At 71.0% G+C, this 225,501-nt stretch carries 213 protein-coding genes, 4 tRNA genes and 1 pseudogene (2 of these 218 only partly in view); 110 read left to right on the top strand and 108 right to left on the bottom strand.

All coding sequences use genetic code 11. The features are described 5' to 3' along the window. The 3 genes from R9X44_RS19655 to R9X44_RS19645 all read right to left on the bottom strand — a co-directional run. Positions 1 to 2,942, bottom strand: the 5' portion of a protein-coding gene (locus R9X44_RS19655) for a BTAD domain-containing putative transcriptional regulator (protein WP_319815660.1). The gene continues 307 nt to the left of window position 1, outside the view; the window shows 2,942 of its 3,249 coding nt (coding positions 1-2,942); it begins with the start codon at positions 2,940 to 2,942; its stop codon lies off the left edge, out of view. Positions 2,943 to 3,062: 120 nt separating this feature from the next. Beyond that, positions 3,063 to 3,389, bottom strand: coding sequence for a hypothetical protein (locus R9X44_RS19650; RefSeq protein WP_319815659.1), 327 nt, complete (start codon positions 3,387 to 3,389; stop codon positions 3,063 to 3,065). Between the two features lie 34 nt (positions 3,390 to 3,423). Next, positions 3,424 to 4,239, bottom strand: a complete 816-nt coding sequence (locus tag R9X44_RS19645) for a class I SAM-dependent methyltransferase (protein WP_319815658.1) — start codon at positions 4,237 to 4,239, stop codon at positions 3,424 to 3,426. 265 nt (positions 4,240 to 4,504) lie between these two features. Between R9X44_RS19645 and R9X44_RS19640 the strand changes: the two genes are divergently transcribed. Then, on the top strand, positions 4,505 to 7,531 hold the full coding sequence (locus tag R9X44_RS19640; RefSeq protein WP_319815657.1) for a BTAD domain-containing putative transcriptional regulator: 3,027 nt from the start codon (positions 4,505 to 4,507) through the stop codon (positions 7,529 to 7,531). Here the strand turns inward: R9X44_RS19640 and R9X44_RS19635 are convergent. Together R9X44_RS19635 and R9X44_RS19630 are read right to left on the bottom strand one after the other, a co-directional pair. Next, positions 7,491 to 8,684, bottom strand: coding sequence for an LLM class flavin-dependent oxidoreductase (locus R9X44_RS19635; RefSeq protein WP_319815656.1), 1,194 nt, complete (start codon positions 8,682 to 8,684; stop codon positions 7,491 to 7,493). The two genes, R9X44_RS19640 and R9X44_RS19635, sit on opposite strands and share 41 nt — an antisense overlap. Before the next feature lie 292 nt (positions 8,685 to 8,976). Continuing rightward, positions 8,977 to 9,387, bottom strand: coding sequence for a hypothetical protein (locus tag R9X44_RS19630; protein ID WP_319815655.1), 411 nt, complete (start codon positions 9,385 to 9,387; stop codon positions 8,977 to 8,979). Positions 9,388 to 9,532: 145 nt separating this feature from the next. Here R9X44_RS19630 and R9X44_RS19625 point away from each other — a divergent pair, with 145 nt between their 5' ends. The 3 genes from R9X44_RS19625 to R9X44_RS19615 all read left to right on the top strand — a co-directional run bounded on the left by R9X44_RS19625 (position 9,533) and on the right by R9X44_RS19615 (position 14,818). Then, positions 9,533 to 10,885, top strand: coding sequence for an MFS transporter (locus R9X44_RS19625; RefSeq protein WP_319815654.1), 1,353 nt, complete (start codon positions 9,533 to 9,535; stop codon positions 10,883 to 10,885). A gap of 36 nt (positions 10,886 to 10,921) precedes the next feature. Beyond that, positions 10,922 to 11,884, top strand: a complete 963-nt coding sequence (locus tag R9X44_RS19620) for a zinc-binding dehydrogenase (RefSeq protein ID WP_319815653.1) — start codon at positions 10,922 to 10,924, stop codon at positions 11,882 to 11,884. 81 nt (positions 11,885 to 11,965) lie between these two features. After that, positions 11,966 to 14,818: a helix-turn-helix transcriptional regulator gene (locus R9X44_RS19615; RefSeq protein WP_319815652.1), complete on the top strand. Its 2,853-nt coding sequence runs from the start codon at positions 11,966 to 11,968 to the stop codon at positions 14,816 to 14,818. Between the two features lie 18 nt (positions 14,819 to 14,836). Here the strand turns inward: R9X44_RS19615 and R9X44_RS19610 are convergent, their stop codons facing one another. Together R9X44_RS19610 and R9X44_RS19605 are read right to left on the bottom strand one after the other, a co-directional pair. Then, complete coding sequence (locus R9X44_RS19610) at positions 14,837 to 15,772, bottom strand: hypothetical protein (protein WP_319815651.1); 936 nt, start codon at positions 15,770 to 15,772, stop codon at positions 14,837 to 14,839. A gap of 105 nt (positions 15,773 to 15,877) precedes the next feature. Further along, entirely contained in the window at positions 15,878 to 16,447 is a 570-nt protein-coding gene (locus tag R9X44_RS19605; RefSeq protein ID WP_319815650.1) for an SRPBCC domain-containing protein, read from the bottom strand. Between the two features lie 312 nt (positions 16,448 to 16,759). Here R9X44_RS19605 and R9X44_RS19600 point away from each other — a divergent pair, with 312 nt between their 5' ends. Genes R9X44_RS19600 through R9X44_RS19590 form a run of 3 tightly spaced genes read left to right on the top strand, consistent with a single transcriptional unit; the run spans position 16,760 to position 19,515 of the window. Further along, positions 16,760 to 17,596, top strand: a complete 837-nt coding sequence (locus R9X44_RS19600; RefSeq protein WP_319815649.1) for a peptidoglycan-binding domain-containing protein — start codon at positions 16,760 to 16,762, stop codon at positions 17,594 to 17,596. Between the two features lie 43 nt (positions 17,597 to 17,639). Further along, the gene (locus R9X44_RS19595) at positions 17,640 to 18,542 is read left to right on the top strand and encodes a peptidase inhibitor family I36 protein (protein ID WP_319815648.1); all 903 of its coding nucleotides are present in this window, start codon (positions 17,640 to 17,642) and stop codon (positions 18,540 to 18,542) included. Between the two features lie 19 nt (positions 18,543 to 18,561). Then, complete coding sequence (locus R9X44_RS19590; RefSeq protein WP_319815647.1) at positions 18,562 to 19,515, top strand: SpoIID/LytB domain-containing protein; 954 nt, start codon at positions 18,562 to 18,564, stop codon at positions 19,513 to 19,515. A 45-nt stretch (positions 19,516 to 19,560) separates the two neighbouring features. Here R9X44_RS19590 and R9X44_RS19585 read toward each other — a convergent pair whose 3' ends face one another. After that, on the bottom strand, positions 19,561 to 20,478 hold the full coding sequence (locus R9X44_RS19585) for an NBR1-Ig-like domain-containing protein (RefSeq protein ID WP_319815646.1): 918 nt from the start codon (positions 20,476 to 20,478) through the stop codon (positions 19,561 to 19,563). A 64-nt stretch (positions 20,479 to 20,542) separates the two neighbouring features. Beyond that, positions 20,543 to 21,433 (bottom strand): alpha/beta hydrolase, encoded by an 891-nt coding sequence (locus R9X44_RS19580; protein WP_319815645.1) that lies wholly within the window; start codon positions 21,431 to 21,433, stop codon positions 20,543 to 20,545. Positions 21,434 to 21,508: 75 nt separating this feature from the next. On the opposite strand from R9X44_RS19580, the gene R9X44_RS19575 reads away from it, so the two are divergent. From R9X44_RS19575 to zwf, 3 genes are all read left to right on the top strand, one after another. Beyond that, positions 21,509 to 21,844: a helix-turn-helix domain-containing protein gene (locus R9X44_RS19575; RefSeq protein WP_319815644.1), complete on the top strand. Its 336-nt coding sequence runs from the start codon at positions 21,509 to 21,511 to the stop codon at positions 21,842 to 21,844. Between the two features lie 87 nt (positions 21,845 to 21,931). Continuing rightward, the gene (gene pgi / locus R9X44_RS19570) at positions 21,932 to 23,563 is read left to right on the top strand and encodes a glucose-6-phosphate isomerase (protein WP_319815643.1); all 1,632 of its coding nucleotides are present in this window, start codon (positions 21,932 to 21,934) and stop codon (positions 23,561 to 23,563) included. Continuing rightward, the gene (gene zwf / locus R9X44_RS19565) at positions 23,560 to 24,927 is read left to right on the top strand and encodes a glucose-6-phosphate dehydrogenase (protein WP_319815642.1); all 1,368 of its coding nucleotides are present in this window, start codon (positions 23,560 to 23,562) and stop codon (positions 24,925 to 24,927) included. The genes pgi and zwf overlap by 4 nt, the downstream gene beginning before the upstream one ends. Before the next feature lie 663 nt (positions 24,928 to 25,590). On the opposite strand, the gene R9X44_RS19560 is transcribed toward zwf, so the two are convergent. Together R9X44_RS19560 and R9X44_RS19555 are read right to left on the bottom strand one after the other, a co-directional pair. Next, positions 25,591 to 26,607 carry a lytic polysaccharide monooxygenase gene (locus tag R9X44_RS19560; protein ID WP_319815641.1) on the bottom strand — a complete coding sequence of 339 codons (1,017 nt, stop codon included), beginning with the start codon at positions 26,605 to 26,607 and terminating at the stop codon, positions 25,591 to 25,593. A 1,228-nt stretch (positions 26,608 to 27,835) separates the two neighbouring features. Next, positions 27,836 to 29,230 carry a HAMP domain-containing sensor histidine kinase gene (locus tag R9X44_RS19555; RefSeq protein ID WP_319815640.1) on the bottom strand — a complete coding sequence of 465 codons (1,395 nt, stop codon included), beginning with the start codon at positions 29,228 to 29,230 and terminating at the stop codon, positions 27,836 to 27,838. Positions 29,231 to 29,397: 167 nt separating this feature from the next. On the opposite strand from R9X44_RS19555, the gene R9X44_RS19550 reads away from it, so the two are divergent. Further along, positions 29,398 to 29,940: a hypothetical protein gene (locus tag R9X44_RS19550; protein WP_319815639.1), complete on the top strand. Its 543-nt coding sequence runs from the start codon at positions 29,398 to 29,400 to the stop codon at positions 29,938 to 29,940. Positions 29,941 to 29,947: 7 nt separating this feature from the next. On the opposite strand, the gene R9X44_RS19545 is transcribed toward R9X44_RS19550, so the two are convergent. Then, on the bottom strand, positions 29,948 to 30,625 hold the full coding sequence (locus R9X44_RS19545; RefSeq protein ID WP_319815638.1) for a response regulator transcription factor: 678 nt from the start codon (positions 30,623 to 30,625) through the stop codon (positions 29,948 to 29,950). Positions 30,626 to 30,715: 90 nt separating this feature from the next. Beyond that, positions 30,716 to 32,524, bottom strand: a complete 1,809-nt coding sequence (ggt, locus tag R9X44_RS19540; RefSeq protein ID WP_319815637.1) for a gamma-glutamyltransferase — start codon at positions 32,522 to 32,524, stop codon at positions 30,716 to 30,718. 111 nt (positions 32,525 to 32,635) lie between these two features. Between ggt and R9X44_RS19535 the strand changes: the two genes are divergently transcribed. After that, complete coding sequence (locus R9X44_RS19535; protein ID WP_319815636.1) at positions 32,636 to 33,328, top strand: histidine phosphatase family protein; 693 nt, start codon at positions 32,636 to 32,638, stop codon at positions 33,326 to 33,328. A 4-nt stretch (positions 33,329 to 33,332) separates the two neighbouring features. Here the strand turns inward: R9X44_RS19535 and R9X44_RS19530 are convergent, their stop codons facing one another. Further along, positions 33,333 to 34,292, bottom strand: a complete 960-nt coding sequence (locus R9X44_RS19530; RefSeq protein ID WP_319815635.1) for a glycoside hydrolase family 64 protein — start codon at positions 34,290 to 34,292, stop codon at positions 33,333 to 33,335. Positions 34,293 to 34,542: 250 nt separating this feature from the next. Here R9X44_RS19530 and R9X44_RS19525 point away from each other — a divergent pair, with 250 nt between their 5' ends. The 3 genes from R9X44_RS19525 to R9X44_RS19515 are packed head-to-tail and all read left to right on the top strand — an operon-like array spanning position 34,543 to position 37,102. Further along, positions 34,543 to 35,799: a cytochrome P450 gene (locus tag R9X44_RS19525; protein WP_319815634.1), complete on the top strand. Its 1,257-nt coding sequence runs from the start codon at positions 34,543 to 34,545 to the stop codon at positions 35,797 to 35,799. A gap of 38 nt (positions 35,800 to 35,837) precedes the next feature. Further along, complete coding sequence (locus tag R9X44_RS19520) at positions 35,838 to 36,689, top strand: NAD(P)-dependent oxidoreductase (RefSeq protein WP_319815633.1); 852 nt, start codon at positions 35,838 to 35,840, stop codon at positions 36,687 to 36,689. After that, entirely contained in the window at positions 36,686 to 37,102 is a 417-nt protein-coding gene (locus R9X44_RS19515; RefSeq protein ID WP_319815632.1) for a carboxymuconolactone decarboxylase family protein, read from the top strand. Before R9X44_RS19520 ends, R9X44_RS19515 begins: the two co-directional genes overlap by 4 nt. A gap of 4 nt (positions 37,103 to 37,106) precedes the next feature. On the opposite strand, the gene R9X44_RS19510 is transcribed toward R9X44_RS19515, so the two are convergent. From R9X44_RS19510 to R9X44_RS19500, 3 genes are all read right to left on the bottom strand, one after another. Beyond that, positions 37,107 to 38,117: an alpha/beta hydrolase-fold protein gene (locus R9X44_RS19510; RefSeq protein WP_319815631.1), complete on the bottom strand. Its 1,011-nt coding sequence runs from the start codon at positions 38,115 to 38,117 to the stop codon at positions 37,107 to 37,109. Between the two features lie 160 nt (positions 38,118 to 38,277). Beyond that, entirely contained in the window at positions 38,278 to 39,096 is an 819-nt protein-coding gene (locus R9X44_RS19505) for an SAM-dependent methyltransferase (RefSeq protein WP_319815630.1), read from the bottom strand. A gap of 190 nt (positions 39,097 to 39,286) precedes the next feature. Then, complete coding sequence (locus R9X44_RS19500) at positions 39,287 to 40,213, bottom strand: Dyp-type peroxidase (RefSeq protein ID WP_319815629.1); 927 nt, start codon at positions 40,211 to 40,213, stop codon at positions 39,287 to 39,289. A gap of 196 nt (positions 40,214 to 40,409) precedes the next feature. On the opposite strand from R9X44_RS19500, the gene R9X44_RS19495 reads away from it, so the two are divergent. The 3 genes from R9X44_RS19495 (at position 40,410) to R9X44_RS19485 (ending at position 42,478) form a co-directional block, all read left to right on the top strand. Beyond that, a complete protein-coding gene (locus R9X44_RS19495) occupies positions 40,410 to 40,916 on the top strand; it encodes a mycothiol transferase (protein ID WP_319815628.1) in 507 nt (168 codons plus the stop codon). Between the two features lie 112 nt (positions 40,917 to 41,028). Continuing rightward, positions 41,029 to 41,820, top strand: a complete 792-nt coding sequence (locus R9X44_RS19490; RefSeq protein WP_319815627.1) for a VOC family protein — start codon at positions 41,029 to 41,031, stop codon at positions 41,818 to 41,820. A gap of 49 nt (positions 41,821 to 41,869) precedes the next feature. After that, positions 41,870 to 42,478 carry a TetR/AcrR family transcriptional regulator gene (locus R9X44_RS19485; protein WP_319815626.1) on the top strand — a complete coding sequence of 203 codons (609 nt, stop codon included), beginning with the start codon at positions 41,870 to 41,872 and terminating at the stop codon, positions 42,476 to 42,478. Here R9X44_RS19485 and R9X44_RS19480 read toward each other — a convergent pair. The 15 genes from R9X44_RS19480 to fbaA all read right to left on the bottom strand — a co-directional run bounded on the left by R9X44_RS19480 (position 42,475) and on the right by fbaA (position 60,195). After that, positions 42,475 to 43,149, bottom strand: coding sequence for a TetR/AcrR family transcriptional regulator (locus tag R9X44_RS19480; protein ID WP_319815625.1), 675 nt, complete (start codon positions 43,147 to 43,149; stop codon positions 42,475 to 42,477). The two genes, R9X44_RS19485 and R9X44_RS19480, sit on opposite strands and share 4 nt — an antisense overlap. Positions 43,150 to 43,190: 41 nt before the next feature. Further along, the gene (locus tag R9X44_RS19475; protein ID WP_319815624.1) at positions 43,191 to 44,738 is read right to left on the bottom strand and encodes a DHA2 family efflux MFS transporter permease subunit; all 1,548 of its coding nucleotides are present in this window, start codon (positions 44,736 to 44,738) and stop codon (positions 43,191 to 43,193) included. Between the two features lie 70 nt (positions 44,739 to 44,808). Then, positions 44,809 to 45,117: a hypothetical protein gene (locus tag R9X44_RS19470; protein ID WP_319815623.1), complete on the bottom strand. Its 309-nt coding sequence runs from the start codon at positions 45,115 to 45,117 to the stop codon at positions 44,809 to 44,811. A 109-nt stretch (positions 45,118 to 45,226) separates the two neighbouring features. Beyond that, positions 45,227 to 46,537: a hemolysin family protein gene (locus R9X44_RS19465; RefSeq protein ID WP_319815622.1), complete on the bottom strand. Its 1,311-nt coding sequence runs from the start codon at positions 46,535 to 46,537 to the stop codon at positions 45,227 to 45,229. 120 nt (positions 46,538 to 46,657) lie between these two features. Further along, positions 46,658 to 49,069, bottom strand: a complete 2,412-nt coding sequence (locus R9X44_RS19460; RefSeq protein WP_319815621.1) for an excinuclease ABC subunit UvrA — start codon at positions 49,067 to 49,069, stop codon at positions 46,658 to 46,660. A 134-nt stretch (positions 49,070 to 49,203) separates the two neighbouring features. Next, on the bottom strand, positions 49,204 to 50,055 hold the full coding sequence (locus R9X44_RS19455; protein ID WP_319815620.1) for a hypothetical protein: 852 nt from the start codon (positions 50,053 to 50,055) through the stop codon (positions 49,204 to 49,206). Next, entirely contained in the window at positions 50,052 to 50,933 is an 882-nt protein-coding gene (locus R9X44_RS19450; protein WP_319815619.1) for a hypothetical protein, read from the bottom strand. Before R9X44_RS19450 ends, R9X44_RS19455 begins: the two co-directional genes overlap by 4 nt. Positions 50,934 to 50,946: 13 nt before the next feature. Beyond that, positions 50,947 to 53,070, bottom strand: a complete 2,124-nt coding sequence (locus R9X44_RS19445; RefSeq protein WP_319815618.1) for a tetratricopeptide repeat protein — start codon at positions 53,068 to 53,070, stop codon at positions 50,947 to 50,949. A 3-nt stretch (positions 53,071 to 53,073) separates the two neighbouring features. Next, on the bottom strand, positions 53,074 to 53,880 hold the full coding sequence (locus R9X44_RS19440; RefSeq protein WP_319815617.1) for a carbohydrate ABC transporter permease: 807 nt from the start codon (positions 53,878 to 53,880) through the stop codon (positions 53,074 to 53,076). After that, entirely contained in the window at positions 53,877 to 54,767 is an 891-nt protein-coding gene (locus tag R9X44_RS19435; RefSeq protein WP_319815616.1) for a sugar ABC transporter permease, read from the bottom strand. Before R9X44_RS19435 ends, R9X44_RS19440 begins: the two co-directional genes overlap by 4 nt. Before the next feature lie 35 nt (positions 54,768 to 54,802). Beyond that, entirely contained in the window at positions 54,803 to 56,140 is a 1,338-nt protein-coding gene (locus R9X44_RS19430) for an extracellular solute-binding protein (RefSeq protein ID WP_319815615.1), read from the bottom strand. 115 nt (positions 56,141 to 56,255) lie between these two features. Next, the gene (locus R9X44_RS19425) at positions 56,256 to 57,164 is read right to left on the bottom strand and encodes a glycerophosphodiester phosphodiesterase family protein (RefSeq protein WP_319815614.1); all 909 of its coding nucleotides are present in this window, start codon (positions 57,162 to 57,164) and stop codon (positions 56,256 to 56,258) included. 166 nt (positions 57,165 to 57,330) lie between these two features. Next, positions 57,331 to 58,614: an adenylosuccinate synthase gene (locus R9X44_RS19420; RefSeq protein ID WP_319815613.1), complete on the bottom strand. Its 1,284-nt coding sequence runs from the start codon at positions 58,612 to 58,614 to the stop codon at positions 57,331 to 57,333. Between the two features lie 108 nt (positions 58,615 to 58,722). Next, positions 58,723 to 59,130: a DUF3151 domain-containing protein gene (locus R9X44_RS19415; protein ID WP_319815612.1), complete on the bottom strand. Its 408-nt coding sequence runs from the start codon at positions 59,128 to 59,130 to the stop codon at positions 58,723 to 58,725. A 45-nt stretch (positions 59,131 to 59,175) separates the two neighbouring features. Further along, complete coding sequence (gene fbaA / locus R9X44_RS19410) at positions 59,176 to 60,195, bottom strand: class II fructose-bisphosphate aldolase (protein WP_319815611.1); 1,020 nt, start codon at positions 60,193 to 60,195, stop codon at positions 59,176 to 59,178. 270 nt (positions 60,196 to 60,465) lie between these two features. On the opposite strand from fbaA, the gene R9X44_RS19405 reads away from it, so the two are divergent. Then, the gene (locus R9X44_RS19405) at positions 60,466 to 60,918 is read left to right on the top strand and encodes a hypothetical protein (RefSeq protein WP_319815610.1); all 453 of its coding nucleotides are present in this window, start codon (positions 60,466 to 60,468) and stop codon (positions 60,916 to 60,918) included. A 38-nt stretch (positions 60,919 to 60,956) separates the two neighbouring features. On the opposite strand, the gene pyrE is transcribed toward R9X44_RS19405, so the two are convergent. Continuing rightward, positions 60,957 to 61,490: an orotate phosphoribosyltransferase gene (pyrE, locus tag R9X44_RS19400; protein WP_319815609.1), complete on the bottom strand. Its 534-nt coding sequence runs from the start codon at positions 61,488 to 61,490 to the stop codon at positions 60,957 to 60,959. A gap of 109 nt (positions 61,491 to 61,599) precedes the next feature. Between pyrE and R9X44_RS19395 the strand changes: the two genes are divergently transcribed. From R9X44_RS19395 to R9X44_RS19380, 4 genes are all read left to right on the top strand, one after another. Continuing rightward, complete coding sequence (locus tag R9X44_RS19395; protein ID WP_319815608.1) at positions 61,600 to 62,025, top strand: hypothetical protein; 426 nt, start codon at positions 61,600 to 61,602, stop codon at positions 62,023 to 62,025. Between the two features lie 125 nt (positions 62,026 to 62,150). Next, positions 62,151 to 64,580, top strand: a complete 2,430-nt coding sequence (locus tag R9X44_RS19390) for a sigma-70 family RNA polymerase sigma factor (protein WP_319815607.1) — start codon at positions 62,151 to 62,153, stop codon at positions 64,578 to 64,580. Positions 64,581 to 64,845: 265 nt separating this feature from the next. Continuing rightward, positions 64,846 to 66,243: an NYN domain-containing protein gene (locus R9X44_RS19385; RefSeq protein WP_319815606.1), complete on the top strand. Its 1,398-nt coding sequence runs from the start codon at positions 64,846 to 64,848 to the stop codon at positions 66,241 to 66,243. Between the two features lie 73 nt (positions 66,244 to 66,316). Then, positions 66,317 to 66,877, top strand: a complete 561-nt coding sequence (locus tag R9X44_RS19380; protein ID WP_319815605.1) for a tetratricopeptide repeat protein — start codon at positions 66,317 to 66,319, stop codon at positions 66,875 to 66,877. Between the two features lie 861 nt (positions 66,878 to 67,738). Here the strand turns inward: R9X44_RS19380 and R9X44_RS19375 are convergent. The 10 genes from R9X44_RS19375 to R9X44_RS19330 form a co-directional block, all read right to left on the bottom strand. Then, positions 67,739 to 69,298, bottom strand: a complete 1,560-nt coding sequence (locus tag R9X44_RS19375) for an alkaline phosphatase D family protein (RefSeq protein ID WP_319815604.1) — start codon at positions 69,296 to 69,298, stop codon at positions 67,739 to 67,741. Between the two features lie 116 nt (positions 69,299 to 69,414). Next, positions 69,415 to 69,807, bottom strand: coding sequence for a hypothetical protein (locus R9X44_RS19370; protein ID WP_319815603.1), 393 nt, complete (start codon positions 69,805 to 69,807; stop codon positions 69,415 to 69,417). A 549-nt stretch (positions 69,808 to 70,356) separates the two neighbouring features. Then, entirely contained in the window at positions 70,357 to 72,951 is a 2,595-nt protein-coding gene (gene clpB / locus R9X44_RS19365; RefSeq protein ID WP_319815602.1) for an ATP-dependent chaperone ClpB, read from the bottom strand. A gap of 28 nt (positions 72,952 to 72,979) precedes the next feature. Further along, entirely contained in the window at positions 72,980 to 73,405 is a 426-nt protein-coding gene (locus R9X44_RS19360; protein WP_319815601.1) for a heat shock protein transcriptional repressor HspR, read from the bottom strand. Beyond that, a complete protein-coding gene (gene dnaJ / locus R9X44_RS19355) occupies positions 73,406 to 74,572 on the bottom strand; it encodes a molecular chaperone DnaJ (protein ID WP_319815600.1) in 1,167 nt (388 codons plus the stop codon). Positions 74,573 to 74,643: 71 nt separating this feature from the next. Next, complete coding sequence (gene grpE / locus R9X44_RS19350) at positions 74,644 to 75,201, bottom strand: nucleotide exchange factor GrpE (protein WP_319815599.1); 558 nt, start codon at positions 75,199 to 75,201, stop codon at positions 74,644 to 74,646. After that, positions 75,198 to 77,039 (bottom strand): molecular chaperone DnaK, encoded by a 1,842-nt coding sequence (dnaK, locus tag R9X44_RS19345; protein ID WP_319815598.1) that lies wholly within the window; start codon positions 77,037 to 77,039, stop codon positions 75,198 to 75,200. The genes grpE and dnaK overlap by 4 nt, the downstream gene beginning before the upstream one ends. A 267-nt stretch (positions 77,040 to 77,306) precedes the next feature. Then, entirely contained in the window at positions 77,307 to 78,035 is a 729-nt protein-coding gene (locus R9X44_RS19340) for a hypothetical protein (RefSeq protein WP_319815597.1), read from the bottom strand. Positions 78,036 to 78,077: 42 nt separating this feature from the next. Next, entirely contained in the window at positions 78,078 to 78,800 is a 723-nt protein-coding gene (locus tag R9X44_RS19335; protein ID WP_319815596.1) for a hypothetical protein, read from the bottom strand. Between the two features lie 10 nt (positions 78,801 to 78,810). After that, positions 78,811 to 79,500 carry a hypothetical protein gene (locus R9X44_RS19330; protein ID WP_319815595.1) on the bottom strand — a complete coding sequence of 230 codons (690 nt, stop codon included), beginning with the start codon at positions 79,498 to 79,500 and terminating at the stop codon, positions 78,811 to 78,813. 292 nt (positions 79,501 to 79,792) lie between these two features. On the opposite strand from R9X44_RS19330, the gene R9X44_RS19325 reads away from it, so the two are divergent. Further along, positions 79,793 to 81,949 carry a 4Fe-4S dicluster domain-containing protein gene (locus tag R9X44_RS19325; RefSeq protein WP_319815594.1) on the top strand — a complete coding sequence of 719 codons (2,157 nt, stop codon included), beginning with the start codon at positions 79,793 to 79,795 and terminating at the stop codon, positions 81,947 to 81,949. A gap of 208 nt (positions 81,950 to 82,157) precedes the next feature. Here the strand turns inward: R9X44_RS19325 and dcd are convergent, their stop codons facing one another. Further along, on the bottom strand, positions 82,158 to 82,739 hold the full coding sequence (dcd, locus tag R9X44_RS19320; protein ID WP_319815593.1) for a dCTP deaminase: 582 nt from the start codon (positions 82,737 to 82,739) through the stop codon (positions 82,158 to 82,160). Positions 82,740 to 82,825: 86 nt separating this feature from the next. Here dcd and R9X44_RS19315 point away from each other — a divergent pair. Then, positions 82,826 to 82,899, top strand: a tRNA-Gly gene (locus tag R9X44_RS19315). A gap of 141 nt (positions 82,900 to 83,040) precedes the next feature. On the opposite strand, the gene R9X44_RS19310 is transcribed toward R9X44_RS19315, so the two are convergent. Beyond that, complete coding sequence (locus R9X44_RS19310) at positions 83,041 to 83,523, bottom strand: S1 RNA-binding domain-containing protein (protein ID WP_319815592.1); 483 nt, start codon at positions 83,521 to 83,523, stop codon at positions 83,041 to 83,043. Positions 83,524 to 83,867: 344 nt separating this feature from the next. On the opposite strand from R9X44_RS19310, the gene R9X44_RS19305 reads away from it, so the two are divergent. Next, on the top strand, positions 83,868 to 84,239 hold the full coding sequence (locus tag R9X44_RS19305) for a hypothetical protein (RefSeq protein WP_319815591.1): 372 nt from the start codon (positions 83,868 to 83,870) through the stop codon (positions 84,237 to 84,239). Between the two features lie 96 nt (positions 84,240 to 84,335). On the opposite strand, the gene R9X44_RS19300 is transcribed toward R9X44_RS19305, so the two are convergent. Next, the gene (locus tag R9X44_RS19300; RefSeq protein WP_319815590.1) at positions 84,336 to 84,728 is read right to left on the bottom strand and encodes a hypothetical protein; all 393 of its coding nucleotides are present in this window, start codon (positions 84,726 to 84,728) and stop codon (positions 84,336 to 84,338) included. Positions 84,729 to 85,117: 389 nt separating this feature from the next. Here R9X44_RS19300 and R9X44_RS19295 point away from each other — a divergent pair, with 389 nt between their 5' ends. Both R9X44_RS19295 and R9X44_RS19290 read left to right on the top strand, forming a co-directional pair. Continuing rightward, positions 85,118 to 85,720: a hypothetical protein gene (locus tag R9X44_RS19295; protein WP_319815589.1), complete on the top strand. Its 603-nt coding sequence runs from the start codon at positions 85,118 to 85,120 to the stop codon at positions 85,718 to 85,720. A gap of 59 nt (positions 85,721 to 85,779) precedes the next feature. Next, on the top strand, positions 85,780 to 86,319 hold the full coding sequence (locus tag R9X44_RS19290) for a hypothetical protein (RefSeq protein WP_319815588.1): 540 nt from the start codon (positions 85,780 to 85,782) through the stop codon (positions 86,317 to 86,319). A gap of 203 nt (positions 86,320 to 86,522) precedes the next feature. Here R9X44_RS19290 and R9X44_RS35780 read toward each other — a convergent pair whose 3' ends face one another. From R9X44_RS35780 to R9X44_RS19275, 4 genes are all read right to left on the bottom strand, one after another. Further along, complete coding sequence (locus tag R9X44_RS35780; RefSeq protein ID WP_413774964.1) at positions 86,523 to 86,888, bottom strand: tyrosine-type recombinase/integrase; 366 nt, start codon at positions 86,886 to 86,888, stop codon at positions 86,523 to 86,525. A gap of 756 nt (positions 86,889 to 87,644) precedes the next feature. After that, the gene (locus R9X44_RS19285) at positions 87,645 to 88,019 is read right to left on the bottom strand and encodes a hypothetical protein (RefSeq protein WP_319815587.1); all 375 of its coding nucleotides are present in this window, start codon (positions 88,017 to 88,019) and stop codon (positions 87,645 to 87,647) included. A 354-nt stretch (positions 88,020 to 88,373) separates the two neighbouring features. After that, on the bottom strand, positions 88,374 to 88,811 hold the full coding sequence (locus tag R9X44_RS19280) for a VOC family protein (RefSeq protein WP_319815586.1): 438 nt from the start codon (positions 88,809 to 88,811) through the stop codon (positions 88,374 to 88,376). 73 nt (positions 88,812 to 88,884) lie between these two features. Next, on the bottom strand, positions 88,885 to 89,712 hold the full coding sequence (locus tag R9X44_RS19275; RefSeq protein ID WP_319815585.1) for a CPBP family intramembrane glutamic endopeptidase: 828 nt from the start codon (positions 89,710 to 89,712) through the stop codon (positions 88,885 to 88,887). Positions 89,713 to 89,909: 197 nt separating this feature from the next. Between R9X44_RS19275 and R9X44_RS19270 the strand changes: the two genes are divergently transcribed. The 5 genes from R9X44_RS19270 to R9X44_RS19250 all read left to right on the top strand — a co-directional run bounded on the left by R9X44_RS19270 (position 89,910) and on the right by R9X44_RS19250 (position 94,103). After that, positions 89,910 to 91,127, top strand: a complete 1,218-nt coding sequence (locus R9X44_RS19270; RefSeq protein ID WP_319815783.1) for a sensor histidine kinase — start codon at positions 89,910 to 89,912, stop codon at positions 91,125 to 91,127. Further along, a complete protein-coding gene (locus tag R9X44_RS19265) occupies positions 91,124 to 91,804 on the top strand; it encodes a response regulator transcription factor (RefSeq protein WP_319815584.1) in 681 nt (226 codons plus the stop codon). The genes R9X44_RS19270 and R9X44_RS19265 overlap by 4 nt, the downstream gene beginning before the upstream one ends. A 1-nt stretch (position 91,805) precedes the next feature. Then, entirely contained in the window at positions 91,806 to 92,426 is a 621-nt protein-coding gene (locus R9X44_RS19260; protein ID WP_319815583.1) for a lysoplasmalogenase, read from the top strand. A 94-nt stretch (positions 92,427 to 92,520) separates the two neighbouring features. Beyond that, the gene (locus R9X44_RS19255; RefSeq protein ID WP_319815582.1) at positions 92,521 to 92,955 is read left to right on the top strand and encodes a 2,4'-dihydroxyacetophenone dioxygenase family protein; all 435 of its coding nucleotides are present in this window, start codon (positions 92,521 to 92,523) and stop codon (positions 92,953 to 92,955) included. Beyond that, entirely contained in the window at positions 92,952 to 94,103 is a 1,152-nt protein-coding gene (locus R9X44_RS19250) for a cytochrome P450 (RefSeq protein WP_319815581.1), read from the top strand. Before R9X44_RS19255 ends, R9X44_RS19250 begins: the two co-directional genes overlap by 4 nt. Here R9X44_RS19250 and R9X44_RS19245 read toward each other — a convergent pair. Further along, entirely contained in the window at positions 94,043 to 94,723 is a 681-nt protein-coding gene (locus R9X44_RS19245; RefSeq protein WP_319815580.1) for a TetR/AcrR family transcriptional regulator, read from the bottom strand. The two genes, R9X44_RS19250 and R9X44_RS19245, sit on opposite strands and share 61 nt — an antisense overlap. A 76-nt stretch (positions 94,724 to 94,799) precedes the next feature. On the opposite strand from R9X44_RS19245, the gene R9X44_RS19240 reads away from it, so the two are divergent. From R9X44_RS19240 to R9X44_RS19210, 7 genes are all read left to right on the top strand, one after another. Continuing rightward, entirely contained in the window at positions 94,800 to 96,245 is a 1,446-nt protein-coding gene (locus R9X44_RS19240; protein ID WP_319815579.1) for a carotenoid oxygenase family protein, read from the top strand. Between the two features lie 111 nt (positions 96,246 to 96,356). Beyond that, entirely contained in the window at positions 96,357 to 96,896 is a 540-nt protein-coding gene (locus R9X44_RS19235; RefSeq protein ID WP_319815578.1) for a glutathione peroxidase, read from the top strand. A gap of 397 nt (positions 96,897 to 97,293) precedes the next feature. Next, positions 97,294 to 98,568 carry a Na+/H+ antiporter NhaA gene (gene nhaA, locus R9X44_RS19230; RefSeq protein WP_319815577.1) on the top strand — a complete coding sequence of 425 codons (1,275 nt, stop codon included), beginning with the start codon at positions 97,294 to 97,296 and terminating at the stop codon, positions 98,566 to 98,568. An 89-nt stretch (positions 98,569 to 98,657) separates the two neighbouring features. After that, positions 98,658 to 99,116: a metalloregulator ArsR/SmtB family transcription factor gene (locus R9X44_RS19225; RefSeq protein ID WP_319815576.1), complete on the top strand. Its 459-nt coding sequence runs from the start codon at positions 98,658 to 98,660 to the stop codon at positions 99,114 to 99,116. Beyond that, positions 99,113 to 100,390 (top strand): cation diffusion facilitator family transporter, encoded by a 1,278-nt coding sequence (locus R9X44_RS19220; protein ID WP_319815575.1) that lies wholly within the window; start codon positions 99,113 to 99,115, stop codon positions 100,388 to 100,390. The genes R9X44_RS19225 and R9X44_RS19220 overlap by 4 nt, the downstream gene beginning before the upstream one ends. A gap of 239 nt (positions 100,391 to 100,629) precedes the next feature. Beyond that, positions 100,630 to 101,517: an EamA family transporter gene (locus tag R9X44_RS19215; RefSeq protein ID WP_319815574.1), complete on the top strand. Its 888-nt coding sequence runs from the start codon at positions 100,630 to 100,632 to the stop codon at positions 101,515 to 101,517. Between the two features lie 115 nt (positions 101,518 to 101,632). Then, positions 101,633 to 103,156 (top strand): SDR family oxidoreductase, encoded by a 1,524-nt coding sequence (locus R9X44_RS19210; RefSeq protein ID WP_319815573.1) that lies wholly within the window; start codon positions 101,633 to 101,635, stop codon positions 103,154 to 103,156. Here R9X44_RS19210 and R9X44_RS19205 read toward each other — a convergent pair. The 7 genes from R9X44_RS19205 to R9X44_RS19175 form a co-directional block, all read right to left on the bottom strand. Beyond that, positions 103,078 to 103,698, bottom strand: coding sequence for a TMEM175 family protein (locus R9X44_RS19205; RefSeq protein ID WP_319815572.1), 621 nt, complete (start codon positions 103,696 to 103,698; stop codon positions 103,078 to 103,080). The genes R9X44_RS19210 and R9X44_RS19205 overlap by 79 nt on opposite strands. A 764-nt stretch (positions 103,699 to 104,462) precedes the next feature. Next, positions 104,463 to 104,882 (bottom strand): protein phosphatase, encoded by a 420-nt coding sequence (locus tag R9X44_RS19200; protein WP_319815782.1) that lies wholly within the window; start codon positions 104,880 to 104,882, stop codon positions 104,463 to 104,465. Between the two features lie 205 nt (positions 104,883 to 105,087). Continuing rightward, on the bottom strand, positions 105,088 to 106,800 hold the full coding sequence (locus R9X44_RS19195) for a cation acetate symporter (RefSeq protein WP_319815571.1): 1,713 nt from the start codon (positions 106,798 to 106,800) through the stop codon (positions 105,088 to 105,090). Next, positions 106,797 to 107,234, bottom strand: a complete 438-nt coding sequence (locus tag R9X44_RS19190) for a DUF485 domain-containing protein (RefSeq protein ID WP_319815570.1) — start codon at positions 107,232 to 107,234, stop codon at positions 106,797 to 106,799. Before R9X44_RS19190 ends, R9X44_RS19195 begins: the two co-directional genes overlap by 4 nt. A gap of 805 nt (positions 107,235 to 108,039) precedes the next feature. Continuing rightward, entirely contained in the window at positions 108,040 to 108,660 is a 621-nt protein-coding gene (locus R9X44_RS19185; protein WP_319815569.1) for a hypothetical protein, read from the bottom strand. 834 nt (positions 108,661 to 109,494) lie between these two features. Continuing rightward, positions 109,495 to 110,268, bottom strand: a complete 774-nt coding sequence (locus R9X44_RS19180) for an HAD-IIA family hydrolase (protein WP_319815568.1) — start codon at positions 110,266 to 110,268, stop codon at positions 109,495 to 109,497. Between the two features lie 47 nt (positions 110,269 to 110,315). Continuing rightward, positions 110,316 to 110,891 (bottom strand): GNAT family N-acetyltransferase, encoded by a 576-nt coding sequence (locus R9X44_RS19175; protein WP_319815567.1) that lies wholly within the window; start codon positions 110,889 to 110,891, stop codon positions 110,316 to 110,318. A gap of 33 nt (positions 110,892 to 110,924) precedes the next feature. On the opposite strand from R9X44_RS19175, the gene R9X44_RS19170 reads away from it, so the two are divergent. Beyond that, the gene (locus R9X44_RS19170) at positions 110,925 to 111,326 is read left to right on the top strand and encodes a gamma-glutamylcyclotransferase family protein (RefSeq protein ID WP_319815566.1); all 402 of its coding nucleotides are present in this window, start codon (positions 110,925 to 110,927) and stop codon (positions 111,324 to 111,326) included. Here the strand turns inward: R9X44_RS19170 and R9X44_RS19165 are convergent. After that, complete coding sequence (locus R9X44_RS19165; RefSeq protein WP_319815565.1) at positions 111,323 to 112,285, bottom strand: NADPH:quinone oxidoreductase family protein; 963 nt, start codon at positions 112,283 to 112,285, stop codon at positions 111,323 to 111,325. The two genes, R9X44_RS19170 and R9X44_RS19165, sit on opposite strands and share 4 nt — an antisense overlap. A gap of 40 nt (positions 112,286 to 112,325) precedes the next feature. Continuing rightward, on the bottom strand, positions 112,326 to 112,799 hold the full coding sequence (locus R9X44_RS19160; RefSeq protein WP_319815564.1) for a GNAT family N-acetyltransferase: 474 nt from the start codon (positions 112,797 to 112,799) through the stop codon (positions 112,326 to 112,328). A 143-nt stretch (positions 112,800 to 112,942) separates the two neighbouring features. On the opposite strand from R9X44_RS19160, the gene R9X44_RS19155 reads away from it, so the two are divergent. Then, positions 112,943 to 113,212, top strand: a complete 270-nt coding sequence (locus R9X44_RS19155; protein WP_413774963.1) for a WhiB family transcriptional regulator — start codon at positions 112,943 to 112,945, stop codon at positions 113,210 to 113,212. Positions 113,213 to 113,279: 67 nt separating this feature from the next. After that, positions 113,280 to 113,903: a rhomboid family intramembrane serine protease gene (locus R9X44_RS19150; protein WP_319815562.1), complete on the top strand. Its 624-nt coding sequence runs from the start codon at positions 113,280 to 113,282 to the stop codon at positions 113,901 to 113,903. On the opposite strand, the gene R9X44_RS19145 is transcribed toward R9X44_RS19150, so the two are convergent. From R9X44_RS19145 to R9X44_RS19135, 3 genes are read right to left on the bottom strand one after another with little or no spacing between them, the layout of a single operon-like run. Continuing rightward, complete coding sequence (locus R9X44_RS19145; protein ID WP_319815561.1) at positions 113,893 to 114,639, bottom strand: SDR family oxidoreductase; 747 nt, start codon at positions 114,637 to 114,639, stop codon at positions 113,893 to 113,895. The two genes, R9X44_RS19150 and R9X44_RS19145, sit on opposite strands and share 11 nt — an antisense overlap. A gap of 10 nt (positions 114,640 to 114,649) precedes the next feature. After that, positions 114,650 to 116,083, bottom strand: a complete 1,434-nt coding sequence (locus R9X44_RS19140; RefSeq protein WP_319815560.1) for a hypothetical protein — start codon at positions 116,081 to 116,083, stop codon at positions 114,650 to 114,652. Between the two features lie 4 nt (positions 116,084 to 116,087). Next, complete coding sequence (locus R9X44_RS19135; RefSeq protein WP_319815559.1) at positions 116,088 to 116,870, bottom strand: sporulation protein; 783 nt, start codon at positions 116,868 to 116,870, stop codon at positions 116,088 to 116,090. Positions 116,871 to 117,109: 239 nt separating this feature from the next. On the opposite strand from R9X44_RS19135, the gene R9X44_RS19130 reads away from it, so the two are divergent. Then, positions 117,110 to 118,942 carry an acyl-CoA dehydrogenase gene (locus tag R9X44_RS19130; RefSeq protein WP_319815558.1) on the top strand — a complete coding sequence of 611 codons (1,833 nt, stop codon included), beginning with the start codon at positions 117,110 to 117,112 and terminating at the stop codon, positions 118,940 to 118,942. Between the two features lie 95 nt (positions 118,943 to 119,037). Here the strand turns inward: R9X44_RS19130 and R9X44_RS19125 are convergent, their stop codons facing one another. Further along, complete coding sequence (locus tag R9X44_RS19125; RefSeq protein WP_319815557.1) at positions 119,038 to 119,610, bottom strand: helix-turn-helix domain-containing protein; 573 nt, start codon at positions 119,608 to 119,610, stop codon at positions 119,038 to 119,040. 144 nt (positions 119,611 to 119,754) lie between these two features. Between R9X44_RS19125 and R9X44_RS19120 the strand changes: the two genes are divergently transcribed. Genes R9X44_RS19120 through R9X44_RS19100 form a run of 5 tightly spaced genes read left to right on the top strand, consistent with a single transcriptional unit; the run spans position 119,755 to position 124,353 of the window. Continuing rightward, a complete protein-coding gene (locus R9X44_RS19120; protein WP_319815556.1) occupies positions 119,755 to 120,390 on the top strand; it encodes an NAD(P)-dependent oxidoreductase in 636 nt (211 codons plus the stop codon). 35 nt (positions 120,391 to 120,425) lie between these two features. Next, complete coding sequence (locus R9X44_RS19115) at positions 120,426 to 120,755, top strand: DUF6458 family protein (protein WP_319815555.1); 330 nt, start codon at positions 120,426 to 120,428, stop codon at positions 120,753 to 120,755. A 34-nt stretch (positions 120,756 to 120,789) separates the two neighbouring features. Continuing rightward, the gene (pdhA, locus tag R9X44_RS19110) at positions 120,790 to 121,953 is read left to right on the top strand and encodes a pyruvate dehydrogenase (acetyl-transferring) E1 component subunit alpha (protein ID WP_413774958.1); all 1,164 of its coding nucleotides are present in this window, start codon (positions 120,790 to 120,792) and stop codon (positions 121,951 to 121,953) included. Then, positions 121,946 to 122,956: an alpha-ketoacid dehydrogenase subunit beta gene (locus tag R9X44_RS19105; protein WP_319815553.1), complete on the top strand. Its 1,011-nt coding sequence runs from the start codon at positions 121,946 to 121,948 to the stop codon at positions 122,954 to 122,956. Before pdhA ends, R9X44_RS19105 begins: the two co-directional genes overlap by 8 nt. Next, positions 122,950 to 124,353 (top strand): dihydrolipoamide acetyltransferase family protein, encoded by a 1,404-nt coding sequence (locus R9X44_RS19100; RefSeq protein ID WP_319815781.1) that lies wholly within the window; start codon positions 122,950 to 122,952, stop codon positions 124,351 to 124,353. Before R9X44_RS19105 ends, R9X44_RS19100 begins: the two co-directional genes overlap by 7 nt. 25 nt (positions 124,354 to 124,378) lie before the next feature. On the opposite strand, the gene R9X44_RS19095 is transcribed toward R9X44_RS19100, so the two are convergent. Further along, positions 124,379 to 125,992, bottom strand: a complete 1,614-nt coding sequence (locus R9X44_RS19095) for a hypothetical protein (protein ID WP_319815552.1) — start codon at positions 125,990 to 125,992, stop codon at positions 124,379 to 124,381. Positions 125,993 to 126,113: 121 nt separating this feature from the next. Here R9X44_RS19095 and purS point away from each other — a divergent pair, with 121 nt between their 5' ends. From purS to R9X44_RS19070, 5 genes are all read left to right on the top strand, one after another. Continuing rightward, a complete protein-coding gene (gene purS, locus R9X44_RS19090; protein WP_319815551.1) occupies positions 126,114 to 126,356 on the top strand; it encodes a phosphoribosylformylglycinamidine synthase subunit PurS in 243 nt (80 codons plus the stop codon). Positions 126,357 to 126,534: 178 nt separating this feature from the next. After that, complete coding sequence (locus R9X44_RS19085; protein WP_319815550.1) at positions 126,535 to 126,933, top strand: ATP-binding protein; 399 nt, start codon at positions 126,535 to 126,537, stop codon at positions 126,931 to 126,933. Positions 126,934 to 126,992: 59 nt separating this feature from the next. After that, a complete protein-coding gene (gene purQ / locus R9X44_RS19080) occupies positions 126,993 to 127,667 on the top strand; it encodes a phosphoribosylformylglycinamidine synthase subunit PurQ (protein WP_319815549.1) in 675 nt (224 codons plus the stop codon). Further along, a complete protein-coding gene (purL, locus tag R9X44_RS19075) occupies positions 127,664 to 129,973 on the top strand; it encodes a phosphoribosylformylglycinamidine synthase subunit PurL (RefSeq protein ID WP_319815548.1) in 2,310 nt (769 codons plus the stop codon). The genes purQ and purL overlap by 4 nt, the downstream gene beginning before the upstream one ends. Before the next feature lie 166 nt (positions 129,974 to 130,139). Further along, positions 130,140 to 130,679 carry an NAD(P)H-dependent oxidoreductase gene (locus R9X44_RS19070; RefSeq protein WP_319815547.1) on the top strand — a complete coding sequence of 180 codons (540 nt, stop codon included), beginning with the start codon at positions 130,140 to 130,142 and terminating at the stop codon, positions 130,677 to 130,679. A gap of 96 nt (positions 130,680 to 130,775) precedes the next feature. Here R9X44_RS19070 and R9X44_RS19065 read toward each other — a convergent pair whose 3' ends face one another. Both R9X44_RS19065 and R9X44_RS19060 read right to left on the bottom strand, forming a co-directional pair. Then, positions 130,776 to 131,684, bottom strand: coding sequence for a hypothetical protein (locus R9X44_RS19065; protein WP_319815546.1), 909 nt, complete (start codon positions 131,682 to 131,684; stop codon positions 130,776 to 130,778). An 87-nt stretch (positions 131,685 to 131,771) separates the two neighbouring features. Further along, entirely contained in the window at positions 131,772 to 133,424 is a 1,653-nt protein-coding gene (locus tag R9X44_RS19060; RefSeq protein WP_319815545.1) for a serine/threonine protein kinase, read from the bottom strand. A 75-nt stretch (positions 133,425 to 133,499) separates the two neighbouring features. Between R9X44_RS19060 and R9X44_RS19055 the strand changes: the two genes are divergently transcribed. Next, positions 133,500 to 133,889: a sterol carrier family protein gene (locus tag R9X44_RS19055; RefSeq protein WP_319815544.1), complete on the top strand. Its 390-nt coding sequence runs from the start codon at positions 133,500 to 133,502 to the stop codon at positions 133,887 to 133,889. Here R9X44_RS19055 and R9X44_RS19050 read toward each other — a convergent pair. Further along, complete coding sequence (locus R9X44_RS19050; RefSeq protein ID WP_319815543.1) at positions 133,870 to 134,220, bottom strand: hypothetical protein; 351 nt, start codon at positions 134,218 to 134,220, stop codon at positions 133,870 to 133,872. The genes R9X44_RS19055 and R9X44_RS19050 overlap by 20 nt on opposite strands. Before the next feature lie 93 nt (positions 134,221 to 134,313). On the opposite strand from R9X44_RS19050, the gene purF reads away from it, so the two are divergent. Together purF and purM are read left to right on the top strand one after the other, a co-directional pair. Further along, the gene (gene purF / locus R9X44_RS19045; RefSeq protein WP_319815542.1) at positions 134,314 to 135,768 is read left to right on the top strand and encodes an amidophosphoribosyltransferase; all 1,455 of its coding nucleotides are present in this window, start codon (positions 134,314 to 134,316) and stop codon (positions 135,766 to 135,768) included. A gap of 113 nt (positions 135,769 to 135,881) precedes the next feature. Continuing rightward, the gene (purM, locus tag R9X44_RS19040) at positions 135,882 to 136,907 is read left to right on the top strand and encodes a phosphoribosylformylglycinamidine cyclo-ligase (protein ID WP_319815541.1); all 1,026 of its coding nucleotides are present in this window, start codon (positions 135,882 to 135,884) and stop codon (positions 136,905 to 136,907) included. Between the two features lie 13 nt (positions 136,908 to 136,920). Here the strand turns inward: purM and R9X44_RS19035 are convergent, their stop codons facing one another. The 3 genes from R9X44_RS19035 to R9X44_RS19025 all read right to left on the bottom strand — a co-directional run bounded on the left by R9X44_RS19035 (position 136,921) and on the right by R9X44_RS19025 (position 139,276). Beyond that, positions 136,921 to 137,730, bottom strand: coding sequence for an N-acetylmuramoyl-L-alanine amidase (locus R9X44_RS19035; RefSeq protein ID WP_319815540.1), 810 nt, complete (start codon positions 137,728 to 137,730; stop codon positions 136,921 to 136,923). Between the two features lie 99 nt (positions 137,731 to 137,829). Further along, positions 137,830 to 138,069 carry a hypothetical protein gene (locus R9X44_RS19030; protein ID WP_319815539.1) on the bottom strand — a complete coding sequence of 80 codons (240 nt, stop codon included), beginning with the start codon at positions 138,067 to 138,069 and terminating at the stop codon, positions 137,830 to 137,832. A gap of 160 nt (positions 138,070 to 138,229) precedes the next feature. Then, complete coding sequence (locus R9X44_RS19025) at positions 138,230 to 139,276, bottom strand: LacI family DNA-binding transcriptional regulator (RefSeq protein WP_319815538.1); 1,047 nt, start codon at positions 139,274 to 139,276, stop codon at positions 138,230 to 138,232. Between the two features lie 215 nt (positions 139,277 to 139,491). On the opposite strand from R9X44_RS19025, the gene R9X44_RS19020 reads away from it, so the two are divergent. Beyond that, entirely contained in the window at positions 139,492 to 140,175 is a 684-nt protein-coding gene (locus tag R9X44_RS19020; RefSeq protein WP_319815537.1) for a TetR/AcrR family transcriptional regulator, read from the top strand. 96 nt (positions 140,176 to 140,271) lie between these two features. Here R9X44_RS19020 and bldC read toward each other — a convergent pair whose 3' ends face one another. Further along, on the bottom strand, positions 140,272 to 140,475 hold the full coding sequence (bldC, locus tag R9X44_RS19015; protein WP_012850682.1) for a developmental transcriptional regulator BldC: 204 nt from the start codon (positions 140,473 to 140,475) through the stop codon (positions 140,272 to 140,274). Between the two features lie 618 nt (positions 140,476 to 141,093). On the opposite strand from bldC, the gene R9X44_RS19010 reads away from it, so the two are divergent. Then, positions 141,094 to 142,152 (top strand): Glu/Leu/Phe/Val dehydrogenase, encoded by a 1,059-nt coding sequence (locus R9X44_RS19010; protein WP_319815536.1) that lies wholly within the window; start codon positions 141,094 to 141,096, stop codon positions 142,150 to 142,152. A 242-nt stretch (positions 142,153 to 142,394) separates the two neighbouring features. Beyond that, positions 142,395 to 142,604 carry a DUF3073 domain-containing protein gene (locus tag R9X44_RS19005; protein WP_319815535.1) on the top strand — a complete coding sequence of 70 codons (210 nt, stop codon included), beginning with the start codon at positions 142,395 to 142,397 and terminating at the stop codon, positions 142,602 to 142,604. Positions 142,605 to 142,675: 71 nt separating this feature from the next. Here R9X44_RS19005 and R9X44_RS19000 read toward each other — a convergent pair whose 3' ends face one another. Beyond that, on the bottom strand, positions 142,676 to 143,338 hold the full coding sequence (locus R9X44_RS19000) for a vancomycin high temperature exclusion protein (RefSeq protein ID WP_319815534.1): 663 nt from the start codon (positions 143,336 to 143,338) through the stop codon (positions 142,676 to 142,678). A 50-nt stretch (positions 143,339 to 143,388) separates the two neighbouring features. Between R9X44_RS19000 and R9X44_RS18995 the strand changes: the two genes are divergently transcribed. After that, positions 143,389 to 144,798, top strand: a complete 1,410-nt coding sequence (locus R9X44_RS18995; protein ID WP_319815533.1) for a class I SAM-dependent methyltransferase — start codon at positions 143,389 to 143,391, stop codon at positions 144,796 to 144,798. Positions 144,799 to 144,802: 4 nt separating this feature from the next. Here the strand turns inward: R9X44_RS18995 and R9X44_RS18990 are convergent, their stop codons facing one another. Continuing rightward, positions 144,803 to 145,810, bottom strand: coding sequence for a quinone-dependent dihydroorotate dehydrogenase (locus R9X44_RS18990; protein ID WP_319815780.1), 1,008 nt, complete (start codon positions 145,808 to 145,810; stop codon positions 144,803 to 144,805). Between the two features lie 361 nt (positions 145,811 to 146,171). On the opposite strand from R9X44_RS18990, the gene R9X44_RS18985 reads away from it, so the two are divergent. Further along, positions 146,172 to 146,303 (top strand): hypothetical protein, encoded by a 132-nt coding sequence (locus tag R9X44_RS18985; protein ID WP_319815532.1) that lies wholly within the window; start codon positions 146,172 to 146,174, stop codon positions 146,301 to 146,303. 2 nt (positions 146,304 to 146,305) lie between these two features. Here the strand turns inward: R9X44_RS18985 and R9X44_RS18980 are convergent, their stop codons facing one another. Then, the gene (locus R9X44_RS18980) at positions 146,306 to 148,402 is read right to left on the bottom strand and encodes an SCO7613 C-terminal domain-containing membrane protein (RefSeq protein WP_319815531.1); all 2,097 of its coding nucleotides are present in this window, start codon (positions 148,400 to 148,402) and stop codon (positions 146,306 to 146,308) included. Between the two features lie 137 nt (positions 148,403 to 148,539). On the opposite strand from R9X44_RS18980, the gene R9X44_RS18975 reads away from it, so the two are divergent. Then, complete coding sequence (locus R9X44_RS18975) at positions 148,540 to 149,160, top strand: MBL fold metallo-hydrolase (RefSeq protein WP_319815530.1); 621 nt, start codon at positions 148,540 to 148,542, stop codon at positions 149,158 to 149,160. 311 nt (positions 149,161 to 149,471) lie between these two features. On the opposite strand, the gene R9X44_RS18970 is transcribed toward R9X44_RS18975, so the two are convergent. The 3 genes from R9X44_RS18970 to R9X44_RS18960 all read right to left on the bottom strand — a co-directional run bounded on the left by R9X44_RS18970 (position 149,472) and on the right by R9X44_RS18960 (position 150,297). Next, the gene (locus R9X44_RS18970) at positions 149,472 to 149,957 is read right to left on the bottom strand and encodes a hypothetical protein (RefSeq protein ID WP_319815529.1); all 486 of its coding nucleotides are present in this window, start codon (positions 149,955 to 149,957) and stop codon (positions 149,472 to 149,474) included. Positions 149,958 to 150,132: 175 nt separating this feature from the next. Continuing rightward, positions 150,133 to 150,209, bottom strand: a tRNA-Phe gene (locus tag R9X44_RS18965). A gap of 14 nt (positions 150,210 to 150,223) precedes the next feature. Continuing rightward, positions 150,224 to 150,297 (bottom strand) — tRNA-Asp (locus R9X44_RS18960). A gap of 272 nt (positions 150,298 to 150,569) precedes the next feature. On the opposite strand from R9X44_RS18960, the gene R9X44_RS18955 reads away from it, so the two are divergent. The 5 genes from R9X44_RS18955 (at position 150,570) to R9X44_RS18935 (ending at position 154,737) form a co-directional block, all read left to right on the top strand. Continuing rightward, on the top strand, positions 150,570 to 151,565 hold the full coding sequence (locus R9X44_RS18955; RefSeq protein ID WP_319815528.1) for a hypothetical protein: 996 nt from the start codon (positions 150,570 to 150,572) through the stop codon (positions 151,563 to 151,565). A gap of 78 nt (positions 151,566 to 151,643) precedes the next feature. Further along, positions 151,644 to 152,285: a hypothetical protein gene (locus R9X44_RS18950; protein ID WP_319815527.1), complete on the top strand. Its 642-nt coding sequence runs from the start codon at positions 151,644 to 151,646 to the stop codon at positions 152,283 to 152,285. A gap of 69 nt (positions 152,286 to 152,354) precedes the next feature. Further along, positions 152,355 to 153,299: an aliphatic sulfonate ABC transporter substrate-binding protein gene (locus R9X44_RS18945; protein ID WP_319815526.1), complete on the top strand. Its 945-nt coding sequence runs from the start codon at positions 152,355 to 152,357 to the stop codon at positions 153,297 to 153,299. After that, positions 153,299 to 154,051 carry an ABC transporter permease gene (locus R9X44_RS18940; RefSeq protein WP_319815525.1) on the top strand — a complete coding sequence of 251 codons (753 nt, stop codon included), beginning with the start codon at positions 153,299 to 153,301 and terminating at the stop codon, positions 154,049 to 154,051. The genes R9X44_RS18945 and R9X44_RS18940 overlap by 1 nt, the downstream gene beginning before the upstream one ends. After that, complete coding sequence (locus R9X44_RS18935; protein ID WP_319815524.1) at positions 154,024 to 154,737, top strand: ABC transporter ATP-binding protein; 714 nt, start codon at positions 154,024 to 154,026, stop codon at positions 154,735 to 154,737. The genes R9X44_RS18940 and R9X44_RS18935 overlap by 28 nt, the downstream gene beginning before the upstream one ends. A 2-nt stretch (positions 154,738 to 154,739) precedes the next feature. Here R9X44_RS18935 and R9X44_RS18930 read toward each other — a convergent pair whose 3' ends face one another. Continuing rightward, the gene (locus R9X44_RS18930) at positions 154,740 to 155,579 is read right to left on the bottom strand and encodes a ribonuclease HI (RefSeq protein ID WP_319815523.1); all 840 of its coding nucleotides are present in this window, start codon (positions 155,577 to 155,579) and stop codon (positions 154,740 to 154,742) included. Positions 155,580 to 155,817: 238 nt separating this feature from the next. Between R9X44_RS18930 and R9X44_RS18925 the strand changes: the two genes are divergently transcribed. Next, entirely contained in the window at positions 155,818 to 156,780 is a 963-nt protein-coding gene (locus R9X44_RS18925; RefSeq protein ID WP_319815522.1) for a hypothetical protein, read from the top strand. A 41-nt stretch (positions 156,781 to 156,821) separates the two neighbouring features. Here R9X44_RS18925 and lepB read toward each other — a convergent pair whose 3' ends face one another. After that, complete coding sequence (gene lepB / locus R9X44_RS18920) at positions 156,822 to 157,364, bottom strand: signal peptidase I (protein ID WP_319815521.1); 543 nt, start codon at positions 157,362 to 157,364, stop codon at positions 156,822 to 156,824. A gap of 45 nt (positions 157,365 to 157,409) precedes the next feature. Continuing rightward, complete coding sequence (locus tag R9X44_RS18915; RefSeq protein ID WP_319815520.1) at positions 157,410 to 158,378, bottom strand: DUF2786 domain-containing protein; 969 nt, start codon at positions 158,376 to 158,378, stop codon at positions 157,410 to 157,412. An 85-nt stretch (positions 158,379 to 158,463) separates the two neighbouring features. On the opposite strand from R9X44_RS18915, the gene R9X44_RS18910 reads away from it, so the two are divergent. After that, a complete protein-coding gene (locus tag R9X44_RS18910; RefSeq protein ID WP_319815519.1) occupies positions 158,464 to 159,030 on the top strand; it encodes a hypothetical protein in 567 nt (188 codons plus the stop codon). A gap of 8 nt (positions 159,031 to 159,038) precedes the next feature. Here the strand turns inward: R9X44_RS18910 and R9X44_RS18905 are convergent, their stop codons facing one another. Genes R9X44_RS18905 through R9X44_RS18895 form a run of 3 tightly spaced genes read right to left on the bottom strand, consistent with a single transcriptional unit; the run spans position 159,039 to position 160,444 of the window. Next, positions 159,039 to 159,347: a hypothetical protein gene (locus tag R9X44_RS18905; RefSeq protein WP_319815518.1), complete on the bottom strand. Its 309-nt coding sequence runs from the start codon at positions 159,345 to 159,347 to the stop codon at positions 159,039 to 159,041. Continuing rightward, positions 159,340 to 160,035: a DUF2786 domain-containing protein gene (locus R9X44_RS18900; RefSeq protein WP_319815517.1), complete on the bottom strand. Its 696-nt coding sequence runs from the start codon at positions 160,033 to 160,035 to the stop codon at positions 159,340 to 159,342. The genes R9X44_RS18905 and R9X44_RS18900 overlap by 8 nt, the downstream gene beginning before the upstream one ends. A 40-nt stretch (positions 160,036 to 160,075) precedes the next feature. Further along, entirely contained in the window at positions 160,076 to 160,444 is a 369-nt protein-coding gene (locus tag R9X44_RS18895; protein ID WP_319815516.1) for a hypothetical protein, read from the bottom strand. Between the two features lie 335 nt (positions 160,445 to 160,779). Here R9X44_RS18895 and rho point away from each other — a divergent pair, with 335 nt between their 5' ends. Next, a complete protein-coding gene (gene rho, locus R9X44_RS18890) occupies positions 160,780 to 161,877 on the top strand; it encodes a transcription termination factor Rho (RefSeq protein WP_319815515.1) in 1,098 nt (365 codons plus the stop codon). Between the two features lie 8 nt (positions 161,878 to 161,885). On the opposite strand, the gene recQ is transcribed toward rho, so the two are convergent. Both recQ and R9X44_RS18880 read right to left on the bottom strand, forming a co-directional pair. Beyond that, on the bottom strand, positions 161,886 to 163,727 hold the full coding sequence (gene recQ / locus R9X44_RS18885; RefSeq protein ID WP_319815514.1) for a DNA helicase RecQ: 1,842 nt from the start codon (positions 163,725 to 163,727) through the stop codon (positions 161,886 to 161,888). 56 nt (positions 163,728 to 163,783) lie between these two features. After that, on the bottom strand, positions 163,784 to 163,993 hold the full coding sequence (locus tag R9X44_RS18880; protein ID WP_319815513.1) for an EF-hand domain-containing protein: 210 nt from the start codon (positions 163,991 to 163,993) through the stop codon (positions 163,784 to 163,786). Positions 163,994 to 164,090: 97 nt separating this feature from the next. Between R9X44_RS18880 and R9X44_RS18875 the strand changes: the two genes are divergently transcribed. Beyond that, positions 164,091 to 165,491 (top strand): bifunctional phosphatase PAP2/diacylglycerol kinase family protein, encoded by a 1,401-nt coding sequence (locus R9X44_RS18875; RefSeq protein WP_319815512.1) that lies wholly within the window; start codon positions 164,091 to 164,093, stop codon positions 165,489 to 165,491. 25 nt (positions 165,492 to 165,516) lie between these two features. On the opposite strand, the gene R9X44_RS18870 is transcribed toward R9X44_RS18875, so the two are convergent. From R9X44_RS18870 to R9X44_RS18855, 4 genes are read right to left on the bottom strand one after another with little or no spacing between them, the layout of a single operon-like run. Beyond that, positions 165,517 to 166,023 carry a copper resistance protein CopC gene (locus R9X44_RS18870; protein ID WP_319815511.1) on the bottom strand — a complete coding sequence of 169 codons (507 nt, stop codon included), beginning with the start codon at positions 166,021 to 166,023 and terminating at the stop codon, positions 165,517 to 165,519. Then, positions 166,020 to 166,721 (bottom strand): YcnI family protein, encoded by a 702-nt coding sequence (locus tag R9X44_RS18865; RefSeq protein ID WP_319815510.1) that lies wholly within the window; start codon positions 166,719 to 166,721, stop codon positions 166,020 to 166,022. The genes R9X44_RS18870 and R9X44_RS18865 overlap by 4 nt, the downstream gene beginning before the upstream one ends. Positions 166,722 to 166,760: 39 nt before the next feature. Further along, the gene (locus R9X44_RS18860; protein ID WP_319815509.1) at positions 166,761 to 167,291 is read right to left on the bottom strand and encodes an MFS transporter; all 531 of its coding nucleotides are present in this window, start codon (positions 167,289 to 167,291) and stop codon (positions 166,761 to 166,763) included. A gap of 42 nt (positions 167,292 to 167,333) precedes the next feature. After that, entirely contained in the window at positions 167,334 to 167,972 is a 639-nt protein-coding gene (locus R9X44_RS18855; RefSeq protein WP_319815508.1) for a TetR/AcrR family transcriptional regulator, read from the bottom strand. Between the two features lie 197 nt (positions 167,973 to 168,169). Here R9X44_RS18855 and R9X44_RS18850 point away from each other — a divergent pair, with 197 nt between their 5' ends. Continuing rightward, on the top strand, positions 168,170 to 169,129 hold the full coding sequence (locus R9X44_RS18850) for a pirin family protein (protein WP_319815507.1): 960 nt from the start codon (positions 168,170 to 168,172) through the stop codon (positions 169,127 to 169,129). Between the two features lie 73 nt (positions 169,130 to 169,202). Here R9X44_RS18850 and R9X44_RS18845 read toward each other — a convergent pair whose 3' ends face one another. Beyond that, on the bottom strand, positions 169,203 to 169,769 hold the full coding sequence (locus R9X44_RS18845) for a nucleosidase (protein ID WP_319815506.1): 567 nt from the start codon (positions 169,767 to 169,769) through the stop codon (positions 169,203 to 169,205). 123 nt (positions 169,770 to 169,892) lie between these two features. Between R9X44_RS18845 and R9X44_RS18840 the strand changes: the two genes are divergently transcribed. Further along, complete coding sequence (locus R9X44_RS18840; protein WP_319815505.1) at positions 169,893 to 170,708, top strand: thioesterase family protein; 816 nt, start codon at positions 169,893 to 169,895, stop codon at positions 170,706 to 170,708. Positions 170,709 to 170,786: 78 nt separating this feature from the next. On the opposite strand, the gene R9X44_RS18835 is transcribed toward R9X44_RS18840, so the two are convergent. After that, positions 170,787 to 171,296 (bottom strand): PaaI family thioesterase, encoded by a 510-nt coding sequence (locus tag R9X44_RS18835; protein WP_319815504.1) that lies wholly within the window; start codon positions 171,294 to 171,296, stop codon positions 170,787 to 170,789. Positions 171,297 to 171,472: 176 nt separating this feature from the next. Here R9X44_RS18835 and R9X44_RS18830 point away from each other — a divergent pair, with 176 nt between their 5' ends. Then, positions 171,473 to 173,149 carry an adenylate/guanylate cyclase domain-containing protein gene (locus R9X44_RS18830; RefSeq protein WP_319815503.1) on the top strand — a complete coding sequence of 559 codons (1,677 nt, stop codon included), beginning with the start codon at positions 171,473 to 171,475 and terminating at the stop codon, positions 173,147 to 173,149. A 190-nt stretch (positions 173,150 to 173,339) separates the two neighbouring features. Here the strand turns inward: R9X44_RS18830 and R9X44_RS18825 are convergent, their stop codons facing one another. Then, entirely contained in the window at positions 173,340 to 174,563 is a 1,224-nt protein-coding gene (locus tag R9X44_RS18825) for a PucR family transcriptional regulator (RefSeq protein WP_319815502.1), read from the bottom strand. 262 nt (positions 174,564 to 174,825) lie between these two features. Between R9X44_RS18825 and R9X44_RS18820 the strand changes: the two genes are divergently transcribed. From R9X44_RS18820 to R9X44_RS18800, 5 genes are all read left to right on the top strand, one after another. After that, positions 174,826 to 175,647: an ABC transporter ATP-binding protein gene (locus R9X44_RS18820; RefSeq protein WP_319815501.1), complete on the top strand. Its 822-nt coding sequence runs from the start codon at positions 174,826 to 174,828 to the stop codon at positions 175,645 to 175,647. A 141-nt stretch (positions 175,648 to 175,788) separates the two neighbouring features. Then, the gene (locus R9X44_RS18815; protein ID WP_413774957.1) at positions 175,789 to 176,565 is read left to right on the top strand and encodes an ABC transporter ATP-binding protein; all 777 of its coding nucleotides are present in this window, start codon (positions 175,789 to 175,791) and stop codon (positions 176,563 to 176,565) included. 55 nt (positions 176,566 to 176,620) lie between these two features. Further along, complete coding sequence (locus R9X44_RS18810; RefSeq protein WP_319815500.1) at positions 176,621 to 177,508, top strand: branched-chain amino acid ABC transporter permease; 888 nt, start codon at positions 176,621 to 176,623, stop codon at positions 177,506 to 177,508. After that, positions 177,501 to 178,541 carry a branched-chain amino acid ABC transporter permease gene (locus R9X44_RS18805; protein ID WP_319815499.1) on the top strand — a complete coding sequence of 347 codons (1,041 nt, stop codon included), beginning with the start codon at positions 177,501 to 177,503 and terminating at the stop codon, positions 178,539 to 178,541. The genes R9X44_RS18810 and R9X44_RS18805 overlap by 8 nt, the downstream gene beginning before the upstream one ends. Continuing rightward, positions 178,538 to 179,785 carry an ABC transporter substrate-binding protein gene (locus tag R9X44_RS18800; RefSeq protein ID WP_319815498.1) on the top strand — a complete coding sequence of 416 codons (1,248 nt, stop codon included), beginning with the start codon at positions 178,538 to 178,540 and terminating at the stop codon, positions 179,783 to 179,785. Before R9X44_RS18805 ends, R9X44_RS18800 begins: the two co-directional genes overlap by 4 nt. A gap of 132 nt (positions 179,786 to 179,917) precedes the next feature. Here R9X44_RS18800 and R9X44_RS18795 read toward each other — a convergent pair whose 3' ends face one another. Further along, positions 179,918 to 180,745 carry an aldo/keto reductase gene (locus tag R9X44_RS18795; protein WP_319815497.1) on the bottom strand — a complete coding sequence of 276 codons (828 nt, stop codon included), beginning with the start codon at positions 180,743 to 180,745 and terminating at the stop codon, positions 179,918 to 179,920. Positions 180,746 to 180,813: 68 nt separating this feature from the next. On the opposite strand from R9X44_RS18795, the gene R9X44_RS18790 reads away from it, so the two are divergent. Then, the gene (locus R9X44_RS18790; RefSeq protein ID WP_319815496.1) at positions 180,814 to 181,545 is read left to right on the top strand and encodes a DNA-binding response regulator; all 732 of its coding nucleotides are present in this window, start codon (positions 180,814 to 180,816) and stop codon (positions 181,543 to 181,545) included. 575 nt (positions 181,546 to 182,120) lie between these two features. On the opposite strand, the gene R9X44_RS18785 is transcribed toward R9X44_RS18790, so the two are convergent. From R9X44_RS18785 to R9X44_RS18770, 4 genes are all read right to left on the bottom strand, one after another. Beyond that, positions 182,121 to 182,197, bottom strand: a tRNA-Thr gene (locus tag R9X44_RS18785). 68 nt (positions 182,198 to 182,265) lie between these two features. Continuing rightward, a complete protein-coding gene (locus tag R9X44_RS18780) occupies positions 182,266 to 183,783 on the bottom strand; it encodes an alpha/beta hydrolase (protein WP_319815495.1) in 1,518 nt (505 codons plus the stop codon). 111 nt (positions 183,784 to 183,894) lie between these two features. After that, a complete protein-coding gene (locus R9X44_RS18775; protein ID WP_319815494.1) occupies positions 183,895 to 184,674 on the bottom strand; it encodes a fructosamine kinase family protein in 780 nt (259 codons plus the stop codon). A 2-nt stretch (positions 184,675 to 184,676) separates the two neighbouring features. Then, on the bottom strand, positions 184,677 to 185,141 hold the full coding sequence (locus tag R9X44_RS18770; RefSeq protein WP_319815493.1) for a low molecular weight protein-tyrosine-phosphatase: 465 nt from the start codon (positions 185,139 to 185,141) through the stop codon (positions 184,677 to 184,679). Positions 185,142 to 185,237: 96 nt separating this feature from the next. On the opposite strand from R9X44_RS18770, the gene R9X44_RS18765 reads away from it, so the two are divergent. Together R9X44_RS18765 and galE are read left to right on the top strand one after the other, a co-directional pair. Continuing rightward, complete coding sequence (locus tag R9X44_RS18765; protein WP_319815492.1) at positions 185,238 to 186,491, top strand: aminotransferase class I/II-fold pyridoxal phosphate-dependent enzyme; 1,254 nt, start codon at positions 185,238 to 185,240, stop codon at positions 186,489 to 186,491. A 288-nt stretch (positions 186,492 to 186,779) separates the two neighbouring features. Beyond that, a complete protein-coding gene (gene galE / locus R9X44_RS18760) occupies positions 186,780 to 187,733 on the top strand; it encodes a UDP-glucose 4-epimerase GalE (RefSeq protein ID WP_319815491.1) in 954 nt (317 codons plus the stop codon). A gap of 345 nt (positions 187,734 to 188,078) precedes the next feature. Here galE and R9X44_RS18755 read toward each other — a convergent pair whose 3' ends face one another. From R9X44_RS18755 to R9X44_RS18745, 3 genes are all read right to left on the bottom strand, one after another. Continuing rightward, a complete protein-coding gene (locus tag R9X44_RS18755; RefSeq protein ID WP_319815490.1) occupies positions 188,079 to 188,444 on the bottom strand; it encodes a hypothetical protein in 366 nt (121 codons plus the stop codon). A gap of 383 nt (positions 188,445 to 188,827) precedes the next feature. Continuing rightward, on the bottom strand, positions 188,828 to 191,182 hold the full coding sequence (locus R9X44_RS18750) for a VIT domain-containing protein (protein WP_319815489.1): 2,355 nt from the start codon (positions 191,180 to 191,182) through the stop codon (positions 188,828 to 188,830). Between the two features lie 55 nt (positions 191,183 to 191,237). Next, the gene (locus R9X44_RS18745; RefSeq protein ID WP_319815488.1) at positions 191,238 to 191,843 is read right to left on the bottom strand and encodes a MerR family transcriptional regulator; all 606 of its coding nucleotides are present in this window, start codon (positions 191,841 to 191,843) and stop codon (positions 191,238 to 191,240) included. A gap of 258 nt (positions 191,844 to 192,101) precedes the next feature. On the opposite strand from R9X44_RS18745, the gene R9X44_RS18740 reads away from it, so the two are divergent. From R9X44_RS18740 to R9X44_RS18730, 3 genes are all read left to right on the top strand, one after another. Beyond that, positions 192,102 to 192,710, top strand: coding sequence for an NERD domain-containing protein (locus R9X44_RS18740; protein WP_319815487.1), 609 nt, complete (start codon positions 192,102 to 192,104; stop codon positions 192,708 to 192,710). Between the two features lie 157 nt (positions 192,711 to 192,867). Beyond that, a complete protein-coding gene (locus R9X44_RS18735; RefSeq protein ID WP_319815486.1) occupies positions 192,868 to 194,571 on the top strand; it encodes a hypothetical protein in 1,704 nt (567 codons plus the stop codon). A gap of 260 nt (positions 194,572 to 194,831) precedes the next feature. Next, a complete protein-coding gene (locus tag R9X44_RS18730; protein ID WP_319815485.1) occupies positions 194,832 to 196,010 on the top strand; it encodes an NlpC/P60 family protein in 1,179 nt (392 codons plus the stop codon). A 33-nt stretch (positions 196,011 to 196,043) separates the two neighbouring features. Here R9X44_RS18730 and R9X44_RS18725 read toward each other — a convergent pair whose 3' ends face one another. Next, positions 196,044 to 196,532: an inorganic diphosphatase gene (locus R9X44_RS18725; protein WP_319815484.1), complete on the bottom strand. Its 489-nt coding sequence runs from the start codon at positions 196,530 to 196,532 to the stop codon at positions 196,044 to 196,046. 118 nt (positions 196,533 to 196,650) lie between these two features. On the opposite strand from R9X44_RS18725, the gene dacB reads away from it, so the two are divergent. From dacB to folE, 6 genes and pseudogenes are all read left to right on the top strand, one after another. Next, positions 196,651 to 198,006: a D-alanyl-D-alanine carboxypeptidase/D-alanyl-D-alanine-endopeptidase gene (gene dacB / locus R9X44_RS18720; protein ID WP_319815483.1), complete on the top strand. Its 1,356-nt coding sequence runs from the start codon at positions 196,651 to 196,653 to the stop codon at positions 198,004 to 198,006. A 171-nt stretch (positions 198,007 to 198,177) separates the two neighbouring features. Next, positions 198,178 to 199,293, top strand: coding sequence for a zinc-dependent metalloprotease (locus tag R9X44_RS18715; protein ID WP_319815778.1), 1,116 nt, complete (start codon positions 198,178 to 198,180; stop codon positions 199,291 to 199,293). Positions 199,294 to 199,396: 103 nt separating this feature from the next. Continuing rightward, positions 199,397 to 200,350, top strand: a pseudogene (gene tilS / locus R9X44_RS18710) (tRNA lysidine(34) synthetase TilS); the annotation flags it as partial. A 52-nt stretch (positions 200,351 to 200,402) separates the two neighbouring features. Further along, the gene (hpt, locus tag R9X44_RS18705) at positions 200,403 to 200,957 is read left to right on the top strand and encodes a hypoxanthine phosphoribosyltransferase (RefSeq protein WP_319815482.1); all 555 of its coding nucleotides are present in this window, start codon (positions 200,403 to 200,405) and stop codon (positions 200,955 to 200,957) included. 151 nt (positions 200,958 to 201,108) lie between these two features. After that, positions 201,109 to 203,073 carry an ATP-dependent zinc metalloprotease FtsH gene (ftsH, locus tag R9X44_RS18700; protein ID WP_319815481.1) on the top strand — a complete coding sequence of 655 codons (1,965 nt, stop codon included), beginning with the start codon at positions 201,109 to 201,111 and terminating at the stop codon, positions 203,071 to 203,073. Positions 203,074 to 203,096: 23 nt separating this feature from the next. Further along, the gene (folE, locus tag R9X44_RS18695; protein WP_319815480.1) at positions 203,097 to 203,684 is read left to right on the top strand and encodes a GTP cyclohydrolase I FolE; all 588 of its coding nucleotides are present in this window, start codon (positions 203,097 to 203,099) and stop codon (positions 203,682 to 203,684) included. A 60-nt stretch (positions 203,685 to 203,744) separates the two neighbouring features. Here folE and R9X44_RS18690 read toward each other — a convergent pair whose 3' ends face one another. Then, a complete protein-coding gene (locus R9X44_RS18690) occupies positions 203,745 to 203,981 on the bottom strand; it encodes a WXG100 family type VII secretion target (protein WP_319815479.1) in 237 nt (78 codons plus the stop codon). Between the two features lie 1,529 nt (positions 203,982 to 205,510). Between R9X44_RS18690 and R9X44_RS18685 the strand changes: the two genes are divergently transcribed. From R9X44_RS18685 to R9X44_RS18660, 6 genes are all read left to right on the top strand, one after another. Beyond that, positions 205,511 to 206,218: an alpha/beta hydrolase gene (locus R9X44_RS18685; RefSeq protein ID WP_319815478.1), complete on the top strand. Its 708-nt coding sequence runs from the start codon at positions 205,511 to 205,513 to the stop codon at positions 206,216 to 206,218. Between the two features lie 633 nt (positions 206,219 to 206,851). Further along, positions 206,852 to 207,649 carry a dihydropteroate synthase gene (gene folP / locus R9X44_RS18680; RefSeq protein WP_319815477.1) on the top strand — a complete coding sequence of 266 codons (798 nt, stop codon included), beginning with the start codon at positions 206,852 to 206,854 and terminating at the stop codon, positions 207,647 to 207,649. After that, a complete protein-coding gene (locus tag R9X44_RS18675; protein ID WP_319815476.1) occupies positions 207,642 to 208,070 on the top strand; it encodes a nuclear transport factor 2 family protein in 429 nt (142 codons plus the stop codon). Before folP ends, R9X44_RS18675 begins: the two co-directional genes overlap by 8 nt. Continuing rightward, a complete protein-coding gene (folB, locus tag R9X44_RS18670) occupies positions 208,057 to 208,416 on the top strand; it encodes a dihydroneopterin aldolase (RefSeq protein WP_319815475.1) in 360 nt (119 codons plus the stop codon). The genes R9X44_RS18675 and folB overlap by 14 nt, the downstream gene beginning before the upstream one ends. Further along, positions 208,413 to 208,964: a 2-amino-4-hydroxy-6-hydroxymethyldihydropteridine diphosphokinase gene (gene folK, locus R9X44_RS18665; protein ID WP_319815474.1), complete on the top strand. Its 552-nt coding sequence runs from the start codon at positions 208,413 to 208,415 to the stop codon at positions 208,962 to 208,964. The genes folB and folK overlap by 4 nt, the downstream gene beginning before the upstream one ends. Continuing rightward, positions 208,961 to 209,422, top strand: coding sequence for a DUF3180 domain-containing protein (locus R9X44_RS18660; protein WP_319815473.1), 462 nt, complete (start codon positions 208,961 to 208,963; stop codon positions 209,420 to 209,422). Before folK ends, R9X44_RS18660 begins: the two co-directional genes overlap by 4 nt. Here R9X44_RS18660 and R9X44_RS18655 read toward each other — a convergent pair. Next, positions 209,419 to 209,790, bottom strand: coding sequence for a MerR family transcriptional regulator (locus R9X44_RS18655; protein WP_319815472.1), 372 nt, complete (start codon positions 209,788 to 209,790; stop codon positions 209,419 to 209,421). The two genes, R9X44_RS18660 and R9X44_RS18655, sit on opposite strands and share 4 nt — an antisense overlap. Before the next feature lie 104 nt (positions 209,791 to 209,894). Between R9X44_RS18655 and R9X44_RS18650 the strand changes: the two genes are divergently transcribed. After that, a complete protein-coding gene (locus tag R9X44_RS18650; RefSeq protein ID WP_319815471.1) occupies positions 209,895 to 210,608 on the top strand; it encodes an SDR family oxidoreductase in 714 nt (237 codons plus the stop codon). 59 nt (positions 210,609 to 210,667) lie between these two features. On the opposite strand, the gene R9X44_RS18645 is transcribed toward R9X44_RS18650, so the two are convergent. Beyond that, entirely contained in the window at positions 210,668 to 211,813 is a 1,146-nt protein-coding gene (locus R9X44_RS18645) for an NADH-quinone oxidoreductase subunit D (protein WP_319815470.1), read from the bottom strand. Positions 211,814 to 211,897: 84 nt separating this feature from the next. On the opposite strand from R9X44_RS18645, the gene R9X44_RS18640 reads away from it, so the two are divergent. Both R9X44_RS18640 and R9X44_RS18635 read left to right on the top strand, forming a co-directional pair. After that, on the top strand, positions 211,898 to 212,437 hold the full coding sequence (locus R9X44_RS18640) for a PH domain-containing protein (RefSeq protein WP_319815469.1): 540 nt from the start codon (positions 211,898 to 211,900) through the stop codon (positions 212,435 to 212,437). Continuing rightward, the gene (locus tag R9X44_RS18635; RefSeq protein ID WP_319815468.1) at positions 212,434 to 213,759 is read left to right on the top strand and encodes a PH domain-containing protein; all 1,326 of its coding nucleotides are present in this window, start codon (positions 212,434 to 212,436) and stop codon (positions 213,757 to 213,759) included. Before R9X44_RS18640 ends, R9X44_RS18635 begins: the two co-directional genes overlap by 4 nt. A 59-nt stretch (positions 213,760 to 213,818) precedes the next feature. On the opposite strand, the gene R9X44_RS18630 is transcribed toward R9X44_RS18635, so the two are convergent. After that, entirely contained in the window at positions 213,819 to 214,079 is a 261-nt protein-coding gene (locus R9X44_RS18630) for a chaplin family protein (protein ID WP_319815467.1), read from the bottom strand. Positions 214,080 to 214,297: 218 nt separating this feature from the next. Between R9X44_RS18630 and R9X44_RS18625 the strand changes: the two genes are divergently transcribed. The 8 genes from R9X44_RS18625 to lysX all read left to right on the top strand — a co-directional run bounded on the left by R9X44_RS18625 (position 214,298) and on the right by lysX (position 223,409). Further along, the gene (locus R9X44_RS18625) at positions 214,298 to 215,542 is read left to right on the top strand and encodes an SAM-dependent methyltransferase (RefSeq protein ID WP_319815466.1); all 1,245 of its coding nucleotides are present in this window, start codon (positions 214,298 to 214,300) and stop codon (positions 215,540 to 215,542) included. A 260-nt stretch (positions 215,543 to 215,802) separates the two neighbouring features. Beyond that, on the top strand, positions 215,803 to 216,687 hold the full coding sequence (locus R9X44_RS18620; RefSeq protein ID WP_319815465.1) for a Rossmann-like and DUF2520 domain-containing protein: 885 nt from the start codon (positions 215,803 to 215,805) through the stop codon (positions 216,685 to 216,687). A 14-nt stretch (positions 216,688 to 216,701) separates the two neighbouring features. Next, positions 216,702 to 217,541 (top strand): pantoate--beta-alanine ligase, encoded by an 840-nt coding sequence (gene panC / locus R9X44_RS18615; protein WP_319815464.1) that lies wholly within the window; start codon positions 216,702 to 216,704, stop codon positions 217,539 to 217,541. Further along, positions 217,541 to 217,954 (top strand): aspartate 1-decarboxylase, encoded by a 414-nt coding sequence (gene panD / locus R9X44_RS18610; protein ID WP_319815463.1) that lies wholly within the window; start codon positions 217,541 to 217,543, stop codon positions 217,952 to 217,954. The genes panC and panD overlap by 1 nt, the downstream gene beginning before the upstream one ends. A gap of 106 nt (positions 217,955 to 218,060) precedes the next feature. After that, entirely contained in the window at positions 218,061 to 219,692 is a 1,632-nt protein-coding gene (locus tag R9X44_RS18605; RefSeq protein WP_319815462.1) for an L-aspartate oxidase, read from the top strand. Beyond that, entirely contained in the window at positions 219,692 to 220,573 is an 882-nt protein-coding gene (nadC, locus tag R9X44_RS18600; RefSeq protein WP_319815461.1) for a carboxylating nicotinate-nucleotide diphosphorylase, read from the top strand. The genes R9X44_RS18605 and nadC overlap by 1 nt, the downstream gene beginning before the upstream one ends. Then, positions 220,573 to 221,361 carry a type III pantothenate kinase gene (locus R9X44_RS18595; RefSeq protein ID WP_319815460.1) on the top strand — a complete coding sequence of 263 codons (789 nt, stop codon included), beginning with the start codon at positions 220,573 to 220,575 and terminating at the stop codon, positions 221,359 to 221,361. The genes nadC and R9X44_RS18595 overlap by 1 nt, the downstream gene beginning before the upstream one ends. Positions 221,362 to 221,891: 530 nt before the next feature. Next, the gene (lysX, locus tag R9X44_RS18590; protein ID WP_319815459.1) at positions 221,892 to 223,409 is read left to right on the top strand and encodes a bifunctional lysylphosphatidylglycerol synthetase/lysine--tRNA ligase LysX; all 1,518 of its coding nucleotides are present in this window, start codon (positions 221,892 to 221,894) and stop codon (positions 223,407 to 223,409) included. Between the two features lies 1 nt (position 223,410). Here lysX and R9X44_RS18585 read toward each other — a convergent pair whose 3' ends face one another. Next, positions 223,411 to 224,388 (bottom strand): LacI family DNA-binding transcriptional regulator, encoded by a 978-nt coding sequence (locus R9X44_RS18585; protein WP_319815458.1) that lies wholly within the window; start codon positions 224,386 to 224,388, stop codon positions 223,411 to 223,413. A 384-nt stretch (positions 224,389 to 224,772) separates the two neighbouring features. Here R9X44_RS18585 and R9X44_RS18580 point away from each other — a divergent pair, with 384 nt between their 5' ends. Beyond that, complete coding sequence (locus R9X44_RS18580) at positions 224,773 to 224,991, top strand: LuxR C-terminal-related transcriptional regulator (protein WP_123670976.1); 219 nt, start codon at positions 224,773 to 224,775, stop codon at positions 224,989 to 224,991. 79 nt (positions 224,992 to 225,070) lie between these two features. Here the strand turns inward: R9X44_RS18580 and R9X44_RS18575 are convergent, their stop codons facing one another. Continuing rightward, positions 225,071 to 225,501 carry the end of an NlpC/P60 family protein gene (locus R9X44_RS18575; RefSeq protein ID WP_319815457.1) on the bottom strand. Its footprint extends 529 nt past the window's final position, so 431 of the gene's 960 nt are visible here — the last part of the coding sequence; its start codon lies beyond the right edge, outside the window; the stop codon is at positions 225,071 to 225,073.

Here is a 225,501-nt window from a genome sequence, read left to right as displayed (position 1 = left end):
TCGTGGCGGCCAAGGCGGACCAGGCATTGGATGAGGGGGGCGCGCCAGTCGGAGGTGAGGGGGTTGGTTATGGGGGTGGCTTCGCATTCGTCGCGGAAGGCGAGCGTGCGTTGGAGGGCTGCGGTCGTGTCGCCCAGGGCCAGGAGCAGGGCGATCTCGCCGGGGGCGTAGATGACGCCGGAGACGCCGGGGGTCGGGGAGGACTTGATGCGGTGGAGGACGGCTGAGGCTTCCTTGAGGTCGCCGCGGTCTACCAGGGCGTTGAGGAGGACGTTGGCGAGGAATGTCGCGGAAAGTCCGGTGGTGCCGTACTGGCCGACCTCCCATGCCTGACGCGCGTCGGCGATGGCCTCGTCGAGGTTGCCGCGGACGTACATGTGCTCGGCCCGGTAGAGGAGGGCGGGGGCCATGCCGCGGAAGGAGCCCGTGCGGCGGCTGTGGTCGAGCATCGCCTCCACCGAGGGCAGCAGTGCCGGGGAGTCGCAGGGCAGCAGCGCGTACCAGGCGCACGTCATCAGCGGCTCGGCCATGGGGTGCCCGATCAGGCGGTCGCCGGTGATGGCACGGAGCGCGCGTCGTTCGGCGGACTCCCTGCGGTTCTGGAACATGTCGTGCAGGGCGAGTCCGGCCTCGAGCGCGATGCCGCCGAGGGAGTCGCCGATGTCGTCCCGCCGGTAGGCGTCGGCCGCCGCGACGAGGTCGGACCCGTGCCGCGTCCCGTAGGCGACCATGACGGCGCAGGACTGAAGGAAATAGCGGCTTTCGTCCGACATCCCGGTGTCGCGCTCCAGCGACGTCTGGCAGACGCGGGCCGCCTCGCGTGGACGGCTGGCGAGCCACAGGGTGCTGGCGAGCCCGTAGGAGATCCGCGCGCGGGCGTCGGGGTCGGGCTCGACGGCCAGGACGGCCGACAGCGTCTCCACCGCCTGCCCGGTGTCCACCAGCGCCTCGGCGGTGCCGAGCCTGGCGAGCGTCGCGACGCGTCGGTCTCCGAGGTCCTCCTCGAGCATCCGGCGCAGGAACGTGACGGTGCTGGCCACCGCGCCGCGCGCGAGGCTGAGCTCGGCGGCCTGGTCGAGCACGGGGACCGGGTCGCGTTCGTCAAGCCCGGGCGGCACCCGCGACAGGTGGGTCGCGGCGCGCAGCGGGTCGTGCGCGTCGGTCGCGGTGTGGGCGGCGCGCAGGTGGAGTTCGGTGCGCAGCGCGGCGGGGGTCGCGTCGTAGACGGCGGCGCGCAGCATGGGGTGGGCGAAGGAGAAGCGCAGCGGGACGCCCTCGCACTCGACGAGCTGGTCCGACACGAGCGGGGTGAGCGCGTCGAGCGCCTCGCGCGGCGTGACAAGCGCGACGCGGGCGAGCCAGTCGGTGCCGGTCCCGTCGCCGAGGACGGCGAGCACGCGGGCGGCGTCGAGGCAGGCGGGCGGCAGATGGCGCAGCTGCCGGTCCACGAACCTGTGCAGGCTCGGCGAGCCCTCCAGCAGCGTCCGCTCGACGTCGTCGGCCTCGGCGAGCTGGAGCGCGAGTTCACGCAGCAGGAACGGGTTGCCGCGGGTCAGCGCGCGGCACCGGTCGACCAGTGACGGCGGCGCGTCGATGACCCCGGACAGCAGCGCCGCGCACCCGTCGGACGTCAGCGGCCGCAGCACCCGTGTGACGGCGTGGGGCAGCCCGCCGATCGCCGCGGTGAACCGCTGCAGCCGCTCATGGCCGGGCCTGAGCCCGATGACGAGCACGGCCCGCATCGTGTCGAGCCGGGCGGCGAGGAACGCGAGGAACTGGGCGGACAGGGTGTCGGCCCAGTGCAGGTCGTCGAGGACGATGAGCAGCGGGTCGCGCGCGGCGAGGTCGCCGGCCAGCCGGTACAGGGACAGGATGGTCCGGTATTCGCCGCCCTGTCCGGGGGACAGCAGCGCGTCGGCCTCGGCGTGCCGGTGGAAGAGCTGTGCCGCGCAGCCCCAGGCGTAGTCGGTCTCCAGGTCGCTGCCGCGCGCGCGGACCACGGTGAACCCGAGCGCGGACGCCCGGTTCCGCGCGTGTTCGAGCAGGCTCGTCTTGCCCATTCCCGCGGGGCCTTCGAAGACGATGACGCGTCCGGTGCCGCCGCTCACCGTCTCGGCGAGGGCGCGGTCGATCAGCCCGGTCTCCTCGGCCCGCTCGACAAGCGCGGTTCCGGCGGACTGCCTTCCGGGACGCGCGGCGGGCACGGGCGCGAGGTCGAGTCCGGGGTCCTGGCGCAGGATCGCCGCCTCGAGGTCGCGCAGTGGGCCGCCGGGGTCGATGCCGAGTTCGTCGCGCAGCCGGGCGCGCAGCCCGTGCAGGACGGTCAGGGCGTCGGCCTGCCTTCCGCCGCGGTACAGGGCGACCATGAGCTGGCCGTGCAGGTCCTCGTCAAAGGGGTGCCGGGCGGTCAGTTCCGTCAGCTCGGGGATGAGCGCGGTGTGCCCGCCGAGCGCGAGCCGGCATTCGATCGCGGCCTGCTCGGCGGCGCGCCGGGTGCGTTCCAGCCGTTCGGCCTCGCCCGCGAACCAGGACAGTTCCCGCACGTCGGCCAGCGGCTGCCCGCGCCACAGGGCGAGGGCGCGTTCCAGCGCGGCGAGCCGCTCCGACGGGCCGGGCGCGCCGCGGCCCTCGCCGATCAGCCGCTCGGCCTCGCGCAGGTCGGTGCCGGGGACGGCGAGGACGTAGCCGGGGGCCTTGGCGCGGATGGCGTCCGGACCGAGCAGCCGCCGCAGGTAGGAGACATGGCTCTGGAGCGCGTTCACCGCGGTGGCGGGCGGGTCGCCGTCCCACACCGCGTCGATGAGCCCGTCGACGCCGACGACCTCACCGGGCCGCAGCGCGAGCCGGGCGAGGACGGCCTTGCGGCGCAGCCCGGGCAGCGGCAGTTCCACCCCGTCGACGACGACGTCCACGGGGCCGAGCAGCCGCACCTGGACTGGCACTGGATTCCTCAACAGCAGTCGGGCAAAGACCGCTGTCAGTGTACGTCGGCACTCGAATCCACGCCCGGGGGCGGGCAAAGGGCGGGAAGCGACGTGGCCTCCCGCCCTTTCGGCGTCCCGCTAACGGACGGGGGCCAGGCACAGCACATATCCCGGCTTGCCCACCTCCCCCCGCCAGAAGAAGGTCTCGGCGTCGGTGAAGGACGCGCAGATCGAGGCGGCGTCCGTCTGCGCCTGGGTCTGTGTCTTGTTCGGCACCCGGCCGACGATCCGGTGGTCGGCTGACGGGTCGGCGCAGTCCACGAGCTCGACGTTCTGGCCCCCGGCGTTCCGGACGCAGTCGCCCGACTTCGCCCGGTCCGGACTCATCAGGGCGGCGTTGACCGCGAAGTAGGAGCACCCGCCCATCGTGAGCAAGGCGAGTACGGAAAGGATCTTCTTCAGCATCGCAAGGTCTTCTCATTCATCGAGGCGTGCCTTTTCAGTGCAGGCGGACGCCGACGGCTTCGAGGTATTCCGCGGGGGCGGCGAGGGTTTCGCCGGCCGCCTTGTCGTAACGGCGGGCGACGTCGGCGAGCGCGGTGGAGAAACGCGCGAGGTCTTCCTCGGAGAGCGAGCCGGAAAGGCGCGTGATCGGTCCGTAGTAGCGGCGGAACCATTCCGAGAAGTGCTCGGGCGAACGGTAGCGGAACACGTAGTGCCGCTTGGTGAACGTCCACGCGACGCGCTCGCCGAAGAGGGTGTTCAGGTGCTCCTCGGTGCCCCACAGGGTGGCCGGGCGGACGCCGGGGGGCGGCGGCGCGAACGCGCCGACCGTGCGGAACATCGCGCCGACCATGCCCTCGGGCGTCCATGACGCGAGCGCGATCCGCCCGCCGACCTCGGTCACCCTGACGAGCTCGTCGGCGGCCCGCTGGTGGTCGGGCGCGAACATGACGCCGACCGTGCTGAGCACCGCGTCGAAGGACTCGGCGGGGAAGGGCAGCTCCTCGGCGTCGCCCTCCACGAAGGTGACCGGCGCGTTCGACGCGGTGGCCTTGACGCGGCCCCGCGCGAGCAGGGGCGCGGCGTAGTCGAGGCCGGTCGCGTCGGCGAACCTGAGCGCGGCCGCGATGGCGGCGTTGCCCTGCCCGCAGGCGACGTCGAGGACGCGCTCGCCCGCTTGGACGTCGGCGGCCTCGACCAGCAGTTCGGCGATGATCTGGAGGGTGTTGCCGACCCGGGTGTAGTCGCCGGTCTCCCATCCGGTCCGCTGGGCGGCCTTGATCGACGCGAAGTGGGTCGCCGTGTTCGTCATGGTGTCTCCTTTTCTGGCCGGCGACCGGTCGGCCGCCATGCCGCAGATGTTCACCGGGCCCGGTTGTCGGCGGGTTGCCGCGCGACGACAGGGGGAAATTCAAGAAGGGCCCAGAATTGAGTCTGCGGCATTCCCCTGACGTGTCACTGACGCGGCACTGAAATCCGCTGACGTGCCCCGCGAGAATCGAAATAACGACTGGACACCGGTCTTTTCCCGCCCGCATAGTGCACTCATACGCATGACGGCCAGGGGGTGGAGGGGAATGAACGGACCGCTGACGGCCGAGCGTGAACGCGCCGTCGGAAAGGACCGGGCGTCCGCCGCCCTGTGGGCCGTCGATCTGCTCGGCCCCCTCGAGGCGCGCCGGGCGGGCCTGCCCGTCGAGCTGCCGCCGCGCCGGCGCAGCGTGCTCGCCCTGCTCGCGCTCAGGGCGGGCACCCTGGTCACCGACGACGGCCTCGTCGACGCCCTGTGGGGCCGCGACGCCCCGCAGACCGCGGTGCGCACCCTGCACAGCCACATCGCCAAGCTCGGCGCGGCGCTGTCGACCGACGGCGCGCGGCTGATCCGGCGGCGCGGCCCCGGGTACCTCCTCGAGGCCGACACCGTGCGCGTCGACCGCGTCGGCTTCGAGTCGCTGACCTCCGACGGCCTGCGCTACCTCGCCCAAGGACGCTGCGCCGAGGCGGCGCGGGCGCTCACCGGCGCGCTCGCGCTGTGGCGCGGCGACCCGCTGTCGGACGCCCCGGTCCACGAGTGGGCGCTGACCGAGGTCGACTACCTGCGCGGCCTCCGGCTCCAGGCGGGCGAGGGCCTGTTCGCGGCCCGGCTCGTCGCGGGGCCGCATGCCGCGGCGGCCGTCGCGGAGATCGAGCGGCTCGTCGCCGAGGAGCCGTTGCGCGAGCGGCTGTGGGAGCTGCTGATCGTCGCGCTGCACCTCGGCGGACGCACCGGCGACGCCCTCGACGCCTACCAGCGGGCCCGCCGCAGGCTCGTTGACGAGCTCGGCATCGACCCCGGCGAGGGGCTGCGCCATGTGGAGGAGGGCGTCCTGCGCGGTTCGGCCGACGCCCGCGCGCTGCTGCGGCTCGCGCCCGAGGCGGCGCGGGTGCGTGGCCAGGGCCCGACCGGGCCGCTGAGCCTTCCGCAGCAGGTCAGCGCGCTCGTCGGCAGGGAAGCCGACCTCGCCGAGACCGCCGGGCTGCTGCGCGCCGCCCGGCTCGTGACGCTCACCGGCTTCGGCGGGACGGGCAAGTCACGGCTCGCCGTCGCCGCCGCCCGCGAGGCTGCCCCCGAGTTCAGCGAGGTCGTCTTCCTCGACGTGGCGGGCCTCGCCGACGAGAGCGTCCTCGACGCGGTCGCCGCCGCGCTCGGCGTCCCCGCGCACGGCCCGGACCCCGTGCTTGACCGGATCGCCCGGCGCGTCGCCTATGACCATGTCCTCCTCGTCCTCGATGACTGCGAGCGCCTGGCGGGGGCCTGCGCGCTCGCCGTCCGGGAACTGCTCGGCCGCTGCCCGCACCTGCGCGTGCTCGCCACGAGCCAGGAGGCGCTGCGCGTACCGGGCGAGGCGCTGAAGCCGGTCGCGCCGCTGCGCTTCCCCAACCCCGCGCTGGTCCGCACGGGAGCCGACCTCGCGGGGTACGCGGCGGCCGACCTCTTCGCCGAACGGGCGCGGCTCGGCTGCCTCGAGGCGCTCGCCGCGCCGGACGCCCGGGCCGTCGCGGAGATCTGCGCCCGCTGCCACGGCCTGCCGCTCGCCCTCGAGCTCGCCGCCGCGCGGCCCCTCGGCCTGACCGAACTCGCCGACCTGCTGCGCGATCCGTTCGCGGTGCTTGACGGCGGCAGGTTCGGCGCGCGTCCGCACCACCGGGCGCTGCGCGAGACCGCCGAGTGGAGCTACCTGCTGCTCAGCCCGCGCGAGCGCAGGGCACTGCGCGCGCTCAGCGTGTTCGGCGGCGCGTTCACCCTTGACGACGTCGCGGCCGTGCACGTCGAGACGCCCGCCCTCGAGCTGGTGACGCGGCTCGCCGACCGGTCCCTGTTGACGTCGGCGCGGACGGAGGGCGGCACCCGTTACGAGCTGGTCGACGCCGTCCGCAGGTATGCGGCCGAACGGCTCGCGGCGCGTCCCGACGAGCGGCGGCAGGCCCGTCGCGACCACGCCTCCCGGTACCGGAGCCGCGCCGAGGAGATCGAACGGCACCTGCGGGGGCCGCGCCTCGGGGCGCTGATGACGGAGATCGCCGCGCGGCACGACGATGTACGGGCCGCGCTCGACTGGCTGACCCGCGACGACCCGGAGGGCGCGTTGCGGCTCGCGGCGTCCCTGTGGCGTTACCACGAGATGCGCGGCGGGGCCGTCGAGGGCGTCCGGTGGCTTGACGGGGTGCTGGCGGCGAGTCCGCGTGACGTCGCGGCGACCGCGCGGGCGAAGGCGCTGTGGGCGTCGGCGAAGCTCACGGCCCTGGGCGGCGGCTACGGCGACGCCGTCGGCAAGGCGGAACAGGCGCTCGACCTGTTCCGCCGCGAGCACGACGACGCGGGGACGGCCCGCGCGCTCGCCCTGCTCGGGAAGATCGCCGCCGAGCGCGGCGACTACGAGCGCGCGCTGGAGTTCGGTCGCGGGTCACGGGACACGGCCGTGCGCTGCGGCGACGGCAGGGCGGTCGGGCACGCGCTGCGGCTGCTCGGCTCGGCGTCGTGGCTGGCGGGCGACCCGGCCTCCGCGCTGCGGCACTCGGCCGAGGCCGCGCACCACTTCCGGCTGGCGGGCGACCGGGAACGGCTGTCCCGGTGCCGGCTCGACCTCGGCGCCGCCGCCCTGTACTCCGACGACCCGGAGACCGCCTCCGGACGGCTCCAGGAAGCCCTTCTCCTCGCCTTCGAACTCCGCTCAAGGGAGGGCGTGGCCTGGGCCGAACACCTCCGCGCGCTGGTCGACCTGCGCCGAGGCGACCACGACCGCGCATTGCGCCGACTGACGACCGCCCTCGGCCTCTTCCACGAGCTCGGCGTCCGGTGGCGTCAGGCGAGCGTCCTCGACGCGCTCGCCGCGGCCCTCACCGGACGCGCGCCGATCCTCGCCGCCGAACTCCTGGGCACCGCCGAACAGATCCGCGCCGACCTGGCGATCCCCGTCCCGGCGTGTGAACGGCCCGCGCTGGCCGGGACCACCGCGGCCCTCCAGACCCACCTCGACGCCGCCACCCTCAAGGCCGCGCGAACGCTGGGCCGCTGGCACCAGATCACTCACCTGCGCCGGCATCTGTCCGACCTTCTCGGGTGATCAGGCGGGGGATCACCCGAGTGCCGAACTGGGTGATCGTCTGGAGGACGCCGTCCTGGTCGGCGGCGTCCGCGCACACGACGAGCACGAGGTGGCCGACGCCGTACGCCTCGGTCAGCGCCGCGACCTGCTCGCCCACGCCGTCGGGGGTGCCGAGGAGCAGCACGCCTGAGGCGATGAGCTGGTGCAGGTTGTACGACGCGGCGTCCTGCGGGCTCAGGGGCTCGAAGAGGCCGAGCGCGCCGAGCCTGTCGCGCACGAACGGCATGGCACGCTCGGCCGTGCGCAACGCCTGCTCGTACGTCGGCGCGACGGAGAGCAGACGGCACAGCGCGACGCCGTGGGCGTCGGCGCCGAAAGCGCTCGCGGCGCGCGTGTAGGTCTCGGTCACCTCGCGGACGCGGTGCGGCTGCGTCGCGGTGGTGATCAGCGCGCTGCCGACGCGGGCCGCCCAGGTGACGGTTTCCGGATCATCCAGGACCGTGGTGTAAAGCGGCGGATGCGGGGTCTGGAGGGGCTTGGGGGCGATGCCGACCGCCGACATGACGCCGTCGCGCACCCCGGCGCGCAGCAGCCCGGACGTCGGAGGGGTCCAGGCGGTCTCGGGCGGCGGGAACTTGAGGAAGTTCCCGTCGTAGGCGAACAGGTTCTCGGTCCACGCCAGGAGCATGATCTCGAACCACTCCTCGAACACGTCGCGGTTGCGGCGGTCGGCGGCCGCGTCGTCGGTGCCGGCCGCGCCGACCCCGTACGGGCGGCCCAGGACGTCGGTGGAGCGTGTGCGGTAGCCGCGGGTGAGGCCGACGTCGAGGCGTCCGCCGGTGAGGTGGTCGGCGACCGCGATGTCCTCGGCGAGCCGCAGCGGGTTCCAGGCGGGCAGGACAAGGCCCATCTGCCCGTGCCGCAACCGCCGCGTGTACTGCGCGAGGTGGACGTTCAGCAGCAGCGGGTTCGGCGTCACCTGGAAGCCCTCGACCTCGAAGTGCTGCTCGGCGAGCATCAGCGACGTCCAGCCGCTCTCGTCGGCGGCGACGGCCTGCTCGCGCAAACGCGCCACGGCAGCCCCGTACAGCTGCGGCTCGAGGCCGAGCAACCCGGTGCCGAGCCGGTCGGCCGGGCCGACGGTCACGGGGGAGAAGAGGGAGAACTTCACGACATGTCCTTCCGGCGAGGCTCGTCAGCCCATCCTCCGCAGGGCGGCTGACGACCCGCTGACCCGGCGCTGACGCCGTCGCCACGCCCGGCGGCAACCGGACGGCAACCGCGGTCGCGCATCGTTCTTCCCAGCGCGCGCCGCCCCGGGGAGTGGGTATCTGCCCGGGTGTCCCATCCGGTCCTGAACCGGGGCGGCCCGCGTGCGGGGCGGGGATCCAGATGGGAGGATCCCCGCTTCCGTGCGTCGAGGACGCCCCCGCGCGCGGGGACGTCCTCGATGGGGTGGGTTGTCAGAAGACCGGTAGGAACTGGCGCTTCACCACGTTCGACTTGATCGTGTAGTAGGTGTTGTTCGGCCGTTGGAACCGGGTCTCGGTGTAGACCTCGTCGCGGCTCGCGCCGTCCTCGTTGAGCACCACCGCGCTGACGACGAAGCTGGTGGCCGCTCCGACCGTCGTGGTGTTGGTGAGGTAGTCGTCGAGGTCGGGCCAGTCCTCACCCCACACGATGATCTGGGTCGCCTTGTCCGCCGGCTTGTCCGGGGTGCACCGGTTGTTGATGGTGTAGGTGGACTTGTTCACCTGCTTGATCGACAGCCCGCACCACCCCGTCCCCTGCGCCTCCACCGGCGTCGCCACGAGCCCCGCCGCCACCGCGACCGCCGCCAGCCCGACGCCCTTCTTCTTGCCGCTCCCGAACATGATCTCTCCCTCTCCGGAACGCGCGTCCCCCGCACATTCCTCGTGAAAGATGTGTAAGTCACCGCAGTTGCCACCCGGTTGCCAGTCGGGGGGCCGGTCAGGTGACTGGGGTGGGGCGGTGGGGGGCCGCTTAGCGTGCGGCGGCATGACCACTGATGTCGGCGAACTGCCGAAGACCAATTGGGGCGCGGTGCTCGTGCTCGCGCTCGCGACGTTGGCGGCGGCGAGCGAGGTCTCGTTGTCGTCGTTCACGCTGCCGCTGATCGCCGCGGAGTTCGGGGTCGCGCCGGGGGCGACGGCCTGGGTGCTGCTGGCGTACACCTTGCCTTCGGCGGCGTTGGCGCTGCCCGCGGGCAGATGGGTGGACGGGGCGGATCTGCGGCGGGTCTACCTTCTGGGGCTCGCCGGGATCGGGGGGCTCAGCGTGCTCGGGGTGCTCGCGCCGAATCTGCCGTCGCTGCTCGCCGCGCGGGTGCTGCTCGGGCTGGTGAGCGTCGTGTTCATGGCGTGCACGACGCCCGCGCTCGTGCGCGCGGTGCGGCCGGAGGAGCGCGGGCGGGCGATGGGCTGGCTGATGGCCGTCATGACGCTCGGGGCCACCGGGGCCGCGCCGCTGGGCGGCTGGGTCGCCGCCGAGTTCGGGTGGCGCGCGGTGTTCCTGATCAAGATGCCGCTGCTGGTCGTCGTGATGGCGGCGGGCGCGCGGCTGCTGCGGCGCGGGGACGGGCGGCTTCCCCTGCCGGGGCGCGGGCTGCTGGTGGAAGGCGTGGTGCTCGGCGGCGCGATGACGGCGCTCGTCCTGTCGGTCGAGCTGCTCGACACCGGGCTCGTCGCGGCGACGGTCGTCCTCGCGGCGGCCGTGGCGCTCGGCGTGGTCTGGGCACGGTTGCGGGCGTCGCGGCCGGTCGTGGCGGTGCTGCGGTCGGCGGCGGCCGGGCTGCCCGCGCTGGTGCTCGCGCTGTTCGCCGTCTCGACCGGCCTGACGTCGTTCGTCCTCCCGTACTTCGTCGCCGACGTCATGGGCGCCGACCCCGGCCTGCTCGGTACCGCGGTGCTGTGCTGGGTCGGGGTGATGTCCCTTGTCACGCCCGTCGCGGGCGGGCTGGTCGACCGAGTCGGGGCGCTGCCCGTCGCCGTCGTGGGGTCCGCGCTGGTGGGCGCGGGGATTCTGCTGCACCTGCCCCTGGACGCCGACGCCGGGCTCGCCGACCTCGCCTGGCGGCTCGCGCTGCTCGGCCTCGGCGCTGGGCTGCTGAACCCGGCGGTGACCACGGCGGTGCTGCGGTCCGTGCCGGACGAGCAGGCCGGGGTCGCGGGCGGCCTGACCACCACGGCACGGACCGTCGGGCTCGTGCTGGCCCCAGCGGTGTCGGCGGCGGCCTGGAGCGCCGTGGGGTTCCACGGCGCGGTCGGGCTGCTGGCGGGGATCGCGGGCGCGGCGTTCGCGGTGGCCGTCGCGGCCGCCGTCACAGGTCGCCGGACCCGGTCATCCGACTGAGGCGCGGCCACACCCCGGCTCCCTAGCGTCAGCGGCATGAAAGCGATCCGCATCCACGCGTTCGGTCCGGAAGAGCGACTCCACCTAGACGACGTCCCCATGCCCGAGCCAGGTCCCGGTCAGGTCCGCATCGCGGTCCGGGCGGCCGGCGTGCACGTGCTCGACGCGTTCCTGCACGAGGGCGACCCGGCGAAGATCCCCTTCCCGGTGCCCGACCTGCCCGTCACCCCCGGACGTGAGGTCGCGGGCGTGGTCGACGCGCTCGGCGACGGCGTCGCCGCGGCGTGGCTGGGCCGGAGGGTCGTCACGCACCTCGGCCTCGTCAACGCGGGGTACGCGGAGTTCGCCGTCCGGGAGGTGGACGCGCTCTTCCCCGTCCCGGACGTTCTGGACTTTCCCGCCGCGATCACCATGGTCGGCACAGGCCGTGCCGCGCTGGGCATCTGGCGGTCGACGGAGGTCGGGGCGGGTGACACCGTCCTGATCACCTCGGCCGCCGGGGGCGTCGGCACGCTGCTCGTGCAGCTCGCCAAAGCCGCGGGCGCGACGGTGGTCGGCGCGGCGGGGGGACCGGCGAAGACCGCGCGCGTCCGCGCGGCGGGGGCCGACCGGGCCGTCGACTACCTGCTGCCCGGCTGGGCCAAGGAGGCGGGCGAGGTGAGCGTCGTCTTCGACGGGGTCGGCGGCGAGGTCGGCCGTACCGCGTTCGAACTGCTCGGACCGGGCGGCATCCACGTGCTGCACGGGTGGGCGGAGGAGATCACGGCGTTCACGTCGGCCGAGCTGCGCGACCGTGCCGTCAGCGCGGTGTACGCGCTCGGGCCGAGGATGGCGCGCAGGCCGGGCGGGATGCGCGCCCTCCAGGAGGAGGCGCTCGCCGAGGCGGTGGCCGGACGGCTCGTGCCCGCCGTCACCACGTTCCCGCTCGCCGACGCCGCCGCCGCGCACGCGGCGCTGCGCGGTCGGAAGACCGTCGGGAAAGTGGTACTTCTGCCGTGATTGCCCTGTGCGGTCGGCTTTGGCGGGATTTTTCGGACGCCGGGGCGGAGGATCGCCGTTCCGTCCGCCTAGGCTGACCGCATGATCTACGGCCGCGAGCGGGAGGCCAGGGTCCTCGCCGGCTCGCTTGACGCAGCACGTTCCGGACACGGCACGGCGCTCGTGCTGCGCGGTGAGGCGGGGATCGGGAAGTCGGCGCTCCTGTGCGACGTCTCCGAGCGTGCGGGGGCGGAGGGCGACATGCTCGTCCTGACGGCCATCGGCGTCGAGACCGAGCAGGACCTTCCCTTCGCGGGGCTGCACATGCTGCTCGCGCCCGTCGCCGACCGGATCGACGCGCTGCCGGAACGGCAGGCCGCGGTCCTGCACACCGCGCTCGGCACCGCCGACGGGCCCGTCGGCGACAGGTTCCAGACCGCCATCGCGCTGCACGCCCTGCTGAACCTGCTCGCCGCCGAACAACCGGTGCTCTGCGTCATTGACGACGCGCACTGGATCGACGCGTCGTCCGCCGACGCGCTGCTCTTCACGGCACGCAGGCTGCGTGACGAAGGGGCCGTCATGCTGTTCGCGGCGCGCGACGGGCACGCGCCCGCGTTCCCCGCCCCGGGGATTCCCGAACTGATCCTGCCCCGGCTCGACCGGGAGTCTTCGGCGGCGCTCCTCGCCGACCACGCGCCCGGTCTGTCGCGTCAGGTGAGCGAGCTCGTGTTGCGGGAGGCCGCGGGAAATCCGCTGGCGTTGAAGGAACTTCCCACCGCGCACCGCGAAGGCGCGCTGGAACCGTTCGGGTCGGTGATCGGCGCCGACCGGGTCAGGCACGGGTTCACCGAGCGCGTCGCGAATCTGCCGTCGAAGTCGCGTGCGTTGATCCTGCTCGCGGCGCTCGACGGGAGCGGCGACCTGCACACGCTCGTCCGGGCGGCCGCGCATCTCGACGCGGGCCTGGCCGATCTGGAACCCGCCGAGCGCAAGGGGCTGCTTGTCGCCGCCGACGACCGCGTCTCCTTCCCGCACCCGCTCATCCGGTCGGCGGCCGTGCAGTCTGCGTCGCTCGCCGAGCGGCTTGCCGCCCACGCGGCGCTCGCCGAAGCCCTGGTCGGGGACAGCCCGGACTGCTTCGTTCGGCGGACGCTGCACCTTGCCGCCGCGACGACCGGGCCCGACGAATCCGTCGCCCAGGAGGTCGAGGAGAGCGCGAGCTGTGGCCGAGGCCAGGCCGCCTACGGCACCGCGGCCGCGACCTATGAGCGCGCCGCCCGGCTCAGCCCCGCCCCCGCCGACCGCGGCCGCAGGCTCGCCTTGGCCGCCCGCGCCGCCGCCGACGCGGGCGACGCGCCGCGCGCCGCCGCACTCGCCGAGCAGGCGACGCCGCTCGTGGCCGACCCGGCCGTGCGCGCGGGGCTCGCCCAGATCAGCGCGCTCGACCCGTACTTCCGCGGCAACCCCGGCACCGCGGCCCGCCTCCTGATCGACGGAGCCGGGCAGGCCGCCGCGCACGAACCCGTCAAAGCGGCGTTCATGCTGCTGGACGGCACCGGCACCGCGTGGGTCAGCGGACAGCACTCGACGGTCCGGGCCGCGCTCGCCACGACGGAAGCGCTGCGGCTGCCCGACGACGCCGTCGACGCCCACACGCTGCGCGACGCCGCGGCCGGGCTCGCCCGCGTCGCCCTGGGGGAGCCCGGCATCCCCGCGCTGCACGCCCTCTACACCGGCGACGTGCTCCGCCAGCTCGCCCCACTGGAACGCGCCTGCGCGCTGGAGTGGGTCATCGCGACCGGCGACCTCCCCCTCGCCGAGCACCTGCTGTCCGAGCTCGCCGACGAGTACCGCGCGACCGCGACCGGCGCGCTGCCCGAGGTCCTGCGCGACCTCACCCGCGTCCGCCTGCTCCGCGGCCACCTGCACGACGCGGACGCCACAGCGCGCGCCGCCGAACGCATCGCCGAGGAGACCGACCAGCCCTTCTTCGCCGCCGAGGCCCGCGACCTCCGCGCCACCATCGCCGCCTGGCAAGGCACCCCCACCCCCTGGCAGGGCACCCCCACCACGCCGCCGCCCGAGCTCGCGCTCGCGCTCGCGCTCGCCGACGGCACGCCGTCCTACGGCACGCCTTCCGCCGGAACGCCGCTCTACGGCACGCTGTCCGCCGACGGCATGCCCTCCGACGGCACGCTGTCCGCCCACGGCACGCCGTCCGCAGCTGCGCGCGCCGCCGCGCCCCCCGCCGCGCCCCCCGCCGCGCGCGCCGTCCTCGCGCTGTCCCGCGGCGACCTCGACGACGCGCTCGCGCTCCTCGACGTGGTCACCCAGACCGAACTGCCGAACGTCATGACCCGCTACCTCGCCCTCGACCGAGTCGAGGTCCTCGCCAGGCTGGGCCGCCCGGACGACGCCCGCGCCGCCCTCGACGCCGTCACCCCGTGGGCCGCGGAAACCGGCCAGGACTGGGCCCGCGGCCTCCTCGCCCGCGCCGAAGCCCACCTCTCCCCCGACCCGTCCCCCCTCTGGGCCGAAGCCCTCACCCACCTCGCCTCCTCACCCCGCCCCCTGGAGCACGCCCGCACCCTCCTCGGCCACGGTTCCTGGCTCCGCCGCACCGGCCACCCCAGCGCCGCCCGCCCCTCCCTGCGCACCGCCGCCGAGACCTTCACCTCCCTGGGCGCGACCCTCTGGGCCGACCGAGCCCGCGCCGAACTCCGCGCCGCCGGCGACAGCGGCCCCCTCCCCTCCACCCCACCCACCGCCGCCCTCTCCCCCCAAGAACGCCGCGTGGTCCGCCTTGCCGCCGCCGGCCTCACCAACCGCCAAATCGGCGAACGCCTCTTCCTCAGCCCCCGAACCGTCGGCTACCACCTCTACAACGCCTACCCCAAACTAGGCATAAGCTCCCGAATCGAACTCCCCCACCTAACCCTCCCCAACCCCTAGCCGCCCGTCGGCGATGCCTCATGCTCCCGCGCCGGAAAGCACGTGCTTTGCTTTGAGGAGGGCGTGTTTGTTGGTGGTGAGGAGTTCGGTGATCGGGCCTTCGTACATGTGGAGTGCGGTGGTGTAGTAGCGGTCTTCGAGGGTGCGTCGTTGGGGGGCGTAGTCTGTTTCGGTCTCGCATTCTGCGTCGGCGACGGCCAGGGCGATCTCTTTTTTGTGGGCGTCGGCTGGTGTGGTCTGGGTTGTGAACTCGGTTGCCTTGGTGCGGGCGGTTTCGGGGTCGGGGAAATCGCCGAGGCCCTTGGCCTTCACGCATGCCGCCCAGGTCGCGTTGAGGGTCTTCAGGGTTGGGTCTGCTCGGATTTGGCGTTGGGCTTCGAGGGGGAGGGTGCCGGCGAAGTTGACGACTCTGATCTCGAGTTCGACGGAGCCGTAGAGCGTTGCCTTGGCTTCGGCGAGGCAGCCGTTGCCGTTGACGCCGATGCTTTCGCCGTTGGGCAGGTCGACCTGTACTGCGGCGGAGTCGTCGCCGAAGTAGGCGGCCTGCCATTTGGCCTGGTCGGAGGCTGAGAGGCCGCCGTTGCCAGGGTCGGTTTCCGTGGCGATCTTGTCGTTGGCCGGGTCCTTTGGATATCCGTGGCGCTTGGCTTCGGCGACGGGCTGGCCGTAGGGCTCGACGGTCATCGTCGGGGCGACGTCGCTCGTCGGGGAAGGGCTCTTGATGTAGGTGAACCCGGCCTTCGTCATGCACCGGCGGACGAGTTCCTCCTGGGCCGCGTGCCTGAGGGCCATGCCGTCCCAAAGGCCGCGTATCGCGTCGCGCGCGCCGGGGTCGGGTTCGGCGGGCAGCGTCCACCCGGGGGAGGTCCGCGGCGGGGGCTCATCGCCCGGCGAGCATGCCGCGCAGGCGATGAGCATGCCGCTGACGAGGGGGACGACGACCAGACGACGCATACTGACCTCTTTCCGCTGCCGTGGGGGGTTCGGCCGGGTATCAGAGTGTCCGACACCGCAGGGGAAAGATCGCAGTTTGAGATTTTCGGCGACGTGAGACGCGGACTACCTGAAGGACGGGGCCAGGTGGGGGTGCTTCGCGGCGTAGGCGGCGGTGGTGGGCCGCATCAGGCCGGAGCGGGTGACGACGCTGGGGCCGGCGTAAGGCGGGGAGGGCAGTGACGCGTCCGGGGTGGTGATCGCGACGGCTAGGTGGTCAAGGTGGATGTGGAGGGAGGCGGTCATCGGGAGGACCGCGTCCTGCGGCGCGAAGGGCCCGTAGCTGACGTGGAGGGCGTCCTCCTCGAGCGTGTAGGAGAGGGTGAGGTCGGGCGAGAGCTTCGGGTGGGTCGTGGTCCAGCGGAAGACGAGCGTGTGCGGCGGTTCGCAGCGGACGACCTTGCCGAGGGCGAACGCGTTCGCCCCGGGGTTGAGGTGCGCGTAGACGGTCGCGCCTTCGCGCAGCTCGGGGAAGAACTCGACGGGGTGCTGCCACAGGACGAGGCGGCGCGGGTCGGTCAGCGCGGCCCAGACGGCGTCGGCGGGATGGGCCACGGGACGGGAGAACTCGATCCAGCGGCCGTCGGCGTCGTCGCGGATGACGCCGTCCGGGAGGGACTCTTCGGACGCGGACATGGGCGGCTCCTCGGGCGTTTCGGGGCGGGCACACGTAATCATCATGATGATTTACGTGTCTCACTTTACAGGACACATGTCCTGAATCAAGGGGTTCCCTCGCACGTCACCCGAAGGGCCGAGCCGCCGAAGCCGTCCGTCCAAGGCCGGAAAGCGCCGTGTAAGCGCAGGTCAACGACGTCGCCCTGTCAGGAACAGCCCGTCGGACAGCCTGACAACACGATCTTGTTGCGGACGCGCGAACGGGGGCGGGAGGGTTGGGGGCGTTGGCCGGGAAGCGTGGGGAGAGCGATGAATGTGAGATCTTGGCGCGTGGGCGTCGGTGCTGCCGGGGTCTGTCTGATCGCCTCGCTGGTCGGCGGAGCCGGGAGCTCGGCGGTGCAGGCCGCCGACGGAGACGGCCGCGCGCTGCCGACGGTCGACATGGAGGCCGTCGTCAAGGCGGCGCAGATCGATCCGCGGCGCGCGGACAGCAAACTGACCCCGGGAGCCAAGGCGAGCGTGCTGCTTGTGGAGAGGGCGTTGCGGGATCGGAAGCTGCTCGCGGCCAAGTGGGTCGACGGATACTTCGGGACGACGACCGTCGCGGCCTACGCGAAGTTCCAGAAGTCGCTCGGCTACAAGGGTCTCGCCGCCAACGGGCTGCCGGGGAAGTCCTCGCTCGCCAAGCTCGGGGCCGGCAGGTTCAAGGTGAAGCGGGCGATCGGGCCCGGCGGCAAGGTGAAGAGCGGCGGCGTCGTCCTCAACGCGCGGACGCGCGACATGCTCGCCGCCGCCAAGAAGCTGCACGGGCGCAAGCTCGTGCTCGACCAGGGCTCCTACAACCCCGGCGGCGACCCGACGTCGGCCGGGACGCATGACGGCGGCGGCGTCGTCGACATCTCGGTGAAGGGGATGAACGCCGCGACGCGCACCGCGGTCGTGCGCGCGCTACGCCGCGTCGGCTTCGCCGCGTGGGTACGCGACCCGTCGCAGGCCGACTGGCCGTGGCACATCCACGCCGTCGCCATCAGCGACACCGACCTCTCCGGCCAGGCCCAGGGCCAGGTCGGCGACTACTACCTCGGCCTCAACGGGCTCGCCGGACGCGGCAAGGACGACGGCCCGAAGGTGGCCATCCGCACCTGGGAGGAGTACCAGCGTCGCTGATTCCCCCGCAGACCCAGGTTCAACGGACACAAGGAGAACAACCATGACATCGCTCAACAAGGTCCTCGCCGCCACGGCGGGCGTGCTCGCCCTCGGCGGGACGGTGCTGGTGACGGCGTCGCCCGCGTCGGCCGCGACCCGCAACGGCGTCTGCCAGACCGGTGAGTTCTGCTACTACTTCAACAGCGGCAACAAGGGTTCGGTCTCGGACTTCTCCGGCTCGGTCGCAGACTACGGCACCAAGCAGCCTTCCTGCTACGACTTCAAGGGCGCCGGAAACGGCAAGGGGAAGTGCATCAAGAACGAGGCCGCCTCGGTCTGGAACCGCAGCAGCAAGACCGTCCGGGTCTATTACAACAGCGGTTACAAGGGCTCCTACCAGGACTTCAAGCCCGGCGCGAAGGGCAACCTGAGCAAGACCCTGAAGAACCAGAACGCGTCGCACAAGTTCAACCCGTCGGCGTCGACCCCGTCGGGCAAGACCAACATGTCGACCGCGCTGTACAAGGCGAGCGGCGGTTACATCAGCTGTGGCTTCGACGGCTACACCACCACGCCCGGACGCCACGAGGGCATCGACTTCGTGCGCGGCCTGAACTCCAACGTGTACTCGCTGACGGCCGGCACCGTCATCAACGTGAAGTTCGGCCGCACCGGTTCCGGCGGCCTTTCCACGATCGCGATCTACAACGCGTCGCTGAAGAAGACGGTCATCTACCTGCACACCAAGCCGCGTGCGTCGCTGCGGGTCGGCCAGAGCATCAAGAAGGGCCAGGTCATCGCCGACGAGTCGTGGCGCGGGGTCGGCTCGTCCGGCGCGACGCACACGCACGTCGAGGTCAGGAACGGCAAGCAGAAGCTCGCCGCCCCGAGCGTCGGCGACGCGGTGCTGAGCAACCCGAACCCGAACTCGTTCTGGGTCTCCCAGGGCTACGCCGTCAAGTAGCGCGAGAAAAGGGACGAGCGTGACTTCACGAATTATCAGGACGCTGTCGCGGTTCGCCGCGACGGCCGCCGCGATGGCCGTCGGCGGAATGGTGCTCGCCACCGCCGCGCCGGTCTCCGCGGCCTCGCGGAACGGCGTCTGTCAGACCGGTGAGTTCTGCTACTACTTCAACAGCAACAACAAGGGTTCGGTCTCGGACTTCTCCGGCTCGGTCGCAGACTACGGCACCAAGCAGCCCTCGTGCTACGACTTCAAGGGCGCCGGAAACGGCAAGGGGAAGTGCATCAAGAACGAGGCGGCCTCGGTCTGGAACCGCAGCGCCAAAACCGTGCGGGTGTACTTCAACAGCAAGTACAAGGGCGCTTACCAGGACTTCAGGCCCGGTGCGAAGGGAAACCTCGAGACGGGGCTGAAGAACCAGAACGCCTCGCACAAATTCCTGAGCTCGACCCCGACCACCCCGACCGGCTGCAAGACCGACGGCACCCACACCAAGCCCCCGTCCACGATCCTGGTCTACCGGGCGTCGCTGAACCGGGTCGAGCGTGTGGCGTTCAAGACCTATGTCAAGAACGTCCTGCCGAACGAGTGGTACGCGAGCTGGCCGAAGGAGTCGCTGCGCGCCGGGGCGATCGCCGTCAAGAACTACGGCTGGTACTGGGCGCTGCACTCGACGCGCAAGACCGCGAGCGGCAAGTGCTTCGACGTGTGGGACCACACGAACAGCCAGGTCTACAAGCCGGGCTCGGCGCAGCCGTCGACCAGCGCGGCGGTCGACGCGACGTGGGGCAAGAAGCTCACCCGCGGCGGCAAGATCTACCAGGCCCAGTACTGCGCGACGACGACGGCGTGCAGCTCCTGGTGGGTGGACGGCGAGTGGATGTCGCAGCAGGGTTCGCGTGACAGGGCGCGGTCCGGCTGGAGCCACTCCAAGATCCTGAAGTACTACTACAAGGGCGTCACCCTGAAGTAGCCGCAAGACAAGGCCCCGGTCTCCCGCTGACGCGGGGGGCCGGGGTCAGTCCACGATGATCTGGAAGTTGAGCGGCCTGCTGCCGGGGAACACGAGCGCGCCCGTGGCGTCGGCCATCTTGAACCGCACGTAGCACATGCCCGGTTTGCGGGGCGTGGTGATCTCCGTCCGGATGTCGACCATCTCGCCGGGGCGGGTGTCCTTGATGGGCACGTCGGTGATGGTCTGGCAGTGCTCGGGCAGCTGCGGCACGTCGAGGCGGCGCAGCGAGTACCCCCGCCACGTGACCGTCCCGACGTTCTTGATCCGCCACACCTTGGTGACGGTCTCGCCCTGCCCGACGTGCGTGCAGTCGGGCAGCGTGATGTCGGCGATGAAGACCGAGGCGTCGCCCCTGGTGGCGGGCGGGGCCGAGGGCGGGTTCGTCGGGATGACGGGGCAGTCGGCGGCGGTCAGCGCGGGCGTGGTGAGGCCGTCGGACGGTTTGCGGTTGTCGGGCTCGCCGTCCATGACGGCCGCGGCGAGCACCACCGCGCCGACGCCGACGACCGCGGTGGCCAGCGCCGCCGCGACGGTCCGGTTCGACCTTCCCCGCTTCGGCGCGGGCTCGGGCGGTGCGACGGGCGACGCCACCGCGACCTGGACGGGCCGCGCCTCCTCGCCCCCGCCGACGGGGGCCTCGACCCGCGCCGGGACGCTCCCCGCCCGCACCGCGAGGTTCGCGCTCTCCCACCGCTCGCGGAACAGCGCGGGATCGGCCCCGCACGCCTTGACGAACTCGACGGTCGTCTCCCAGCTCGGCAACCGGTTGCCCTTGGTCGCCTCATGCAGGGTGGTGTGGGAGATGGCCCCCGACCTTCCGGACATCTCACGGAACGGGGGATTGCCGACCGATGCGCGCAGCTCCCGCAGCGCCGCCGCGAAGCCCGCGACCGCCTCGGCCCGTGCACGCCTGTCGTCCACGCCGACGAAGCTAACAGCACCCTCGTCCCCACTCAACTCCGGAGTAACCACCCGGGGGCGTCGGTCAGGCGGCGAGGGCGTCACGCAGGAACGACGCGGTCGCCTCGACGGCGTCGGTGATGTGGGGTTCGGTGTCGTAGAGATCGATGTGCTCGCGGGCGTCGAGCCAGTGGAGGCGTTTCGGCCCCGTCGCGCGGGCGTGCAGCGCGCGGGCGAGGTCGGGGGAGCAGTAGGCGTCTGTCCTGCCGTGTACGACGAGAAGGGGGGTCGCGCCGAGGAGGTCGGCGGAGGACAGCGCGTCGAATGTCATCAAAGAGTGCAGGGAGCCTCGGGTGACGCTGTTCGTCCAGTGCGGGGACGTTGAGCGGGACGTCCCGTAGTACGCGTAAGGCTCGTCGCCGCCCATCGCGGCTTCCCCTCCGTCGGCTGCTACGGCGGGAAGGAACTCGTCATAGCGGGCGAGGAATCCCGCGAGGGCGTCACGGTAGGACTCGACGCCCATCGAACGCACCACGCTCGCCGGGCTGTTGTACGCCCCCGCGACGCCCACGACGGCCTGCACCCTCGGGTCCGACGCCGCCGCGCGCACCGCGTACCCGCCGCCCAGGCAGACCCCGACGACGGCGACCGCGCCCACGTCGTCGCGGGCGGCAAGGAAGCCGACGGCGTCGCGCAGATCCTCGAGCTTGCCCTGGACGTCCTCGTGGCCACGGCGTCCGCCGCTCTCGCCGAAGCCCCGGTGGTCGAACGCGAGCGTGGCGAACCCCGCGTCCGTCAGCCGCTCGGCGTACACCCCGACGACCTGTTCCTTCACCCCGGTGAACGGGCCGGTGAGAACGACGCCGGGCCACGGCCCGGCCCCGGACGGCAGCCGGACGATCCCGACAAGCCCGGCGGAACCGAAGACGACGCGTTCGCTCACCGCCGCGCGGCGCTTGACTTTAGGCTCACTCATGGGCGGACGCTAACCCCGTCGGCCCCCGCCCAGAAAGAAGGCACTTCAAGGTGCCCTTCACCCCCGGGAGGCCCCGTGTCGCTGGTGATCCCCGACGTGATCGAGGAGGCGTGCGCGACCCGTCAGGCGCTGGAACGGCTCGGCTCGAAGTGGCGCATCCTGCTCGTCTACGCGCTGCTCGCCGGGCCGCAACGCCACTCCGAGCTGCGCAGGCGCGTCCCCGGCGTCACCCAGAAGATGCTGACCGAGACGCTGCGCGGCATGGAGTCCGACGGGCTCGTCGCCAGGCGCGTGCTCAAGGAGAGCGCGCCGCAGCACGTCGAGTACGCGCTGACGCCGCTGGGCAGGACCCTCCAGGAACCCCTCGCCGCGATCTGCGCCTGGGCGACCGCCAACCCGCCGGGCCGCTGACGCGGTCGCGGCGGGCCCCGCCCGTGGGGGATCATCGCGGGTAGGCCGCGGGTGCGCGGCCGTCCAGGACCGGTGAGGGGAGAAGGCGTGGACGCGGGGATCACGGGGACCGAGCAGTGGGCGGGGCTGCGCAAGCACTTCACGGAACTCGAAGGCAGGACGCTCAGGGAGCTGTTCGCCGAAGACCCGGGACGGGTCGCGAGGATGGGGCTTGAGGCGGGCAGCCTGTTCCTCGACTACTCCAAGCACCGCGCGACCGACGAGACCGTCGGGCTGCTCGTGGCGCTGGCCGAGCGCGCGGGCCTGCGCGACGCGATCACCCGCATGTTCCGGGGCGACCACATCAACGTCAGCGAGGACCGGGCCGTGCTGCACACCGCGCTCCGGCTGCCCGCCGACGCCGCCCTCGAGGTCGACGGCCAGGACGTCGTCGCCGACGTGCACGCCGTCCTTGACAAGATGGCCGCGTTCGCCGACCGGATCAGGTCGAAGGAGTGGCGCGGCGCGACGGGCTCGCCGATCGCGACCGTCGTCAACATCGGCATCGGCGGCTCCGACCTCGGCCCGGCGATGGCGTACGAGGCGCTGCTCGACTTCGCCGACGCGGGCATCGAGGCGCGTTTCGTGTCGAACATCGACCCCGCCGACATCGAGGGCAAACTCCGCGGACTCGACCCCGCGACCACGCTCTTCGTCGTCAGCTCCAAGACCTTCACCACCATCGAGACGCTGACGAACGCGCGGGTGGCGCGCCGCTGGCTTGTGGAAGCGCTCGGCGAGGACGCGGTAGGCAAGCACTTCGCTGCCGTCTCCACCAACGCCGAGAAGGTCGCCGAGTTCGGCATCGACACCGCGAACATGTTCGGCTTCTGGGACTGGGTCGGCGGCCGCTACTCCTTCGACGGGGCCATCGGCCTGTCGCTGATGATCGCGGTCGGTCCCGCCGCGTTCCGCGAGATGCTCGCCGGCTTCCACACCATCGACGAGCACTTCAGGACCGCGCCGTTCGAGAAGAACATGCCGGTGCTGATGGGGATGCTCGGCATCTGGTACACCGACTTCTTCGGCGCGCAGACAAGGGCCGTGCTTCCGTACGCGCAACGGCTGCACAGGTTCCCCGCCTACCTTCAGCAGCTGACGATGGAGTCGAACGGCAAGTCCGTCAAGGCCGACGGCAGCCCCGTCGAGGTCGACACCGGCGAGATCTTCTGGGGCGAACCCGGCACGAACGGGCAGCACGCGTTCTACCAGCTCCTGCACCAGGGCACCCGCCTGGTCCCCGCCGACTTCATCGGGTTCGCCGAGCCGTTCGCCGACCCCGCCGGGATGCACGACATCCTCACCGCGAACCTGCTGGCCCAGACGTCGGCGCTGGCGTTCGGCAAGACCGCCGAGGAGATCGCCGCCGAGGGCACGCCGCCGGAGATCGTCCCGCACAAGGTGATGCCGGGGAACCGGCCGACGTCCACGATCCTCGCGCCGAAGCTGACGCCGCGCGTGCTGGGGGAACTGGTCGCCTTGTACGAGCATGTCGTGTTCGTCGAAGGCGTCGTGTGGGGGATCGACTCGTTCGACCAGTGGGGCGTCGAGCTGGGCAAGAAGCTCGCGCTCGGCCTCGAACCCGCCCTGACCGCCGAGGAACCGCCCGCGGACTTCGCGGACGCGTCAACCGAGAACCTTGTGCGCAGGTACCGCGCGCTGAGAGGACGACGAGTATGACCGACGCGCCCATCCGGGCCGACGCGCTCGTGCTGTTTGGCATCACCGGCAACCTCGCCTACAAGATGCTGCTGCCCGCCCTGTACCGGCTCAGCGCGGGCGGAGTGCTCGACCTGCCGATCGTCGGCGTCGCCAAGACCGACCTCGACCTCGACGGGCTGCGCGCGCGGGCCCGTCAGGCGTGCGGGGACGACGTTGACGAGGCGGCGTTCGCGAAGTTCGCCGGGAATCTGAGCCTCATCGCGGGCGACTACGCCGACCCCGCGACGTTCGCGGCCGTCCGCGAGGCGACCCGTGACGCCGGGTTCGTCACGCACTATCTGGCGATTCCGCCGTCCCTGTTCGCGACCGTCGCCGAAGGGCTCGCCGCCGAGGGGCTGAACGCCGACTCCCGGCTCGTCGTGGAGAAGCCGTTCGGGCACGACGCCGCCTCCGCGCTCGCGCTCAACGAGGAGATGCTGCGCCACTTCGACGAGGACCACCTCCGCCGCGTCGACCACTTCCTCGGCAAGGAACCCATCGAGGACCTCCTGGTGTTCCGTTTCGGCAACATGTTCCTCGAGCCGATCTGGAACCGCACTGTCGTCAAGAACGTGCAGATCACCATGGCCGAGGACTTCGACGTCTCCGACCGGGGGTCCTTCTACGACGCCAACGGGACGATCCGCGACGTCGTCCAGAACCACCTCCTGCAGATCCTCGCGATCCTGGCCATGGACGCGCCGCCGTCACGTGACGCGCGGGCGTTCATCGACGAGAAGTGGCGGGTGCTGCGCGCGGTCCGCTCGCCCGGCCCCGACGACGTCGTGCGCGGGCAGTACGAGGGCTACCTCGACACCGAGGGCGTCCGGGCCGACTCCACGACCGAGACGTATGTGGCGATGCGGCTGTTCATCGACAACTGGCGCTGGGCCGGGGTGCCGTTCTACATCCGCTCCGGCAAGGCGCTGCCCGAGACCGACCTCGAGGTGGTGGCCGAGCTCGTGCCGCCGCCCGTCCACCTGTTCGACGGCGACCTCCAGCCGAACCTCATCAGGTTCCGCATCCAGCCCGACGCCGGGATCACCCTCGACGTCCTGGTCAAGGAGCCCGGCCAGAACTCGACGCGCCGGATTCCGCTGCACGTCGACTTCACCAAGGCGCTCGGCCCGATGGAGGCCGCCTACCAGCGCATCCTCGCCGACGCCGTCAGCGGCGACCCGCGCCGCTTCGTCCGCTTCGACCTCGCCGAAGAATCCTGGCGCATAGTCCAACCCCTCCTCAACGCCACAACCCCACCCCACCCCTACCCCAAGGGCACCTGGGGCCCCAAAGCCGCCGAATCCCTCACCCCCTGGCACCCCATCTCCACAACCTTCGACTAACCCACCCCCCACGGACCCCAACCCCACAGACCCACGACCCACCACACCCACCCAACCCACCCAACCCACGGACACCCGACCCCGCGGACCCACGACCCACCACGCCCGCCCAACCCACCGCGCGCGCCAACACCCGCCGCACCCACCCAACCCACCGCGCCCACGGACACCCGACCCCATGGGCCCACGACCCACCGCGCCCATCCAAGCCACCGCGCCCACCGCGCCCACCGCCCGCGCCAACACCCCCACATACCGCGCCGCACAGCACGCCCGCGTACCCCCGCGAGCAAACCCGGGCCCTGCGCCGCAGGGCCCCGAGTCTCTCCCCGCAGTCCCGAAGGGACTGCGGGAAGGCCCGGGCCCTGTGTGGCGGAAGGCTGAGCCTCACGGGAGGACAAGGCGCGCGCTTACGCGGCCCGGGCCCCTGTGCGGCGGGGGGGCTGAGCCTCACGGGAGGACAAGGCGCGCCTACGCGGCCCGGGCTCCTGGGGGCTGAGCGAGTGCCGTGAGAGCCCGACGCCGTGGTCTTCTCCCTCGCAGTCCCGAAGGGACTGCGAGGGAACCCGGGTGGCTGCGCTGTGGGTCTGGCGACGCGGTCGAGCCTGTGGGCGGGCGGGTGAGAGGTAGGAGACGGGGCGGGTGGGGGCGGGGTCGGGCGGGTCAGGGCTTGGCGTGGGTGGCGGGGCGGCGGCGGGCGGTGAGGAGCAGGCCGGCGACGCCGCCGAGGGCGAGGCCGACCGCGCCGGTGATGAGCGCGACGCCCTTGGGGTCCTGCCCGGACAGGGCCGAGGTCCCCGCGGCGGGCGTCGTGTCCGACAGCGCCGCCGCGCCGTGGTGGTCGTGGGCCGCGGCGGCGGGCGGGCACGACTCCGTGGGCTTCGGCTTGGGCTTGCCGGGCCTGGTCGGCTTCGCCGACGGGGTCTGGGAAGGCGCGGCGGTCGGCGTCACGGTCGCCCCGCCCCCGGTCCCGCCCCCGGGCGCGGTCGTCCCGCCGCCATTCCCGCTGCCGCCGTCCCCGGCGCTGCCGTTCCCGGCGCTGCCGGAGTCGCCCGCGCCGAGCACGACGTCGGAGCAGGAGTAGAAGGCTTCGGGACTGTCGGTGCGCTGCCAGATCGCATAGATCAGGTGCCGCCCGGTCTTGCCCGCGGGGACCCTGCCGGACAGCTGGTAGTAGCCGCCCGACGCCGTCGGCGACGGGGCCTTCACGAACGGCTCGCTCTCCAGGTCGGCCCAGGTGAGCGGCTTGGACGCGTCATACCCGTCCCTGGTGATGAAGAGCTCGAAGCCCCCCTTGTGCACCGCGGTCACCCTGAACTTGAACGTGTAGTCAGCTCCGGCCTTGAGCCGGGTCGCCGGCCAGTCCGCGCGGGCGAGGTCGAGCCCGCGGAACGCCGGGTTCCCCGCGCTGCACAGCCGCCCGTCCGGAACCACCTGCCGGTGCCTGCCCGCGGCGTCGCCGATCCGCACCCCGTTCCAGTCGTAGAACTGCTGCGCCCCACCCGCCGCGACAGCCGCCTTGCACGCCGCCGAACTCGGGTTCTCCGGATTCTCCTGGTAACACCCCAGCACCCGGCTCAACGGAAACTCCAGCGCCCCGTGCGCCCCCGCCGGCCCGCCGACCAGCGCCACCCCCGCCGTCACCCCAACACAGACAAGAACCTTCACATACCCGCCCACGGGCGCCTCCTCGGCGAACAGAATGGTCCAACCCGCCAAATGCTAGGCCCCCAAACCCCCCTCTCCCCGCCCCCTTCAGCACCTCTTAATCCCCCCATCACCACCCCCTAAAAAAACAATTCCCACCCCCCACCCCACAATTCTTAACCCCCCCATATCCCCACCTTAACCCTCCCCTAACCCCCTCCAACAACCCCCACCCTCCCTTCCCTTCCCCCCTCGCCCGCCCCCGCCCGCCGCCTCCCCCTCCCCACCCCCACCCCCACAACCCTCCACCCCCCTCCCACACGGCGTCCCGCCCTGCGCGCCTCCCGCCTCCCCCTCCCACCCCACAAACCTCGACCCCCCTCCCACCCCCGCGCGGTATCCCACCCCCGCGCGGTATCCCACCCCCGCGCGGCCGCGCCTACGCGCCTCCTGCGCCTGCGCGGCGTCCCACTCCCGCGCGGCGTCCCGCCCCTGCGAGCCTCCCGCGCCAGCGTCTCCCGCGCCTCCCGTCCCTGTGCGGCGTCCCGCCCCTGCGCGGGCCTCCCGCGCCTACGTGCTCCCGCGCCTGCGCAGCGTCCGACCCCCGTGCGGCCGCCCTTGCGCGCCTCCCGCCCCAGCTCCTCCCCCGCCTGTGCGCACCTCCTGCCTACGCGGCCGCGCCTGCGGCCTCCCGCGCCTCCCGCGCCTGTGCGGCGTCGCGTCCCGGCGCGACCGCGCCTGTGTGTCTTCCGCGCCAGCGCCTCCCGTGCCTGTGCGGGCCTCCCGCGCCTACGTGCCTCCTTTGCCTCCCATTCCTGCGCGGCGTCGCGTCCCTGCGCGGCGTCCCGCGCCAGCGTCTCCCGCACCTCCCGCCTGTGCGGCCGCGCCTGTGCGCCCTCCGCGCCGGCGTCTCCCGTGCCTCCCGTCCCTGCGCGGCGTCCTGCGCCTGTGCGTCCTTCCCGTGCATGTGCGGTGTCCCGTCCCTGCGCGCCTCCCGCGCTTGTGCGGCCTTCTCGCGCCTGTGCGGGTCTCGCGCCAGCGTGCCTCTCGCGCTTGCGCGGTGTCCCGTGCCTACGAGAGTTCCGTGCCTACGCGGGTCCCGCGCCTGTGCGGTGTCCCGCGTCTAGGCGGGTCCCGTGCCTGCGCGGTCCCGTGCCTGCGCGGTCCCGTGCCTGGGCGGGTTCTGCGCCAATGTGCGTCTTGTGCTTGTGCGGCGTCTTGTGCCTGTGGGGGACTGAGGGTTTGGGTGGGGGAGGTGGGGTCAGGGGGGTTCGTTGGTTTGGGGGTGGTTTGGGTGGCGTTGGCGGCGGCGGCGGAGGCGGTGGGGGGTGTGGCGGCGGGAGCGGGGTGGGGTGGGGCGGGGGTCGGTGCGGAGCCAGACTTCGACCTGGGCGCCGCCGAGGAGGGAGGTGCCTACGCGCAGGGAGCCGCCGGTGGACTCGGCGAGGCGGCGGGCGATGTCGAGGCCGAGGCCGGTGGAGCCGCCGCCGGACTCGCCGCGCCGGGCGGCGGCCTCGGGGTCGGCGATGCCTGGGCCCGCGTCGCCGACGAGCAGGCCCGTGGCGTGCCGTCCCCGGTGCACGGTGACCTGGAACGGGGTGCCGTGCGGGGTGTGCCGGAAGACGTTGCCGAGCAGCGCGTCCACCACCGCCGACAGCTCACCGGGCGGGACGGGCACCGGGACCTCGGTCTCCGGGATCGTCAGGCGCAGCTCGCGGCCCTGGTCTCCGGCGAGCGCCGACCAGAACTCGAGCCTGGCCCGCAGCACCGCCGCCGCGTCGCACGCCTGGCCGCCCGAGGACTCCCGATCCGGCTTGCGCGCGGCGGCGATGATCTCGTCCACGGCCTCCTCGAGCCGCCCGAGCGCCTCCTGGCTCTGTGCGAGCCGCGCCGGGTCGCCCCGGTGGGCGGCGAGCCCGCCGAGGTTGATCCGCAGCGCGGTGAGCGGGGTGCGCAGCCGGTGCGAGAGGTCCGCGCCCGCCTCGCGTTCGGCCGCGAGCAGCCGCGCGAGCTCGCCGACCATGTGGTTGAACGCCTCGCCCGCGACGCGCAGCTCACGTGGCCCGCCGGGCACGATCCGCGCCTTGAGATCGCCCCCGGACACCCGGGTGACGGCGGCGGCCAGCCCGTCGGCCGCGCGCACCACCCGGATCGCGAGCCGATCGGCCATCGCCACGGACACCCCGACCAGCGCGAGCGCCACGAGCGCGAGGATCAGCCATGACTCGCGCACCCCCTGCCCGAGCTCGGCCCCCGGCACGAACACCTCGATGACGGCGGTGCGATCGGCGTCCAGGACGACGGGGCGCAGCAGCACCTTGCCGCCCGCGACGTCGGAGGTCGAGGTGCGTTTGAGCCGCGCGGCCTCGGCGACCTCACCGCCCGGCGCGTGCGACGCCCCGATCGCCGCCGCCCCCGGCAGGTGCAGCGCCATCACCCCGGCGGCCCCGGCCGGGATCGACCCGAGCGCGGCGGCGAGCTCCACGGGATCCGCGGTGACGGTCAGCACGGGCACCAGCGACGACGCCTGCCGCTCGGCCGCGGTGATCGCCCGGTCGTAGGCCATCTGCCCGTTCAGCAGCCCGAGCGGGATGACGAACGACAGCGCGACCATCGCGGTCACCGCCGTCGCGACCCGCGCCAGCGCACTTCTCATTTCTCCCGCCCTCCTTCCGAACCGGTCTTGCCGCGACGCTACATGAATGCGGGCGACGGCGGATTCCAGCCTGTGGATAACTTTTTTCGCGGCCCACGGAATTTCCGCGTAAGAGTCCGCGCAGTACCAGTCGCGCTAATGCGCGCTGGCACCCGATAATGGCCGCCATGCGCGTACGACTCGGATTCCTCGCGGTGTGGACGGCCACGACGGCCGCCGGCGTCGGGATCACCTGGGTCGGCGTCGGCGACGCGATGCGCGGCACCGCGCTGCCGGTGCCCGATGCTGCGGCGTCAGTCCCGGTGTTCCAGGGGCGTCCGCCGACCGCGACGCCCGAGGCCGCGGCGACGATCCCCCTCACCCCTGCCCCGACGCGCCCACCGCGGCCGACGCCCAAGACGTCGACGCCCAAGACGCAGACCCCGGAGCCGCCCAAGCCGACGCGCCCCGAGCAGCCGCCGTCGCCGAAGCCGTCTCCCGCGCCGCAAGGCGAGGTGCGCACCTACGTCGTCGCGTCCGGCCGCGTGGTCCTGTCGTTCACCGAGGACTCGGCGAAGCTCGTCTCGGCGACGCCCGACAGCGGGTTCGAGGTCAAGGTGTGGCGGCAGACCGAGTGGCTGCGCGTCGACCTCACCGACGGCGTGCGCGGCTCGGCCGTGTTCGCCACATGGAACGGCCACCCGCCCATGGTCGAGGTCTACGAGTACTAGCGCGCGGTCACTCGGGGGCGGTGAGCATCACGCCGACGCCGCGCACGGTGTGCAGGTAGCGCGGGTGCGCCGCGCTCTCGCCGAGCTTGCGGCGCAGCCACGACATGTGCACGTCGATGGTCTGGTCTTCGCCGTGCGGCTGCCGCCACACCTCGGCGAGCAGTTCCCGACGGCGCACGACCCGCCCCGCGTGCCGCGCGAGATGCGTGAGCAGGTCGAACTCGCGGCGCGAGAGCTGGAGCGGCGCGCCCGCGAGGGACGCCTCACGGCGGTTCGCGTCGATCCGCAGCTCGCCGACGACCAGGGCCTCATCACGCGGGGCGGTACGCGTGCGCCGTAGGACCGCCTCTATCCGGGCGTGCAGGTGGTTCGCGGAGAACGGCTTGGTGAGGTAGTCGTCGGCTCCGGAGCCGAGCAGCCGGATGATGTCCCGCTCGCCGTCGCGCGCGGTCGCGACGATGACGGGCACGTCGGACACCGCGCGCATCATCTTCAGCGCCTCGCCGCCGTCGAGGTCGGGCAGGCCGAGGTCGAGCACGACGACCTCGGGCCCGCCCGCCGCGATCTCGCGCAGCGCGTCAAGGGCGCGTCCCGCGCTGCTCACCGCGTGTCCGAGGGCGCGCAGCTCGCGCAGCAGCGCCTGCCTGACGTGATCGTCGTCCTCGACGAGCAGAACCGTAGCCACGCTCGGGACGATAGAGCATGTTTCCGCAACCCACGGGCGCTATGCCGGTCATGCCATATGTCCCGCACCCGGACGCCGCCTTGAGGCGGCCTAGTCGCGGACGGTGAGCGCGGTCCCGCCGTGCCGTCTCACGGGTTCGGCCACGGCCTGGACGAGCCCGTCGCCGAGGAACTCGAGCGCGGTCGCCGCGCCGATCTCGGGAGGCGGGCCGGGGAAGAGTTCGAGGGTCTGGCCTCGCGCGGTGAGCGCGGGGCCGTGGGCGTCGACAAAGGACTGTTCGGCGAGGGTGGCCGGGGTGTTGCGCTGGGTGGCCCGCGGCGCGGCGACGGCCGACGGCAGGTCCATGCGCAGGTCGAGGCGGTTCAGCAGGATCTGCAGGACCGTGGTGATGATGGTCGAGCCGCCTGGCGAGCCGAGCGCGAGGAAGGGCCTGCCGTCCCTGAGCAGCAGCGTCGGGGCCATGCTGCTGCGCGGCCGCTTGCCGGGCCCGGCCGCGTTGGGGTCGCCGGATTTCGGCGCGAGGCTGAAGTCGGTCAGCTCGTTGTTGAGCAGGAACCCGCGCCCCGGCACGGTGATGGCGCTGCCGCCGAACTGCTCGATCGTCAGCGTGTAGACCGCGACGCCGCCCCACCGGTCGGCCACGACGAGGTTGGTCGTCTGCGGGCCCTCATGGGCCAGCGGCCGTCCCGCCCCCGACGCCGCGGCGCAGCCCGCGTACTGCCCGTCGGGAGAACCCGCCGCTACGGGCGGCTTCAACGCGCTCGTAGGGCTCACCAAGCAGGCGCGTTCTCCTGCGAAGCCGTCGGAGAGCAGCTCCTTGAGCGGAACCCCCGGGACGTCGGCGACGTACCTGTCTCGGTCGGCGTAAGCGAGCTTGGAGGCTTCGAGGTAGGAGTGCAGCGCCTGGACATGGTCGCCGGACGGCACGGGAAGCCGCTCAAGGATGTTGAGCGCCTCCCCGACGGTGCTGCCGCCCGACGACGGCGGAGCCATCCCGTACACGTCAAGGCCCCGGTACCGGGTGTGCACAGGCTCCCGAGGCAACGCCCGATAGGAGGCGAGATCCGAAGCCGTCATAAGCCCGGCCCGCACCTTGCGCGTGGACCCCTCCACTACCGGAGGCCGCTGTACCGTCCTGACGATCTCGTCGGCGAGGTCCCCGTCGTAGAACCAGCCGATCCCCTGCCGCGCGATACGGCGGTAGGTGTCGGCGAGGCCGGGGTTGCGGAAGACCGTGCCGACCTTGGGCGGCTCGCCCCCGGGCAGGAAGAGGTCGCGGCTCGAGGAGAAGTCGGCGAAGCGGTCGGCGTTGAGCGCGGTTTGGTCGTGGAACTCCTGGTCCACCGGGAAGCCGCGTTCGGCGACGGTTATCGAGGGCCGAAGGAGCGCGCTCAAGGGCCGTGTCCCGTGCCGCCGCAGTACGAGGTCCCACTGGCGGAGTGTGCCCGGCACGCCCACAGACAGGCCGCTGGTTACCGCCTCCTCCAACGGGATCGGCTTACCCGTCGACGGGTCCGTGAAGGAGTCCGCGCGCATCGCGGCCGGGGCCGTCTCGCGTCCGTCGACGGTATGGACCTCGCGGGTACGCGGGTCGTAGTAGAGGAAGAACCCGCCGCCGCCCAACGCGCCGACGTACGGTTCCGTCACGCCGAGCATGGCCGCCGCCGCGACCGCCGCGTCAACCGCGTTGCCGCCCTGGCGGAGGACTTCGACGGCGGTTCCACTCGCGGTGGCGTCGACGGTGGCCACCGCGCCGCCGCGGCCCGTGGCGGCCCAGGAAGAGCCGCCGCCGCCCGAGGCGGGTCCCTCACCCGGCACGCCGAGGAGCAGGCCCGAGACGAGCACCGAAGGCAGCAGCGCGGCCCTCGTGCGCGGCAGCGCCCTCACCGGCTCCGGCATACGGCCTCCCGTCCCCCAACGGCAGCCAGACGCGCTGAACGCCCTACCCGCGCGGCCCCCGCCCAATCCCGGACGGTTCCGTTCGCGACGGGTCCGTGCGAGCCTTGCCGCATGGTTGACGCGCGACGGGTGTGGATGATCAGGCACGGGCAGAGCGAGTCGAACGCGGGACTGCCGACGAACGGCCCGGCGGCCGCCCCGCTGACGGAACGGGGACGCGACCAGGCGGTAAGGACCTCGGCCGTCTTCACCGAGCAGCCCGCCCGCATAGTCAGCTCACCGTTCGTGCGGGCAAGGCAGACGGCCGAGGAGACAGTCTCAAGGTTCCCCGCGACGCCGTACGAAGAGTGGCCGGTGCAGGAGTTCACGTACCTGGGCGCGCTCCACGCCGCCCGTACGACGAACGCGCAGCGCCAGCCGCACATCGCCGCTTACTGGGAGCGCAACGAGCCCGCGTACGTCCACGGGGACACCGGCGAGTCCTTCGTCGCGCTGATAGCCCGCGTTCACGCCTTCCTGGACAGGCTCGCGGCCCTGCCCGACGACGACGGCCTCGTAGCGGTGTTCACCCACGGCCTGTTCATGAAGGCCGTCATGTGGACGCTCGTCTCCGGCGTGCAGGCGCCCGACGCGCGGGACATGCGTGCGTTCCGCGGCTTCCTCGGCGCGTGCGACGTCCCCAACTGCGCGATAGTCGAGCTGTGGAGGCCGAACGGCGCCTACGGCTTCCGCCTGGTCGGCGGAGGGGTGACGCACCTTGCGGGCGCGCCCGTCGAGTCGGGCTCCCCTGCCGCGCTCGACTGAGCGCCTACCAGCCGACGGCCACCAGCAGCCAGGCCGGGTCGCCGTGGGAGACGAACGAGGACTGCTCGGCGTGGTCGTCGTACGGGAAGCCGTAAGACAGGCCGCCGAGGGAGTGCGCGTGCCAGAAGGCCGCGTAGTGGTTCGCCGGGTCGCCCTTGTAGAACGCCGAAGGGTCGCGCTGCGTCTCCTCCGGCGTGCCCGCGGTGTGGCGGTTGAGCGCAGCGCACAGCGCGGCGGACTCCGCGAGGGGACCCGCGCACCCGACGACCTCGGCGGTGGTCGCCTTGACGCCGTGCTGGGCCGCGTAGGCGGTGAAGTAGTCGGCGGCGGCGCCGCCCGGCTGGAAGGGCGCGGCGGTGCGCGGCGCGACGATCCGGTAGGGCGCCTCGACGCGGGCGAGCTCCTTGAACGGGTCGGGCACCTCGTCCACGAAGCGCTGGAAGGTCGCCTCGCGCGACTCGGCGAACAGCGCGCGGTCCTCGCCGACCTCGACGTCGAAGCCGTCGTGGGACCGCAGCCGCATCGCGAGCTTCAGGCCGAACGCGTCGACGCGCGTGGTGTTGCCGTGGAAGACGTCGGGGCCGACGGTGAACTCGATGAAGTCGGCGTACTGGCTGTCGGGGGAGCCCAGGTGGAAGTACATGCGGCCCGAGCTGTTGGCGGCCATGTCGAGGTAGGGCTGTTCCGCGATCGAGTGGACCTCGTCGTTGAAGCGCCAGAAGACCTTGTCGTCCGGGTACTTGCCGTTCGTCCGGTTCAGCACCTTCACGGTGAGGACGTTCTTCGCGGCGGGGATCGCCGAGGTGTCGCCCCAGAACTCGGCGGCGGTCTGCGCGGGGGCTGAGGCGCCCGGTGACGGCGCGGGCTCCGGCGTCGCGGAGCATCCGGCCGCCAGGGCGGCGGCGGTCGCGAGGGCGAGGAAGAGGGCGCGGGCGGAACCAGGTCCGCTGCTGCCGGTGAACATGCGACTCCCGGAGTCTGGGGGCACGCCGGACGGGCGCGGGCGCGCGCCGTCCCGGCTTGTCGAACGCGGCCGGACGAAGACGGCCAAGGGCGCTTTTCGACCCTACTGGACACCGGAGGGTGCGTGATCATGATCAGCCGAGTCCACGACGACGTCTTGTCCGGCCAAGCGCTTGCTTGTATAAAGTATGCGAAGCGCGGATACTTCCCGCGCGGGCCGGTCCGACAGCGACGAGTCCGAGGTGACCGCCATGCGTACGCCGCCCGTTCCGTCCCCGCCCGCCGCGTCGGGGCCGCTCGTGTTCAGCCCGTACGACTACGCCGTACACGAGGACCCGTATCCGTTCTACGCACGGCTGCGGGAGGAGGCCCCCGTCTACCGCAACGAGGAGCTCGACTTCTGGGCGATCTCCCGGCACGCGGACGTGGCGGCGGCCTTCCGTGACCACGCCCTGTTCTCGTCCGGGAACGGGGTGAGCCTCGACCCGTCGGCGTGGGGGCCGTCCGCGCACCGGACGATGTCGTTCCTCGCCCTCGACCCGCCCGACCACACCCGTATGCGCACCCTCGTCTCCAAGGGCTTCACGCCACGCCGGGTACGCGACCTGTCTGACGACATCCTCCGGCTCACCAGACGCCATCTCGACCCCGCGCTCGAAGCCGGTGACTTCGACTTCGTCAAGGACTTCGCGGGAAAGCTCCCGATGGACGTCATCTGCGAGCTGACCGGGGTGCCCGAGGCCGACCGTGACGAGCTGCGCCGCCTCGCCGACCTCGTCGTGCACCGCGTCGAGGGGATCAACGACGTCCCGCCCGAGGGCATGGAGGCCGCGCTCACCCTCGTCGGCTACTACCAGGACATGGTCGCCGAACGCAGGCGCGGCGGTTCCTCCGGCGACGACCTCACCGCGGCCCTCCTGGCGGTCGGCACCGACGACGGCGACAGGCTCGCCGACCACGAGGTCATCGCGTTCCTCTTCCTGATGGTCGTCGCCGGGAACGAGACCACCACCAAACTCCTCGCCAACGCCCTCTATTGGGGCGGCCGAAACCGGGACGGCCTAGCCGAGCACTTCACCCGAGCCCCAGAAGGCGACATAGAGGGGCCGGAGTGGGTGGGCCGCTGGGTGGAGGAGACGCTCCGGTACGACACCTCAAGCCAGATGCTCGCCAGGACCGTCACCCGCGACGTCGAACTGCACGGCGTCCTTCTGCGGCCCGGGGACCGGCTGCTTCTGCTCGTCGGCTCCGCCAACAGGGACCCCCGCGCCTTCCCCGACCCCGACGTCTACGACATCGGCCGGGACACCTCCGCGCTAGTCAGCTTCGGCGGAGGCAGGCACTTCTGTCTCGGGGCCAACCTCGCGCGGATAGAGGCGCGCATCGCCCTGACGGAGTTCGCTCGGCGCGTCTCCTCCTACGACGTGGACGAGGCCGAAGCGCGCCGGGTGCATTCGGCGAACGTACGGGGCTTCGCGCGGCTCCCCATACGGGTGCGTACGCGCTGACGTAGACCGCCCCGCAAGGGGCCCGGCGAAGGGATGCCATGGAAGAACAGCAGAAGGAACCCGTATACGGCTTTGTGGGCTTGGGGCAGATGGGCGGTCCGATGGCCGCGCACGGCCCCGCCGCGATCGTCTACGACGTGTCGCCGCAGGCCGTGGAACCGCTCGTCGCGAAGGGCGCGAAGGCGGCGTCCGGGCCCGCGGAGGTCGCCGCGGCCGCCGACGTGATCTCGGTGATGGTCAGGGACGACGCCCAGGTGGACGCGGTGTTCGCGGCGATGGCCCCGGCGCTGCGGCCGGGCACGGTCCTCGCGGTGCACGCCACGATCCGGCCGAGCACCGCCGAGGCGCTCGCCGAGCGGGCCCGTCCGCTCGGCGTCGAGGTGGTCGACGCGCCCGTGAGCGGCAGCGTGTTCGGCGCGGTCGGCGGGACCCTCGCGGTGATGGTCGGCGGCTCCGATGAGGCGTTCGCGCGCGTCAAGGGCCCGTTCGCGGCGTGGTCGGGCCTCGTGCTGCACGTGGGGCCGGTCGGCGCGGGCATCCGCGCGAAGCTCGCCCGCAACATCCTGCAGTACACCGGGTTCGCGGCGGCGGCCGAGGCGCAGCGGCTCGCCGAGGCGGCCGGGATCTCGCTGCGCAGGCTCGGCAGGCTCGTCCGGCACTCCGACGGCGTCAGCGGCGGCCCCGGCTCGGTCATCCTGCGCGGCACGACGGCCCCGATGGAACCCGACGACCCCCTGTACGACGCCATGCGGCACGCCCTGGACCTGGGAGAGAAGGACCTCGCCCTTGCCTTCGACCTCGCCGACGAACTCGGCGTCGACCTCCCGCTGACGCGTACGGCCGCGCCCCTTCTACCCGCCGCCCTCGGCATCCCGGAGGAGGACGCATGACGGCCCCCGAAGCCGACGGCTCGCCTACCGCGCACGACGAGCGGCGCGTACGCGGCTTGGAGATGATGTCCCGCGTCTACGGCTTCGACGTCGCCGAGGCGCACGGCGACTTCATGGCGACGACGGTCGACCACCTGTTCGGCGACATCTGGTCCCGGCCCGGCCTGACCCTCCGCGACCGCCGCCTGCTGCTCCTCGGCCTGCTCGCGGGACAGCACCTCAACGACGTCCTCGACCTCCAGATACCCGCCGCGCTCGCCAACGCGGAGATCACCCCCGACGAGCTGCGCGAGATCGTCCTCTTCCTCACCCACTACACCGGGTGGCCGCAGGGGGCCAGGTTGAACTCGCAGGCCGAGACGCACATCGCGCGGCACGAGAAGGCGGCCCGCAAGAAGGACGCCCAAGGGTGAGGCGTCAGGGGACGAGGCGCGGGGCCAGCCAGTGCAGGGCGAGCGGGTAGCGGTACTCGATCGCGCCGTGCTTGGCGGGGAACAGCTCGAACGCCACGCGCGAGTCGGGAAGCCCCGCCTCCTTCAGCGCGCGCCGGTAGGCGATCGCGCCCGAATCCAGGTGGTACTCGTCGGCGGTGCCCGCGTCGATCCACACCGCGTACAGCGCGCGGGCCGCTTCGGCGCGCGCGGGGACCATCCGGACGGGATCGAGGTCGAGCCACCGGGACCACACCTCGGGGACGGGCGCGCCAAGGTCGTCAAAAGGCAGCTCGACGGTTCCGTCGGGGAGGGCCGAGTAGCAGGACGCGTACCCGTACCACTCCATCAAGGTGAAGTCGCTGGCTTTGCTCCCCACAGGGCGGCCGCTGTAGAAGTCCTCAAGGAAGGCGTTCCAATCGCCGTCGTAGGACTCGCGCAGTGTTCTGGCGGCCTCGGGGAACGCCGGCTGGTAGGAGACCTCGAAGAGGGCGTCCCCGGCGTGGGTGGCGAGCGACCCGAACACGTCGGGGCGCAGCAGCGGCGTGACCATCGCGCCGTAACCGCCGCTGGACTTGCCGGTGATGGCCCGGTACCGCGCCTCAGGCAGGGTCCGGTAGCGCTCGTCGACGAACGCGACGACCTCGTCGCACAGGTAGGAGTGGTAGTCGCCGGTGCCCGGCGAGTCGAGGTACTGGCTGCCGCCGACCCGGGTCCAGCAGTCCACGAACACCACGAGGACGGGCGGGACCTCGCCCGCGGCGAACAGGGCGTCGACCATCTCCGGGTAGCTGGCCCGCCACGGCCCGGCCTGCCGCCAGCTCTCGATCCGGCCCGTGTACCCCTGGATCACGTAGACGACGGGGTAGCGCCCGGCCCCCATGTCGTAGCCGGGCGGCGTGTACACCCACAGAGGGCGCTCGTGCGGGTCGCCCAGCGGGTTGCCCCGCAGCCGCTCGCTCACGATCACGTGCTCTTCGATGCGTCCCGCGAGCATCACGCCTCCCCGTCGCCGCCGATCTTCCCCCCGAGGTTATCCACAGGCTGAGTTGTCCACAGGCCAGAAAACACCGTCGGCGTGATCGGCGTAGCCTGCTGCCGACAGCGAGTTCGGGACCGTTTCCAGGGGGTTTCCCGGCTGTCCGGAATAGGGGGGTTCAGGGTTTGCGGGCGACGCCAGCGTAGTCGGGGACCTCGGGGGCCGCGAGCGCGCGGATGTCGGGACGCCACCGGGAGCACGAGACGACCCCGGGGGCGAGCAGGTCGAGTCCGTCGAAGTAGGAGGTGATGAAGTCGATGCTGCGCAGGTGGTAGGAGGCGGTCGAGTCGGGGTTGGCGTTGTAGTCGCCGATGGCGTCGTTCTGGGCCATGTCGGTGTCGACGCCGTCCTCGATGACGACCCAGCTGCCCGAGGGGAGCGCGTCAACGAGGGTGCGGACGATGCCGCGCGGGTCGTCGGAGTCGGGGATCTGGCCGAGCACGCCGAGCATCATCAGCCCGATGGGCTCGGTGAAGTCGAGGGTCTTCGCGGCCTCGGCGAGGATCCGCCCGGGGTCGCGGACGTCGGCCTCGATGTAGTCGGTCGAGCCTTCTGACGTGCCCACGAGCAGCGCCTGGGCGTGCACGAGCACGAGCGGGTCGTTGTCGACGTAGACGATCTTGCACTCGGGCGCGACCCGCTGGGCGACCTCGTGGGTGTTGTTGGCGGTCGGCAGGCCGGTGCCGATGTCGAGGAACTGGCGCACGCCGGCCTCGGCGGCAAGCAGCGTCACCGACCTGACGAGGAACGCGCGCACCTGCCTTGCGACGTCGACGATGCCGGGGAACTTCGCGGCGTGCTCCTCGGCGACGTGCCTGTCGATCTCGAAGTTGTCCTTGCCGCCGAGCCAGTAGTTCCACATGCGGGCCGAGTGGGCGACGGTCGGGTCAACCTCGGCTCCGGACCAGGTTCCCGGCTGTCGGGACGTGCCGCTCATGGCGTGCCTTTCTCTGGCGATTGGCGCTATTCGCGGCGATCGTAGAGCCTGGCCCGAGTTATCGCACCGGAAAAGAACAATTAAGGCGGAGAAAGTGATTCGAGTCCCACTATTCATATTAAATGCGAGCGAACACCGTCCGGTTTTCGGGCACGGCGTCGGATGGGTCAGGCGCGCCGCAAACGCCGTCTCACGGGCCCGGCGCGGGCTCCTCGGACTCAAGGAACGCGACGGGGGGCACGAAGAACAGGCCCCCGGTGACCGCCGTGGAGAAGTCGAGGATGCGGTCGTGCGGGGCGGTCCCGTCGCCGAGGAACATGTTGCGCAGCATGCGCTCCAGGATGCGCGGGTCGCGGGCGTAGGCGAGGTAGTACAGGCCGTTCGTCCCGTTGGCGGCGGTGCCGAACGGCATCCCGTCGCGGACGACCTCGAGCTCCGCGCCGTTCTCGTCCTCGATGACGTTGAGCGCGACATGGGAGTCGGCGGGCTTGTCGGCGAGTTCGATGTCGTCGAGCTTGGTGCGGCCCACCGCGCGCTCCTGCTCCTCGACCGACAGGGCGTTCCAGGCGTCGAGGTCGTGCAGGTACTTCTGTGCCACCGCGTAGCCGCCGCCCGCGAACAAGGGGTCCTCGTCGCCGACGGTCGCGGCGGCGACGGCGTCGGCGCCCTCGGGGTTCTCGGTGCCGTCGACGAAGCCGAGCAGGTCGCGCCGGTCGAAGTAGCGGAAGCCCTGCACCTCGTCCACGACGGTGGCGTGCGGCCCGAGCCGTCGGTGGATCTGGCGGGCGAGCTCGAAGCACAGGTCGGGCCGTTCGGCGCGGATGTGGAACAGCAGGTCGCCGGGGGTGGAAGGCGCGGTGTGCCTTGGTCCGCGCAGCTCCTGGAAGGGGTGCAGCAGCGCGGGGCGCGGCGCGCCGTACAGCCTGTCCCACGCGAGCGAGCCGACGCCCGCGACGCAGGAGAGCCGACCCGACGCCGAGCGGAACCCGACGGCGCGGCGCAGCCCGTCGAGGTCGCGCAGCAGCTCCCGCGCCGTCTCCGCGCCGCCCGGTGCGACGGTGAACACCAGGTACACGGCGGCGTTGGTGAGCGGCCCGGCCATCGGCTGCGAATCCATGATCGGAACATTAGCGACATAACCCCCGGAGGCATCAGGGAGAAAAGTCCCCTTTCCCGCTGTAAGTCCGCGCGGGCCCCCGACGACGCCGGGACGACGGCGTCGCGGCGAAGCCCGGGCGCGGCGGGGGCCCGGCCGAGTAGCGCGAGGGGGAGTGGAGAGGAAAGGGGAAAGACGACCGAGCGGGGAGGGGCGCATGGACGCCGTCGGGGTGCTGGAGGACGGGTTCTCGCGGATCAAGGAGCTGGTCCACGGGGTCGTGGAGGGTATGTCGGAGGACGAGCTAGCCGCGCGGATTGAGGACGGCGCGAACTCGATCGCGTGGCTCGTGTGGCACCTGACCCGGATCCAGGACGACCACGTGGCCGACGTCGCAGGACGCGAGCAGATCTGGGTCTCCGGCGGCTGGGCCGACAAGTTCGAACTCCCGTTCGATCTCTACGACACGGGCTACGGGCACGGCCCCGCGCAGGTCGCCGCGGTGACCGCCGACGCGCGGAAGTTGCGCGGCTACTACGACGCGGTCCACCGCGAGACGGTCTCGTACGTGCGCGGCCTGTCCCCCGAGGACCTCGACAAGGTGGTCGACACCTCTTGGGACCCGCCGGTCACCCTGTCCGTCCGTTTGGTGAGCGTCATGTCGGACGACCTCCAGCACGCCGGGCAGGCCGCCTATGCCAGGGGGATCCTCCTGCGCCGCTGACCGGCATGACCTGCGGCACGGCGTCGATGACCGGGCTTGGGGCTCCTGTGGAAATGGCGTGAGGTGGGCTCTAGGAGGCGGTCTGTAGCGTCGGAGGGGGAGGGTGAGATCTGTGGCGGAAGTGCTGGAATATGCATGGAACACTCCTTCGTGGGTCGAGCTGGCCACACCTGACATAGAGGAGTCCAAACGGTTTTATGCCGAACTGTTCGGCTGGGGGTCGTATGTCTTGACCAACGACCGGCTCGGCGACTACGAAGTCCTCACGCTCGACGGCCCGGACGGGCCGGAGGTCGCCGGAATGTCGCAGTTGGCGGACCCGGTCGAGCGGCCCATGTGGCTGTTCTTCTTCCAGACGCCCGACATAGAGACCGCGCTGAAGCGGGTGGGCGAGGCCGGCGGCCAGGTCCTGCTCGAGGGCGTGGACGTCGGCGACCTCGGCAGGATGGGCACCGGGCAGGACCCCGAGGGCGTCGAGTTCGGCCTGTGGCAGCCCTACCGGCACCAGGGCGCGGCACGGGTGGACGAGCCGGGCGCGCTCGCCTGGATCGAGCTCGCCGGGGCCGATCTGGAGGGGGCGAGCACCTTCTACAGCCGCGCCCTCGACTGGCGGGTGGGCGCACTGGCGCTGGAGCACCTCGGGGAGCGCCTCGAATGGACCACGGAGGACGGCCGGCCGGTGGCGAGCGCGGTCTCGGGCGAGGAGGACCCGTTCTGGCTGCCCTACTTCGGCGTCGCCGACTGCGAGGCCGCGGTCGAGCGGGCCGAGGCTGCGGGGGGACGGGTCCTGGTGGAGCCCGGCGAGGGCCCGTCCGGCCGCACCTCGGTGATCGTCGACCCGCACGGCGCCCGGCTCGTCCTGGTCTGCCGTCCCCCTGACCCGGGCCGGGCGCGCGAGGGCTGATCCCGTGCCGCGCGCTGCTAGCGTGCTGGGCGGCACGGAAGGGGGCCGCATGGCGAAGGGGACCGGCGGACGGCCCGCGCTGACTCGTGCCCTGATCGTCGCGACGGCGGTCGCCCTCGTGGAGCGCGATGGGGCCAAGGCGCTCACCATGCGCAAGGTCGCCGCCGAACTCGGCGTGGGGACGATGTCGCTGTACAACCACGTGCCCGACCGCGACAGCCTCCTCGAAGGCATCGCCCAGGAAGTCTTCGCCGGGCTCGACACCGGCCCGCCCACGCCCGGCGACTGGAAGGCCGAGGCGCGCGCGCTCGTCGCGGCGTTCGGCGCGGCCGCCCGCCGCCACCCGAGGTCGACGCACCTCGTCCTCACCAGCCGGGTCGACCTCGAGTTCCCCTGGCGGACGGTCGAGCGCGCGCTGTCCGTCCTCGAGGACGCGGGTTTCGACGCCGAGACCGCGGTGCGCGCGCTGCGCTGCCTGATGGCGTACGCGATCGGCGTGCGGATGATGATGAGCGGCGCGCTGCGGATGCCCGAGCCGCCGGAGACCGCAAGGCGGCTGGAGAAGCTCGGCCTGCCCGCGCCGGACGACGCCCGCGACGCCGACTTCGACGTCGGGCTCGAACTCCTGCTTTCCGCGCTCGACGCGCTGCGCCCCTAACGCGGGTCGCGGAGCGCGGCGGCCTTGGCCTCGATCGCGGCGAGGAAGAGCGCGATGCCGAACTCGAAGTCCGCGTCGGCGTCGGCGTCGAGCAGGGCCTCGCGCTGGGCGACGACATGCGGGAACTCCGCCTCGCCGAGCGCCTTGACGGCCTCGGCGGGATCGCCCGGATCGCGGGCCAGCATCCGGCCGAGTCCCGCCTCGCGCAGCTGCGCGCCGAGCGTGAAGGCCATGATCGAGCGCATGACGGCGATGGCCGTGGGCCCGTCGAGCCCTGCCCTGACGCACAGGGCGACGGCCCGTTCGATCGCGCGCAGGGTGACCGGAATGCGGGTGCGGCTCTCCAGCACGAGCGCGAGGCTGCGCGGGAACTCGCGCGCTATCTCCCGGAACGCCCGGATGAGCGCCCGGGCCTCGTCACGCCAGTCGGCCTCCTGCTCGTCGGGCACGTCGAGCGTCGCCATGACGTACTCGGCCATGCCCTCGATGAGGTCTTCCTTGCTCGCGACATGCCGGTACGTCGCCATCGCGCTGACGCCCAGCTCCTCGGCGACCGCGCGCATGGACAGCGCGTCGGGCCCGGCGCGCTCGACGAGTTCGACGGCGGTGTGCACGATCAGCTCACGGGTGAGGACGACCCGCATGATCCGCTGGGGCACCGACCTGCCCACTCCGGCCTCCCGTTCCGCCCGCTCCGCAGGGCCCCCTCACCCTACGCGCCGCGCCCGGACTGCGGGTTCTCGGCGGAGTCCTCGACGGGCTCCTCAGCGATCACGGGCGGCTCGCCCACCGCGCGCGGAGGAGGCACGAGCGTCGCCGCCCGCGTACGGCCGCGCGCCGCGATGACGAGCAGGACGCTCGCGACCAGCGCGGCGGCCGCGAACACCGCGAACGCCAGCCGGTACCCGGTGACGAGCGCGGCGACGGCGTCGGCCGAGGGGCGCGCGGCCGCCGTCGCGTACAGCAGGTGCCGGTCCTCGGCCGCGAGCCGCGACGACGCCACCGCGACGCACAGCGCGGGCCCCAGCACGTTCCCGAGGTTGTGCAGGGTCAGCCGCACCCCGTTGACGACCCCGAGCCGGTCGCCGGGAACGCCCATCATGATCACCGTGGTGTTCGCGGTGTACAGGATTCCGCTGCCCGCCGACACCAGGATCATCGCCGCCGCGATCAGCGGATAGGGCGTGTCACGTTCCAGGAGGAGCGCGGGGATCGCGAGCCCCGCCGCGGCCGTGAGGGCCCCGGCGACGGCGATCCGGTCGGCGCGGAACCGTCGGCCGAGCTGCCCGCCGATCGGCGAGGCTATCATCCCGACGATCGGGCCGGGCAGGACCGCGAGCCCCGCCTCGGCCGTCGACATGCCCTTGGTGTTCTGGAAGTACAGCGCCATCAGGAACACGTTCCCGACCCAGCCGACCGCGCTCAGCGTCGTCGCGAGGCCGCTCAGCACGAACGGCCGGTCGGTGAACAGCGACGGGTCGACCAGCGGGACCTTGGCCTTGCGCTGCCGCACCACGAACCCGAGGAACAGCAGCGGCCCCGCGACGGCAGGCAGCCAGCCGGTCCCCGCGCTCTCCCGGGACCCGGCCTGCGAGACGGCGAGGACGAGCATGCCGAGCCAGCCGGTGAGCAGGGCCGCGCCGACGGCGTCGATCGGGTCGCGGGCCAGCGAGCGCGAGCGCGGCAGCACGAGCGCGCCCCACACCAGCGTGGCGGCCCCGGCCGGGACGTTCAGCCAGAACACCCACTCCCAGCCGACGTTCTCGGCGAGGTACCCGCCGACCGACGGCCCGATCAGCGGGGCGGCGGCCATGAGGCCGAGGTAGACGCCCATGGCCTGGCTGAGCCGTGACGGCGGCACCGCGGCGGCGATGAGCGCGGTCCCGTTCGCCATCACCAGGGCCGCCGCGACGCCCTGCACGACCCGCCAGGCGATGAGCACGCCGATCGACGGCGAGAACCCCGCGCCGAGGCTCGCGACGGTGAACACCAGGACGCCCAGCAGGTAGATCCTGCGGCGGTCGAACCTGTCGGCGACGCGTCCCGCCACGACGAGCAGGCACGTCTGCACGAGCATGAAGCCCAGGACGGTCCAGGTCGCGGCGAGCGGCCCCGCGCGGTAGCGCTCGGCGACGAGCGGCAGCGCGATGTTCAGGGCCGAGCTGCTCAGCACGAGCATGACGGTGCCGAGCGTCACCGTCGCGACGGTCTGCCACGCGCCCGCGCGGGCCTGGGGGACGTTGCGTGCGGGCCCGGACATGCGGCCTCCGAGGGGGGTGGGGGGACCTCAAGTGTGACACCGGGGCGCGCGGGCCGCCCCGGGTGAGGGGTCAGGCCGAGCGGTTCAGCCAGCCGAGGATCTTGTTGGCTCCCCGGTCGGCGCTGGCGGCGCGGCGGCGGGCGCGGCGGCTGCGCGGCAGCGCACGGATTCGGTCGCGGTGCCAGAGCGTGTCGCCCATCGCGGCGTAGCGGGCGTTGAGCGCGAGGCGTTCGGCGGCGTCGGCGAGGTCGAGCAGCGCGCGGCGTTCGGCGAACAGCGTCGGCGCGGTCAGCGCGAGCGCGAGCAGCGCCTCGACCTCGGTCACCTGAGTGCCGAGCCACATCAAGGACTCCCCGCCGCCCCCCGGTTCCTTGCCCATAGCCCAGTCCTTCGTCCGATCCGTCGGTTGCCCCGTGTCCCCCGGCACGCTCCCCCTGTCTTCATGGTGCACCTTGAACACCCTCTTTGTCGGTGGATTTTCTTCGCCGTCATGGTCCTGCGGCCGCCGTCTCGTCGCCGTCGTCCGGCACGGCGGACGGCCTGATCCGGACGCTGCTGATCGCGTGCCTGTCCAGCCCGGTGACCTCGAGCTCCCACCCCTCGGCCCTGACGGTGTCGCCGGGCTCGTCGGGGATGCGGCCGAGGAGGGCGAGGACGAGCCCCGCGACCGTCGTGTAGTCGGCGTTGCCCTGGTGGGAGAGCCTGACGCCCACGTCGGGCAGGTCGTGCAGCGGGAACGAGCCGGGCACCACGAGCGCGCCGTCGTCGGCGGCGACGGCCAGGACGTCGCGGTCGTGCTCGTCGTAGATCTCCCCGACGATCTCCTCAAGGAGGTCCTCGAGGGTGACGATGCCCGCGACGGTGCCGTACTCGTCGATGACCAGCGCGAACTGCTGGCGCTCGACCCGGAAGGTGCGCAGCGCGGCGGCGACCTTCAGGCTCTCGGGGAGGGTGAGCGCGGGACGGCACGCCCGCGCGACGGGCAGCGTGCCGTCGGCGGTGATGAGCTCGCGGAGGTTGGCGACGCCGACGATGTCGTCCACGTGCCTGGCGGCCGCGACGGGCGCGCGGGAGTGGCCCGATTCAGCCAGCGCGGTGCGCGCCTCGGCGACGGGCAGATCCGCGCGCAGCACGAACACCTGGGGACGCGGCCGCAGCACCGAGCGCAGGGTGCGGTCGTGGATGTCGAGCGCCCCGGTGATGATCGTGCGCTGCTCGGCGGTGAGCCCGCGCTGTCCCGCGACGAGGTCGCGCAGCTCCTCGGCCCCGAGCTGTTCCTTGGCGGCCTTCGGGTCGCCGCGCAGGATGCGGACGACGCCGTCGGTGGCCTTGCCGAGCGCCCAGACGACGGGCCTGGTCAGCGTGGCAAGGAGGTCGAGGGGCCGCGCGACGAGCAGCGCCCATCCCTCGGCGCGCTGCATCGCGAGCCGTTTGGGCGCGAGTTCGCCGAGCACGAGGGTGAGGAAGGTGAGCACCAGCGTGACGAGCGCGATCGCGACGGCGTTCGCGGCCCCGCCGAGGAACCCGAGCGGCTCGACCAGCGGCCGCGAGAGCGTGACGGCGGCGGTGGCGGAGGCGAGGAACCCGGCGAGGGTGATGCCGACCTGGATGGTGGCGAGGAAGCGGTTCGGGTCGCGCGCGAGCCTGACGAGCGCCTTGGCCGAGCGTCCCTTGCGCCGCTCAAGGCTGCGCAGCTGTCCTTCGCGCAGGGACACGAGCGCGATCTCGCTGCCCGCGAAGACCGCGTTGGCGCCGACCAGTACCAGGACGAGCACGATGTTCCACGCGTATGCGCTCATCCCCCTTCCCTCCCCCGTCCCGGGCCCCCGCATCCCCGGCACGGTCGACCCGAGAACGGCACGGCACCGACCAACTACATATGTAGCAGAAATCCCGCCGCACGGCCTCCGCGCCGACGGCTAACCCCGGCCCAGATGCGCGGCGAGGAACACGCCGGTCGGGCTGCCGGGATCGGCGGCGACGGCGTCGGGCGAGCCCTGCGCGACGACCCTGCCGCCGTGCGGGCCCGCGCCGGGACCCAGGTCGACGACGTGGTCGGCGTTGGCGATCAGATCGAGGTCGTGGTCGATGACCAGGACCGTCGCGCCCGCCGCGAGCAGGCCGTCGAGCGCGCGCAAGAGGGTGCGGACGTCGCGCGGGTGCAGGCCGATCGAGGGCTCGTCGAAGACGAACAGGGTGTCGGCCTGGTCGGTGCGCAGGGCCTCGGCGAGGCGCAGGCGCTGGGCCTCGCCGCCGGACAGCGACGGGGTCGGCTCGCCGAGGGTGAGGTATCCGAGGCCGACCGAGCGGAGCGCGGCGAGACGGCCCGCGATGGCCGGCCGCTCGGCGAACGCCTCAGCGGCCTCGTCCACGGTGAGGGCGAGGACGTCGGCGATGGTCCTGCCGTCCACGCGGACCTTGAGCGTCTGCGGGTTGTAGCGGCCGCCGTCGCAGTCGGGACAGCGGATCGTGAGGTCGGGCAGGTACTGGATGTCCAGGGACAGCTCGCCCAGGCCCTCGCAGCGGTGGCACTGGCCGTCGCGGGTGTTGTAGGAGAAGTGACCCGGCTTCCAGCCCCCGGCTTCGGGGGCCGCCGCGAACAGCTGTCTTACGGGGTCGAACACGCCCGAGTAGGTAGCGGGCGTACTGCGCGCGTTCTTGCCGATCGGGGTCGCGTCGATCTGCACGAGGCGGGTGAGGCCCCCGGCGTCGAGCGCGGTGACGTGGGCGGGCGGCCTGAGCCCGTCGAGGGTGCGGCGCAGGGCGGGGACGAGGCTGTCGAGGACGAGGGCGGTCTTGCCGGACCCGGAGACGCCCGTAACGAGCGTCAGCCTGCGCAGCGGGACGCGCACGGTGACGTCGCGCAGGTTGTACAGCTCGCCCACGGTGAGCGAAAGCCGTCCGTCGTCATCGTCCGACCTGCGCTCCCGTACGACCGGGTCGGCTTCACCGGACAAGAACGGGCCCGTAACTGACGCCGGATCAGCGGCCACCTCCTGCGGGGTGCCCTGCGCGGTGACGGTCCCGCCCAGGCTCCCCGCCCCCGGACCCATCTCGATCAGATGGTCGGCGGCCCGCAGCAACGCGACGTCGTGGTCCACGACCACCACGGAGTTGCCGTTGTCGGCGAGCACCCCGACGAGATCCCGCACGCCCGCGACGTTCGCCGGATGCAGCCCCACCGACGGCTCGTCCAGCACGTACAGCAGGCCCGTAGAACGCTCCCGGACCGTCCTGGCGAGCTGGACGCGCTGCCGCTCCCCGGTGGACAGGCTGTCGCCCGCGCGGTCGAGCGACAGGTAGTCCAGGCCGAGGCGGCGCAGCGGCCCGACGGCGTCGCGCAGCTCCCCGGCGAGGCGTCCGGCGAGCGCGCGCACCGGCTCGGGAAGGCACCCGGGCAGCTCGCGCGCGAACCCGTCGAGCGCCTCGAGGTCGAGCGCGGTGATCTCGGCGATGGTCCTGCCGTCGAGATGCGAGGCGAGGGCTTCGGGCCGGTAGCGGGTGCCGTGGCAGGCCGGGCAGACGTGCGTGGTGAAGAACCTGCTGAGCCTGCTGCGCGTCGTCTCGCTGTCGCTGCTCCCGGCCTGGGTGACCGCGGCGACGGCGTTCTCGAACGTCATGTTCAGCTTGAACGCGCGGCCTTTCTTCGACGGCAGCGTCACCTCGCGCTGCTCGGGCGGCCCATGCAGCACGACGTCCTTCTCGGCGGCCGTCAGCTCGGCGTAGGGCACGTCGATCCTGACCCCGAGCTCGGCCGCGACCCGCGGCATGTAGCTGCGGCCCGCGCTGTTCCACGGCAGCACCGCGCCCTCGGCCAGCGACTTCGACGGGTCCGGCACCAGCGAGTCCTCGTCGACCTCGTCACGCGTGCCCATGCCGTGACAGACCGGGCACGCGCCGAGCGAGTTGAACGCGAACGACTCCGCGCCCGGCAGCCGGAACCTGATGCCGCACTCGACGCAGTCCGTCCACTCGTCGGCCGCGGCGGCGAGGGACGGGGGATTGCGGTGGCCGTTCGGGCACACGTGCGCGCCGAGCCGGGACACCATCAGCCTGACGACGCTGAGCACCTCGCTCATCGTCCCGACGGTGCTGCGCCTGCCGGGGACAGGGGGGCGCTGGCGCAGGGCGAGCGCGGCGGGCAGGTAGTCGACCCGGTCCACGTCGGGTTTGGCTGCCTGCTCGATCCTGCGGCGGGTGAACGTGCTCAACCCGTCGAGGAAACGTCGCGATCCCTCCGCGTACAGCACCCCCATCGCCAGCGACGACTTGCCCGACCCGGAGAGACCCGTGACGCCCACGACCCGCCAGAGCGGCACGTCCACATCCACGGACCGCAGATTGTGCACGCGCGCGCCGGTCACCCGGATCGCCCCCGGCCCCCGCTCCCCCACCCCTCCAGTATCCGCCCGCACCCGCCCCGCACCGCGCAGACTCGCCTTGACACGCGATCACTCCTTCCCGATCACCTCCCCACGCCGTCCGCCGACGTCGCCGCGAGGGTGTGGCGGAGGAGGGTGGCTTCCTGGAGGGTGAGGGCGTAGGAGGAGGAGTCGCCCAGGTGGGCGTAGGAGGCGAGGGCTTGGGCGTAGGAGTGGAGGGCGGAGGCGGGGCGGTCGTTGTCGGCGTCGAGGCGGGCGAGGCGAAGGCTGACGGCCGCGTGAGTGTGGAGGTCGCCGGTGTGTTCGGCCTCGGTCTGGGCGGCGCGTAGCAGCGGCGTGAGGGCGTCGGAGGGGAGGGGTTCCTCGGGGAGGGCGGGGAGGTCCTGGAGGAGGGCGAGGAGGGGGGCCGACGGAAGGGGCGGCGGCGTTACGGCGAGGGCGCGGAAGCCGTCCACGATGAGGGAAGGGCGGGGCGCGCGGGTGGTGATGAGGGTGAAGCAGGATTCGGCGGCCGGTAGGTAGGCGGCCACGTCGAGGGCCCGGGGCACGTTGTCGAGGATGAGGAGGCTGCGGGGGCCGTCAGGCGGATCAAGGGGCGGGGGGAGTACCGGAGCGCCGAGGTCGGCGTGCCGCAGGCCGCCGGGGAACAGGCCGTACGCCTGGTGGGCCCATTGGAGGGCGAGGGCGCTCTTGCCGCTTCCAGGCGGCCCGGTCAGCACCACGCCGGGGGGAGGTTCGGGCTCGGAGGCGGCGCGCCAGAGGGCGGCGAGTTCCGCGCCCCGGGACGCCCGGGAAGGCGGATGGTCGGGGAACGGCGCGGGCAGCAGCAGCACAAGGCGGCCGACCTGTACTGCGGTGCCCACCGGCCCGTGCACCTCGAGGTGCAGGTCGGGCGGCCTGCCCTCGGGAGGTCTGAGGACGGGTTCGGCGGTCACGGCGTCCCGGGCGGCCGCCCGGCCTCGAGATGGACGCCGCCGACGATCTCGGCGGCCTGGATCAGCGTGCCGACCCGCGCGTCGGGATGGACCGTCACCGACATCGCGGCCATCGGCGGCGCGGGCGCGGGTGCGGGCACGCGCACCTCGGCCCGCGGCGTCTCCTCCGCACGCGGCACGACCTGGGCCGCGCCGTCCGACCCTGTGCTGCCCGACTCCGCGCTGTCCAGCTCCGCGCGGCCCGGCTCGTCGCGCTCGGGCGCGCTTCGGCCCGGGTCCTTGCGGCCGGGGTCGGCGTGTGCGGGCTGTGCGCCGAGGGTGCGGCCGCCGGTCCAGATCCAGGCGTCGGCGTCGAAGGGGCCGCCGACGCGGACCTGCGTGAAGCGGTTCGCGGCGAGGCCCGGAGGGTCGCGGCGTACGACGTCGTCGTAGAACGAGTCGGACACCATGAGCGCAAGGCGGGTGCCGGGATCGTCGCGCAAGGCGGCCCGCAGTATCTGCGCGTCGAGCATCCGGCACGTCTTGACGACCGCGCGCCCGACGAACCCGTTGTCGCCGAGCCACGCCATGCCGCAGTGCACGGCCACCCTGAGCCGGAACGGCACCTCCGCGCCTTCCTCGCCGAGCCCTGTCCACAGGCTGTGGACAAAGCTCGCCAGGAACCGCCCCTCGTCGGCGGGCGGATCGACCAGCGCCACCTCGCCGTCCCCCGACGCCTGACGGGCCAGCGCGACGGCCGGGGCCGCCGCCGCGTGCGCGCCCCGCAGCAGCGCCGCCAGGTCACGCTGGACGGACTCCTGCGCGAGGTCGCCCCGCCCGCTGTAGTTCTCGACGTCCACCGCGACACAGATCCGTCGCGCCGCAAGGCATGGGTCCACAACGCCTCCTCCGCTAACGCGGGGCCCCGCCGTCCAGTACACCGGGTCCGTCCTGCGGAGTCAGCGCGTCGAGACGCGACCGAAGCCGCTCCGATACTTCCTCGACACGTCCGCCGTCCAGCGAGGCGAGCCGCGTGCGCGCCGAGCGCCACAGCGCGGTCGCCGCCTCGGCGCGGCCCCGCGCGGCGGCGGCGTCGCCGAGCAGGAGCAGCGCCCGCGCCTGGTCGCCGAGGTTGCCGCGCGCCTCGTAGGAGCGCAGCGCCCGCGCGAACAGGACGAGCGCGTCGTCTTCGCGGCCCTGCGCGACAAGGACCTCGCCGAGGCGTTCGAGGGCCCACCCTTCGCTCTTGAAGGCGCCGAGATCTACCAGCGTGCGCAGGGCCGTCCGTAGGCAGGACTCGGCCTTGGCGAGCTCTCCGAGGTCCATCCACGCCTCGCCCATGCCGTGGTACGCCCAGGCCAGGCCGAACTTGTCGTGCGCGCGCTCGAACGCGGCGATCTCGGCGACGCGTACACGCAGGGCCTGATGCGGGTGCCCTTGCGCGCATAGGACATCGGCCTGCCCATGCAGCGACCATCCGACGGCAGTCCAATCCCGTTCTGCGATGAAGACGCCGTGCGCGCGCAGGCCGAGCCACATGGCCCCGGCAAGGTCGCCCTCCTCGTAGCGGAGGCTCGCCTCGGTGTGGTCGGCGTCGGCGGCCCTGCGCGGCTCGTCCGGGGTGAGTTCGCGCATCACGGCGACCTCCTCGAACGCCTCCTTCATCCGCATCCCCTCGCGGTAGGCGAGCGCGAGCCTTTCGTGCAGGCGCGTCGCGCGGCTGAGCTGCCCGGACCGCGCGCACAGCTCCGCGCCCCAGCGCTGCAGCCGCTCCCAGTCGCCGAACGGCGAGTGCACGTCGACGTCGGAGTTCACGCCCATCACCAGCGCGTACAGCGGATCGACGAGCCCGCTGCGATACAGCCGCCGCCCCGCCTCGACGATGTTGTCCCATTCCTCCAGGTACCACTGGCGTCCCCTGCCCGGGTCGGGTCCGTCGATCGCCGCGCGCCGCTCCACGGTCCGCTCGGCGTACCAGACGGCCGTACGGTCGGCCGCCTCGTCGCCGTCGCCTTCGCCGAGCAGCTCCCTGGCGTACAGGGCGACGAGGTCGTGCATCCGGTAGCGCGGGCCGCTGTGGGCGTCGCGTACGTCGAGCAGATGCAGGTCGGCGAGGCCGCGCAGGCGTTCCGCGGCGTCGGACGCGCCGGTCAGCACCGCGGCGGAGGCCGCGCTGAGATCGGCGAGCGGCAGCGCCGCGAGGAGTCGGAAGAAGCGCTTCTCGGACGCGCCCAGCGCGCGGTAGGAGGAGGCGAACGACGCACGGATCGCGCGGTCGCCCATGCCGTCGCTGAGCGCGGGCAGCCGCTCGCCGGGCTGGGCGAGGGCCGCGGCGAGGTCGTCGGCGCGCAGCCCGGGGTCGAGCGCGAGCCGCGCGGCCGCGATCCGCAGGGCGAGCGGGAGCCTCCCACACGCCAAGGCGATGTCCTCGGCCGCCGCCGGGTCGGCCCCCGCCTCGGTGAGCAGCCCGACGGCGTCGCGCGGGCGCAGGCCGTCGAGCGCGAACGTGACGCCGCCGGGGCCGGTCATGACGCGCCGCCCCGTCGCGATCAGCAGCGACCCCGCGGCGGGCCGCAGCCGGCGCAGGTCGTCGGGCGAGACGACGTCGTCGACGACGACGAGCATCGCGCGCCCCTCGGTCGCCTCGCGGAACAGCGCGGCGCGGGCCTCGGGATCGCCGGGGATATGGGCCGGCGCGCGCCCCAGATCGCCGAGGAAGCGTTCGAGCAGCGCCATGGCGTCAAGGCGCTCGCCGCCGCTGTAGGCCCGCGCCTCGGCGTACAGGGCCCCGCCGGGGAACAGCCCGCGGAGCCGGTGCGCCGCCTCCAGCGCGAGCGCGGTCTTGCCGACCCCGGGACGCCCGCACAGGCAGACCATCGAGGGCGGCTCGGCTGAGGAGACGAGCGCGACGATCTCCTCGAGCTCGTCCGCGCGTCCGGCGAAGGCGGCGGGCCTGCGCGGCAGATGCGAAGGCGGCCCGTCCTTGGCGGCGGTGTCCGCGGTCTCCACGACGACCGACCCGATCTGGACGCGCATCGGCTACCGCATCCACGACGCGTAGGCGCCCGCGGTGAAGTACCGCTGGGCGAACAGGAACAGCAGGAGCAGCGGCAGCAGGTACAGCAGCGACCCGGCGGCAAGGAGGTTGTCCACCCCGTGCCCTGACGGGTCCCCGTACCCCGACGGCACCGCCACCGCCAAGGTCGTCGTGTCCTCGTCAAGGAGGAGGCGCGGCCCGGTCCAGTCGCCCCAGGCCCAGGAGAAGGTGAGGACGGCCGACGCGGCCAAGGCGGGCCCCGACTGGGGAAGCACTATCCGCAGGAACATACGGACGTGTCCACACCCGTCGATCAACGCGGCGTCCTCCAGCTCCTTGGGGATGGAGGAGAAGAACTGCCGGAAGAGGAAGACGATGTACGCGCTTCCGCCCAGCCCCCACAGGACCCACGGCCAATACGTCCCGACCAGGCCGAGGCGTGCGAACAGCAGGTACGTCGGGACGAGGGTGACGATGCCCGGCGTCATCATCGTCATCACCAGGAGCGCGAAGAGGGGCTTCTCGCCCCGGGCGGTGAGCCGGGCGAAGCCGTAGCCGGCGCACGCGGAGCTCGCCGTCGTGAGGACCGCGTAGATACCGGCGACGATCACGGAGTTGAGGAAGTACCCCGAGAAGTCGATGTGGGTGAGGGCGTCAAGGAAGTTGGCCCAGCGCGGGTCGGAGGGCAGCCAGTTGGCTGTGGCGCGTTCGGCGGGGCTCTCCAACGCGGCGAGCAGCAGCCACAGGAGCGGGCTGAGGAACAGCATCGCCAGGCCGAGCAGGGCCAGCTGCACAAGGGCACGGCTCAAGGGCGGCCGCCCCCGGGCCCGACCAAGGTGAACACGAACCTTCGGGAGAGCCGGAACAGCAGCCCTGTGCAGGCGAGGGTGAGCAGGAACAGCACCCACAGCATCGCCGAGGCGTACCCGAAGCGGCCTTCGGCGAAGTAGGTCACATAGACGTGGATCATGTACAGGTAGCCGCCCCGGGGGATCGTGGTGAGGGCGCCCGCGCTGACGTCCGGGGAGAGCAGCAGCGCGGGAAGGAACGTCTGGAGCCCGGAGGCGACCCCGGTGATCACCTGGAACAGCAGGACGGGGGAGATCAGCGGCAGGGTGACCGCCAGGAACGTGCGCGGCGCGCCCGCGCCGTCGACCCGCGCCGCGTCGAAGAGCTCGCGCGGCACGTCGTGCAGCGCGGCGAGCGAGATCATCATGAGGCTGCCGACGCCCCACAGCGCGAGGCAGAACAGCGGGGCCGCCATGTGGACCCCGTTCGTCCAGGTGACGGCGTCGACCCCGGCGAGCGCGAGCACCCCGTTGACGGCCCCGGTGTCGCGCGCGAACAGCGCCTTGAAGGCGATGGCCGTCGCGACGGGGGGGATGACGGCGGGCAGGAAGAAGACCGTGCGGTACAGGGTGCGTCCCGGTAGGGGCCGCTGGACGAGGACGGCGAGGACGAGCCCGCCAAGGATGCTCGCCGGGACGGTCGTCAAGGTGAACAGCGCGGTGAGGACCAGGGCGTGGCCCGCCTGGGCGTCGTCCAGGAGGTCGGCGTAATTGGCGGCCCCTACGAAGTCGGAGTCTTGGGCGAGCACGTCGGCGTTGGTAAGGCTCAGCCAGAAGGCGTACGCGAGGGGGAACGCGGTAAGAGCGAGGAACCCGAGCACCCACGGGAGCACGAACACGTAGAACACGCGATTCCCGCGCGTCCTCGCAGTGCCCCGGCCGCTCACCCGACCCGTTCCCGGCCGCGCGCCAGCACCTCGTTGATCTCCCTGTTGAGCGCGTCGGCGAGGCCGCCGGGGGAGGCGTCCCGCGCGAACACCTCGGGCACCACCCGGTTGACGACCGAGTCCAGCGCCTCGGACCGCGCGTAAGGCGTGAAGGACAGGACGCTCAGGTAGGGCAGCTCGGCCCGCTGCACCTCGAGCGCCTCCTTCTGGAACGGCCTGGCGTCGGGCAGCTTCGCCTGGAGGGACGTCAGCGCCGGTATCCCGAAGCCCTGACCGGCCCGCTCGACGGCGGGCGGCCCGGCGAAGTACCACTCGAGGAACGCCCACGCGGTCTCCGGGATCGGGCACGCCTTCGGTATCCACAGGCCCACCGCCGCGTAGCAGGGGCTGACGCGCGGGCCGCCGAACGACGGCGCGGGCATGAGCCGCGCGTGCTCGGCGAGCGCGGGCTCGTCGCCGACGAGCGCGCCGAGCCAGTACCCGGACATCACCATCGCCATCCGCCGCGCCTGGAACGCGGGCCACGACCAGCCGTCGGGGTTGAGGTCGACCGGGCTGAACCCGGTGCGCGCCCGGATGTAGGACAGGTACCAGCGCAGCACCTCCTTCGGCTCGGGCGCGGAGAAGTCGACGGTCGCGAGGTCGTCGCCGAAGACCCGGCCGCCCGCCGCCGCGGTCATCCCCATGAGGTGGATGAAGCCGCCGAGGCTTGAGACGTCGAGTCCGTAGGTCGAGGTGCGTCCGCCGCGCCGCACGGTCAGCTCGCGGGCGAGGTCGAGCCACGCGTCGTGCCCGAGCTGCCGCGACGGGTCGGGCGGCGCCACCCCGGCACGTTCGAACACCTCGGCGTCGCACCAGAACATCCCGTCCTGCGAGTAGTCCTTGACGAGCCCGTAACGCGGCCCCGCCCCCTGCCTGACGCCGTCGAAGCGCCATATGTCGTTCACCGGGTCGAGGTCGGCGGCGTCGATCGCGGTGCTCGCGGCGAGATACGGGTCGAGGTCGAGCGCCAGCCGCGAGGCGGCGAGGAAGGGCGTGTCGAGGGTCCCGGTGCCCCTGACGAGGTCGGGCGGGCGGCCCTCGGCGAGCATCGCGGTGAGCCGGGTGAGGTCGGGGTCGATCCTGCGGACGCGGACCCCGAGCGCGTTCTCCGCGGCCTTGCGCGCCGGCTCGTCGAACTCGTCGACGTGGGTCATCACGGTGAGCTCGCCGGTGTCGCGCGCGGGGCTCGCGCATCCGGCGAGCGCGGCCGCGGCGAGCGCGTGCGCGCCGAACCCGAGGACGCCGCGCCGGGAGAACGACGGGGCGGGGGAAGGTCCGTCAGACGACCGCATATCTGGGGTTCTACCGTCCGTCCCCGGCGTTTGTCTCAGCCATCAGGAAAACGGTCATGCACCGACATTCGTGATCTTCGCGGCGTGAGAAGATCACGCACCCCTGGTCAGGGCGTCAGACGGCGGCGGGCTCCAGCGGCCGGAACGGGGAGGGCAGCACGTGGCCGTGCGCGGCCATGACCACGCGCAGCAGATCGGGGTAGTCGGTGACGATCGCCGCGACGCCCATGTCGAGATAGCGGGCCATCGCCTCGGCGGTGTTGACGGTCCAGACCGTCACCGGGAGGCCGAGGCCGCTCGCCCGCGCGAACAGCGCGTCATCGAGCATCGTGTACTGCGGCGAGAAGATCGTCGCGCCCTCCGACAGCGCCGACAGGGCGGGGTCGCGCGGGTCGGCCCCGGCGAGCCACGACGAGTCGGTCAGCGTCGGCGGCTCGGCCAGCGCCACCCGGGCCACCGAGGGCTCGAGCCGCCTCGTGTGCTTGAGGAACCGCCAGTCGAAGCCGAGCAGCCGCGTGCGGTGCAGGAGGCCGTGCGCGGCGAGCACGGTGAGCACCTCGGAGACGAAGTGCCCGACCTCGGCGTCCGGCCACGAGGGGTCGGTCTTCAGCTCGACGCACAGCCGCACGCCCTCGGCGGGCCCGAGCAGCGCGCAGGCTTCGTCAAGGGTCGCCAGCGGCGTACCGGGCAGCGCAAGGGACGTGCGCCGGTAAGGGTCGGAAGGGTCCTCGGCGCGTACGCCGGAATCCAGCGTCTTCAGCTGTGCGAGACGTAGCGCGCGCACGGGCCGTCCGACGTACGGGAACTGGGGGTCGCCCGGGAAGGCGGGGAAGGTATCGCGGGTCGTCAGCGCCGAGACCGTCTGGTCGTGGTGCAGGACGACGACCCCGTCGGCGGAGAAACCGACGTCGAACTCGACGGCGTCGACACCGAGCGCGAGCGCGTGGGCGAAGGCCGGAAGGGTGTTTTCGGGACGAAGGCCGCGAGCACCCCGATGCCCCTGGATTTCGACACGTCGGTCCATGCGCCCAAGATTACGCACAGTAATGTAACGCCCCCCGATCGTGCCGGTTGCCTCCTGAAGAACAACTCCTGGCCAAGCGTAGGAGCAGCCTCCGAGCAGCCGATCGACCGGGGGGTGTGAGTGAGGACACCCCGCACGCCAGGGTCGGCGTGCGGTCAGCGCGACGTCAGATCAGATCACGCAGCGTGAGCGTCTGGTCTCGTCCCGGACCCACGCCGATCGCCGAGATCCGCGCGCCCGACAGCTCTTCGAGCCGCCTGACATAGGACTGGGCGTTCGGCGGCAGGTCGTCGAACGTCTTCGCGCCGGTGATGTCCTCACGCCAGCCCGGCAGGACCTCGAGGATCGGGGTGGCGTGGTGGAAGTCAGTCTGGTTCGACGGCATCTCGTCGTGCCGCACGCCCTCGACGTCGTAGGCGACGCAGATCGGGATCTCCTCGAGGCCCGACAGCACGTCGAGCTTGGTGAGGAAGAAGTCGGTGACGCCGTTGACCCGCGCGGCGTACCTGGCGATGACCGCGTCGAACCAGCCGCAGCGGCGGTCGCGTCCGGTGGTGACGCCGTACTCGCCGCCCGTGGTGCGCAGGTACTCGCCCATGTCGTCGAGCAGCTCGGTCGGGAACGGTCCCGAGCCGACCCGCGTGGTGTACGCCTTGAGGATGCCGATGACGCCCGTCACCTTCGTCGGCCCGACGCCCGAGCCGGCGCACGCGCCGCCCGAGGTCGGCGAGGACGACGTGACGAACGGGTACGTGCCGTGGTCGATGTCCAGCAGCGTGCCCTGGGCGCCCTCGAGCAGGACCACCTTGTCGGCGTCGAGCGCCTGGTTGATGATCAGCTCGGTGTTGGCGACGTACGGGCGCAGCCGCTCGCCGTAGCCCAGGTACTCCTCGACGATCGGCTCGACCAGCATCGGCCGCCGGTTGTAGACCTTGGTGAGGACCTGGTTCTTCTCCCGCAGCGACAGCTCCACCTTCTTCTGGAGGATGCCGGGGTCGAACAGGTCCTGGACCCGGACGCCCATCCGCGCGATCTTGTCGCCGTAGGCGGGACCGATCCCGCGTCCGGTGGTGCCGATCCTGGCCTTGCCCAGGTACCGCTCGGACACCTTGTCCAGGGCACGGTGGTGGGGCATGATCAGATGCGCGTTCGCCGAGATCAACAGGCGTGAACAGTCGACGCCGCGGGCCATCAGCCCCTCGATCTCCTGGAGCAGCACCCCCGGGTCGATCACGACGCCGTTGCCGATGACCGGCACGACGTCAGGGGACAGAATCCCCGATGGCAGGAGGTGCAGCGCGTAGGACTTGTCCCCGATGACGACGGTGTGTCCGGCGTTGTTGCCCCCCTGGTAGCGGACGACGTAGTCGACTTTCCCGCCGAGCAGGTCGGTCGCCTTTCCCTTGCCTTCGTCGCCCCACTGAGCACCGACGAGCACGATGGCCGGCATCTGACGATCTCCTTCAAGGCCAATAGAAAAGCCCCTGATCGCAAGCGAACAAGGGGCCTCTTGCGATGGAATCCTACCCGGAGGCGTCCATCACGGAAACTGCGGACTCTAGCCCAGCGCCTGCGCGGCGCTCTCGCTGGAGTCGCGCAGGAACGTGCGGCAGCGCTCTGCCTCGCCGTCCTCGCCGATCGCGGCGGCGGCCCGGCCGAGAGCGGCCAGCGCGCGCAGGAAGCCGCGGTTGGGCTCGTGCTCCCACGGAATCGGCCCGTGGCCCTTCCAGCCGCTGCGGCGCAGCGCGTCCAGGCCCCGGTGGTAGCCGGTCCTGGCGTAGGCGTAGGACTCGATGACGTCGCCGCGCTCGAACGCGCCCTCGGCCAGCTGCGCCCAGGCCGCCGGGTAGGTCGGGAACTTGGCCGCCACCTCGTGCGGCTCGACGCCGTCGGCGAGGAGCTTCGCGGCCTCGGGCTCGTCGGGAAGAAGGGTGGGGGCCGGGCCGCCCAGCAGGTTCTGGCTCATACCCGCATGCTAGGCATCCCGGCCCCCGCCCTCACCGCCAGGGGCTTACTTGATCTTCTTGCCGGCCGAGAGCAGGTCCTCGCAGGCCGTCACGATCCGCGCGGTCATGGACGCCTCGGCGGCCTTGCCCCACGAACGCGGGTCGTACTGCTTCTTATTGCCGACCTCGCCGTCGACCTTCAGGACGCCGTCGTAGTTGCGCAGCATGTGGTCGGCGACCGGGCGGGTGAAGGCGTACTGGGTGTCGGTGTCGATGTTCATCTTGATGACGCCGTAGGACAGCGCCTCGCGGATCTCCTCGAGCGACGAGCCCGAGCCGCCGTGGAACACCAGGTCGAACGGCTTGTCCTTGCCGTACTCGGCCCCGACGGCGTCCTGGAGCTCCTTCAGGACCTCCGGACGGAGCTTGACCGCGCCCGGCTTGTAAACGCCGTGCACGTTGCCGAAGGTGGCCGCGAGGATGTAGCGGCCCTTGTCGCCGGTGCCCACCGCGGCGGCGGTCTCCAGCGCGTCCTCGACGGTGGTGTACAGCTTCTCGTTGATCTCGTGCGAGACGCCGTCCTCCTCGCCGCCGACGACGCCGATCTCCATCTCCATGATCGTCTTCGCCTTGACCGACTCGGCGAGCAGGTCGACCGCGATCTCCAGGTTCTCCTTCAGCGGCACCGCCGAGCCGTCCCACATGTGCGACTGGAACAGCGGCTCCTGGCCCGCCGCCACCCGCTCCTGGGAGATCTTGATCAGCGGCCGCATGAACCCGTCGAGCTTGTCCTTGGGGCAGTGGTCGGTGTGCAGCGCGATCTGCACGTCGTACTGGGCGGCGACGACGCGGGCGTACTCGGCGAACGCCACGGAGCCCGTCACCATGCTCTTGAGGGAACCGGACAGGTACTCGGCTCCACCGGTCGACACCTGGATGATGCCGTCGCTCTCCGCCTCGGCGAAGCCGCGCAGGGCGGCGTTCAGGGTCTGGCTGGAGGTCACGTTGATCGCCGGGTAGGCGAATCCGCCCTGCTTGGCGCGGTCGAGCATCTCCGCGTAGACCTCGGGAGTGGCGATGGGCATGTGCGTTCCTCTCATCCGGGGCAGGTCAGCCGTCGCGCGCGCACGACGGTGCCGCAGGAGGGTGCGGCGATGGTCTGCCTCTGCCCCCTACTATCTCGTACGCCTTCGTGGCTCTCCGGATGGGGTTTGGCTGTGACATGGGGTTTGGCCGGGTAGGGCGGGGGTCGAGTAGATGTCCGTGACTGGGGTAGTGAACACTGGTTGGTCTCATGGGTCACGGATGCACGGTTTCGTTCGCTGAACCCCACTTGTGTCGCTAGTCTCATCACCGTGGGCCGTCACCGAAATGACCCTCGTGGTCTCGTCAACATCCTGATCATCGCCGTCGGCGTCGCGCTCGCTCTCGGCCTTGTGGTGGTCGGCGGCGCGGCTCTCGTCAGTTCAATGAAATCTGAGGCACTTGGCCCTTCCGACCCCCCGACCAGCGAAGCGTCCAACATGACCGCGACGACCGACGCGAAACGCAAGGTCTACGCGACGATCGAGTTCGTCCGCAAGGTCGAGGTCTTCGCCGCGGGACCCGGGAACACACCCGTCTACTGGCGCGGCCAGTTCGTCAAGGGCGACATGCGCGAGGTGCTGTGGCCCGACGTGGACGTCACCATCGGCGACTCCTCGGCCGTCCGGGTCGACATCGACGGCGAGACGCTCAAACTCCCCGCGGGGAAGGTGACGATCTCCTTCGTGGAGGGCGACGCCGAGGCCCGCAGCGTCGAAGACTGAAAGCGTCGAAGACTGACCGGGCCCCGGCTCGCCGGGCGTCAGAGGCCCAGGTCGGGCAGGTCGTAGGCGTAGCGGTACTCAAGACCCGCCGCGGTGATCGGCTCGGCCGCGCTGCGCTCCACGACCGTCGCCACCCCCACCACCGTCGCGCCCGCCTCACGGGCCGCCTCCACGGCGGTCAGGGGCGAGCCGCCCGTCGTCGAGGTGTCCTCGACGATGAGCACGCGCCTGCCGGAGAGGTCGGGGCCTTCGATCCTGCGCTGCATCCCGTGCTGCTTGGCGGCCTTGCGGACCACGAAGGCATCGAGCATCTGGCCGCGCGCGGCGGCCGCGTGGAGCATCGCGGTCGCCACCGGGTCCGCGCCGAGCGTGAGGCCGCCGACGGCGGTGTAGCCGAGATCGGTGGTCAGGTCGAGCATCACCCTGCCGATGAGGGGCGCGGCCTTGCCGTCGAGGGTGACCCGGCGCAGGTCGACGTAGAAGGACGCCTTCTTGCCGGAGGAAAGGGTGAAGTCGCCGTGCACCACGGCCTTGTTCTTGATCTCTTGCAGTAGCTCATCGCGGTCGCTCACGCCGACAAGCCTATTGCCCGGCCTCCGCGCGGCTGGCGGGGTCCCGGTCCGCACCCGATCAGGTGCGGGATGTCACGATGGGTGCATGACGCCAGGCACTCTCGTTCTCTTGGGCGCCCCGCTTCCGGGCGGGCTGGCCGACGAACTGCGTACGCAAGGGCTGCACGTCGTCGTTCCGCAGCCCACCGACGATCCCGCCACCGGCGCCCGCTATGTCGCGGGCACCGCGCTCGCCATCGCCGCCGCGGCCCCCGAGGCCCCGCTGGTGCTGGTCGGGCACGGTCCCGCCGGGCCGCTGCTGCCGTCGCTCGCGGTGGCGCAGAAGGCCGCGCACCGGCTGGTCGGCGGATACGTCTTCCTCGACGCCGACCTGCCCGTCCTGAACGGCGACTGGCCCGACGCGCCCTGCGCGTTCCTGGCCACCTCGCCCGACGACGCGCGGCTCAAGGCCGCGCGGGCCCGCGCGTGGGAGGCGGCGCACACCGAGCCGCAGAACCTCTCCGAGACGCTCAGCAAGATGATCGCCCAACTCTGACCGTCCGCCGCCCGGCGGAAGAAGGTAAAGATCCTCGCGACGGCGGGTCATACGCCCGTTCGCGGAAACACCCCTAAGCACTGTCCGTAGCCAATAGATTACTCTTCGGCTGCAAAGGGGGTGCCATGGGGGAGCAGCAGGCCGTCGGGCCGAGCGACGCCGAACTCATCGAGCGGACACGGCAAGGCGACACCGCCGTGTACGGGGTGCTGTACGAAAGGCACAAGGACGCGGCACGACGCCTCGCCCGTTCGCTCGTGGACGGCGACGCCGAGGCCGACGACGCGGTCGCCGACGCCTTCACCCGGGTCCTCGCCGTCATCCAGCGCGGCGGTGGCCCTTCGGACGCGTTCCGGCCCTACCTGCTCACCTCGCTGCGCAGAACCGTCGTCGACCGTTACCGGCGGCGGTTCCGCGAGACAAGCACCGACGCCATCGAGAGCTACGACCCGGGCGTTCCGTTCGTCGATCCGGCACTGGCAGGGCTGGAGAACGAACTGATCGTCCGGGCGTACCTCTCCCTGCCCGAGCGCTGGCAGGCGGTCCTGTGGCACACCGTGGTCGAGGGGGAGAAGCCCGCCCAGGCGGGCAAGGTCCTCGGGCTCAGCGCCAACGGCACTTCCGTCCTGGCGATGCGCGCCAAGGAGGGGCTGCGGACCGCCTACCTGCGGATGCACGTTCCGGAACGGCTCGACCCGGCGCGGCTCGACGCCGAGTGCGTGCCGGTGCTCGACATGCTTCCCCGGCTGGTGCGCGACTCCGGCAGATCGCGCGGCCGCGACAAGATGGACCGGCACCTCAGCTCGTGCCCGGTCTGCAAGGAGATCTACGAGGAGCTGCACCACGTCAACCAGGCGCTGGGCACGCACCTCCCGCCGCTCGTCCTCGGGCTCGGGGCGGCGTCCTACCTCGCCAAGGGCGGGCTCGCGGGGCTCGGCCTGCTTTGGGGCAGGACGCCCAAGAAGGCGCGCAACGCGGCGGGGGCGGGCGTCGCGGTGGCGCTCGTGGCGGCGGCCGTCATGGCGCTGCCCACGTCGAACACGTCGCCTCCGGAGGCTCCCGGTGCTGCCGCGCCCCCGGGCGTCGCGCCGGAGGCCCCGGGCGGGGAGGCCGCCGAGCCGGGGGGAGGGGAGTCCGGGGTTCCGGCGCGGCCCTCGCCCGCGAGACCGTCGCCCGCCAAGCCCTCGTCGGCGCAGCTTCCCGCGCAGCCCGTGCGGCCCGAGCCCGTGTCGTCGGGGCCGCAGAACGGGCAGGGGAGCGGCCCTGCCGTGCCGTCCGCGTCGCCTTCGCCGCCGCTCCTGCCCAAGCTGCTCGCCGAGATCGGGACCGTCGGAGCGCTGCTGCCGGGGAGCCGGGGGATCGTGGCGCTCGCCGTCCGGAACGCGGGGCGAGGGGCGTCCGACGACATCATCGCCGACGTGTCACTCCCCGAGGGCGTCGTCCTCGACGGGGCAGGGGCCGGAAGGGCGGCGGCGGGCTGGGCCGCCCGGGTCCCCCTGGGCGACGGGTGGGCGTGCCGTCCCGCGGACGCGGCCTTGCGGTGCACCAGGGCGGGACTGCCCGCCGGAGGGTCCTCCTCCGCTTACCTTCACGTCAACGTCGCGGCGGGGGCGAGGCAGGGGGCCGCCCCGTCCGTCGCGGTGCGGTCGTCCGGCACCCGCGTCACCGCGCGCGGGAAGGCCGGGGTCCGCGCCGCCGGGCTTCCCGCGCGCTACGCGGTGGACGGGCGGGTGCGCGTCCTGCGGGCCGGGAACGCGCTGCTGAGCTGCCGGGAGAACGAGCGCGGCTGCGCCGAGGCGAGACAGCGCAAGGGCGGCAGGCTCGACAACGACCTGTGGAAGATGACGTCACTCGACCTCGACGCCGAGCCCTCCACCACCCGGTCGAGCTCCGCGCGCCTCACCCTCCCCGGCCGCGTCCTCTTCGCGGGCCTTTACTGGTCCGGCGTCGGCCGCGACGGCGCGACGGCCAAGCTCCGCGCCCCCTCCGGCGGCTACAAGTCAGTCCAGGCCGAGCAGACCGACGTCGTCGACCTCCCCGGCTACCCCGCCTACCAGTCCTTCGCCGACGTCACCGCCCAGGTCAAAGCGGGCGGCACGGGCGAGTGGACCGTCGCGGACGTGCGGGGCGACGAGGGCGTGGGCCGCTACGCGGGCTGGAGCCTCGTCGTCGTCTCCGAAGACGTCTCCGCGCCCCTCAGCCGCGCCATGGTCCTCGACGGGGCCCGCGCGCTCGGCCCCACCGGGGCCGACACCCTCCAGGTCCCCCTCGACGGGCTCCTACCCGCCGCGATCCCCGCCGACCTCGGCTTCGTCGTCTGGGAGGGCGACGAGGAACTCGCCGACGACAAGATCACCCTCGACGGAAGGGCCCTCGGTGGAGACAACGCCTTCAGAAGCGTCGCGGAAGGGGCCGTCGGGCAGTCCCTCACCTTCGGCGTCGACGTCATCGGCCACGAGGCCGAGCTCGGAGGCAGGTCGGCGGTCTCGCTCACCACCAAGGCCGACGCCTATGTGGCGGGTGTGGTGACGGTAACGGCCCCGCTGCGGAGCTGACCGTTGTCGAGATCCGCCGTAAAGATCATGTGAACTCCTTAACGGACAGACCGGAACGGCTGGTAGCGTCCGCGCCCAGCAACGGTCTTCACCCACTCCACCTGTGTTCTCACCCTTGCGCCCGGTACGGGCACGGTAAGAGGATGACGAATCGCCGGAACGGCTTACGGCGGGAGTGGCTTTCATTACGCTGGAGCTGCCCGGGCTCTGAGCTGGGTCGATTCGGGTCGCAGACCTCCACTCGGGGTCGGAGAGGTGTTGCCTCGTGGAACGCTGTGCGCTGTTCGTAGACGCCGGTTATCTGCTGGCTGACGGCGCGATGGCGGTGCACGGAATCCGCCAACGCGAGCAGGTGTCCTGGGATTTCGCAGGACTGCTCCAGTTGCTGGGCAATCTCGCCCGGGAACGCGCCGGAATGCCGCTGCTGCGCTGCTACTGGTACGAGACGAGCGTGGAAGGACGCCGGACGCCCGAGCAGGAGGCGCTGGCCGACCTGCCGGGACTCAAACTCCGGCTTGGCCGCAGCCGTCCGGGCCGCCGCGAGAGCGTCGACGCCGAGCTGCACCGCGACCTCATGACCCTCGCGCGCAACCGCGCGATCGCCGACGCCGTCGTCGTCAGCGGCGACGAGGACCTCGCCGCCGTCCTGCAGGACGCACAGGACCTCGGCATCCGCGTCACCGTCGTGCACGTCGCCGTCGACGGCAACTGGACCATCTCCCGGGTGCTGCGCCAGGAGTGCGACGACCTCATCGAGATCGGCGCGGGCCATCTGCGCCCCTACGTCGCGCTGTCGACCGAGCGTCCCGCCGAGTCCTCGGCGTCGCTGTCCGCGGCGCTGTCGGCCTCGACCTCGGGGTCGGTGTCCTCCTCTTCGATGTCCGGCTCCTCGATGCCCGCCTCCCTCGCCAGCGTCCTCGCGGCCGCTTCGTCCAACGGTTCCACGCTCAGCTCCCTGGCCAACGGGCTCGGCGCGTCGGCCGCCCCCGCCGTCAGCGCCGCGCCGCCCGCCGCCGCGCCCGTCGCGGCCCCGGTCGCCGCGCCGCCCGCCGCCCCGGCCGCGCCGCAGCTGCCCTCGCCGTCGAGCGCCGCGTCGAACGTGCTCAGCGGTATCCCGTTCACCACCCCCTCGCAGACTCCCGCCCCGGCCGCGCCCGCGCAGCCGAGCTATCTGAACACCGGCCCGGTCACCCCGAACCCGTTCGCGGTCCCGGCCCCCGCGCAGCCCGCGACGGCCTCGCAGTTCGGCACGGCCGCCTCCCAGTTCGGCAGCACCTCCTCGGCCTCGCCGTTCGGGACCGCGCCCTCGGCCTACCCGCTGACGCCCCCGGCGGCGGCCGCGCCCGCCATGCCCTCCTACACCGCCTCGCCCGCGCTCCCGGTCGTGCCGCAGGCCCCCGCGGTGCCCGCCGCGGGCCCGAGCCTTTCCGACGCGGTCAAGGCCGCGCACACCGAGGGCCAGGAGTTCGGCGAGTCCGTCGCCCGCGACGCCCCGGCCCTGTGGCTCGAGGCGGTGCTCGCCCGCAAGCCGCGCATGCCCTCGGACCTTGAGGCGCGCCTGCTCCAGGGCTCGGCGCTGCCGATCGACTTCCTGCTGCACGACGAGGTGCGGCACTCGCTGCGCCGCGGATTCTGGGACGCGCTCGAGCGCTCCCGTAGGTGACACGGCCGCCACCTTCCGCTGATCTTGAGTAATCTCCCGGTTTTGCCGGGGGCGCGCGGGTAACGTCTAAGCCGTGACCCACGTGACCGAAGGCGATCTCGACGACCTGGAGTTCGACAGCCTGCGGACCGGAGAGCACCGCGCCGCGGCGGTGACCTTCGCCGACTGGGCGGACAACGCGACCCGGGAAGAGGGCCTGACCCGCGCGATGCTGCTGCTGCGGGCCGGCGAACAGTTCCAGCACGCGGGCGACCACTCCCGCGCGGCCGAGGTGTACCGCCGCGCCATCGAAGACGGCGGGGAGACCTACGGCGACGCCCGCGTCTACCTCGCCGACGCGCTGCTGAAGCTCGGCGACAACGCGGGAGCCGTCGGCCTGCTCGCCGAGATCCGCGACAGCGCCCCAACCGACCCCGAGGTGTACCGCTCGGTCGCCGAGATCCTCTACGAGCACGGCGACCTGCTTGGCGCGCACACCTGGTCGACCCACGGCGCGGACCTCGTGCTCGCGCTGCCCGAGCGCACCAGGGGCGACGCCGCCGAGAGCCTCGAGGGCCTGCTGCGCCTGCGCTTCCGCGCCCGCGTCGACCTCGGCCGCCCCGAGGACGAATACGACGCCCTCCTCGACGCCTGACCCCCCAACCCCCCTCCCCACACAGGCGCGCCCACCACGCGCCTGCCCCCTCCCCCCACCCCTCACTCCCCCGCGCCCGCCGCGCGCCCGTCCCCACAACCCCCAACCCGTCCCTCCGCACCGCGCCACCTGCGCGCGTCCCTGCCGCACCACACCCGGCCTTTCTCGCTGGGCCGCGTGCGCGTGTGCTTGCTGTGCGCCGCGTGGGCCTTCCCACTGTGCCGCGCGCGAGCGTCCCCGCAGCGCCGAACGCGGTCCTTCGCGCGGTGCCGCGTCTACCTGTGCTTGCTGTGCGGTGCGCGGCCCTACGCGCTGTGCCGCCTGCGTGCGTTCCTGCTGGGCCACGCCCGGCCCTTCCCGCTGTGTCGCGCGCGAGCGTCCCCGCCGCGCCACGCGAAGTCCTTCGCGCGGCGCGGCCTGCGTGTGTTCCTGCCGCACCATGCGCGGCTCTTCGCGCTGTGCCGCGCGCGAGTGTTCCTGCCGCGCCACGCGCGATCCTTCGCGCTGTGCCGCCTGCGTGCGTTCCTGCTGGGCCACGGGCGGGCCTTCGCGCTGGGCCGCGTGCGCGGGTGTTTGCTGGGCAGGGTGCGGGGCTGCTCGCCGCGCCATGGGCGGGGTCGCTCGGTGTGTGGCGGTGAGGTGGTGTGCTGCGGATCGCAGTGCGCGGCGCAGGGTGTGCAGGGCGCGGGACTTGAGGGTGTTCCAGCGGTTCATTGCGATCTCCTTCGAACAGGTTTTCGGTTCCTGTTCCCCAGTAGATCGCACTGAAACCGCGCCGAACGCCGATCCGCGCGATCTGTGGATAACTTTTTTCGGCGGGGAAATCGGCAGGTCAGGGTGGGTTTGGGTGTGGGTGGGGGGTCAGTTCGGGGTGAGGGGGGCCGAGCGTAGGACGCGTAGGGCGGTGCCTGTTTTGGGGGTGTGCCAGACGACGGAGTCGGGGGTGACGGTGGCGATGGCGTTGTGGAACCAGGGGCCGTCGGTGAGGCGCCAGGAGAACGGCGGGCGGCGGACCCCCGTCGTCCTGGCGAACAGGCGGGCCGGGCCGTTCAGGACGCGGAGGCACGCGATGCGGTTCGCCCACTTGAACGGGCCGTTGAGCGGGTTGCGGAACGGCGAGCAGACCGCCTGGAAGATCGGCAGGCCGCCGCGCGCCTTGGCGAGGTAGCTGTAGTGGATGTCCCCGCCCAGGAACGCGATCGTCTTGGGCGGCACGCCGCGTCCGCCGCGCGCGACCTCCACGACCGCTTCGGCGACCTTGGCGAAGCTCGCCCGGAACGCGGCCCAGTGCTCGAGGTCGGCGTACCTGCGCAGCTTCTCGCCGAACCCGTCGGCACCGCGCGCGGCCAGCGGCTCGTTCCACGCCTCCGCGTAGTGGATCACCGGGGGCAGCAGGAACGGCAGCGAACTCGCGATGAGCAGCTGGTCGACCCCGCCCGTCAGCTGCCGGTCGAGCCAGGCGTGCTCGGCGTCGTCCAGCATCGCGCGGCGGTCGGCCGTGAGCAGCCGGGACGCCCTGCTGTCGACGACCACGACACGGGTGCGGCCCAGGTCGAAGCGGAACGACCACCTTGCCGTCGCCGGCTCGCGGTCGGCGAGGTCGGCGAACTCGTCGAGGACCGCGCCGCCGTCGGCCGCGCCGCGCACCGCCGCGAGGATCTTGTCGGCGCGGCGCTCCTCCGGCGACAGGTTGCCCAGGTGCTGGTAGACCCAGTACGCGCCGATCCCGCCGACGATCCTGCGCCGCCACCACGGCAGCGCGTCCATGGACTGCCGCCACGAGTACGAGGTGTTCCAGTCGTCGCGCACGTCGTGGTCGTCGAACACGCTGCGGGTCGGGACCGTGGACAGCAGCCAGCGCACGGCCGGATCGGTGGTCCAGGCGAGCCGGTAGAGCTCGGTGTACTCCTCGAAGTCGGCGATCTCGTCGCCGGGCGGCACGGTGATGTCGCGGCGGCCCCTGATGAACGCCTTCATACGGTCGCCCGTGCCGTCGGCGTACACCTGGTCGCCGATCATCAGCAGGACGTCGGGGAACGCCGCGCCGTTCTTCAGCTCGTGCGCGAACGCGCTGAGCGCGTCGATCCCGTGGGTCTCGGTCGCGGCGGGCGCGACCCGGCACGACCCGAACGCGACGGCCGACGGACGCGCCGGATCGACGGTCCGGATCGCGCTCGGCGGGAACTCGGTGCCCGCCTCCGGCCACACCCTGCGCCCGTCGAGGTGCACCTCATACGGGGTGGTGGAGCCGGGTTCGAGCCCGTCGACGTCCACCAGCGCGTAGTGGTGGCCGTGCACGGCGAAGGTCGGCTCGGTGCGCCCGAGCACGGTCACCTCGCAGGACTCGGACGTCTCCACCCAGACCGTCGCGCCGTGTTCCCCGACCCACCGCAGCAGCGGCCCCAGCACCAATCCCGTCATACCCACCATTGCACCGGAACCGCCGCCCCCCGTCCACACGCCCCGCCTTGCGCCCCGGGAAACGGGACGCGGCCCGCCCCCTTCCGGGGACGGGCTGTCGCGTGCGGGTCAAGGCGTCAGCGGCCCGCGCGGTTGTTCATCCGCCGGGTCGGCAGGGTCCTGGCGTTGCCGCGGCTGCGCTGCGCCATCGCGGCGGCCCGCCTGTCGGTGCGCTTCAGCGCGGCCTTCTTGCCCGACCTGCGGGCGGGCTTGGCGGGCGTCTGGCTCGCGTCGGCGGCGGACACGGGGAACACGGCGGTGACGGGAAGGGAAGCGCGCATAAGGGTTTCCTCCTGCTGGTCGGCGGTCGGGGCGGAAGTCTGGGCGGCGTTCACGGCGGCGGGCATGCGCGGCTCCTCGTTCTGGGCGTGCTCGGCGTTCTGGGCGGTGGCGGCGACGGCGTCGGGAAGGGCGGTCATGCGGTTCTCCTCACGGGCGGCGGGGGCGGGGCGGCGAGCGGGAACGGTCACACGGACCTCCTGACGGTCAGGGCCGGACGGCACGGCGGACGGGCCGAGGGGAAATGAGGGCAGGCCGGTAGCAGGCATGGGCGACTCCTCGAAGAAGTGCGGAAAGAATCGCGCGCTCAGGCAACGAATGGCGGCACGACAAAGGAACACCCGGCACAGCGGTATTCAGAAGTCGCGCACAGCGCATTTCACGCCGAAGGCACGGAAGAATTCCGGAAAAGGTTCCGAAGAAAAGGGACGCCGCGCGAGGCCGACGGCGAACGCCGTCGAAGCGCGAGGTCTCAGTAAGGGAAGGGCACGGGTGAGGCGTCAGGACAACGAGCGCTGTACGCCCGCCTACGGCGGCGCGTTGGGCGACGCCACGGGCTCTCAGCCGTGCTGCGGGAGCCGCTGAGCGGCTGCTACCGGAAGGATCAGATCTCCATGGCCAGAACATTAGCCCGTCCCCGCGCGGGAAGTCAACCCATTATCGGCGGGCCGCGGAAATTCATCGACGGGAAAGGAAAAGGCCCGCCTCCCGGGGTGGGAAAGCGGGCCTGGAAAGGCGGCTCAGCGCTTGCTGAGCGGCACCGTGGAGCGCACGACGAGCTTGTCCGTCGCCGGATCCACCTCGACGGTGACCTCCGCGCCGTCGCGGATCTCCCCCGACAGCAGGCCCCTGGCGAGCTGGTCGCCGATCGAGGTCTGCACAAGGCGGCGCAGCGGACGCGCGCCGTAAGCCGGGTCGAAGCCCGTGCGGGCGAGCCACGCCCGCGCGTCCGGCGAGACCTTCAGCGAGAGCTGGCGGTCGGCGAGGCGGTCGGCGAGGCGGTGGACCTGGAGGTCGACGATCTCGGCGAGCTCGTCCTGCGAGAGGGCGTCGAAGACGATGACGTCGTCCAGCCGGTTCAGGAACTCCGGCTTGAACGCCATCCGCACGGTCTTCATCACCGCCTCGCGCTGCTCGTCCTTGCTCAGCGACTGGTCGACAAGGTACTGGGACCCGAGGTTGGAGGTGAGGATGAGGATGGTGTTGCGGAAGTCGACGGTGCGGCCCTGGCCGTCGGTGAGGCGGCCGTCGTCAAGGACCTGGAGCAGCAGGTCGAAGACCTCGGGGTGCGCCTTCTCGACCTCGTCGAGCAGCACCACGCTGTACGGCCTGCGCCGGACCGCCTCGGTGAGCTGCCCGCCCTCCTCATACCCCACGTAACCGGGAGGTGCACCGACGAGCCGGGCGACACTGTGCTTCTCGGAGTACTCCGACATGTCGATGCGGGTGAGCGCGCGCTCGTCATCGAACAGGAAGTCCGCGAGCGCCTTGGCCAGCTCGGTCTTGCCGACGCCGGTCGGGCCGAGGAACAGGAACGAGCCGGTCGGACGGTCGGGGTCGGCGACGCCCGCGCGCGAGCGGCGCACCGCGTCGGAGACCGCGACGACGGCGTCGTGCTGCCCGATGAGGCGGCCGCCGATGACGTCCTCCATGCGGAGCAGCTTGGCGGTCTCGCCCTCCATGAGCCGCCCCGCGGGGATGCCCGTCCAGGCGGAGACCACGTCGGCGACGTCGTCGGGGCCGACCTCCTCCTTCACCATCGCGCCGCGCGTCTCGGCGTCCTCCGACGCCTGGGAGATCTCCTTCTCCAGCGACGGGATCTCGCCGTAAAGCAGCCGCGACGAGGTCTCAAAGTCGCCCTCGCGCTGTGCCCGCTCGGCGAGGCTGTGCAGGTCGTCGAGCTTCTTCTTCAGCTCGCCGACGCGGTTCAGGCCGGCCTTCTCCTGCTCCCAGCGGCCGACGAGGCCGTGCAGGTGCTCCTGCTTGTCGGCGAGGTCCGCGCGCAGCTTCTCAAGCCGCTGCCTCGAAGCCTCGTCGGACTCCTTGGCGAGCGCCATCTCCTCCATCTTCATCCGGTCGACCGTGCGCTGGAGCTGGTCGATCTCGACGGGACGCGAGTCGATCTCCATCCGCAGCCGGGACGCCGCCTCGTCGACGAGGTCGATCGCCTTGTCCGGCAGGAACCGCGAGGTGATGTAACGGTCCGACAGCGTGGCCGCCGCGACGAGCGCGGAGTCGGAGATCTGGACCTGGTGGTGCGCCTCGTACCGGCCCTTGAGGCCGCGCAGGATCGCGATGGTGTCCTCGACCGAGGGCTCGCCCACAAAAACCTGCTGGAAGCGCCGCTCGAGCGCCGGGTCCTTCTCGATCCGCTCGCGGTACTCGTCGAGCGTCGTCGCGCCGATCATGCGCAGCTCGCCGCGCGCCAGCATCGGCTTCAGCATGTTGCCCGCGTCCATCGCGCCCTCGGCCGCGCCCGCGCCGACCACGGTGTGCAGCTCGTCGATGAACGTGATGATCTGGCCCTCGGACTCCTTGATCTCGTTCAGGACCGCCTTCAGGCGCTCCTCGAACTCGCCGCGGAACTTCGCGCCGGCGACCATCGCGCCGAGGTCGAGCGAGATGAGCCGCTTGTCGCGCAGCGACTCGGGCACGTCGCCGGTGACGATCCGCTGGGCGAGCCCCTCGACCACCGCGGTCTTGCCGACGCCGGGCTCGCCGATGAGCACAGGGTTGTTCTTGGTGCGCCGCGACAGGACCTGGACTGTCCTGCGGATCTCGCCGTCCCGGCCGATGACCGGGTCGAGCTTGCCGTCGCGCGCCTTCTGGGTGAGGTCGACCCCGTACTTCTCCAGCGACTGGAACGTGTCCTCGGGGTTCTCACTGGTGATGCGGCCGTGCCCGCGCACCTTCTCGAACGCGTCGAGCAGGGCGTCGGGGTTCGCGCCGTACTCGCGCAGCAGCTCGGCGACCTGGCCGCCGTCCGTCGCCAGGCCCACCAGCAGGTGCTCGGTCGAGACGTACTCGTCCTGGAGCTGGCGGGCGCGCGAGGCCGCGGTGTTCAGCGAGGCGAGCAGCTGCCGCGACGTCTGCGGCGCGGAGACCGTCGAGCCCTGCGCCTTCGGCAGGCCCGCGACCAGCTCCTCGGTGCGCCGCCGGATCGCCGACGGGTCCGCGCCCACCGCCTCGAGCAGCGGCACCGTGGTGCCCTCGTTCTGCGCCAGCAGCGCCGCCAGCAGATGCGCCGGCTCGACCTGGGGGCTGCCCTCCGAGGCCGCCCTGCGGACCGCGACCGAGACCGCGTCCTGGCTCTTGTTGGTCAGCTTGTAGTCCATTGGCTCAACCCCCGCGTTCGAAAAACCGTCAATCCTGCTGTTTCCGCCAGAGCACGACCCCGGTCTGGCGAATCGGGACGAGGTCGCCCCCGCGCCCCTCCCCGCGCATCTGCGCCAGCCTCGCGGCCACCGCGCGGGTGGACTCCAGCTCGCTGCCCATGTCCTCGACAAGCCGACGCAGCCGCGCGAGTTCGTCGCGCAGCTCGTCGTTCACCCGCTGGAGTTCGAGGATCTTGCTGATGCCCGCCAGGTTGACCCCCTCCTCCTGGGAGAGCCGCTGGATCTCGCGCAGCGCCGCGATGTCGCGCGCGGAGTACCTGCGGCCCCGGCCGGAGGCCCGGCCGGGGGAGACGAGCCCCATGCGGTCGTAGGTACGCAGCGTCTGCGGGTGCAGTCCCGACAGCTGCGCCGCGATCGAGATGACATAGACCGGGGTGTCGTCGGGGAACTCCACTTACCCCTCCCTTGCCTGCTGCACCAGGCTCTGGCGCAGGTCGTCGCCGCGGTGGGTCTGGGACAGCTCGGTGAGCGCCCCGCGCTCCTCCTCGGTGAGCTTCTGCGGCACGTTCACCTCGACGGTCGCGAGCAGATCGCCCTTGGTGCCGTCGCGGCGGGTCGCGCCGCGGCCGCGCACCCGGAACGTGCGCCCGTTCGGCGTGCCCTCGGGGATGCGGAGCTTGACGGGCTGGCCGCCATGGACCGGCACCATGATCTCCGCGCCGAGCGCCGCCTCCGGGAACGTGACGGGGACGGTGACGGTGAGGTTGTCGCCGTCGCGGCCGAACACCGAGTGCCCGGACACCTTCAGCTTGACCAGCAGGTCTCCGGCCGGGCCGCCGTTCTCGCCGGGCGCGCCCTTGCCCTTGAGCCGGATCGTCTGGCCGTCCTTCACGCCCGCGGGGATGCGCGCCTGGATCGTGCGGGTGCTGACCGCGCGGCCGCTGCCGTGGCAGGTCGGGCACGGGTCGTCGACGACCATGCCCCGGCCGTGGCAGTGGCTGCACGGCTCGGCGAAGCCGAACCCGCCCATGTTGCGGGTCTCCTGGCCGGTGCCGTCGCAGTACGGGCAGACCCGGGGCAGGGTGCCCGCCTTCGCGCCGGTGCCCCGGCATGTCGCGCAGGGGGCCTCGGAGGACAGGCGGAGCGGGACGGTGATGCCGTTCAGCGCCTCGCTGAACGTCAGGGTCACCTCCGACTCGACGTCCTGGCCGCGGCGCGGCCGGCGCGTCGAGGTGGTGCGGGTCTGGCCGCCGCCCCTGCCGAACAGGCCGCCGAAGAGGTCGCCCAGCCGCTCCCCGGCCCCCGCGCCGCCCGGCGCGTTGCCGAACAGGTCGTTGAGGTCGAAGCCCTGCGGGCCCGCGCCCGCGCCGCCGCCACGGAACGCGCCCCCGTAGGCCCTGACCTCGTCGTACTCCTTGCGGCGCTTGTCGTCGGACAGGACGTCGTAAGCCTCGGAGATCTCCTTGAACCGCTCCTCGGCCTCGGCGTCGCCCTTGTTGGCGTCGGGGTGGTACTTGCGAGCGAGCTTCCGGTAGGACTTCTTGATCTCGTCCTGGGTGGCGGTCTTGGCGACACCGAGGGACTTGTAATAGTCCTTCTCAAGGTAGTCCTTGGTGCTCACCGGCTCCCCTTCGAAATGTGCTTCGGATCTTGCCCCGGGGGCGTGCCGCCGCCCCCGGGGCAGGTGTCAGTTCAGGTCTGCGGTCCGGCCACGACCACACGGGCCGGCCGGACGACTCGCTCGCCGATCCGGTATCCGGGCTGGTAGACCTCCAGCACCGACTCCTCCTCCACGTCCGCGGACGGGACGTGGGTGAGGGCCTCGTGCACGTTCGGGTCGAACGGATCGCCGACCGCCCCGTAACGCTCGAGCCCCAACTTGCCGAGGGTCGTCTCCAGGGACTCCCCCACCGACTTGAACGCGCCGACGAGCTCGTCGTGCTCGCGCGCCTTGTCGACGCTGTCGAGGATCGGCAGCAGATCGGTGAGCACGCCCGCGATGGCCTGCTCCCGGACCGCCACCCTGTCGCGCTCCACCCGCTTGCGGTAGTTCACGTACTCGGCCTGGAGCCGCTGAAGGTCCCTGGTGCGCTCCTCAAGCTGCTCGCGCAGCTCCGCGGAGGACTCATCGACCGCCTCGTCGGCCGGAGCCGCGGACTCCTCCTGCTCGGAAGGGGTCCGCAGCTCGCCCGTCTCAGGATCGATGCGCCGCGAGTCGCGGATCACCGGTTCTTCCTGAGAACTGCTCACTTGGCGTCCTTGTCGTCGTCGATGATCTCGGCGTCCACGACCTCGTCGTCCTGCGCGCTGGAGTCGTCAGCGCCAGGGGCGGCGGCGTCGGCGGCGCCTTCGGACTGCTGCTGGGCGTACAGGGCCGCGCCGAGCTTCTGCGAGGACTGCGCCAGCTTCTCGGCCGAGGACTTGATCAGCTCGGTGTCGGTGCCCTCGAGGTTCTTGCGCACCTCGGCGATGCTGTCGGTGACCTCCTTCTTGAGGTCCTCCGGCAGCTTGTCCTCGTTCTCCTTGACGAACTTCTCCGTCGAGTAGGTGAGGGTCTCCGCCTGGTTGCGGATCTCGGCCTGCTCCTTGATCTTGCGGTCTTCCTCGGCGTACTGCTCGGCCTCGCGCATCATCCGCTCGATGTCGTCCTTCGGCAGCGCGGAGCCGCCGGAGATGACCATCGACTGCTCCTTGCCGGTGCCGAGGTCCTTGGCCGAGACGTTCACGATGCCGTTGGCGTCGATGTCGAACGCGACCTCGATCTGCGGGACGCCGCGCGGCGCGGGCGGCAGGCCGGTGAGCTGGAAGGTGCCGAGCTTCTTGTTGTACGCCGCGATCTCGCGCTCGCCCTGGTAGACCTGGATCTCCACGGACGGCTGGTTGTCGTCGGCCGTGGTGAAGGTCTCCGAGCGCTTGGTCGGGATCGTGGTGTTCCGCTCGATGATCTTGGTGAAGATGCCGCCCTTGGTCTCGATGCCGAGTGACAGCGGGGTGACGTCGAGCAGCAGGACGTCCTTGACCTCGCCCTTCAGGACGCCGGCCTGCAGGGCCGCGCCGACCGCGACGACCTCGTCGGGGTTCACGCCCTTGTTCGGGTCCTTGCCGGCCAGCTCCTTGACCAGCTCGGTCACCGCGGGCATGCGGGTGGAGCCGCCGACCAGGACCACGTGGTCGATCTTGTCGACGGTGATCCCGGCGTCCTTGATGACCTGCTGGAACGGCGCCTTGCAGCGGTCGAGCAGATCCGAGGTGAGTCGCTGGAACTCGGCCCTGGTGAGCTTCTCGTCGAGGTGCAGCGGGCCCTCGGCCGAAGCCGTGATGTAGGGCAGGTTGATCGTGGTCTCCGTGGAGGAGGACAGCTCGATCTTCGCCTTCTCCGCGGCCTCACGCAGGCGCTGGAGCGCCATCTTGTCCTTGGACAGGTCCACGCCGTGGGCGTTCTTGAAGTTGGTGACCAGCCAGTCGACGATCTTGTTGTCCCAGTCGTCGCCGCCCAGGTGGTTGTCGCCGCTGGTGGCCTTGACCTCCACGACGCCGTCGCCGACTTCGAGCAGCGAGACGTCGAAGGTGCCGCCGCCGAGGTCGAAGACCAGGATCGTGGCCTCGCCCTCGCGCTCCAGGTGGTAGGCCAGCGCGGCGGCGGTCGGCTCGTTGATGATGCGCAGGACGTTCAGCCCCGCGATCTGGCCGGCCTCCTTGGTGGACTGCCGCTGGTGGTCGCTGAAGTACGCCGGGACGGTGATCACCGCGTCGGTGACCTTCTCGCCCAGGTACGCCTCGGCGTCGCGCTTCAGCTTCTGCAGCACGAACGCGCTGATCTGCTGCGGGGTGAAGTCCTTGCCGTCGATCCCGACCTTCCAGTCGGTGCCGATCTCCCGCTTCACCGAGCGGATGGTCCGGTCCACGTTGGTGACGGCCTGCCGCTTGGCGACCTCACCGACGAGCACCTCGCCGTTCTTCGCGAAGGCCACGACGGACGGCGTGGTCCGCGACCCCTCCGCGTTTGCGATCACGGTGGGCTCGCCGCCCTCCAGAATCGCGACGACCGAGTTGGTCGTCCCGAGGTCGATACCGACCGCACGTGCCATCGTCCGCTTCCTCCGTCTGTCTCATCGGGGCTCTGACTGATCCCAGAATGCCCCGCGCGTCGGGTGCTGTCAAATGAGTTGAGTCAAGCAAGCTCAACTTAGTTGCTGGAACACCGGTGTGACGCAGCCTATTCCGGGATGTACCCGCTCGTCCGGGAAACGAAGAACGGGCCCGCCATGCCTGTCGGGGGTGCAGGCGGCGGGCCCGTTCGGCCTGGTGGAACGGTCGCGGGGACCGTCCGGAGGCGGGGAGGGGGCTGAGATCGGCTACATGGTCTTGTGCCGGACGATCCAGTTCCACGCCGCCTTGTTGGTGCCCGCGGCGTTCGGCAGCTTGAAGCGGTCGTTGACGATCAGGTCGACGAGCCCGCCCGGGATCAGCCCGCAACCCGACGCGGCGGGCAGCGCGAAGGCCGTGTCGGTCGTCCAGACCTTTGCCAAGAGAAGGCCCTCGCGGACCTCCGGCAGGGCGAGGCCGATGCGCGGCTTGACCGTGATCGGCGCGGAGTTGCTGCCGACGTAGCAGGAGCCCACGAGGAACGGGTGCAGGAAGCGGAACTTCACCCCGAACTCCTTGGGCATGACCGTGCCCGGGACGACCGATCCCGTCGTCTCGATCTTGACCTTCGTGCCCGTGAGGTCCTGGGTGTAGATGGGGGTGCCCAGGAGCGGCGTCTGGATCGTCAGCTCACCGCTGCTGAGCCCGCCGACCTTGGCGACCGCCGTGCCGTCGGCGAGCTTGCCCTGTGCGGTGACGAGCTGGATCGGCTTGTCCACGATGACGCGCACGGAGCCGATGTCGATGGTCCCGTCGATGACCGTCGAGACGAAGCAGGTCCAGTCCGTCGCGCCCGCGGGCTTGACCGGGCAGTTGGCGAAGTCGGCCTCGGACGGGACGTAGCCGTTCTCGGCCGCCGCGGGTGCGGCGGGGACGAGCGCGGCCGCGGCGGCCAGGGCGGCCGCCCCGGTCGCGGCGCGGCGAAGCAGCTTCTTCATGGGGTGCTCCCGGAGGGGGGTGGGGTGTGCGGGGAAGAAGCGTCAGAACTTCTTCTGGCGGACCGCCCAGACGAAGTCCGCGGAGCTGACGCCGGAGGCGGCGGGCAGCCCTAGCAGGTCGTCAGGGTGGCCCAGGAGGGGATAGGTGGAGCAGCCGGTGGACGCCGGAAGGGCGAACTGCTTCTCGTTGCCCCAGATCTTGATGCCCGGGGTCAGCCAGAACAGCCACGGCAGCGACACCGTGCTCTGCGGCTTGAGGACGACCGGCGCGGCGTCCGTGCCGATCGTGCAGTTCGGCCCGAGCAGGCCGCCCGGGCTCCACAGCTGGAAACGCACCTTGAACTCGTGGATGGAGTCGGGCCTGTTGAGCCCCACCCCGACGAGCCTTCCCTCGATCTCCGGGAGCGTCGAGAGGATCACGTTCGTGCCCGGGATGACCGTCACGACCTTGAAGTTCTGCGGCTGGGTGATGCCGCCCCAAGCCGTCACCTTGGCGCCGTTCGCCGCCTTGCCCTCGGCGGCGGTGACGCGCAGCGGCTTGTCGAGGAGTATGCGGACGTGCCTGTTGGTCCCGAGGGTGAAGCCGCCCTCGAGGGCGATCGAGACGTAGCAGTTCCACTCCGTCACGCCCGCCGGCTTGGCGGGGCAGTCGGCGAAGTCGACGGGGGAGGGTACATAGGACTGCTCGGCGGCGTTGGCGGGAGCCGCAAGGCCGAGCGCGAGGGCGAGGGCGCCAAGGACGACCCCGGTACGGCGGAATCTCATCGCAGCGTCCTTAGAGGGTCTTGTGACGGATGGCCCACGTGACGTCGAAGTGGTTGCTCGTGGCGTTCGCCGCCCCGATCAGCACGTTCGGGAGTTGGCTTTCGCAGCCGGTGGCCCAGTCGATGGCGAAGACGTCGTCATATGCCTTGGCCTGGGTGAGGAGCTTGCCGTCCACGAGCCACGGCAGCGTCCACTGGACGCGCGGGGAGATGACGACGGGGGCGGCGTTCGACCCGATGTAGCAGTTCGGGCCCAGTCCGTCGCCGATGAGCCTGGCCTTGAGGCCGACCTTGGACGGCAGCAGGACGCCCGGCGAGACCTGCCCGGTGGCCTCGATCTTGACCTGCCAGCCCGTGGGGTCGGGAATCTCCAGCGGCGTTCCGAGGATGCCCGTCACGAAGGGCATAGGGTCGCCCTTCAAGGAGCCGAGCACGGCGACCTTCGCGCCGTTCACGGTGCCCTGGCCGATGGTGAGCCGGTACGGGGAGGTGATCCGCACCTTCATGTTCTTCAGGCGGAACTGGCCGTCGAGCGCCGTCATGACGAAGCACGTCCAGCCGGACGCGCCCGCGGGCTTCGCGGGGCAGTCGGCGAAGTCGGCTTCGGAGGGGGTGTAGGGGTTGGCGGCCTGCGCGGGGGTGGCGGCCATTCCGAGACTCAGGGCCACCGCGGCGAATCCTGAGGCGATGACGCGACGCATGAACACGGCTCCTTGGGGGGTGGGATAGCCGGGTGAGGCTGCTTCGCCTCGGCGTGCTCCTGGGGATGGGGGCGTCGCTGAGACTAACCTCACAAATCGCCCATTCCAAGGTCTGTTGTGTCACGAACGGGAAACGCGGGGTACCTCGTACCTTGAGCGGTCCACTACGGTGCGAGCGCACGGCCCTGGCTTGATAAGTTACTGGTCGGTACAATTTGGGACCCCGCGTGAGATCAAGCTGGCGGCGAGCCCTACGCTTCAGCCAATGGCCGTACCCCAGGAGGACGGAACAGTGTTCCTGATCACATTGATCATCGGGCTCGCCGGAACGGCGGTCGCACTAGCGCTCGCCGGGAAGCGCGTGCTCTTCCTCGTCAAACTGTTCAGAAGCGGACAGCCCGCTCCGGACAGGGTGGCGAGCGTCAAGCGCGACCCGAAGGGCGACGTCGAAGGACAGGTCACCGAGGTCCTCGGGCAGAAGAAGCTGCTCAAGTGGACGGTCGCGGGACTCGCCCACTTCTTCGTCATGTGGGCGTTCTTCCTGCTCGCCACCGTGTACCTGGAAGCCGGCGTCGCGCTCCTGTTCGGGCTCGAGACCCACATCCCGTTCGTCCAGACGTGGGGACCGATCGGGTTCATCCAGGACTTCATCGCCGTGATGTGCGCCCTGGGCCTGCTCACCTTCGCGATCATCAGGTTCAAGAACGCGCCGAAGACCAAGGGCCGCAAGTCCCGCTTCTTCGGCTCGCACCTGGGCGGCGCATGGCTGATCCTGTTCATGATCTTCAACGTGATCTGGACGATGTTCTTCTTCCGCGGCACCCTCGCCGCGCTGGAGACCGTCACCGGCCAGCACTACTTCCCGTTCGGCAAGGCGGCCTTTGGCTCCTACCTCACCGGGCTCCTCCTCGACGGCTTCTCTGAGACCACCCTCAAGGTCCTGGCTTCCGTCGGCCTCCTGGCGCACATCGGCGTCGCGCTCGTGTTTCTCGTCATCGTGGTGAACTCCAAGCACCTGCACATCTTCATCGCGCCGCTGAACGTCCTGTACAAGCGCCGCCCGAACGGCCTCGGCGCGGCGATGCCCGTCACCAAGCCCGACGGCACCCCGCTGGACTTCGAAGAGGCCGACCCCGACGAGGACCTCTTCGGCCGCTCCAAGATCGAGGACTTCACCTGGAAGGGCTTCCTCGACTTCGCGACCTGCACCGAGTGCGGCCGCTGCCAGTCCCAGTGCCCCGCCTGGAACACCGAGAAGCCGCTGTCGCCCAAGCTCCTCATCCTCGAGCTGCGCGACCACGCCTTCCACAAGGCGCCCTACATGCTCGCCACCGACGAGCAGAAGGCAGCCTTCACCGACGAGCAGAAGCTCGCCATGGAGGTCGACAAGCCGCTCGTCGGCGAAGACGGCGTCATCCACCCCGACGTCCTGTGGTCCTGCACCAACTGCGGCGCGTGCGTCGAACAGTGCCCCGTCGACATCGAGCACATCGACCACATCCTCGACATGCGCCGCTACCAGGCGATGATCGAGTCGTCCTTCCCGTCCGAGGCCGGCGTCATGCTGCGCAACCTCGAGAACAAGGGCAACCCGTGGGGCATGGGCGAGATGAAGCGCCTCGAGTGGATCGAGGAGCTCGACTTCGAGGTCGAGGTCATCGACGAGAAGATCCCCGAGGACGCCGAGTACCTGTTCTGGGTCGGCTGCGCCGGGGCCCTCGAGGACCGCGCGAAGAAGACCACCAAGGCCGTCGCGGAACTCCTGCACACCGCGGGCGTCAAGTTCGCCGTCCTCGGCCCGATGGAGGCGTGCACCGGTGACCCGGCCCGTCGTCTGGGCATGGAGTACCTGTTCCAGGGCATGGCGCAGCAGAACGTCGAGACGCTGAACGACGCGGGCGTCAAGAAGATCGTCGCGACCTGCCCGCACTGCTTCAACACCCTCGCCAACGAGTACCCGCAGGTCGGCGGCCACTACGAGGTCGTCCACCACACGCAGCTGCTCGCCGACCTCGTCGACAACGGCAAGCTCGTCCCGGTCACCGCGATCGAGGAGAACATCACCTACCACGACCCGTGCTTCCTGGGCCGTCACAACAAGGTGTACAAGCAGCCGCGCGACATCATGGCGAAGGTCCCCGGCGTCAAGACGCAGGAGATGCACCGCTGCAAGGACAAGGGCTTCTGCTGCGGCGCCGGCGGCGCGCGCATGTGGATGGAGGAGCGCATCGGCAAGCGCATCAACACCGAGCGCGTCGACGAGGCCCTGGAGACCAACCCGGACACCGTGTCCACCGCCTGCCCGTTCTGCCTCGTGATGCTCGGCGACGCCATCAACGAGAAGAAGAGCTCCGGCGAGGCCAAGGAGTCCCTGGAGGTCGTGGACGTGGCCCAGCTGCTCCTGAAGTCCATCAAGGGGGAGCCGGCCGTCACCGCTGCCGCGGAGTGACGCCGTCAGCCTGACCGTCTGAACGCCCGTTCCCTTCCCGGGGGCGGGCGTTCTTCGGTTTGGTCGTGTACCGCCTCGCTGCGGGCGTGCGGTGTTTCCATTGTCCGGCGAAGGGGCGCTTCGCCTTTCGCGGCATGACCTGGGGTTTCCGGGGGCCGGGTACGCGAAAAGGGGAGCCCGGAGGCTCCCCTTTTCTGTCGATCTGGGACTAGTCCTTGATCTCGGTGCGGTGGAAGTTCAGGAAGGACCGCGACGGCGTCGGCCCGCGCTGCCCCTGGTACCGGGAGCCGTACTGCTGCGACCCGTACGGGTGCTCCACCGGCGACGACGTCCGGAACAGGCACATCTGCCCGATCTTCATCCCGGGCCACAGCTTGATCGGCAGGGTCGCGACGTTCGACAGCTCCAACGTCACATGCCCGGAGAACCCGGGGTCGATCCACCCGGCCGTCGCGTGCGTCAGCAGCCCGAGCCGTCCCAGCGAGCTCTTGCCCTCGAGCCGCGCCGCCACATCGTCGGCGAGCGAGAACACCTCATACGTGGACGCCAGCACGAACTCGCCCGGGTGCAGGATGAACGCCTCGTCCCCCTCCACCTCCACAAGCCGCGTCAGATCGCTCTGCTCCTCGGCGGGGTCGATGTGCGGATACCTGTGGTTCTCGAACACCCGAAAGTACCGGTCAAGCCGCACATCGACCGAGCACGGCTGCACCATCCCCGGATCGAACGGCTCGATCCCCACCCGCCCGGCTTCCACCAGACCCCGAATATCCCGATCAGAGAGCAACACCCGCCCAACGCTACCGCCCCCCACACCCCTCCCACACACCCCCCGATCCTTGCTAAGCTGTCCCCCGGCGGCCCCCACACCGCCAAGCGGATGTAGTTCAATGGCAGAACTCCAGCTTCCCAAGCTGACCACGCGGGTTCGATTCCCGTCATCCGCTCCACAAACCCCAGCTCATCCCCCTGAGCCGGGGTTTTTTTTTCACCCCAGCTTCCTCGACCGAGTGAGCTCCATCCTCACCACAGAACGCCCTCAGCCAGACCATCGCTGGTGAGTTGGGGACCGCCGACTGCTCTTCAACCCTTCAGGCCAACGTGAGTCCCACGCGGCGTCGCTGAAGATTGATCTCACGGAGACAGACCCGGAGTTGCCGGCCGCAGACCGGCAGGCGCCTCTCATGGAAGTCAGCCAGGGGAACGAGACCCTCGATGCCCTCGGCCACCTCAACGAAAGCCCCGATCGGGACCACCTTCGTCACCGGACCAGTGAGCACTTTGCCCAACAGAGTACGGGCCACCTCTACCAGCGGGTCATCCTGCAACGCCTTCAACGACAAAGACAGCTGCCCGCGCTCAAGATCCGCATGGAGGACCATCACCAAGACTTCCTGGCCCTCGCAGACGACCTCGCTGGTCGCATCGATCCGTTGCCAAGACAGCTCCGGCACCCTCACCAGCCCGCGCACACCACCGACATCCACGAAGACCCCGAAGGGCTCGACAGAACTCACCACACCCAGGCAGACCTGCCCCGCCTCGAAATCGCCCAGACCTACCGCATCGTCCATGATCAGCCGAGACTATGCCTCCTCCTGGTAGCTGGTAAGACATCAGATCGGCGAGTGCTGCTGGAGATTGTGTTGTACCGCTGGAGTTCGGATCCAACCTGGGCGTCAGCCGCCATACACGCACGATGATCGACGGGCTTCCCGATCTGGCCGGATTCTCGCCGAGACCGACTGGGTGGACTTGGCGTCGTGATCGGAGCTGAGCGCGGTCATGTGCCGGTCCTCCTGAATGATCTCCTTACCGGCAGTCCTGAAGCCCGCCGCGACACCGACACCCGCCGCTCCATCGACGAAGCCTTCGATGCCCTGACCGACACAGCCCCCACGACGAGTGAAGCTACTGGATGACCCCGGCCCACGCCCACGGCCAAGCCGGCTACTGCCACCTACGCACCGGCGACCACACCCGCGCCCGCCACCACCTGCGCCAATCCCTCCAGGGCCTCGATTACTCCCGAGAAGACGCCCTCCGCAACACCCTCCTGGCCACCACCTACATCCGCCAGCCCCACCCCGACCTGGAGAAGGCCCTCTCCCACGCGAACCAGTCCCTCACCCTGCTCCAGGGCCAGGTCGATTCGGCCCGCTGCCGAGGCCACCTATCCCAGCTGACCACCGCCCTCACCCCGTACCGCGCATCCCAACCCGTAGCGAACTTCCTCGACCGGACCAGCTCCGTCCTCACTTCGGAACACCCTCGGCCAGCGCATCGATGACGTACGAGGGCGTGGAGGATCGACCGCTCGCACATGTAGATCGTCCTTGGCCGCCCTTATCGAGCATCGTCCCGGCGGGAAGTCGAGCTGACGGGCTTAAGGCCGACCGACCTTGCGGATTCGTGCCTGTTGTCCAACGCTTTCCGGGCTTACACGCTCGGCTAGGCATTCACGATGCGCGATGACCGTAGTGGCACCGGCACCGTCGTTACTGCGGATGTCCAAGACGAGGCCGTCGCCTCCCGGACTCAAGATCGTGGGCCTCAAGCAGAAGTCGCACATCGCGCGGAAGGCTTGGAGGTCCTCCGGCCGGATACTCAACCGGACCCAGGCCGGCGCATGCTCTCGGCTGATTCTCATGACCACGGTGTCGATCGCCGATCCGACGGGATACAACTCCGGCCACTGCTCATGGTTGGGCGGAGGGGCGCCCTGCTGGAACAGGTCGATAGAAGAGCCAAGGTGCTCATATCCCTCGATCGACGTCATGAGTCCCCACGGCTCGTGGCTGAGAACCTTCGCCTGGACGCGCTGCCCCGGGAGAAGTGCAAGACTCTCAACCTCAAAACGTTGCATAGTGGCCATTCTTGCAATGACCGCTCGAACGAGTGCCCACTCTCAGTGGCTCATCCCTGAACGTTCCTGGGCTATTTGATCTAGGCGGGTGGGCGCGGCAGCCTTGTCTCAGGCTCGTTGTGGGAGGCGGTCGTGGCACGAAGACCCGAGGTGTTCGTGCGGGCGTTGTCGATGGAGGAGGGCCGCCGGTTGCAGCGGACCACCCGGTCGGCGAAGGACCCGGTGAAGCTGAGGCGCGCGATCGTCGTCCTGAGGTTCGCATGGGTAGGGCATGGATCTGCCCGAGACGCCGGACTGACAAGATGATTGGCGATCTTGCTGAGGCCGGGCGGATTCTCGCGGAGACCGACTGGAGCGGACTGGAGGTCTTGTTCAGTTCTGAACAGGGTTGCCCCCCTGTGCCGGTCCTCCTCAAGGATCTCCTTACCGGATCACCTGATGTCCGCGCCCGAGCGCTGCGCGACCTTGATCAAGCGGTGCATCACCAGAACACCGTGGTCGACTCGACTACTCCCGCTGTCCTGTACGTGACAGCGATTCTCCGTGACCCGCAGACCGACGGGGTGCGGCTTCTCGGCACTGCGGCAGGTACAGGCAGCCCTCTTCGGCTACTTCGCTCTGCCCTGTTGGAGTGGCTCCGGACTGTCTTCGAGGACGTCGACGACGAAACCGAACGACTCAGCCTCTCCTTCGGGGTGTCTCTGCGAGAAAGGCCCGCCTTTCAGCGTCCCCGTGCTGTCCGCCCGTTGGTGTTCCGCGCGCTGGCCCCTCTATGGGTCGATCCCGAACCCCTCGTCCGAGAGGCAGCCATCGCCGCAGCCGTTCCGCTCCTCGATGACCCTGAACTGGCCGCACATTGCTCCACACACATCTGGCTGGCGCGCGGTGCCGGAGGAAGAGCCTGAAAGCCTGGGAGCTCTGATATCCGAGAGCGGTCGGCACCTGGTGATGCGACACTCCCTGGATGGGCGCAGATCCGGATGAATTGGACTATCTGCGAGGCATCGAGCTGCTCGCGCGGGAACTCGTCACCCGAGCAGGCGAAGAAGGCCGGCTCAGCCACGGGCCTGAACCTGACGACGCCACACCACTCCAGCGCACCATCAACAAGATCGCCAGCTCGGTGAGGCACTACCACTTCGAAGGAGACGGTTGTCTCGAAGACAGACCCGGCATCGGTTTGGGAGGAGCCGCGCTGATCACACCCGGATCGCTACTCGGACCTGCGGGAACCTACGAGCGCCTCTGTCGGCTTCTGGGAGTCGCACCCAGGGCCGAAGGGTGGGCGCTCTGGCATACCTGGGACAACAAACAACGCGCCCACACCCTCGTCACGACCCGGCTCGCCACTACCGAAGGTCTTCTGGAGAACTGGTCGCGCGGCATCAGCAGTTACCCGGCAGCACCCGAACGCGCGCATATCGCCGCGGTGGTCCGCGGTTGGCGCGGCCCGATCATCCTCTCGCCCGACCACGCACGCGACCTTGACCTCGGCGGAACCTGACCTACCCGCCAACGCCCGCCAGACGGGGTGAGATCGGGTGGCGGAACATCCAGCCAAGATCGCCTAATGAAGCCTGATAACTACGTGGATCCGGGCCGAGACATTCGCCCTGCATAGCGTGGTACTCGACAAGAACGGTGCCTCGTCGTGAGCTTACGGATGGTGAAGGGGCGGGGCTGCCGGGTGTACAGCCCCGCCGCCGATTACGCGAGGCGGAGGTTCGGAGTGTTGTTGAGGTGCTGGTCCAGGACTTGTTGGGCGATGGCTGCTTGGAGCTGGGTGACCTTCTCGTTGGCGGCTTCGAGTTGGGCTTGAAGGTCGGGATCGGCTGAGTCGGGGGTGGTCGGGGACTTGGGTACGCGGATCTTGTTGAGGGCGTCTAGGGCGGTGGCGTCTGCGGTGGGGAGGGTGTGGAGGTAGCGCTCGGTGGTGGAGATCTTGGCGTGGCCTAGGCGTTGTTTGACGACCTGGAGGTCGGCGCCGCCGGCTAGGAGCCAGGAGGCGTGGGCGTGGCGGAGGTCGTGGAATTTGGGTTTGTGGGTGAGGCGGGCGGCTTGGCGGGGGTCCAGGTCTTGCTGCGGAAGGTGGAGGCGGGGATGTGGGGGTCGGGGTCGGTGGGGCCGGGGTTGCGGGGGTGTCCTTGCCTTCGGCTCGGCGTTTGGCTCGGTAGGCGGTTACGGCTGCTCGGCAGTGGGGGCAGCTGCATTTGCCCAGGCCGTACGCGGTGGTGGTGCTGTGGCGGTAACTGCGGTCCCGGGAGTGTCAGCCTGGCCCACAAGGAAGAACGTGGACCATTGCGTGGCGCCGTAGGGAATGACGGCCACTTCGTCGACGAGGCGGATAGGCGGCAAGGTTGACGTCGGCGATGTCGGTCTGGAGAGGGTTTCGGGTCGTGTGGTGGCCGTGTGAAAGGACCGCCGGTGGTGGCTGCGGCGATGTCCGAGCGGACTTGTGGGCTGCTGCTCCACTGGAACCGGTGGGCGGCCTGCATGACGGGCTTGGGATGCTGCGCGGCACCACGACCTCGCGCTCCTGTGGGGTTCACGCGGCTCGCGGAGAGGCGGACGGATTGGAGGGGAGTGCCGGATCGGACCGCTCCGGGGCAAGCCTGCCGGAGAACCAGACCTGCTGCCCGTTCTTCGTGATGTCGCCCGGCAGGCCGATCTTGCATTCGGTCACCTTGGAGGGTTCCGCTCGCTGTGGCGCCTGCCGACCAGAACTCCGGCTTCGTCGGGGCGCGCGAAGAACTCCTCGGGCCTGGCTTGCAGTGACCGACCAGGAAGGCACCGGGCTGCCGGTGCGGCCGAGGGTTAAGGACGCCTCGCCTAGTTCGCGCTCTCGGCTTTGGCGAGCAGGGAACGCGCCTTCTCCAGCCTGGCCGACAGTTTCGACTCCCGCCAGTCGACGAGTTTCTGGTACCGCTCGAGGACGGCGACTTCTGCCGCGTAGTCCTTGCGCTTGCGATGGATGGTGGCGACCCGCTTGTAGTAGCCGGGCGCGACCCGGTGGCCGGGAGGAAGGTCCGGGGTCTGCTCGATAGCCGAAACCATCTCGACCGCATTAAGGATCTTCCCGAGTAGAACGAGGCTTTCGTCGTCTCGCTTCTCCGTACGCATCTCGTTGAGGACGGGAACCCATTCGGTGTAGTGGCGGCCGTCGACCTCGCCGGCGCGCTCTGCGGCTGCTCTGCTGGCGTCCATGCCGCGACACTAGGACCCGGAACTGCGAGGAGTCCCTCGGAACCAGAGCATCGTGGCCAGGCTGTGAGATACCTGACTGGCGTGGACTGGGCACCGTGATCGGTGTTGAGTGCGGCTGTGCTCCGGTGCCGGTCCCCCTGAACGATCTGCTTACCGGACTCCTGAAGCCCGCGCCCGAGCGCTGCGAGACCTTGACCAGGCGGTACGTCACCAGACACCGTGGTCACGTCGACAGCTCCTGCCGCAGGACGGTCTTCGAGGACCTATTGGGCGACGATTGCTTGGAGTAGGGCGACCTTTTCGTTGGCGCCGTCCAGTTGGGATCTAGGTCTGGGGTGGGGTCTTTTGGGTTGGTTAGGGGAGTTGTTGGGCTAGGGCGAGGATTGTGGTGGAGGGGCCTCGGAGGTAGCAGAGGCGGTAGGAGGATTGGTAGGTGGCTACTTCGCCTAGGAGTTGGGCGCCGTGGGGGCGGAGGCGGGCGAGGGTGGCGTCGATGTCGTCTACGGCGAACATGATGCGGTGGAGGCCGAGGGTGTTGGGGGGTGGGGGAGTGGAGGTGGGGATCGGGGGTGGGGTCAGGTATTCGGTGAGTTCTAGTTTGCTGTGGTTGTCGGGGGTGCGGAGGACGGCTATTTCGCTTTGGATGTTCGGGAGGCCGACGGTTTGGTCGGCCCAGGGGCCCTCGATGTGGGCGCGGCCTTCGAGTTCCAGGCCCAGGGCGGAGAAGAACGCGATGGCCGCGTCCAGGTCTTCTACGACGATGGCGACGTTGTCCATCCGCTGAACGGTCATGGGGCGAGCGTAGGGAGTGGGGCTGACAGTCCGGCGGCGCGACGGGTTCGTCAGGAATGGGTGGTTCGTTGGTTCAGGGGTGGGTGGGGGTGAGTTTGCGGGTCGTGGTGATCCAGAGGGAGATGAGGGCCATGGGGGCGAGGGAGAGCGCCATGGGCCAGGTGGGGCCGAGGTCCGCGCCGGTGTCGAGGAGCTCGCCGAGGATGAAGAACAGGACCATGTTGTTGCCCGCGTGGGCCAGTCCTGAGGTCCAGATGGAGCCGCTGCGGGTGTAGAGCCAGGTGAGGATGACCTCCTGGAGCTGGAAGGAGATCGTCCAGATAAGGAGGCCGACAAGGAGATCGGGGAATTCGACGTAGCCGATGAAGGCGAGCGGGAAATGCCAGACCGCCCAGATGAGGCCGGTCGCGATGGTGGAGGGAAGCGGGCGGCCGCCGTAAAGGCGCGGGCGGAGATAGCCGGTCCAGCCGAATTCCTCACCCAGGTAGAGCGGGGTGAGGACGAGGGCGACGAGCATCAGGGCACCGAGGGAAAGCAGTTCCTTGGAGCCGGGGAGAAAGCCGCCGGGGCCGGAGAGGTCCGGATGCCACAGGCCCACCAGGGCCGCGAGCGCCAGGGTGGCGACGGCGACGCCGGCCGGGCCGATCCACGCGGCGAGGTAGTAGGGCCAGGAGCGGCGCAGGTTGAGGCGGAGTCCCGCGTCGCGGTAGCCCTCCCGCGTCACAAGACTGCGGACGACGACCGCGGCCAGCGCGGGCATGCACGCGGCGGGCAGTTGCAGCAGGGGATTGAGCGGGGAAAGGCCGAGGACGGCCGTGGCGAAGAACAGCCATATCCAAGTCCCGCCGAAGGAGATGGCGAGGAAGACGACTATTCCCTTGGTGCGCGATCTCTTTTCCATGTTCTGTTCTCGACCCATCTGATGCGTCATGGTGGACGCCTTTCTGAAGAGGAGACATAACCGTCGCATCAAACGGGAAATGGGCGCATCGCTGGTTCGGGCCATCCGGGCGTCACCCTTTTCCGGGACGTCCGCCTGGCTCTTTCGGGGGAGGCCGGCGACGGAGCGACAGGTCTACAGTGCGAACCGTGCGTGAGATGTTTCGTCCGGTTATCGCCAGGGACATGTGGCTTGGGTGGGTTTTCGCCGGTCTGGGGAGTGCGGCGAGCCTGCCGCCGCTGGCCGTCGGCGCGGTGTTCGTCCTGCCGGAATGGCCGTCCTGGCTGCGTGCTGCCGGGTTCGTCCTGGGATGCTCCGTGACGCTCGCCGTCATGGCGCTGCCGCGCGCGAGCCGTCGCGGGCTCGTATGGCTCGCCGACCGGCTGCTCGGCGCGGAGCTGCCCGCCCCGGTGGAGCCGCCGTTCTCGCGCTGGGCCGACCGGACGCGCACCTTCGCCTGGCTTGCCGCGCACGCCGCGATCGGCTGGACGGTGACCGCGACGACCTTGTTCTGCCTGCTCGCGGCGTTCGTGTTCCCCGGGGTGTGGCTCGGCGGAGGGGACGAAGTGGTCCTCATCGGGTTCGACCTCCAGATACCGCCCGGCTGGCAGGGCGGATGGACGCTCCTGCTCGGCCTCGGGTTCCTGCTCGTCGCGGGAGGCGTCACCGCGGTCGCGACGCTCGTGCTGCGGCGGCTCGCGCCAGTCCTCCTCGGGCCGAACGCCGCGGAGCGCCTCGCCGTCGCCGAGGCCAGGCTGACGGCGCTGGCCCGCCGCACCCAGATCGCCCAGGAGTTGCACGACTCCATCGGGCACACCCTGACGGCGTCCACCATCCAGGCGGCCGTGGCGCTCGAACTCATGGACCGGGATCCGGAGGAGGCGAGGCGGGCGCTGCGCAGCATCGAGGAGACGTCGCGGGCCGCGATGGACGATCTCGACCACGTCCTCGGCGCGCTGCGTCAGGAGCCGTCGCCGAGGCGGCCGCGCGGCACCCTCGCCGACCTCGAGTCCCTGGTGGAGCGGGTGCGGCAGGCCGGGGCCGAGGTGGTCGTGGCGACGTCCGGGGACCTGGCGGGGGTGCCGTCGACGGCGTCGGCGGAGGTCTACCGGATCGTCCGGGAGGGGCTGACGAATGTGCTGCGGCACGGCGCGAAGCGTGACGTCCGGCTTCGGGTCGCGGTAGCCGACGGGAGTCTTGAGGTGTCGCTCTCCAACCCCGTCAGCGTGCGGGGCCGTCGCGGACGAGGGGGAAGCGGGCTCGAGGGGCTGGCGGAGCGGGTGCGGGTGCTGGGCGGGGAGCTGTCGGCGGGCCCCTCGGACGACGGCGCACGCTGGCAGCTCAAAGCCGACATTCCGCTACCGTCGTCGGCATGAGCGCCGCGCCCCCCGAACCGTCGGTGTCCCTGCTCGTCGTGGACGACGAGGAGCTCACCAGGGCGGGCCTGCGCACGCTTCTGTCGGCGAAGCCCGGTCTCACGGTGGTCGGCGAGGCCGCCGACGGCGTCGACGCCCTCGCCTTGGCCGAACGGCTGAGGCCCGACGTTGTGCTGATGGACGTCCGTATGCCCCGGATGGACGGCATCGAGGCGACGAGACGGATTCGCGAGGAAGTCCCAGATCCGCCCAAGATCGTCATCATCACGACGTTCGAGAACGACGAGTACGTCTGGGATGCCCTGGTGGCCGGTGCGAGCGGATTCATCCGTAAGCGTGCGCCTTCGACGCAGATAGCCGACGCGATCCGTTTTGTGGCGTCCGGCGATTCAGTCCTCTTTCCGGCGGAAGTACGCCAACTCGCCGTATCGCGGCGGCCCATCGTGCCGCGCGCGTCACGGGGGTCTGTCGCGCTCACCGGACGCGAGAGGCAGATCCTCGGTCTGATGGCCGAGGGCCTGTCCAACCAGCAGATCTCCCGCAGGCTGACCGTCAGCCTCGAGACGGTGAAGACCCACGTGGGCAACGTGCTGGCGAAGCTCGACGCCAACAACCGGACGCACGCCGTCGTCCTCGCCTACGAGGCCGGAGCCCTGACCCCCGGAATCGGTGAGTGAGATGGCGCTTTTGTTGTACTTCGTTCTTGGGGCCGCGCATCTCGCGGCGCTCGCGGCGGGGGTTCCGGTCGCGGAGTTCGTGACGAAGGCGCTGCTGATGCCGGTTCTCGCGTTCTGGCTGCACCGGAGCGGCGGGCCGCGGCTCGTCGTCGCCGGGCTCGCGCTGTCGGCGGGCGGGGACGTGGCGTTGGAGTTCGACGGGTTCTTCATCGTCGGGATGGGGTTCTTCGCGGCGGCGCATATCTGTTATGTCGTGTTCTTTGGGCGTTTCTTCCGAGCGGCCGGAGGTCTGAGATGGGCAGTCGTCGGGGCGTACGGCGTCGTGTGGGCGGTGCTCGTCGCCGTCCTGTGGTCCGGGCTCGGTGATCTGCAGCTCCCGGTGGCCGGGTACTCGCTGCTGCTGACCGCGACGGCAGTCGTCACCGCCGTCCAGGGGCTGTGGACCGGCCTTGGCGGGGCGCTCTTCCTGCTTTCGGACACGCTCATCGCCGTCGGTATCGCCGACCTGGATTTCGCGGGGCGCGGGCTGCTGGTGATGGTGACGTATATAGCCGCGCAGTATCTCCTCGCGTCCGGGTCGTTGCGTTCGGGTGTGCGCGCGGCCGTAAGCGGGCGTCCGTAGGGGGTCCGGCCTAACGCGCGAGTCGCCGACCGCGCGGGCCCTTGCGTCCGGCGGTGCGATCAACCTAGCGTTTGCTTGGATGAGAGGAGTCGGTGTGGAGGAGCTTCAGGTCGGGCATGTGCACGAGGCGGATGTTCCGTGGGTTTATGCCGGTGACGTAGGGATTCAGCTGCTTCGGGCGACGCCTACCGGGTTCGCCGTGCGCAACAGGTTCAAGGCGGGATACCGGCTTCCGACGCACAAGCACACGGGATCGGTGAACGGGTTCACCTTCTCCGGGCGGTGGTGTTACGCGGAGCAGGGAGTGGAGTACGCGGCAGGGACGTTCATCCACGAGCCCGCCGGATCCGTGCACACGCTTACGGTGCTGGAAGACGCCGACGTGCTCTTCATGGTCGAGGGCGCGTACGTGGAGTACGGCGAAGACGGGTCGGTCACTGGAGTCGTCGATTCCGAGACCTTGCTCGGGGCGTACTACGCGCTGTGCGCGGCGTCCGGCTTCCCGCGTCCAGAGGGCGTCCTCAGGTGAAGGGCTTCCCTGACGGCTACTACGCCGACGGGCATCCCGCCGAGTTCTACGCGGAGCTGTACGGGCGCGGCCCTGTGCGTCATCCGGAGCTGCCGCTCTGGCTCGTCGGCAGGCACGCCGACGTACTCAAGGCAGTGACGGACCCGGCCGCGTTCCGCAACCGCGACGGCATCCTTCTGGAGGAGCTCGGCGTCACCTACGAGCGTCCTCCTACGCTGCTGCACACCGACCCGCCTGAGCACACCCGCTATCGCAAGCTCGTAGCCCCGGCCTTTCGCGGCTCGGTACTGCGCGGCCTGGAGGGCGACATACGCGAAAGAGTGGGTTCGCTGCTCAACGCTGAGCCCAAGGAGTTCGTCGGAGAGTTCGCCGTCCCGCTGCCCCTGCAGGTGATCTGCCTTCTGCTCGGCATCCCCGAGGACGACTGGGCGAGGTTCTACGCCTGGTCGGAGGCGTTCGTCCCCGGGGCGTCGGAGCTGCCGGAAGAAGAGCGGAACTCCTTGCGCATGGAATGCGGCCTCTACCTTGTGGAGCAGGCCCATGCCAGGCGTGCCTCCCCCGGCGACGACGTCATCTCCCAGCTCGCCGTCCTCGAACTCGAGGGAGAGCGCCTGACGGACGGGGAACTCGTCATGTTCCTCATCCAGCTCTTCGTGGCCGGCAACGAGACGACGCGGCACTCGCTTTCCGGCGGCCTCCTTGCCCTGGCCGAAGACCCGGCCCAGTGGGCGCTGCTGCGGGAGCGGCCGGAGCTGATCCCGGGCGCGGTCGAGGAGATGCTGCGCTGGACGTCGCCGGTGGTGTACTTCCTGCGCACCGCGACGGCCGACGCGGAGCTCGGCGGCGCGCGGATAGCGGCAGGAGAGAAGCTGATGCTCCTGTACGGGGCGGCGAACCGGGACCCTGAGGCGTTCGGCCCCACCGCCGGCGAGTTCAACGTGACGCGCGAGCCCGCCGCCCTGAACCTCGCCTTCGGCTTCGGGCCGCACTTCTGCCTCGGCGCGGCCCTCGCCCGGATGGAACTGCGGATCGCCCTTGAGGAGCTGACGGGTCGCTTCCGCGCGCTGGAACGCACGGGTCAAGCGCGCTACAACGGCTCGTCTGTGGTCGCGGGCTTGCGTTCGCTGCCTTTGACGCTCGTGCCTTGAGCGGCGGCCTGGGCGGCGGTGTGCGCGGCGTCGGCGAACATCGCGGCGAGTTCGGCAGCCGACGCCGGGATCTCGCCGTCGAGCCAGGCGGTGAGCGCGCCGGTCCAGCCGGAGACGAGCATCACCGAGGTGAAGCCGATGAGCGCGTCGGAGCCTTGCGGGACGCCGTAGCGGTCGCGGGCGTAGCGCGCTATGAGGTCGGCGCACTGGCGCTGCGCGGCTTTGCTCCTGGCCCGCAGGACGGGGCTGGCGGGCGCTTCGACCAGCGCGATCCGCGCCTTGCGGGGATCGGCCCCGCCGAGCTCCAGGACGGCCTCCGCGGCGGCCCGGACGACATCCCTGAGGTCCGCCTCGGGTCCCGCGGCGAGGACGGCTCTGGTGGCCGCCCGCGCGGTCTCCGCGGCGATCCCGTCGTAGACGGCGGCGAGGAGGGCGTCGAGGTCGGCGAAGCTCTCGTAGAAGTAGCGCTGGTTGAGCCCGGTACGGGCGCATACGGCGCGCAGGGTGGTGGCGCGCAGGCCCTCGGTTCCCAGGAGGTCGAGGGCCGCCTTGAGCAGGGCGGCGCGGCGTTCGGCGCGCCGGTCGGCCGCGGCGACGCCGCCGTAGGTGCGGGTGGTCACCCCAAAATCTTGACACACCCGCATCCACAATTTAGCGTCTGGATATTAATGTATCCAGATGTGAGGGACCACCCCCATGGCAGCCATCGCCCCAGCCCTCGGACGCATCTTTGAACCCCTGACGGACGAGCACGACTACACCGCGCCCCAGATCGACGGCGTGCTTCCGCCGGAACTTACCGGGACCCTCTACCGCATAGGCCCCGGAAGATGGGAGATCGGACGGACCCGGCTCGACCACCTCTTCGACGGCGACGGCATGGTGTCCCAGTTCATCTTCGACGGGCGTTCCGTTCGCTTCCGCAACCGTTATGTGCGTACGTCCCAGTTTCAGGAGTCCCTCACCTCAGATCGGGTGCGCAGGCCGGGGGTCGGCACCGTCCGTCCCGGCGGATTCCTCGCGAACGTCGGAAGGGCGCCGGCGAACGTCGCCAACACCGGCGTCGCCCTGCACGCCGACAAGCTGCTCGCGCTGTGGGAGGGCGGCCCGCCGCACCGCCTCGACCCCGACACCCTGCGGACGTACGGGACCTACACCTTCGACGGCGTCCTGCGCGGCCTCCTTAAGTCGTTCTCCGCGCACCCGAAGTGGGACCCGCAGACGGGCGAGATGTTCAACTTCGGACAGGACTTCACTCCCCTGCCCGCGTTGAACTGCTGGAAGGCCGACCGGCATGGGCGCATGAGCCGTCTGGCCTCGGTACGGATCCTCGACATGCCGTGGAACCACGACGTCGCCCTGACCTCGCGCCATCTCGTCTTCGTCCTCGACCCGTACATGATCGACCCGCTGGGGCTCGCCTCCGGCCGCGGCGTGATGGCGTCGCTCGACCACCGCCCGGCGAAGGGGACGCGCTTCGTCCTCGTCCCGCGTAACGGCGGCCCCGCCCGGATCATCGAGCACGAGGCACTGGTCCACGTGCACGTGTCCAACGCCTTCGAGGACGGGCCCGACACCGTCGTGGACCTCGTCCTCTTCGAGGACTTCGCCACCCTCAAAAGGGACCTCACCGACTTCCGGACCTCGTTCACCGCACTGCCTCCGAGCAGGCTCATGCGCTACCGGATAACGCCCGCCGGACGCGTCATAGCCGAGGAGTTGGCTGACGTGCCCGGAGAGTTCCCGCAGTACGACTGGCGACTGTCCGGACGCAGACATCGGTTCACCTACATGACGGGCAGGACGGCTGCCTCCGGCCCGTACGACAGCGTGCTCAAGGTGGACGGTGAGGGCGGAGCCGTCCAGGCGCATTCCTTCGGCGCGGACGCGTACGTCGGGGAGCCCATCTTCGTGCCCAGGACGCCGGACTCGGCGGAGGACGACGGATGGCTCCTTGTCGTCGTCTACTCGTCGCAGGAGCACCGCTCCCGCCTCGAGGTGCTCGACGCGCGCGGCCTTGCGCCGGTCGCCTCGGTGCATCTCCCGCACCACCTGCCGCTCGGCTTCCACGGGACGTTCACGCGCCGGGTCGCCTCGCCGGACGCTCCCGTGCCAGGACCGGAGACGCTTCCCACGCCCTGACAAGGAGGCGGGTGGAGTTCCGCCGCGCTATGGCCCTTCGTTTAGTGTCGGAGTGGTCATTGGTGGGTTGTTCGTCGTAAATGCCCGCCGGGAGAGTTGAGGAGAACCATCATGAGCGTCCACGATTTCCAGGTGGCGACGGCCGACGGAGGCACCCGCGACCTCGCCGACCTCGCCGGCAGCACCGTCCTTGTGGTCAACGTCGCGAGCAAGTGCGGCCTGACCCCTCAGTACGAGGGCCTTGAGGCGCTGTACCGCGAGTTCAAGGGGCGCGGACTTGAGGTGCTCGGCTTCCCCTGCAACCAGTTCGGCGGCCAGGAGCCCGGCAGCGACGCCGAGATCCAGGAGTTCTGCTCGGTGAAGTTCGACGTGACCTTCCCCGTGCTCGCCAAGATCGACGTCAACGGCCCCGACGCCCACCCGCTGTACACGCACCTGCGCGCGGCCGCCCCGGGCGACTTCGGTCCGGACCACGGCTTCCTGTTCGAGCACGTCAAGAAGACCCGCCCGGAGGCCGTCGGCACCGACGAGGTCAAGTGGAACTTCACGAAGTTCCTGGTGGGCCCCGACGGCGGCGTCGTCCGTCGTTACGAGCCGACCGTCACCCCGGAGGAGATCCGCGCCGACCTCGAGGCGGCCCTCCCCGCCTGACGTCCCGCACATCACCTTCGCGCCCGTCGTCTGGCGTCCGTTTCCCCGTGTGTTGGGGAGCCGGACGCCTTTCGCATTTTGTTTGGACGGCTAATCGGCATTTCTGGTCTTTTAGCAGGTCATCCCGGGCGGAGGGTCGTAAAAATCGGCCTGTGGATAACTCAAAACGGGGCTTGCGGCGTGGCACGGTGAGGGTGTAATCGATCGAGGCGGAAGGTGGCGGTGATGCGCTGCAAGGCTGTGGTTCTGCGCGGTTGCGGCAGGGGGCTCGCGGTGGTTTCGCGGCTTCTGGGTAATGTTGTTCGTTGGTGTGCCGGGAAGTCTGGTCGGCGGTATTTCGGCGACGGTTCAGACGACGGGAGCACAGATGCGCGGCGAAAACGGAAACGGACGCCAAGTGATCCTCGGGCGGGGCAGCTGGCCAGAGGCGGGCCGGATCGCGGAGATCCTGCGGGCCGAGACCGTCGGAGGGGCGCTGCTGCTCGCGGGCGCGCTGGCGGCGGTGGTCTGGGCGAACTCTCCGTGGGCTTCTTCCTACGCGGCGGTGCGCGAGTTCACCATCGGGCCGCACGCCCTGCACCTGAACCTGTCGCTGGGGGCGTGGGCGGCCGACGGCCTGCTCGCGATCTTCTTCTTCGTGGCGGGGCTGGAGCTGAAACGCGAGTTCGTCGCGGGCGACCTGCGCGATCCGCGCCGGGCGGCGGTCCCGGTGGCGGCGGCGTGCGGCGGGGTGCTCCTGCCCGCACTGGTGTTCCTGGCCGTCGTCTGGGGAACCCCGGGCGCGGCCAAGGGGTGGGCGATCCCCACGGCGACCGACATCGCCTTCGCCCTGGCGGTGCTGGCCGTCCTCGGCCGCTTCCTGCCGACAGCCCTGCGGACCTTCCTGCTCACCCTCGCGGTCGTCGACGATCTGATCGCGATCACGATCATCGCACTCTTCTACACGGCGGATCTGTCCCTGCCGCCCCTGCTCGGCGCGCTCGTCCCGCTCGGCCTGTTCACCCTGCTGGTCCAGCGCCGGGTCCGCGCGTGGTGGCTGCTGCTGCCGCTCGCCGCCGCGACCTGGACCCTGGTCCACGCCTCGGGAGTCCACGCGACGGTGGCGGGGATCCTGCTCGGGTTCGCGGTGCCCGTCCTGCGGAGCAGCCGCGCGGGCGGCCCGGAGGCGGGTCCCGGCCTGGCCGAGCACTTCGAGCACAGGTTCCGGCCGCTGTCGGCGGGGGTGGCGGTACCGCTGTTCGCGCTGATGTCGGCGGGCGTCGCCCTCGGCGGGACCGTGGGCCTCGGCAGCGCGGCGACGGACCCGGTGGCCGTCGGGGTCTTCGCGGGCCTGGTCCTGGGCAAACCGGCGGGGGTGATGCTCGCGACCTGGCTTGTGTCGCGGTTCAGCCACGCTGATCTCGACGCCGACCTGTCGTGGCTCGACGTCCTCGGCCTGTCGCTGCTCGCGGGGATCGGGTTCACGGTCTCGCTGTTGATCGGCGAACTCGCCTTCGGCGAGGGCGAGACCGCCGATCACGTCAAGATCGCGGTGCTCGCCGCGTCGCTGACGGCGAGCGCGCTCGCCGCGGTGATCCTGCGCCTGCGCAACCGCGCTTACCGGCGCATTCACGAGGCCGAAACGCGCGACGACGATCACGACGGCATCCCCGACATCTACCAGCGCGGCTGAGACGTCCGCGAAGGTTCACACCCTGGTTGGCCGAAAGACGGATCCGGGTAAGTCGTGACACGGAAGGAGGCTTGCCTTAATCTCGACATATGAGCAGTGGTTCAGATGAGCAGATGATCGTGGACGGATGCGCCGTCCGGGTCGTGGATCCCGCGCGGGTCGCCGTGGTGACCGAGGCGATGCCCGCCGACGACGACGTCGTCGAACTCGCCGACGTGTTCGGGCTGCTGTCCGATCCGGGGCGGCTGCGGGTGCTCGTCGCGCTGCTCGAGGGCGAGATGTGCGTGTGCGACCTCGCGGTGGTGGCGCGGGCGAGCGAGTCCGCGACCTCCCACCACCTGCGGCTGCTGCGTGCCCATCGGGTCGTGACCTCCCGCAGGTCGGGACGGATGGCGTACTACCGGCTCGCGGACGCGCACGTGCGGATGCTCCTCGACGTCGCGCTCACGCACGTGGGCCACGCCCCGGCCACCGCCCACCCCGAGCGCGACGCCGCCCTCCCGGCCGCCGCTCCGACCACAGCCGACACCCCGGCCGGTCTCGCATGAGCCCAAACGACAAGCGCGCCGACGGCATAAGCGCGAACGGCGGCGGCGCGAACGGCATGGGCGCTGACGGCGGCGCGAACGGCGGGGGCACGAACGGTGACGGGCGCGGCCGCGCGGCGTTCCGTCGGCGCGGAAAGGCGCTGCCGCACGGGCACGAGGCGTCGCCTGCCGACGAGGCCGCCTTGTCTGGACGCGGGCAACAGCGGGTGCTCGGGCACGGGCACGAGGCGTCGTTCTCCGCGGGGGAGGCGGCCTCGCACGGGCATGGGGCGTCGCTCACCGACGGGGCTGCCTCCTCTGGACGCGGCCGTGGGAAGGCGCACGGGCACGGCCATGGGCACGGGCACGGGCATGCGGTCGGGGTGGACGCTGATCGGAAGTGGCTGACCGGGGCGCTCGTGTTGATCGTCGTGTTCATGGCGGGTGAGGTCGTCGTCGGGGTCGTCGCGCGCTCGCTCGCGTTGATCTCCGACGCGGCGCACATGCTGACCGACGCGATGTCGATCGTGCTCGCGCTGATCGCGATGCGGCTCGCCGCGCGGCCGCCCAAGGGCGGCTACACGTACGGGTTGAAGCGCGCGGAGATCCTTTCCGCGCAGGCCAACGGGCTGACGCTGCTCCTGCTCGCGGCCTGGCTCGCCTACGAGGCGGTGCACAGGTTCCTCGAGCCGCCCGAGGTCGGCGGGGCCCTCGTCCTGGTGACGGCGCTGGTCGGGGTCGTGGTGAACCTCGTGGCGACCTGGATGCTGTCCAAGGCGAACCGGTCGAGCCTGAACGTCGAGGGAGCGTTCCAACACATCCTGAACGACCTGTTCGCGTTCATCGCGACCGCCGTCGCGGGCCTCGTCATGGTCCTGACGGGGTTCGCGCGGGCCGACGCGATCGCGACGCTCGTCGTCGTCGTGCTGATGGTCAAGGCGGGCGTCGGGCTGGTCAGGGAGTCCGGAAGAATTCTGCTGGAGGCGGCCCCCGCAGGGCTCGAGCCGGAGAAGGTCGGTCCGCTGCTCGCCGCGAGCCCGCATGTGAGCGAGGTCCACGACCTGCACATCTGGCAGATCACGTCGGGGATGCCCGCGGCGTCCGCGCACATCCTCGTCACGCCGGGACGCGACTGCCACGCGGTGCGCGGCGACCTGGAATCCCTGCTGCGCGGCCTCGGCATCAACCACACGACCCTCCAGGTCGACCACGCCCCCGAGCAGTACCTGGCGATCGGCCGCGCCCAGCGGGCCGACGCGGCCGACGGCGGGGCCCCGCCCCGGCACGCCTGCTGATCCTGGAGCCGCACGGACCCGTCAGTCCGTGATCGGTATCCTGCTGACGTGAACAGGTACTGGCACACCGTGCTTCCCCCGCTCGCCGTCTGACGGACGCAGCGGGCTGAAGCCTTTCCGAGGAACCCGGCCGGGTGCGCCGGTATGTTCCGCATGCCGTCCGTCTCTCGTTCTCCAGTGCTTCGAGACGGAAAGTGCCTTTCGTGCAGAATCAGGAATCTGTTCGCTTCTCTCGACCCGTGTCCGGGTCCCGGATCGTCGCCGGGCCGCTGCCCATCCTCGCCGCGAGCGTGCTGTGGGGGACGACGGGCACCGTCGCGTCGTTCGCCCCCGCGGGGGCCGACGCGGCGGCGGTCGGCTCGGCGGGGCTCGTCCTAGGCGGTCTGCTGCTCATGCTCACGACGCGCGGCTCACTCCGGCTTGTGACGGGTGCTGCCCCGAGGCGTAAGGGGCCGCTCGCCTTGGGCGCGGTCGCCGTCGTGGGATATCCCGTGACGTTCTACCCGGCCGTGGCGATGACCGGCGTCGCCGTCACCACGGTCGTCGCGCTCGGCAGCGCGCCGGTCTTCGCCGGGCTCATCGCCTGGCGGCTCGGCCAGGGCCGCCCGTCGGCGCGCTGGATGTGGGCGACGTGCGCGGCGGTCGCCGGGTGCGCGGCGCTGGTCCTCGGGCCCGCGCTCGACGCGGCGGGCGCGCGCGTGGAACTCTTCGGGGTCGCTCTCGCGCTCGTCGCGGGCGCTTCCTACGCGGGGTACTCCCTCGTCGCGGGCCGTCTCATCGCCGACGGCGAGGACTCGGGCGCGGTGGTGGGGGCGATGTTCGGCGCGGCCGCCGTGCTCGCCCTGCCCGTCGTCCTCGTCGCCGGACCCGGGTGGCTCGTCAGCGCGCGGGGTGCCTCGGTCGCCGTCTACCTGGCGTTCTTCACCTGTTTCCTGGCGTACCGGCTCTTCGGGGTCGGTCTGCGGAACACCTCGGACCAGACGGCGACGGTTCTCACCCTCGCCGAACCCGCTGTGGCGGCTCTGCTGGGGGTCCTCGTCTTGAACGAGTACCTGCCGGCGTTGTCCTGGGCCGGGCTTGTGGTCCTCGCCCTTGCCCTCGCCGCTCTGACGACGTCTGACAGGTGAGCCTTGGGGCCCGGCGTAGTCCCCCGAGGGTCACGCCGGGCCCCGCCCACGAAGGGCGATCTTTCGTAACTTAGAGTTGATGTCCTGGTACTCCACGTATGGAGGGGTGAGGGGCATGCGGATCCTCGTCACGGGAGCGTCCGGCTACATCGGCGGACGGCTGGTGCCCGAACTGCTCAAGGTCGGGCATACGGTCCGATGTGCGGCGCGCCACCCCGAGAACCTGCGCGGCCAACCCTGGGCGGGCGACGTCGAGACGGTGAAGGCCGACGTCCTCGACCCCGACGCGATCGGCGCGGCCCTCGACGGCATGGACGTCGCCTACTACCTGGTCCACGCGATGGGCGCGGGCCGCGACTTCGCCGAACGCGACCGCGAGGCGGCCTGGACGTTCGCGGACGCGGCCGCGCGCGCGGGGGTGACCCGGATCGTCTACCTGGGCGGCCTCGGCTCGGGCCGGGCCGTCTCGCCGCACCTGCGCTCGCGCAACGAGGTCGGCGAGATCCTGCTCGCCGGGGAGTCGCCCGCGATCGTGCTGCGCGCCGCGACGATCATCGGTTCCGGATCGGCGTCGTTCGAGATGCTGCGCTACCTGACCGAGAGGCTGCCCGTCATGGTGACGCCCAGGTGGGTGCACACCAGGATCCAGCCGATAGCCATCCGGGACGTCCTGCGCTACCTCACCGCGTGCGCTTCCGTCCCCGGCATAGTGCGCGGCTCCTTCGACATCGGAGGGCCGGACATCCTCACCTACCAGGAGATGATGCAGCGGTACGCCGCGATAGCCGGGCTGCCGAAACGGCTCATCATTCCGGTGCCCGTACTGTCGCCGTCCTTGTCCAGCCATTGGGTGGGGGTCGTGACGCCGGTGCCACGGGCGATCGCGCGCCCGCTGGTCGAAGGGCTGCGCACCGAGGTGGTGTGCCGCGACCACGCCATCCGGGCGCTCATACCCGACCCTCCCGGAGGTCTCATAGGCTTCGACGAGTCCGTCGAGCTCGCCCTGCGCCGTATCCGCGAGGCGTCTGTGGCGACCCGGTGGTCGTCGGCCCTGACGCCGGGACGGCCCAGCGACCCGCTGCCGAGCGACCCCGACTGGGCGGGCGGCAGCCTGTATGTGGACGAGCGCGTCGCCGTCACGGACGCTCCGGCGGACTCCGTATGGTCGGTGATAGAGGGCATCGGCGGGGACAACGGGTGGTACTCCCTGCCCGTCGCGTGGAGGCTGCGGGGATTCCTGGACAGGCTCGTCGGCGGCGTAGGGCTCCGACGCGGTAGGCGCGATCCCAAGCGACTGCGAGTAGGCGACGCGTTGGACTTCTGGCGTGTGGAGGACGTCGTTCCGCACAGGCTCCTTCGGCTGCGCGCGGAGATGATGCTTCCCGGACTCGCCTGGCTCGAGCTCGGCGTCCACGAGGCGCACGGACGTACGCTGCTGCGTCAGCGCGCCGTGTTCCATCCGCGAGGGCTCCTCGGGCACCTCTACTGGAAGGTTCTGACCCCGTTCCATGGGATCATCTTCGGCCGGATGCCGCGCAACATCGTCCGGGAGGCGGCGCGTCAGGCGTCCCGCGAGGAGACGCCCCGAGAGAGGACGCGCACGACGAGCGGGGAGAGGAAGAGCAGAAGCAACGCGTAGTACGTGACGCCCGGGATGGCCGAGGACACCACGAGCGCGAGCAGCAGAAGGCCCGTCGCCGTGGCCGAGCTGAGGACGTCGATCCGCGGGAGGTGAGTCTCCGGGTGTTGAATGTCCGGCGTACGCGTGATGAGGAACGCCATGACGGTCTGGCACGCGCTCGCCGCGAGGATCGTGCCGATGTAGACGCCCGCGGTGAACCTGTCGCTCGTCGCGAAGGTGCTGATCATCTCCGTCGGGAACGGAAGCCAGACGATCGTCAGGACCCACAGGAGGTCCCACAGCATGAGCGGCGCGTTGTAGGCGCGGACGTACTGGAACAGCCGGTGGTGGACCATCCACAGCCGGGCGATCACCGCGAAGCTCAGCAGGAAGCCGAAGATCGCCCACGCGTTGTCCGCGAGGAACTCCCGCGCTCCCCCGCCTCGGTCGGCCTGGTCCCCGACGGCGTCCACCAGCGGCAGGACCAGCAGGGTGAGGGCGATCGCGACTACCGCGTCGGTGAAGTTGACGAGCCTCTCCGACTCCCTGAACGTGCTCATCAGCGCACGCTAGCCCGAAGGAGTGGGCACGCCCGGTAATCGTCGTTCCAAGTGGGGCGCGGGTCGCGGCCCGCGTTGATTGGGTCGCGCGCATGGACGTGTACACCGCCATGGGGACCGCCCCCGATCCCCGGAAGAACCCCGCCCCGCCGCTGCCCCAGTGGTGCCGTGACGAACTCGACCACCGGGCCACGGTCAGACGACGGGTCGGCCTCGCCGTCCGGGTGACGACCTCGACCGCCCTGCTGTCCGGAGGGGTCGCGATCCTCTGGACGTCGGTGCTGAGACCGCCTCCGCTGCCCGCGGCGGCCAACCGGGCGGCTCCGGCCTCGACCGTCGTCCGCAGCGTGGAGCCGGGACCTCCGGTGGTCGTGGACTACACGCCCACCGAGCTGTCCCGCCCGAACCCCGTGCTGCCGACGCTCGTGGACTCGGAGCCGACGAGCGGACCGATCATCATCGACGCCTTCCCGGACGACGAGATCAGGCCCGAGGACTTCACGCCGCCGAAGCCGTCCAGACCGTCCAAGCCGGCCAAGCCGAACCGGCCGGCTCCGCCGCGACCGAGGGTGGAGGCCGCGCCGGAGCCGCCCCGGCCGCGCGCTACGCAGGAGCAGGCACGGCCCGCCGCGCCGCCCGTCAAGAAGCCCAAGAAGAAGCGCAAATACCGCACAGCGGACGAAGAGTGCATCCGCACCTACAAGGACCCGAGGCTGCTTGTCGCGTGCCTCGAGATGTTCGACCGGGGGGCGCGGCTCGCGCGGTCATCCGAAACGCCGGACGAACCGCTTCTGCCAGGGGGTCTCGACGGCACGCGGGTGGTAGTGGGCGCGGACGTACGCGACGGCCTCGTCAGCGGGAACGCCGTCGATGACGGCGAGGCAGGCGAGGGCGAGGCCCGTCCGCCCGATGCCGCCGCCGCACCCGAGCTCGACGCGGGCTGAGCGGGCGCGCTCGTGCGCGAGCCGGAACGCGGCGCGCGCGTCGGCGGGGTCGGCGGGAGTCCGGAAGTCGGGGCACCGCACCCACCGGGTCTGCCACGGGATGTCGGAGGGCTCTCGTCCGAGCAGGTAGATCCCGAGTTCGGGGAGTTCCGGCCCTTCCGGCAGCGGCCCGCGCAGGCCACGACCGCGCACGGTCAGGCCCGACGGCAGCCGCAGGACACCGGGTCCATGAGTCCACATCGCTGTCACCAGCCGACGATAACCGGGAGCCGCGCCAAGTTATCCACAGATCGAAAATATTTTCGTGCGCGGTCCGTCGCAGGGCGTAATGTGGTGCTCGTCAGATCGGGCGTGACCTCGAATAACGTGCTTCTGAGCAGGCGAGTGCCCGGCGTCCTGGCGGACGTCGGGCACCGGGGTCGCGGCAGTTGTCGGGTTGTTGTGGTTAGGGGGTGCGCTGGTGTTTGGGAGCACGTGGCGGCGGCTGATGGGAGCCGACGCCGGTCAGGGAACGGACGGAGAGTTCGTCGTAAGCCGCTGGCTCAGGGCGTTCCGGGCTGAGCAGGGTGCCGACGATCGCGCACAGGAAGCCGAACGGGATGGAGACCAGGCCGGGGTTCTCCAGCGGGAAGACGGCGAAGTCGATTCCGGCGGGCAGCAGCGAAAGGCTCTGGCCGGTCGCCGGGTCGACCTTGCCGGAGACGACGGGCGAGAACGCGACGAGCAGGAGGGAGCCGCCGAGGCCGCCGTAGATCCCGGCGACCGCGCCCGCCGAGGTGAAGCGGCGCCAGAACAGCGACAGCACTATCGCGGGCAGGTTGGCCGAAGCCGCCATCGCGAAGGCGAGCGCCACGAGGAACGCCACGTTGAGGTCGCGCGCGATGATCGCCAGCCCGATCGCCAGCGTGCCGATGCAGAACGCGGCGACCCTGGCGACCGCGACCTCCTGCGACTCGCGGGGCCGCCCGAACATCAGCACGTGGCCGAAGAAGTCATGGGCGAGGGAGGTGGAGGAGGCGAGCACGAGGCCGGAGACGACCGCGAGGATCGTGGCGAAGGCGACCGCGCCGATGAACGCGAGCAGGATGTCCCCGCCGACCTGTCCGCCGAAGTGCGCGCCGAGCGCGTGGGCGAGCTGGAGGGCCGCGGTGTTGCCCGCGGGGTCCTGCTCGGTGATGGCCTCGTGGCCGACGAGCGCGGCGGCGCCGAAGCCGAGCGCGAGCGTCATCAGGTAGAAGCCGCCGACCAGGCCGATCGCCCAGTTCACCGAGCGGCGCGCGGCGCGGGCGTCGGGCACGGTGAAGAAGCGGCCGACGATGTGCGGCAGGCCCGCGGTGCCGAGCACGAGGGCGAGCGCCAGGCTGAGGAAGTCGAGCTTGTTGAGCACCGAGCGCAGTACGTCCCCCGCGACGTCCTGGCCGTAGCGTCCGCCGGGCTGCAGGAACCGTTCGGGGCGGGCGCTGGCGTCGGCGGCCGAGCCGAGCATCGCGCTCGGGTTGAAGCCGAAGCGGCTCAGCACGAGGATGGTCAGCACCAGCGTGCTGGCGATCAGCAGGACCGCCTTGATGATCTGCACCCAGGTGGTGGCCTTCATGCCGCCGAACATGACGTAGAAGATCATCACCGCGCCGACGACGACGATCGTCAGGATCCGCGCGGCGTCGGCGGAGACCCCGGCGAACTCCTCGCCCGGCCGGATGCCCAGCAGCAGGGAGACCAGCGCGCCCGCGCCGACCATCTGCGCCAGCAGGTAGAACACCGAGACGACGACGGTCGAGACCGCGGCGGCGGTCCGCACGCGCGGCTGCCGCCTCGCGCGATAGCTGAGCACGTCGGCCATGGTGAAGCGGCCGGCGTTGCGCATCATCTCCACCAGCAGGAGGCTCAGCAGCCACGCGACGAGGAAGCCGATCGAGTACAGGAAGCCGTCGTAGCCCGACAGGGCGATGAGGCCAGCGATGCCGAGGAAGGAGGCAGCCGACATGTAGTCCCCGGCGAGCGCGACCCCGTTCTGCATGCCGGAGAAGGCGCGGCCGCCCGCGTAGAAGTCGTCGGCTCCCCGGGTGGTGGCCCTGGCCCAGAAGGTGATGCCGAGGGTGATCAGGATGAACGCGACGAACAGCCCGAGGGTGAGCAGTCTGCCCTCCGCGGCGATCACGGACGACCACCGGACGGCACGCCCCTGCCCGCGACGCGGCGGTCGATAGGCGGCTGCGGCGGAGCCTCGGCGGGACGCCACAGCGCGGTGCGCACCCGGTGCTCGGACTCGGCCCTGAGCTGGGCGGCGAGGGGGTCGAGCATGCGACGGGCGTAGCGCGAGTAGTACCAGGCGAGACCGAAGGTCGAGGCGAACTGGAGCACGCCGAGCACCAGCGCGACGTTCACATGGCCGACGACGCTCTGCGCCATGAAGCCGCGTGCGAACGCGGAAAGACCGATGTACAGGAGGTACCAGCCGAGGAAGACCCCGACGAATCTGATCACCAGGCGCTGGAAGCGGGCTCTGAGGAGCCGGAACTTCCGGTCCCCGGCGATGACCGCGCACTCACCGCCCATCCGCTCCGCGCCGGGCCGTACTGTCGCCGCCGCCATCCCGCCCCCTTGGCTTGCTTACCGTAGCCGGACAACTCCGTAGCGGAACCAAACGATAACCGGGTGTGCACGGCTTTGCAGCGGATTACCGGAATGGATTACATCTCTTCCCAGGTTCCGGCAATGCCCCCGCCAAGCCCCTGGACACGGCACCCCTTCCCGCCCCGGCCGCGCGGGCCGGGGCACCGGGCAGCGAACGCCTGACGGTCCGCGCCCTGGACGACGGCGCGCCCGGCTGGCGGCACGTCGGCCGGCGCGTGCCCGGCGGTTTGCACGTTGGGCGGCGTGCGCCCGGCGGGCGCGATGTCGGGCGGCGTGTGCTGGGCGGTTTGGGTGCTGGGTGGTGTGCGCCCGGCGGGCGGGATGTCGGGCGGCGTGTGCTTGACGGTCTGGGTGCTGCGAGTGCTCGGCGGGCGGGGTGCTGGCTGGCGTGTGCCTGGCGGGCGGGGTGCCGGGTGGCGGGTGCTTGGTGGTGTGGGTGCCCGGGTGACGTGTGCTTGGTGGCGAACGCCTGGCGGGCGGGGTGCCGGGTGGCGTGTGGTCGGCGGTCTCGGTGTTGGGCGAGTGCCCGGCTGATTGGTTGGGTGCTGGGCGGCGGGTGCTGGGTGGTGAGCGCCTGGCGGTCCGAGTGCTGGGTGGTGAGCGCCTGGCGGTTCGGGCGTTGGGTGGCGGGTGCTTGGCTGTTAGGTGCTGGGTGCTGGGTGCTGGGTGCTGGGTGCTGGGTGCTGGGTGCTGGGTGCTGGGTGCTGGGTGCTGGGTGCTGGGTGCTGGGTGCTGGGTGGGCTGGGTGGTGGGTGGTGGTGGGTTATGGAGGGGTGGGGATTGAGGTGGTGGGTGGGATGCGGATCCAGGCGGGGCAGGAGGTTTCTTTGAAGGAGACGTGGAGGCGGTGGTACTCCTCGACGTCGATGACGCCGATGTCCTTGCGGATGACGTCGTCGTAGAAGCGTTCGCTGGCGATGAGGGCTACCGGTGCGTCGGAGTCGCGGATGGCGTCCTTGAAGGCGGGTGCGTCGAGGAGGCGGCAGAGGTGGTTGACGTCGGTGCCGACGAGGCCGCGCCCGTCGTAGCGGGCGACGCCCAGGTGGACGGCGGCGCGCAGCCGCATCTGCGCGACCTCGCTCGCGAGGCGGTTGCGGCGCTTGACGCGGACCTTCATCCCGTCGAACACCGCGGTGACGAGCAGGGCGGGATCGTGCTCGGCGGGCACCGCGCTGATGACGCCGTCGCCGCGGTCCTCGAGGTAGAGATCGCCGAACGGGATGCCCACGTGCGTGAAGCTCGCCTCAAGCGCGCGGTACATGCCCTCGCGCAGGAACTCCTGCACCTCGTCGGTCCGCCGCGCGTCCCCGTAGGAGATGACGTCACAGGAGAACAGCACGCACCAGCCGGCGGGCGTCCACTGGCGTACGTCCCCGCCCGTCATGGCCGCCCACCCCTGACCCGACACCGCCCGCCCGCGAACGCCCACCCGCCCCGTCCACCCCGGACGCCCAACACACCCTCGACACTCTGGACGAGCCGAACGGGTTGGACGGGTTGGGTGGGATTGGGGGTGGTTTGTTCGGTGGGGGTGGTGGGTGAGGGGGATCGGGTGGGGTCGGGTCGGGTGGTGGGCACGGGACGCCTCCTTTGTTTGTGGTCGCGGGGAAACGGCCGTGCCGCGAGCCCGGGTTCGGCACTCGGGAACGGTCGGCTGGGTTCGAAATGATAGGTGCTCGGGTCGCGGCGCGCCCGTGGTTGTGCAATTCCCTAATTGGTTTGATCGGGGCGGGTCGGGCGGTGTATTGCGGTGGGGACGGCCGCTGGGCGAATGCGGGGCGGGGGTGCGCCGCGGAAGGCTCGGGCGTGTCGCGGACCGGGTCGTTGACGGCGCACGCGTCGGGGAGGGCCGGGCGGGGTGAGGTATGTCAGGTGACGCACAAAAACGCCGAGCCTCGCCTGCGAGGTGAGAAAGGCTGGGAAAGCACAGCTCAGCGCCATGATCGACGGCATGTGCGGGTTCCGGTCGGGAACGGGCCGCCCTCCGGCCGACGGGCGTGGGCGGCCCGACGCGGGAAGGCGCGCTTCCGTGCGCGCACGCACGCGAACTCCCGCGACTCGCGGTTCGGCGCGCGGAAAAGACCCGACCCGGATTCCGGGGGACCGAAATGCATGATCTCGATTTAACGGCGTCCGGATCGCGCCGGGAAATAGTCGGAATTGTGGTCCGGGGGGGCCGGATAAAGCGGGGAAGAGTTGTTTGCGGCAGGGGCCGCGATCAGGGCAGGGAATCGAGGAGGGCGGGGAGGTCGGCGACGGAGTCGATGATGTGGTCGGGGGCTTCGGGCGCGGCGGCGGCGAGGTCCTTCTCGCGGAACTTGCCGGTGCGGACCTGGATACCGGAGAGCCCTACGCCCGCGCGCCGCGCGCCGAGGACGTCGGACTCGAGGTCGTCGCCGACCATGACGCCGGAGGCCGCGCCGAGCCTGGCGAGCGCCGCGTGGAAGAAGGCGGACGAGGGCTTCCCGACCACCGAGGCGCGCACCCCTGAGGCGGCCTCCCAGCCGAGGAGGTACGCGCCGGCGTCGAGGCTGAGACCTTCGGAGGTCCGCCACGAGAGGTTCCGCGCCATGGCGATGAGCCGCGCGCCGTCGAGCAGGAAGCCGAACACCCGGTTGACGGTCGGGTAGTCGAAGGCGGGTCCCGCGCCCCCGATGACGACGATGTCGGGGGCGTCGTCGACGAGCCTGATGTCGGGCAGGTCGGCGGTGACGTCGCCGCCGTTGAGCAGGAAGACCCGCGCGCCGGGATGGTGTTCGGCGAGATATGACGCGGTCGCGGTGGTCGCGGTCATGACGTCGTCCGGCCCGACGGGGAAGCCCGCCGACACAAGCGCGTCCGTTATCTCGGCCTTTGTGCGAGATGTCGTGTTGGTCAGCAGGAGGATGTCGTGTCCGTCCGCGCGGAGCCGCGTGACCGCCTCCACCGCGCCCGGGAGGGGCCGCCAGGAGACGGTCAGCACGCCGTCGATGTCCAGAAGCACCGCTGTCATACCGGGAATCTTGCCGCGAACCCCCCGGACCAAGCGTGTCCCACGTCTCAGAAGCGGCGGCCCATCCACACGGTGTGGGTGTCGCGGCGCAGTTCGGCGAAGCCGACCGCGCGGTAGAAGGCGAGCGCGTTGGTGTTGGCCGGGTCGACGCCGAAGTGCAGGCCGGGCGATCCGGCCTCGATCAGCTCGTCGGTGAGCCGTTCGATGAGGGCGCGTCCGTAGCCCTTGCCGCGGGTGCCGTCGAGGAGGTTGATGTGCAGGTGGGAGGGGTGGTCCTTGACGATCTCCTCGGGTGCGGGCAGAAAGTGGTGGATGATGCGGATCATCCGCTCGTCGGGGGTCTTCGGGTCGGCCGGGTCGTCGGGGTAGCGCTTGCGCAGCATCGGCCACCACTCCTCGCGGCAGCGCGCCTCGAACTCGCGGGTGTCGGGCGTGCCGACGATGTAGCCGAGCACCGTCCCCTCGTCCACGACCGAGGCGAACTGCGGCGAGAAGCGCAGGTAGGGCCCGGCGTAGACGTGCCCGACGAGCTGGGGGTCGTCGAAGCCGTCGGGGTTCGACGAGGTCCTGAGACAGATGTCGTAGACGGCGTACTCGTCGTCAAGACGGAACTTCCTGATCATGTGCTGTCCTCTCCACCGGCTATTTTGGGGCCCATGCCCGATCTCTTCGTCTACGGCACGCTGCGTTTCCCCGAGGTCCTCGACGCACTGCTCGGCCGGACGCCCCGGCTGTCCCAGGCGAGCGCGGACGGCTGGAAGGTGGCCGCCCTGCCGGGGGTCGCCTATCCGGGCATGGTCCGCGCCGAAGGCATCGCGCAGGGGCTCGTCGTGGAGGGGCTCACCGAGGGGGAGCTGGAGATCCTGCACGCCTACGAGGACGACGACTACACCGTGGAGACCGTCGACCTGACCGACGGAAGACGGGCGCTCGCTTACGTGTGGCGTCACGAGACCCTGTCTGACGTCTGGGACCCCGAGGCCTTCGACGTCGCCGCCTGGGTTCCCGTATGCGCCGCCTTCCGTGACGAGTACCTGCGGAACTCGCCCGCGCGCTAGGGGATCAGCGCGATCTTGCCCGCGACGCGCCGGGCGGCGAGGTCGGCGAGCGCGCCCTCGATCTCGGTGAGCGGCCGCTCCTGCGGCGCGACGGGGTCGAGCCGTCCGTCGGCGACGAGCGCGAGGGCGTCTTCGAGCAGTTCGCGCTGTTTCACCGGATTGGTCAGCGCCCAGAAGCCCCAGTCGACGCCGACGACCGAGCGGTTGCGCAGCAGCACCTGGTTGAGCGGCACCGAGGGGATGCCGCCGGTGAACCCGATGACGGTGTAGCGGCCGAAGTCGCGCAGCGCCCGCAGCGTGGCAGGGGCGAGGTCGCCGCCGACGGGGTCGAACACGACGTCCACGCCGCCCGCCGCGAAGTCCCTGGCGGCCGCCTTGACGGCGTCGGGGGACGCGGTGTCCACGACGCCCTCGGCCCCGGCGGCGAGGGACATGTCGCGCTTCTCCGGGCTTGAGGCCGCGGCGAGGACGCGCGCGCCGAGCGCGACGGCGACCTGGACGGCGGCGAGCCCGACCCCGCTGCCCGCGCCGAGCGCGAGGACCGTCTCGCCGGGCCGCAGCCCGACGCGGTCGCGCAGCGCGAAGAGCGCGGTGCAGTAGGACTGGGTGAAGGTCGCGGCCCGCGCGAAGTCCATCTTTTCCGGGACGGGTACCGCGCTGTCGGCATTGATCACGACCTGGGAGGCGAATCCCCCGAATCCGCACATCGCCAGGATGCGATCGCCGACGGAAAAGCCTGAGACGCCGTCGCCCAGCGCGCTGACGGTCCCGGCTATCTCGCTGCCGGGGGTGAAGGGCAGGGGCGGCTTGATCTGGTAGCGGCCCTGGATGAGGAGCCCGTCGACGTAGTTGACGCCCGCCGCGCCGACGTCGACGCGGAGTTGGCCGGGCCCGGGTTCCGGCGTCGCGCCTTCGGTGAACGTGACCGACCCGAGTTCTTCAACGACGAGCTGCACCATGGAACCGAACATTATTCGGTCGATGCCCGCGGGGGAAGGGTCAGTCCTCGGTGAGCGGGTACTTCAGGCCCATGTGCGAGGGGCGGAAGCCGATCTTCTGGTAGAAGCGGATCGCGTCCGGCCGCTGACGGTCGCTGGTGAGCTGCACCACGCGGCACCCGTGGGCGCGGGCCTCCTCGATGGCGTAGGAGAGCATCGCGTGGCCCACGCCGTGCCCGCGCAGGTCGCCCGCGACGCGCACACCCTCGATCTGGGCGCGTGAGCTGCCCATGTAGGTGAGGCCGGGGATGTAGGTGAGCTGGAGCGTGCCGACGACGTCGCCGTCGAGGTCGGCGACGATGAGGCGGTTGTTGGGGTCGGCCTCGATGGCCGCGAACGCCGTCTCGTAGTGCTCGTTGACCTCGGGGGTCTCGCGGGTCGCGCCGAGCACGTCGTCGGCGAGCAGTTTGACGATCTTCTCCAGGTCCGCGTGGGTGGCGTCGCGGAAAACCGGCGGCTTGCGGGTCCCTGTCATGGGACGCAGGGTATCGGGACACACTTCTGTTGCTTTCACGTGGCCTTGCCGTAACGCTCGCTTGTAGTACTACGGGATGTAGTACTACATTGGGTGGCACCCCCAAGTGAGCACGCGAGGAGGCGTGAGCCTTGAAGACCACGATGTACCGCGACCCGGCGAACCCGTTGGCGGTGCGCAAGGAAGCCGACGACCACTGGACCGACCTGTCCGAGTGCGCGGGGTCCGACCCTGAGCTCTTCTACCCGATCAGCGAGTTCGGGCCCGCCCGCGCGCAGGTCGCCGAGGCCAAGCGCATCTGCTTCCGCTGCGCCGTCGCCGCCGAGTGCCTCGACTGGGCCCTGCGGGCCGGGGAGCCCGTCGGGATCTGGGGCGGCACCACCCCCGAGGAGCGCCGTTACCTTCGACGGTAGTGCCGGGGACTAATCGGGTAGGCCGGACGTTGTCTATTCAAGACGACGGATAGGGATCTAGCCCCCGATGGACGAACGAAGCAGGGCGTTCGGCAGACGCGCCGCGGGCGACATCGGCACCCACGCGACCCGCGCGCTGGCCGCCGCCGCCCTGATCCTGACGGTACTGGCCGGAATGTGGCTGCTCGAGGCGGTCGACCTCCTGATCGGCGGACAGCTCGACCACTACGGCATCCGCGCCCGCGACCCGGGCGACCTCCCCGAGATCTTCACCGCGCCCTTCCTGCACGGCAACTTCGACCACCTCATCGCCAACACCATCCCGTTCGCGGCCCTGGGGTTCCTCGCGGCGCTGCGCGGAATCGGCAAGTTCCTGGCGATGAACCTCATCGTCATCGTGATCGGCGGGCTCGGCGTCTGGTTCACCGGACCGCCCAACTCCGAGACGCTCGGCGCGAGCATCCTCGTGTTCGGCTACTTCGGCTACCTGCTCGGCCGCGGCGTCTTCGAACGCCATCTGTTCGACCTGCTCGTCGCGGTCGGCGTCGTCGTGCTGTACGGCGGCATCGTCTACGGGGTGTTCCCGAGCGACCCGCGCATCTCCTGGCAGGGCCACCTGTTCGGGCTCATCGGCGGGCTCGTCGCGGCGTTCCTGCTGCGCCGCCGCGACCGGGGCGGGCTCACGCGTTAGGCCGGACCGACAGGTCGGTGACGACGGCGTCGGGCGGCGTCTCCAGCGCGCCGACGATGGCCCGCGCGACCGTCGCGGGCTGGATGTAGACGGACGGGTCGTACGGGGCCGACTCCTGCGCGCGCACCTTGCGCTGCATCTCGCTCGCCGTACGGCCCGGGTAGACGGTCGTGACGCGCAGCACCGACTCCTCCTGGCGCAGGGAGTCCGCGAGGGCCTTCAACCCGTGCTTGCTCGCCGCGTACGCCGACCAGTTCGGGTGCGCGCGCAGCCCCGCGCCGGAGTTCACGAAGACGACGTGCCCGCGCGCGGCCCGCAGCGACGGCAGCAGCAGCCGGGTCAGCTCGGCGGCGGCCACGAGGTTCACCATCAGCTGGTCGATCCAGGTGTCGGCGTCGAGCTCGGCGACCGTGCCGAGATCGCAGACGCCGGCGCTGTGCACGACCCCGTCGAGCCTCGGCGGCAGGTCGGCGACGGCGAGGGCCGCCTCGATCCTGCGCGGCTCGGCGAGGTCGAGGACGACGGTGCGCACCGCGCGCTCGGCCGTCCCGGACGCCTGGGGCAGCGACCACGCCTGTGTCTTGCCGTAGGGCGCGGCGGCGAACCGGCCCGCGACGTCCGTCAGCCGTTCCGGCGAGCGCGCGGTGAGCACGAGGTCGTGCCCCTTCTCGCGCAGCAGTTCGGCGGTGGCGAGGCCGATGCCGCCGGTCGCCCCGGTAACCAGATAAGTCCCCATTTCGCCCCCTTCACCCGGGTCGCAGAACCCGTGTCACGCCCGCGATGAGCGCCGTCGCGAGAATCCACCCCGAAGCGATGATTCCGTACGCCGCCCACTGGGTCCAGCCCACCGGGTCCCACGCGCTGCGCAGGCCGAACGCCCCGATGGGGATGAGCAGATCGACCACGTAGACCAGCGCCTGGAAGTCGGGAAGCTCGGCGGGCTCCTTGATCGGGCGGGGCGGGACGAGGCTGAACACCACGGTCCCGGCCGCGATGATCACCGCGAGCCATGCGGCGGCGAGCCAAGGCCGGTACCCGTAGCCGACCGTCACGTCGAGCAGCGCGCCCCAGAACCGCGTGTGCGGCGGCTGGGACCGTCTGCGGCGGCGGAACTTCATCAGCTGGGCGCGCCGCGCCAGGTCTTCGCGGCCGTCCCGTAGGGCCCAGGCGGACAACTGCTCGTAAGGCTGGGAACGGAAGCCGTCGGGGTCCCTGTTCACCCAGTCCAGGCGCTGCTCGGGATCGCCGATCCGCAGCGACTCATAGACCGCCCCGTCGAGCCGCAGCTGGGCCGGCCACACGTCGGTCTGGTCGAGCAGCACCCCGATCCGCGCGTACGACAGCGAGACGACGCCCTCGATCGGCTCCCGCGGCGTGAGGATGAGTTCGGCGACGTCGGAGTGCGAGAGCTGGATCGCCAGCCCGCCGGGTGCGCTGAGCCGGGCGGCGCGGTCGAACGAGACAGTCCCCTCGACCCGTGCCCCGCGCAGTTTGACGGTGCCCTCGGCGCTGAACCCGTGCGAGCACTCCAACGCGTCGGTGACGACGAGGTTGTGCCCGTCGAGGGCGAACCGTCCGGAATTGGCCAGGGTCGCGCCCTCAAGGAAGAGGCCGCCGTTGATCCGCGACCCGGCGAGCCGCATGCCGCCCGTGACCCGGGCGTCCCGTGCGAACAGCCCGGCTTCGATCGCCATGCCGGACGCGAAGACGGCGAAGGTCTCGTCCTGCGCGGTGATCCGCGCGCCGTTGAGGATGAGCCCGCCCGCGAGCTGGGCGCGGCGCAGTTCGAGCTGGCCGTCGATCACCGACCTGTCGAAGCGGAGCGTCGCCTCGGTGCGCAGCCCGAGGCCGAGGAACCCGGGAAGGGCGCAGTCGAGGAGCATCAGCTCCCTGATCCGGGTGTTGCGGAAGGAGGGCGCGGCGTCCAGGACGCACTCCATGAGCCGCAGCGAGCACTCGACGTCCCCCGCGGTGAGGTCGAGCATCCCGGTGACGACGGCTCCGCGCAGGCGGACCGCCGGGATGTGGCCGTCCTCGGCGGGGGCCGCGCCGAGCAGCAGCCGGGCGATCACCGCCGCCCCGACCTCGCGGTCGGGGCGATCGGTGAGGTCGACGAGCGTGCCGCGCGGATAGGCGTCCCACAGTTCCTGTTCCGCGCCGGTCAGGCTGCCCGCGGGCAAGTGGCTAGAACCAGCCGCGCTTGCGTCCGGCCTGCTGGAGCAGGCCGTCGATGTTCTGCTCCCAGTTGACGTTCTCGAAGCCCTGGTTCGGGACGGTGAAGCGCAGGAACGTGTCGTGGCTGTCGCCGAACATCGTGCGCTTGTCGAGCTCGAGGATGACCTCGGTGCTCGCCGGGTTGCTGACGAACGTCACCTCGAGCTGCTTGAACGCCGAGGCGTAGCGGGAGCCGGGGTAGAACTCGATCTCCTGGTAGAAGGGCAGGAGCTGGTTGACCCCGTAGATGCGGCCCTTCTCGCAGTCGGCGTTGCGGAACTGGAAGCCGAGGCTGGAGAACGCGGCGAGGATGCGCTCCTGCGCGGGCAGCGGGTGCACCGCGATGGGGTCGAGGTCGGTGGCGTCGATGGCGCGGGCGACCTCGAGCTCGGTGGCGACGCCGACGGTGGTGCCGCGCAGCGGGTGGCCGTACATGTGGGTGAGCGGGGTCTCCCACGGCACCTCGAGCTGGAACGGGAAGCTGTGGCGGACGCCCGGCTGGAGGCTGAACCGGCCGGTGAGGTGGGCCTTGGCGTACTTCTCGTTCTGGCTGTACTCGTTGTCGCCGCTCTCGACCTCGACGCGGGTGACCAGCGCGACGTTGACGCCGAGGATGTCGGCCTCGCGCTCACCGCCGACAAGGTGGATGTCGCCGCTGACGATCCCGCCGGGGCGGACGTTCGAGTCCCTGAGGATCGTCTCGATGGTGGGCCCGCCGACTCCGAGGGCGCCGAGAAGCTTCTTGAAGACCACTGTTTTCGTCTCTCCTAGGTAGTGGCTGGGGGCTCCATTCCAACACTGTCCTCTTAGTCGTCCCACGCAAGCGTCACGTTCCGGATGATCTCCCCACATGTAGTGTGTTATGAGTCACACCCGAACCGGGTTCGCCCCGAGGCTTGTCACCGGTTACTGACGGGTAGCATCATGGTAGTTACTAACCGGTAGAGCGGGCCGAGACGGGCACCGCCGACGAGCTAGACGGGGTGTCACCCATGGGGCACTACAAGGCCAACCTTCGGGACATCGAGTTCAACCTCTTCGAGGTGTTCAACCGCCAGGACGTCCTGGGCACCGGCCCGTTCGCCGAGCTGGACGAGGACACCGCGCGGAGCATCCTCGACGAGGTCAACCGCCTCACCACGGGCCAGGTAGCGGAGTCCTTCGAGGACGCCGACCGGAACCCGCCGGTCTTCGACCCCGCCACCGGCGAGGTCAAGATGCCCGAGTCGTTCAAGAAGTCGTTCAAGGCGTGGATGGACGCCGAGTGGTTCCGTCTCGACCTCGGCCAGGAGCTGGGCGGCACCAACGCGCCCCGGTCGCTGAACTGGGCAGTCGCCGAGCACGTCCTGGGCGCGAACCCGGCGATCTACATGTTCTCCTCCGGCCCCGGCTTCGCCCAGATCCTCTTCAACGAGGGCAACGAGGCGCAGAAGAAGTTCGCGCAGCTGGCCGTCGACCGCCAGTGGGGCGCGACCATGGTGCTGACCGAGCCCGACGCGGGCTCCGACGTCGGCGCGGGCCGGGCCAAGGCGGTCCAGCAGCCCGACGGCACCTGGCACATCGAGGGCGTGAAGCGCTTCATCACCTCGGCCGAGCACGACATGTCCGAGAACATCTACCACCTGGTGCTCGCCCGCCCCGAGGGCGCGGGCCCCGGCACCAAGGGCCTGTCGCTGTTCCTCGTGCCGAAGTACCACGTCGACGTGGAGACCGGCGAGCTCGGCGAGCGCAACGGCGTCTACGTGACGAACGTCGAGAAGAAGATGGGCCTCAAGGTCTCCACCACGTGTGAGCTGACCTTCGGCGAGAAGCACCCCGCGGTCGGCACGCTCGTCGGCGACAAGCACGACGGCATCCGCCAGATGTTCCTCGTCATCGAGTACGCCCGCATGATGGTCGGCACCAAGGCCATCGCGACGCTGTCGACCGGTTACCTGAACGCGCTGGAGTACGCCAAGGAGCGCGTCCAGGGCGCGGACCTCACCCAGCAGACCAACAAGGCCGCCCCGCGCGTCACGATCACCCACCACCCCGACGTGCGCCGCTCGCTCATCACCCAGAAGGCTTACGCCGAGGGCATGCGCGCGCTCGTGCTGCTGACCGCGACCTACCAGGACGCGGTGCAGATCGCCCAGCACGAGGGCCGCCACGACGCGCAGGCCGAGAAGATGAACGACCTGCTGCTCCCGCTGGTCAAGGGCTTCGGCTCCGAGCGCTCCTACGCGCTGCTCGGCGCGGAGTCCCTGCAGACCCTCGGCGGCTCGGGCTTCCTGCAGGACTACCCGATCGAGCAGTACATCCGGGACTCCAAGATCGACACCCTCTACGAGGGCACCACCGCGATCCAGGGCCTCGACCTGTTCTTCCGCAAGATCCTGCGCGACCAGGGCGCGACCCTGAACGTGCTGGCGAACGAGATCAAGGAGTTCGCGGCGTCCGAGGCCGGCAACGGCCGCCTCAAGGCCGAGCGGGCCCTGCTCGCCCAGGCCGTCGCCGACACCGAGGGCATCATCGGCACGATGGTGAACGCGGCGCTCGGCTCGCTGGAGAACCCGAAGGAGATCTACAAGGTCGGGCTGAACTCGACGCGTCTCCTGCTGGCACTCGGCGACACCGTCGTGGCGTGGCTGCTGCTGCGTCAGGCCACCATCGCCCTGGAGAAGCTGTCCGGCGACGTCTCCGACGCCGACCGCGACTTCTACACCGGCAAGGTCGCCGCCGCCCAGTTCTTCGCGGCGAACGTCCTTCCGCGCCTCACCTCCGACCGCCTCATGGCCGAGAACACCACCCTCGACGTCATGGAGCTCCCGGAGTCCGCCTTCTAAGGCACCAGAACCGCTCCAAAGGCCCCCTCCGGGGAGTCTTCCTGAAGGGCACCGCCCGCCCCGCCGATCGCCCTCGGCGGGGCGGGCGGTGGCGGTTACAGGGAGTTGAGGAGTGAGGCGGCCAGGGCCTCGGCGAAGGAGCGGGGGGCGGGGGACGCGTCGGGGCCCTCGGCGTAGTAGCGCAGGAACGCCCTGTGGAAGCAGGCTCCGACGAGCAGCGCCGCGGCGGCGTCGGGGTCGGCGAAGGCCGAGACGCGGCCGTGCCGCTGCTCGGCGCGCAGGTAGGCCGCGAGGCCCGCGGCGGGGCGCTCGGGGCCGCCGCCGTGCCGGGCGAGCGCGACGCGGTGCGCGGCCATGCGCTCAGGGTCGGCCAGCAGCGCGCCGAACATCGGGAAGGACCGCTGGTAGAAGTCGAGGTATGCCTGGGCGAGGTCGGTGAGGGTCTCGGCGAGATCGCCCTCGCCCGGCCGCAGAACCACCCGCGACGGGCCCGGCAGCCTCTCTTCGAGGACGGCAAGGAGCAGCCGCTCCTTGTCGCCGAAGTACTTGTACAGCGTCGGCTCCGACACGCCCGACGCCAGCGCGATCTCCTTCGTCGTCGCCTGGGCCACGCCCCGGGTGCGCAACAGCTCGGCGGCCGCGTCAAGAATCCGCTCCCGGGTGCTCACGCCACCTCCCCCTCTCCCCTGCAATCCGTACCGCGCCTCGTGGTCGAGCTGTGTCGCTGTTGCGGTCTCCGGATTGTCGTTGACGGATTAGTGAACACTAGCGCAGGATGAGGGTTAGTGTTCACTAGCCCTTGGGGGATCGGCATGCATCTCACAGTTCTCGGCGCGAGCGGACGGACGGGGCGGCAGATCGTGCGGCAGGCGTTGGACGCCGGGCACCGCGTCACGTCTGTCGTGCGGGACCCGGCGCGGCTCGACCCGGCGCGGCACCCGTCGCTCGAGGCGTTCACCGCCGATCCGCTCGACCCCGTCGCGCTCGCCCCCGCCGTCGCGGGCCGCGACGCGGTGATCTCCGCGCTCGGCCCCAACTCGCGGGCCGACGGCGTGATCTGCACCGCGGGGGCCCGCGCGGCGATCGCCGCCGCGCGGGAGACCGGCACCCGCCGCCTCGTGGTCATCACCGGCGCGGGGGCCTTCATCGACGACGGCGACGGCCCCTTCACCCGTGCCGTGTTCAAGCCGCTCCTCCGCCGCCTCTACCTCGGCGCGCAGTTCACCGACTTCGAGAACGCCGAACGCGAGGTCCGCGCCAGCGCCCTGGACTGGACGCTCGTCCGCCCGCCCCGCCTCACCGACGGCCCCGCCCGCCCCTACCGCACCGCGGTCGACCGCAACATCCGCGGCGGCCTCACCCTCTCGCGCGCCTCCCTCGCCACGGCCGTCCTCGCGCTCCTCCCCGACCCCGCCACCACCCACCACCACATCTCCGCCGCCCACTGACCCTCCAACCCCCGCCCGCTGGCGGTTGGTTGGGGGTGGCGCAGATTGGTCGGGTGGGGCGATCATGGATCTTGGCGCGATGGGTACAGAGGTTTTACCGATGGTTGGGTGTTCGCGCGAGAGGGGTCCGGCCGGTGGGCTATGGCGTGGCGATTTTTGTGATCACACTCGGCGCGATCTTGAAGTTCGCGGTGCACGCGGACCTCGGGTCGGTCGACCTCAACACGATCGGGGTGATCCTCATGATCGTCGGGGCCGCCTCGCTCGTGCTGCAGATGGTGTTCGGGCGGCAACTGGGGAGTGAGGGGCCGCCCCGGGCGAACGGGTACGCGGGGCGTGACACCTCGAACGACGGAGACGACTGACGAAAAAACCCCGGGAGCTGCGCTGTCTCAAGGGATGAGACGGCACCGGGCGGGTAGGTCTCCTCCAAGGAAGGAGGCGGCCGTGACAGTAGACGCGCACACCGCCCGGGACGCCGAACTCGTCCAGCTCCTGACCCCCGAAGGCGAGCGGCTGGAGCACCCCGACTACCCCTTGAGCCTCTCCGATCAGCAACTGCGCGAGCTGTATCGGGACCTCGTGCTCGTGCGGGCCCTCGACGTCGAGTCCGTCGCGCTCACCAGGCGGGGCGAGCTCGGCCTGTGGCCGTCGCTGCTCGGCCAGGAGGCGGCGCAGATCGGGTCGGGCCGCGCGCTGGGTCCGGGGGACATGGTCTTCCCCACCTATCGCGAGCACGCCGTGGCGTACTGCCGCGGCCTGCCCTGGCTGAACATCCTCAGGCTGTTCCGGGGCGTCAACCACGCCGGATGGGACCCCAAGGAGTTCGGGTTCCACCTGTACACGATCGTCATCGGCAGCCAGACCCTGCACGCGACCGGCTACGCGATGGGCATGCAGCACGACGCGAGGACGATCGCCGAGCAGGGCGAGACCGCCGTCGGCGACGCGACCCTCGCCTATTTCGGCGACGGGGCGACCTCCCAGGGCGACGTGAACGAGGCGTTCGTCTTCGCCGCCGTCTACAACGCCCCGATCGTGTTCTTCTGCCAGAACAACCAGTGGGCGATCTCCGAGCCGCTGGAACGCCAGACGCGCATCCCGCTGTACCGGCGCGCGCAGGGCTTCGGCTTCCCCGGCGTGCGGGTGGACGGCAACGACGTGCTCGCGTGCCTGGCCGTCACCCGGCGGGCCCTCGACCGGGCGCGGACGGGCGAGGGCCCGTCGCTGATCGAGGCGTTCACCTACCGGATGGGCGCGCACACCACGACCGACGACCCGACCCGCTACCGGCACTCCGACGAGCTCGAGGCATGGAAGCTGAAGGACCCGATCGCCAGGGTCAAGGCATACCTCTCCCGGACTGGCCTGGCGAACAAGGCGTTCTTCGAGGAGGTCGACGTCCAGGTCGCCGAGGCCGCCGTCGAGCTGCGCGCCGCGTGCCTCGCCTTGCCCGACCCGCCTCCGGAGGCGATGTTCCAGCACGTCTACGCGGCCCCGCACAGGCTGCTGCAAGAGGAACAGGCCGCTTACGAGACCTACCTGGCGGGTTTCCATGACTGAGGTGACGGCACCGCAAGCACCCTCCCGTGAGGTCGGCGCGCAGACGCTGACGTTGGCCAAGGCGTTGAACGCCGGCCTGAGGCGGGCGATGGAGGACGACCCCAAGGTCGTCCTGATGGGCGAGGACATAGGCAAGCTCGGAGGGGTCTTCCGCGTAACGGACGGCCTCCAGCGCGACTTCGGCGAGGGAAGGGTGATCGACACGCCCCTCGCCGAGTCGGGGATCGTCGGGACGGCGATCGGGATGGCGCTGCGCGGGTACCGGCCGGTCTGCGAGATCCAGTTCGACGGGTTCGTCTTCCCCGCCGCCGACCAGATCATCACCCAGCTCGCGAAGATGCGGCTGCGCTCTTTGGGCAGCGTGAACCTGCCGGTCGTGGTGCGGATTCCGTGCGGTGGCGGCATCGGCGCGGTCGAGCACCACAGCGAGTCGCCCGAGGCGTACTTCGCGCACACTGCGGGCCTGCGCGTCGTCGCATGCTCGAACCCTGTGGACGCCTACTGGATGATCCAGCAGGCGATCGCCTGTCCCGACCCGGTGATCTTCTTCGAGCCCAAGCGCAGGTACTGGGACAAGGCGCTGGTCGATCCGGACGTCCCCGCGGCCCCGATGGGCGACGCCCTCGTCGTCAGGGAAGGCACCGACGCGACTCTGCTCGCGTACGGGCCGATGGTGAAGACCTGTCTTGAGGCGGCGGAAGCCGACGACCGTTCCCTTGAGGTCGTGGATCTGCGTTCTCTTTCGCCGCTCGATACCGAGGTGCTCTACGCGTCGGTCCGCAAGACCGGTAGGTGCGTGGTCGTCCACGAGGCTCCCGTGTTCGGCGGCCTCGGCGGGGAGATAGCGGCCCGGATCACGGAGGCGTGCTTCTACCACCTGGAAGCGCCAGTGCTGCGGGTCGGAGGGTTCGCGACGCCCTACCCGGCCTCCCGGCTCGAGGACCACTACCTGCCCGACCTCGACCGGATCCTCGACGCGGTGGATCGGACGTGCGCATGGTGAAGTACTTCAACCTGCCCGACGTGGGGGAGGGGCTGACCGAGGCCGACATCGTCCGCTGGCACGTGGCCCCGGGCGACACGGTGGAGGTCAACCAGACGATCGTGGAGATCGAGACGGCCAAGGCGATCGTCGAGCTGCCGTCGCCGTTCGCCGGGACCGTGCGCGAGCTGCTCGCCGAGGAGGGCCAGACCGTCGACGTGGGCGCGCCGATCATCGGCGTCGAGGAGGCCGGGGCCGAGGCTCCCGCCGCGCCTCCCGCGCAGAGCACGTCGGTGGAGGGCGGGGCACAGCCCGCGCGCACGCCGGTCCTCGTCGGCTACGGGGTGAAACCCGGCGCGACCCAGCGGCGGCCGCGCAAGGGTTCCCCCGCCCCCGGACGCCCGGGCGGCGGTCCCGCGCGGCCGTCGGGCCCGCGTCAGCCCGAGCCCCCCGACCGGCAGGGTGACGGCCTCGCCGCGCGCCTGGGCAGGGCGGAGGCGGCGACGGGCCGCGCGCTGGCCAAGCCGCCGGTCCGCAAGCTCGCCAAGGACCTCGGGGTGGACCTGACGACGGTCGTCGGCACCGGCCCGCGCGGTTCCGTGACCCGCGACGACGTGCGCGCGGCGATGGCCGCCCCCGCGCCCGAGAAGCCGTCTGCCGCCCCCGCGCCCCCGCCCGGGACCCGGGAGACCGAAGCGGCCCCGACTGCCTCAGGAGGCGAACGCGTCCCCGTGAAGGGGGTGCGGCGGGCGATGGCCGCGGCGATGGTCTCCTCGGCGTTCACCGCCCCGCACGTCACCGAGTTCCTGCAGGTCGACGTCACGCGGACGGTCCGGATGGTCGAGAAGCTGCGCGGCTACCCCGAATACCGGGAGACCCGCTTCAGCCCCATGCTGCTCGCCGCCCGCGCGCTCGTGCTCGCGCTGCGGCGGCACCCCATGGCGAACGCCGCGTGGACCGAGCGGGATGGGCACGCCGAGATCGTCGTGCCCGAGCACGTCAACCTCGGGATCGCGGTCGCGACGGACCGTGGTCTGCTCGTGCCGAACGTCAAGCGCGCTGACACGCTGCCGCTTCCGGAGCTCGCCGGCGCGCTGGCCGACCTCGCCGAGCGCGCCCGCGCGGGCAAGGCGACCCCCGACGACCTCGCGGGCGGCACGGTGACGCTCACCAACGTCGGCGTGTTCGGCGTCGACGCCGGGACCCCGATCCTGACGCCGGGGGAGACCGCGATCCTCGCCGTCGGGGCCATCCGGGACCTGCCCTGGGTGCACAAGGGCAAGGTCAAACCGCGCAAGGTCGCGACGCTCGCGCTGTCCTTCGACCACCGCGTGCTGGACGGCGCGCAGGGGTCGGCGGTGCTGCGCGACGTCGGCGGCCTGCTCGAGGACCCGTTCCACCTGCTGGCCCGCTCCTGACGGCCTGGCCCGCGCCTGAGCCGGGTCACTCCCGGGACAGCGCGCGGGTCGCCCCGGCCGCGACGGTCAGGCCGAGCACAAGGCCCGCCGCGACGAGGACGTTCGCCACCCACTGGTAGGCGCCTTCCGGAGCGTAGATCGCCTCCTGCCCCAGCGAACCGAGGGGCAGGAGGAGGTCGAGCGTGTAGAAGAACGCGTTGAAGTGCGGGTGGTGGCCGTCGTCGAGGATGTCGGGCTGCTTGAGGCTGAAGATGACGGTCCCCGCGCCGAGCAGGAACGCCAGCCAGGCGAGCGCGCGGAAGGGCCGGTAGCCGTAGCCGACGAGGATGTCCTGGAGATAGCCGAACATCCGGTGCGGCACCGGCTGGGTGGCCCGTCTGTCGCGCTGCTTGGCGAGCTGGACCGTCCTGCCCTCGGCGTCGAGGCCGAGCGCGCGGTAGGTGGCGGCGAGGCGTTCGTAAGGCTGCGGCTGGTAGCCGTCGCGGTCCCTTCTGATCCAGTTGAGCCGCGCCTTGGCGTTGAGCGGCGGGTCGAGGGTCTCGTAGGCGAGGCCGTCGAGCTGGAGCGAGTTCGCCCAGGTCATGGAGTCGTCGCGCAGCACGCCGATCCGCGCGTAGGAGAAGTCCACGACCCCGTCGACGGGTACGGCGGGCCGGAGCATGAACTCCTCGGCCGTCAGCCTCTGCACGCTCAGGGCGACCTTGTCGGGGTTGGCAAGCCGCGCGCCCTTGAAGCTGAGCTGGCCGCCCACCTTGGCCCCGTCGAAGCTCGCCTCGCCGATGCAGGTGAAGTCGTCGGAGCAGTAGACGTCGGTGTCGACGTTGAGGTCGTCGGCGTTGAGCGCGCGGCTCCCCGGGTTGGTGATCCGCGCGCCGACCAGCGACAGGTAGCCGCCGATGCGTGCGCCCCTCAGCCTCACCTCGCCTTCCGCGACGAACCCTTCGTCACAGAAGACGTTCGCCGCCACGTCGAGCCGTGACGCGTAAAGGGCGGGACGCCCGGGGTTGCGCAAGGTCGCGTCGCGGAAGATCAGCTGTCCGCCGATGCGCGCCCCGGGGAGCCGCACCTCGCCCTCGGCGCGGAACCCTCGGTCGCAGTAGACGTTCGCCTCCACCTGGAGCCTGTCGCCGAGCAAGGCGTCGCCCCCAGGGACGGGGAGCTGGACGCCGCTCAGGTTGAGGATGCCGCTCACGTGCGCCCCGTCGAGCCACAGGCCGCCCTCGATGACGCTGCCCTCGAGCCACAGATGGCCGTCCACCCGGGTACCGGAGGCGATCAGGCCGGGAAGGCGGCACTGCATGAGGTGGACCGACTGCATCTGCGCCCAGTACAGCCGGGGCGGCTCGGCGAACACGCATCCCGTCAACGAGATCGGGACGGTCACCTGGGCGTGCCCGAGGTCGAGGAGGTCGGTGATGTAGGCGCCGCTCAGCCGCACCGCGGGCACCCGGCCTGGCTCGGGCTCGCGCGCCCCGGTGAGAAGCGCCACGATGACCTCCGCGCGCACCCGCCGGTGCGGACCCCACTGGCCTGCCTGCTCGGTCGGCTCGAAGCCGCTGGAAGACAGGTCCACGGGCTCGCCGGAGACGAAGGCGTCCCACACGCGGCGTTCCGACGGGGTGAGGTCCGAGAGGTCCAAGGAGGCTCCTGGGGGGCAGTGCGGCGGGGGTGCCGTACGCTTTTCGGTGCGGTCCAACCGCATGGATACCAAAGCTACTGATCAGGTGCGGGTCCGCGCCCGCGCGAAGGGGGAACCACAAGTGGCCCGAGTGGTCGTCGACGTCATGCTCAAGCCGGAGATCCTTGACCCGCAGGGCCAGGCGATCGCGCGCAAGCTCCCGCAGCTCGGGTTCGAGGGGGTCGCCGCGGTCCGGCAGGGCAAGCGCTTCGAGATCGAGGTGGACGGCCCGGTGGACGAGGCGGCCCTCGAGCGCGTCCGCAAGATCGCCGAAACGCTGTTGGCGAACCCGGTGATCGAGGACTTCGAAGTGCACGCGGAATAAACGCAGACCGAACGCCAAGTGCGGCACAAGGCGTTGTTCCGTTCCAACAATGCCTGAATCAAACAATCGTCACGTCCGCGATTACACCTCAGGGTGCGGGGAAGTGTTAGCTTCGTCCGAGTTTTCCGAGGTGGGCCTGGTGGACATGAAGTTCTCGCTCGCATTGCCCCGAGAGGCGATGAGTGTTCCCGTCATACGGCGAGTCCTGGGGGACGCGCTGCGTGGACTGGGCGTTTCCGAGGACTGCGTCGACGACATCCTGGTCGCCGCCTCCGAAGCCTGCACGAATGTGGTGCGGCATTCCTCGACGCTCGAGTACGAGGTCGACGGCGCGATCGACGACGAGAACTGCGTCCTTTGGATCACCGACCACGGCGCGGGAATGCGGCGTCCGGCCGAGACGGGAGAACTCGCCGAATCGGGTCGCGGCATGAACATCATGCGCGCCCTGGTCGACGATCTCACGCTCGACGCGCGTCCCGACGGCGTCAGGGTGTCGATGCGCAAACGGCTGACCTGGCATGACGAGGCGCTGATGCGCCGCCTCGAATCCGAACTGGTGCACAGCGCCCGGTAAATTGGGCGCCGAGACGGCAGGCCCTCCCTGGGCGGCCGAGGACACCCAATGGAGTGCAGATGGCCCGGGTGGGCGTCATCACTTTTCCCGGTTCGCTCGACGACCGGGACGCGCAGCGCGCCGTACGCATCGCCGGGGGTGAACCCGTAGCACTGTGGCACGCGTCCACGTCCCTGGAGGGCGTGGACGCCGTCGTTCTGCCTGGCGGGTTCTCCTACGGCGACTACCTTCGCGCGGGCGCGATCGCCCGTTTCGCCCCGCTGATGGAGGAGCTGATCCCGGCGGCGAAGGCGGGCCTGCCGGTGCTCGGCATCTGCAACGGCTTCCAGGTCCTCGCCGAGGCGCACCTGCTGCCCGGCGCGCTGATGCCGAACGCGAGCGGCCACTTCGTCTGCCGCGACCAGCGGCTGCGCATCGAGAACGCCGAGACGGCCTGGACGTCGGAGTTCGGCGCGGGGCAGGAGATCGTCGTCCCGTTGAAGAACATGGACGGCCGCTTCACCGCCTCCGCCGAGACCATCGCCGAGCTCGAGGCCGAGGGCAGGGTCATCGCCCGGTACGTGGACGTCAACCCCAACGGCTCCATCAACGACATCGCGGGCGTGACCAACGAGGCGGGCAACGTCGTCGGCCTGATGCCGCACCCCGAGCACGCCGTGGAGTCCCTGACCGGCCCGACCACCGACGGGCTCGGCTTCTTCACCTCGATCGTCAAGGGCCTGATCAACGCATGAGCGAAGTGTCCGAGCTGAACCCCGAGCTGTCCCCCGAGCCCAACGGCGTCGCCTCCGGGCCGCGTACCGACGGCGTCGCGCGCGCGCGGGCCACGCCCGACCATCCCCAGCCGTACAAGGAGCTGGGGATGAACGACGAGGAGTACGGCCGCGTCCGTGACATCCTCGGCCGCCGCCCGACCGCGTCGGAGCTGGCGATCTACTCGGTGATGTGGTCCGAGCACTGCTCCTACAAGAGCTCCAAGATCTACCTGCGCCAGTTCGGCGAGAAGGCCCCGAAGACCGACGCGCTGCTCGTCGGCATGGGCGAGAACGCGGGAGTGGTCGACGTAGGGCAGGGCTGGGCGGTGACCTTCAAGGTCGAGTCGCACAACCACCCGTCCTTCGTCGAGCCGTACCAGGGCGCTGCCACGGGCGTCGGAGGCATCGTCCGCGACATCATCTCGATGGGCGCGCGCCCGGTGGCGGTCATGGACTCGCTGCGCCTCGGCGCGGCCGACGCGCCCGACACCCGGCGGGTCCTGCCCGGCGTGGTGAGCGGCATCGGCGGCTACGGCAACTCCCTCGGCCTGCCGAACGTGGGCGGCGAGACGGTCTTCGACCCGTGCTACCAGGACAACCCGCTGGTGAACGCGCTGTGCATCGGCGTGCTGCGGCACGAGGACATCCACCGGGCGTCGGCTTCCGGCACTGGCAACAAGGTCATCCTGTACGGGGCCTACACCGGCCCGGACGGCATCGGCGGCGCGTCCGTCCTGGCGTCGGCGACGTTCGACGAGGAGTCCCAGGCCAAGCGGCCTTCGGTCCAGGTCGGCGACCCGTTCATGGAGAAGCTGCTCATCGAGTGCTCCCTCGACCTGTTCAAGGCGGGCCTCGTGGAGGGCATCCAGGACCTCGGCGCGGCCGGCGTGTCCTGCGCGACCACGGAGCTGGCGGCGGGCGGTTCGGGCGGCATGGCCGTCCGGCTCGACGCGGTTCCGCTGCGCGACCCGAATCTCCTCCCCGAGGAGATCCTGATGAGCGAGTCGCAGGAACGCATGATGGCGGTCGTCACGCCGGAGAACGTCGAGGCGTTCATGGCGGTCTGCGCCAAGTACGAGGTGCCCGCGACGGTGATCGGCGAGGTCACCGACACCGGCCGTCTGGTGATGACCTGGCACGACGAGGTCATCGTCGACATTCCGCCGCGTACCGCCGCGCATGACGGGCCGGTGTACGAGCGTCCCGTGGCCGTCCCGGCCGACCAGGCGGCGCTCCAGGCCGACACCCCGGCGCGGCTGCCGAGGCCGTCGAACCGGGACGAGCTGCGCAAGACGGTGCTGTGGCTCGCGGGCTCGCCGAACCTTGCGGCCAAGGACTGGGTGACCTCCCAGTACGACCGTTATGTCCTGGGCAACACCGTGCTCGCGCAGCCCGAGAACGCCGGTGTGATCAGGCTTGACGACGAGTCCGGCCTGGGCGTCGCGCTGTCCCTCGACGGCAACGGCCGCTACACCCGCCTCGACCCGTACGCGGGCGCGCAGCTCGCGCTGTCCGAGGCGTACCGGAACGTCGCCGCGACGGGCGCGCAGCCCCTCGCCGTCACCAACTGCCTGAACTTCGGCTCGCCGGAGGACCCGGGCGTCATGTGGCAGTTCGCCCGCGCGACCGAGGGCCTCGCCGACGCCTGCCTGATGCTGGGCATCCCGGTGACCGGCGGGAACGTCAGCTTCTACAACCAGACCGGCGACGTGCCGATCAACCCGACCCCGGTGATCGGCGTGCTCGGCGTGCACGCCGACGTCAGGCGGCGCACCGCCATGGCGTTCGCGGCCGAGGGCCACAAGCTCGTCCTTCTCGGCACGACCTACGACGAGTTCGGCGGGTCGGAGTGGGCGCACGTCCTTTACGGCCACCTGGGCGGCACGCCCCCGCAGGTGAACCTTCCGGCGGAGGCGGCGCTCGGCTCGGTGCTCGTCACCTCCGCGCAGGAGGGCCTGCTGTCGGGGGCGCACGACATCTCCGACGGCGGCCTGTCGCAGGCGCTGGTGGAGGCGTCGCTGCGCGGCGGCCTCGGGGTGCGGGTGGCGCTGCAGGGCGACCCGTTCGTCGAGCTGTTCTCCGAGTCGGTGGCGCGCGCGGTGGTCGCGGTCAGGCCGGAGGCCGAGGCGCGGTTCGTGGACATCTGCGCCCAGGCGGGCGTGCCGATCAGCACGATCGGCGTCGTCGGCGGCGACTCCTACACCGTGGACGGGGCCTTCACGATCCCGCTGCACGAGCTGCGCGAGGCGCACACCCGGACGATCCCGGCCCTGATGGACCAGTGACGTCCTGAGCACGACGTCCTGAGCACGCAGGCTCCGCCCTCCCGCCCGGTCTCCGGGTGGGAGGGCGGAGTGCTTTACGGGCCTTCATGCCCGGGTGGGTCTTTTGGTGCCGGTCATTTTCCCGATAAAATCGCCGGGAAAAGTAGAAAACACGGAAGGTCGCGTCATGAGGATCACTGTCCTGGTCGGCAACCCCAAGGCGAAGTCGCGTACGCGCGCCGTGGCCGAATCCGTGGCGGACGCCGTCGCCGACGCCGTGGGCGCCGTCGCCGAGGTGACCGAACGCGACGTCGTCGAACTCGCCGACTACGCGGGGAGGCTCTTCGACTGGGCCGACGCCGACGTGAGCGCGCTGAACGAGCACGTCGCGGGCAGCGACTTCCTCATCGTGGCCTCGCCCACCTACAAGGCGACGTACACGGGCCTGCTCAAGGCGTTCCTCGACCGCTACCCGACCGACGGGCTCGCCGGGACCGTCGCGGTGCCCGTCATGACCGGGGGCTCGCCCCACCACTCCCTAGCGCCGGACACCGGGCTGCGCCCCCTGCTCGTGGAGCTCGCCGCGAGCGTCCCGACGCGCTCGCTGTACGCGGTGGTGTCGTCAGCGGGCCCGGACAGCAGCGAGGACGTCGCGCGCTGGGCCGAGGCGAACCGTGCGGCGCTGGTCGGGGCGGCGCACGCCCGCGCGGCGCTCACCCGCGGCTAGAAGGGCCCTGTGCGGCTCTGAGAGACCCGCAGACGGCGACGAAGCGCTCGCCGGTCCTCGGGAGCGGAAGAAGGGCCGAACGCGGCTGGAGAGGGCTCAGAAGACCGAGATGTGGACGTGGTCGTAGTGGTTCGCGGTCAGGCTGCCCCGGTCGGACATCGCGGCCCAGCCCGGTGAGCGCATGTCGTAGATCCGCTGCTGCCAGATCACGTACTTCACGCCGTACTTCGCCGCGTTCTTGATCGTCCAGGCGGCGACCGCGTCGCCGTGCGCCTTGCGGTCGGCCGACGGCATGGTGCCGCCGGTGCTCTCCATGAAGTCGCAGGCGCGGCCAGAGCCGTGGTCCTGCGGGTCTCCCGCGCGCATGCAGCCGATCATGGGGAAGGAGCCGAACTCGTCGAGGATGGCGGTCCGCAGCGTCACAAGACGCGCGGTGAGGCCGCCGTTCCCGACCATCGGGGTCGGCTGGTACTTCGCGATCAGCTGCCGGATCTTGTCCTTGCGCTTGGTCAGGTCGGAGACCGTGTCCTCCATCTTCTTGATCTTGAGCTTCGCCTCGTTGGCGGCGGCGGCGTGCTTGTCGACGAGGTCCTGGATCTGGTTGGTCCGGTTCGACTCGTTGATCGACAGGTGCTCCACCATCGCCATGCCGGCCAGGATCTGGCTCGGGTCGCCCGCGTGGAGCACCGCGAGCGTGGGGTCGACGCCGACCGACATGTACTGGCTCGACGCGAGCCGCGACACGACGCTGCGGGATTTCTCCAGGTCGTCGGAGAGTTCCTGCTGGCGCTTGAGCGCCTTCTTGGCCTCGAGGCGGATGCCCTTCAGCTCCTCGAGCTCGCCGCCCAGCTCCTTGTCCAGCTTCTTCATCTGCTCGGTGAGCGACTTCAGCTTGTCGGGGTCGGACGGCAGGGCCGTGGGCACGCCGGAGGACGGAGCCGTCAGCATCAGCGCGCCGGCAATGGCCAGCAGCGCCGTCAATGCGCGGCGCCGGACGGGGGTCACACGCGTCTCCTCTCGCCCAGTGCGGAACTGGGGGCAATCCCGCAAAGAGTAAACCCAAACATCACGTGACGGTCACGAACTGGAAGATCATGGACGCTTGAGCAGCGCCTGGTAGTGGCGCTGGCTTCCGGGCTTCATCTCCCAGCGGTACTGCAGGCTTCCGTCGCCCTTGTCCGTCATGGTGACAGTGCCGGGGGTGCACTGTCCGGAGGTCCGCTTGAACGCCATGTTCAACGCGTTGCCCTCGCCGCCGGTCTTGGTGAGCTTTCCGACGCAGCCGCCCACGCCGAGCTTGGCCGTCGCCTTGCCCTCGCCGTTGAAGGTGACGCGGATGCTGAACTTCGCGCCCGACTGGTTGGTGGCCATGCCCTCCCACGTCCCGGAGAACGCCTCGGAGGGCGCGGGCGGGGTCGCGCCCGCGTTCTTGGTCTCGGGCTCCTCGTCGTCGTTGTTGGAGGCGAAAGCCAGGGTCGCCGTCACGATGCCGACCACGGCGACGAGGGCGAGCAGGCCGACCTTCTTGCTCGGACCGCGCTCGAACAGCGCGACGGCCGCGCGCGCGGGGGCGGGGATGCCGCCGCCGCCCGAGGCGGGAGGCGGTGCGGGCGGCCGCTCCCACAGCGCGGTGGCGGCCTGGGGCTGGGCGGGCTCGACGGCGGGGAGCGGCGCGGGCAGGCCGGCGGGCGCGGGCTCGGGCCAGTCGGAGCGGTCGGGGGCGGGCGGCAGGTACGGCCCGGCGAACGGGTCCTCGGACGGGTCGCCGGGAAGCGGCGCGAGGGGGGCGCTGAAGGGCGCGGGCGCGGGGATCGCGGCGAACGAGCCGGTGGAGGTGCGCACGTCGAGCGACGGCTGAGCGGGCGGCAGTGACGACCAGGGGTCGGCGGGCACCGGCGCGGCCAGCAGCGCCTCGGCCTCGGCCTGCTGCGCGGCGGGCAGTTCGAGCCCGCGCCTTAGCAGCGTCTGCAGCACGTTCTCTGCGGTCGGCCTGCGGAACGGGTCCTTGCTGAGCGCCATGATCACAAGGTCGCGCACCGAGTCGGGCAGCTTGTGCAGCTCGGGCTCGGAGGTCGTGACGCGCGTCGCGACCGCGTCGGCCCTGTCCTCGCCGAAGGGCGGCTTGCCGGACGCCGCCGTGGCGATCACCGCCCCCCACGCCCAAAGGTCGGTGCCCGGCCCTACGCCCGCGCCGGTGAGCTGTTCCGGGGCCTGGAAGGAGGGGATGCCCGGGTCGCCCGGTACGCCCGCGGCCGCGAGCGCGCGGCCGACGCCGATGTCGGTGAGGACGGGCCCGTCGGGGGTGATGAGCACGTTGGACGGCTTCAGGTCGAGGTGCGCGACGCCCGCCTTGTGCAGGGCGGCGAGGCCCAGGGCGATGCCGACGGCGAGCCGCTCTACGGTCGTCCGGTCGCCCCGGCCCGTGGAGACGATCATCTGCTGGAGCGACGGCCCGGGCACGAGTTCGCTCACCACGTAGGGCCAGTCGCCCGCCACGTCGGCGCTGATCGGCCGGGACAGCCGGGTGCCCGCCACCGCGCGGGCGGCCAGCGCCTCGCGCAGGAACTCCGCGCGGGCGTTCGGATCACCGCCGAGCCGGGTGTGCAGCAGCTTGACCGCGACGGGCGGTCCTTCGGCGACACCGCGGAAGACGACGCCTCTGCGGCCCTCGCCGAGCCTCCCTTCCAGGACATGGTCACCGAGCCGACCGGGGTCGCCGGGTTGGAGCGGCAGGACGTCGGACATCGTCAACACCTCGAAAGATCGACCTAGACCGGCATATTTCTACCGGTCCGCGCGGCCGCGTGTAACGTCGTCCGCGTGAATGGGGGGAGTATCGAGGGTCAGGACGCGCTCGCGCAGGCGGTCTCGGCGTACGGGTCGGGAGAAGCGCCGGGGCGGAAGGTGGAGAAGGCGGCGGTGAAGTACCTTCTCTCCCTTTTGACCAAGAAAGCTCCTGGTAAATCGGTAGAAGTCAGGATTCCGCCCTATGCCGCGGTCCAGTGCGTCGAGGGCACGCGGCACACCCGGGGAACCCCGCCGAACGTCGTCGAGACCGACGCCAGGACCTTCGTCGGCCTCGCGCTCGGCACCACCGCGTGGGCCGAGGCCGTCGCCGACGGCAGGGTGCACGCCACGGGCACCCGCGCCGACCTCACCGCGCTGCTCCCGCTGGCCGAGCGGCCCCCGATCAGTCCCGATGGGCCTTGAGGAGCGGGAAGCGGGCGTCAAGACAGGTTGAGCGGTCGAAGGCCGTCTGGTAGCGGCCGCTGCAGTCGGCGGCCTGGCGGCCGAACCACACAAGCGCCGCGCCCGCCACGCCGAGTGCGAGAAGGCTCACGGCGATTCCGGCATAACCGAAACCCCGCCCCCGTCCCCGCGCGACCGCGACGACGCCGCAGCCGATCCCGCCCACCGCGAGCAGCATGCCGAGGCCGCACATCCAGAAGGTCAGCAGGCCCAGGACCCCCAGAGCGAGGGCGGTGAGTCCGGGGCCGCGCGGCGAGGCCCCGACCGTGCTGCGGAGGCCGGGCGACGTCATGACGCCAGGGTTCCCCCTGCCGAGTCCTGTGCCGGGAACGCCCGGGCAAGGGTCGCTTAAAAGCATCAGCTCACAGACCCTAAACTGGCTGTCATGTCGCGCCGCGCCGATGGACGTCTCAGTCATGAGCTGAATCCCTCCGACAAGGGCCCGCAGGACGCCTGCGGCGTCTTCGGCGTATGGGTGCCGCCGGACGCGGCCGCCACCGCCGAGGTGAGCAAGCTCGCCTACTACGGTCTGTACGCCCTCCAGCACAGGGGGCAGGAATCCGCGGGCATCGCCGTCAGTGACGGTGCCCGCATCGTCGTCTTCAAGGACATGGGCCTCGTCTCCCAGGTCTTCGACGAGTCGGTCCTGTCGACCCTGCGCGGCCACATGGCCCTCGGCCACTGCCGCTACTCCACCACCGGCTCGCCCACCTGGGAGAACGCCCAGCCGACCTTCCGCTCCACCGACAGCGGCTCGCTCGCGCTGGCGCACAACGGCAACCTGATCAACACCCCCGAACTCGCCGCCAAGCTCGCCCCGGGCGAACTCACCGCGACCACCGACACCGAGGTCCTCACCGCGCTGCTCGCCACCCGCGAGGGCGGTCCGCTGGCCGCCGCGCACGAGATCCTCCCGGTGACCCGCGGGGCCTTCTCGCTGGTCTTCATGGACGAGCAGACCCTGTACGCGGCCCGCGACCCCGAGGGCATCCGCCCGCTCGTCCTGGGCCGGCTGGAGCGCGGCTGGGCGGTGGCGTCGGAGACCGCGGGCCTCGACATCATCGGCGCGCAGTTCGTCCGCGAGGTCGAGCCCGGCGAGATCATCGCGATCGACGCCGACGGCCTGCGCTCGGAGCGGTTCGCCGACGCCCGGCCCAAGGGCTGCGTCTTCGAGTACGTCTACGTCGCCCGCCCCGACACCGCCATCGCAGGCCGCTCGGTGCAGGCCACCCGCGTCGAGGTCGGCCGCCTGCTGGCCAAGGAGCACCCGGTCGAGGCCGACCTGGTGATCCCCACGCCCGAGTCCGGCACGCCCGCCGCGATCGGCTACGCCGAGGCGTCCGGCATCCCCTACGGCCAGGGCTTCGTCAAGAACTCCTACGTCGGCCGCACGTTCATCCAGCCGTCGCAGACCATCCGCCAGCTCGGCATCAGGCTCAAGCTGAACCCGCTGCGCGAGGCGATCGAGGGCAGGCGCATCGTCGTCGTCGACGACTCGATCGTGCGCGGCAACACCCAGCGCGCGATCGTCAGGATGCTGCGCGAGGCCGGCGCGGCCGAGGTGCACGTGCGGATCTCCAGCCCGCCCGTGCGCTGGCCCTGCTTCTACGGCATCGACTTCGCCACCCGCGCCGAACTGATCGCCGGGAACCTCAACGTCGAGGAGGTGCGCGCCTCGCTCGGCGCGGACTCCCTGGGGTACATCTCCCTCGACGGCCTGGTCCAGGCGACCGAGCAGCCCAAGGACCGGCTCTGCCGCGCCTGCTTCGACGGGGTCTACCCGATCCCGGTCGAGGAGTCGGCGCGGGGCAAGCACGTCCTCGAGACCGTCAACCCGTGACCGTCAACCCGTGACCGTCAACCTGTAACAGCCCGAGGGCAGTCGCCCGAGGCGTCCGACAGCTGACGCGCCGTGATCCGGCGCGCCCGCGCGCACGAAGGAACCCGATTCAGTTGAGCACGTACGAGGCCGCCGGAGTCGACATCGCCGCCGGCGAGCGCGCCGTCGAGCTGATGAAGTCCAGGGTGGCGCGCTCGCGCCGCCCCGAGTGCGTCGAGGACGCCAGCGGCTTCGCGGGCCTGTTCGACGTGTCGGCCCTGCTGAAGTACCGCAGGCCGCTGCTGGCGACCTCCACCGACGGCGTCGGCACCAAGGTCGACCTCGCCCGCCGCCTCGGCCGCTACGACACGATCGGCCACGACCTCGTCGGCATGGTCGTCGACGACCTCGCGGTGTGCGGCGCGGAACCGCTGTTCATGACCGACTACATCGCCTGCGGCAAGGTCGTGCCCGAGCGGATCGCCGACATCGTCGGCGGCATCGCCGACGCCTGCGTCCTGGCCGGAACCGCCCTGGTCGGCGGGGAGACCGCCGAGCACCCCGGCCTGCTCGAGCCCGACGAGTTCGACGTCGCGGGCGCGGCCACCGGCGTCGTGGAGGCCGACGAGCTGCTCGGTCAGGAGCGGGTCGGCGCCGGGGACGTCGTCCTCGGCCTCGCGTCCTCGGGCATCCACTCCAACGGCTACAGCCTTGTCCGGCACATCCTGCGCGAGTCGTCCCTGACGCTCGAGGACGCGCCCGAGGAGCTGGCCGGGACCGTCGGGGAGGAACTGCTCACCCCGACCCGGATCTACGCGCTCGACTGCCTCGCGCTGGCCCGCGCCGGGTACGTGCACGCGTTCGCGCACATCACCGGCGGCGGCCTCGCCGCCAACCTGGCCCGCTCGCTGCCGTCCGGCGTCGACGCGGTCCTGCGCCGCGACTCCTGGACCGTCCCGCCGATCTTCCAGATCCTCGCCCGGTACGGCAAGGTCGAGCAGGCCGACCTGGACAAGACCTTCAACCTCGGCGTCGGGATGGCCGCGATCGTCCCGGCCGAGGCCGCCGACGCCGCGCTCGCGCTGTGCGCCGAGCGCGGGCTGCCCGCCTGGACGCTCGGCGAGATCACCGAGGGCTCGGGCAAGGCGGTCCTCGTCTGACGGGCGGGTCCGGCTAGTTCTTGAAGTACTTGTCGAGCCCGTCGGCCAGCGACACCGCGATCTTCTGCCGGAACTTCGGGTCGCTGAGCTTGGCGGCGTCGCCCTTGTTGCGCATGTTGCCGGTCTCGATGAAGATCTTCGGCACCGTCGACAGGTTCAGGCCGCCCAGGTCGTCACGGATGGTGAGGCCCTTGCCGTCGCCGAGGTAGGTGGCGTACGGCATCCCGGTCTCGTTCCTGTAGGACGCCCGGATGTCCTTGGCGAGCCGCAGCGACGGCTTCACGATCTTCTCGTTGTAGCCGGGGACGGGCTTCGGCGCGATGATGTGGAAGCCGTGCCCGCTCGCGGCCGCGCCGTCGGCGTGGATGGAGATCACCGCGCCGGCCTTCTTGTCGTTGCCGATCTTCGCGCGCTCGTCGACGCACGGGCCTGAGCCCTTGTCGTTGTCGCGCGTCAGGAAGACCTTCGCGCCGCGCTGTTCGAGCAGCTTCTGGGTCCGTTTGGCGACGTCCCAGGTGAACGCGTGCTCGGTGTACCCCGCGTTGGTCGAGGTGCCCGAGGTGTCGCAAGCCTTGTAGCCGTTGCCGACGAAGACCTGGGTGCCCTTGAGCGGACCCCCGTTGTGGCCCGGGTCGAGCACGATGGTCTGGCCCTTGACCGAGTACGCCGCGCGTTCCCCGGGCGTCCCGGGAGACTCGGTGGCCTGCCCGTTGACGGTCGGCGGCGCGGCCGGAGCGGCGCCGTTTCCCCCGCCGGAGCCGCAGGCGGTGAGGCAGATCGCGGCAGTGCCGAGTACGGCGATCGCCGTGCGTCCGGTAACCAAGATCGACTCCCCGTGATCGGTTCGTTATGAACCGACCCAGTCTATGGGGAAACGACGGCGGAGGGACGGGCGCTCCCGCGAACGCCCCTCCGCCGCCGGTCAGGCCACCGCTTCCGCCCTGCCGAGCAGGGCCGCGAGCGCCCGCGCCTCGTCGGCGTCGAGGCCGAGCACCACCCGGGGCCTGCCCCACGGATGGTCGATCGAGTGGGCGACGTAACTGGCCACCGACTCGGGGGCCGGGCCCTCGGCCATGCCCCGCGCGTGCCGCCACTGCTGCCAGGCCCGCTCCAGCTCACTCGCAGCGCGCTGGGCGCAGGAAACCAACTCCGGATCACGCACGGATGTACCCCCCTGAACGGTCCTGCCGAACGGCACCCATCCAACGGGGGGCTCCAGCGCGAGGCCAGCCCTTCGAGCCAGAGTTGGGCAGTCCCTTACCCCCGCCCGGAAAGATCTCCACCTCGCTGGACGCGGGCGGACGCCGGACGGTGCCGCGTGCTCAGACGGGCGCGGGACCCGTCGTCGCCCGCACGACCAGGTGCGGCATCACCAGCTCCTGGCGGACCGGGCGCGCGGCGTCCTCGATCCGCGAGCACAGCAGCGACGCCGCGACCCTGCCCATGTCCCTGCGCGGCTGGTCCACGCTGGTGAGCGAGATGTGCCGGATCGCCGCGAGATGGGTGTTGTCGTACCCGATGATCGAGACGTCCTCGGGGACCCGCAGGCCGAGTTCGTCGGCGGCCGACAGCGCGCCGGTCGCGACGAGGTCGTTCGGGCAGAAGATCGCGGTCGGCCGGTCGGCCCGGTCGAGCAGCGCGCGGGCCGCCCGGTGGCCGCCGTCCTCGGTGAAGTCGCCGGGCTCGACCACGATGAAGTCGGCGAGCCCGTGTCTTCCCATCGCCGCCTCGTACCCGGCCCGCCGATAGCGCGCGGTGCCCGAGGGGGAGCCCTCGATGTGCGCGATCCGCTGGTGGCCGTGGCCGACGAGGTGGTCGACGGCGAGGCTCGCGCCGAGTTCGTCGTCGTCGACGACGATGTCGACGCCCTCGACGTCGCGCTCGCCCACCACGACGACGGGCACCGAGGCCGCCGCCTCCTTGAGCGAGTCGGGGACGACGCTGAGCAGCACGAGGCCGTCAACCCGCATCTCGAGGAACGCCTCGACCGCCTCGGCCTCGAACAGCGGGTCCCACCGGCCGGAACCGACGAGCATCCGCAGCCCTTCGCCGTGCAGGCTCTCCTGGAGCCCGTCAAGGGTCTCGGCGAAGAACGGGTTGTGGAGGTCGGCGACGAGCGCGCCGATAAGGCGGGTGCGGCCTTCCACAAGGCTCCGCGCGACGGCGTTGGGACGGTAGCCGAGCTCCCTGGCGGCCTTCAGGACCGCCTGTCTGCGGCGCTCGCTCACGTGCGGTGACCCCCGCATGACGAGGGAGACCAGCGACTTGGAGACGCCCGCGCGCTCGGCGACGTTGCGGATCGTCGGCTTGCTCGACGACTGCCGGGGCACGCCTGAGTCGTGCCTCGGCGCGTTTTCTTCGACTGACATGGCTCTCCTGTCGGGGGGAGAAAAGCAGGGCCTGCCGCCATCGCAGTTACTTCACAAGGAAGAAGATGCCATGCTGCCCCTCCCCAACGCCAAACGGCCCCGTAACCCCGTGTAACGGGTATGTTTATACGGTCGTGATCGGGTGTCCGAAAATACCCTTCGCGCCCGGTGGCAGGGCGGCGGAGCAGGCCCTCGGGCTCGGATACGCTGCCAACGTGGCAGAGCAGGCGGCGCAGGACGCGGGGCGGGCGCGCAGGGCGCGTCGGAGGCTCAGCGTCGACGCGCGCAGGGACGAGCTGATCGAGGCCGCGCTCGATCTGTTCAGCCGCCGCCCGCCCGAGGAGATCTCCATAGACGACGTCGCCGCCGCGGCGGGGGCGTCACGCGCGCTCGTCTACCACTACTTCGGCGGCAAGCAGGAGCTGTACCTCGCCGCGCTGCGCAGCGCGGCCAAACAGCTGGGCGACCTGCTCGAAGCGCCCACCGAGGGCACCGCGCTGGAGCGCCTCGCGCTCGCCCTGGGCCGCTACTTCCAGTTCGTGGAGGGCTACGCGACGGGCTACCTGGCGATCGTGCGCGGGAGCGGCGCGGTGTCGGGCGCGGGCGAGGTGAGCGAGATAGTCGAGGGCACCCGCGCGCTTCTGCTCGACCGGATCACCCGTGAGATCTCCGCGGAGCCGCCCGGGCCCGTCCTGCGCGTCACGCTGCGGATGTGGATGGCGGCGGTGGAGACCGCGGCCATCGACTGGCTCGAGCACCGCGACCTTCCCCGGCCACAGGTCGAGGCCCTTCTGGTCGACCAGATCGTCGTCACGCTGGCCAAGGCCGCGGAGTCCGACGCGGGGCTCGCCGAGGCACTTGCCCGGCTCGCGCGGCAGTCCTCCTCGGTCGCCGGCTGAGCCCGCCGCTCAACGCGGACAGGCCGCCGAGGCCCCTGCGGGGCGGCTCGACGGCCTGTCTGGGTGGACCATCGGTTGATGGCCCGGCGCTGACGTCTACTCCGAGCGCTGCTGCGGAATGCCCGCCAGCAGCGCGCGAACCTCGGCTTCGCGGTAACGCCGGTGTCCACCCAGGGTACGGATGGACGTCAGCTTGCCGGCCTTCGCCCACCGCGTGACCGTCTTGGGGTCGACCCGGAACATCGTCGCCACCTCTGCCGGGGTCAGCAAGGGCTCTGCCTCTGGTGTACGTGCTGACATGGTGCGGCCTCTCCTCCGTGGACCGTCTGGCAGCCGATCCTGCGATCTGGTTTTCGCGCGGGTTACCGATGTCCCCTATGGCCCGGAACGAGCCACTATGACATCACAAGGTGTAACCTTGCCATCACTCACCGCAGTAAGCAAGCCCCCTGGCTCAAATCTGCGTGTTCGTGATGACTGGGTTACGCTGAGTGATTCTAGCGACACGTATGGTGCCATGGCGTGCGGAATCGAGAACTTTCTGCGGGAGTTTGTCCCGACCCGGTCGTTGCGATCGGTCACCAAGCCCTGACGGCGACGCGCTGAGCAGGGGTTTTTACCGGTGCTTTGCCCTTCTTGTCGGCTCGGGATCGGTGCCGACCAGAACGCGGACAACGCCCGTGATCGGCGGGTGGGGCCGTTTCCGCGCCTGTCCGGCCCTGAAAGGCGCGCTGCGGCGTCGTCCGCGAACGGTCGGGCATGGAACCTGGGAATGGCCGAGAAACGCCGGAGATCGCCGCTCTGGGGCGTTCGGTAAGCCTTTGTCGAGGTGTCCGGGAGGCGACGACGGCGTCACGAGGGCCGATTCGGGGGCCCCGCATGGTCCGGGGACTCCCCGCACGGTCTTAGGCTGATCCTGTGACCGTTTTCCAGGGGCACGAACAGGTCGTCTTCTGCGCCGATGAGGCGAGCGGCCTGCGCGCGATCATCGCGATCCACTCCACCGCGCTCGGCCCGGCGCTCGGCGGCACCCGGTTCTTCCCCTACGCCTCGGAAGAGGCGGCGCTCGCCGACGTCCTGGACCTGTCGCGCGGCATGACCTACAAGAACGCCATGGCCGGGCTCGACCACGGCGGCGGCAAGGCCGTCATCATCGGCGACCCCCGGACGGACAAGACCGAGGCCCTGCTACGCGCCTACGGCCGGTTCGTCCAGAGCCTGAACGGCCGCTACGTCACGGCCTGCGACGTCGGCACCTTCAGCCCCGACATGGATTACGTCGCCCGCGAGTCCGCCTTCGTCACCGGCCGCACCACCGCGCACGGCGGGGCCGGCGACTCCTCGATCCTCACCGCCCTCGGCGTCTTCCAGGGCATGCGGGCCGCCGCCGAACGCGTCTGGGGCGCGCCCACCCTCGCCGGCCGCACCGTCGGCATCGAGGGCGTCGGCAAGGTCGGCCACCGCCTGGCCGAACTGCTCGCCGCCGACGGCGCCGCCCTGGTGATCTGCGACGTCGACCCCGAGGCCACGGCCCGGGTCGTGGAGCGGCATCCGGGAACCGTCGTCGTCCCTGACACCGCTGCGCTGATCGCGTCCCGGATCGACGTCTACGCGCCCTGCGCGCTCGGCCACGCGCTCACCGACAAGGTCGTGGAGTCGCTGGGCGCGGCCATCGTGTGCGGCGGCGCGAACAACCAGCTCGCCCATCCCGGGATCGAGAAGGCGCTCGCCGAGCGCGGCGTGCTGTACGCGCCGGACTACGTGGTGAACGCCGGCGGCGTGATCCAGGTCGCCGACGAGGTGCACGGCTTCTCCATGGACAGGGCCCGCGCCAGGGCCGAGCGGATCTTCGACACGACCCGCGAGATCTTCGCCGTCGCCGACGCCGAGGGGATCTCCCCCGCCCTCGCCGCGGACCGGCTCGCCGAGCGCAGAATGTCCGATGTCGGGCGGCTGAGGGGTATCTGGCTGAACTAACCCTGAGTTGTCAAATGATCGCTCGGGTGGCCGTCTTCGCAGGTCAGGGCGGTGTGCGGGTCCCATTAGACTGGCTGCCACCACGGCAAAGGCAGGCGCCACCGTCTAGACACGTACCGAGCCTCGTGTAAAACGGGTACGGTTGTACCCGTAGCTGACGCACGGCTCAGACGTGTCAGCGCGTGTGCGTAAGCGTAGCGATAGGGCCAGTAGAAGCCCTGACCATCAAGGGGGTCGAGCCAATGGGGCGAGGCCGAGCTAAGGCCAAGCAGGTAAAGGTCGCTCGCCAGCTGAAGTACAACGGCGGCCACACTGACCTCGACCGCCTTTCGGACGAGCTGGGAGTATCCTCCGCGCAGCCGGCGGAGATCGACGACTCCTACGACGACGAGCTGGTCGACAAGTACGCGGACTACGCGGACTACCAGCCCAAGGACAGTTCAGCGGGTTGACGGCCTGAGCCACGCGCCCGCCCCCGCGCGGGCGGTGGTCGAGTCGTGTCCACGGTCATCCGTGCAGTGCGTCATCCGTGCAGTGCCCGGTCCACTCCGTCCTCGCGGGGCCCGAGGAATCTCGGGTCCCTGCGCAGGATCACGTCGCCCATCGCCTTGAGGGCGGCGGGGATCTCACGTGCGTAGCCGTACGCGTTGGGCTCGGGCCATGGCGGGCTGTCCCCGACCCCGTGGGCGTCGATGCCCGCGCGGCGGCACAGTGCCACGGCCCGCGTCAGGTGGAAGTACTGGCTCACCACGAGCGCCCTGGTCACGCCGAAGATCTTCCGTGCCCGCACGCAGGAGTCCCAGGTGTCGAATCCGGCGTGGTCGAGCACGATCACCCGTTCCGGCACGCCGTGCGCGATGAGGTAGTCGCGCATCGCGGTGGGCTCGTCGTACTCGGTCGTGCCGTTGTCGCCGCTGAGCAGCAGCGCCTTCGTCTTGCCCTGTTCCAGCAGGGCGATGCCGATGTCGAGCCGTCGGGCGAGGAACGGGGTCGGGGCGCCCTGCGGGGTGAGTCCCGCGCCGAGGATCAGGGCGACGTCGGCGTTCGGCGCGCCCGAGGTGCCGGAGATCCTGCCGTACGAGTAGGCGCGGGCCCAGGCCGTCGGGGCCAGGACGATCAGCACGAGGGTGACGGCGACCGCGATGAGGCGCGCCCTGCGGGAGCCGATGATCCGCCGCGGGTCCATGTGCCGATCATAGGCGCGCGAGAGGTCCGCGCGTCCGGCAGGATGATCGGGTGCTGAAGACTCTGCGTGCCTGCTTCGACGAGGCCGGATACACCGTCGACGGCGTGCGGGAACTGCTCGGCCCGGTGGCCGGGGCGGCGCTCGCGCGCGACCAGGTCGTGCCCGCGCTGCGCGTCGTCCGCGAGGACCCCTCGACGCTCGCCGCGCTGACCGCGCTGCTGTGGATCCAGGAGCCGGTTCCGGTGTCGGCCGCGCTGCCGGTCGCCGAGCTCGTCGGGACCGGGCTCGCCAGGCGCGAGGGCGATCTTCTCGTGCCGCTGCTGCACGTCGAACCGCTGGACTGGCCGGGACAGACCAGGTACGCGGTGTCTGACCTCAAGGTAAGGCCGGGTGACGCGCCCGGCTCGCTCGCCGCCGACCACGTCGTCGGGGTGGGCGGGGCGTCCTACAACCTCGCGCGCCTCGTCGTCCACAGGGCTGTGGACAGCGCGCTCGACCTCGGCACGGGCTCGGGCGTGCAGGCGCTGCTGCTGGCCGACCGGGCCCGGCGGATCACCGCGACGGACACCAACCCGCGCGCGCTCGAACTCACCAGGCTCAGCCTCGACCTTTCCGGCATGAACGCAGAACTCCGGCAGGGCTCGCTTTTCCAGCCCGTTCCCGAGCGTTACGACCTGATCGTGTCGAACCCGCCCTTTGTGATCTCGCCTGACGGGCGGTTCCCCTACCGCGAGTCCGGCATGGCCGGAGACGACGTCTGTCGCCGTCTTGTCCAGCAGGCCCCGAACCACCTGACCGAGGGCGGTTGGTGCCAGCTGCTGGCGAACTGGCTGCACATCGACGGCGAACCCTGGGACGAGCGCGTCGCCGACTGGATCAGCGGCTGCGACGCCTGGGTCGTGCAGCGTGACGTCCAGGACCCGGCCGAGTACGCCGAACTGTGGCTGCGCGACTCCTGCGAGGCGGGCTCCGCCGAGTACCGCGAGCGCTACGACGCCTGGCTCGCCTACTTCGAACGCGAACGCGTCACCGGGATCGGGTTCGGCTGGATCAGCCTGCGCGAGGGCGGCGGCTCGATCAAGGTCGAGGAGCTGCGGCACGCGGTGGACCAGCCCGTCGGGGCCTATGTGGAGTCCGTCCTCGACGGCTTCGTCGCGGCCGACCACCCCTTCACCAGGCTGCGGACCGCCGACGGCGTCGTCTCCGAGCAGATCGGACGGCCAGGGGCCGAGGACCCCGAGCGGATCGTGCTGCGGCAGACGTCGGGGCTGCGGCGGGCCACCGGCGTCGGCACCACCGAGGCCGCGCTCGCCGGGGTCTGCGACGGGTCCCTGCCGCTGGAACCCCTGCTCGGCGCGATCGCCCAGCTGACCGACACCGACGAGGACGCCGTCCGGGCGCACGCCGACGCGGTGCTGCCCGAACTCGTCGCCGACGGCTTCTTCGAGGTCACCGGCTGAGGCGTCAGGGCCGCCCGGCCAGCTCCCGGTTGATCCGGTACGCCCACAGCGGGCCGCCGTAGATCATCGCGGTGTAGCCCTGGACGAGGGTCGCCCCCGCCGCGATCCGCTCGCGGACGTCGTCGGCGGTTTCGACGCCGCCGACCGAGATGAGCGTGAGCCTGTCGCCGGTGCGCGCCTTGAGGCGCTTCAGCACCTCGAGGGAGCGCGCCTTGAGCGGCGCGCCGGACAGGCCGCCGGTCTCGGCGGTGAGCGACGGGTCGCTGCGCAGGCCGTCGCGGCCGATCGTGGTGTTGGTGGCGATGATCCCGTCGAGTCCGAGGTCGAGCGCGAGGTCGGCGACGGCGTCGACGTCCTCGTCGGCGAGGTCGGGCGCGATCTTCACCAGCAGCGGGGTCGTGCCCTTGGCCTCCTGGACCGCGGCCAGCAGCGGCCTGAGCTTGTCGACGGTCTGCAGGTCGCGCAGCCCCGGGGTGTTGGGCGAGCTGACGTTCACCACGAGGTAGTCGGCGAGCGGCGAGAGCAGCCTTGTGGACTTCACGTAGTCCGCCGCGGCCTCCTCCTCGGGGACGGCCTTGGTCTTGCCGATGTTCACCCCGACGATCGCCTTGCGCGGCCGCCTCAGCCGGGGCGCGGCCGCCGCCGCGCCGCCGTTGTTGAAGCCCATCCGGTTGATGATCGCCCTGTCGGCGGTGAGGCGGAACAGGCGCTTGCGCGGGTTGCCCGGCTGCGCCTCCCCGGTGACCGTGCCGATCTCGACGTGGCTGAACCCGAACGCGCCGAGCGCCTCGTAGGCGACCGCGTCCTTGTCGAAGCCCGCGGCGAGCCCGAGCGGGCCGGGAAAGTCGAGGCCGAAGGCCCGGACCGTCGGGCCCTGGGGGCCGAGCAGCCGCCGCAGCAGCGCGGCGAGCCCCGGCACCGCGCCGATGACGCGCAGCGCCCGGATCGTCAGGTGATGGACGCGCTCGGGGTCGATGCGGCGGAAGACCAGGGAGAACAGGGAGTCGTACACGGTCACCGATTCTCCCAGGCCGCTCGGCGACCCCGTGCCCCGGGCTGGTGGACGTGCGCGGATCGGGCGGTCATGCTTGACCCGTCCGTTCCGTGACCTTGGGGGTGTGCGTGGCAAGGGACTCAGAACCGCCGCCCTGCGGGCACTGCGCGGGAACCGGCAAGGTCACCTATGAGCGGCCGAGACGGGAGCCGGACGGAACCGTCGTCTGGGTGGACAGCGTTGAGAACTGCCATGTCTGCGATGGCACCGGGCGGTGCCGGTGATTCCCGACAGGTGTGGCCTTGAGGCTTGCGCCTGGTGTGACCGCTCCGACCTGCCGTGCCGGTTCTGTCATGGCACGGGCTGGTGGCGGCCCGAGATGCCGCACCGTGCGGCCGACGGCGTCATCGGGTGGGTGCGGGTGGACGAGCCGTGCCGGATGTGCGGCGGCACGGGCAAGGAGCACGATCCGCTGCCCTACGGCGCGCGGGCCGTGCCCCGTCCGTCCTGACGTCAGCGCATCGCGCCGAGAGAGGCGCTGAGCCTTCTGGCGCGTGCCAGGTGCCGCTCGTAGGTGCCGCCGACGACGAGGAGCAGGATGCCGACGGCCCCGATCGGCAGCCACTGCGGGACCGCCTCCCAGACCCGGAGGGCGTAGGGCGCGGCGATTTCGGCGGCGTCGAGCACGAGGAACACCGCGCCGTAGACCGCGGGGGCCTGAAGCCGCAGCCTTATGCCTGCCAGCAGGACGGCGAGGGAACCCGCGCCAAGGAGCAGCGGACGGGTGAGGCCGGGGTCGTCGAGCAGAAGGACGAGCGTCGGAAGGAGCGCGAAGGAGAGGCCGGGGCCGTAGGCCAGCCATGAGGAGGACAGGGACGCGCGCCAGACGTGGCCGAGGAGGAGGGCTCCCACGGCGACGGGAAGGGTGAGCGCCTCCACGGGGGCGTCCCGGCCTGCGGCTTCGGACGCGTAGTGCGCGGTCACCCCTGACCAGATGACCGCGCCGACGCCCGTCATGACCCGGACGACGGGGGTGCGGGCACGGGCCGAGGCGGCGGCCATGGCGAGGAACGTCCCGGCCGTCACGGGGAGCGCGAGGTCGGGGGCCGCGTGCTCGACCGCCGTCCAGGCGGCGACGAGCACCGCCGCGCCCTCGCCGAACCCCTTGCCGCGGCTCAGCATGGCCCCGGCGAGCAGGGCGAGGAACAGGGCGGCGAACCACAGCGCGGTCGTGACCGCGCCGAACCCGGCGGCCGAGGGGATCGCGGCGGCTCCGGCGGCGAGGACGACCGCGGCGGCGTAAGGCAGCCGTTGCAGGGCGAGGCCCGCGGCGACGGCCGTGAGGTGCACGGGCGTCCATCCGGAGGCGATCTCGTGCCGTGACAGCAGGACTGGCACGACGTCGGTGAGAGCGAGGACGCCGACGCCGCCGAGGCAGAGCCAAGCGACCATCCTGAACGCCGATGTCCCGGTTTCGGAAGCCGTGCCGAAGACGCCGCGCAGGACGTCGGGCATGAACGGGGGCCGCAGGACGGCCAGAGCCAGCGGCGGGAGGGCGGCCAGCGCGAGCGCCGTCGGGACGTCCTCGCGGAAGGCGAGATTCGCCAGCGGCAGGAAGAGGGCGAGGACAAAGAACGCGGCCCCGGGGAGCGCGTAGAACGGGTGGATCCGCGAGGTCCACAAGGACGCGAGCACTACGGCCGCGACAAGGAACGGGAGCAGTTCCAGCGTCGCCGCGACGTTCCCGTCGACCTCGAAGAGCCCCTGGGCAAGGAGGAGTCCGAAGACGACGACGAAGGAGACCGACGCGGTGACGATCGCCGTGTGACGGACGTGTACGGGCACGTCGAACCGGGTCAGGAGGAACACGGCGAGGGCGTTGGTGAGGAACGCGGCGGTCTGCGCGAGCGGTCCGCCGTCCAGCGCGGCGACGAGCAGCGGCGCGGGGAACAGCGCGGAGACCACCGCCGCGACCGCGGGAAGCCGCACCGGAGCCCAGCGCGCATAGACGGCCCAGAGCACGGTGATCGCCAGCGCGCTTATGGCGAGGAACCATGCGAGGTCGACGCGTTCGACGGCCTGGTAGACCGCGTAGCACTCGAGGAGGGTCAGCAGCAGGCCGACGCCGGCCGCCGACTCGGCGGTCGCGCCGACGCCGCGCCTGGCGAGCGGCCACGGCAGCGCAAGCGCGACGCCCGCGAGCACGGTGAGCACCGCGGCCCGCGCGCCGGGGCCGAGCGTCCCCCAGCTGACCACGGTGAAGACGAGCGCGGCGATTCCGACGAGCCCGACGCCGACGACGAGCAGCAGATCGCGCACGCTGCGCCGGCCGAGTTCCGGACGCGGCCCGCTCAGCAGCCCTGCCCGCTGCGCCCACAGGGCCGCGCGGCGCTGCCCGATCTCCATGAGCCGCCCGCGCAGGGCGTGCTCCTCGGCGTCCAGCACGGCGATCCGCGCGCGCAGGGCGGCGAGTTCGTCGGCGACGGGTCCGGTGAGGGGAGCCTTGCAGTACACCAGGGCGCAGTGGGTGGCGGCGGGGTCTGCGACGGGTGCGCCGCAGTTCGGGCACGCGGGCGGGGGGCCGGGCGGGGGGCCGGTCGTGTGGTCCATGCCCGCATGATGGCTTTCGGCGACCCGTGCCGAACATCCGCTTTTGTACTTAATCGCTGGGTGTGTACGTCAGCCGTCGGGTGCGTCATGGCCAGGGCGGATGTGCGCGACGCGGGGCGGTTGGTGATGATGGGGCCATGCAGCTGACCCGATTCGCCCACGCCTGTGTCCGGTTCGAGACGCCCGAGGGGAGGGTCGTGGTCGACCCCGGCGCGTTCTCCGGCACGGACCCGCTCGCCGACGCCGACGCCGTCCTGATCACCCACCTGCACTTCGACCACCTCCAGCCCGACGCGCTCAGGGAACTGCGCCGCAAGCGCCCCGACCTCGCCATCTACGGACCGCCGTCGCTCGCCGAGCCGCTGGGCGACCTCGCCTTCACCGCAGTGCGCAACGGCGACGTCGTCGAGGCGGCCGGGCTTTCGTTCGCGGTCGTGGGCGAGGAGCACGCGGTGATCCACCGGAAGATCCCGGTCATCGAGAACGTCGGCTACCTCGTGGACGGGGTCTTCCACCCCGGCGACGCGCTGACCGTCCCGGACGCGCCGGTCTCGACGCTGCTCGCGCCGGTGAGCGCGCCATGGCTGAAGCTCGGCGAGGCCGCCGACTTCATCAACGAGATCGGGCCTGGTCGCGTCCACCCGATCCATGACGCGCTGCTCAGCGACATCGGGACCAACGTGACCGACACGATCCTCGGCGGGCTGATCGGCGCGGAGTATGTCAGGCTCGGTGTGGGCGAGTCCGTCACGTTCTGATCGGAGGCGGCCCCGGCTTTCAGCTTTCGAATCAGTGTTCGATAAGCTTGGAGGCCATGGAAACGTCATGGGCCGAGGGGTCTCCGGTGACCTGTCCGTACGGTCACCGGCTCGGCCCCGGCCGTGTGCTCGTGGGCTGGCGGCCGTGCCGGTGCTCGCCCGCGACGGGCGGGCACCGCACCTACTCCTGCCGGGCCTGCCAGGCACTGTCCGACCAGCGTCAGACGACGTGCCACCAGCCGCCCTGCACGGCCCAGAGAAAGACCTGAGGCCCCGCGCGCGTGCGGCGGGGCCCCGAGATCGGCGGAGGGTCAGCGGCGCTGCTCGACCTGCTCGCGCTCCGCGTCGCGCGCCTCGCGCTCGGCGTGCTGGTCGCGGTCGTGGATGCGGTTCGCGCCGCGGATGATCTCACCGCGCGGGATGCTGCCCGGCGTGGGCGCGCCCCAGCTGACGGTGTCGTCCATGATCTTCACCGCGAGTCCGGCGGGGATGCACAAGACGGCCACCGCCACGCAGATCCACATCAGGATCCACGCGTTCATGACGAAGGCGACGGCCCCGACGATCAGCGCGACGATCGCGGTGATGACGACCACCCACGACGACGCCTTCCCGTGCGGATTCCCGTGCGCGCGCGGCAGGTTGTAGTACTCCTCGTCGATCGTGTGCGCCCCGCTCAGCGTCGCGCTCGACCCCGTCCGCGCGACGCCCGCACCCCCGCGCCGAGCCCTGTCGCCACCCCCCGGAACGTTCTCCCTCTCCTCCGGCAGGCCCTGATCCCTCGACTCCCGGGCCATCACTCACCTCCACGTGAGACGGAACATCTCTTTCCAGTCCCATTGCCCGACCCGTCACCCCCGAACCACCCAAACCCGCCACAAAGCCCAATAAACCTCATTCCCCAACCAATCCCGTGATCCCCCCCACAAAGCAAGAAGCCCAGTCCGAGTGAATCGGACTGGGCCTCTGAGCTGGTGGCCAGGGGCGGGGTCGAACCGCCGACCTACCGCTTTTCAGGCGGTCGCTCGTACCAACTGAGCTACCTGGCCGTGATATGGGAAAGCGGTCCTGACGGGACTTGAACCCGCGACCTCCACCTTGACAGGGTGGCGAGCACTCCAACTGCTCCACAGGACCTTGGTGCTGCTCCCGGGGCTTTGCGCTTCGCTCCGGGGCAACGTGGAAAAGCTTAGGCGATGGTGAAGGGTAGTGCCAACTCGGATTCCAGACAGGGGAGATCCCAGGGTTCGAAGGGGCGCTGAGCTGGGGGTTTCGGCTGTACCCGGCGTCGGACGCCGCCTCTGACGTAACATCCGAGCAGCGTCCGAACAGCGTCTGGGCAACGCTGTCACCCGTGGATGGGCCGTGTCGGAGCGGCCGATCCGCCTTAGCTTCCCCGTGGAGCCGTCATGCTGCTGGGTGCCTGCCGTTCGCTCGCCGTGGCCGCGCGCGACGGCGCGCCGGACTTCCGGGAGCGCCTCGAGGCCGCCATGCGCCTGGCCCCCGACGCCGCCAAGGACGAGCTGACGGCGTCGGCCAACCTCCTCATCGACGCCTCGGCCGAGGTGCTGCCCGCCAGGGGAGGCTGGCTCGCGGTGCTGGCCGGGGCGTTCGCCGAGCGCGGCGCGGACGCCGACGGCATCCCCCTCGTGGCGAGGCTCGGAGGGGTCGCGGCGGGCGCCGTGGCGTTCGCCGAGGCGTGGGAGGGCCGGCCGCCGCCCGCGTCGGCCGGGCCGTCCCCGCAGATCTGGGAGCGGACCGTGCGGCTGATGGGCGACCGGGCGAAGATCTCGATGCAGTGCTGGTACGCGCTGCCGCAGTTCACGCGGGGCGCGCTGGCGCTGCTGCTGCACTCCCCGGCGACGCGCGCGGCGGTCGCCGACTTCGACGAGGCGGTCGACCGAGCGGTCGCGCACTGCGCGGAGCTGCGCGACGTCCAGGAGCTGCGCAGGGTGCTGGACGGCGAGCCGCTGCTCGTGCTGCACAGGCCGTCAAGGCAGGGGTGGACGGTGACGATGCGGGGCGTCACGGACAACTTCCAGCTCCACACGCTGCTTGCCGGGCTGCTCGTGGGCGTCGACCTGCTGGGCCGCCCGCCGCATCCGGGCTGGGTCGCGGCCTTCTCCGACGGGGCCGCCGACGCCGCCCTGCCGCAGGTCGAGGGCTGGTGGGACCTCGCCGACGCGCACGGCGAGGCGGTGTGGAACGAGGGGGTCCCGGCCGACATCCCCCTGCTCGGCGACACGCGCGTGCTCGTGCTCGATCCGCTGTCCCGGCCGGGGCAGTGGCCGGAAGGACGCCGGCACCCCGAGGTCCCCGGCCTGCTCACCCTCGACGCGACCTACCACCCGGACGATCTCCTCGCGTGGTGGCCGGTGCTGAAACCGCCGGTCGCGGGAGGCTAGGGGCTTGCCTGCGCGGGCCGCGTCCGCCTAGGGTCCGGATGGATACACCGTTTCATTCAAGGAAACATTGGGTGATCCATGGTCTCCGTCCTGATGGCCGTCGTCTGTGTCTGCCTCCTTGCCCTCGCCGTCGTCGCGGCGCGTACGCGCACCCCCGTCGGAATCGCTCTCGCCGTCCTCACTGTGGGACTCGCCTACGACAACGGGGCCATCGCCGTAGGCACGGTCCTCGGATACGGGGACGCCCTTGAGGCAGTCAACGTGCCCAGGTACTGGATCCACGCCCTGTTCACGCCGCTGCTCATCGTGGTGGGGGCCGTCCTCGCGCGCAGGCTCGGCGTCTCCGTCGGCACGCCGCTGCTCGCCGGGGCCGGGGTGCTCGCGGCGGCGCTCGTGGTGGTCGGTCTCGTCACCGAGGCGTTCGGCCTGCACCTGAAGCCGGAGACCTATGCCGACGCGCTCCGCTACGTCCACGCCGAGCCCGGCGGCCCGCCGCTCGCCGCGATCGCGACGATCGTGGTGCTCGGCGTGGTCGGCGCCGTCGTCTGGCGCAAGGCGGGTTTCCCCTGGTTGTTCGCGGGGGCGGTGACGATGTTCGTCGCGGCGGGAGTGGGTTTCGCCCACTTCTGGATCAGCAACCTCGGCGAGCTCGCGCTCCAGACCGGCATCGTCGCGACGCTGCTGCGCTCGACCCGGGACGCCTCGGTTAAAGCCAACTAAACCTATACAAACGGTAGGTTATACGGATAGTGTGCGGCGCAATTGCAGCGTTCCCACAAGGAGCCCCCCATGCGCCGCCGCTTCACCACAGTCCTTGGCGTGCTCGCCCTCCTGGGCAGCCTCACCACCGCCTGCGGAGGAGGTGACGAAACCGAGGCGGGCGCCCAGCAACTCAAGATCGGCTACCAGAGGTTCGGCGGCCAGAGCCTGGTCAAGGCCAAGGGCGAGGCAGCCGACGCCCAGTGGTCGCTGTTCGAGAGCGGCCCCGCGCTCACCGAGGCGCTGAAGGCCGGCGCGATCGACATCGGCCAGACCGGCGAGGCCCCGCCGATCTTCGCCGCCGCAGGGCAGACCGACTTCAAGATCATCGCGACGTCGGAGCCCGTTCCGCAGGGCGAGGCCGTCCTGGTCAAGGAGAAGAGCGGGTTCACCTCGTTCAAGGACCTCAAGGGCAAGAAGGTCGCCCTGAACAAGGGCTCGAACGTCAACTGGCTCCTGGTGAAGCTGCTCGAGGCCAACGGCCTCAAGATCGAGGACATCGAGGTCCAGTACCTCAAGCCCGCCGAGGCGCGCCCGGCGTTCGACAACGACCAGGTCGACGCCTGGATCATCTGGGACCCGTACTTCTCCCTCGCACAGTACGAGGGCGTCAAGGTCCTCGCCGACGCGACGGGCCTGGCCAACAACCGCGAGTACCTGCTCGCCTCGCCCAAGGCGCTCGAGGAGAAGGGCGACCTGATCCGCGAGTTCGTCAAGACCTACCGCGAGGTCACCGACTGGGGCATCGCCAACCCCGCCGAGCGCGTCAAGCTGCTCGCGCCCGAGCTGAAGATCCCCGAGGACGTCGCCGCCCGCGCGCTTGAGCGCAGCGCCAAGCCGCTCGCCCCGGTGACCCCCGCCATCGGCGACGAGCTCCAGGAGATCGCCGACGGGTTCACCACGCTCGAACTGATCCCGACGAAGGTCGACATGAAGTCCCGCATCGACGACCGGTTCACGGACCTGTTGAAGTGATGAAGGCCAGGCGACTGATCACGCCGGTCGTGCTCGTCGCCGTGTGGGAGGGCGCCTCGCGTGTAGGCGTCCTCCCGCACGAGAAGCTGTCCCCGCCGAGCGAGGTGCTCGCGGCGGCGTGGCGGCTCTCCCTGGACGGCACGCTCGGCCTGCACCTCATGGAATCGCTCCAGCGCGCTTTCACCGGCCTGCTCATCGGCGGGACCCTCGCGCTGATCCTCGGCTCCGTCGCCGGACTGCTGCGGATCGGGGACGACCTCGTCGACCCCGTCGTCCAGGCCGCGCGGATGCTTCCCCACCTCGGCCTCGTGCCGCTGCTCATCATCTGGGTCGGCATCGGGGAGTCCCTGAAGGTCTCGCTCGTCGCGCTCGGCGCGTTCTTCCCGATCTACCTCAACACCTACGCGGGCATCCGCGACATCGACGAACGGCTCGTGGAGGCGGCGCGTACCTGCGGGCTCAGCGCGCTTGAGCGGGTCAGGCACGTCATCCTGCCCGGGGCGATGCCGTCGCTGTTCCTCGGGCTGCGGCTCGCGTTCGCGGCGGGGTGGCTGAGCCTCGTCGTCGGCGAGCAGGTCAACGGGGTCAGCGGCATCGGCTTCATGATGATGGAGGCGCGCGACTTCAGCCAGACCGAGATCGTGGTGCTCGGCCTGCTCGTGTACGCGTCGCTCGGTCTGCTCTCGGACCTTCTGCTGCGCACCGCGGAAAGGAGGGCCCTCGCATGGAGGCGCGGCCTTCAGGCGTCGTAGCGGCGACGGGCGTCCGGCGCGCGTTCGGCGACGCCGTCGTGCTCGGAGGCGTCGACCTGTTCGTGGAGCCGGGGGAGATCGTCGCCTTGCTCGGCGCGAGCGGCTCGGGGAAGAGCACGCTTCTGCGCGTGCTGGCGGGACTGGACGAGGACGCCGAAGGAGAGGTGCACACCTCGGGCTCCAAGGCCGTCGTCTTCCAGGAACACCGCCTGCTGCCGTGGAAGCGGGTCGTGGACAACGTCGCCCTGGGCGTGCGCGGCAAGGACGCCAAACAGCGCGCCGCGACGGCGTTGGAGGAGGTCGGCCTTGCCGAACGCGGCAAGGCGTGGCCTTCTGAGCTGTCCGGCGGGCAGTCCCAACGCGTCGCGTTCGCGCGCGCGCTGGTGCGCGAGCCTGAACTCCTTCTCCTTGACGAGCCCTTCGGCGCGCTCGACGCGCTCACAAGGCTGAAGATGCAGGCGCTCTTCGCGAGGCTGCACGAGGCCCACGGCTTCGCCGCCCTGCTCGTCACGCACGACGTGGACGAGGCGCTCTTGCTCGCCGACAGGCTCCTCGTCCTGGACGGCGGGCGGATAGCCGAGGAGATCAAGGTCGACCTCGGCCATCCGCGCTCGGTCGACATGGAGGGCTTCGCCGTGCTGCGCCGCCGTCTGCTCGGCCTCCTGCACGTGCCGACCGAGACCTGAGGTCAGGCCGACAGCGGGGCCGCCTGGCTCCAGCTGCGCAGGAAGGAGTCCACGAGGCCGGCGGAGCGCTCCTCGGCCTCGCGGATGCCCAGTTCGGCGGCCGCGTGCCGTCTCCCGATGGAGGCGAGCGCGTCGGCCGCCTCGTTGAGCAGGTGGCCGCTGTGCGCCTTGACGTGCTCGAAGCGCAGGCCGTCGCCGCGTGCGACGAGGCGCGCGAGCGGCGGCAGGTCGGGGGCCGCGCACCCGGCGGGCAGCGCGCGCGTGTCCCCGCGCCGCCACCTGCGCAGCAGGTCGAGCGCGCCGCGGCTGTCCACAAGGACGGTCATCGGCGTGCCCGGGGAGACCACGGACAGCAGTAGCCGGACGGCGCGCAGCTCGGTGACGAGGATCTTCGACGGCCCCACCGGGTCCTGCGGCGTCATCCTGTGGCCGCCGAACCCCCAGCGGCCGTCAGTGGTGAGGAAGCCGGTTCCGCCGAACCCGTCCTTCCATGACGCGTCCGTGGCGGCCGTCAGCGGGCCCGTCCCGACCCAGCGCCCGATCCGGCCGGTGACCGGCACGGGACGCCTCCGCGGCGCCGTACGGGGCCTGTGGGCCGTCACGGAGGCGGGGTGGGTGTGCGGCTCGGCGCGCAGGGTCAGTTCCGCGAGGGACAGGACGGTCGCCGTCTCATCGAGCACGCCGGCGGCCGCGGATCTGAGCGCGAGCCGGGTGAGCACGCCGACGCGCACACATCCCTCGCATTCAAGGGCGACAAGGACATAGCGCTGGAGGCGGCTGAAACGGTTCTGCAAGTCGGCGGGCAGCGCCTGGTAGACGGCGCGGAACTCGGCGGAGGTCATGCGGGGGGACAGCGCCAACACCTCCCCGCGGGGGGCGCGCTCGCGGGCGCGCGGCGGGGGCCTTCGGTCATAGGACTGACGCCTTGACCCACCGCAAGGTTCACCATTGTCACGACGCCGGGCGAACGGCACTATTGCCCGCATGTTCACGCCGGTCTCCCTCAGCACACTGACCAGAGGAAAGCCTGGTCGCGAGACTCCCAGCGACCTCAGAGATTTTCTCTTTCGCCTATGGATTGTGGCTTTCAGCCTGAAAATGGTGGGCTCGTCCTGGGACGTCTCCTGGCACTTCAAATGGCTGCGCGACGACTTCGCGCCCCCGCACCTTCTGAACAGCGCGGGAACCCTGCTCGCGCTGGCCCTCGTGGGCGTCCACTTCTACACCGGCTATGGCCTCGACAGGATCGCCCAGCGGTTCGTGGAGATCGGCACCGCGGTCTTCATGATCGCGATTCCGATCGACCTCGTGAACCACCGCGTCAACGGCCTCGACATCACCGCGTGGAGCCCGTCCCACGCGCTGCTCTACATCGGCACGGCGCTCATGCTGATCGGCGTGATCCGCGGGTCGTCAGGGGTGGTCCGCGCGGTCTTCTTCGCCTTCTTCCTGGAGAACTGGCACTTCCCCGCACTCCACCAGGAGTACGGCGTCTACGCGCTCAAGGCGTGGCACGCGGGCGACCCCGAGGCCGAGCCGAGCCTTCTGGCGTTCGCGGCCGAACAGATGGGCCGTCCCGTCGACGACATCATGGTCCAGCGGTTCGCCCAGCCCGTCTCGGAGTGGGTCTACCCCCTGTGGACGGCCGTCGGCGTCATGCTCGTCCTCGTCCTCGCGCGCCGCTTCACCGGCCTGCGCTGGACCGCGACCGGCATCACCGCCGGATACCTCGCCTACCGGGCGGTGTCGGGAGTGCTGCTCGACGTCGCCGACTTCCCGCGTTCGGTGTGGCCGCTCTTCCTGCTCGCCGGCGCCGTCGCCATCGACCTGTCCTTCCGCCACCTGCCCCGGCTGCCCGTCGTGGGCGCGCTCCTGACCGTCGGAGCCGTCTACTGCGGCCTCGCCGTACAGGGCCTGTTCTGGGAGGTGCCGCCTTACGCGCTCAACGCGTTCGCGGTGGCCGCGGTCGCGCTCGCGGCCGGATGGTGGGCGCTCGACCGGTTCTTCCCCGAACGCGTCGCGGAGCCACGGCCGGCCGCCTGAGGCGTCAAGCGGGTGACGTCCCCGTGGGCGTCACCCCGTCGTCAGAGCCAGTCCCAGCGGGTGACCGGCCAGATGATCAGCCGCGCGTGGCCCACGACGGAGTCGACCGGCACGAACCCGTTGTCACGCGAGTCCGACGAGCCCGACCTGTGGTCGCCCATCACCCACAGCATGCCGTCGGGGACGGTGACCTTCTCGAACGCGCGGTGGTCGTCCTGGTAGAGGTAGGGCTCGTCGATCGGGTCGCCGTCGACGACGACCTTGCCCTCCTCGCAGCACTCGACGGTCTGCCCGGCGGTGGCGATGACCCGCTTGATCAGGTCCTCGCGCGGCCAGTCGCCGGTCCCGTGGAAGACCACGATGTCGCCGGGGTCGGGGTCGGAGAACAGGTAGGTGACCTTCTCCACGATGACGCGGTCGCGGGTGCAGCCCTCACAGCCGTGCAGGGTGCGCTCCATCGAGCCGGAGGGGATGTAGAACGTCTGGAGTACGAAGGTCCGGATCAGCAGGGCCAGCACGACCGCCGTGACCGCGAGGAACGGGAGTTCTTTGAAGAAGGACCTGGAGGTCGAGGCAGACGTCACGCGGTCACCCTAGATCGTATGGCGGTAACGGGCACATAAAAGAGGTCAGCCGAGGTCGGCCTCACGAGCTGCCTTCCTGCCCTCGGCCCACCCCGCCGCGTCGCGGACCCGCCGCGACCTGACGGAGGTGAGTTCCGGAAAGAGCCTATCCACTGCCCTGTCCACCTCTTCATCCCGTCTGGACAGGACGGGCAGCAGATCCGTCTCCGTAGCCGTCTCGGCCTCGGCCGCGGCGAGGAGCCGCTCGCCGATGTGGTGGGCGAAGGAGGTGAGGAAACTCTCCCGGAACGCCCGCCGCGAGCCGTTCTTCGGCATCGCCGTGTCGGCCTGGACCAGCAGCGACGTGTACAGCAGCTCGACCGCGTCGAGATCGGCGGGGAATCCGAGGACCGTGGCGAACCCGAGCTCGGCGTGCCACACCGCGCGGCAGCGGTTGGCCTCGGCGACCACGTGCAGCAGGGTCGCCTTGGCCTCCTCGTAGGGGCCGTCCACGCCGAGCCGGACGCCGGTGGGGGCGTCGTCGGGGGCGTCGAGCGCGGCACGGTCGAGGCTGTGCCTGGTCATCAGCGCCTGCGCCCGCGCCACGAGCGCCTCGGCCTCGGCCGGGAAGCCCGTGGACTCGGCCTTGGCGAGCAGCGCCCTGATCCGGCCGAGCGCAGGGTGGTCGGGCCGCGCCGACCTGGTCAGCACCGCGAGGCGCGGCAGCCGCGCCAGCGCGCACAGCACCTCGACGACCCTTCCGACGGCCTCGAAGCGGTCGCTCGCGCCGAGCGCCGACGCGTCAAGGACCGCGGCGTGCGCGGGGGAGCGGAACCGGGTCAGGTGACGGCGCAGGTCGTCTTCGGTCCAGCCGCGTCCCGCCGCCTCGGCGCGTGCCCGCCTGAGCTCGGCGAGCAGGACGCCGTCGGCTGCGGCGTCGGCGGCGAGCAGCGCCGTCGCGGAGTCCCAGGCGCGCATGTCGCCGCTGAACTGCGCCTCCTTAGCCGCGGCGATCAACCGCTCAGGTTCGTTCACCTGCCCATCGTCCCATCCCCCTTCTCTGGCGAAACGCTTTGTTCTAGGGTGCCCCGGAATGTCAGTCCTGTGAGGAGAAGGTCACATGCGTGCAATCGCGGTGCTCGGTGTCTTGGCGGTCGGATGGGCGGGTGCCGCCGCGGTCGGCGCGCCCGCCTCGGCCGCGGCGAAGTGCTGGACGGGCAAGTGGACGGTGACCTCGGCGACCGCCGAGATCCGGACCGCCGACCTCGCGTTCGACCTGCGCGGCGGCAAGGGCATCAGGCTCACCCTCGCCAAGAGCGGCAAGGCCACCTACAACTTCACCGGCTCCAAGCCGCTGACCGGCTCCGGCAAGGTGAAGGGCGTGCCCACCAAGGCGACGCTGACCCTCACCAAGACGCTCCGGATGGACAACACCGTCACCGGCGCGAAGAGCGGCTCGATCAAGGGCAAGCCGAAGACCGCCAAGGGCGACGCGGTCCTGACCGTCAAGGCGGGCCTGGTGACGCAGAAGCACAGCGTCGCCAAGGCCGTCCGCAGCGGAGCTGACGAGGGCGTGGTGCCCCGCGCCGCCAAGTTCACCTGCACGGCCAAGAAGCTGACGATCCGGCAGACCGTCCGGGACGGCAAGGAGTACTCCAAGACCGTCTGGAACCTGCGCCGGGGCTGACCCGGCGGCTATTCGTCGATCGGCTCCAACATCCCCTCCGATTCACTGATCTCCAACATGGCCTCGACCGGGTCGATCTCCTCGATCCGGTCGACGAGGCCGAGCACCGCCTCCGGGCTGATCAGCCAGCGCAGCGCCGACGCGCCGGTCTCGTCGCCGGTGATCTGGTCGTGCTGCTCCTCGAACTCGGCGAGGTCGGGCTGCCGGAGCCGGAGGTCGGCCAGCGCCGTCTCCCGCAGGGAGTCGGTGTCGGTGACCTCCACGACCAGGTCCAGCGTCACCCGAAGGAAGCGCTCGGTATCCGCTCGGTTACTCATGGTCCGATGCTAGTGCGGTGTGGCCGAGCGCCGCACGGTCGGCCGCGGCGCGGCCGTGCACCCACCCGTCGGCGTTGGAGGCCCCGCCGCCGCGGAACCTCCGCAGCCGCGGGAAGCGCTCGGCCACGCTCCGCTGGACGGCCGCGTCCCGCGAGGCGAGCACAAGCCCGAGACCAGGCGCGTCGCTCTCGCCGACGGCCTGCTCGGCCGCCTCGCTCAACCGCTCGCCGATCCGCAGCGCGTACGCCGAAAGGAACGCGTGCCGGAACGAGCGGGTGCGCGAGCGGCCGAAGCCGTCGGTGCGCGAGCCCGCCCTGACCATCGCCGACGTCGCCTGCACCAGCAGCGAGGTGAACAGCAGCTCGACCCCGGCGAGATCGTCGGGGTAGCCGAGCACCGTCGCCTCGCCGCGCTCGCGGTGCCAGACCGCCCGGCACCGGTTGGCCTCGGCCACCACGTGCAGCAGCGTCGCCTTCGGCGCGGCATAGGGCTGGTCGACGGCGACGACCCGGGCGCCGGGCCCGTGGCCGTCGCCGCCGTGCTCGGCCTCGAGGAGGGCCGCGTGGAGGTTGTGCCGCGCGATCAGCTCCTGTGCCCGCGCGGTGAGCGCCTCGGCCTCCCGGGGGAACTCGGTCGACTCCGCCTTGTGCAGCAGAGCCCGCACCTTCCCCAGCATTCGCTGATCCATCCCCCCATTCGACCATCGCGGCGGGCCCTGCCGTGGCAGGTCAGCCGACACCGAACACCCCGAGCTTCACCAGCCGGGCGAGGACCGCGTTGCGGCCCCTTCCAAGTTCCGCGCACACCTCCTCCAGCGTCCGTCCCCCGCGCAGCATGTCGAGCATCAGCGCGCTCTCCTCATGCGTCCACGGGAAGTAGGCTTTCGGATGTCGTTTGCGCAGCGCCGCCACCGAGCGCCTGCCGGGCAGATCGACCGAGCCGACCTCACGGAACGGCACGTCGAGCAGCAGCTCCTTGCGGCGCAGGACGCGCAGCGCGCTTCCGCCGAAGACCAGCCGGTCGGCGTCGATCTCCAGCTCGCAGACCGACTCGCCCTGGTGTGCGCGGGGTTCGAGAAAACTCATCTTGATGTCCATGCGCACACTCTGCGTGATCTCTTTCAAGATCGCTTAGCGGCCTGTGGATAACTTTCTCGGCGACTTTTCCCGGGCCCGGGGGACTGGTGTGACGGGGGCCGCGCGCCGTACCGTGGAGAACCGGAGGTGATCCGGACGGGATTGACAAACCGCCACACTCCGTGTTTCCTTCGTGAGGAGGCAGAGCGCTTCTGAACCGTGTCACGGTTCGCCGCCTCCTTTTCCTTACCGGCACCGTCCCGCCCTTTCCGGCACGTGCCCTCACCCCGCGCCCCTTGAGCGCCTCCCCATCGTCGCGCGCCCTTCTCGGCGCGCCGTTCCCCCAGGAAGCCCGCATGACCCTCACCGAAGAAACCACCGTGCGGAGCACGGTCCCCGTCTCGGGAATCCTTTCCGTCACCGGAAAGAACGCCCACCTGCGCACCCGCGGCCTCGCCCCGTCGCCCGACGACGTCCAGGTCCCGCTCGCGCTCGTCGCCAAGTACCGGCTCCGCTCCGGAGACCAGGTCACCGGCGCGGCACGTCCCCGCACCCGGGGCGGCCCCGCCGTCCTGGCGACCGTCGACGGGCGGCCCCGCGAACGCGTCCCGTTCGAAGACCAGACCCCGTACTTCCCCACCGAGAGGCTGACCCTCGGCCCGTCCCCCGCAGGACGGATCATCGACCTGCTCGCGCCCATCGGCAAGGGCCAGCGCGGCCTCATCGTCGCCCCGCCCAAGGCCGGCAAGACGATCATCCTGCAGACCCTCGCCAATGCGATCGCGGCGAACCACCCCGAATGCGAACTGATCGTGCTGCTCGTGGACGAACGCCCAGAAGAGGTCACCGACCTGCGGCGCAAGGTCCCCAGCGCGCAGATCGTCGCCTCCACCTTCGACCGGCCCGCCGGCGAGCACATCGAACTCGCCGAACTCGCCGTGGAGCGGGCCAAGCGCCTCGCCGAGCGCGGCCGCGACGTCGTCCTGCTGCTCGACTCCCTCACCCGGCTCGGCCGCGCCCACAACATCGCCGCGCCCGCGAGCAGCCGCATCCTCGCCGGAGGCGTCGCCGCCGGGGCGCTCTACCCGCCGAAGAAGTTCTTCGGCGCGGCCCGCAGCCTCGAGCAGGGCGGCTCCCTGACGATCCTCGCGACCGCGCTCGTGGAGACCGGATCGCGCATGGACGAGGTGTTCTTCGAGGAGTTCAAGGGCACCGGCAACATGGAGCTGCGGCTGTCGCGCAGGCTCGCCGACCGGCGGATCTTCCCCGCGATCGACATCGCCGCCTCAGGCACCCGCCGCGACGAACTGCTGCTGCCGCCCGCCGAGCTCGCCGCGTCGTGGAAGCTGCGCCGCACCCTCGCCGCGCAGGACGAGCAGCAGGCGATGACGCTGCTCCTCGACAAGATCAAGAAGACCCGCTCGAACGCGGAGTTCCTCGCCCAGCTGCCCTGACGGCCGCCTCAGCCCTCCTCGGCGACCTCCTGCGCGACGACCTCGATGATCTGCTCGCCGTACTTGCTCAGCTTGTTCTCGCCCACCCCGCTGACGCCCGCGAGATCGGCGAGCGACGTGGGCCGCCGGTTCGCGAACTCCCGCAGCGTCGCGTCATGGAAGATGACGTACGCGGGAAGACCGAGCTCCTTGGCCGTGGCCGCCCGCCACGCGCGCAGCCGCTCGAACAGCGGCTTTGCCTCCTCGGGCAGGTCGACCGCGGTGCCGCCAGACTTCGCGCTCCGCGCCGGTTTCGCCGCCCGCGCGGGCTCGCGCCGCATCCGCACCTCGCGCCGCCGCCCGAGCACCTCACCGCTCGCCTCGGTCAGCACCAGCGTGCCGTAGTCGCCCTCGACCCCGAGCAGGCCCTGGGCGAGCAGCTGGCGCACGACGCCGCGCCACTCCGGCTCGCTCAACTCGGCCCCGACGCCGAAGACGGTCAGCTGGTCGTGCCGGTACTGGCGTACCTTCTCGGTCTCCTTGCCGAGCAGGACGTCGATGATCTGGCCCGCGCCGAACTTCTGGTTCCGCTCGTTCTTCAGCCGGTACACCGCCGACAGCAGCTTCTGCGCCGCGATGGTGCCGTCCCATGACTCCGGCGGCGTCAGGCAGGTGTCGCAGTTGCCGCACTCGGCGGCGCCGCCCTGCCCGAAGTAGGCGAGCAGCTGGCTGCGCCGGCACGTGACGGTCTCGCACAGCGCGAGCATCGCGTCGAGGTGGATGGTCTGCTGGCGGCGGAAGGCGAGGTCGCCGTCCGAGCCGTTGATCATCTTGCGCTGCTGCACAACGTCGTTGAGGCCGTAGGCCATCCACGCGGTGGACGGCAGCCCGTCACGGCCCGCGCGGCCCGTCTCCTGGTAGTAGCCCTCGATGGACTTCGGCAGGTCGAGATGGGCGACGAGGCGGACGTCCGGCTTGTCGATGCCCATGCCGAACGCGATCGTCGCCACGACGGTCAGGCCGTCCTCACGCAGGAACCTCGCCTGGTTCTCGGCGCGCACGCGCGCGTCAAGGCCCGCGTGATACGGCACCGCAGGGACGCCGTTGGCCACCAGGAACTCCGCGGTGCGCTCCACCGAGGCCCGCGAAAGGCAGTACACGATCGCCGCGTCGCCCTTGTGCTCGGTGCGCAGCAGGTCGAGCAGCTGCTTCTGCGGGCTGTTCTTCGGCACGATCCGGTACTGGATGTTCGGGCGGTCGAAGCTCGCCACGAAGTGTCGCGCCTCGCCGAGGCCCAGCCGCTCGGTGATCTCCGCGTGGGTCGCCTCGGTGGCCGTCGCGGTGAGCGCGATGCGCGGCACCTCGGGCCAGCGCTCGTGCAGCGCCGACAGCAGCAGGTAGTCCTTGCGGAAGTCGTGGCCCCACTGCGAGACGCAGTGCGCCTCGTCGATCGCGAACAGGGCGACCTTGCCCTGGTCGAACAGGCGGGTCGTGCCGTCGAGCTGAAGCCGTTCCGGCGCGAGGTAGAGCAGGTCGAGGTCGCCGGAGACGAACGCCTGCTCGACGTCCCTGCGCTCGGCAGGGCTCTGCGTGGAGTTCAGGAACGCCGCCCGCACGCCGAGCGCGCGCAGGGCGTCCACCTGGTCCTGCATCAGGGCGATCAGCGGTGAGATCACCACGCCGACCCCCGGGCGCACCAAGGCGGGGATCTGATAGCACAGCGACTTGCCGCCGCCGGTCGGCATGAGCACGAGTGCGTCGCCGCCGGCGACGACATGATCGACGATCTCCTGCTGGCCAGGCCGGAAGGAGTCGTATCCGAAGACGCGCTTGAGCACGTCGGCCGCGTCCTGCACGCCGGGGGAAGTCACCCGGCAAGTCTACGAATCCGACCGCTCTCCCACGGCCGAACCTGTGGACAACGTGATCAGAGGGCGTCGAGCATGGCCTGGAGCTCGTCGAGCGTGATGTAGCCGTCGTGGTTGACGTCGGCTCGCTCGAAGCGCTCCTGAGTCTCGGCCTTGCTCCAGGTCAGCCCGAGTTCGTCCAGCACGAGGGTGAAGCCGACCAGGTCGAGGCGGCCGTTGTCCTGGACGTCGATCGTGCGGAATGCGGTGAGCAGGCTCTCGACTGTCAAAGTGGAGCTCCCTTCCTTGTCTAGATCGTCAGATCATGACACAGCCCGTGACGGGCCACACGGTAGAAAGACGTCTCTGCCGGGGAATACGTCGCACATGGACCTGGCCGAAATCGATCACCGTGCGTTCGACAGGGTGGCCGCGGCGAAGCTGCGCGGCCTGGAGTCCGTCCTTCCGAGGCTGTCCGCCGCGGCCGACCACGGGAAGCTGTGGTACCTCGTCGCCGCGGGCCTGGCGGTCACGGGACGTCCGTCGCTTCGGCGCGCCGCGACGCGCGGGCTGATCGGGATCGCACTGGCCAGTCCGACGGTTAACATCGTGGGCAAGCAGATCTTCCGGAGGCGAAGACCGCTCATCGACAACGTTCCGGTGGTCCGGGTGCACCGGATACCGCGCTCTCCGTCCTTTCCGTCGGGGCACACCGCGTCGGCCGTCGCGTTCGCCGCGGGAGTCGCCATGGAGGCGACGGGCAGGACCGCGCTCCCGGTGGCGGGACTCGCCGCCGCCGTCGGGTTCAGCCGGGTCTACACCGGCGCGCACTATCCGGGCGACGTGCTGGCCGGGGCGGCTTCGGGACTCGCCGCGGCCCTGGTGACGCGTCTCATCTGGCCGGTTTCGGCCCCGGCGGAAGTGGTGCCGCTCGAGCGGTCGGTCGAGTCGGTGGACCCGTCGGGCGACGGCGTCGTGGTCGTCGTCAACGGGGACGACGGGATCGAGGAGCAGTTGCGTGGGGAGCTTCCCGGCGCGCGGTTCGAGTCGTCAGGGGAGCTCGAAGAGAGGTTGGAGAGGGCCGCCGGTGCGGCGAAGGTCCTTGCGGTCGGCGGGGGCGACGGGACCGTGGGCGCGGGCGCGGCGGTGGCGCTGAAGCACGACATCCCCTTGCTCGTGCTGCCCGTCGGCACCCTCAACCACTTCTCTCGCACGCTCGGAATCGAGACGGTATCGGACGCCCTGAACGCCTACCGGAGCGGGAACCTGTCACGGGTCGACGTCGGGACGGTGAACGGCGTCCCGTTCCTCAACAACGCGGGCTTCGGGATCTACCCGGAGGTCGTGCGCAGGCGGGAGAAGCTGGAGCGCAGGTTGGGCAAGTGGCCGGCCCTCGCCGTGTCCACCCTGCGCGCGCTGCGTCACACCTCACCCGTCTCCGCGACCGTGGACGGCCACAGCCGACGCGTCTGGCTGGCGTTCGTAGGCAACTGCACGTACAGATCACACGGTACGGTCCCCACCACGCGCGCCCATATGGACGACGGAATCCTCGACGTAAGGGTGGTCTCCGCCCGCCGCGGGCTGGGCAAGCCGGGGGCTTTCGCGGCGGTGCTGACGGGAAGCCACCGGCTCGGCTACGAGAAGTGGGCCGCGCGGTCCTTGAACATCGAGCCCTCCGCCGACCGCCTTCTCGTCTCCCATGACGGCGAGATCAGCGGTTCGGCTCCGCCCGTCGTCTTCGACAAGCACCCCAAGGGCCTCGCCGTCTTCGTGCCCGCCCCCTGACGCCGAGGGCGGGCGCGAAAGGACGTCACTCGTCGTCGTTGCGTGACGAGGCCCAGTACAGACCTCCTCCGACGAGGCCGAGGGCGACGACGCCCAAGGCGATCCAGGTCCAGGACCGGCCCTCGTCTTCCTCTTGCGCCGAGGCGGGCGCGGCCGTTTGTGCGGCCTGCCCTTCGACGGTGAACGAGAACTCGCCTTGGATCGGGTGTCCGTCCGGGGAGACGGCCCGCCAGGAGACATGGTGAAGGCCGGGCGCCAAGGGCTTGCGCACCGGCACGGTGACCTTGTCGCTCTTGAGCTTCGGCTTGCCTCCCACCTCCTTGCCTTCGGCGTCCGTGACGACGGCCTGGGGGAGGATCACCGAGTCGGCGAAGGTGAGCATGATGCTTTCGGGCGCGGGTACGACCGACCCGTCCTCGGGCGATGTCCCGGAAAGGCTCGTGTGCGCGCTTGCCGGGGCGGCTATGGGCCCGGCCGTGGCGGCCGCCGCAAGGGCGACGGCCGCCACGGCGCGCGCGATCAGGCCCCTCACGCCGCGCGGCGTCCCCGGGCGAACCCGAGGCCGCCGAGGACGAGACCGACGAGGCCCGCGGCGAGGCCGAGCCCGCCGAGCAGCCGTGCCGTGCCGTCCTGCCCGTCGCTCCCGGTGGCCGGCTCGGCCGCCGAGACCGTCATGCCGTGCGCGTCGGTCCCCTCGGCGGGGGCGGTCAGCTCGAGGACGGGGGCGGGGTGCTCGGGCTCACCCGCGCCGGCCCCTGCCACGTCGGCCCACTTGACGACCTCGCCGCTCGAGTAGGTCTGGTCGGCCTTGAAGACGAGCCTGTCGGTGGTCGTGGGCAGCGGGCCGAGGGTGACGTCGAACTCCTGGAACTGCCCCGCCTCGATCTTCCCGCCCTCCCAGGTGATCTTCGCGACCGCCTCGGTGATCTCGCCGCTTCCGGTGTCGACGGGCTTGGCGAGCGCGGCCTTGGGGGCCGCGACGGTCCAGCCGGGCAGCGGCTTCACCGACACGAACGCGATCGGGTAGTCGGCGGGCAGCTCGACCACGAGCTTGGTCGTCGCGGCGTCGTCGCGCTCGTTGGGGACCCGGAAGGTGACCTTGGACCAGGAGCCCTTCTCGGCGCTCCCCGGCTGCACGGTGACGTGCGCGAGCGCGGGCGCGGACACCCCGGCGAGGGTGAGCGCGGTGATCCCTGCGACGAACGCGGCCCGGCGGCTGTTCTTGGACATGCGTGTACTCCACGTGACTGATCGGAACGAACGATGACTTCAGCGGGTGAAGGCGGCGTTCGGAGGTCCGCGGAGGACGAGGCTGTGCCTGAGCAGCGTGGTCTTGGGACGTGCCTGGGGCTCGGCGTACGCGGGCGTACCCGTCGTGTCGTACGCGGGCACCCGGACGGGGATAAGGCGGAGCGGCGGTACGAGGCGTCGGGCGAGCGCCCAGAACGCGCGTTCCCCTCGGCGCAGCCACACGGCGGACAGCAAGGCCGCCGTGACGTGCGCGGCCATCATGCGCCCGTCCATCGTCCCGTCCGGGCCGCTGAGCGGGCTGTGGTGGTCGGTGGCCAGCAGCGAGTGCAAAGCGAACTGCCCGCCCAGCAGCGCGCCCATGATGAGCGGTAGGCCGCGCTCGTGCCCGGCCAGGAGGTGGGCCACGCCGGTGACGCCGAAGAAGGCGGCGGCGAGGGCCCACGGGTCTACGGGGTCTCCGGACGCCGTCCAGTGACCGGCCAGCGTCAGGCTCACGCACACGGCCGCGAAGGCCGTCGCGCGGGCGAGACGGTAAGGAGCCTTGGTCAACGGGGTGTCCGGGGGTAGCCGAGAGCGAGCGCGGCAAGTCTTTCACACCGCTTTGCGCAGGAGCCCCCGGCGTGCCGCCGACGCCGCCACCATCGCCGCCCGCGCGGTGTCGACCTCTTCCACCGGCTCACAGGAGATGTAGAGCCGGTAGTACAGCGGCGCGGCGGCCTGCCGGATGACCTCCGCCGCGTCGGTGTCGGGCGGCACCTCGCCGCGCTGGACGGCCCGCTCGACGATCACCGCGCCGATCTCGGCGCGGGTGCGCAGGGTCGAGGTGGCGAAGGTGTTCCTGGCGGGTCCCTGGCCGAGCGAGGAGCCGATGAGGACGTCCATCCACGCGCGGTAGGGCGCGGTGTCGAAGAGCTCGGCGATCGACCGGGTGAGGCACGTCAGGTCGCCTTCGAGGGTCCCGGTGTCGGGGACCGCGAGGTTCTCCTCCATGACGGCCTGGGCCGCGTCGGCGACGACCCCTTCGAGGCTGCCCCAGCGGCGGTAGATCGTGGACGGGGCCACGCCCGCCCTTATCGCGATCTTCTCCACGCCTGTGCCCGAATAGCCGACCTCGACGAGTTCGGCGAGGGCGGCCTGCAGGACGCTTCTCCTGGTCCGGGCGGTGCGTCCACCCGGCCGGACGGTGCCCGGCCGTGGCCTGGAGACAGGATGGGGATCACGTTGTCGCATGGAGTCAAGCCTTCCGTCACGTCTGTCAGAAGGTAACGCAATGAGCTTCGCGTTTGCCGCGCGCCCCCCGAAACGCAGTCCATTCGTGACCGATCGACCATCCCGGCTGTGTCGGACACTGGTCCGTCAGGGCGGAATATGTTTAAACTTCAATTAGTTGAGGCGGGTGATACCGCTTCCGCAAGAAGGAGGACGACATGGCCGCCGTCACCGTGGAGAACCCGCTCACCCTGCCGCGCGTGCCGGTGCCGGACGCCGCCACCGACACCCCGCGCCCTGTGCTCGGCGTAACGAACGCGCCGAGTGGCTTCGAGGGTGAGGGCTTCCCTGTGCGCCGCGCCTTCTCCGGCGTCCACATGCGCCACCTCGACCCGTTCATCATGATGGACCAGATGGGCGAGGTGGACTACGCGCCGGGAGAGCCCAAGGGCACCCCGTGGCACCCGCACCGCGGCTTCGAGACCGTCACCTACCTCATCGAGGGTGAGTTCGACCACCAGGACTCCGCCGGGGGCGGCGGCAAGATCGGCCCCGGGGACACCCAGTGGATGACCGCGGGCTCCGGCCTCCTGCACATCGAGGCCCCGCCCGAGTCGCTGGTCATGAGCGGCGGGCTCTTCCACGGCCTGCAGCTGTGGGTGAACCTGCCCGCCAGGGACAAGATGATCGCGCCGCGCTACCAGGACATCGCGGGCGGCAACATCAAGCTCCTCACCACCCCTGACGGCGGAGCGCTGCTGCGCGTCGTCGCCGGCGAGCTCGACGGCCACCGCGGCCCCGGAGTCACCCACACGCCCATCACGTTCATCCACGCGACCGTGAGCCCGGGCGCGGAGGTGACCCTCCCGTGGAACCCGGCGTTCAACGCGCTCGCGTACGTCCTGTCGGGACACGGCACGGTAGGCGCCGCGCGCAGGCCGATCAAGGGAGGGCAGCTCGCTGTCTACGGCAAGGGCTCAAGCATCACCCTCGCGGCCGAGGGTCGGCAGGAGACCGACAGGCCCGACCTTGAAGTCGTCATCCTCGGCGGCCAGCCCATCGGCGAGCCGGTGGCGCACTACGGCCCGTTCGTCATGAACACCAAGGCCGAGCTCCAGCAGGCGTTCGAGGACTTCCAGGCCGGACGGCTCGGCGTGATCCCCGCCGACCGGGTCTGACCCTCCGGACGAAGGCGGGCTCCCAGAACCGGGGGTCCGCCTTCGTCGTTTCAAGCGCGCGCGCTTGGGCCCGCTACACGTGGGTGGAGACCCACGCCGCGAGATCGCGGGCGCAGTCGTCGAGCGACTCCTTCCACGTCTTGGCCGAGTCGCCGTCCGCGCCGTCGCTCACGTGCTTGACGAGCCTGACGGGCACGCCCGCCGCGTGCGCCGCGGCGGCGACCGCATAGCCCTCCATGTCTACGAGATGGGCGTCCTGGGCGAGCTTGACCCTGACGTCCTCGGAGGAGACGAACACGTCGCCGGTCGCCAGGACGAGGCCGTCGGCCTTCAGCTCGAACGGCTCACCCGTCGGGCGTCCGGTGAGTTCGCTGATGCCCTTGCCGTTCAGGTCGTGCTGGATGACCCGCGCGACCTCGTGGGTGCCGTGCACCCCGGCGCGCAGGGCGCCGGCAGTCCCGAGGTTGATGATCTCCAGGGGGGTGTGCCTTGCCAGGACCGCCGCGACCGCGACCGCCGCGTTGACCTTGCCGATGCCGGTGAGCAGGACGGGGAGGTCACGGTCGAGGTAGGCAGCCTCCTCGTCCGCCGCGACGACGAGCAGCGGACGGTCAGGGGCGATGATTCCGGTGAGCCGCATGGATCGCACGCTAGCGCGTGGACCTGCACGTTCGGGTCTCGATCCGCGGTCGGACCGGTACAGCCCCGGCGTCTGCCGCAGAAGATACCGAACTACACTCGGTTCCCGACGAGAGGGAGAGTCATGTCGAGGTTCGGGGCCGACACGACCAGCGGTGCGCCGGTCGAGGGGACGATCGCCGCGGAGGTGTCCGCGGAATGGGGCACGGGAGGTCCCGCGCCCAATGGCGGTTACCTTCTCGCACTTGTAGCGCGCGCTTTGGGCGGCACCCTTCCGCACCCGCACCCCCTGACGATCACCGCGCACTACCTGAGCGCGGCGCGGCCCGGCCCCGCGGTCATCGAGACCGAGACGCTGAGGGAGGGCCGCACCCAGACGACGGCGATGGCGCGCCTCGTCCAGGACGGCAAGGAGCGCATCCGTGTGCTCGCCGCGTACGGCGACCTCGCCGAACTCCCCGACGACGTGCGCACCACCGCCGAGCCCCCGGCGATCCCGCCCCTTGAGGAGTGCTACGCGCCGCCCAAGGACTTCGCCGACATCGTCACGATGATGCGGCACACCGACATCCGGGTGGACCCCGCGACGTCGGGCTGGGCGCTGGGCAAGCCGTCGGGCGTCGGCGCGCTGCGCGCCTGGCTCCGCCTCGCCGACGGCACCGAGCCCGACCCGTTCATGCTGCTCTACACCGTTGACGCGCTTCCGCCCGTCGCGTTCGAGATGTCGGTGAACGGGTGGGTCCCGACGGTCGAGATGACGGTCCACGTCCGCGCGTTGCCCGCGCCGGGATGGCTGCGGGTGCAGGCGGTGAGCCGCAACCTCGCGGGCGGCCTCATCGAGGAGGACATCGAGGTGTGGGACAGCCGCGACCGTCTCGTCGCGCAGGGCAGGCAGCTCGCGCGGGTCCGCCTCAACAAGCCGGTGACGGCCTCGGTCTGAGCCGCCCTTCCGAGACGTGAACGGCCGGTACGGGAGCTCCCGTACCGGCCGTCGTCATACGGACTTCGTATGGGCCGTTCAGCGCTCCTGCGTGAAGTGCGCGGGAGGCACCTCGACGAACAGGGCGGCGGCCTCCACCGCGACGGGTCCGTCGGGGGCGTCGAGCCGCCCTTCGGAGCGCAGGTAGATCTTGCGTCCCTCGACGCCCGTGCACCACGCCTTCAGGTAGACGGTCGAGCCGACGGGCACGGGCGTCCGGTAGTCGGTCTCCAGCCGGCCCGTGACGGCCATCCTGCCGAGGCTCCAGGCTGCGGTGCCGAGGATCTCGTCCATGGCGGTCGCGAGCAGGCCGCCGTGCGCGAGGCCGGGAGCGCCCTGGTGCCTTTCGCCGACGTGGAAGTGGCCGTACACGGCGGTGCCGTCCGAGGCGGTGCGTTCGACCTTGAGGCCGTCGGCGACGTCCTTGCCGCAGCCGAAGCAGCCTTCGTAGATGCCCGCCGATCTCAGGTCGTCCGGCGCGATGCGGCCGAGGTCCTGGTCGGGGATCTTCGCGCCGGGCGGCGGCGTGGTAACGGGCGAGGCGGTCATCGCTTGGGTCCTCCGTGAAAGTCCAGCACATATTACTGACCGGTACTCACGGACCTCCTGGTTCGCCCTGTGGGGTACGCCATAGTGCCCACCACACGAAACCGCCCACGAAGTTGTGACAAGTGGCCTTTATCCGTTCTCCACGGGTGCGTAGAGTGACGCGCGCGGAGGTGATCGTGGACCGAGAGCAGATCGCGCACAGCCTCGACTCCCTGCAGGAGCGGCTCGCGAAGATCCCCGGCGTGCCTCCGCCGCTGGAGCTGCGGGTCCGATGGCTGCTCACCACGGCCGTCCTGTGCGCCAACGCGGTCGGCGCGGCGGTGGTGCTCGTCTTCGTGCTCCTCGTGCTGCCCAACCCCGAGGAAGTCGACCGGCTCCACCCCAACGCGAACCTCGTCAACGCCATCGCGTTCGGCTCCTATCCCCTCTTCGCCGTGCCGTTCGCGGTGTGGTGGGCGCTCAAGGTGTTCGCGCCCATCCGTCGTCTGGTGCGGGAGAAGGGCACGCCCGACGAGGAGCAGCGCCACGCGGTCCTGCTGGGGCCCGCGCGGCTCAGCCTCATCCAGGGCGTGCTGTGGTGCGTCGGCGCGACGGGCTGGACCATCCTGAACGCCTTCTACGGGCCGCTCATGGCGCTGAAGATGGGCATGACGTGCCTGCTCGGCGGCATCACCACGATCGCGCTCGTCTACCTGATGACCGAACGGCTGCTGCGCCCCGCCGCCGCGCTCGTCCTGGCCACCAAGCCGCCGCGCGAGCACCTGTTCTCGCGGGTGCGCACCCGGGCGATGCTCGCGTGGGTCGTCGGCACCGCGGTGCCGATGCTCGGCCTCATCGTCATCGCGATCGTCGCGCTCACCGACCCCGACTTCGACGGCTACGAGGCCGCGAAGTCAGGACTCGTGCTCGGCTGCATCGCGCTCGCCATCAGCTTCCAGGTGACGTGGTGGGTCTCCCAGGCCCTCGGCGACCCGATCAGGACGGTGCGCGAGGGCATGGAACGCGTCGCGCGCGGCGACCTCGACACCCGGGTCGTCGTCTTCGACGCGAGCGAGCTCGGCCAGCTCCAGGCGGGCTTCAACACGATGGTGTCCGGGCTGCGCGCGCATGAGCGGCTCCAGGACCTGTTCTCCCGGCATGTCGGCAGCGACGTCGCCGAACTCGCGCTCAACTCCGACATCTCCCTCGGCGGCGAGGAGAAGGAGGTGGCCGTGGTGTTCGTCGACCTCGCCGGATCGACGCGCATGGCCGCCGAACGACCGCCCGACGAGGTCGTCGCGCTCCTCAACCTCTTCTTCGGCGTCGTCGTGGACTGCGTGAACCGCAACGCCGGCTGGATCAACAAGTTCGAGGGCGACGCGGCCCTCGCCATCTTCGGCGCGCCCGCCGAACTGCCCGGGGCGGGCGGCCACGCCCTCGCCGCGGGACGCGAGATGGCCGAGCAGCTGCGCGCGCGGGTGCCGGAGCTGACGGCCGGGATCGGCATCTCGCGCGGCCCCGTCGTCGCGGGGTACATCGGCGCGGAGCAGCGGTTCGAGTACACCGTCATCGGCGACCCGGTGAACGAGGCGGCGCGGCTCAGCGACCTCGCGAAGACCGCGCCGTCACGGGTGCTCGCCGCCGCGCAGGTGCTTGAGGACGCGTCGGAGCTCGAGGCGTACCGCTGGGAGACCGGCGCGCCCGTCACCCTGCGCGGACGGCCGCGTCCGACGGTGCTCGCCCATCCACGCGTGCCCGTGGACAACGCGATGCCGCTGCCCGAGCTCATCGTCAGGTCGCGGGGGCTGCGGCGTCGGCGGCGATTCCTCCCGTTGATCCCGCTTCTGCGGCCGAGCCGTCGCACGGACGACTGAGTTATCCACAGGCTCGGCGGGTTGTCCACAGGCTGAAAAGCGGGGGTGCGAAAAATTTCGGAGACTGGTCGCGGACGTCCGGGTGGGCGTCGCGGTCTGGTCTTCGGAGGTGGTGACGATGGAGTTCCGCGGTCGTGTCATGCGGTGGTTCCGGCGGGTCGGCGCGGTGGCGGCGGTGGGCGCGCGGGCGTCAGCGCAGCGCGCGTGCGGTGAGCGCGGCGGCGAGTTCCGGGCCGGAAGGGTCGAGTCCGGTCAGCGCGGCGATCCCGCGCAGCCGGTAGTCGAGGGTGTTGCGGTGGACCTGGAGCGTCTCTGCGGCCCGCCGCCGGTTGTGGCCCTGGTCGACGTACACCCGCAGCGTCTCCATCAGCTCCGGGCGGTCGTCGAGCGGGTCGAGGCGCGCGGCGAGCTGGGCGAGCCCGTTGCCCGGCCTGGCGATCTGGTACTCCAGCAGCACGTCGGTCATCCGGTACAGGCCGGGCGGCCTGCCGAGCCGCAGCACGAGTTCGGCGACCTCCGACGCCTCGCGCAGCGCCCCCGGGATCGCCTCCGCGCCGGTCGCGGGCGCGGTGGTGACGGTCACCGCCCGGTCCGTCGCGAGGACGATCCTGCCCACGAGGCTCTCCAGAGCGTCGGCGGGTCCGTCGCCGCCGCCCTGCCGCGCGGGCGTGCGCCCGGCCCGCGCGGAACGCCCGCAGGCGGCGTCGGGCGCGCCCTTGGCGGGCAGCAGCGCGGTGCCGGACATCCCGTCGAGCATCGCCAGCACATGGCCCCCGGCGTGCGCGTCGAGCACCGACTGGACCTGCCGGGTGAGCTGCCTGGTCACCGCAGGATCGGGGTCGGGGTCGCCGCGCAGCACGAGCACGTCGTAGGCGGCGGCGAGCGGCACCCCGGCGCGCAGCGCGGGCGCGTCGGCGGGCGCGCCCGCGAGCAGCGCGTCGAGCACCGCGCGGCGCGCCGCCCGCAGCTCCCCGTACCGCTCCCTGCCCTCCTGGGCGTGCGCGAGCGCCACCGCGGGGACCACCGAGCGCAGATAGCCGAAGAAGTGCAGCGCGAGCGCGCCGAGCTCCCTGGCCTCCTCCTCGTCGGCCTCCTCGACCAGCGCCTGCCAGCACAGCTCGATCGCCAGGTGGTAGGCGGTGAGCACCGCCTCGAGCGGCACCCCCTGCTCGGCCCTGCGCGCCGACCAGTCGATCACCTCGGCCCGCTCGTCGACGGTGAACGTGCGCTGCTGGCGGAGGGTCTTCACCGCGATCCTCAGGTTCGCCTCGATCGCCGGGCGCAGCTGGCCGTCGAGCACCTCGCGCGGCTGCTCGGCGTAGTACGGGACACGCCGGCCGAACTCGTCCACCAGCCGCGACGCCAGGTCCGGCAGCCGCTCGGCAAGCCACAGGTGAAGTCTCGGTTCGCTCATCGGTCCGATGCTGGCGCGCGCCGCCCGGCCGGTCCATGGCGGGCCGCACTCCCCTGAAGCGCCGGGTTGTGCCGCTGCCCAAAGACGTTCGGCAGCGCGCACATGAGGTTCGGCGGCGGCGCGGCGTCATGCCTGGTCGGCGGCGATCCACAGCCTGTGGATTGTGCGGACGCACAGGCCGTCCGGCGCATAGGGGTCGGGAGCCCATCGCTTCGGGAGGTTCCCGGCACGCATCATCCTCGCACCGTCTGTGAGGAGGATCATGGTGAACACGTCGGCCGTGCGAGACGGCACAGCCCTGTCCGTGCGCGACCTGACGGTCTCCTATGGCCGGGCGGTCCGGGCACTGCACGGCGTGTCGCTCCAGGTGCCGCGCGGCGAGATCGTCGCGGTCCTCGGCGCGAACGGCGCGGGCAAGACCACGCTGATGCGCGCGATCTCCGGGGTGCTGCGCTTCCACGGCGGCCTGGTGACCGGCGGGCACATCAGCTGCGCGGACGCGCGGCTCACCAAGTCGCCGCCGCACCGCATCGTCGCCGCGGGAGTCGTCCAGGCGCCCGAGGGACGCCGCATCTTCGGGCGGATGACCGTCGAGGAGAACCTGCGCGTCGGCGGGTTCCACGCCCCCGACGAGGTGCGCGGGAGGGTCTTCGACCTCTTCCCGATCCTCGCCGAACGCCGCGGCCAGCGCGCGTCGCTGCTGTCCGGCGGCGAACAGCAGATGCTCGCCATGGGCAGGGCCCTGATGGCACGGCCCAAGGTGCTGCTGCTGGACGAGCCGACCCTCGGGCTCGCCCCGAAGATGGCCGAGCACATCGCGCGGACCGTCGCCGAGATCAACCGCCAGGGCACCTCGGTGCTGCTCGTCGAGCAGAACGCCGCGCTCGCGCTCCGGCTGTCGAACTACGCCTACGTGCTCGACGTCGGCGAGGTCGCCCTCGAGGGGCCGTCGGCGGAGCTCGCGGCGAGCGACGAGGTGCGCCGCCGCTACCTGGGCGTCTCCGACGAGCCCACCCCGGTCTTCCGGACCCGGCGCGGCATCGCCAAGTGGGAGCCGCACGGGCCTGTGAGGGAGAGCACGTGAGCGAGCAGGAACGCGCCGCGCGCCAGCCGTCCCGGCAGGGGACGCGGCGGGCGCGGCGCGCGATGTCCGGCGTCCTCGGACGCCGGACGAGCCAGGGCCCGTCCGGGCCGTCGATCGCACTTCGGGGGAGAGGTGTCGCAGGTGAGTGAAGTGCCCGAACTCGTGGTCGACCGACTGACCGTCCGTTTCGCCGGAATCGTTGCGCTGGACTCGGTGAGCTTCACCGTCGCGCCCGGCACCCTGCACGCCGTCATCGGCCCCAATGGGGCAGGCAAGTCGACGTGCTTCAACGTCCTGTCGGGGGTGTACCGGGCGACGTCCGGGAAGGTCACCTTCGGCCGCCGCGAGCTGACCGCCATGGCCCCGCACCGGGTCGGCGCGCTCGGCATCGCCAGGACGTTCCAGAACCTCGCGCTGTCGCCGCTGCTCAGCGTCGAGGACAACCTGATGCTCGGCCGGCACAGGCTGATGCGGGCCGGGTTCGTCCGGGCCGGGCTGCGCTGGCCGGGCGCGCTGCGCGAGGAGAAGCTGCACCGCGAACGCGCCCGCGAGATCGCCGAGTTCGCCGGGATCGCGCACCGGCTCGCCATGCCCGTCGGCGCGCTGCCGTACGGCGACCAGAAGCGGGTCGAACTCGCCCGCGCGCTGTGCGGCGAACCCCGGCTGCTCATGCTCGACGAACCCGTCGCCGGCATGAACGCCACCGAACGGCTGGAGATGGCCGAACTCATCTACGCCGTCCGCGACTCACTCGGCATCTCGATCCTGCTGGTCGAGCACGACATGGGCCTCGTCATGCGCCTCGCCGACCACGTCACCGTCCTTGACTTCGGGCGCCGCATCGCCTCAGGCACCCCCGCCGAGGTGCAGCGCGACCCCGAGGTCCTCCGCGCCTACCTGGGAGAGGAGGCCGTATGACCAGGCTTCCCGCCACGCCACCGCACGCCCACGGCGACGCCGGGGAGGAGGGACCGTGACCCGGCTCATCGAACTCCTCATCAACGGGCTGAGCCTCGGCTCGGTCTACGCGCTCATCGCGCTCGGCTTCGTCGTCATCTTCCGCGCCACCGAGGTCGTGAACTTCGCGCACGCGTCGCTGCTGCTGCTCGGCGGGTACGTCACCGCGGTCCTGCACGACGACCTCGGCTTCCTCGGCGGCCTCGCCGTCGGGGTCCTCGCCGCGGCGGCGGCGGGGGCGCTCATCGAACTCGTGCTGCTGCGCCGCGCGAAGGCACGGCGCGACGTCGTCGCCATCGCGACCATCGGCATCGACATCGTGCTCATGGCCGAACTCAGCAGACGGCTCGGCACGTCGGTGATGTCCCTCGGCGACCCGTGGCAGGACCGCGTGGTCGTCCTCGGCGGCGTCACCATCGCGCAGACCCGGGTCGCCGCGCTCGTCGTCGCGGCGGTCCTCATCGCGCTGTTCCTGCTCGCCTTCAAGTACACGCCCTGGGGCGTGTCGATGCGCGCGGTGGCCGAGGACTCCGAGACGTCCGCGCTCATGGGCATCAGGCTCGGGCGGATCTCGATGTCGGCGTGGGCGGTCGCGGGCGCGCTCGCCGCCGTCGCCGCGGTCTTCATCACCGCGTTCCCCACGCCCGGCCTCGACCGCACGAGCTCGATCGCCGCGCTGAAGGCGTTCCCGGCGGCGATCCTCGGCGGACTCGACTCCGTCACCGGCGCGCTCGTCGGCGGGCTGCTGATCGGCGTCACCGAGGCGCTGGTGGGCGGCTACCAGAACGACCTGACGTTCCTCGGCCGCGGGCTCGGCGACGTCGCCCCGTACGTCGTCATGATCGTCATCCTGCTGGTGCGGCCGTCCGGCCTCTTCGGCACCCGGGAGGTCTCCCGTGTCTAAGGCCCGCTACCTGCCGCTGCTCCTGCTGCTGCTCCCGCCGTTCTACCTCGACCTGTTCTGGCTCCAGGCCGGCCTGTTCGTCATGGCCGCGGCGATCGGCGCGATCGGCCTCAACCTGCTGACCGGCTCCACCGGCCAGCTGTCCATGGGCCACTCGTTCTTCCTCGCCGTCGGCGCGTACGGCTACGTCTACTTCGCCGGAGACGAGACCGACGACCTCACCGGGCTCGGCCTGCCGCCGCTGCTCGCCGTCGTCTGCGCGGTCGCGCTCGCCGGGCTCGCGGGGTTGGCATTCAGCCCCATCGCGGGCCGTCTGTCCGGCGTCTACCTGGGCATCGCCTCACTCGCGCTGATCTTCCTCGGCCAGCACGTCCTGTTCAACGTGCACGACGTGACCGGCGGCTACAACGGCCGCGCGGTCCCGCCGATGGAGGCGTTCGGGTTCGCCTTCGACGGCACCGGCGACGTCGTCGTCCTCGGCATCGCGTTCGGGGCGCTGGAGAAGCTGTGGTTCCTCGGGCTGCTGCTGCTCGGCCTCGCCGCGCTGTTCGCCCTCGGCGTCCTCAAGGGCAGGCCGGGCCGCGCGATGAACCTCATCCGCGACCAGCAGACCGCCGCGGGAGTCCTCGGCATCCCCGTCGCGCGGACCCGCGCCGCGGTGTTCACCCTCTCGTCCATGTACGCCGGGCTCGGCGGGGTGCTGCTCGCGCTCACCTTCCAGCGGGCCGTCCCCGACTACTTCGGCATGCTCCTCGCGCTCGACTACCTCGCCATGATCGTCATCGGCGGCCTCGGCTCGGTGTCCGGCGCGGTCATCGGCGCGACCTTCGTGACGCTGCTCCCGCAGCTGCTCACCCGCTACAGCGACGCGCTGCCCCTCGTCGCCCCCACCGGAACCGGCGGCGTCAGCCCGTCGGACGCCGCCCGCTACCTGTACGGCGCGGCGGTCGTCGGCATCGTCCTCTTCCTCCCCGCGGGCCTGCGCGGCCTGCGAATCCCCTCCCTCACCCCCCGCAAGGAGTCCACCCCATGAAGATCAGGAACATGGTCGCCGGGATCGCCGTGCTCGCCGTGACCGCGACCGCGTGCAGCGGCAAGTCCACCGAAGGCGGCGACGGAACCGGCGCCGACGGCGTCAAGACCGGGCCCGGCGTGTCCGCCGACAAGATCACCCTCGGCGCGCTCACCGACCTCACCGGCGTCTACGCCACCCTCGGCAAGAGCATCACCCAGGCGCAGCAGCTCTACTTCGACGAGCTGAACGCCGCGGGCGGCGTCTGCGGCCGCGACGTCGAGATCCTCGTGCGCGACCACGGCTACGACGTGCAGAAGGCGGTCACCGCCTACACCGAGGTCCAGCCGAAGGTCGCCGGCCTCCCGCAGGTCATCGGCTCGCCCGTCATGGCCGCCATCGCCGCGAACGTCGCCACCGACAAGCTCCTGACGATCCCCGCCGCGTGGCCGTCGGCCCTGCTGAAGGCCCCGTACGTGCAGATCGTCGGCAGCACCTACGAGATCGAGATGATCAACGGCATCGACTTCCTGCTCAAGGAGAAGGGCATCAAGTCGGGCGACAAGATCGGCCACGTCTACTTCGAGGGCGAGTACGGCGAAAGCGCGCTCGCCGGGTCGAAGTACGCGGCCGAGAAGGCCGGGCTGAAGATCGTCGAGCAGCGGATCAAGCCGACCGACACCGACATGACCTCCCAGGTCAGCGCGCTCAAGGCCGAGGGCGTCAAGGCGATCCTGATCAGCGCGGGCCCGCGTCAGTCCGCCTCACTCGCGGGCGTCGCGGCCGCGGGCGGCTTCATGGTGCCGATCCTGTCGAACAACCCCGGCTACAGCCCGCAGCTGCTGGAGACCGCCGCCAAGCCCGCGCTCGAGGCCAACTTCCACCTCATCACCGCCGCCTACCCGAACGACTCCAAGGAGCCGGGCATGACGTCGCTCGTCTCGGCCTACGAGAAGAAGCACCCGGGCGAGCCCCTCGACGGCGGCGTCACCTTCGGATATATCTCCGCGCTGGTGTTCGGCGAGGCCCTGAAGAAGGCATGCGACGCCAAGGACCTCACCCGCGAGGGCATCTACAAGGCGCACCAGTCGCAGTCCGCGTTCGACAGCAAGGGCCTCATGCCCCCGCTGGACTTCTCCAAGCAGGGCGACGTCGGCACCCGCGTCTCCCTCATCCAGAAGCCGGACGCCAAGGTCAAGGGCGGTCTGACCGCCGAGGCCGGCCCCTTCACCGCCGACGCGGCCGCCGCCTACACCTTCGAGTGACGCCAGCGCCGGACGCCGCCCACGGCGTCCGGCCCAGGCCCAAGACGGCCAAGCCCCGGACGCCCTCATCGACGCCCGGGGCCCACCCACCCCCGGGGCCCGCCCACACCCGCGATCAGGCAGGGAGGGTGATCAGGTGAGGAGTTCGCGGTTCTGTGTGTCGAGCCGCAGGTCGGCGGCCGCCATGTTCTCCTCGAGGTGGGCGAGCGAGCCCGTCCCGGGGATGGCGAGCGCGACCGGCGAGGAGTCCAGGACCGCGGCGATCGCCGCCTGCGCGGGCGTCGCCCCGTGCCGGGCGGCGACCTCCGCGAGGCCGGGCGACGGCTCGCCCGCGCCGAGCGGGAAGAACGGCACGAACGCGATGCCGGACCGCTCGCACTCCTTGAGCAGGTCGTCGTGGCCTGCCGGGTTCTGCACCGCGGCGACGGGCGCGATCGCCCGCGCCTCGGCGAGCTGCTCCCCGTCCACGTTGCTCACCCCGAGGTGCCTGATCAGCCCCTCCTCCCGCAGGGCCGCGAGCGCCGCGAACCGCGCGGCGACCGACTCGCCGCCCGGCCCTCCCCGGCCGCCGACCCTGAGGTACACGAGGTCGAGCCGGTCAAGCCCGAGCGACGCGAGATCGGCCTCGACGAGCCCGCGCAGCCCGTCCGGCCCCGCCTGCCCGAACGGCCGCCCGTCCGGACCCCGCAGCGGCCCGACCTTCGTCGCGATGACGAGCCCCGGCGGGTAGGGGTACAGCGCGTCCTTTATCTGGCGGTTCGCCGGACTCTCGTCGGTCCCGTAGAACCCCGCGGTGTCGATGTGGTCGACACCGAGCTCGACCGCGCGCCGCAGCACGGAGATGCCCTGGTCGTAGGGGCGGGTGGGGCCGCCGAACGTGCCCATCGCCAGACGCATCGCGCCGAAACCCAGCCGCCGAACGGTGAGATCGCCCCCGAGGGCGAACGTCGAAGTACTCATACCGCCCACCCTTCCCCCGGGGCGTCCGGCCAGGCCAACCCATGGCAGCAACCTGCCAGACTTGAGGAATGCGGGACGAACAGGTCTTCACCGTGCGCGGTGACGCCGAACTCGTGGCACGCGCCGGACACCTCTTCACCGCGGTGCGGACCGAGTTCGTCTGCGCCGCCCTCGACCTCGCCACCTGGGCGCAGCCCGAGGCGCGCGCCGCCGTCCGCCGGGGGACGGAGCACGGCGATCTCACGGTCCGCAAGCTCCTCACCCCGCGCGCCCTCGCCGACGAGGCCGGCCGCGCCCACCTAGAAGCCGTCCAGGCCCACGGGGCCCGGGTGCGCATCAGCGCGGCCGCGCTCACCCACGAGACCATCGTCCTCGACCGCCGCGTCATGATCATGGCCGATCGCGAACGCCCGGGAACCCCGCGCTCCTACACGATCACCTCGTCCCCGACCCTTGTCGAGGGCGCGCTGTCCCTGTTCGAGGCGATCTGGTCCACCGCCGAACCCCCCGCCGCCTACCTCACCACCGAGTCACCCCGCCTCTCCCCGGACGACCGCCCCCTCCTCGACGCCCTGGCCTCCGGCCTCACCGACGAGTCCGCCGCCCGCCGCCTCGGCCTGTCCCTCCGCACCTACCGCCGCCGCGTCGCCACCCTCATGACCACCCTCTCCGCCACCTCCCGCTTCCAAGCCGGCTACAACGCCGCCACCAGGGACCGGGCGAACTCCTTGTCCCCGGACATCCACCCGCATCCACGCCCGTCGTTAGCACCAGCGTTAGCACTCGCCGCCTGGAGGTAAGAGGAGGGCGGGGCCGCTGGATCTCTTCGGCAGCCCGCGGGCAAGCCCGGGAGCGTCCTCCTCACCCGCCCTCCTTCGCCGCGCAACTCCCACACAGGGCGCTCTGGCCGGCCTGTGCGGGTGAGAGTACGGGATGCGTAGGACAAGTCGGCGGGTTGTCGGCGCGTGGGTTCATGGTGCTGGGGGAGGAGGCGGTTGTGGTTGAGGCGTATACGCGTGGCGTTGACTGCGGCTTCTCATGTTGGGGCGTATCTGCGGGTGTTCGCAGAGGTGAAGGGGTGGGCGGTCTTCGGTGGGGGGCGGTGGTTCTGGTGGAGCGGGCGGGGCTGGACCTGGCTGACGCCCTGAGGTCTAGACAGTGAATGATCATGGCTGACTGGCTTGCCTCGCCAATCCGACGGGTGTTCAGTCCCCTAGACGGATAGGCGGTGAAGGCTGTGGGCCGTGGTCTCGGATTTCGATGGGGTGAAGGCGGCGGATCTGTTCGCCGAAGCGATCGAGGAGGACGAAGAAGCCGAGTGAACCGCGGGTGTTAGCAAGAAGGCCCCTCCCGGATTGGGAGGGGCCTTCTGAGGTGGAGCCGCCTAAGGGAATCGAACCCTTGACCTACGCATTACGAGTGCGTCGCTCTGGCCGACTGAGCTAAGGCGGCAGCGCCGCGGTGAGCGGTGCGGGTAGCAGTCTACAGGGTTCGGGCGGGTTGTGGGCGGGGCGGGTGGATCAGGTGCATGTGGTGTTGGCGGCGGGCAGGGTGGTGGCGGTGAGATAGGCGTCGACGGCGTTTCTGATGCAGGGCGGGCCCGACAGGTAGGCGGTGTGGCCGTCGCCGTCGTAGGTGAGCAGGTGGCCGTTCTCCAGCTGGGACGCCAGGTTCTCGGACCACTGGTAGGGGGTCGCCGGGTCGCGGGTGGTGCCGACGACGAGGATCGGGGCGGAGCCCGCCGCGCGCAGGGCGCGTGGCTCCTCGGCGGCGGCGACCGGCCAGAAAGCGCAGGGCAGCGTGTTCCACACGATGAACTCGCCGAAGTTCGGGGCCGCGGCGGCTGCCTTCTGCGCCTCGGCCTTGAAGCCCGCGACGTCGGGGTTGGGCTTGTCGCGGCAGTTCACCGCCATGTTGCTCTCGGTCTGGCTGGAGAACGTGCCGTTCTGCTCCCGCTCGACGAGGAGGTCGGCGAAGCGCAGCAGCGCGGTGCCGTCGCCCTGCATGGCCTGGGCGAGCGCGCCGCGCAGCAGCGGCCACGCCTCCTTCTGGTACAGCGGCGTGGCCAGGCCCCAGGTGACGAGGGACTGGTCGACGTCGCGGGCGTCGGCGGAGTTCTTCAGCGCCTGGCGGTCGGCCTGGGTCAGCAGCGCGGTGACCTTCTTCATGCCGGCCTCGACGTCGGTGCCGAGCGGGCAGTCGGACTGCTTCACACAGTCCTCGGTGAAGGCGCGCAGCGCGGTTTCGAAGCCCTTGGCCTGCTGGATGTTGGTCTCGGCCGCGGTGAGGCTCGGGTCGAGCGCGCCGTCGAGCACGAGGGCGCGGACGTTTTGTGGGAACTGCTCGGCGTACCAGGCGCCCAGGTAGGTGCCGTAGGACGCGCCGTAGTACGTCAGCTTCTCGTCGCCGACGGCCGCGCGGATCGCGTCCATGTCGCGGGCGGCGTCCTTGGTGCCGACGTACGGCAGCAGGTCTCCGGACTTCTTCTCGCAGCCTTCGGCGAAGCCCCTGGATACCTTCTCCAGCTTGCTCATCTCGGCCTCGGTATCGGGCGACATGTCGGTTTCGAGATAGGCGTCGAGCTGGCCGTCGGTCAGGCACTCGACGGGATCGCTGGCCCCGACGCCGCGCGGGTCGAAGCCGATGATGTCGAAGTCGCGGCGCAGGCTGTCGCCGAAGGACCTGCCGGTCTGCCGGATGAAGTTGACGCCCGATCCGCCGGGACCGCCCGGGTTGGTCAGCAGGGATCCCTTTTTGGTGCCGCTCGCCGGAAGCTTGATCAGGGAAAGCGGGATCTTCCTGCCGCCGGGATCGGCGTAGTCGAGGGGGACCTCGAGCTTGCCGCACTGGAAGCCGTCGCCGCAGTCCTTCCAGGAGACCGCGGCGGGGGTGAACGCCCGCGACGGGGTGGCCGGCGCCGGCGTGTCCGTTGTGGTGCAGGCCATGGTCGTGGCCAGCGCCATGACCGCCACGCTCAGCGCCCTGGCCTTCGCCCTGCCGTTCACCCTGATCAGCCCCCTCGCTCGACTTCCGCCCATAGTCGCATCTTTCTCGACCCCAAAAATCAATTCGCCCCGAGCCTGTGGATAACTCGGCGAAAATCGCAGGGAATTGTCAATGCATGCGGGAAATGTCGGCAGCGGCGCAGGTCAGACGCGCGCGGCGGCGTCCAGCAGCGAGGCCCGGTAGGAGCCGCCGAAGAGGACGACGTGGACGGCGAGCGGGTGCAGTTGGTGCAGCGGGACCCGCTCCCGCCACCCGTCGGCGAGCGGCGCGGCCTCGTCATAGGCGGCGAGCACCTGGTCGAGGTGCGGCGCGCCGAACAGCGCGAGCATCGCGAGGTCGGTCTCCCGGTGGCCGCCGTGCGCGGCGGCGTCGACGAGATGAGCGCGCTCACCCGAGTACAGGACGTTGCCGCTCCACAGGTCGCCGTGGATGCGCGAAGGCGGCTCCGCGGGCTGACGGGCGCGGCCGAGCGCGTCCTCCACGGCGCGCACGTCCGACGGGGTCAGCGCGCCCGCGTCAAGCGCGCTTCGCAGGTACGGCAGAACCCTCCGCTCGGCGTACCAGGACGTCCACTCCTCGCCGGGGGTGTTGTCCAGGGGCAGGTCGGCGATGTGCCCCGGCCACGACGCGCCGAAGCACGGCGCGCCGCGCGCGTGCATCGCGGCGAGGTCGCGGCCGAGCCTTCGCGCCGCCTCCACGTCAGGACGGCCCGGAGGCAGCCAGGGCAGGACGAGCACGTCTCCTTCGGCTTCCAGTACGTCCGCGCAAGGAGAGCCCAGCCAACGCAGTCCGCGTGCCTCGGTAGAGAAGTCGTAGCCCTTCTTGACGAAGAGCTCACGGCCGTCCTCCAGCGTCACATGGTGGAGCGTCCAGGAGTGCCTGCTCCCCAGATCTCGTGTGCGGGCGACGGGTACGCCGAGCATCCTCACGCCTTGCGCACCTGGTCGATCAGTCCCGGCACGGCGGCCTCGATCAGCGCGAGGCACTCCTCGAAGCCCGCGTCGCCGCCGTAGTACGGGTCGGGGACGTTCAGGTCGTCGGCGTACGGGTCGAACGAGCGCAGCAGCCTGACCTTCTCCAACGCCGCCGCCGACGGAGCCATCGCCCGCAGCGCGCGCAGGTGCCCTTCGTCAAGGGCGAGGATGAGGTCGTAGTGCGCGAACCACTCGGCGCTGAACTGCCGCGCGGAATGCGCGCTCGTGTACCCGTGCCTGGCGAGCGTGCGGACCGTCCGGCGGTCGGCCGGATCGCCGACATGCCACCCGTCGGTGCCCGAGCTGTCGACCTCCGCGTCGAGCCCCTCGTCGGCGAGATGCCGTCGCAGGACGTGCTCGGCCATCGGCGACCGGCAGATGTTGCCGGTGCAGACGAAGGTGATCCGGTAGGTCATGGCCCCATTGTGCGGTACCGCCGCGTCGAGGCCCGACGGCGTGGTGGCGATATCCTGCGAGGTGCCCGGACCGGCATCTCCCAGAGGGAACCCGTTGTGACTGCTCAGAATGTGGTGGATCTCCACGCCAAGGCGCGCCAGGACTACGAGGCTTTCAAGGCCCGCGGCCTGAAGCTTGACCTGACCCGTGGCAAGCCCGCGCCCGCCCAGCTCGACCTGTCCAACGAGCTCCTCACGCTGCCCGGCGACGGCCTCTACAAGTCAGCCGACGGGACCGACCTTCGCAACTACGGCGGCCTCACCGGCATCCCCGAGATCGCCGAGATCTTCGCCGAGGGCCTGCAGGTCCCCGCCAAGCAGCTGCTGCCGCTCGGCAACGCGAGCCTCGCGATCATGCACGACACCCTCGTGTACGCCCTGTTCACCGGCGTGCCCGGCGGCGAGGGACGCTGGGTCGACCAGGACATCACCTTCCTGTGCCCCGTCCCCGGCTATGACAGGCACTTCACTCTCACCGAGCGTTACGGCATCAAGATGGTGACCGTACCCATGACCGACGAGGGTCCCGACATGGACGTCGTCGAAGGGCTCGTCGCGCAGGACGCGTCAATCAAGGGCATCTGGTGCGTGCCCAAGTACAGCAACCCCACGGGCGTCTCCTACTGCGACGAGGTAGTGCGCCGCCTCGCTGAGATGCCCACGGCCGCCGCGGACTTCCGGATCTTCTGGGACAACGCGTACGCCGTCCACCACCTCACCGAGGAGCACGACGAGATCCTCGACATCCTCGCCGCGGCCTCCGAGGCCGGGAACCCCGACCGCGTCTTCGTGTTCGGCTCCACCTCGAAGGTGACCTTCGCCGGCTCGGGCGTGGCGTTCTTCGGCTCGTCCGAGGCGAACGTCAAGTGGTTCACCGGGTTCCTCGGCAAGGGCACCATCGGGCCCGACAAGATCAACCAGCTGCGGCACGTGCAGTTCCTCAAGGACTCCAAGGGCCTCGCCGAGCACATGCGCAAGCACGCCGAGATCGTCAAGCCGAAGTTCGACGCGGTCGAGCGCATCCTCACCGAGCGGCTCGGCGGAACCGGCCTTGCGACGTGGACCCGTCCCAAGGGCGGTTACTTCGTCTCCTTGGACGTTCCCGAAGGCACCGCCAAGCGCGTCGTCGAACTCGCCAAGGAGGCGGGCGTCGCGCTGACCCCCGCCGGATCGACCCACCCTTACGGCGACGACCCGGCCGACCGGACTATCCGGATCGCCCCGACCTTCCCGGTTCTGTCCGAACTCGAGGTGGCCATCGAGGGGCTGGCGACCTGCGTCCTGGTCGCCGGGTACGAGAAGCAGGTCTGACGGATCCCACAGATCCGCCGATCACACAGGCGAAGGCCCGGGTTCGCCCCGGGCCTTTCTCATCGCTGAACGGAAGTGCTGCTCGGGGTCTCGATCGGCTGCGCGTAGCCCTTCGCCTGGCATCCGGTGGCCGTCACCGTGAGAGCCAGCAGGAGCGCCGCGAGACGCGAGGCGTTCATCAGATCCTCCAGTGTTTCGTATCACTGACGATCCTGCTCTTCGCCTGTTGTGAACCACTTGGGATTTCCTTGGGCGCTACCTTGGGACCGCCGCTCACATTGGAGGACCATGAAGATTCTCGTTACGGGTGGGGCCGGTTACATCGGATCGGTCGTCGCGGCCCAACTGATCGAGTCCGGACACACCGTGGTGGTTCTGGACAATCTGACGACGGGGTCGAGCGTCGGGGTGCCGCCCGGCGTCGAGTTCGTCCAGGGGGACGTGAAGCAGGCCGGGGACGTGCTCGGCAGGGGCGGTTTCGACGCCGTCATGCACTTCGCCGCGCGCTCACAGGTGGGCGAGTCGGTGCGCAAGCCCGAGATGTACTGGGACAACAACGTCGGCGGTACCCTCGCGCTGCTCGAGGCGATGCGCGGGCACGGGGTCCGGCGGATCGTGTTCTCCTCGACCGCCGCGACATACGGGGTCGTCGGGGACAAACCGATCACCGAGGACGCGCCCGTCGCGCCCATCAACCCCTACGGGCAGTCCAAGATCGCGGTGGACTTCGCGTTGCAGGGCGAGGCGACGGCGCACGGGCTCGCCGCGACGAGCCTGCGCTACTTCAACGTCGGCGGGGCCTACGCGGGCCTCGGCGAAAGGCACGACCCGGAGACGCACCTCATCCCGAACGTGCTGCGGGCCGCGGCCGGGCTGATCCCCGCCGTCGAGCTGTACGGCACCGACTACCCGACGCCCGACGGCACAGCGATCCGCGACTACCTGCACGTCGCCGACCTCGCCGAGGCGCACCTGCTCGCGTTGGACGCGGTCGAGCCCGGCATCCATACGATCTACAACCTCGGCAGCGGCACGGGCACCTCGGTGCGGGAGATCATCGACACCGCCGGCGAGGTGACGGGCCTGCCCATCCCCGTCAACGTGCACCCGCGCCGCCCCGGCGACCCGCCCTACCTCGTCGCCTCCGCGACCCGCATCGCCCACGACCTCGGCTGGAAGGCGCACCGCCCCCTCCCCCAGATCATCGCCGACGCCTGGACCTTCCTGAACTCCACCCTCTGACCCCACCGACCGGGCGTCACGCCGCTCGGACAGAGTCGCGACACCCGGACAAATTGCGTGAGGCCGGACAGAGTCGCGACACCGCGAAGATCCGCACGGCGGACGGCGAACATCGGTTGCGACGGCCGGACGGCGCCGAGTTCGCCGCCGCCCCACCCCTGATCGCGCGCTGCGCCCGGGTGGGGCGGTTATGCCTGGGTTGTGAGGGTGTGTCCGGCAGGGGCGGGCGCGGGCGACAGAGGTGCGCCCGGCCGTGCGGCCGGGTCAGGTCGTGCCGTCGGGTCGGGCGACCACGCGTCGGGTCAGGCCGTCGACCGCACCGCAGCCCCCGGGCGACGTCTCGAGTCAGGGGGAGCGGTAGGCGTCGGGCCAGGAACCGTCGGTGTCGGTGTCGGCCTCGGGAAGCCCGAGCTTGCCGCGCTGCTGCGGGGTGAGCCAGGCATCGGCGAGCCGCCGCGCCAGGTAGTCGGCCACCGAGGTCGTCGACGGCACCGCAGGGTCGTCCGTCTCCCCCTGCGGCAGGAACCGCAGATTCAGAAACTTCTCGATCAGATGCTCAGGCGGCACCCCCTGCCGGACCGCAAGGCTGACCGCCGCACCCAGCGCCTCAGCGAGCCCCGCCGCCGCCGAGTCAGTCTCCCCCCACCTGATCCGAACTTCCCGCTCACCGTCCGTCTCCACCCACACAGGCGTCCCGCCGATCATCATCACCCACCGAAGCTATCCCTCCCCCCTGACAGAACCCGCCCTTCAACCCACCCCCACCCCACCGCTCGCAAGACCACATACGCCACCCACCCCCGGCACCGTGCACCCTTGGGCGGTCTGCGTTCCGCCCCGACCGAGCCGACCCTGTCCTGACCCGCCCTGGCTCCGGCCGCTCGTGGGCGGTCCGCGCTGCGTCCCGGCTGAGCCGACCTCTGTCCTGACCCACCCGGCGGGCAGGACAGGAGAAGCGGGCGGCTTCGCCCGGGGAGAGGCGACGCAGTAGCGCGGCTCGGGGTGGGTGGGTTGTGGGCGCTTTTGGAAGGGCCCCGGGCGGTTGGCCCGGGGCGAGGGGGTGCGGCGGCTCGGCCTTGCGGGGTGGGTGGGGGTCAGCGCTTCCAGAAGGGGCGGCGGGGTGGGTGGGGGGTGGTGAGGGCGGTGAGGGCCTCTTCGAGGGGGCTCCAGAGGGTGAGGGGGTCAGGGAGGGTGGGGTAAGAGGCGAGGAGGTCGGCGAGGTCGGGGAGGGAGAGGGCCTCGAGGCGGGTGATGAGGTCGGTCAGGTGGGCCAGGCGGGTGGAGCGGGGGGCGTCGGCCAGGGCGCGGAGGCGCTGGAGTTCCAGGGCAAGCAGCGGGGTCAGGTCGGGGGTGGGCGGGGGTGGGGGCGGGGTGGCCATAGCGGGGCGGGGCATGGGCCTGCCCGCGGGGCGGGCGAAGGCTCCGGCGCGGGCCGGGGGCATGGGGCCGCCGGGAGGGGCCGGTGGCGGGGCCGCGCCGAAGGCGGGCGCGGAGCGGGACATCCGCTGCCGGGACGGGGCCGCGGCGGCAGGGGCGGGCATGGCGAGGGGGGCCGAGGCGGCCACCGGCCCGGCGGCGCTCTCGATGGCCCAGCCCTGGGGCAGCTCCACCGGCTGGACGACCTGCTGCGGGTCGCCGCCCTCGGTGACGAACCGGGAATCGACGGCGACATATGCGGTGAACCGGCACAGCACCCCGTGCCGCAGCGACGTCGCCACCACCTGCGCCTCACGGGCCTGGCTCGGGTCGCCGGCGTAGGCGTCCTCAAGGTCGCGCAGATGAGCCCGCGCCCACAGCGCGGTTGCCGGGGACGACGCCGCGGTGACGGCCTGGAAGGCGCGCTCCCAGGACTGCGCGGCGGCCACCGCCGTCAGGGAAGTGCCCGAGCCCCGGTAGCGCCCGGAGACGACGAGCGGGACGCCGGGGAACACCGAGGCAGGACGCGCCGGGGAGACCGTGTCGGCGAGGATCTCCAGCCCCTCGCCCGCGCGCAGCGTCACGCCGGTGAGGACGGGGGCGGCGATCCGGTGGTGGATGTGCTCCATCGCCGCGTCGAGCCTGTCTTCGGACTCGACGAGCTCGCAGCGGCCCTGGCCGTAGGCCGCGAGCCTGCCGAGGAAGCCCGCGTTGACGGCGCGGTCGATGCCGACGGTGTGCACTCGGACGCCGTCGAGCTCGGCCGGGGGCAGCGCGGCGAGGATCTGGTCCTCGTTGCCTACCTGGCCGTCGGTGACCAGCACCAGTACCCGGTCGCGGCCCGGCGCGCCGAGCAGGGTGAGGGCCTCGCGCAGGGGCTGCAGCATCTCCGTCGCGCCGCGCGCCTCGGTCTTGGCCAGGTGCTCGACCGCGCGGAACCGGTTGCGGTCGGTGGCCTCGGAGAGGCCAGCGGGCAGGCCGGGCGGGGTCTCCACGAGGTGGTCGAAGGCGATGACGGCGAAGCGATCGCGCCCGTGCAGGCTGTCGATGATCCGGGCTGCAGCCCGGCGCGCGGCGACCATCTTCCAGCCCTGCATGCTGCCCGATCTGTCGAGCACGAGCACGACGTCCTTGGGCCGTGGGTCGGCCTCGAGGGCGGGCAGCAGGGTGAGGGTGAAGGTGCCCTCGTCGCCTTCGGCATCAGGGGTGAACAGCAGCGACTCGGTGATGCCGGAGACCTGGTCTGCGGCTTCCCCGCCCGACTGGACGCCGTAGGGGAGCCGCAGCACGAAGTCGCGGTCGAGCCGCTGGCCGTGCCCGAGGGTGACCAGGCCCGACGCGTCCTGTGACAGCGGGTGGGTGCACTCCAGCGGGCCGAGCGGCAGCCCTGCGGCGTCGACGCGCGCGGTGAGCGAGAGCGTGACGGGATCGGGGAAGCCGGGCAGCAGCACGGGCGGGCTGATGCGCGAGGCGTCGGGGACCGCCGTGGTGTCCGGGTGGACGCCGAGGCCGGAGTCCGGCCCGGGCAGGGTCTCGCCGGGGATGTAGCGGGGCGCGACGACGAGCGGGAAGCGGAAGACCGCTGTGCCGTCCTCATACGGCAGCGGCTGGCTCAGCGTCAGCCGGACGGTGACGCGCTCGCCGGGCAGGATGTTGCCGACGCGCATCGAGAAGACATCGGGCCTGTCCTCCTCGGCGATGGACGCGCGCTGACCCGCCGCGATGGCCTCGTCGTATGCCTGGCGCGCCTCGCCGCGTTCGCGCAGCTCCGCCCGGACGGTGCGGCCGTCGGCGTGCATGACGAGGCCGGTGACCGCCGCCCGATCGGGCAGCGGGAAGACGTAGGTGGCCTCCAGCGGGACGCTGAAGGAGTTGCGGAACTCCTGCACCACCTCGACGGCCGCGGCGAGCCCCGCGATGTCGGCGTGGACGGCGAGGGACTCGAGGGGGAGTCCCCCCTCGGAGGTGGTGAGCGTGCCGACGCCGGATTCGGCGGGCGGGCGCTCTCCCGTGGCTTCTGTCTGCAGTGTCACTGTTACCTGCCTTCGCGCTGGCGTTCGTTCGGACGTCGGGTCGGGGCGAGCCGGGTCAGGAGGGGGTGGGGCCCACCTCCCCGGGTGGCATCAGGCCGAGCCGTGCCAGCTCGGCGAGCAGGGGGGCGGCCGCGCCGCGCAGCGCGGCCGCCTGATCGGGATCGAGCCGCTCGGTCTCCAGCAGCAGGGTGACGCCGGCGGCGAGCCTGATCCCTTGCAGCGTCGTGCTCGCCGGCTCTGACGGTTCCGGCATCGCGTCCGGCGGCGGGCAGGAGCCCACCGCGGGCGGCGCCGCCCAGAACCGCCGCGCGGGCGGCTCGCCTTCGACGGGCGCGGCGGGCGGCGGCCCGCTCCACGCGATGTCGACGTTCTCGCCGATCGGGGTGAGCCGCCGCTCGGGCGCGCTCAGCAGCTCGGCCTGGATCTCCGCGAGGCTCAGCCCGGCCGCTTGGCGGCGCTTGACCGCGACGAGCTGGTGCAGATGCCGCGGGGTGTAGCGCGCGGTCCTGCCCTGCCGCAGCGGCGGGTCGAGCAGGCCGAGCGTGGTGTACCAGCGGATCAACCGTACGTTCGGGACTTCCTGGACACGGCCGTTCACGTCGAGATCGGCCAGCGCCTCGGCGGCCTTCGACGCGAGCTGCGTGATCGTCCATTCATCCATGCTGCAACTATGACACTGTCATGTTTGCAGTGTCAAACGCGCCCGGCTTGTCCCGGTCTGGCGAGACGACACCTGCCCGCCGCGGTGAAGTCCTTGAATGCGGCCCCACCTGCCACGACTCTTGCCCCGGGGGTGAGCCGGGTGGGCCGGAGTGAACTTGGGGTCGCCGGGGCGTCGGCCTGGGCGCGATACAGGGCGCTTTCCTCGCGTTTCGAGCGCCTTGTCGTCGGAGGCGCGCTGGGGGGCGCGGCCGGCGTGATGACGGCGGGCTTCGTCGACTGGCGGATCGGCGCGTGCTCGGGCGCGTGCGTCGCGGTCCTGCACTACGGCGCCGGATACCTCGCGCCGGGGCCCGAGGCGGAGTGGCGACGCGGCGCGCGCGCTGAGCGGCGCACCGGACGCGACCTCGGAGGGCTCGGACGCGGCTACAGCGTCCTGCACGACCGCACGGTCCCGGATCTGTCGGCGACGAACCTCGACCATCTGGTGATCGGCCTGACGGGCGTCTACGCGATCGTGACGCGCCGTGTGCGGCGCGGGGTCCGCGTCTGGGCGGACGACGGACGCCTGTGGGCGGGCGAGGAGCCGGTGAGCGGAATCGAGGTGACGGCCGCGCGCGCGGCCGAACTCGTCGGCCGCCTCCTCGCCGAGGAACTCGACGAGGAGTTCGACGTGGTCCCGCTCGTCGCCGTCCAGTCGGGAAAGGTGGAACCCGAGGGTTTTCAGCACGAAGGGGTGGTCTTCCACCGGGGCAGGGAGATTCCGGAATTCGTGCGGTCGCACCCGGTCATCTTCACGTCGGCGCAGGTGACGGCTATCACCGCAGTGGCAGAACGCCTCTTTCCGCCCATGCGGCTGGAATTCTGATCATCCACGCGAAGCATCCCACGCGGTGCTTCGGGGAGAAAACGCATTGCGAAGATCGCGATGAATGACGTCTATTCCCGATGTGGCTTAGGGGAATGGCTGAGCAATTCCAGGGATTCGGTGGAGGGAAACATGGCGCTGCCTTTATTTTTCCCCCATGGATGACCGCCTGCTCGTCGAGGCCCTGCGCGCACGTGACCCCGGCGCGCTCGCCTCGGTCTACGACGCGTACGCCGCCCGCCTGTACGCGTACTGCTGGTTCCGGCTCACCGACGCCGAAGCCGCGCAGGTGGCTCTACGGGACACCTTCATCGTCGCCGAGGCGCACGCCGACCGCCTCCAGGACCCCGAGGCGTTCCTGCCGTGGCTGTTCGCGCTCGCCCGCGCCGAGTGCGCGCGCAGGCCCGAGGCCGCGTCCGCGTACGCCGATCCTCCGTCCGCCGAACCGGGCCGGCGCGACATGGACCAGAAGATGCTCGCCTGGCGTGCGGTGCGGGCGCTCGACCCGCTGCCGCGCGAGGCGCTCGAGCTCGAGGCCCGACACAGGCTTCCCGCCGCGCACGTCGCGCTGGTGCTCGACCAGCCCGAGCGCCAGACGGTCGAGCTGCTGACGGACGCCAAGGGCGACCTCAGGCGCGCGCTGACGGTGGAGATCCTCACCCACCTCGGCCCCGCGGGCTGCGCCGGACGCGCCGACCTCCTGGCCGCCCGGGTGGCGGGCGAGCTCGACGCCAACGTACGGGCGAACCTGCTTGCGCACGTGCGCGCCTGCCCGGAGTGCGCCGGCCACCGGCCCACCGACGCGATCTCGCCGACGAAGATCTTCGCGACGGTGCCGTGCGCGAGCGCGCCGGCTTCGCTGCGCGCCAAGGTGCTGAGCTGCTTCACCGATCCCGACCTCGTCGGCTATCGGCTGTTCGTCGCCACCCGTAGCACCGACTTCAACGCCCTCGGCTTTCCCGGGCGTGCTGTGCCCGAGCCCGTCGTGGTCGCCCCTGCGCGCGGCCGGTGGTGGCGCAAGGTGCTCGTCGTGGGCGTCCTGTCGGGGGGTCTCGTCGCGGGGACGACGTTCGTCGGCTGGCTGGTCGGCGACCCGAGGCAGGACGTGCGCACGATCGCGTCGGGCGGCTCGCCCACGCCCCGTCCGACGCCGTCGGAGACGGTGGACGACAGGCCGCGTCCCCCCGTCCCGCGTCACGGGCTGCTCACCGCGACGTTCCCCGCCGGGGCGTATGAGTCGGCCACCCCTGAGCCGATAGCCACCCCGCAGCAGGCACCTCCCGTACCGACGCCGCAGAGCGTCCAGCAGGGCGGCGTGTCCGCGGAGCCCGGTGGGCCTGGCCGTCTGACGGTCTCGCCGTTGCGGCTGGACATCGGGTCGGGCTCGGACGGCGAGCTGAAGCTGGAGGCCGACGGCGACCTCGTCTGGCGGGCGAAGGTGAAGGGACCGCTCAAGCTGTCGGAGCCGTCGGGCGAGTTGGCCAAGGACGAGAAGGCGACCGTCAAGGTGAAGGTGTTCCGTTCCGCCAAGGCGGGCCGCGGCCTTATCCGCATCGGCGGTGTCACCGTCACGGTCACCTGGGACGCGGCGGCTCCCACGCAGAGCCCTTCGCTCGGCCCTTCCGCGCCCTCGACGGGCGGCCCCCTCCCGTCGGTGCCTTTGCCGACGGAGCCGAACGCCACCCCCGCTCCGACGGCGGTGCCGCCGTCTCCCGGCGAGGGCGCTCCTCCGACGGGCGTGCCGGTTCCCGAGCCGACCCCTTCGGACTGCCCTCCGGAGGACGAGGACGACGCGTCGGACGACGACCTGAAGTTCGGGTCGTGGTCGTCGGCGACGAGCCTGTCCCTGCGCGTGCGGTGAGGTATGTCCGCCTCGTCCGGAACCGCGTCGGCGAACGCGCTTCGCGGGCCGCCGGAGTTGTCGGCACATAGTGGGGAATCGCCGGTCGGGCCTGGTCAGCGGCCAGGAAAGAAGGCGACAAGGCGGCGTGGCGGCGTAGGCGCGAGGGGTAGGGGGTGACCGTGTGACGGAGGTCCACAGGACGTGTTCGCAGCGTCGCCCGTCGGGCGGCGTGGCCTGCGTGGAGGTGGAGCATGCCGCGGTCGTCTCGAAGTCTCGTCGTGGTTGTCACGGGGGCGCTGCTCGCCGGTGCGACCCCGGTGCTCGCCGTGGAGCGTCCCGCGGTCGGCGACGCCGTCGTCAGCCGGGCGGGCGCGCGCGTCTCGGCCCTGGAGGCGGGCCGGATCAAGGCGCGCCTCGCCCAGGCCGACGCCGAGCTCGTGCGCTATGGCTCGGAGGCGCAGTGGGCGATGGAGCGGCACAACGGCCAGCGCGTCCTGCTCGCAAGGGCGCGGACCGCCGCGAAAGCCGCACGGGTACGCGCGAAGAAGGCGGAAGGCGCCTACCGCCAAGCGCGCGACGCCTACTCCGCTTACGCGCCCGGCGCTTACACGACCACGACGTCCTCGACCACACGGCTCGCCATGCTGTTCACGGGCGGCGGGGGAGCCAGGGGCATGCTCGACCGCGCGGGGATGCTCCAGGTGATGGCGACACAGCAGGAAGGTCTGCTGAAGCGGATGAAGGCCGCGCGCAAGGTGTCGCGCCTGCTGCGGTCGGAAGCCAAGAAGGCGTACAAGCGGCAGAAGGAGACCGCCGCTCTGGTGGCGCGTACACGACGTGACGCGATCGCCGCGGTCGAGGCGCAGAAGGACGCCGCCGCGCGCATCGGGGCGACGCGCAAGGACCTCGTCCGCAGGCTCGACAAGGTACGGCCGCGCGCCGAGCGGCTCGCCGAACGCCGTACCGAGGAGCTGCGCGCGCGCACGGAACGGCGGTTGGATCTCGAGGCCGTACGCAGACTCGAAGACGACGAGCTGAGCCCGCGCGGAGCCGGACGCGGCAAGACCGTCGTGCGTGAGGCGCTGAAGTGGATAGGCACGCCCTACTCGTGGGGAGGCGGGAACACCAAGGGCCCGTCCAAGGGCATCGCGCACGGCGCGAAGATCCGCGGGTTCGACTGTTCGGGCCTCGCTCTGTACGCGTGGGCCAAGGCGGGCATCGGCCTTGACCACTGGACGGGCAGCCAGTGGGCGGCGGGGCCGAAGGTGCCGACGACGATGCTGCGCGCGGGAGACCTCGTGTTCTTCGCCAAGAACACCAAAGATCCCGACACGATTCACCATGTCGGGATCTTCATCGGTGACGGGCGGATGGTCGAGGCTCCCTATACCGGGGCAAGGGTCCGCATCTCGTCCATCTGGCGCAACGGGCTCATCGGCGCCGTAAGGCCCGGATGAGCCCGCGTCACCCGCGGCGCGTCGGCTGCCGGATCAGTGGCCGTGCTCCTGGGCCCTCTTGCGGGAGCGGACGATCTCCTCCTCGGCCTCCACCCGGCCGACCCAGTTGGCGCCCTCGACGGACTTGCCGGGCTCGAGGTCCTTGTAGACCTCGAAGAAGTGCTGGATCTCGAGGCGGTCGAACTCGGGCACGTCGGTGATGTCACGGACGCGCTCGAAGCGCGGGTCGGTCGCCGGGACGCACAGCAGCTTGTCGTCGCCGCCCGCCTCGTCGGTCATCCGGAACATGCCGACGGTGCGGCACAGGATGAGGCAGCCGGGGAAGGTCGGCTCCTGGAGCAGGACGAGGGCGTCCAGCGGGTCGCCGTCCTCACCGAGGGTGCCCTCGATGAAGCCGTAGTCCGTGGGGTACTGCGTGGAGGTGAACAGCAGGCGGTCGAGCCGGATGCGGCCCGTCTCGTGGTCCACTTCGTACTTGTTGCGAGAGCCCTTGGGAATCTCGATGGTCACGTCGAATTCCACTGATTTCCTCCGTCGCCATGGTCCGAAGCTGCCGCGTTGATGCGTGGCTCATGGGGTGTTGTGTGTATACAAGGATCTCGCACTCACGTGGCAGACCTGGACGAGGGAGAGGCACGACATGGTGACCATTGACCGGCCGGTGGCCGTGGTCACGCTCTTCCTGCTTCAGGTCTTCGCGGTCAGTGCGAGCGCTGGTGTGGTGAAAATCACACCAGAACGGGAACTGTCTCCGCAACCGGCCGCGGTGGCCGAACGACGGGTCGTGAATCCCGGTGAGTCAGAGCAGGTTACCGGTGCCGGGAAGATTCCCGGAGCCGCACTCGCCTCCCGGCTGGGCGAGCTGAACGCCGACGGCAAGATCACCGGGGTCGTCCTTGACGCCAGAACAGGCAAGACGCTGTTCGACGCGGGCTCCGGACAGGCCGCGGTTCCGGCGTCGACAACGAAGATCGTCACCTCCACCGCCGTACTGGCCGCGGTGGGCCCGTCGACCACCTTGAGCACGCAGGTAGTCCGCAAGGGAAGCCGTCTGGTTCTGGTCGGCGGAGGCGATCCGACCCTCTCCTCCAAGGAGAAGCCCACCTCTTATCCCAGGCCCGCCTCCGTGGCCGACCTTGCACGGCAGACGGCCGACGCGCTCAAGACCGAGGGCGTAACGCGGATCACTGTCGACTACGACTCCTCCCTCTTCGACGGCTCCGCCATGGGACCTGGCTGGAAGCCCACGTACGTCACCGAAGGCAGCGTCGCGCCCATCAACGCGCTCATGGTCGACAACGGGCGCAGCACGCCGAACCCGTGTGAGGGCACCGTCACGCCGGTCGACAACGGGCCGAAAGCGGCCACCCAAGCCTTCGCCCGTTACCTTTCGCGGTACGGGGTCACGGCGGTCGTCGGGCGTCCCGCGTCGGGCAAGGGTGGGCAGGAACTCGCCGCGGTCTCCTCGCCGCCGATATCCGAACTCGTAGAGCACCTCATGCAGTGCAGCGACAACGAGGTCGCCGAGGCGATGGCCCGTCAGGTGGCGCTTAAGAAGAACCTGCCCGCGTCCTTCGAAGGGGCCGCGCAGGGCGTCCGGGAGACCCTGCAGTCGCTGGGCATGGGCGAGGGGGTCGCGGTCCAGGACGGCAGCGGTCTTTCCCCGCTGAACCGGATCACCCCGCAGGCGCTCGCCCGCATCGTCTCCCTCGCCGCGTCCGGCGAACACCCGGAGCTGAGCAGCGTCCTCACCGGCATGCCCGTCGGAGGGTTCAGCGGCACCCTCAGCGAACGCTTCATCGGGCTGCCCAGCGCCGGGCTGGTCAGGGCCAAGACCGGCACGCTCAACGGTGTCGCCACCCTCGCCGGCATCGCCTACGACTCCTCGGGACGCCTGCTTTCGTTCGCCTTCATGGCCAACGACGCCGCCGACCTCGCCGCGGCCCGCGCGGCCCTCGACAAGCTCGCCGACACCGTCGTCACCTGCGCCTGCTGACCCCGTAAGCAGGCCATGACCTGCGACGACGTCGCGGGCCCGCCGGTTGCGCGCCGGGCCGGGAGGGAACGTCTGTGGGGTGTCGGGCGTTGGTCGCATACGGTGGAGCAAGAACGCGAGTGAGTCCTATCCGGGGTTCCGGTCCCGGCGGAGGGAGCGGGCGTGGGCGGGATGATCGACTGGGGTACTGCGGTTCAAACCGGGGCCCGCCTCGTGCGTCCGGGGCCGCAGGTCTCCGCCGAGGAGGCCAGGGACGTGGTCCGCGAGCTGCGCGAGCTGTCCGCGGTGGCGCAGGAGCACGTACGCGAGTTCACCGGCATGGACGTCCTGCCGGACTCCAAGCCCGCGACGGTCGTGGACCGTCCCGGCTGGATCAAGGCCAACGTCGACGGCTTCCGGGTCGTCCTCGAACCGCTCGTGGACAAGCTGTCGGAGCGCAAGACGGCCACCGGCCCCGTGGGGATCGCGGTCGACCTCGTCGGGTCCCGCGTCACCGGCATGCAGATGGGCGCGATCCTCGCCTACATGGCGAGCCGGGTGCTCGGCCAGTACGAGCTCTTCCTTCCGCCCGACCCCTCCGGCCGCGCCCCGACGGGCCGCCTTACGCTCGTCGCGCCCAACATCGTGCAGACCGAGCGCGAGCTCGGCGTCGACACCCGCGACTTCCGGCTTTGGGTGTGCCTGCACGAGGAGACCCATCGCGCCCAGTTCACCGGCGTGCCCTGGCTGCGCGGGTACGTGCAGGACCAGATGACCCAGTTCCTGCTCGCCTCCGACATCGGACCGAGCGAGCTGCTCGACCGGATCAAGGACGCCGCCGAGGCCGTCGCCGACGCGGTGCGCGGCGGCGAGTCGACCCTGATCGACGCCATCCAGAGCCCCGAGCAGCGCGTCATCCTCGACCGGCTCACCGCGGTGATGACGCTGGTGGAGGGGCACGGCGACTTCGTGATGGACGCCGTCGGCCCCGGCGTCGTCCCGACCGTCGCGCAGATCCGCAGCAAGTTCAACGGCAGGCGCGGCGGCGGCTCGAAGCTCGACAAGACGATCCGCAGGCTCCTCGGCATCGAGATCAAGATGAAGCAGTACGCCGAAGGCTCCCGCTTCGTCAGGCGGGTGCACGCCGAGGTCGGCATGGCGGGCTTCAACCGGGTGTGGGACGCCCCGGAGAACCTGCCGACGGTCGCCGAGATCGCCGATCCGCAGGCGTGGATCGCGCGGGTGGTCAAGCCGGCGCTGCCCGGCGAGTTCCTCGAGCTGGAGAAGCCCAACGGCACCGAGCCCTGACCGGGGTCCGGCGGCCCGCGCCCCGGAAATGTCAGCGCCTCGTGGCACGCTGGCTCCGTGACGCCGTGCGGGCGTCGCCGAGGGCTTCGGGGAGGGGTTGACGGTGGGGCCTGATCCTGCGGTCGCACGGGTGCGCGCCGCGGTGCGGGCGGAACTTGCCGGGATCGGGCGGGGGTCGCTCGTCCTCGTCGCGTGCAGCGGCGGGGCGGATTCGCTCGCGCTCGCGGCGGCGCTGGCGCATGTGGCGCCGCGCGCCGGGCTGCGCGCGGGCGGCGTCACGATCGACCACGGGCTCCAGGAGGGGTCGGACGTGCGGGCCGTCGGTGTGGTCCGGGTGATGTGGGGGCTCGGGCTCGATCCGGCGGGGTCCGTCGCGGTGGACGTCACGGGCGCGGGGGGGCCGGAGGCGGCAGCGCGCGAGGCGCGTTACGCGGCGCTGGAGAAGACCGCGGCGGAGCTCGGCGCGCAGGCGGTCCTGGTCGGGCACACCAGGGACGACCAGGCGGAGACCGTGCTTCTCGGGCTGGCCAGGGGCTCGGGCGCGCGCTCGCTCGCGGGGATGCCCGCGCGCAACGGGCTCTACCGGCGTCCGCTGCTCGGCCTCGGCCGCGCGGAGGTGCGCCGCGCCTGCCTCGCCGAGGGCCTGACGCCCTGGGACGATCCGCACAACGCCGACCCCGCCTTCACCAGGTCGCGGGTGCGCTCCTCCCTCCTGCCCGCGATGACCGAGGTCCTGGGCCCGGGAGTGGCCGAGGCGCTGGCCCGTACCGCAGACCTGCTGCGCGCCGACGCCGACGCCCTCGACGGCTGGGCCGCGCGCGCCCTTGAGGAGGCGCGTGTCATCGGCCACACCTTCGACGTCTCGGCGTTGGAGGGTCTGCCAGCCGCGGTTCGGGGAAGGGTTCTGCGTGCAGCCGCGGTGGAGGCGGGCTGTCCGGCGGGGGCGCTGGGCTCGGTGCACGTCACGGCGATGGATCGGCTGGTCACGGCGTGGCACGGGCAGCGCGGCGCGGACCTCCCCGGCGGTCTCCGGGCGATCCGGAGGTATGGCAAGCTGCATTTGGGCCCGGCCGAAGCGGCGGGCCCGAGCCGCGAAGGAAGGCGTGAGGGTGGAAGAGAAGGATCTGGGCAACGACCTGGCCAAGGTGCTGATCCCGGAAGACCAGCTCCAGGCGAAGATCCGTGAGCTGGCCGCCCAGATCGACGAGGACTACGCGGGCAAGGACATCCTGCTCGTGGCAGTGCTCAAGGGCGCCGTCATGGTGATGGCCGACCTCGCCCGCGCGATGCGCTCACACGTCTCGGTCGACTTCATGGCGGTCTCGTCCTACGGGTCGGGCACGAAGTCCTCGGGCGTCGTCCGCATCCTCAAGGACCTGGACAGCGACATCACGGGCCGGCATGTCCTGATCGTCGAGGACATAGTGGACTCGGGACTGACGCTCTCCTGGCTCATCGACAACCTGCGCACCAGGCAGCCGGCCAGCCTTGAGGTCTGCACGATCCTGCGCAAGCCGGATGCGGTCAAGGCGGAACTGGACGTCAGGTACGTTGGGTTCGATATCCCCAATGAGTTCGTTGTGGGATATGGGCTGGATTATGCCGAGAAGTATAGAAATCTCCCTTTTGTGGGGACGCTCGCCCCACACGTGTATGGGAGCTGATCGCGGGGAACATCCCGGTCCACCCGATCGTTGGCAAGACGCTGGGGAGATCGCTGGCTGCATGCCCTGCATCGTCCGGTGTACCTTCAGTAGCTAGCTTTCCGCAGACGTTGGTCAGGAGGGACGGACCCCGTCCGGGGGTGCCGCACATATGGACGTGAAGCGATACTTCCGCGGACCACTGCTGTGGGTCCTTCTCTTCGGTCTGCTTGCCGCGATCGTGGTGTGGGGCATGAGCCCAGGTCAGACCTACGAGAAGGAAGACACCTCGACGGTCGTCAGCGCGATCGAGAAGGGCCAGGTCAAGTCGGCGAAGATCATCGACAAGGACCAGGTCGTCCAGATCACCACCACCGACGGCAAGCACATGCAGGCCAGCTGGGTGGGCAGCCAGGGCGCACGGCTCCAGCAGCAGCTCCAGGAGCAGGTGAACGCGGGCAAGACCGAGTCCTACCAGGTCGAGGTCCCCAAGCAGAGCCTGCTGCTGAGCTTCCTGTTCAGCCTCCTGCCGCTGATCATCATCGTCCTCATCTTCCTGTTCATCATGAACCAGATGCAGGGCGGCGGCTCGCGCGTGATGAACTTCGGCAAGTCCAAGGCCAAGCTCATCACCAAGGACACCCCCAAGACCACCTTCGCCGACGTCGCGGGCGCGGACGAGGCGATCGAGGAGCTCCAGGAGATCCGGGACTTCCTGCAGAACCCGGCCAAGTTCCAGGCCATCGGCGCGAAGATCCCCAAGGGCGTGCTGCTGTTCGGCCCTCCCGGAACCGGTAAGACGCTGCTCGCCAGGGCCGTCGCGGGTGAGGCGGGGGTGCCGTTCTACTCGATCTCCGGCTCCGACTTCGTGGAGATGTTCGTCGGCGTGGGCGCGTCCCGCGTGCGCGACCTGTTCGAGCAGGCCAAGGCCAACGCCCCCTCCATCATCTTCATCGACGAGATCGACGCCGTCGGCCGGCACCGCGGCGCGGGCCTGGGCGGCGGCCACGACGAGCGCGAGCAGACCCTCAACCAGCTGCTCGTCGAGATGGACGGCTTCGACGCCAAGGGCGGCGTCATCCTGATCGCCGCCACCAACCGCCCCGACATCCTCGACCCCGCGCTGCTGCGTCCCGGCCGGTTCGACCGTCAGGTGACCGTCGACCGCCCCGACCTCGAGGGCCGCAAGGGCATCCTGCGCGTCCACGGCCGCGGCAAGCCGTTCGCCCCCGACGTCGACCTCGACACCATCGCCCGGCGCACCCCCGGCTTCACCGGCGCGGACCTGGCGAACGTCATCAACGAGGCGGCGCTGCTGACCGCCCGCTTCGACCAGAAGCTGATCGATATGGCGACGCTCGAGGAGTCGATCGACCGCGTCATGGCCGGGCCCGAGCGCAAGACCCGCGTCATGTCCGACGCGGAGAAGAAGATCATCGCCTACCACGAGGGCGGTCACGCGCTGGTGGCGCACGCGCTGCCCAACGCCGACCCCGTGCACAAGGTGACGATCCTGCCGCGCGGCCGCGCCCTCGGCTACACGATGACCCTCCCGATGGAGGACAAGTTCCTCACCACCCGCTCGGAGATGAACGACCAGCTCGCCATGCTGCTGGGCGGCCGCACCGCTGAGGAGCTCGTCTTCCACGAGCCCACCACCGGCGCGTCCAACGACATCGAGAAGGCCACCGCGATCGCGCGGAACATGGTCACCGAGTACGGCATGAGCGAGCGCCTCGGCGCGCGCAAGTTCGGCTCCGGGCAGGGCGAGGTCTTCCTCGGCCGCGACATGGGCCACGAGCGCGACTACTCCGAGGACATCGCCTCCGCGATCGATGACGAGGTGCGCCGCCTGATCGAGGGCGCCCACGACGTCGCCTGGGAGATCCTCACCGAGTACCGGGACGTCCTCGACCACCTGGTGCTCGAGCTGATGGAGAAGGAGACGCTCAGCAAGGACCAGGTCCTCGACGTCTTCGCGCCCATCCGCAAGCGGCCCCACCAGAACTCCTACACCGGTTACGGGAAGCGCCTGCCGTCCGACCGTCCGCCCGTCATGACCCCGAAGGAGCTGTCGCTCAACGGGTCGAAGGACACCAAGGTCGTCGAACTCCCATCCGGCGAATCGGACGCGTAACAGCACCGCGTAGAGTGTCCGTTATGACTGCTGCCGCCCCGGAGTTCGATCACGCGCGGATCGAGAAAGCCGTTCGCGAGATCCTCTACGCGATCGGCGAGGACCCCGACCGTGACGGACTCCGGGCCACCCCCGCGAGGGTGGCCCGGGCCTATGCCGAGCAGTTCGCCGGCCTGGCCATGGGACCCGAAGACGCGCTGACGACGTCGTTCGAGGCCGACCACGACGAGATGGTCCTGGTCAAGGACATCGAGCTGTACTCGACCTGTGAACACCACCTCGTTCCCTTCCACGGCGTCGCGCACGTCGGTTACACCCCGGGGGAGAAGGGGCAGATCACGGGCCTGTCGAAACTTGCCCGTCTTGTCGACGTGTACGCGCGGCGCCCGCAGGTGCAGGAGCGGTTGACCAGCCAGGTGGCGGACGCGCTGATGGAGCACCTCGACCCCCGGGGCGTCATCGTCGTCATCGAGGCGGAACACCTCTGCATGACGATGCGCGGAGTACGCAAGCCGGGGGCCAAGACCATCACTTCCGCGGTCCGTGGGGACTTCCGCAATTCCGCGGAGACGCGCGCCGAGGCGATGAGCCTCATTCTCGGCCGTACCTGATGCCGCGAACGTCCTCGTGGAGCAGGGGGACTCCTCCACGAGGACGCCGCGTACGGTCTTTCAGCGGGTAGCCGCCTCGATGTTCGCCTGGGAACGGCGGATGTCGCCCGCGCCTTCCTCAAGGGCGACCGCCATTCTGTCGAATGCGGATTTGGCCTCCGCCCACGCGGCGCGGAAACGATCGGCGCCCGGACCCCACCAGATCTCACCTGACCCGACCGTGCGGCCGTTCAGATCTCTGATCAGGCTGTCCAGGTTCCTGGAGTGTCTGGAGAAGAGCCGCGACAGCTCCTCCATCTGCCCCAGATTCCCACCGCGCCGATCCGCGCCCATTGACGACAGTCCTTTCCGTGGAAGACCGATTGGGAAAGACCCTAGGGGCATTCAGAGATTCCCGCCGCCCGATCGTCTACTTGTGGAGAAAAGTCACGGCTGTCCCGGAGCGAATCCGGCTGATCGGTAACTTTCTCCTGTGGGCATGTGCGACTTTTCCCTTCGTACGCGGCATGCCGTGCATTCATTGACGCACTGCCTTAAAACCGCCGATGCGGGACGGGTGGTGCCGGGTGGGCCGGGTCAGGGGGAGGTCTTTCCACGGTCCCGGATCGGTCTTGCGGTGGCGCTGATCCCGTCAAGGGGCGGGCGCGGGGGCCGGACGGGCGCGGAGGATGCCGTCCGTCGGTGTGCGGCGGGGCGGGTCCAACGGCGTGTGACATGCCCTTTTCGGGTGCCTTCTGGCGGTTTGGGGTGCTCCGTGCCGTCCGTGTGCCGACGTGTCGGCGTGCGGAACGGGTGGGAGACCGGTGGTCACAGCGGACCAGGTGCGGCGGGCGGGGGCCGCGATCGCCGCGGCGGGGGCGGACGCCTGCGGTGCCGCGGCGGGGTGTTATCGGCTGCTCGGGGGAGGGGTTCTGGTCGGGCCCGCGGGCGGCGCGCTGTACGAGCGGCTCGCTGATCGGCATCGGGCGGTGCGGAAGGCCGTCGGTGACGCGGCATTCCGGGCGGACGAGGTGGGGCGGGCGCTCGCACCGCCCGTCAGGGTCTCGGAACCCGCGCTGCCAGGGCCCGCCGGAGCGCCCTCCTGGAAGGCCGGGACGGTCCAGGGAGACCCGGAGGGCATCAACGCGCTCTGCGGGGCGCTCAAGCGCGCTGGACACGCCTGGATGGACGCCGGACGTGAGATCTCCCGTCACCTCGCGGTCCTGGGGGCTCCGTCCGGGGTGGGGCAGCGGATCAGCCGAGCCGGCGCGGACCTTCTCGCCGAGCTCCCCGACCTGAACCGCCGGCGTGATCTGCTGCTGCGGCCCGACCCGTCCCAGGCCGCCTGGACGAAGACCGCCGACGCCCTCATGAAGGCGCTCATGACGGACGACCGCGCCCTCTACACGTCCCTCGTCTCGCAGGGCCTCCACCCGATGGACATCCCCCGCTCGGACCCGTCGGCCGCCGCCTCCTGGTGGAGATCCCTCACCCCCCGCCAACAGTCCCTCTACACCCGCGCCTTCCCCGCCGTCATCGGCTGGACCGACGGTCTCCCCGCCACCGCCCGCGACAAAGCCAACCGCCACGCCCTCACCACCCGCCTGACCCACCTCCAATCCCAACCCCCCGATTCCCTGACCCCTTTCGACCACCGAGACCTAACCCGCCTCCAATCCCTAGCGGCCCAAATTTCGAGACTCGAAAACTCTGGGCAGGATGTCAAACTACTGGGAATTGACTCCACGACCCCTGGGCCCTGGGATGTAAATAGTGGTGGAACATGGATTACCCGAAATATCCCGGGAGTGGTACGAGACGCTGCCCCAGGCCCGGATGGACGGCTAGTGCTGGCAGTGGGAAATCCGGATCTGGCGGAGAACGTCGCTGTCTACGTTCCCGGGACTACTGCACAATTGGATAGTATCGGTGGAGATATTGACCGAGTCGCAAACCTCTATCGCAGGAGTGAGAAGTATGGATCGGGTTCTGTGGCTACAATCATGTGGCTTGGATACGATGCTCCTGACACCATCATAAAAGATGCATCGATGGATAAATATGCAGAACGTGGCGCACCGGACCTCCTAAGTTTTCTAAATGGCCTGGAGGTGGATCAGGACAAGCACGTTACTGCGCTCGGTCATAGCTATGGCTCGGTGGTGATTGGTGAAGGAGCAAATCAAGGCGACCTGCGGGCGGATGAGATTATCGCGGTGGGAAGTCCAGGGATGCATGTGGGCCAGGCCAAGGACCTGGACGTAGGCGAGGATCATGTCTGGATTCAGAAGGCAGAAGGAGACCCCGTTCCCGCTTTGGGGAGGTTTGTACATGGTAGCTCGGCAGGAGTAGGCATCCCGACACTTCCTCTGGTTCCGTCGGACGATGGATTTGGTGGAACTATCCTTTCGACGGATACGCATGGGCACAGCGATTACTGGAAGGCCGAATCTGTCAGCCTTGATAATCAGGCTAAAGTGATAATGGGTGGCCATGAGACTAGGGAGGTTGGAGATGATCCCGAACTGGCTCCGCGGCCCATGCTGTATCGGTAGGAAGCGTCCGCTTGGTGCTGCGGTTGCCGCCGCCATTTGCATGCTGAGTCTTTTGGTCTCGTGTGCCGCTAGAGAGGAAAATCCCATGGATGGTTCGCATTCGGCTGCTACTCCAGAAGAGGTAGCCTCGGTAGTCGGTGAATATGCTCGTCAGGTCGGTGAGGCGGTACTTAAAGAGGATTCCCCCTTTGGCTTCGCCGTAGTGCCGGAGCCGTGCGGTTCTTTCCCGTCGACTCAGGTCCCATTGGCCTATTTGGATACAAACCCATGGGTGCCGAGTTATTCGCCTTATCGGGAGGTCGTCGACGGGTACGTGGAGATAGAAAAAGGGCTCGACCTCGAGGAGGTACTATTCGAAGCCGTGGATCGTCTGCGAAAACAAGGGTGGAATCCGGTTTCCGGTGGCGGGGGCGGCAGGCGAATTAGCCTCATGGCTCCGAAGCCTGGGTATGGAACGACGGTTGAAGGAATTGAAGGAAGTGGCGGGAGGCTGGCAAGAATAGGGATAAATGTCTATTCGCCTTGTTTTCGGGTGCCGGGGGTGGGTTAGGGGGCTGTGGGGTGGGGTGGGGGAGGGCATAGGGTGGGTGTATGAGGGTTCCTGGGCTGCCTGATGTTGATCGTTGTCTGGTCATGGGGGTGGTGAATGTCACTCCTGACTCGTTCAGTGATGGGGGGGAGTGGTTCGATCAGGAGCGGGCGGTTAAGCATGGGCTTGAGTTGGTGAAGGACGGGGCCGATGTCGTTGATGTCGGGGGGGAGTCGACGCGTCCGGGGGCGCAGCGGGTTTCGTTGAAGGAGGAACTGCGGCGGGTGGTGCCGGTGGTCGAGGCGTTGGCGGCCGAGGGGGTCGCGGTGAGCGTCGACACGATGCGGGCCGAGGTCGCGGAGGCTTCGGTGGCGGTGGGGGCGCGGCTGGTGAACGACGTGAGCGGTGGGCTCGCCGACCCGGACATGGCGCAGGTCGTGGCGGCGGCGCGGGTCCCGTATGTGGTGATGCACTGGCGTGGGCACGGGCACGAGATGCACACAAGGACGCAGTACCGGGACGTCGTGGCCGACGTGCGGCGGGAGCTGGGTGAGCGGGTCGACGCGGTGATCGCGCAGGGCGTGGACCCGTCGATGATCGTGTTGGACCCTGGGCTCGGGTTCGCCAAGCAGCCCGAGCACAACTGGGAGCTGCTCGTGGTCACCCGGGAGCTGGGGAGGGATTTCCCGGTGCTGATCGGCGCGTCGCGCAAACGGTTCCTCGGCAAGCTCCTCGCCGACCCCGACGGGCGGCCGCGCCCCTTCGCGGAGTGCGACGACGCGACCCTCGCGGTGACGGCGATAGCCGCGTTGGAGGGCGCGTGGTGCGTACGCGTGCACAACGTCAAGCCGAACGCGGACGCGGTGAGGGTCGCCGCCGCCGTAGGCTCAGCGCGTGGATGACGCCGCCGCGGTCGAGGCCGCCAACGCCAACTTCTATTCGGCATTCGAGAACGGGGACCTTGACCTCATGCATGAGGTCTGGGCCGACGGGGACTGGGCCGACACCGTCACCTGCGTGCACCCGGGCTGGACGATGCTCAGGGGCCGTGACGAGGTCATGCGCTCATGGGCCCTGATCATGGCCAACACGGCTTATATCCAGTTCGTCCTGACCGATGTGCAGACCGAGGTCCGCGGTGATCAGGCCGTGCTGACCTGCGAGGAGAACATCCTCACGGCCGATGAGGACGACGAGGGATTCATCGCCGGGGGAAGCGTGGTGTCCACCAAGGTGTTCGTACGTGAAGAGGGGCGTTGGCGCCTGTGGGTGAACCACGGTTCACCGGTGCTCGACGGAACGGACGACGATGGATCGGATTGAGCTGCGCGGACTGCGCGCGCGAGGGCACCACGGTGTGCTGCCTGCCGAGCGTGAGCTGGGGCAGGAGTTCGTCGTGGACGCCGTCCTCAGCCTTGATCTTCGTCCCGCGGCGGAGAAGGACGACGTCGCCCTCACGGTCCATTACGGGGAGCTGGCTTCGGCGCTGGTCGAGGTCGTCACGGGGGAGCCGGTGGATCTCATCGAGACGCTCGCGGAGCGGCTCGCCGAGGTGTGCCTGGCCGACCGGCGGGTACGCGGCGCGGAGGTCACGGTGCACAAGCCGGCCGCGCCGATCCCCCACCCGTTCGCCGACGTCGCCGTCACGATCTTCAGGAGCCGCGGATGAACGCCAAGGACGACCGCACTCTCACGGGCGGTCACATGCTCTCCGACCACCGGGTGGTGCTGTCGCTCGGCAGCAACCTCGGTGATCGGCTCGACAACCTCCAGGAGGCGGTCGACGCCCTGTTCGACGCCCCGGGCCTGACGTTGCGGGGCCTGTCGCGCGTGTACGAGACGGCCCCTTGGGGCGGCGTCGAGCAGGACGACTTCCTCAACATCATCGCCGTCGCCACAACGCGGCTCGCGCCGATGACGCTGCTCGACCGGGTCCTGTCGATCGAGGAGTCGATGCGCAGGGAGCGGGTGATCCGCTGGGGGCCGCGCACCCTTGACATCGACATCGTCGCCTACGAGGGCGTCACGTCGAACGATCCGCGGCTGATGCTGCCGCATCCGCGCGCGCACGAGCGGGCGTTCGTGCTCGCGCCGTGGGCGGAGGTCGATCCCGAGGCGGTGCTCGAGCCGCACGGCAGGGTCGTGGATCTGCTCGCCGGCCTGACCGATCAAGTCGTCACCGTGCGGGACGACCTGGCCCTCCAGCTCCCCTCGTGAGGGCGACACGGCCGGCGGTGCTGCTGGCGCTGGTCGCCGTGCCGGCGCTGGTGGTCTGGGCGGTTCTGCGCGGTTTCTACAGTCAGCTTCCCCCGCTGCCGTGGACCGCGGTGCCGACCTTCCTACTGCTGGCGATCGGCGAGGTCTTCGCGGGGTTCAGCACCCGGAACAAGATCCTGCACAAGTCGGCGGCCGAGGCGGCGCGTCCGGTCGATCCGCTGAGCGTCGCGCGGCTGGCGGTGCTCGGCAAGGCGAGCGCGCACGCGGCGGCGGCTCTCGCGGGTGTTTTCCTGGGGTTTGTGCTTTTTGTCGCGGGCGACCTCGACAAGCCGACGCTGCGGCACGACTTCTTCGTCAGCGGGGCGACGGCTTTGTCGGCGTTCGTGCTCGCGGGCGCGGGCCTGTTCCTCGAATGGTGCTGCCGCATCCCCAAGGATGACAACAGCGACAAGGACTAGCCGAGCGTCGCCGGGCACTCCCCGGCGTACGGGTGGGCGGCGAGGCCGATCAGCACGTCGAGCCTGCACCCGGCCTCCTGGAGCTCGCCGACCTTCGTGGTGATCCGCGCCCGCTCGGCGACCAGGCGCTCCAGCAGCTCCGGGCCGACGTGTTGGGCGTCGATGGCCGGGAGCAGCGTGACGATCAGGCGGCTGGCGAGCCCCGCGGTGAACAGCTGCTGGATCAGCGCGACGCGGTCCACGGCGGCCTCCGGGTAGTGCCGCTGTCCGCTCGCGCTGCGCTCGGGACGCAGCAGCCCCTGTTCCTCGTAGTAGCGCAGCGCGCGCGTCGAGACCCCGGCCCGCTCCGCGAGTTCGCCGATGCGCATGGCGGCCCCTTCTGATCGACTTGCCTTTGACGTCAACGTGAAGTTCTAGCGTAGGCGGAACACGGGGTCGGCGAACGTCGCATGCGCCCGGGAAGGGGAAGAACATGGAGATCGCGGGTTCGGTCGCGCTGGTGACCGGGGCGAACCGGGGGATCGGGCGGCGTTACGTCGCCGAGCTGCTCGCCCGGGGCGTCGCGCGGGTCTACGCGACCGCGCGACGGCCTGAGCTGATCGACGCGTCCGACAAGCGGGTCACGCCGCTGCGCCTCGACCTGCTGGACGAGAAGTCGATCATCGAGGCCGCCGACGCCGCCCGGGACGTCACGCTGCTGGTGAACAACGCGGGGATCTCGACGGGGGCGAACCTGCTCACCGACGACCTCGACCTGGTCCGCGAGGATCTGGAGACCCACCTTTTCGGGACGCTCAGGGTCATCCGGGCGTTCGCCCCGATTCTCGGATCCAACGGCGGCGGGGCGATCGTGAACGTGCTGTCCGTGCTGTCGTGGGTGGCGACGCCGGCAGCCGGGGCCTATTCCGTGGCGAAAGCGGCGGAGTGGGGCATGACGAACGGGGTGCGGCTCGAACTCGCCGGGCAGGGGACCCTGGTCCAGGGGGTGCATCTCGGCGCGGCGGACACCGACATGATGGCGGGCCGCGAGGGGCCGCGGATCGACCCCGACGACGTCGCGCGCGCGAGCCTCGACGGGGTCGCGACCGGCCAGATCGAGGTGCTCGTCGACGAGCCCGCGCGCTTCGTCAAGGCCGCGCTGTCGGGCGACCCCGCGCGGCTCTACGGGACACCTGAGCGCGCTTAGCGGTCGATGTCGCCGACCACGTTGCGATCCTCGGTCATATGACCGCCACGGAACGTAGTCTAACGGTCTACGTCGCCGACCACGAAGAACATGCTGCCGAGGATGGCGATCATGTCGGCGACAAGGAGGCCGTTGAGCATCTCCGGGAGGACCTGGATGTTGCTGAAGCTCGCGCTGCGGAGCTTGAGCCGCCACGGGGTCTTCTCGCCGCGTGAGACGAGGAAGTAGCCGTTCAGGCCGAGGGGGTTCTCGGTCCACGCGTAGGTGTGGCCGTAGGGGATCTTGAGGATCTTCGGCAGCCGCTGGTTGACGGGTCCGGGCGGCAGGTCGGCGAGCCGGTCGAGGCAGGCGTCGGCGAGGTCGAGCGAGACCCGCGTCTGGTCGAGCAGGCACTCGAAGCGGGCGAGGCAGTCGCCCTCGGTCCTGGTGACGACGGGGACGTCGAGTTCGCCGTACGCGAGGTAGGGCTCGTCGCGGCGCAGGTCGAAGTCGACGCCGGACGCCCGCGCGATCGGCCCGCTCACCCCGTACTGGAGGATCTGTTCGCGGCTGAGGACGCCGATGCCCCGGGTGCGCGCCCGGAAGATCTCGTTGCCGAGGATGAGGTCGGCGATGTCGTCGAGCCGGGACCTGACGAGCGCGACCGCCTGACGGGTCCGTCCCGTCCAGCCGAAGGGCAGATCCTCCTTCAGCCCGCCGACGCGGTTGAACATGAAGTGCATACGCCCGCCGGAAACCTCCTCGAGGACGCGCTGAATCTCCTCCCTTTCCCGGAACGCGTAGAACATCGGGGTGATCGCGCCGACCTCAAGCGGGTAGGACCCGAGGAACATGAGGTGGTTGAGGATCCGGTTCAGCTCGGCGAGGAGCGTGCGCGCCCACACGGCCCGCTCCGGCACCTCCATGCCGAGCATCCGTTCCGCGGCCATGACGACGCCGAGTTCGTTGGAGAACGCCGACAGCCAGTCGTGCCGGTTGGCCAGCATGATGATCTGGCGCAGGTCGCGCACCTCGAACAGCTTCTCCGCGCCGCGGTGCATGTATCCGAGGATCGGCTCGCACGCGGCGATGCGCTCGCCGTCGAGGGTGAGGCGCAGCCGGAGCACCCCGTGGGTCGACGGGTGCTGCGGCCCGATGTTGAGGACCATGTCCTCGGTGCCGAGTTCCTTGGCTCCTGCGCCGATCCCGACTGTGCGCGTCTCCATGGACGCCATGGTGACAGAAGCCGGGTCGGCGGTGCGCCGCGCGGCGGTGTCGCGCGGACGGCGTTTCGGGTTGACTGGGGCGCGATGAACGAGCAGCCGCAGATGATGCCGCCGGAGCCGTACCGTCAGCGCAGCCGTGAGGAGGCGTTCGGGCCTCCGCTCGGCACGCAGTGGTGGGGGTTGTCGCCGCGTTACCGGTGGCACCGCAGGATCTCCGCGCTCGCGGTCGCGGTGCTGGTCGGGCCGGTGGGCGCGCTCGTGGTGTCGCGGTCGGCGGGCGGCGTCGGGGTGCTGCTGTGGTCGGTGGTGGTGCTGCTCGGGCTCGCGGTCGCGTGGGTGGCGGCCGAGCAGGAGTACCGGGCGTGGGGGTTCCTTGAGCGGGCCGACGACCTCGTCATCACGTCGGGGGTTTTCGGGCGGCGCATCGTTGTCGTGCCTTATGGGCGGATGCAGTTCGTCGACGTGACGTCGGGGCCGTTGGAGCAGGTGCTCGGGCTCGCGACGGTGCGGCTGCACACGGCGGCGGCGACCACCGACGCGCGGGTGCCCGGCCTGCCGACGGCCGTGGCCGACCAGTTGCGCGACAGGCTCGCGCGGCGCGGCGACGAGGGGCAGGGCCTGTGACGCCGTACCTCGCGATGCCGCCGCGCCCCGCGTGGCCGACGGCCGGGGCGCGCCGCCTGCACTGGGCGACCGCCCCGCTGCGCGCGCTCAACATCTTCGTCGTCTACCTCGTGCTGCTCGGGCTGTGGCTGCTCGTCGTGCCCGCGCAGGACGGGACGCTGACGATCCCGATCGTCCGGGTCATCCTGTTCATCGCGGTCTCGGTGCCCGTCGCGGTGGTCGCGGCGGGCGTCGGGGTGTGGCACTGGTGGGCGCTGCGCTACTGGATCGAGGGCGACGACCTCGTCGTGGACGCCGGGATCGTGCGCAGCAGGATCCGGCGCATCCCGCTGTCGCGGATGCAGGGCGTCGACGTCGTGCGGCCGCTGGTCGGCAGGGCGCTCGGCCTCTCGGAGGTGCATCTCGAGCTCGCGGGCGGATCGTCGGCGCAGATCACGCTGCGTTATCTGGGCGAGCACGAGGCGCGCGCGTTGCGGGCCGAGCTGCTTGCGCTCGCGGCGGGGCTGCCGCCGCACACCCCCGAGGCCCCGGAGCGGCCGATCGGACGTGTGTCGCTCGGCGTGCTCTTCGCCTCGCTGATGCTGCGGGTCCCGGTGCTCGCCGCGATCGCCGCGTTCTTCGGGCTCGTGGCGTTCGGGATCGTCTTCAAGGAGCTCGCGGTGCTCGCCGTCGCGGTGCCGTTGCTGCTCGGGCTGCTGCGCGGGGTCATCGCGCCGCTCGTGCTGTACACGGAGTTCTCGGTGGCGGTCGCGCCCGACGGGATCCGGCTGCGTTACGGGCTCTTCGAGACGCGTTCGCAGACTGTGCCGCCCGGCAGGATTCAGGCGGTGCGGGTGGTGGAGCCGCTGATGTGGCGGTCGTTCGGCTGGGCGCGGGTCGAGGTGACCGTCGCGGGGTACAGCGGGGACCGTCAGGCGCTGTCGTCGACGCTTGTGCCGGTCGCGCCCACGTTCGCGGCTTTCGACCTGGTCTCCGAGGTTTTTCCCGGGGTGTCGGTGCAGAAGGTCGCGCTGACGGACTCGCTGTCCGGACGCGCGGCCGCCGGCGTCTCGCGCGACGTGTTCGTGACGCGGCGCGGGCTCGCCTGCCGGACATGGGACGTCGTCGCGCTCGCGCGCGCGCAGTCCGTCCGGATGACGGCGTCGCCGTGGCAGCGGCTGACGGGCCGGGCGACCGTGCACGTCGACGTGCCGCCGGGGCCCGTGCACGTCGCGGCGGTCGACCGTGGGGTGGTCGAGGCACGCGAGCTCACCGACGACGCGGTGACGCGCGCGGCCCTGGCGCGCACGGGCGCGGCGCGGACCGAGCGGTGGGCGCGGTAGGCGCCGGATAAGCGAACGGCCGGCGGCCCCGTGGGGACCGCCGGCCGTGTCGGAGCGACTTAGAAGTCGTTCTTGACCGCGACGCCGCTGTCGGAGCAGGAGCCGCTGGCGATGCCCAGGACCGCGATGCCGTTGCCGCAGAGGTTGACCGGGATCGAGATCGGGGCGATCAGCTGGATGCCCGTGAGGAGGCCGGTGTTGTTGTTGTTCTCCGGCCCGTCGTTACCGCCGTTGCTGGCGAACGCCTGGCCGGCGCCGCCGAGCACGCCGAAGGCGGTGAGGGCGAGCAGACCGGTGCCGGCGATTTTCTTGAGCGACATTGAAGGAGATCCTCCTGGTACGTGGACGAAGCATCGGAGCAATGCCGCCCCGAACTCTCACGTGGAGTAGTTATTCAGCTACTCGCCGGTAGTGGGTCGCATATTCGAGCACGATTACTCGATTAGGAGGCAAGGATCACCATCCCTTTACCTTCCGTGGTCGGTATGTCATGGAATCTGGGGGGTCCACGGCGACACGGGTGTGTCACGCTTGTGGCGTGAACGGGTGGCGCGAGGCGATGGAAGCGGCCCTGTACGGTCCGGACGGCTTCTACCGGACGCAGAGTCCCAGGCGACATTTCCGGACTTCGGTGCACGCGTCGTCGCTGTTCGCGGAGGCCGTCGCACGGCTGCTCCGCGAGGTCGACGACGCGCTCGGCAAGCCCGCTCAGCTCGACTTCGTGGACATGGGCGCGGGTGACGGGGCCCTCGCCGAAGGGGTCCTCGAGGCGCTGCCCGAGCAGGTTCGGCGACGGGTTCTGGCGACCGCCGTGGAGGTCGCGCCGAGGCCGTCACGGACGGTGACCGGGCTGGTCTGGACGACCGAGCCGCCCGAGCGCGTCACGGGGTTGATCTTCGCGAACGAGTGGCTCGACAACGTGCCGCTCGACGTGGTCGTGCGCACGCCGGACGGGCCGAGGCTCGTCCTCGTGGACGCCTCGGGCACGGAACGGCTCGGCCCCGAGCCCGCCGAGGCCGACCTCGCGTGGCTCGCGCGCTGGTGGCCGCACGGCGACCGCGCCGAGATCGGACGCACCCGCGACGCCGCCTGGACGGCCCTCGTCGGCCGCCTGGACGCGGGCGTCGCCGTCGCCGCCGACTATGCCCACACGGCGGCGACCCGCCGCCCGACCCTGACCGCCTACCGCGACGGCCTCCTCACCTCCCCGACCCCCGACGGCACCTGCGACCTCACCGCCCACGTGGCCCTCGACTCCGCCGCCGCAGCCGCCCAGACCGCCTCGAACCCCCCAGCGCCTCCGGCCCGGCCACCCACGCCAGACCGTCAGGCGTCCGCGCCGGACTGTCAGGCGGATTCGGGCTCGGTGGGTGCGCCTGACGACGCCGCCCCTGGGTACGTCAGCCGGAACGGCGGTGCCGTCCCGCCGGGCGCCAGGTCGGCCGGCGGGACGGCGGCCGAGGCCGCCTCGCGGGGCGTCGCGGAGGCTGGGGGCGTGCCCGCGACGGCCTCTCCGAGGACTCCCCTGGCGACGGTGCGGACCACTCAGCGCGCGGCGCTGCGCGCTCTTGGCGTCACCGGCGTCCGGCCGCCGCGGGAGCTCGCGGTGGCCGATCCCCGCGCCTATCTGCGGAGCCTGGCGCGGGCCGGGGAGTGCGCCGAGCTGACCGACCCCGGAGGGCTCGGCGGCTTCGGCTGGCTGATGCAGTCGAGGGGGGTGTGCCTCGACGGGTTCGGGGAGGCCGAACCCAGGGCGACCGCCGCCCACGGCCTGACCGGGTGAGTACCGGACCGGCGGTCGCCGGGACCCCTGAATCCATCCGGAGAACTCGCCTTAGGCGCCTCCCTTCACCGTGTGTGATGGTGGTGTCGCAGAAACCACCTTGGCCTGTGCGGACCCGGGGCGGCTATGGCCTCGGGGCGACCTTTTGGTGACCGATCAGCTACCACGGGTCAGGACGGGTGTCAGGAGAGCAGCCGGAGGCGTTGGGTACCCTTGGCTGTCGCAACCGTCCGGTACCCCTTGCGAGGACTGGAACGTTCATGGATATGCCTTCTCAGCGACCCGGCAGGCTCAAGGTCGGCGTCGTCGGCGCGGGCCGCGTCGGCTCCGTCCTGGCCGCGGCGCTCCAGCGCGCCGGGCACACCGTCGTGGCGGCCTCGGCCGTCTCGTCGCGTCAGCGCGCTCAGACGGTCCTGCCCGGGGTGCCTTTCGTGCCCGCGCAGGAGGTCGTCAAGGCCGCCGACCTCGTGCTCCTCACCGTCCCCGATGACGCGCTCGCCGGGCTCGCCGCGGGGATCGTCGCGGCGGGCGAGCCCGTCCAAGGCAAGCTGTTCGCTCACGCGAGCGGACGGCATGGCGCGGGCGTCCTCGACCCTCTGACGCGTGCGGGCGGCCTGCCTTTGGCGCTGCACCCCGTCATGACCTTCACCGGACGCCCTGACGACGTCGCCCGCCTCGCCGGCATCTCGTTCGGCGTCACGTCCCCCGGCCCTCTGCGCCCGATAGCCGAGGCCCTCGTTGTCGAGATGGGTGCGGAGCCCGTCTGGATCGAGGAGGAGAACCGCACCCTGTACCACGCGGCTTTGGCGGCGGGAGCGAACCACTTGGTAACGCTGGTGGTGGAGGCGTCGGGGCTGCTGCGCAAGGCGGGGGTCGCCGAGCCCGGCCGGATGCTCGGTCCGCTCCTGGGGGCCGCCCTCGACAACGGCCTGCGCCTGGGCGGACAGGGCCTGACGGGCCCGGTCGCGCGCGGTGACGCGGGCACCGTCGCGGGGCACGTCGCGGCCCTTGCGGAGGCCGAGCCCGACGCCGTCGCGGCCTACCTGGCGCTGGCGCGGCGCACCGCCGATCTCGCCCTCGACGCGGGCCTGCTGAAGCCGGAGGACGCCGAGCGCCTGCTCGGCGCGCTGTCGGACCCCCGATGAACGGAAGGACCCCGATGATCGTTCACACAGTCGCCGACCTGCGCCGGGAACGCCGGAAACTGCCGGGCCGGGTCGCATTCGTCCCGACAATGGGGGCTTTGCACGAGGGGCACCGCGCGCTCATCCGGGCGGCGAAGGAGTCCGCCGAGCACGTCGTGGTGAGCGTTTTTGTGAACCCGCTCCAGTTCGGCGAACAGGCCGATCTCGACAGATACCCCCGCACCCTCGACGCCGACGCCGCCATCTGCGCCGAGGAGGGCGCGGAGCTCGTGTTCGCGCCCTCGGCGGCCGAGGTCTACCCCCGTCCCCTCGAGGTCTCGGTGCAGACCGGGCGGATGGGCGAGATCGTCGAGGGGGCGGCGCGGCCCGGTCACTTCGACGGGATGGCGACAGTCGTCGCGAAGCTTTTTGGAATGGTCAGTCCGGATCTGGCGTTTTTCGGACAGAAGGACGCGCAGCAGCTCGCGATCGTTCGTCGGCTTTCTGAGGATCTGAACCTCGACGTGGAGATCGTCGCGGTTCCGACGGTCCGCGAGCCCGACGGGTTCGCCCTGTCGAGCCGCAACCGGTTCCTGTCGCCCGAGGAGCGGGTGACGGGCCTCGCCTTGTCCCGCGCGCTCTTCGCGGGCCGTGACGCGGTCGCCGAGGGCCCCGAGGCGGTATTGGCCGCCGCAGGGCCGGTCCTCGAAGCCGCCGCCAAGGCCGACCCCCCGCTTGCGCTCGACTATCTGGTGCTCGCCGACCCGGCGACGTTCACGCAAGTCCCCTCCGGACACCGAGGTCCGGCTGTCCTCGCCGTCGCCGGACGCGTCGGCGCCACCCGGCTGATCGACAACCTCCCCCTGGAGTTCTGATGTTCCGCACCATGTTCAAGTCCAAGATCCACCGCGCCACGGTGACCCAGGCCGACCTGCACTACGTCGGGTCGGTCACCATCGACGCCGATCTCATGGACGCGGCCGACCTGCTGCCCGGCGAGCAGGTGCAGATCGTGGACATCACCAACGGCGCGCGCCTTGAGACCTATGTGATCGAGGGGCCGCGCGGCACCGGCGTCATCGGGATCAACGGGGCCGCGGCGCACCTTGTGCACCCGGGCGACCTGGTGATCGTCATCAGCTACGCGGCGATGAGCGACGCCGACGCGCGCGCGTTCCGGCCGTCGGTGGTGCACGTGGACGGCGACAACCGGATCGTGCTGCTCGGCGACGACCCGGCCGAGCCCGTCCCCGGCACTGACACGCGGCGTCCCGACCTCGTCGGCTGATACGTAGCGGACGTCCGGCAAGGTTCCGGACTTCGTGTGACACCCCCGGAGGAATGCCTCGAAAGGGTTTAGTGTCATACTGACGAAAACCCCCGAGGAGGGCCCGATGATCGAGGAGCTCGCGGCAGGAGTGCCGGGCTGGAGTGTGGACACCGACGTCGTCGTGATCGGTTCCGGCATCGCCGGGCTCGTCGCGGCCATCCGCGCGTCCGGGCAGGGCAGGGTGCTGCTCGTCACCAAGGCGCTGCTCGACGCGGGCTCCACCCGGTGGGCGCAGGGCGGCATCGCCGCCGCGCTCGCGCCCGAGGACAGCCCCGAGGAGCACCTCGCCGACACCCTCACCGCGGGGGTCGGCCTGTGCGACGCCGACGCCGTGCGCGCGCTCGTCACCGAGGGCCCCGACGCCGTCCGGCGGCTGATCGAGGCGGGCGCGCACTTCGACGTCGGCCCCGACGGAACCGTCTCGCTGACGCGCGAGGGCGGCCACCACAGACGCCGCATCGCGCACGCGGGCGGCGACGCGACGGGCGCGGAGATCAGCCGCGCGCTGCTCGCCGCGCTCAAGCAGACCGACGGCGTCGAGGTCATCGAGAACGCGCTCGTGCTCGACCTCCTCATGGCCGGGGGCCGCGCGGCGGGCGTCACCCTGCACGTGATGGGCGAGGGCACCCGTGACGGCGTCGGCGCGGTCCGCGCGCGGGCCGTGGTCCTGGCGACGGGCGGGCTCGGCCAGGTGTTCGCCGCGACGACCAACCCCGAGGTCTCCACCGGCGACGGCGTCGCGCTCGCGATGCGCGCCGGGGCCGAGGTCGCCGACCTCGAGTTCGTGCAGTTCCACCCGACGGTCATGTGGCTCGGACCCGACGCCCAAGGCCAGCAGCCGCTCATCTCCGAGGCCGTGCGCGGTGAAGGCGCGCACCTCGTGGACGCGCAAGGCGAGCGCTTCATGGTCGGCCGTCACGAACTCGCCGAACTGGCTCCGCGTGACGTCGTCGCCAAGGGCATCATGAACCGGATGCGCGAGACGGGCGAGCCCTGCATGTGGCTCGACGGACGCCACCTCGGGGCCGACTTCTGGGAGTCGCGCTTCCCCAACATCCTTGCGAGCTGCCGTCAGCACGGCGTCGACCCCGTAACCGACCCGATCCCTGTGGTCCCCGCAGCGCACTACGCCAGCGGAGGCGTACGGACCGACCTCTACGGCCGCACCTCTATCCCCGGCCTGTACGCGTGCGGGGAAGTGGCCTGCACGGGCGTTCACGGGGCCAACCGCTTGGCGTCCAACTCGCTGCTCGAAGGGCTCGTCTTCGCCGAGCGCATAGGACAGGCCGTCAAGGACGACCTCACGCTGCCGGTCCCGAGGCCCGAGCCGTCGGACCGTTCCGTTGGGCTCCTCGACCCTTCGGTGCGCGCGGACGTCCAGAAGACGATGAGCGCGTACTGCGGCGTCCTGCGCAACGCGGAAGGGCTCGCAGAGGCCGAGCGCGAGCTTGCGCGGCTCGCCGGACGCACGTCTGCGCAGCCGTGCGTCGAGGCGTGGGAGGCCACCAACCTCCACCAGGTCGCCACCGCCGTCGTGGCGGCCGCCGCTCAGCGCGCTGAGACGCGCGGCAGCCACTGGCGCGAGGACTTCCCCGACAGAGACGACGCGGCCTGGCTCGGCCGCCTCGTCGGACGTGCCGCCGGACAGGGCTACCGGCTGGCCTTCCACCCCACGACCGCATCGAAGGGCGAGTGATGACACCGGAGCTTCAGGGACGCCTGCGCGCCGAGGGACTTGATCCGGAACGGGTCGCCGGGCTCGTGCGCGTCGCGCTCGCCGAGGACGGCGACGCCGACGTCACCAGCGAGCCCATCTTCGACCCCGGGCAGGTGTCGACGGCCGACTTCACCGCGCGCGCCGAGGGCGTCGTCGCGGGACTGCTCGTGGCCGAGACGGTCTGCGAGATCCTGCTCGGCGACCGTGCCGTGCTCGAGCCGAAGGTGAAGGACGGCGAACGCGTCGGCAAGGGCGACGTCCTGCTGACGGTCACCGCGCCCACGGTCGGGCTGCTGCGCGCCGAGCGGATAGCGCTCAACTTCCTCACGCACCTGTCCGGCATCGCCACCCAGACCGCGCGGTGGGTGGCGGCGCTGGAGGGCACCAAGGCGCGCGTGCGCGACAGCCGCAAGACGCTGCCCGGCCTGCGCGCGTTGCAGAAGTGGGCGGTGCGCTGCGGAGGCGGCGTCAACCACCGGATGTCCCTTGCGGACGCCGCCCTCATCAAGGACAACCACGTCGCGGCTGCCGGGGGCGTCACCGCGGCGTTCGAGGCGGTCCGCGCGCGTTACCCCGAGCTGCACATCCAGGTCGAAGTGGACACCCTTGACCAGCTTCGTGAGGCATTGACGGCCGGAGCGACCGACATTCTGCTGGACAATATGACGGACTCCACGATGGCCGAGGCGGTTCGCCTGACGGCCGGTCGAGCGACCCTCGAAGCGTCCGGCGGTCTCTCCCTTGACAGGGCCCGAGACGCCGCCGTGACCGGTGTGGACTACCTTGCGGTCGGCGGGTTGACGCATTCCGCGTCCGCCCTCGACATCGGCCTTGACTTCCGTCCAGTAGCGGGGACCTGATGCTTCTCACCATCGACGTCGGCAACACCCACACCGTGCTCGGCCTTTTTGAGGGCGACGAGGTGATCGAGCACTGGCGCATCAACACTGATCCGCGGCGCACCGCCGACGAGATCGCCGTGGTGCTCCAGGGCCTGGTCAACCAGAGCCCGCTGCTCGTGGACACCGACATCAGCGGAATCGCCCTGTGTTCGACGGTTCCGTCGGTGCTGCACGAGATGCGTGAGATGTGCCGTCGGTACTACGGCGACGTGCCCGCCGTCATCGTCGAGCCGGGTGTGAAGACGGGCGTCCCGGTCAGGATGGACAACCCTAAGGAAGTCGGGTCCGACCGGATCGTCAACTCCCTCGCGGCGATCAACCTCTACGGCGGGCCCGCGATCGTCGTGGACTTCGGCACGGCCACCACGTTCGACTGCATCTCCGCCAAGGGCGAGTACGTCGGCGGCGCGATCGCCCCCGGCATCGAGATCTCCATCGACGCCCTGTCCGTGCGCGGCGCACAACTCCACAAGATCGAACTCGTCCGCCCCCGGCACGTCATCGCCAAGAACACCGTCGAAGCCCTCCAGTCCGGCATCATCTTCGGCTTCGCCGGCCAGGTCGACGGCCTCGTAGACCGCATGGCAGAAGAACTCTCCGACAACCCCGACGAAGTCAAAGTCGTCGCCACCGGCGGCCTGGCCCCCCTAGTCCTAGAAGAAGCCCGCAGCATCGACGCCTTCGAACCCTGGCTAACCCTCCACGGCCTCCGCCTAATCTACGAACGCAACATCGGCGGCTCGTAATACTGGCCCGCCCTCCGGCCCTGGGGGCCTACGGGCGGGCTGTGATCGGGCGCTTCGCGAACCTGGGCTGCCCCTCCGGCCCTGGGGGGCCTCCGGGGCAGCCCAGGGCGCCCGATCACGTGAGGGGCCGCGCCTGGCGGCGCTCCCTTAGACCCGCGGTCCGCTTGGGCCGCGCCTGGCGGCGCTCCCTGGAACGTGTCCCGAGGGTGTGGCGTGGGGCGCTTGGGGCGCTTCCTTGAAGCAGCGAGCGCGTTGGGTCGCGCTTGGCGGCGCTCGCTTAGACCCCCGGTTCGCTTGGGTCGCGCTTGGCGGCGCTTCCTGGAACGTGTCCCGAGGTGTGACGTGGCGCGATTGGGGTCGCTTCCTTGAAACTGGGGGTGCGTTGGGTCGCGGCTTGGTGGTGCTTTCTGGGGGCCGGGCGGGTGAGGGTTGAGGCTTCTTCTCTTCCCCGCAGTCCCGAAGGGACTGCGGGGTTGGGTTTTCCACATAGCGCGTTCGCCTTAAAAATCAGTCGTCGGTAGCCTGACACCGTGAGTGAGCAGAGCTATGACGCGGGCCAGGGCGGCGGCTATGCCGATGTGCCCGAGCAGATGCGTGTGCGCCTGGAGAAGGTGGCGCGGCTGCGGGAGAGCGGCGTCGACCCCTACCCGGTGAACTTTCCGCGCACGCACACCATCGCGGAGGTGCGCGCCAAATACCCCGACCTTGAGCCGGGGACCGAGACGGGGGAGAAAGTCGCGATCGCGGGGCGGGTCATGCTCTCGCGGATCGGCGGCAAGCTGTGCTTCGCGACGCTGCGCGACGGCACCGGCGACCTGCAGGTGATGGTCTCGCTCGCCGGGGTCGGCGAGGAGGCCCTGGCGGCCTGGAAGGGCGACGTCGACCTGGGCGACCACGTGGGCGTCGAGGGCGAGGTGATCTCGTCCAAGCGCGGTGAGCTCTCGGTCATGGCCGAGCGCTGGGTGCTGACGTCCAAGTGCCTGCGGCCGCTGCCGGAGAAGCACGCGGGGCTCACCGACCCCGAGGCGCGCGTCAGGTACCGGTATGTCGACCTCATCGTCAACGACGAGGCGCGCAAGATGGCGCGGCTGCGCAGCGACACCGTGCGCGCGGTCCGCGACTTCTGGCACGAGGAGGGCTACCTCGAGGTCGAGACGCCGATGCTGCAGCCGATCCACGGCGGCGCGACGGCGCGTCCGTTCAAGACGCACATCAACGCCTACGACATGGAGCTGTACCTCCGTATCGCGATCGAGCTGTACCTGAAGCGGCTCGTCGTGGGCGGCGTGGAGAAGGTCTTCGAGATCAACCGCAACTTCCGCAACGAGGGCGCGGACTCCACGCACAACCCCGAGTTCACCATGCTCGAGGCGTACGGCACGTACCTCGACTACAACGACATGGCCGACCTCACCCAGCGCATGTACCAGAAGGCCGTGGTCGCCGCGCTCGGCCACTCGGTCGTGGTGCACGACGGCAAGGAGTACGACCTAAGCCTTCCGGTGTGGCCGCGCATCACCCTGTACGGGTCGGTGTCGGAGGCGCTGGGCGAGGAGATCACCCCGCACACGCCGATCGAGCAGGTGCGCAAGCTCGCCGACGGGCGCGAGATCCACTGGGACCCCAAGTGGGGCCAGGGCAAGCTGGTCCAGGAGATCTTCGAGGAACTCGTCGAGCACACCCTGCTGCAGCCGACGTTCGTCATGGACTACCCGCTGGAGACGTCGCCGCTCACCAGGCAGCACCGCGCCGAGCCGCTGCTGACCGAGAAGTGGGACCTCATCGGGTTCGGCACGGAGCTGGGCACCGCCTACTCCGAGCTGGTCGACCCGATCGAGCAGCGCCGCCGCCTCACCGAGCAGTCGTTGCTGGCCGCCGGCGGCGACCCGGAGGCGATGCAGCTCGACGAGGACTTCCTGCGCGCGCTGGAGTACGCGATGCCGCCCACGGGCGGCATGGGCGCCGGGATCGACCGGATGATCATGGCGTTCACCGGCAAGAACATCCGCGAGACGATCCTGTTCCCGCTGGTCAAGCCGGGATCCTAGGTCACGAGGCGGATTCCCGGACCACCAGTTCCGGGTTCAGCACCACGTTCTTGCCTTCGACGCCGGTGAGCGCCAGCTCCGTCGCGATCCTTCCGAGGTCGCGGCGGGGTTGGCGCACCGTCGTCAGCGGGACCACCGCCGTGGCGGCGGGCGCGATGTCGTCGTAGCCGACCACGGCCACCTCCTGCGGGATCTTCACCCCGCCGCGCACGAGCTCGTTGACGACGCCGATCGCCATGAGGTCGTTGGCGCACAGGATGCCGTCGGGGAGCGTTCCAAAGTCCATGAGGCGCTGCGCCGCGCTGCGGCCGGCGGCGGTGGTCAGCGCGGTCTCGGCGATGGTGAGCGGAGGGGCGTGCCCCGCCCTGGTCAGGGCGCGCAGCGCGCCCGCGCGACGCTGCCGCAGCGGCGGCGTCTCCGGCTCGACGGTGACGACGGCGAGGTCGTGCCTGCCGAGCGCGGTGAGGTGTTCGGCGGCGAGCCGCCCGCCCTCCACATGGTCGACCCCGACGGAGCTCGCGCCCGCCCCGGGGACCTTCCGGTCGACGAGGACGACGGCGATCCCGTGCGCGCGCAGCCGTCCGATCCGGCGCGCGTCGAGCCCGACGGGCGTCACGATGAGCCCCGAGACGCCCTGCTCCTCGAGGAAGTCGACGCAGCGCCGCTCCTTCTCCGGTGAGCCGTCGCTCGTGCACCACAGGACGTCGAAGCCGCCTTCGTTCAGCGCGGCCTCCGCGCCGCGTGCGACGTCGGTGAAATAGGGGTTCGCGATGTCCTCGACGAGTACTCCGAGTGTTCGCCCGGAGCCCTTGCGGAGGGCGCGCGCCGCCTCGTTGCGGACGAAGCCGAGCTCCTCGATGGCCGCGAGCACCCGAACTCTGGTCGCTTCGGCTACCTGCTCTGGCCGGTTTAGGACATTCGAAACGGTCCCAACTGAGACTCCCGCGCGTCGAGCCACCTCACGAATACTCGCTCGCATCAGCCCACTCCCCTCCGGTACGGGACGTGTTCTCGCAGGTTAACGCCATATCGTTCGCGAAAGGCCGTCTTGGACGGCACGGGACGTGGTGGGATGATCACTTTTAGCGCTCTTTGGGACCTTGACGGTCCAGATCCGGCCGCCTAGCGTTCCGGACCGTAGGGACCTTGAAACGATTCACGGAACGGGAAGGGGAAGGCTGCAACCGATGTCCCCTCTCTCAAGCCGACGTTACTCACAGTTCCCCGCGAACGGCCCGCAAACGACGCATCGGCCGAGTCCGGCCACCGACAGAACCGAGACCGAGAACCATTGCCCGTGCAGCCGCCAGGCTGCGCCCCCGCGGTCGCCCATCGACGAGGGAGGAATGGAGTGGAACAGGCCATGCTCGCACGCAGGGCGTTCGACGAACCTCGGCTGAGCGAGGACGAACTCAAGTTGCTCGCCCAGATCGCCAGCGGAGTCACCGCCGACGTCGCGGCGCGCAAGCTTGAGCTGAGCGCCAGGACCCTGCGCCGCAGGCTCCGGACCATCTGCGACCGGCTCGACGTCAACACCCCCATCGAGGCCGTCGTCTGGGCGGCCCGCAGGCAGCTCATCTGATCCGCCCGCCGCCCGTGGGAACCCCTCAGGTCCCGCGGGCGGCGTCATGCCGTCCGCGCGGCCGGGGCGGACGCGTCGCTCAGGCGATGCGGACGGCCCCCGCCCAGGGGCGGCCGGCGATCGGCGCGATCTTCACCACGTCGCCGGTCCGCGGCGCGTGCACCATCTGGCCGTCGCCGATGTACAGGCCGACGTGGTGCAGGTCGTTGTAGAAGAAGACGAGGTCGCCCGGCTGGAGGTCCTCGCGTGAGATGTGGGTGCCGGCGTTCCACTGGCTGCCGGTGTAGTGCGGCAGGCTGATGCCGACCCGCGCGTAGGCCCACATGACGAGGCCCGAGCAGTCGTAGGAGCTCGGCCCGGCCGCGCCCCACACGTACGGCTTGCCGAGCTGGCCGAGCGCGTACCGCAGCGCCTCGGCGGCCTTGCCCGCGCCCGGAACGGGCGGGATGTCCACGACCTTGCCCGGGTCCTCCCGGACGATCTTGTCGCGGATCTTCGTGTACTGCTTCT

Origin of the sequence: Actinocorallia sp. A-T 12471 (assembly GCF_033875155.1) — a bacterium.
Taxonomy (GTDB): Bacteria; Actinomycetota; Actinomycetes; order Streptosporangiales; family Streptosporangiaceae; genus Actinocorallia.
Note: the sequence above shows the minus strand (reverse complement) of the source record. Positions and strands in the feature narration are given on the sequence as shown.

Coding starts and splice junctions, on each gene's coding strand:
- R9X44_RS19650 (WP_319815659.1), bottom strand. CDS start 3,389: ATGCTGAAGAAGATCCTTTCCGTACTCGCCTTGCTCACGATGGGCGGG.
- R9X44_RS19645 (WP_319815658.1), bottom strand. CDS start 4,239: ATGACGAACACGGCGACCCACTTCGCGTCGATCAAGGCCGCCCAGCGG.
- R9X44_RS19640 (WP_319815657.1), top strand. CDS start 4,505: ATGAACGGACCGCTGACGGCCGAGCGTGAACGCGCCGTCGGAAAGGAC.
- R9X44_RS19630 (WP_319815655.1), bottom strand. CDS start 9,387: ATGTTCGGGAGCGGCAAGAAGAAGGGCGTCGGGCTGGCGGCGGTCGCG.
- R9X44_RS19625 (WP_319815654.1), top strand. CDS start 9,533: ATGACCACTGATGTCGGCGAACTGCCGAAGACCAATTGGGGCGCGGTG.
- R9X44_RS19620 (WP_319815653.1), top strand. CDS start 10,922: ATGAAAGCGATCCGCATCCACGCGTTCGGTCCGGAAGAGCGACTCCAC.
- R9X44_RS19615 (WP_319815652.1), top strand. CDS start 11,966: ATGATCTACGGCCGCGAGCGGGAGGCCAGGGTCCTCGCCGGCTCGCTT.
- R9X44_RS19610 (WP_319815651.1), bottom strand. CDS start 15,772: ATGCGTCGTCTGGTCGTCGTCCCCCTCGTCAGCGGCATGCTCATCGCC.
- R9X44_RS19605 (WP_319815650.1), bottom strand. CDS start 16,447: ATGTCCGCGTCCGAAGAGTCCCTCCCGGACGGCGTCATCCGCGACGAC.
- R9X44_RS19595 (WP_319815648.1), top strand. CDS start 17,640: ATGACATCGCTCAACAAGGTCCTCGCCGCCACGGCGGGCGTGCTCGCC.
- R9X44_RS19580 (WP_319815645.1), bottom strand. CDS start 21,433: ATGAGTGAGCCTAAAGTCAAGCGCCGCGCGGCGGTGAGCGAACGCGTC.
- zwf (WP_319815642.1), top strand. CDS start 23,560: ATGACCGACGCGCCCATCCGGGCCGACGCGCTCGTGCTGTTTGGCATC.
- R9X44_RS19555 (WP_319815640.1), bottom strand. CDS start 29,230: ATGAGAAGTGCGCTGGCGCGGGTCGCGACGGCGGTGACCGCGATGGTC.
- R9X44_RS19550 (WP_319815639.1), top strand. CDS start 29,398: ATGCGCGTACGACTCGGATTCCTCGCGGTGTGGACGGCCACGACGGCC.
- ggt (WP_319815637.1), bottom strand. CDS start 32,524: ATGCCGGAGCCGGTGAGGGCGCTGCCGCGCACGAGGGCCGCGCTGCTG.
- R9X44_RS19535 (WP_319815636.1), top strand. CDS start 32,636: ATGGTTGACGCGCGACGGGTGTGGATGATCAGGCACGGGCAGAGCGAG.
- R9X44_RS19530 (WP_319815635.1), bottom strand. CDS start 34,292: ATGTTCACCGGCAGCAGCGGACCTGGTTCCGCCCGCGCCCTCTTCCTC.
- R9X44_RS19525 (WP_319815634.1), top strand. CDS start 34,543: ATGCGTACGCCGCCCGTTCCGTCCCCGCCCGCCGCGTCGGGGCCGCTC.
- R9X44_RS19520 (WP_319815633.1), top strand. CDS start 35,838: ATGGAAGAACAGCAGAAGGAACCCGTATACGGCTTTGTGGGCTTGGGG.
- R9X44_RS19515 (WP_319815632.1), top strand. CDS start 36,686: ATGACGGCCCCCGAAGCCGACGGCTCGCCTACCGCGCACGACGAGCGG.
- R9X44_RS19510 (WP_319815631.1), bottom strand. CDS start 38,117: ATGCTCGCGGGACGCATCGAAGAGCACGTGATCGTGAGCGAGCGGCTG.
- R9X44_RS19505 (WP_319815630.1), bottom strand. CDS start 39,096: ATGAGCGGCACGTCCCGACAGCCGGGAACCTGGTCCGGAGCCGAGGTT.
- R9X44_RS19500 (WP_319815629.1), bottom strand. CDS start 40,213: ATGGATTCGCAGCCGATGGCCGGGCCGCTCACCAACGCCGCCGTGTAC.
- R9X44_RS19495 (WP_319815628.1), top strand. CDS start 40,410: ATGGACGCCGTCGGGGTGCTGGAGGACGGGTTCTCGCGGATCAAGGAG.
- R9X44_RS19485 (WP_319815626.1), top strand. CDS start 41,870: ATGGCGAAGGGGACCGGCGGACGGCCCGCGCTGACTCGTGCCCTGATC.
- R9X44_RS19475 (WP_319815624.1), bottom strand. CDS start 44,738: ATGTCCGGGCCCGCACGCAACGTCCCCCAGGCCCGCGCGGGCGCGTGG.
- R9X44_RS19470 (WP_319815623.1), bottom strand. CDS start 45,117: ATGGGCAAGGAACCGGGGGGCGGCGGGGAGTCCTTGATGTGGCTCGGC.
- R9X44_RS19465 (WP_319815622.1), bottom strand. CDS start 46,537: ATGAGCGCATACGCGTGGAACATCGTGCTCGTCCTGGTACTGGTCGGC.
- R9X44_RS19445 (WP_319815618.1), bottom strand. CDS start 53,070: ATGCGCGTCCAGATCGGGTCGGTCGTCGTGGAGACCGCGGACACCGCC.
- R9X44_RS19430 (WP_319815615.1), bottom strand. CDS start 56,140: ATGCGGTCGTCTGACGGACCTTCCCCCGCCCCGTCGTTCTCCCGGCGC.
- R9X44_RS19425 (WP_319815614.1), bottom strand. CDS start 57,164: ATGGACCGACGTGTCGAAATCCAGGGGCATCGGGGTGCTCGCGGCCTT.
- R9X44_RS19420 (WP_319815613.1), bottom strand. CDS start 58,614: ATGCCGGCCATCGTGCTCGTCGGTGCTCAGTGGGGCGACGAAGGCAAG.
- R9X44_RS19415 (WP_319815612.1), bottom strand. CDS start 59,130: ATGAGCCAGAACCTGCTGGGCGGCCCGGCCCCCACCCTTCTTCCCGAC.
- fbaA (WP_319815611.1), bottom strand. CDS start 60,195: ATGCCCATCGCCACTCCCGAGGTCTACGCGGAGATGCTCGACCGCGCC.
- R9X44_RS19390 (WP_319815607.1), top strand. CDS start 62,151: ATGGGGGAGCAGCAGGCCGTCGGGCCGAGCGACGCCGAACTCATCGAG.
- R9X44_RS19375 (WP_319815604.1), bottom strand. CDS start 69,298: ATGACGGGATTGGTGCTGGGGCCGCTGCTGCGGTGGGTCGGGGAACAC.
- clpB (WP_319815602.1), bottom strand. CDS start 72,951: ATGGACTACAAGCTGACCAACAAGAGCCAGGACGCGGTCTCGGTCGCG.
- dnaK (WP_319815598.1), bottom strand. CDS start 77,039: ATGGCACGTGCGGTCGGTATCGACCTCGGGACGACCAACTCGGTCGTC.
- R9X44_RS19340 (WP_319815597.1), bottom strand. CDS start 78,035: ATGAAGAAGCTGCTTCGCCGCGCCGCGACCGGGGCGGCCGCCCTGGCC.
- R9X44_RS19335 (WP_319815596.1), bottom strand. CDS start 78,800: ATGAGATTCCGCCGTACCGGGGTCGTCCTTGGCGCCCTCGCCCTCGCG.
- R9X44_RS19330 (WP_319815595.1), bottom strand. CDS start 79,500: ATGCGTCGCGTCATCGCCTCAGGATTCGCCGCGGTGGCCCTGAGTCTC.
- R9X44_RS19310 (WP_319815592.1), bottom strand. CDS start 83,523: ATGGACGATGCGGTAGGTCTGGGCGATTTCGAGGCGGGGCAGGTCTGC.
- R9X44_RS19305 (WP_319815591.1), top strand. CDS start 83,868: ATGACCCCGGCCCACGCCCACGGCCAAGCCGGCTACTGCCACCTACGC.
- R9X44_RS19300 (WP_319815590.1), bottom strand. CDS start 84,728: ATGACGTCGATCGAGGGATATGAGCACCTTGGCTCTTCTATCGACCTG.
- R9X44_RS19295 (WP_319815589.1), top strand. CDS start 85,118: ATGATTGGCGATCTTGCTGAGGCCGGGCGGATTCTCGCGGAGACCGAC.
- R9X44_RS19290 (WP_319815588.1), top strand. CDS start 85,780: ATGGGCGCAGATCCGGATGAATTGGACTATCTGCGAGGCATCGAGCTG.
- R9X44_RS19285 (WP_319815587.1), bottom strand. CDS start 88,019: ATGGACGCCAGCAGAGCAGCCGCAGAGCGCGCCGGCGAGGTCGACGGC.
- R9X44_RS19280 (WP_319815586.1), bottom strand. CDS start 88,811: ATGACCGTTCAGCGGATGGACAACGTCGCCATCGTCGTAGAAGACCTG.
- R9X44_RS19275 (WP_319815585.1), bottom strand. CDS start 89,712: ATGGAAAAGAGATCGCGCACCAAGGGAATAGTCGTCTTCCTCGCCATC.
- R9X44_RS19270 (WP_319815783.1), top strand. CDS start 89,910: ATGTTTCGTCCGGTTATCGCCAGGGACATGTGGCTTGGGTGGGTTTTC.
- R9X44_RS19265 (WP_319815584.1), top strand. CDS start 91,124: ATGAGCGCCGCGCCCCCCGAACCGTCGGTGTCCCTGCTCGTCGTGGAC.
- R9X44_RS19260 (WP_319815583.1), top strand. CDS start 91,806: ATGGCGCTTTTGTTGTACTTCGTTCTTGGGGCCGCGCATCTCGCGGCG.
- R9X44_RS19240 (WP_319815579.1), top strand. CDS start 94,800: ATGGCAGCCATCGCCCCAGCCCTCGGACGCATCTTTGAACCCCTGACG.
- R9X44_RS19235 (WP_319815578.1), top strand. CDS start 96,357: ATGAGCGTCCACGATTTCCAGGTGGCGACGGCCGACGGAGGCACCCGC.
- R9X44_RS19225 (WP_319815576.1), top strand. CDS start 98,658: ATGAGCAGTGGTTCAGATGAGCAGATGATCGTGGACGGATGCGCCGTC.
- R9X44_RS19220 (WP_319815575.1), top strand. CDS start 99,113: ATGAGCCCAAACGACAAGCGCGCCGACGGCATAAGCGCGAACGGCGGC.
- R9X44_RS19210 (WP_319815573.1), top strand. CDS start 101,633: ATGCGGATCCTCGTCACGGGAGCGTCCGGCTACATCGGCGGACGGCTG.
- R9X44_RS19205 (WP_319815572.1), bottom strand. CDS start 103,698: ATGAGCACGTTCAGGGAGTCGGAGAGGCTCGTCAACTTCACCGACGCG.
- R9X44_RS19200 (WP_319815782.1), bottom strand. CDS start 104,882: ATGTGGACTCATGGACCCGGTGTCCTGCGGCTGCCGTCGGGCCTGACC.
- R9X44_RS19190 (WP_319815570.1), bottom strand. CDS start 107,234: ATGGCGGCGGCGACAGTACGGCCCGGCGCGGAGCGGATGGGCGGTGAG.
- R9X44_RS19185 (WP_319815569.1), bottom strand. CDS start 108,660: ATGACGGGCGGGGACGTACGCCAGTGGACGCCCGCCGGCTGGTGCGTG.
- R9X44_RS19180 (WP_319815568.1), bottom strand. CDS start 110,268: ATGACAGCGGTGCTTCTGGACATCGACGGCGTGCTGACCGTCTCCTGG.
- R9X44_RS19175 (WP_319815567.1), bottom strand. CDS start 110,891: ATGATCAGGAAGTTCCGTCTTGACGACGAGTACGCCGTCTACGACATC.
- R9X44_RS19170 (WP_319815566.1), top strand. CDS start 110,925: ATGCCCGATCTCTTCGTCTACGGCACGCTGCGTTTCCCCGAGGTCCTC.
- R9X44_RS19165 (WP_319815565.1), bottom strand. CDS start 112,285: ATGGTGCAGCTCGTCGTTGAAGAACTCGGGTCGGTCACGTTCACCGAA.
- R9X44_RS19160 (WP_319815564.1), bottom strand. CDS start 112,799: ATGACAGGGACCCGCAAGCCGCCGGTTTTCCGCGACGCCACCCACGCG.
- R9X44_RS19155 (WP_413774963.1), top strand. CDS start 112,943: ATGTACCGCGACCCGGCGAACCCGTTGGCGGTGCGCAAGGAAGCCGAC.
- R9X44_RS19150 (WP_319815562.1), top strand. CDS start 113,280: ATGGACGAACGAAGCAGGGCGTTCGGCAGACGCGCCGCGGGCGACATC.
- R9X44_RS19145 (WP_319815561.1), bottom strand. CDS start 114,639: ATGGGGACTTATCTGGTTACCGGGGCGACCGGCGGCATCGGCCTCGCC.
- R9X44_RS19130 (WP_319815558.1), top strand. CDS start 117,110: ATGGGGCACTACAAGGCCAACCTTCGGGACATCGAGTTCAACCTCTTC.
- R9X44_RS19120 (WP_319815556.1), top strand. CDS start 119,755: ATGCATCTCACAGTTCTCGGCGCGAGCGGACGGACGGGGCGGCAGATC.
- pdhA (WP_413774958.1), top strand. CDS start 120,790: ATGAGACGGCACCGGGCGGGTAGGTCTCCTCCAAGGAAGGAGGCGGCC.
- R9X44_RS19105 (WP_319815553.1), top strand. CDS start 121,946: ATGACTGAGGTGACGGCACCGCAAGCACCCTCCCGTGAGGTCGGCGCG.
- R9X44_RS19100 (WP_319815781.1), top strand. CDS start 122,950: ATGGTGAAGTACTTCAACCTGCCCGACGTGGGGGAGGGGCTGACCGAG.
- R9X44_RS19085 (WP_319815550.1), top strand. CDS start 126,535: ATGAGTGTTCCCGTCATACGGCGAGTCCTGGGGGACGCGCTGCGTGGA.
- purQ (WP_319815549.1), top strand. CDS start 126,993: ATGGCCCGGGTGGGCGTCATCACTTTTCCCGGTTCGCTCGACGACCGG.
- purL (WP_319815548.1), top strand. CDS start 127,664: ATGAGCGAAGTGTCCGAGCTGAACCCCGAGCTGTCCCCCGAGCCCAAC.
- R9X44_RS19070 (WP_319815547.1), top strand. CDS start 130,140: ATGAGGATCACTGTCCTGGTCGGCAACCCCAAGGCGAAGTCGCGTACG.
- R9X44_RS19060 (WP_319815545.1), bottom strand. CDS start 133,424: ATGTCCGACGTCCTGCCGCTCCAACCCGGCGACCCCGGTCGGCTCGGT.
- R9X44_RS19050 (WP_319815543.1), bottom strand. CDS start 134,220: ATGACGTCGCCCGGCCTCCGCAGCACGGTCGGGGCCTCGCCGCGCGGC.
- purF (WP_319815542.1), top strand. CDS start 134,314: ATGTCGCGCCGCGCCGATGGACGTCTCAGTCATGAGCTGAATCCCTCC.
- R9X44_RS19025 (WP_319815538.1), bottom strand. CDS start 139,276: ATGTCAGTCGAAGAAAACGCGCCGAGGCACGACTCAGGCGTGCCCCGG.
- bldC (WP_012850682.1), bottom strand. CDS start 140,475: ATGTCAGCACGTACACCAGAGGCAGAGCCCTTGCTGACCCCGGCAGAG.
- R9X44_RS19005 (WP_319815535.1), top strand. CDS start 142,395: ATGGGGCGAGGCCGAGCTAAGGCCAAGCAGGTAAAGGTCGCTCGCCAG.
- R9X44_RS19000 (WP_319815534.1), bottom strand. CDS start 143,338: ATGGACCCGCGGCGGATCATCGGCTCCCGCAGGGCGCGCCTCATCGCG.
- R9X44_RS18985 (WP_319815532.1), top strand. CDS start 146,172: ATGCCGCACCGTGCGGCCGACGGCGTCATCGGGTGGGTGCGGGTGGAC.
- R9X44_RS18980 (WP_319815531.1), bottom strand. CDS start 148,402: ATGGACCACACGACCGGCCCCCCGCCCGGCCCCCCGCCCGCGTGCCCG.
- R9X44_RS18975 (WP_319815530.1), top strand. CDS start 148,540: ATGCAGCTGACCCGATTCGCCCACGCCTGTGTCCGGTTCGAGACGCCC.
- R9X44_RS18970 (WP_319815529.1), bottom strand. CDS start 149,957: ATGGCCCGGGAGTCGAGGGATCAGGGCCTGCCGGAGGAGAGGGAGAAC.
- R9X44_RS18955 (WP_319815528.1), top strand. CDS start 150,570: ATGCTGCTGGGTGCCTGCCGTTCGCTCGCCGTGGCCGCGCGCGACGGC.
- R9X44_RS18950 (WP_319815527.1), top strand. CDS start 151,644: ATGGTCTCCGTCCTGATGGCCGTCGTCTGTGTCTGCCTCCTTGCCCTC.
- R9X44_RS18945 (WP_319815526.1), top strand. CDS start 152,355: ATGCGCCGCCGCTTCACCACAGTCCTTGGCGTGCTCGCCCTCCTGGGC.
- R9X44_RS18940 (WP_319815525.1), top strand. CDS start 153,299: ATGAAGGCCAGGCGACTGATCACGCCGGTCGTGCTCGTCGCCGTGTGG.
- R9X44_RS18935 (WP_319815524.1), top strand. CDS start 154,024: ATGGAGGCGCGGCCTTCAGGCGTCGTAGCGGCGACGGGCGTCCGGCGC.
- R9X44_RS18930 (WP_319815523.1), bottom strand. CDS start 155,579: ATGACCTCCGCCGAGTTCCGCGCCGTCTACCAGGCGCTGCCCGCCGAC.
- R9X44_RS18910 (WP_319815519.1), top strand. CDS start 158,464: ATGCGTGCAATCGCGGTGCTCGGTGTCTTGGCGGTCGGATGGGCGGGT.
- R9X44_RS18905 (WP_319815518.1), bottom strand. CDS start 159,347: ATGAGTAACCGAGCGGATACCGAGCGCTTCCTTCGGGTGACGCTGGAC.
- R9X44_RS18900 (WP_319815517.1), bottom strand. CDS start 160,035: ATGGATCAGCGAATGCTGGGGAAGGTGCGGGCTCTGCTGCACAAGGCG.
- R9X44_RS18895 (WP_319815516.1), bottom strand. CDS start 160,444: ATGGACATCAAGATGAGTTTTCTCGAACCCCGCGCACACCAGGGCGAG.
- rho (WP_319815515.1), top strand. CDS start 160,780: ATGACCCTCACCGAAGAAACCACCGTGCGGAGCACGGTCCCCGTCTCG.
- R9X44_RS18875 (WP_319815512.1), top strand. CDS start 164,091: ATGGACCTGGCCGAAATCGATCACCGTGCGTTCGACAGGGTGGCCGCG.
- R9X44_RS18865 (WP_319815510.1), bottom strand. CDS start 166,721: ATGTCCAAGAACAGCCGCCGGGCCGCGTTCGTCGCAGGGATCACCGCG.
- R9X44_RS18855 (WP_319815508.1), bottom strand. CDS start 167,972: ATGCGACAACGTGATCCCCATCCTGTCTCCAGGCCACGGCCGGGCACC.
- R9X44_RS18850 (WP_319815507.1), top strand. CDS start 168,170: ATGGCCGCCGTCACCGTGGAGAACCCGCTCACCCTGCCGCGCGTGCCG.
- R9X44_RS18845 (WP_319815506.1), bottom strand. CDS start 169,769: ATGCGGCTCACCGGAATCATCGCCCCTGACCGTCCGCTGCTCGTCGTC.
- R9X44_RS18840 (WP_319815505.1), top strand. CDS start 169,893: ATGTCGAGGTTCGGGGCCGACACGACCAGCGGTGCGCCGGTCGAGGGG.
- R9X44_RS18835 (WP_319815504.1), bottom strand. CDS start 171,296: ATGACCGCCTCGCCCGTTACCACGCCGCCGCCCGGCGCGAAGATCCCC.
- R9X44_RS18825 (WP_319815502.1), bottom strand. CDS start 174,563: ATGAGCGAACCGAGACTTCACCTGTGGCTTGCCGAGCGGCTGCCGGAC.
- R9X44_RS18820 (WP_319815501.1), top strand. CDS start 174,826: ATGGTGAACACGTCGGCCGTGCGAGACGGCACAGCCCTGTCCGTGCGC.
- R9X44_RS18800 (WP_319815498.1), top strand. CDS start 178,538: ATGAAGATCAGGAACATGGTCGCCGGGATCGCCGTGCTCGCCGTGACC.
- R9X44_RS18795 (WP_319815497.1), bottom strand. CDS start 180,745: ATGAGTACTTCGACGTTCGCCCTCGGGGGCGATCTCACCGTTCGGCGG.
- R9X44_RS18790 (WP_319815496.1), top strand. CDS start 180,814: ATGCGGGACGAACAGGTCTTCACCGTGCGCGGTGACGCCGAACTCGTG.
- R9X44_RS18780 (WP_319815495.1), bottom strand. CDS start 183,783: ATGGGCGGAAGTCGAGCGAGGGGGCTGATCAGGGTGAACGGCAGGGCG.
- R9X44_RS18775 (WP_319815494.1), bottom strand. CDS start 184,674: ATGCTCGGCGTACCCGTCGCCCGCACACGAGATCTGGGGAGCAGGCAC.
- R9X44_RS18770 (WP_319815493.1), bottom strand. CDS start 185,141: ATGACCTACCGGATCACCTTCGTCTGCACCGGCAACATCTGCCGGTCG.
- galE (WP_319815491.1), top strand. CDS start 186,780: ATGAAGATTCTCGTTACGGGTGGGGCCGGTTACATCGGATCGGTCGTC.
- R9X44_RS18745 (WP_319815488.1), bottom strand. CDS start 191,843: ATGGATGAATGGACGATCACGCAGCTCGCGTCGAAGGCCGCCGAGGCG.
- R9X44_RS18740 (WP_319815487.1), top strand. CDS start 192,102: ATGACGGCGGGCTTCGTCGACTGGCGGATCGGCGCGTGCTCGGGCGCG.
- R9X44_RS18735 (WP_319815486.1), top strand. CDS start 192,868: ATGGATGACCGCCTGCTCGTCGAGGCCCTGCGCGCACGTGACCCCGGC.
- dacB (WP_319815483.1), top strand. CDS start 196,651: ATGGTGACCATTGACCGGCCGGTGGCCGTGGTCACGCTCTTCCTGCTT.
- R9X44_RS18715 (WP_319815778.1), top strand. CDS start 198,178: ATGATCGACTGGGGTACTGCGGTTCAAACCGGGGCCCGCCTCGTGCGT.
- ftsH (WP_319815481.1), top strand. CDS start 201,109: ATGGACGTGAAGCGATACTTCCGCGGACCACTGCTGTGGGTCCTTCTC.
- folE (WP_319815480.1), top strand. CDS start 203,097: ATGACTGCTGCCGCCCCGGAGTTCGATCACGCGCGGATCGAGAAAGCC.
- R9X44_RS18690 (WP_319815479.1), bottom strand. CDS start 203,981: ATGGAGGAGCTGTCGCGGCTCTTCTCCAGACACTCCAGGAACCTGGAC.
- folP (WP_319815477.1), top strand. CDS start 206,852: ATGGGGGTGGTGAATGTCACTCCTGACTCGTTCAGTGATGGGGGGGAG.
- folB (WP_319815475.1), top strand. CDS start 208,057: ATGGATCGGATTGAGCTGCGCGGACTGCGCGCGCGAGGGCACCACGGT.
- folK (WP_319815474.1), top strand. CDS start 208,413: ATGAACGCCAAGGACGACCGCACTCTCACGGGCGGTCACATGCTCTCC.
- R9X44_RS18655 (WP_319815472.1), bottom strand. CDS start 209,790: ATGCGCATCGGCGAACTCGCGGAGCGGGCCGGGGTCTCGACGCGCGCG.
- R9X44_RS18650 (WP_319815471.1), top strand. CDS start 209,895: ATGGAGATCGCGGGTTCGGTCGCGCTGGTGACCGGGGCGAACCGGGGG.
- R9X44_RS18645 (WP_319815470.1), bottom strand. CDS start 211,813: ATGGAGACGCGCACAGTCGGGATCGGCGCAGGAGCCAAGGAACTCGGC.
- R9X44_RS18640 (WP_319815469.1), top strand. CDS start 211,898: ATGAACGAGCAGCCGCAGATGATGCCGCCGGAGCCGTACCGTCAGCGC.
- R9X44_RS18630 (WP_319815467.1), bottom strand. CDS start 214,079: ATGTCGCTCAAGAAAATCGCCGGCACCGGTCTGCTCGCCCTCACCGCC.
- R9X44_RS18620 (WP_319815465.1), top strand. CDS start 215,803: ATGGATATGCCTTCTCAGCGACCCGGCAGGCTCAAGGTCGGCGTCGTC.
- panC (WP_319815464.1), top strand. CDS start 216,702: ATGATCGTTCACACAGTCGCCGACCTGCGCCGGGAACGCCGGAAACTG.
- panD (WP_319815463.1), top strand. CDS start 217,541: ATGTTCCGCACCATGTTCAAGTCCAAGATCCACCGCGCCACGGTGACC.
- R9X44_RS18605 (WP_319815462.1), top strand. CDS start 218,061: ATGATCGAGGAGCTCGCGGCAGGAGTGCCGGGCTGGAGTGTGGACACC.
- nadC (WP_319815461.1), top strand. CDS start 219,692: ATGACACCGGAGCTTCAGGGACGCCTGCGCGCCGAGGGACTTGATCCG.
- R9X44_RS18595 (WP_319815460.1), top strand. CDS start 220,573: ATGCTTCTCACCATCGACGTCGGCAACACCCACACCGTGCTCGGCCTT.
- R9X44_RS18585 (WP_319815458.1), bottom strand. CDS start 224,388: ATGCGAGCGAGTATTCGTGAGGTGGCTCGACGCGCGGGAGTCTCAGTT.
- R9X44_RS18580 (WP_123670976.1), top strand. CDS start 224,773: ATGCTCGCACGCAGGGCGTTCGACGAACCTCGGCTGAGCGAGGACGAA.